Origin of the sequence: Arthrobacter sp. ATA002 (assembly GCF_026898095.1) — a bacterium.
In the GTDB taxonomy this organism is placed as follows: domain Bacteria; phylum Actinomycetota; class Actinomycetes; order Actinomycetales; family Micrococcaceae; genus Arthrobacter_B.
The window spans coordinates 1,198,384-1,429,069 of the sequence record NZ_CP114015.1; the positions used below are offsets into that span (position 1 = coordinate 1,198,384).

At 65.3% G+C, this 230,686-nt stretch carries 173 protein-coding genes, 6 tRNA genes, 3 rRNA genes, 1 other RNA gene and 36 pseudogenes (2 of these 219 running past the window's edge); 143 read left to right on the top strand and 76 right to left on the bottom strand.

What is annotated here, in order from left to right; genetic code table 11:
• Positions 1–585 carry the 3' portion of a Gfo/Idh/MocA family protein gene (locus OL239_RS06045; RefSeq protein WP_268911126.1) on the top strand. Its footprint begins 402 nt before the window's first position, so 585 of the gene's 987 nt are visible here — the last part of the coding sequence; its start codon lies beyond the left edge, outside the window; it ends in the stop codon at positions 583–585.
• Positions 586–677: 92 nt separating this feature from the next.
• Entirely contained in the window at positions 678–1,841 is a 1,164-nt protein-coding gene (locus OL239_RS06050) for a mannosyltransferase family protein (RefSeq protein WP_268911127.1), read from the top strand.
• 163 nt (positions 1,842–2,004) lie between these two features.
• Here OL239_RS06050 and OL239_RS06055 read toward each other — a convergent pair whose 3' ends face one another.
• The 4 genes from OL239_RS06055 to OL239_RS06070 all read right to left on the bottom strand — a co-directional run bounded on the left by OL239_RS06055 (position 2,005) and on the right by OL239_RS06070 (position 7,716).
• Positions 2,005–4,074, bottom strand: a complete 2,070-nt coding sequence (locus OL239_RS06055) for a hypothetical protein (RefSeq protein ID WP_268911128.1) — start codon at positions 4,072–4,074, stop codon at positions 2,005–2,007.
• Positions 4,075–4,361: 287 nt separating this feature from the next.
• Entirely contained in the window at positions 4,362–5,753 is a 1,392-nt protein-coding gene (locus tag OL239_RS06060) for a hypothetical protein (protein WP_268911129.1), read from the bottom strand.
• Positions 5,754–5,985: 232 nt separating this feature from the next.
• The gene (locus tag OL239_RS06065; protein ID WP_268911130.1) at positions 5,986–6,630 is read right to left on the bottom strand and encodes a hypothetical protein; all 645 of its coding nucleotides are present in this window, start codon (positions 6,628–6,630) and stop codon (positions 5,986–5,988) included.
• A 333-nt stretch (positions 6,631–6,963) separates the two neighbouring features.
• Entirely contained in the window at positions 6,964–7,716 is a 753-nt protein-coding gene (locus tag OL239_RS06070) for a glycosyltransferase (RefSeq protein WP_268911131.1), read from the bottom strand.
• A gap of 405 nt (positions 7,717–8,121) precedes the next feature.
• On the opposite strand from OL239_RS06070, the gene OL239_RS06075 reads away from it, so the two are divergent.
• The 8 genes and pseudogenes from OL239_RS06075 (at position 8,122) to OL239_RS06110 (ending at position 13,890) form a co-directional block, all read left to right on the top strand.
• Positions 8,122–9,099 (top strand): D-alanyl-D-alanine carboxypeptidase family protein, encoded by a 978-nt coding sequence (locus tag OL239_RS06075; RefSeq protein WP_268911132.1) that lies wholly within the window; start codon positions 8,122–8,124, stop codon positions 9,097–9,099.
• 173 nt (positions 9,100–9,272) lie between these two features.
• Positions 9,273–10,498: pseudogene (locus OL239_RS06080) on the top strand (CpaF family protein).
• Positions 10,495–11,348 (top strand): annotated as a pseudogene (locus OL239_RS06085) (type II secretion system F family protein). The pseudogenes OL239_RS06080 and OL239_RS06085 overlap by 4 nt, the downstream one beginning before the upstream one ends.
• Positions 11,345–12,286 carry a type II secretion system F family protein gene (locus OL239_RS06090; RefSeq protein ID WP_268911133.1) on the top strand — a complete coding sequence of 314 codons (942 nt, stop codon included), beginning with the start codon at positions 11,345–11,347 and terminating at the stop codon, positions 12,284–12,286. The pseudogene OL239_RS06085 and the gene OL239_RS06090 overlap by 4 nt, the downstream one beginning before the upstream one ends.
• Before the next feature lie 25 nt (positions 12,287–12,311).
• Positions 12,312–12,539: a hypothetical protein gene (locus OL239_RS06095; RefSeq protein WP_268911134.1), complete on the top strand. Its 228-nt coding sequence runs from the start codon at positions 12,312–12,314 to the stop codon at positions 12,537–12,539.
• A 20-nt stretch (positions 12,540–12,559) separates the two neighbouring features.
• On the top strand, positions 12,560–12,916 hold the full coding sequence (locus OL239_RS06100; protein ID WP_442864228.1) for a TadE family protein: 357 nt from the start codon (positions 12,560–12,562) through the stop codon (positions 12,914–12,916).
• Between the two features lie 6 nt (positions 12,917–12,922).
• Positions 12,923–13,408 carry a hypothetical protein gene (locus OL239_RS06105; RefSeq protein ID WP_268911135.1) on the top strand — a complete coding sequence of 162 codons (486 nt, stop codon included), beginning with the start codon at positions 12,923–12,925 and terminating at the stop codon, positions 13,406–13,408.
• Complete coding sequence (locus OL239_RS06110; RefSeq protein WP_268911136.1) at positions 13,405–13,890, top strand: pilus assembly protein TadG-related protein; 486 nt, start codon at positions 13,405–13,407, stop codon at positions 13,888–13,890. Before OL239_RS06105 ends, OL239_RS06110 begins: the two co-directional genes overlap by 4 nt.
• A gap of 12 nt (positions 13,891–13,902) precedes the next feature.
• On the opposite strand, the gene OL239_RS06115 is transcribed toward OL239_RS06110, so the two are convergent.
• Positions 13,903–14,106 carry a hypothetical protein gene (locus OL239_RS06115; RefSeq protein WP_268911137.1) on the bottom strand — a complete coding sequence of 68 codons (204 nt, stop codon included), beginning with the start codon at positions 14,104–14,106 and terminating at the stop codon, positions 13,903–13,905.
• Complete coding sequence (locus OL239_RS06120) at positions 14,103–14,225, bottom strand: hypothetical protein (RefSeq protein WP_268911138.1); 123 nt, start codon at positions 14,223–14,225, stop codon at positions 14,103–14,105. Before OL239_RS06120 ends, OL239_RS06115 begins: the two co-directional genes overlap by 4 nt.
• 181 nt (positions 14,226–14,406) lie before the next feature.
• Between OL239_RS06120 and prfB the strand changes: the two genes are divergently transcribed.
• The 8 genes and pseudogenes from prfB to OL239_RS06160 all read left to right on the top strand — a co-directional run bounded on the left by prfB (position 14,407) and on the right by OL239_RS06160 (position 21,167).
• Positions 14,407–15,524, top strand: a protein-coding gene (gene prfB / locus OL239_RS06125) for a peptide chain release factor 2 (RefSeq protein ID WP_268911139.1) whose coding sequence is annotated in 2 segments (ribosomal slippage) — positions 14,407–14,812 and positions 14,812–15,524 — 1,119 coding nt in all. Because the reading frame shifts where the segments join, the coding sequence is not laid out codon by codon here.
• 9 nt (positions 15,525–15,533) lie between these two features.
• Positions 15,534–15,773 (top strand): annotated as a pseudogene (locus tag OL239_RS06130) (3-hydroxybutyrate dehydrogenase); the annotation flags it as partial.
• A gap of 172 nt (positions 15,774–15,945) precedes the next feature.
• Positions 15,946–16,733, top strand: a pseudogene (gene ftsE / locus OL239_RS06135) (cell division ATP-binding protein FtsE).
• On the top strand, positions 16,730–17,641 hold the full coding sequence (gene ftsX, locus OL239_RS06140) for a permease-like cell division protein FtsX (RefSeq protein ID WP_268911140.1): 912 nt from the start codon (positions 16,730–16,732) through the stop codon (positions 17,639–17,641). The pseudogene ftsE and the gene ftsX overlap by 4 nt, the downstream one beginning before the upstream one ends.
• A gap of 53 nt (positions 17,642–17,694) precedes the next feature.
• Positions 17,695–19,101, top strand: a complete 1,407-nt coding sequence (locus OL239_RS06145; RefSeq protein WP_268911141.1) for a peptidoglycan DD-metalloendopeptidase family protein — start codon at positions 17,695–17,697, stop codon at positions 19,099–19,101.
• Between the two features lie 42 nt (positions 19,102–19,143).
• Positions 19,144–19,602: pseudogene (gene smpB, locus OL239_RS06150) on the top strand (SsrA-binding protein SmpB); the annotation flags it as partial.
• Positions 19,603–19,807: 205 nt separating this feature from the next.
• Positions 19,808–20,176: a transfer-messenger RNA gene (ssrA, locus tag OL239_RS06155) on the top strand.
• Between the two features lie 355 nt (positions 20,177–20,531).
• Positions 20,532–21,167: a uracil-DNA glycosylase gene (locus OL239_RS06160; protein ID WP_268911142.1), complete on the top strand. Its 636-nt coding sequence runs from the start codon at positions 20,532–20,534 to the stop codon at positions 21,165–21,167.
• A gap of 55 nt (positions 21,168–21,222) precedes the next feature.
• Here the strand turns inward: OL239_RS06160 and OL239_RS06165 are convergent, their stop codons facing one another.
• Both OL239_RS06165 and OL239_RS06170 read right to left on the bottom strand, forming a co-directional pair.
• Positions 21,223–21,618, bottom strand: a complete 396-nt coding sequence (locus tag OL239_RS06165) for a hypothetical protein (protein ID WP_268911143.1) — start codon at positions 21,616–21,618, stop codon at positions 21,223–21,225.
• Positions 21,619–21,786: 168 nt separating this feature from the next.
• Positions 21,787–22,278 carry a DUF1269 domain-containing protein gene (locus tag OL239_RS06170; protein ID WP_268911144.1) on the bottom strand — a complete coding sequence of 164 codons (492 nt, stop codon included), beginning with the start codon at positions 22,276–22,278 and terminating at the stop codon, positions 21,787–21,789.
• 260 nt (positions 22,279–22,538) lie between these two features.
• Here OL239_RS06170 and OL239_RS19415 point away from each other — a divergent pair.
• From OL239_RS19415 to OL239_RS20050, 3 genes and pseudogenes are all read left to right on the top strand, one after another.
• Positions 22,539–22,883: pseudogene (locus OL239_RS19415) on the top strand (alpha-amylase family glycosyl hydrolase); the annotation flags it as partial.
• Between the two features lie 34 nt (positions 22,884–22,917).
• Positions 22,918–24,246, top strand: coding sequence for an alpha-amylase family glycosyl hydrolase (locus tag OL239_RS06175; RefSeq protein WP_329609366.1), 1,329 nt, complete (start codon positions 22,918–22,920; stop codon positions 24,244–24,246).
• Positions 24,247–24,384: 138 nt separating this feature from the next.
• Positions 24,385–24,582, top strand: coding sequence for a DUF2568 domain-containing protein (locus OL239_RS20050; RefSeq protein WP_442864230.1), 198 nt, complete (start codon positions 24,385–24,387; stop codon positions 24,580–24,582).
• A gap of 202 nt (positions 24,583–24,784) precedes the next feature.
• Here OL239_RS20050 and OL239_RS06180 read toward each other — a convergent pair whose 3' ends face one another.
• The 6 genes from OL239_RS06180 to OL239_RS06205 form a co-directional block, all read right to left on the bottom strand.
• On the bottom strand, positions 24,785–25,894 hold the full coding sequence (locus OL239_RS06180) for a carboxylate-amine ligase (protein ID WP_268911145.1): 1,110 nt from the start codon (positions 25,892–25,894) through the stop codon (positions 24,785–24,787).
• Between the two features lie 147 nt (positions 25,895–26,041).
• The gene (locus OL239_RS06185; protein WP_442864231.1) at positions 26,042–26,713 is read right to left on the bottom strand and encodes a class I SAM-dependent methyltransferase; all 672 of its coding nucleotides are present in this window, start codon (positions 26,711–26,713) and stop codon (positions 26,042–26,044) included.
• Positions 26,714–26,857: 144 nt separating this feature from the next.
• On the bottom strand, positions 26,858–27,667 hold the full coding sequence (hisN, locus tag OL239_RS06190; RefSeq protein ID WP_268911146.1) for a histidinol-phosphatase: 810 nt from the start codon (positions 27,665–27,667) through the stop codon (positions 26,858–26,860).
• 112 nt (positions 27,668–27,779) lie between these two features.
• Complete coding sequence (gene rsgA / locus OL239_RS06195; RefSeq protein ID WP_268911147.1) at positions 27,780–28,895, bottom strand: ribosome small subunit-dependent GTPase A; 1,116 nt, start codon at positions 28,893–28,895, stop codon at positions 27,780–27,782.
• Complete coding sequence (gene aroA / locus OL239_RS06200; RefSeq protein ID WP_268911681.1) at positions 28,895–30,223, bottom strand: 3-phosphoshikimate 1-carboxyvinyltransferase; 1,329 nt, start codon at positions 30,221–30,223, stop codon at positions 28,895–28,897. The genes rsgA and aroA overlap by 1 nt, the downstream gene beginning before the upstream one ends.
• A gap of 39 nt (positions 30,224–30,262) precedes the next feature.
• Positions 30,263–30,844, bottom strand: coding sequence for a DoxX family protein (locus OL239_RS06205; protein WP_268911148.1), 582 nt, complete (start codon positions 30,842–30,844; stop codon positions 30,263–30,265).
• Positions 30,845–31,205: 361 nt separating this feature from the next.
• Here OL239_RS06205 and OL239_RS06210 point away from each other — a divergent pair, with 361 nt between their 5' ends.
• Positions 31,206–31,943, top strand: a complete 738-nt coding sequence (locus OL239_RS06210; protein ID WP_268911149.1) for a sigma-70 family RNA polymerase sigma factor — start codon at positions 31,206–31,208, stop codon at positions 31,941–31,943.
• Complete coding sequence (gene rsrA / locus OL239_RS06215) at positions 31,885–32,145, top strand: mycothiol system anti-sigma-R factor (protein ID WP_229965159.1); 261 nt, start codon at positions 31,885–31,887, stop codon at positions 32,143–32,145. Before OL239_RS06210 ends, rsrA begins: the two co-directional genes overlap by 59 nt.
• Positions 32,146–32,240: 95 nt before the next feature.
• Here rsrA and OL239_RS20055 read toward each other — a convergent pair whose 3' ends face one another.
• The 7 genes and pseudogenes from OL239_RS20055 to OL239_RS06245 all read right to left on the bottom strand — a co-directional run bounded on the left by OL239_RS20055 (position 32,241) and on the right by OL239_RS06245 (position 43,518).
• Positions 32,241–32,315, bottom strand: a complete 75-nt coding sequence (locus tag OL239_RS20055; protein WP_369299106.1) for a 50S ribosomal protein bL37 — start codon at positions 32,313–32,315, stop codon at positions 32,241–32,243.
• Positions 32,316–32,407: 92 nt separating this feature from the next.
• Positions 32,408–34,227, bottom strand: a pseudogene (locus OL239_RS06220) (dipeptide ABC transporter ATP-binding protein).
• On the bottom strand, positions 34,190–35,227 hold the full coding sequence (locus OL239_RS06225) for an ABC transporter permease (RefSeq protein ID WP_268911150.1): 1,038 nt from the start codon (positions 35,225–35,227) through the stop codon (positions 34,190–34,192). The pseudogene OL239_RS06220 and the gene OL239_RS06225 overlap by 38 nt, the downstream one beginning before the upstream one ends.
• Before the next feature lie 12 nt (positions 35,228–35,239).
• Complete coding sequence (locus OL239_RS06230) at positions 35,240–36,772, bottom strand: ABC transporter permease (protein ID WP_268911151.1); 1,533 nt, start codon at positions 36,770–36,772, stop codon at positions 35,240–35,242.
• A gap of 114 nt (positions 36,773–36,886) precedes the next feature.
• Entirely contained in the window at positions 36,887–38,641 is a 1,755-nt protein-coding gene (locus OL239_RS06235) for an ABC transporter substrate-binding protein (protein WP_268911152.1), read from the bottom strand.
• 370 nt (positions 38,642–39,011) lie between these two features.
• Entirely contained in the window at positions 39,012–39,611 is a 600-nt protein-coding gene (locus OL239_RS06240; RefSeq protein WP_268911153.1) for a GDSL-type esterase/lipase family protein, read from the bottom strand.
• Positions 39,612–39,672: 61 nt separating this feature from the next.
• Positions 39,673–43,518 carry a multifunctional oxoglutarate decarboxylase/oxoglutarate dehydrogenase thiamine pyrophosphate-binding subunit/dihydrolipoyllysine-residue succinyltransferase subunit gene (locus OL239_RS06245; protein ID WP_268911154.1) on the bottom strand — a complete coding sequence of 1,282 codons (3,846 nt, stop codon included), beginning with the start codon at positions 43,516–43,518 and terminating at the stop codon, positions 39,673–39,675.
• 569 nt (positions 43,519–44,087) lie between these two features.
• On the opposite strand from OL239_RS06245, the gene OL239_RS06250 reads away from it, so the two are divergent.
• The 5 genes and pseudogenes from OL239_RS06250 to OL239_RS06270 all read left to right on the top strand — a co-directional run bounded on the left by OL239_RS06250 (position 44,088) and on the right by OL239_RS06270 (position 49,417).
• Complete coding sequence (locus OL239_RS06250) at positions 44,088–45,515, top strand: hemolysin family protein (RefSeq protein ID WP_268911155.1); 1,428 nt, start codon at positions 44,088–44,090, stop codon at positions 45,513–45,515.
• Positions 45,512–46,581, top strand: a pseudogene (locus OL239_RS06255) (hemolysin family protein). The gene OL239_RS06250 and the pseudogene OL239_RS06255 overlap by 4 nt, the downstream one beginning before the upstream one ends.
• Positions 46,582–46,744: 163 nt before the next feature.
• Positions 46,745–47,743, top strand: a complete 999-nt coding sequence (locus tag OL239_RS06260) for a metal ABC transporter solute-binding protein, Zn/Mn family (RefSeq protein WP_268911156.1) — start codon at positions 46,745–46,747, stop codon at positions 47,741–47,743.
• An 11-nt stretch (positions 47,744–47,754) separates the two neighbouring features.
• Positions 47,755–48,555, top strand: coding sequence for a metal ABC transporter ATP-binding protein (locus OL239_RS06265; protein ID WP_268911682.1), 801 nt, complete (start codon positions 47,755–47,757; stop codon positions 48,553–48,555).
• Positions 48,542–49,417: a metal ABC transporter permease gene (locus OL239_RS06270; RefSeq protein WP_268911157.1), complete on the top strand. Its 876-nt coding sequence runs from the start codon at positions 48,542–48,544 to the stop codon at positions 49,415–49,417. The genes OL239_RS06265 and OL239_RS06270 overlap by 14 nt, the downstream gene beginning before the upstream one ends.
• Before the next feature lie 29 nt (positions 49,418–49,446).
• Here the strand turns inward: OL239_RS06270 and OL239_RS06275 are convergent, their stop codons facing one another.
• Positions 49,447–49,872 (bottom strand): Fur family transcriptional regulator, encoded by a 426-nt coding sequence (locus OL239_RS06275; protein WP_268911158.1) that lies wholly within the window; start codon positions 49,870–49,872, stop codon positions 49,447–49,449.
• 184 nt (positions 49,873–50,056) lie between these two features.
• Here OL239_RS06275 and OL239_RS06280 point away from each other — a divergent pair, with 184 nt between their 5' ends.
• From OL239_RS06280 to OL239_RS06290, 3 genes are all read left to right on the top strand, one after another.
• Positions 50,057–50,731: an MBL fold metallo-hydrolase gene (locus OL239_RS06280; protein WP_268911159.1), complete on the top strand. Its 675-nt coding sequence runs from the start codon at positions 50,057–50,059 to the stop codon at positions 50,729–50,731.
• On the top strand, positions 50,728–51,600 hold the full coding sequence (locus OL239_RS06285) for a sulfurtransferase (protein WP_268911160.1): 873 nt from the start codon (positions 50,728–50,730) through the stop codon (positions 51,598–51,600). The genes OL239_RS06280 and OL239_RS06285 overlap by 4 nt, the downstream gene beginning before the upstream one ends.
• A 120-nt stretch (positions 51,601–51,720) precedes the next feature.
• The gene (locus OL239_RS06290; RefSeq protein ID WP_268911161.1) at positions 51,721–52,149 is read left to right on the top strand and encodes an HIT family protein; all 429 of its coding nucleotides are present in this window, start codon (positions 51,721–51,723) and stop codon (positions 52,147–52,149) included.
• Positions 52,150–52,185: 36 nt separating this feature from the next.
• Here the strand turns inward: OL239_RS06290 and hrpA are convergent.
• Positions 52,186–56,098: pseudogene (gene hrpA / locus OL239_RS06295) on the bottom strand (ATP-dependent RNA helicase HrpA).
• A 13-nt stretch (positions 56,099–56,111) separates the two neighbouring features.
• A complete protein-coding gene (locus OL239_RS06300) occupies positions 56,112–57,110 on the bottom strand; it encodes a helix-turn-helix transcriptional regulator (RefSeq protein WP_268911683.1) in 999 nt (332 codons plus the stop codon).
• A gap of 168 nt (positions 57,111–57,278) precedes the next feature.
• Between OL239_RS06300 and OL239_RS06305 the strand changes: the two genes are divergently transcribed.
• From OL239_RS06305 to OL239_RS06315, 3 genes are all read left to right on the top strand, one after another.
• Positions 57,279–57,935, top strand: coding sequence for a DinB family protein (locus OL239_RS06305; protein ID WP_268911162.1), 657 nt, complete (start codon positions 57,279–57,281; stop codon positions 57,933–57,935).
• 132 nt (positions 57,936–58,067) lie between these two features.
• Positions 58,068–58,841, top strand: a complete 774-nt coding sequence (locus OL239_RS06310) for an SDR family oxidoreductase (protein ID WP_268911163.1) — start codon at positions 58,068–58,070, stop codon at positions 58,839–58,841.
• Between the two features lie 2 nt (positions 58,842–58,843).
• A complete protein-coding gene (locus OL239_RS06315; RefSeq protein ID WP_268911164.1) occupies positions 58,844–59,296 on the top strand; it encodes a MaoC family dehydratase in 453 nt (150 codons plus the stop codon).
• 85 nt (positions 59,297–59,381) lie between these two features.
• On the opposite strand, the gene OL239_RS06320 is transcribed toward OL239_RS06315, so the two are convergent.
• The 7 genes from OL239_RS06320 to OL239_RS06350 are packed head-to-tail and all read right to left on the bottom strand — an operon-like array spanning position 59,382 to position 65,798.
• Positions 59,382–60,656 (bottom strand): ABC transporter substrate-binding protein, encoded by a 1,275-nt coding sequence (locus tag OL239_RS06320; RefSeq protein ID WP_268911165.1) that lies wholly within the window; start codon positions 60,654–60,656, stop codon positions 59,382–59,384.
• Positions 60,653–61,792, bottom strand: a complete 1,140-nt coding sequence (locus OL239_RS06325; RefSeq protein ID WP_268911166.1) for a branched-chain amino acid ABC transporter permease — start codon at positions 61,790–61,792, stop codon at positions 60,653–60,655. The genes OL239_RS06320 and OL239_RS06325 overlap by 4 nt, the downstream gene beginning before the upstream one ends.
• Positions 61,789–62,667, bottom strand: coding sequence for a branched-chain amino acid ABC transporter permease (locus OL239_RS06330; RefSeq protein WP_268911167.1), 879 nt, complete (start codon positions 62,665–62,667; stop codon positions 61,789–61,791). Before OL239_RS06330 ends, OL239_RS06325 begins: the two co-directional genes overlap by 4 nt.
• Entirely contained in the window at positions 62,667–63,383 is a 717-nt protein-coding gene (locus OL239_RS06335; protein ID WP_268911168.1) for an ABC transporter ATP-binding protein, read from the bottom strand. The genes OL239_RS06330 and OL239_RS06335 overlap by 1 nt, the downstream gene beginning before the upstream one ends.
• On the bottom strand, positions 63,380–64,171 hold the full coding sequence (locus OL239_RS06340; protein WP_268911169.1) for an ABC transporter ATP-binding protein: 792 nt from the start codon (positions 64,169–64,171) through the stop codon (positions 63,380–63,382). The genes OL239_RS06335 and OL239_RS06340 overlap by 4 nt, the downstream gene beginning before the upstream one ends.
• A 56-nt stretch (positions 64,172–64,227) precedes the next feature.
• On the bottom strand, positions 64,228–65,202 hold the full coding sequence (locus OL239_RS06345) for an NADPH:quinone oxidoreductase family protein (protein ID WP_268911170.1): 975 nt from the start codon (positions 65,200–65,202) through the stop codon (positions 64,228–64,230).
• On the bottom strand, positions 65,199–65,798 hold the full coding sequence (locus OL239_RS06350) for a TetR/AcrR family transcriptional regulator (RefSeq protein WP_268911171.1): 600 nt from the start codon (positions 65,796–65,798) through the stop codon (positions 65,199–65,201). The genes OL239_RS06345 and OL239_RS06350 overlap by 4 nt, the downstream gene beginning before the upstream one ends.
• Positions 65,799–66,725: 927 nt before the next feature.
• Between OL239_RS06350 and OL239_RS06355 the strand changes: the two genes are divergently transcribed.
• The 3 genes and pseudogenes from OL239_RS06355 to OL239_RS06365 all read left to right on the top strand — a co-directional run bounded on the left by OL239_RS06355 (position 66,726) and on the right by OL239_RS06365 (position 69,162).
• Positions 66,726–67,250, top strand: a complete 525-nt coding sequence (locus OL239_RS06355) for a hypothetical protein (protein ID WP_268911172.1) — start codon at positions 66,726–66,728, stop codon at positions 67,248–67,250.
• A 31-nt stretch (positions 67,251–67,281) separates the two neighbouring features.
• Positions 67,282–67,969: pseudogene (locus OL239_RS06360) on the top strand (ABC transporter ATP-binding protein).
• A complete protein-coding gene (locus OL239_RS06365) occupies positions 67,966–69,162 on the top strand; it encodes an ABC transporter permease (RefSeq protein WP_268911173.1) in 1,197 nt (398 codons plus the stop codon). Before OL239_RS06360 ends, OL239_RS06365 begins: the two are co-directional and overlap by 4 nt.
• Before the next feature lie 67 nt (positions 69,163–69,229).
• On the opposite strand, the gene OL239_RS06370 is transcribed toward OL239_RS06365, so the two are convergent.
• The 5 genes and pseudogenes from OL239_RS06370 to OL239_RS06385 form a co-directional block, all read right to left on the bottom strand.
• Positions 69,230–69,302 (bottom strand) — tRNA-Arg (locus tag OL239_RS06370).
• A gap of 99 nt (positions 69,303–69,401) precedes the next feature.
• Positions 69,402–70,055 (bottom strand): FAD-dependent oxidoreductase, encoded by a 654-nt coding sequence (locus OL239_RS19420; protein ID WP_329609368.1) that lies wholly within the window; start codon positions 70,053–70,055, stop codon positions 69,402–69,404.
• Between the two features lie 20 nt (positions 70,056–70,075).
• On the bottom strand, positions 70,076–70,936 hold the full coding sequence (locus OL239_RS19425) for a hypothetical protein (RefSeq protein ID WP_329609369.1): 861 nt from the start codon (positions 70,934–70,936) through the stop codon (positions 70,076–70,078).
• Positions 70,933–71,798: pseudogene (locus tag OL239_RS20060) on the bottom strand (FAD:protein FMN transferase). Before OL239_RS20060 ends, OL239_RS19425 begins: the two are co-directional and overlap by 4 nt.
• 10 nt (positions 71,799–71,808) lie before the next feature.
• Positions 71,809–72,276, bottom strand: a complete 468-nt coding sequence (locus tag OL239_RS06385; protein ID WP_268911174.1) for an FMN-binding protein — start codon at positions 72,274–72,276, stop codon at positions 71,809–71,811.
• A gap of 252 nt (positions 72,277–72,528) precedes the next feature.
• Here OL239_RS06385 and argS point away from each other — a divergent pair, with 252 nt between their 5' ends.
• From argS to OL239_RS06430, 9 genes and pseudogenes are all read left to right on the top strand, one after another.
• On the top strand, positions 72,529–74,178 hold the full coding sequence (gene argS, locus OL239_RS06390; protein WP_268911175.1) for an arginine--tRNA ligase: 1,650 nt from the start codon (positions 72,529–72,531) through the stop codon (positions 74,176–74,178).
• A gap of 3 nt (positions 74,179–74,181) precedes the next feature.
• Positions 74,182–75,640 (top strand): annotated as a pseudogene (gene lysA / locus OL239_RS06395) (diaminopimelate decarboxylase).
• 9 nt (positions 75,641–75,649) lie between these two features.
• Positions 75,650–76,945: pseudogene (locus OL239_RS06400) on the top strand (homoserine dehydrogenase); the annotation flags it as partial.
• A 7-nt stretch (positions 76,946–76,952) separates the two neighbouring features.
• A pseudogene (gene thrC, locus OL239_RS06405) lies at positions 76,953–78,050 on the top strand (threonine synthase); the annotation flags it as partial.
• A 70-nt stretch (positions 78,051–78,120) separates the two neighbouring features.
• Entirely contained in the window at positions 78,121–79,083 is a 963-nt protein-coding gene (thrB, locus tag OL239_RS06410; RefSeq protein WP_268911684.1) for a homoserine kinase, read from the top strand.
• A gap of 396 nt (positions 79,084–79,479) precedes the next feature.
• Positions 79,480–81,706 (top strand): annotated as a pseudogene (gene rho / locus OL239_RS06415) (transcription termination factor Rho).
• 245 nt (positions 81,707–81,951) lie between these two features.
• A complete protein-coding gene (prfA, locus tag OL239_RS06420) occupies positions 81,952–83,031 on the top strand; it encodes a peptide chain release factor 1 (RefSeq protein ID WP_268911176.1) in 1,080 nt (359 codons plus the stop codon).
• A gap of 8 nt (positions 83,032–83,039) precedes the next feature.
• The gene (gene prmC / locus OL239_RS06425) at positions 83,040–83,909 is read left to right on the top strand and encodes a peptide chain release factor N(5)-glutamine methyltransferase (RefSeq protein WP_268911177.1); all 870 of its coding nucleotides are present in this window, start codon (positions 83,040–83,042) and stop codon (positions 83,907–83,909) included.
• 21 nt (positions 83,910–83,930) lie between these two features.
• Positions 83,931–84,605: an L-threonylcarbamoyladenylate synthase gene (locus tag OL239_RS06430; protein WP_268911178.1), complete on the top strand. Its 675-nt coding sequence runs from the start codon at positions 83,931–83,933 to the stop codon at positions 84,603–84,605.
• A 241-nt stretch (positions 84,606–84,846) separates the two neighbouring features.
• Here OL239_RS06430 and OL239_RS06435 read toward each other — a convergent pair whose 3' ends face one another.
• From OL239_RS06435 to OL239_RS06450, 4 genes are all read right to left on the bottom strand, one after another.
• Positions 84,847–85,845: an NAD-dependent epimerase/dehydratase family protein gene (locus OL239_RS06435; protein WP_268911179.1), complete on the bottom strand. Its 999-nt coding sequence runs from the start codon at positions 85,843–85,845 to the stop codon at positions 84,847–84,849.
• Positions 85,842–86,309, bottom strand: a complete 468-nt coding sequence (locus OL239_RS06440) for a hypothetical protein (protein ID WP_268911180.1) — start codon at positions 86,307–86,309, stop codon at positions 85,842–85,844. Before OL239_RS06440 ends, OL239_RS06435 begins: the two co-directional genes overlap by 4 nt.
• Positions 86,310–86,491: 182 nt before the next feature.
• Positions 86,492–86,818, bottom strand: coding sequence for a glycosyltransferase (locus tag OL239_RS06445; RefSeq protein ID WP_268911181.1), 327 nt, complete (start codon positions 86,816–86,818; stop codon positions 86,492–86,494).
• Complete coding sequence (locus OL239_RS06450; protein WP_268911182.1) at positions 86,818–87,717, bottom strand: glycosyltransferase; 900 nt, start codon at positions 87,715–87,717, stop codon at positions 86,818–86,820. Before OL239_RS06450 ends, OL239_RS06445 begins: the two co-directional genes overlap by 1 nt.
• Before the next feature lie 157 nt (positions 87,718–87,874).
• Here OL239_RS06450 and OL239_RS06455 point away from each other — a divergent pair, with 157 nt between their 5' ends.
• From OL239_RS06455 to murA (OL239_RS06520), 14 genes and pseudogenes are all read left to right on the top strand, one after another.
• Entirely contained in the window at positions 87,875–89,776 is a 1,902-nt protein-coding gene (locus OL239_RS06455; RefSeq protein ID WP_268911183.1) for a polysaccharide biosynthesis protein, read from the top strand.
• Positions 89,776–90,774 (top strand): MraY family glycosyltransferase, encoded by a 999-nt coding sequence (locus OL239_RS06460; RefSeq protein ID WP_268911184.1) that lies wholly within the window; start codon positions 89,776–89,778, stop codon positions 90,772–90,774. Before OL239_RS06455 ends, OL239_RS06460 begins: the two co-directional genes overlap by 1 nt.
• Before the next feature lie 115 nt (positions 90,775–90,889).
• Complete coding sequence (locus OL239_RS06465) at positions 90,890–91,378, top strand: hypothetical protein (protein WP_268911185.1); 489 nt, start codon at positions 90,890–90,892, stop codon at positions 91,376–91,378.
• On the top strand, positions 91,371–91,640 hold the full coding sequence (locus tag OL239_RS06470; protein ID WP_268911186.1) for an AtpZ/AtpI family protein: 270 nt from the start codon (positions 91,371–91,373) through the stop codon (positions 91,638–91,640). Before OL239_RS06465 ends, OL239_RS06470 begins: the two co-directional genes overlap by 8 nt.
• 79 nt (positions 91,641–91,719) lie before the next feature.
• Positions 91,720–92,526, top strand: coding sequence for a F0F1 ATP synthase subunit A (gene atpB / locus OL239_RS06475; RefSeq protein ID WP_268911187.1), 807 nt, complete (start codon positions 91,720–91,722; stop codon positions 92,524–92,526).
• A gap of 85 nt (positions 92,527–92,611) precedes the next feature.
• Positions 92,612–92,824 carry a F0F1 ATP synthase subunit C gene (locus OL239_RS06480; protein ID WP_207377341.1) on the top strand — a complete coding sequence of 71 codons (213 nt, stop codon included), beginning with the start codon at positions 92,612–92,614 and terminating at the stop codon, positions 92,822–92,824.
• A gap of 42 nt (positions 92,825–92,866) precedes the next feature.
• Entirely contained in the window at positions 92,867–93,415 is a 549-nt protein-coding gene (locus OL239_RS06485) for a F0F1 ATP synthase subunit B (protein WP_268911188.1), read from the top strand.
• Positions 93,415–94,229: pseudogene (locus OL239_RS06490) on the top strand (F0F1 ATP synthase subunit delta). Before OL239_RS06485 ends, OL239_RS06490 begins: the two are co-directional and overlap by 1 nt.
• A 103-nt stretch (positions 94,230–94,332) precedes the next feature.
• Complete coding sequence (atpA, locus tag OL239_RS06495; protein WP_268911189.1) at positions 94,333–95,970, top strand: F0F1 ATP synthase subunit alpha; 1,638 nt, start codon at positions 94,333–94,335, stop codon at positions 95,968–95,970.
• A gap of 97 nt (positions 95,971–96,067) precedes the next feature.
• Positions 96,068–96,961 (top strand): F0F1 ATP synthase subunit gamma, encoded by an 894-nt coding sequence (locus OL239_RS06500; protein WP_268911190.1) that lies wholly within the window; start codon positions 96,068–96,070, stop codon positions 96,959–96,961.
• A 77-nt stretch (positions 96,962–97,038) separates the two neighbouring features.
• Positions 97,039–98,501, top strand: a pseudogene (gene atpD, locus OL239_RS06505) (F0F1 ATP synthase subunit beta).
• A gap of 5 nt (positions 98,502–98,506) precedes the next feature.
• Positions 98,507–98,800, top strand: a complete 294-nt coding sequence (locus OL239_RS06510; protein ID WP_268911191.1) for a F0F1 ATP synthase subunit epsilon — start codon at positions 98,507–98,509, stop codon at positions 98,798–98,800.
• Between the two features lie 9 nt (positions 98,801–98,809).
• On the top strand, positions 98,810–99,238 hold the full coding sequence (locus OL239_RS06515) for a DUF2550 domain-containing protein (RefSeq protein ID WP_268911192.1): 429 nt from the start codon (positions 98,810–98,812) through the stop codon (positions 99,236–99,238).
• A 37-nt stretch (positions 99,239–99,275) separates the two neighbouring features.
• Positions 99,276–100,541, top strand: a complete 1,266-nt coding sequence (gene murA / locus OL239_RS06520; protein ID WP_268911193.1) for a UDP-N-acetylglucosamine 1-carboxyvinyltransferase — start codon at positions 99,276–99,278, stop codon at positions 100,539–100,541.
• A 215-nt stretch (positions 100,542–100,756) separates the two neighbouring features.
• On the opposite strand, the gene OL239_RS06525 is transcribed toward murA (OL239_RS06520), so the two are convergent.
• Together OL239_RS06525 and nucS are read right to left on the bottom strand one after the other, a co-directional pair.
• Positions 100,757–100,960, bottom strand: a complete 204-nt coding sequence (locus tag OL239_RS06525) for a cold-shock protein (protein WP_104101230.1) — start codon at positions 100,958–100,960, stop codon at positions 100,757–100,759.
• Between the two features lie 379 nt (positions 100,961–101,339).
• Complete coding sequence (gene nucS / locus OL239_RS06530) at positions 101,340–102,035, bottom strand: endonuclease NucS (protein ID WP_268911194.1); 696 nt, start codon at positions 102,033–102,035, stop codon at positions 101,340–101,342.
• A gap of 32 nt (positions 102,036–102,067) precedes the next feature.
• Between nucS and OL239_RS06535 the strand changes: the two genes are divergently transcribed.
• A complete protein-coding gene (locus OL239_RS06535; protein ID WP_442864232.1) occupies positions 102,068–102,445 on the top strand; it encodes a hypothetical protein in 378 nt (125 codons plus the stop codon).
• 61 nt (positions 102,446–102,506) lie between these two features.
• Here OL239_RS06535 and OL239_RS06540 read toward each other — a convergent pair.
• A pseudogene (locus OL239_RS06540) lies at positions 102,507–103,855 on the bottom strand (AI-2E family transporter).
• Between the two features lie 236 nt (positions 103,856–104,091).
• Here OL239_RS06540 and OL239_RS06545 point away from each other — a divergent pair.
• The 9 genes and pseudogenes from OL239_RS06545 to OL239_RS06585 all read left to right on the top strand — a co-directional run.
• Positions 104,092–105,894, top strand: coding sequence for a hypothetical protein (locus OL239_RS06545; protein WP_268911195.1), 1,803 nt, complete (start codon positions 104,092–104,094; stop codon positions 105,892–105,894).
• Between the two features lie 64 nt (positions 105,895–105,958).
• Positions 105,959–106,912, top strand: a complete 954-nt coding sequence (locus OL239_RS06550; RefSeq protein ID WP_268911196.1) for a tetratricopeptide repeat protein — start codon at positions 105,959–105,961, stop codon at positions 106,910–106,912.
• An 11-nt stretch (positions 106,913–106,923) separates the two neighbouring features.
• Positions 106,924–108,034 (top strand): annotated as a pseudogene (locus OL239_RS06555) (NADH:flavin oxidoreductase/NADH oxidase).
• A 186-nt stretch (positions 108,035–108,220) separates the two neighbouring features.
• Positions 108,221–109,015, top strand: coding sequence for an ABC transporter ATP-binding protein (locus tag OL239_RS06560; RefSeq protein WP_268911197.1), 795 nt, complete (start codon positions 108,221–108,223; stop codon positions 109,013–109,015).
• 58 nt (positions 109,016–109,073) lie between these two features.
• Positions 109,074–110,570 carry a transporter gene (locus OL239_RS06565; RefSeq protein WP_329609371.1) on the top strand — a complete coding sequence of 499 codons (1,497 nt, stop codon included), beginning with the start codon at positions 109,074–109,076 and terminating at the stop codon, positions 110,568–110,570.
• Positions 110,571–110,624: 54 nt separating this feature from the next.
• Entirely contained in the window at positions 110,625–110,927 is a 303-nt protein-coding gene (locus OL239_RS06570; protein ID WP_376934657.1) for a DUF3039 domain-containing protein, read from the top strand.
• A gap of 273 nt (positions 110,928–111,200) precedes the next feature.
• Positions 111,201–111,446 (top strand): hypothetical protein, encoded by a 246-nt coding sequence (locus tag OL239_RS06575; protein ID WP_268911199.1) that lies wholly within the window; start codon positions 111,201–111,203, stop codon positions 111,444–111,446.
• Positions 111,447–111,464: 18 nt separating this feature from the next.
• On the top strand, positions 111,465–111,617 hold the full coding sequence (locus OL239_RS06580) for a hypothetical protein (RefSeq protein WP_268911832.1): 153 nt from the start codon (positions 111,465–111,467) through the stop codon (positions 111,615–111,617).
• 34 nt (positions 111,618–111,651) lie between these two features.
• A pseudogene (locus OL239_RS06585) lies at positions 111,652–113,436 on the top strand (DEAD/DEAH box helicase); the annotation flags it as partial.
• A gap of 84 nt (positions 113,437–113,520) precedes the next feature.
• Here the strand turns inward: OL239_RS06585 and OL239_RS06590 are convergent.
• Together OL239_RS06590 and OL239_RS06595 are read right to left on the bottom strand one after the other, a co-directional pair.
• Positions 113,521–114,143: pseudogene (locus OL239_RS06590) on the bottom strand (nicotinamidase).
• Positions 114,144–114,145: 2 nt separating this feature from the next.
• Positions 114,146–115,477, bottom strand: coding sequence for a nicotinate phosphoribosyltransferase (locus tag OL239_RS06595; RefSeq protein ID WP_442864233.1), 1,332 nt, complete (start codon positions 115,475–115,477; stop codon positions 114,146–114,148).
• An 80-nt stretch (positions 115,478–115,557) separates the two neighbouring features.
• On the opposite strand from OL239_RS06595, the pseudogene clpS reads away from it, so the two are divergent.
• The 8 genes and pseudogenes from clpS to OL239_RS06635 form a co-directional block, all read left to right on the top strand.
• Positions 115,558–115,851: pseudogene (gene clpS, locus OL239_RS06600) on the top strand (ATP-dependent Clp protease adapter ClpS); the annotation flags it as partial.
• A gap of 98 nt (positions 115,852–115,949) precedes the next feature.
• Positions 115,950–116,506 (top strand): annotated as a pseudogene (locus tag OL239_RS06605) (DUF2017 domain-containing protein).
• A 59-nt stretch (positions 116,507–116,565) separates the two neighbouring features.
• Entirely contained in the window at positions 116,566–117,630 is a 1,065-nt protein-coding gene (gene murI, locus OL239_RS06610) for a glutamate racemase (RefSeq protein WP_268911201.1), read from the top strand.
• Positions 117,627–118,499 carry an MBL fold metallo-hydrolase gene (locus OL239_RS06615; RefSeq protein WP_268911202.1) on the top strand — a complete coding sequence of 291 codons (873 nt, stop codon included), beginning with the start codon at positions 117,627–117,629 and terminating at the stop codon, positions 118,497–118,499. Before murI ends, OL239_RS06615 begins: the two co-directional genes overlap by 4 nt.
• A gap of 27 nt (positions 118,500–118,526) precedes the next feature.
• Complete coding sequence (rph, locus tag OL239_RS06620) at positions 118,527–119,312, top strand: ribonuclease PH (protein ID WP_329609372.1); 786 nt, start codon at positions 118,527–118,529, stop codon at positions 119,310–119,312.
• Positions 119,299–119,937, top strand: a complete 639-nt coding sequence (gene rdgB / locus OL239_RS06625) for an RdgB/HAM1 family non-canonical purine NTP pyrophosphatase (protein WP_268911203.1) — start codon at positions 119,299–119,301, stop codon at positions 119,935–119,937. The genes rph and rdgB overlap by 14 nt, the downstream gene beginning before the upstream one ends.
• Positions 119,938–120,074: 137 nt before the next feature.
• Positions 120,075–120,790 (top strand): annotated as a pseudogene (locus tag OL239_RS06630) (DedA family protein).
• A 121-nt stretch (positions 120,791–120,911) separates the two neighbouring features.
• Positions 120,912–121,929, top strand: a pseudogene (locus OL239_RS06635) (exonuclease domain-containing protein).
• Here the strand turns inward: OL239_RS06635 and OL239_RS06640 are convergent.
• Positions 121,926–122,933, bottom strand: a complete 1,008-nt coding sequence (locus OL239_RS06640) for an ADP-ribosylglycohydrolase family protein (RefSeq protein ID WP_442864284.1) — start codon at positions 122,931–122,933, stop codon at positions 121,926–121,928. The pseudogene OL239_RS06635 and the gene OL239_RS06640 sit on opposite strands and share 4 nt — an antisense overlap.
• A 279-nt stretch (positions 122,934–123,212) precedes the next feature.
• On the opposite strand from OL239_RS06640, the gene OL239_RS06645 reads away from it, so the two are divergent.
• The 5 genes from OL239_RS06645 to OL239_RS06665 all read left to right on the top strand — a co-directional run bounded on the left by OL239_RS06645 (position 123,213) and on the right by OL239_RS06665 (position 130,468).
• A complete protein-coding gene (locus tag OL239_RS06645) occupies positions 123,213–124,256 on the top strand; it encodes an aquaporin (protein ID WP_268911205.1) in 1,044 nt (347 codons plus the stop codon).
• Between the two features lie 120 nt (positions 124,257–124,376).
• Positions 124,377–125,540 (top strand): exonuclease SbcCD subunit D, encoded by a 1,164-nt coding sequence (locus tag OL239_RS06650; protein WP_268911206.1) that lies wholly within the window; start codon positions 124,377–124,379, stop codon positions 125,538–125,540.
• Entirely contained in the window at positions 125,537–128,620 is a 3,084-nt protein-coding gene (locus tag OL239_RS06655) for an AAA family ATPase (RefSeq protein WP_268911207.1), read from the top strand. Before OL239_RS06650 ends, OL239_RS06655 begins: the two co-directional genes overlap by 4 nt.
• Positions 128,621–128,763: 143 nt before the next feature.
• On the top strand, positions 128,764–130,182 hold the full coding sequence (locus OL239_RS06660) for an MFS transporter (protein WP_442864234.1): 1,419 nt from the start codon (positions 128,764–128,766) through the stop codon (positions 130,180–130,182).
• A 112-nt stretch (positions 130,183–130,294) separates the two neighbouring features.
• On the top strand, positions 130,295–130,468 hold the full coding sequence (locus OL239_RS06665) for a hypothetical protein (protein WP_268911209.1): 174 nt from the start codon (positions 130,295–130,297) through the stop codon (positions 130,466–130,468).
• Positions 130,469–130,544: 76 nt separating this feature from the next.
• On the opposite strand, the gene OL239_RS06670 is transcribed toward OL239_RS06665, so the two are convergent.
• Positions 130,545–131,492, bottom strand: a complete 948-nt coding sequence (locus OL239_RS06670) for a serine/threonine-protein kinase (RefSeq protein WP_268911210.1) — start codon at positions 131,490–131,492, stop codon at positions 130,545–130,547.
• Between the two features lie 517 nt (positions 131,493–132,009).
• Positions 132,010–132,570: an alpha/beta fold hydrolase gene (locus OL239_RS06675; RefSeq protein WP_268911211.1), complete on the bottom strand. Its 561-nt coding sequence runs from the start codon at positions 132,568–132,570 to the stop codon at positions 132,010–132,012.
• A 230-nt stretch (positions 132,571–132,800) separates the two neighbouring features.
• On the opposite strand from OL239_RS06675, the gene OL239_RS06680 reads away from it, so the two are divergent.
• Positions 132,801–133,070 carry a hypothetical protein gene (locus OL239_RS06680; protein WP_268911833.1) on the top strand — a complete coding sequence of 90 codons (270 nt, stop codon included), beginning with the start codon at positions 132,801–132,803 and terminating at the stop codon, positions 133,068–133,070.
• A gap of 347 nt (positions 133,071–133,417) precedes the next feature.
• On the opposite strand, the gene OL239_RS06685 is transcribed toward OL239_RS06680, so the two are convergent.
• Positions 133,418–134,830 carry an amino acid permease gene (locus OL239_RS06685; protein ID WP_442864235.1) on the bottom strand — a complete coding sequence of 471 codons (1,413 nt, stop codon included), beginning with the start codon at positions 134,828–134,830 and terminating at the stop codon, positions 133,418–133,420.
• A gap of 173 nt (positions 134,831–135,003) precedes the next feature.
• On the opposite strand from OL239_RS06685, the gene OL239_RS06690 reads away from it, so the two are divergent.
• From OL239_RS06690 to OL239_RS06720, 7 genes are all read left to right on the top strand, one after another.
• Positions 135,004–135,507, top strand: a complete 504-nt coding sequence (locus OL239_RS06690; RefSeq protein ID WP_268911212.1) for an Lrp/AsnC family transcriptional regulator — start codon at positions 135,004–135,006, stop codon at positions 135,505–135,507.
• 452 nt (positions 135,508–135,959) lie between these two features.
• The gene (locus tag OL239_RS06695; protein ID WP_268911213.1) at positions 135,960–136,751 is read left to right on the top strand and encodes an NUDIX hydrolase; all 792 of its coding nucleotides are present in this window, start codon (positions 135,960–135,962) and stop codon (positions 136,749–136,751) included.
• A 3-nt stretch (positions 136,752–136,754) separates the two neighbouring features.
• A complete protein-coding gene (gene nadA, locus OL239_RS06700) occupies positions 136,755–138,068 on the top strand; it encodes a quinolinate synthase NadA (protein WP_268911214.1) in 1,314 nt (437 codons plus the stop codon).
• Positions 138,065–139,687, top strand: a complete 1,623-nt coding sequence (gene nadB, locus OL239_RS06705) for an L-aspartate oxidase (protein WP_268911215.1) — start codon at positions 138,065–138,067, stop codon at positions 139,685–139,687. The genes nadA and nadB overlap by 4 nt, the downstream gene beginning before the upstream one ends.
• Before the next feature lie 23 nt (positions 139,688–139,710).
• A complete protein-coding gene (gene nadC, locus OL239_RS06710) occupies positions 139,711–140,616 on the top strand; it encodes a carboxylating nicotinate-nucleotide diphosphorylase (RefSeq protein ID WP_268911216.1) in 906 nt (301 codons plus the stop codon).
• Entirely contained in the window at positions 140,613–141,845 is a 1,233-nt protein-coding gene (locus tag OL239_RS06715; protein ID WP_268911217.1) for a cysteine desulfurase family protein, read from the top strand. The genes nadC and OL239_RS06715 overlap by 4 nt, the downstream gene beginning before the upstream one ends.
• Before the next feature lie 34 nt (positions 141,846–141,879).
• Positions 141,880–143,307, top strand: a complete 1,428-nt coding sequence (locus tag OL239_RS06720; RefSeq protein ID WP_268911218.1) for a M20/M25/M40 family metallo-hydrolase — start codon at positions 141,880–141,882, stop codon at positions 143,305–143,307.
• A gap of 45 nt (positions 143,308–143,352) precedes the next feature.
• Here the strand turns inward: OL239_RS06720 and OL239_RS06725 are convergent, their stop codons facing one another.
• From OL239_RS06725 to OL239_RS06750, 6 genes are all read right to left on the bottom strand, one after another.
• Positions 143,353–144,144: an oxidoreductase gene (locus OL239_RS06725; protein WP_268911219.1), complete on the bottom strand. Its 792-nt coding sequence runs from the start codon at positions 144,142–144,144 to the stop codon at positions 143,353–143,355.
• 174 nt (positions 144,145–144,318) lie between these two features.
• Positions 144,319–144,786, bottom strand: a complete 468-nt coding sequence (locus OL239_RS06730; protein WP_268911220.1) for a MarR family winged helix-turn-helix transcriptional regulator — start codon at positions 144,784–144,786, stop codon at positions 144,319–144,321.
• A 9-nt stretch (positions 144,787–144,795) separates the two neighbouring features.
• Positions 144,796–145,905: an LLM class flavin-dependent oxidoreductase gene (locus tag OL239_RS06735; protein WP_268911221.1), complete on the bottom strand. Its 1,110-nt coding sequence runs from the start codon at positions 145,903–145,905 to the stop codon at positions 144,796–144,798.
• 24 nt (positions 145,906–145,929) lie between these two features.
• Positions 145,930–149,145 (bottom strand): efflux RND transporter permease subunit, encoded by a 3,216-nt coding sequence (locus OL239_RS06740; protein WP_268911222.1) that lies wholly within the window; start codon positions 149,143–149,145, stop codon positions 145,930–145,932.
• A 150-nt stretch (positions 149,146–149,295) separates the two neighbouring features.
• Positions 149,296–150,786 carry a malate:quinone oxidoreductase gene (locus tag OL239_RS06745; RefSeq protein WP_442864237.1) on the bottom strand — a complete coding sequence of 497 codons (1,491 nt, stop codon included), beginning with the start codon at positions 150,784–150,786 and terminating at the stop codon, positions 149,296–149,298.
• Between the two features lie 66 nt (positions 150,787–150,852).
• On the bottom strand, positions 150,853–152,565 hold the full coding sequence (locus OL239_RS06750; protein ID WP_268911224.1) for an ABC transporter substrate-binding protein: 1,713 nt from the start codon (positions 152,563–152,565) through the stop codon (positions 150,853–150,855).
• Positions 152,566–152,781: 216 nt separating this feature from the next.
• Here OL239_RS06750 and OL239_RS06755 point away from each other — a divergent pair, with 216 nt between their 5' ends.
• Complete coding sequence (locus tag OL239_RS06755) at positions 152,782–154,584, top strand: dipeptide ABC transporter ATP-binding protein (RefSeq protein ID WP_268911225.1); 1,803 nt, start codon at positions 152,782–152,784, stop codon at positions 154,582–154,584.
• A 95-nt stretch (positions 154,585–154,679) separates the two neighbouring features.
• Here OL239_RS06755 and OL239_RS06760 read toward each other — a convergent pair whose 3' ends face one another.
• From OL239_RS06760 to bcp, 6 genes are all read right to left on the bottom strand, one after another.
• Positions 154,680–155,627: an ABC transporter permease gene (locus OL239_RS06760; protein WP_268911226.1), complete on the bottom strand. Its 948-nt coding sequence runs from the start codon at positions 155,625–155,627 to the stop codon at positions 154,680–154,682.
• Positions 155,624–156,628 (bottom strand): ABC transporter permease, encoded by a 1,005-nt coding sequence (locus OL239_RS06765; protein ID WP_268911227.1) that lies wholly within the window; start codon positions 156,626–156,628, stop codon positions 155,624–155,626. The genes OL239_RS06760 and OL239_RS06765 overlap by 4 nt, the downstream gene beginning before the upstream one ends.
• A gap of 97 nt (positions 156,629–156,725) precedes the next feature.
• Positions 156,726–158,402: an ABC transporter substrate-binding protein gene (locus OL239_RS06770; protein WP_268911228.1), complete on the bottom strand. Its 1,677-nt coding sequence runs from the start codon at positions 158,400–158,402 to the stop codon at positions 156,726–156,728.
• A 265-nt stretch (positions 158,403–158,667) separates the two neighbouring features.
• On the bottom strand, positions 158,668–159,369 hold the full coding sequence (locus OL239_RS06775; RefSeq protein ID WP_268911229.1) for a fasciclin domain-containing protein: 702 nt from the start codon (positions 159,367–159,369) through the stop codon (positions 158,668–158,670).
• A 285-nt stretch (positions 159,370–159,654) separates the two neighbouring features.
• Positions 159,655–159,736: transfer RNA gene (locus tag OL239_RS06780), tRNA-Leu, on the bottom strand.
• 66 nt (positions 159,737–159,802) lie between these two features.
• Complete coding sequence (bcp, locus tag OL239_RS06785) at positions 159,803–160,270, bottom strand: thioredoxin-dependent thiol peroxidase (RefSeq protein ID WP_268911230.1); 468 nt, start codon at positions 160,268–160,270, stop codon at positions 159,803–159,805.
• Positions 160,271–160,415: 145 nt separating this feature from the next.
• On the opposite strand from bcp, the gene OL239_RS06790 reads away from it, so the two are divergent.
• Positions 160,416–161,009: a MarR family winged helix-turn-helix transcriptional regulator gene (locus OL239_RS06790; protein ID WP_329609373.1), complete on the top strand. Its 594-nt coding sequence runs from the start codon at positions 160,416–160,418 to the stop codon at positions 161,007–161,009.
• A gap of 212 nt (positions 161,010–161,221) precedes the next feature.
• On the opposite strand, the gene OL239_RS06795 is transcribed toward OL239_RS06790, so the two are convergent.
• The 3 genes from OL239_RS06795 to OL239_RS06805 form a co-directional block, all read right to left on the bottom strand.
• A tRNA-Lys gene (locus tag OL239_RS06795) sits at positions 161,222–161,296 on the bottom strand.
• Positions 161,297–161,548: 252 nt separating this feature from the next.
• A tRNA-Lys gene (locus tag OL239_RS06800) sits at positions 161,549–161,619 on the bottom strand.
• A gap of 112 nt (positions 161,620–161,731) precedes the next feature.
• Complete coding sequence (locus tag OL239_RS06805; protein ID WP_268911231.1) at positions 161,732–162,241, bottom strand: hypothetical protein; 510 nt, start codon at positions 162,239–162,241, stop codon at positions 161,732–161,734.
• Positions 162,242–162,386: 145 nt separating this feature from the next.
• Between OL239_RS06805 and OL239_RS06810 the strand changes: the two genes are divergently transcribed.
• A complete protein-coding gene (locus tag OL239_RS06810) occupies positions 162,387–163,343 on the top strand; it encodes a 2-hydroxyacid dehydrogenase (RefSeq protein WP_268911232.1) in 957 nt (318 codons plus the stop codon).
• Between the two features lie 58 nt (positions 163,344–163,401).
• Here OL239_RS06810 and OL239_RS06815 read toward each other — a convergent pair whose 3' ends face one another.
• Positions 163,402–163,842 carry a hypothetical protein gene (locus tag OL239_RS06815; RefSeq protein ID WP_268911233.1) on the bottom strand — a complete coding sequence of 147 codons (441 nt, stop codon included), beginning with the start codon at positions 163,840–163,842 and terminating at the stop codon, positions 163,402–163,404.
• Positions 163,843–164,001: 159 nt separating this feature from the next.
• Between OL239_RS06815 and ilvD the strand changes: the two genes are divergently transcribed.
• The 8 genes and pseudogenes from ilvD (at position 164,002) to metG (ending at position 175,416) form a co-directional block, all read left to right on the top strand.
• On the top strand, positions 164,002–165,705 hold the full coding sequence (gene ilvD, locus OL239_RS06820) for a dihydroxy-acid dehydratase (protein WP_268911234.1): 1,704 nt from the start codon (positions 164,002–164,004) through the stop codon (positions 165,703–165,705).
• Positions 165,706–166,117: 412 nt separating this feature from the next.
• A pseudogene (locus OL239_RS06825) lies at positions 166,118–168,024 on the top strand (acetolactate synthase large subunit).
• A 4-nt stretch (positions 168,025–168,028) separates the two neighbouring features.
• Positions 168,029–168,541, top strand: coding sequence for an acetolactate synthase small subunit (ilvN, locus tag OL239_RS06830; RefSeq protein WP_268911235.1), 513 nt, complete (start codon positions 168,029–168,031; stop codon positions 168,539–168,541).
• A 57-nt stretch (positions 168,542–168,598) separates the two neighbouring features.
• On the top strand, positions 168,599–169,624 hold the full coding sequence (gene ilvC / locus OL239_RS06835; RefSeq protein WP_268911236.1) for a ketol-acid reductoisomerase: 1,026 nt from the start codon (positions 168,599–168,601) through the stop codon (positions 169,622–169,624).
• 214 nt (positions 169,625–169,838) lie between these two features.
• On the top strand, positions 169,839–171,434 hold the full coding sequence (gene serA / locus OL239_RS06840) for a phosphoglycerate dehydrogenase (protein WP_268911237.1): 1,596 nt from the start codon (positions 169,839–169,841) through the stop codon (positions 171,432–171,434).
• 174 nt (positions 171,435–171,608) lie between these two features.
• Positions 171,609–172,334, top strand: coding sequence for an ABC transporter ATP-binding protein (locus tag OL239_RS06845; protein WP_268911238.1), 726 nt, complete (start codon positions 171,609–171,611; stop codon positions 172,332–172,334).
• A complete protein-coding gene (locus OL239_RS06850; RefSeq protein WP_268911239.1) occupies positions 172,331–173,704 on the top strand; it encodes an FtsX-like permease family protein in 1,374 nt (457 codons plus the stop codon). The genes OL239_RS06845 and OL239_RS06850 overlap by 4 nt, the downstream gene beginning before the upstream one ends.
• Positions 173,705–173,857: 153 nt before the next feature.
• Positions 173,858–175,416, top strand: a pseudogene (gene metG, locus OL239_RS06855) (methionine--tRNA ligase).
• 64 nt (positions 175,417–175,480) lie between these two features.
• Here the strand turns inward: metG and rfbA are convergent.
• Positions 175,481–176,364, bottom strand: a pseudogene (gene rfbA, locus OL239_RS06860) (glucose-1-phosphate thymidylyltransferase RfbA).
• 53 nt (positions 176,365–176,417) lie between these two features.
• On the opposite strand from rfbA, the gene rfbB reads away from it, so the two are divergent.
• A complete protein-coding gene (gene rfbB, locus OL239_RS06865; RefSeq protein ID WP_268911240.1) occupies positions 176,418–177,416 on the top strand; it encodes a dTDP-glucose 4,6-dehydratase in 999 nt (332 codons plus the stop codon).
• Positions 177,417–177,420: 4 nt separating this feature from the next.
• Positions 177,421–178,842 (top strand): annotated as a pseudogene (locus OL239_RS06870) (sugar nucleotide-binding protein).
• A 55-nt stretch (positions 178,843–178,897) separates the two neighbouring features.
• Here OL239_RS06870 and OL239_RS06875 read toward each other — a convergent pair.
• The 6 genes from OL239_RS06875 to OL239_RS06900 form a co-directional block, all read right to left on the bottom strand.
• On the bottom strand, positions 178,898–179,419 hold the full coding sequence (locus OL239_RS06875; RefSeq protein WP_268911241.1) for a hypothetical protein: 522 nt from the start codon (positions 179,417–179,419) through the stop codon (positions 178,898–178,900).
• Positions 179,420–179,561: 142 nt separating this feature from the next.
• Positions 179,562–180,500 (bottom strand): FtsX-like permease family protein, encoded by a 939-nt coding sequence (locus OL239_RS06880; protein WP_268911242.1) that lies wholly within the window; start codon positions 180,498–180,500, stop codon positions 179,562–179,564.
• Complete coding sequence (locus OL239_RS06885) at positions 180,491–182,071, bottom strand: FtsX-like permease family protein (protein ID WP_268911243.1); 1,581 nt, start codon at positions 182,069–182,071, stop codon at positions 180,491–180,493. The genes OL239_RS06880 and OL239_RS06885 overlap by 10 nt, the downstream gene beginning before the upstream one ends.
• 2 nt (positions 182,072–182,073) lie before the next feature.
• Positions 182,074–182,838, bottom strand: a complete 765-nt coding sequence (locus OL239_RS06890; protein WP_268911244.1) for an ABC transporter ATP-binding protein — start codon at positions 182,836–182,838, stop codon at positions 182,074–182,076.
• A 107-nt stretch (positions 182,839–182,945) separates the two neighbouring features.
• Complete coding sequence (locus tag OL239_RS06895) at positions 182,946–183,686, bottom strand: response regulator (RefSeq protein WP_268911245.1); 741 nt, start codon at positions 183,684–183,686, stop codon at positions 182,946–182,948.
• Positions 183,687–183,688: 2 nt separating this feature from the next.
• Positions 183,689–184,906, bottom strand: coding sequence for a sensor histidine kinase (locus tag OL239_RS06900; protein ID WP_268911246.1), 1,218 nt, complete (start codon positions 184,904–184,906; stop codon positions 183,689–183,691).
• Positions 184,907–185,099: 193 nt separating this feature from the next.
• Here OL239_RS06900 and OL239_RS06905 point away from each other — a divergent pair, with 193 nt between their 5' ends.
• The 17 genes and pseudogenes from OL239_RS06905 (at position 185,100) to OL239_RS06975 (ending at position 207,612) form a co-directional block, all read left to right on the top strand.
• On the top strand, positions 185,100–185,675 hold the full coding sequence (locus OL239_RS06905; protein WP_268911247.1) for a hypothetical protein: 576 nt from the start codon (positions 185,100–185,102) through the stop codon (positions 185,673–185,675).
• A complete protein-coding gene (locus OL239_RS06910) occupies positions 185,665–187,146 on the top strand; it encodes a hypothetical protein (protein WP_268911248.1) in 1,482 nt (493 codons plus the stop codon). Before OL239_RS06905 ends, OL239_RS06910 begins: the two co-directional genes overlap by 11 nt.
• The gene (locus OL239_RS06915; protein ID WP_268911690.1) at positions 187,032–189,839 is read left to right on the top strand and encodes a bifunctional glycosyltransferase/CDP-glycerol:glycerophosphate glycerophosphotransferase; all 2,808 of its coding nucleotides are present in this window, start codon (positions 187,032–187,034) and stop codon (positions 189,837–189,839) included. The genes OL239_RS06910 and OL239_RS06915 overlap by 115 nt, the downstream gene beginning before the upstream one ends.
• Positions 189,840–192,215, top strand: a complete 2,376-nt coding sequence (locus OL239_RS06920) for a CgeB family protein (RefSeq protein WP_268911249.1) — start codon at positions 189,840–189,842, stop codon at positions 192,213–192,215.
• A gap of 55 nt (positions 192,216–192,270) precedes the next feature.
• A pseudogene (locus tag OL239_RS06925) lies at positions 192,271–193,330 on the top strand (3-isopropylmalate dehydrogenase).
• Between the two features lie 60 nt (positions 193,331–193,390).
• Positions 193,391–194,496 (top strand): annotated as a pseudogene (locus tag OL239_RS06930) (branched-chain amino acid aminotransferase).
• A 9-nt stretch (positions 194,497–194,505) separates the two neighbouring features.
• On the top strand, positions 194,506–195,294 hold the full coding sequence (locus tag OL239_RS06935; RefSeq protein ID WP_268911250.1) for an MBL fold metallo-hydrolase: 789 nt from the start codon (positions 194,506–194,508) through the stop codon (positions 195,292–195,294).
• A 610-nt stretch (positions 195,295–195,904) separates the two neighbouring features.
• A 16S ribosomal RNA gene (locus tag OL239_RS06940) occupies positions 195,905–197,435 on the top strand.
• 521 nt (positions 197,436–197,956) lie between these two features.
• Positions 197,957–201,126, top strand: a 23S ribosomal RNA gene (locus tag OL239_RS06945).
• Positions 201,127–201,440: 314 nt separating this feature from the next.
• Positions 201,441–201,556 (top strand): 5S ribosomal RNA (gene rrf, locus OL239_RS06950).
• The 16S, 23S and 5S rRNA genes sit together here, the layout of an rRNA operon.
• Positions 201,557–201,775: 219 nt before the next feature.
• Positions 201,776–202,883 (top strand): annotated as a pseudogene (locus tag OL239_RS06955) (IS3 family transposase).
• A 48-nt stretch (positions 202,884–202,931) separates the two neighbouring features.
• A pseudogene (locus tag OL239_RS06960) lies at positions 202,932–204,174 on the top strand (IS3 family transposase); the annotation flags it as partial.
• A gap of 183 nt (positions 204,175–204,357) precedes the next feature.
• Entirely contained in the window at positions 204,358–205,668 is a 1,311-nt protein-coding gene (locus OL239_RS20065; protein WP_442864285.1) for a DUF6395 domain-containing protein, read from the top strand.
• Positions 205,669–205,922: 254 nt separating this feature from the next.
• Positions 205,923–206,255, top strand: coding sequence for a hypothetical protein (locus tag OL239_RS06970; protein ID WP_268911251.1), 333 nt, complete (start codon positions 205,923–205,925; stop codon positions 206,253–206,255).
• 183 nt (positions 206,256–206,438) lie between these two features.
• Positions 206,439–206,759, top strand: coding sequence for a transposase (locus tag OL239_RS20070; RefSeq protein ID WP_442864239.1), 321 nt, complete (start codon positions 206,439–206,441; stop codon positions 206,757–206,759).
• A gap of 432 nt (positions 206,760–207,191) precedes the next feature.
• Positions 207,192–207,536, top strand: a complete 345-nt coding sequence (locus OL239_RS20075; RefSeq protein WP_442864240.1) for a hypothetical protein — start codon at positions 207,192–207,194, stop codon at positions 207,534–207,536.
• On the top strand, positions 207,490–207,612 hold the full coding sequence (locus tag OL239_RS06975; RefSeq protein ID WP_268911252.1) for a hypothetical protein: 123 nt from the start codon (positions 207,490–207,492) through the stop codon (positions 207,610–207,612). Before OL239_RS20075 ends, OL239_RS06975 begins: the two co-directional genes overlap by 47 nt.
• A gap of 42 nt (positions 207,613–207,654) precedes the next feature.
• Here the strand turns inward: OL239_RS06975 and OL239_RS06980 are convergent, their stop codons facing one another.
• Together OL239_RS06980 and OL239_RS06985 are read right to left on the bottom strand one after the other, a co-directional pair.
• Entirely contained in the window at positions 207,655–207,984 is a 330-nt protein-coding gene (locus OL239_RS06980; protein ID WP_268911253.1) for a hypothetical protein, read from the bottom strand.
• A 130-nt stretch (positions 207,985–208,114) separates the two neighbouring features.
• Positions 208,115–208,400: pseudogene (locus tag OL239_RS06985) on the bottom strand (transposase); the annotation flags it as partial.
• 331 nt (positions 208,401–208,731) lie between these two features.
• On the opposite strand from OL239_RS06985, the gene OL239_RS06990 reads away from it, so the two are divergent.
• The 16 genes and pseudogenes from OL239_RS06990 to OL239_RS07060 all read left to right on the top strand — a co-directional run bounded on the left by OL239_RS06990 (position 208,732) and on the right by OL239_RS07060 (position 222,644).
• On the top strand, positions 208,732–210,042 hold the full coding sequence (locus OL239_RS06990; protein WP_268911254.1) for a DUF6395 domain-containing protein: 1,311 nt from the start codon (positions 208,732–208,734) through the stop codon (positions 210,040–210,042).
• Positions 210,043–210,734: 692 nt separating this feature from the next.
• Positions 210,735–211,685, top strand: a complete 951-nt coding sequence (locus OL239_RS06995) for a hypothetical protein (RefSeq protein ID WP_268911255.1) — start codon at positions 210,735–210,737, stop codon at positions 211,683–211,685.
• Between the two features lie 297 nt (positions 211,686–211,982).
• Positions 211,983–212,795, top strand: a complete 813-nt coding sequence (locus OL239_RS19440; protein ID WP_329609374.1) for a nucleotide sugar dehydrogenase — start codon at positions 211,983–211,985, stop codon at positions 212,793–212,795.
• 229 nt (positions 212,796–213,024) lie between these two features.
• Positions 213,025–213,240 (top strand): UDP binding domain-containing protein, encoded by a 216-nt coding sequence (locus tag OL239_RS19445; protein WP_329609375.1) that lies wholly within the window; start codon positions 213,025–213,027, stop codon positions 213,238–213,240.
• 34 nt (positions 213,241–213,274) lie between these two features.
• Positions 213,275–214,042, top strand: a complete 768-nt coding sequence (locus OL239_RS07005; RefSeq protein WP_268911256.1) for a hypothetical protein — start codon at positions 213,275–213,277, stop codon at positions 214,040–214,042.
• A gap of 325 nt (positions 214,043–214,367) precedes the next feature.
• A complete protein-coding gene (locus tag OL239_RS07010) occupies positions 214,368–215,195 on the top strand; it encodes a hypothetical protein (protein ID WP_268911257.1) in 828 nt (275 codons plus the stop codon).
• A gap of 17 nt (positions 215,196–215,212) precedes the next feature.
• Complete coding sequence (locus OL239_RS07015) at positions 215,213–216,241, top strand: hypothetical protein (protein ID WP_268911258.1); 1,029 nt, start codon at positions 215,213–215,215, stop codon at positions 216,239–216,241.
• A 6-nt stretch (positions 216,242–216,247) separates the two neighbouring features.
• A complete protein-coding gene (locus OL239_RS07020) occupies positions 216,248–217,228 on the top strand; it encodes a hypothetical protein (RefSeq protein ID WP_268911259.1) in 981 nt (326 codons plus the stop codon).
• 171 nt (positions 217,229–217,399) lie between these two features.
• Entirely contained in the window at positions 217,400–218,173 is a 774-nt protein-coding gene (locus tag OL239_RS07025) for a fumarylacetoacetate hydrolase family protein (protein ID WP_268911260.1), read from the top strand.
• A 71-nt stretch (positions 218,174–218,244) separates the two neighbouring features.
• Positions 218,245–218,514, top strand: a complete 270-nt coding sequence (locus tag OL239_RS07030) for a hypothetical protein (protein WP_268911261.1) — start codon at positions 218,245–218,247, stop codon at positions 218,512–218,514.
• Complete coding sequence (locus OL239_RS07035; protein ID WP_268911262.1) at positions 218,490–218,789, top strand: hypothetical protein; 300 nt, start codon at positions 218,490–218,492, stop codon at positions 218,787–218,789. Before OL239_RS07030 ends, OL239_RS07035 begins: the two co-directional genes overlap by 25 nt.
• A gap of 42 nt (positions 218,790–218,831) precedes the next feature.
• Positions 218,832–220,393, top strand: a pseudogene (gene gltX, locus OL239_RS07040) (glutamate--tRNA ligase).
• The gene (locus OL239_RS07045) at positions 220,377–221,078 is read left to right on the top strand and encodes an HAD family hydrolase (RefSeq protein WP_268911263.1); all 702 of its coding nucleotides are present in this window, start codon (positions 220,377–220,379) and stop codon (positions 221,076–221,078) included. Before gltX ends, OL239_RS07045 begins: the two are co-directional and overlap by 17 nt.
• Before the next feature lie 142 nt (positions 221,079–221,220).
• Positions 221,221–221,292, top strand: a tRNA-Gln gene (locus tag OL239_RS07050).
• 123 nt (positions 221,293–221,415) lie between these two features.
• Positions 221,416–221,491: transfer RNA gene (locus OL239_RS07055), tRNA-Glu, on the top strand.
• 157 nt (positions 221,492–221,648) lie between these two features.
• On the top strand, positions 221,649–222,644 hold the full coding sequence (locus OL239_RS07060) for a thiamine-phosphate kinase (RefSeq protein ID WP_268911264.1): 996 nt from the start codon (positions 221,649–221,651) through the stop codon (positions 222,642–222,644).
• Positions 222,645–222,659: 15 nt separating this feature from the next.
• Here OL239_RS07060 and OL239_RS07065 read toward each other — a convergent pair whose 3' ends face one another.
• Together OL239_RS07065 and OL239_RS07070 are read right to left on the bottom strand one after the other, a co-directional pair.
• On the bottom strand, positions 222,660–223,082 hold the full coding sequence (locus tag OL239_RS07065; protein WP_268911265.1) for a potassium channel family protein: 423 nt from the start codon (positions 223,080–223,082) through the stop codon (positions 222,660–222,662).
• A gap of 36 nt (positions 223,083–223,118) precedes the next feature.
• Complete coding sequence (locus OL239_RS07070; RefSeq protein WP_268911266.1) at positions 223,119–223,850, bottom strand: IclR family transcriptional regulator; 732 nt, start codon at positions 223,848–223,850, stop codon at positions 223,119–223,121.
• Between the two features lie 141 nt (positions 223,851–223,991).
• Between OL239_RS07070 and leuC the strand changes: the two genes are divergently transcribed.
• From leuC to OL239_RS07100, 6 genes and pseudogenes are all read left to right on the top strand, one after another.
• Positions 223,992–225,461 (top strand): 3-isopropylmalate dehydratase large subunit, encoded by a 1,470-nt coding sequence (gene leuC, locus OL239_RS07075; RefSeq protein ID WP_268911267.1) that lies wholly within the window; start codon positions 223,992–223,994, stop codon positions 225,459–225,461.
• Between the two features lie 9 nt (positions 225,462–225,470).
• Positions 225,471–226,070: a 3-isopropylmalate dehydratase small subunit gene (leuD, locus tag OL239_RS07080; RefSeq protein WP_268911268.1), complete on the top strand. Its 600-nt coding sequence runs from the start codon at positions 225,471–225,473 to the stop codon at positions 226,068–226,070.
• Between the two features lie 278 nt (positions 226,071–226,348).
• Positions 226,349–227,686: a UDP-N-acetylglucosamine 1-carboxyvinyltransferase gene (gene murA / locus OL239_RS07085; protein ID WP_268911269.1), complete on the top strand. Its 1,338-nt coding sequence runs from the start codon at positions 226,349–226,351 to the stop codon at positions 227,684–227,686.
• Between the two features lie 8 nt (positions 227,687–227,694).
• Positions 227,695–228,491 (top strand): annotated as a pseudogene (locus OL239_RS07090) (lysophospholipid acyltransferase family protein).
• Positions 228,488–229,531, top strand: coding sequence for an NAD(P)H-dependent glycerol-3-phosphate dehydrogenase (locus tag OL239_RS07095; RefSeq protein WP_268911270.1), 1,044 nt, complete (start codon positions 228,488–228,490; stop codon positions 229,529–229,531). Before OL239_RS07090 ends, OL239_RS07095 begins: the two are co-directional and overlap by 4 nt.
• Before the next feature lie 11 nt (positions 229,532–229,542).
• Positions 229,543–230,686, top strand: partial view of a D-alanine--D-alanine ligase family protein gene (locus OL239_RS07100; protein ID WP_442864286.1) — the 5' portion only. The gene runs 23 nt beyond the window's last position; only the first 1,144 of its 1,167 coding nucleotides appear in the window; the start codon lies at positions 229,543–229,545; the stop codon falls past the right edge of the window.

The window sequence follows — 230,686 nt, forward strand, 5'->3', positions numbered from 1 at the left end:
GCGGGCGAGCTGGGCGACGTGTACCAGATTTCCACCCGCCGCCAGGGCCCCTTCCCGGCTCGCATTGCCGACGTCGGCGTCGTCAAGGACCTGGCGACCCATGACATCGACCTGACGGCGTGGCTGGCCCAGTCTGCCTATGAAGATGTCTTTGCGAGGACGACCTCCCGCAGCGGACGGGAGCATGAGGACATGGTGTCGGCGGTCGGCCACCTGACCGGCGGAATCATTACCAACCACATGGTCAACTGGCTGTCGCCGTTCAAGGAACGAACGACGGTGGTGCTCGGGGAACGCGGTGCCTTTGTAGCGGATACCATCTCCGCCGATCTCACGTTCATCGAGAACGGTACGTTCCAGACGGAGTGGGAATCAATGGCTGCCTTCCGCGGCGTCGCTGAAGGTTCCAGCACCCGCTTTGCGCTGGCGAAACGCGAGCCGCTAAAGATGGAACATGAAGCGTTCCGTGACGCCATCCTGGGCAAATCCCAGCGGGTTGTCACTCTGTGGGAGGGCCTGGCCACCCTGCGCGTGGCCGAAGCTGTGCTCGAATCCGCCACATCGGGAAGCGTCGTCAAACTCTAAGTACCTGCTCCCGGGAGAGAAGGGCCGCGCCGCACATGTACTCAGCGGCGTGGCCCTTTACGATGGATCCAGTCGTCCGGCGGAGGGGTCCCATGCAGCAGAGCAGTGCCGGGTACGGCGTAGCCGGCAAGTTGTCCGGCCGGCAACGCGATCTTGCGGCCATCGGCCTCTGGGTCCTTGGGGCCGCCGCTGTAGCTTTGCTCGCTGTCCACAACAGCTACCGGCTCTCATCACCGGCCATGCCGACGCTGAGCAGCGTGGTGGCACAGTTTGCCCGGTTCGATTACGTCCACTTTGATGACATCGCCAGGCTCGGTTATCTGCCCGCGCCGGGGACTGCTTCCACGGCAGCGCCCCTGTACGCCTTTTTCCCGGCCTTTCCAATGCTGCTCCGGTTGGGCATGGCCCTGGGGCTTTCCTCCATCGTCACGGGCCTGGCGGTCTCCGCCGTTTCCGGGGCACTGGCGTCCGTCTGGATGCGACGGATCGCCGATGAGTATGTTCCCGGGCTGGGCCTCAAAGCCACCGCAGTGTTCGTGACGGCACCGCCGGCCATCTTCCTATATGCGCCCTATTCCGAGTCCTTATTCCTGGCCCTCGGCCTTGGCGCATGGTACTTCGGGATGCGGGATAAATGGTTTGCCGCCGGCGCCCTCTGTGCTCTGGCATGCATGGTTCGGATCTCAGGTGCCTTCCTGCTGGCGGCGCTGCTCGTTCTATGGCTGACCCGGAACCGCCGCGGAAGCGTGCCTGCGCAGCCGCGGGCGAAGAGGCGTTCCTGGCTGTTCCTCGCGATCCCTGCAGCCGTCCTGGCCGCATGGATGGCATACCTGGCGTTCATCACCGGTGACCTCCTGGCCTACACGAGCGCCCAAAAATACTGGGGCAGGCACTTTGAATGGCCCTGGACCGCACTGTCCGTAACCGTCACCACTTATCCGCCCACGGGCGGGCCGTCCATGATCGGCTATGCGGAAGCAATTGCCGTGGCAGCCGGCGCCGTCGTCACGGGTGTGCTCATTTACCGCCGGCTGTACGGCGAAAGCGTGTTCGTGGGCCTCAACGTCCTGCTGCTGGCCACCTCGTCCTACTTCTATTCCGTTCCCCGTTCGGCCCTGCTGTGGTGGCCGCTGTGGATCGGCATTGCCTACCTCCTGCGCAGGAGCCGCACCGCGCTGGCCCTGTACCTGGCGTTTTCCCTCTACCTCATGCTCCGGTGGGCGAACCTGTTCCTGAACGGTCAGTGGGCCGGATAACCGCAGGGACCCGCCGGCCGGAGAACCGGCGGCAGGTCCCTGCGGGGAAACGGTTACTTCTCCGGTACCAGCACTTCAGCCCGGCGGCCTGCGGCACGGCGCCCCGCAGCCGGTGCCGGCTGCCGGCGGCTCCCGCGCCGCGAACGTACGGCATGGATGACGCTCAGCAGTATCGCCAACCCCCATCCAATGGCCATTGCGGCGAGACCGAGATACAGGCCCGGGGAGTGAACTCGAGCTTCACCTCGGATGACCCCTGTGGAACATCCACGGTGATCACGCCCGCCGGTCCTTCATCGAGCTCCTGCACGGTGCCGTCGACGCTGACCGAGTATCCCGGCCAGGCCAGCCGGGCGAAGACGAGCTGCCCGTCACCGGAAGGCGCGGAAACGCTGACGGTCTCAGCGTCCCCGTCCTCTTCGGCGGAAAGCACCTGCAGCCCGGGTGAAGCCCATGAAACGGTTCCGGGAAGCTCCAGCGGCTCCGTGCGCCGGAGGATGTCGCGGTACTCATCCGATTCCACGATTTCCCAGCCGTCGGGAAGCGGCGCAGCGTTCACGTCGAGGAGGGTCTTTTGGACGACGACCGTCTCCACCCGCAGGACATCGGCCAGCGGCACCGGAATGCTCTCGGACGCGTCGTTCCACAACTGGTCGTAGGCCGCAGGACAGGTCTCTCCCCGGTAGTTCATGCAGAGCGCATTGACGAACGTGACATAGCTGATGCCGCTGTAGCGGTTGAGGCTGTCATCGATCCCGGCGTTCAGAATCTGGTTCCCGTACAGCAGGGACCCCTCCACGAAGGCCGGTGCTTCCAGCCCGGTGACGGTGAGGAGCTGCAGGGTGTTTCCCTCATAGCTCTCGGTGGATTCCTCCAGCACTTCAGCGTCTACGGGCGATCCCAGGGCAGCGACCGGATTGGCCGGAATGAAAGCGTAGCTCTGGAAGACCAGGACCGACGCTGTTCCAAAGACCATGACTGCCGCCAGGCCCGGGAAGCCCAGGCGGCGCCAGCAGAAGAGAGCCAGACCCAGCAGGCCGGCGATGAAGAGTCCGATGAGGAGCTGGCTGTGCAGCCCGTCGGGATAAATGGCCCAGGCGCGGTAGACACCGAAAGCCACGATCAACAGGGCAAAGACCAGCCGCGCCTTGAACTTCGTTGCGCTGAGGCCCGCGGAGAGGACCACCATGAAGATGACCAGCAGTCCGAGGTAGAAATACTCAATGAGGCGCAGCGGCCAGCGGAAGAGCAGGATGTGCGACGGCGCAAAGGCCAGCAGGAAGTAGATGCCGGTAACGATGTACAGGCTGGAGATCTGGCGGCTGCGGGCGGCGATGGAACGGAAGTTCAGCCACGGGAGCAGGGGCAGGATGAACCAGGCCAGATAGGCCGAGGGGACGGACTCGATGGCACCGTAAAAGTGGTTTGTTGGCGGCTTGTAGTTCGGCATGCTCATCGCGGTCAGGTCGCCGATTCCGGGCACCAGGAACATGTCGTTGGCAATGACGGAACTGGTCCGCGCTGTAACCTCCGCCGAGAGGGGGAGGGGGAAGAACACCAGTACGGCGGTCAGGCCGACCGCGAGGGCCAGGAAGAACAGGCTGACCAGTCTCCTGCTCTTCCGGGTGAGCAGGAGCTCCACGCCCACGGCTGCGCAGACCACGATAACTCCGACGGCCCCGTAGGGGTTTCCGGCGGTCATGGTCAGGAAACCAAGGATAAAGGGCAGCAGGGGGTTGCGGTTGCCATGCATCGCCCGGCGCAGCGACCACCAGAACAGGGTCACCCAGGCGAAGGCCATGAGCCCGCCGGGCCAGCGGGCTGCCTCGTAAAAGAGCGTGAAGCCGCTGAAGGGAATGGCGATGCCCGCTGCAGCGGCAAGCCACTTGTTGGCCCCGTAGCTCCTGGCCAGCAGGAAGGTGCCGAGGGCGAGAAGAGCCATGAACTCGGTCACGACCAGGAAGGATGCCAGCGCCAGGTTGCTGATGTTGGCCACGGCCATGAAGTTCAGCAGGTTCAGCGGGTTCCAAATGCCGTAGCCCACTTCGGCGATGTAGTTACCGCCGGCCCAGCCGCCCGGGTCCATGAGTTCGAAGTTTCCGTTGAGCAGCTCCTGGCCCAGGCTGCGCCACACCGGGAGGAACGACTGCATCGTGTCGTCCCAGTAGAAGAATGTGGGGCTGAACAAGCGGGGAATGAAGCACAAAGCTACCGTGATGAGCGGTACCAGCACAGCAATGTGCCACTCCTTCAGGGACTTCTTCCGTACTTTTACTGCCGTGCCTGGAACTCGGGACACCGTTGTTTCCTAACTGCGGGTTGATGCTTGTGCTGGTCTGGTGACATATCCCCAAAGTCACCCGGTCTTGTGGAGGACAACATTTTGGAGCGCGTTGACCGGCTCCAGCGCTGTTGACCAGCCGAGGTCATGAAGTTCCGGAACACGGGGCAACTGGCCCTGTTCCACAACCAGGTAGCTGATGCCGTACTTGTCCGCTAGGCGGTCCAGCTGCTCCGAGCTTAGGCCGTTGTACAGCCGGGGGTCGGATTTCCGGCACTGGTCCACTCCGCCCAGATCGTCGAGGCGCTGCTGCCATTCAGTCCACGGAGCACCCCGTACGGGATGTTCTTACAATCCGCAATCACGCCGCGGTAGGTCACAGCGCGGACGTAGGCTGCCATTGGCGGTGCCAGGAGGCTCTCTCCGGCCGGGACAACGTCTTCAACCGCTTCGCCCCACTCACGCAGATCGGTATTGGGGATATATTCCGGGTTGAGGCCACGCAGCGTCAAGCCGCCGGAACCGGCGGCAGTGCCGAGAAACAGGACGATAAGGGCCGATGCGCACAGGCGCGTTGCCAGAACGGCGGTGCGCTGGCTGCGGGAACGCAGAAAAACGGGGACCAGGACTGCAACGAGGTAGGCCGCGGCAAAAGCAGCGCTGGCGGGAATAACCGGCTCCCATGAGCCGTCCAGGACATATTCCCACGTCAGGACCAGAAGCAGGAGCACTGTCGGCAGGCTCCTCATGCCCAGCCGGAACACGGGAAGCAGGACCCCCATGACGGCAAACGGCAGAACCAGGGCGCCCAGCCGGTAGACGTTCAAACCCTGGGCGAGCTCCCCGAAGAACGGAACGGAGAGCACATTGGCCATGAGTCCAAGGAGCAGGCCAACCATCGGCAGCCCGACGGCGGCGGCCCACACCGCGCGGTTACCGGGCCGCTCATACACGGCGGTAAAAAGTGCCAGCCCAATAATGGCCAGGGAGAACATGACTGCCGGGACACCCCAGAACTGGGCTGCGCAGTGGTAGGCAATCAGGTCATTGCAGATATCGACAAAATCGCCGGTGTTGGCCGCAACCGGCCGTGCGGTCAGCCCCGCTGCAACGATGGCTGCCGTGGCGGCCAGAGTAACCGCGGTGGCCCGCGGGACGCTGCGGCGGCGGATGGCGTGGACAACGATGAGGGCGGCCAGCAGGACTGCGACCACAGCTCCCTGCTGTACATGAACGACGGCGGTCAGCACGGCCGCGGCCAGCATCCAAGTGCTTCGGCCGGTCAGCGCCGCAGCTATGAAAAGAAAGACCAGATTGGCCGACACCACTGCCGGTATGGCCAGGGCCAGCATGGAGGAGCCGGTGCCGACCACCATCCACGGTGAAAGCGAGGCCAGGACCGTCGTTGCCGTCCCGAACAGCCACGGTGTGGACGGCGCCCATTTTCGGCTCAGGAAGGAGACGGCCAAACCGAAGGCTGCCAGTCCGGCGCACCAGAACAGCACGTAGACCAGGTCGAGGATTCCCAGGGAACTTCCAACAAAGGTCAGGGTGTCAAAAAACCAGTGCGGCTGGGGCGCGGCGGCCAGGAACCAGTCGCCGGCCCAGCGGGTCGGATCGGCCCACTGCAAACCCAGGGGGAGAGCACATAGTGGTCGCCGGTGCCCGCACTGTATCCTCCCGGCAGCCCGGAGTGCAGGCCGCGGTTTCCACTGTTGATGAGCACGCCCAGGAGCAGGGCAGTAGCAGCGCCCTGGCCGTACACCCCGCCGGCTGGCCGCCGCAGCCGCCGCGCCGCCGGAGCCGGGGCCTGCGGGAGGGGCGGGGGACCGGCCTCAGCGGTGTCCGGAAGGGGTGGAAGGCTCAATCACGCTCTCCGAGCTGCTTCCGTTTGACGGAGAGGAATGCGACGCCGACACAGAGGAGGTCGGCAACCGTAAACAGCAGGCGGGAAAGCAGGGCAATGGCGGTTGCCGCCCCGACTGACATCACTGATGCAAGGGCCAGGCCCACAATCGCTTCCCGGGCACCGATGCCGGCGGGAAGGAGGAAGGCCACGACGCCGGTGGTCATACCCAGGGCCAGGGCGCCGGTAAGGAAGAACAGGGTTGCCGGTGACAGGCCCGCCTCGTGGCTGGAAAGCAGCCACAGGTGCACGCCGAAGAAGGCATACATTCCCACACCGAGGATGAAGGAGTGGACCATCGTTTTCGCTTTGATCGGCGTCGGGAGCGGCTCCCGGCGGAATATGCGAAGGACCAGATCCACCAGGAAAGTAACAACCCGCGGGTGCATGGCGAGGAGGACTACCGGCAGCAGGATGTACAGCCAGCGGAGCGGGGGCTGCTGCTCTCCCAGTGCCGGCAGCGCCAGGGCCCCGACCACGAGCGAGGCGCCAACGGTGATGCCGGTGCTGACGAGCGAGGCAACGAACACCTGCGCGCGCCCAAGTCCCTGCTTGCGGCCCAGCTCCATCTGCAGCACGAAGGCCCATACGGATCCCGGCACGTATTTTTCCGAGCTGGCCGATCAGATAGATCTTATTCAGATCCCCCCGCTGCGCACCGGCGGCTATGTCGCTGTCGAGGATGCCGAGGAGGATGACACGCCACATCATCATGCCGAGGAGGACCCCCGGTATCAACAGGAGAAGAGCAGCGGCTACCTGCCACCAGGCCATCGTGAAGACGGTGGCCTTGACCTCGGGCCACTGGGAGGCAATGGCATAGACGGCGGCTGCGAATACCAGGACCAGCAGGGCACGCCGGGCAAAGTCGAGAATCTTCTGCCGCTTCGTGGGAGGCGTGGAACTCGGAGCATCGGGCATGGATTCGGGCTGGCTCACTGCGCGGCTGCCTCTGACTGCGGCAGAACCGCGAAGCGGCGCTTCTGCCTGCGCAAGCGTCCCAGTCCCAAGGCCATTTTCACGACGTCCCTGGGCTTGACGCTTGTCTCTTTTTCGCCCTGAACCGTGGTGAGCGTAACGGGCACCTCGGCGATGGTCTGCTTTTGGGCCTCGGCGGCCAGTACGATCTGCGTGCTGAAGAGGAACCCGGGGTCATCAAAGTGCTGGTGCATCGCACGGATCCAGGTGCCGTCAACGTTCATGGTGCCCTGCGAGTCGCCGACGCGGGAGCCCAGGATCAGCCGGCGGGCCGCCTTGAATCCTCCGGTGCTGACACTGCGCAGCAGTCCGCGTCCGGCCTGGGACCGGGGGTGTGCCTTCGATCCAATGATGAGCAGGGGCTGCTCCGGCAGCGCCGCTGCGGCCTCCAAATCCGTGAAACCGAACGGCAGGTCATCTGCAGTGAGCAGGACCCGGCGTCCCTTGCTCGCCGCTATTCCGCACCGCAGGGCGTTTCCCATTCCCTTGGCGCTCTGCAAAACCTGGAACGAGATGTAGGGCGTGTCCTCTGCATTCCTCAGGGCGGTGAGGTAGCTGTCGTCCGAGGAACCGTTCTCCACGATGATGATCTCGGTGCGCCCGGATTGCAGGTAGCGCCGCCACTCCTGCAGGGCGGGCGCCAGAACGGGCCCGCTGTTGTGGACCGGAATCACCACGGTCAAATCCGGCGTAGTCTCGTCGAAAGTCAAGAAATCCCTCGTATGTTCAGTGCTGTGTGCGCGTGCAAACGCTGCCCTGCACTACGCATGACGATGGAGCAGGTGTCGAGTAGTGCAGACAGGGTTTGCTTATGCCTGCCGATATAAAGCCACCCCGGATGGCCCCAGGGTATTGTGCCGAGCCGGTCCCTGAGACCTGATAATTGTACAGGGTACTGTTCTCGGCGTCGGCCACTTCGTTCATGGCCAATACTGGCAGGGCCGAGTCCGATGTGGCGTGCGGGACACGGGCAGCACCTCATTGGCTTCCGGTCCGCCGAAAGGCCGCCCCGGCCAATGACGGCTCCAGCCTCCGTCCTGTACGGTTGCAGGCGGGCGCCCGGCCGTCGGATGACGGCCCCCGGGGTAGGCCCGGGTGACTTTCCAAGGAGGAGCGTGCGCACCGTTGGATCCCTTGCCGCGCGGTCGCTGCTGACGGCGCTGGCCATCGTGGCAGGAAGCGCTGCCGTTGCAGGAACGGCTCACGCGGACGACGACGCTTCAGGAAATGCGTTCATCGACGCATCCACAACGCTGGGCGCACCCGTCGGTTCCCGCACCTGCGGGCTGCGCGACGGCGGCTGCTCCCGCGACCACCGGTACGGTTCCATGGTGTACTCGCCGCGCACCGGCGCCGAACCGGTCCGCGGCGCAATCCGCTCCGCCTGGCGGGACCACGGAGCGGAAGCCGGGGCCCTTGGCTACCCGCTCGATGCACAGGCGTGCCGGGAAGGGACCTGCACCCAGCAGTTTGAACGGGGCACCGTCACCCGGTCGAAGGCCGGTGAGGTAACCGTCCGCCTGGACATCGACGACCCGGCGGGCACCGCCGTCGTCGTCAACAAACAACGGCCGCTGGATCCCGTGGCCTACGTTCCGGAAGACCTGGTGAGTGTGGACGGACTGCAGCTGCGGCGGGCTGCGGCTGCGTCCTTTGAGATGCTGAGGGAAGCGGCCGCAGGTGACGGCGCCGCGCTGGCCGCCGTCAGCGGTTACCGCTCCCATGAAAGCCAGGCGCAGCTTTACGCGGGCTACACCGGCCGGTACGGGCAGGCAGCCGCGGACACGATCTCCGCACGCCCCGGACACAGTGAACACCAGACCGGCCTCGCCGTGGATATCGCCGCCCCTGACGGTGCCTGCACCCTCCAAGGCTGCTTCGCGGATACCGCGGCGGGGACCTGGGCCGCCGAAAACGCCTATCGCTTCGGGTTCATCATCCGCTATCCGGACGGCGCGTCAGGCACAACGGGATACGCGTACGAGCCGTGGCACCTGCGGTTTGTGGGCACCGACCTGGCCCGCAGCATGCAGAAGCACCAGTCCGCCACGCTGGAGGAGCACCTGGGCCTGCCGCCCGCGGCGGACTACTGACCCCCGCGCGCACCCTGTAAGTAGGGCTACCCGGTTATCCACATACCCGGGAGCTACTCTCGCAAAAGACCACGTGCCCTCCTAGTCTGTTCGCCGTGGCCCGATCCGGGCCGCGCCAGTCTCGCGGCCGGGCGTAACCACCAGCCCTGCCGTGCTGAACCCGGGGGCCAGCTGTGGATGCGGTTGCAATCGTTGAGGATGAGGTACGGGAACTGATCCGTGTCCGCGGCCTGGACCCCGGAAGCCAGCTTGCGGAAGTCCGCCGGCTGGTTGCGGATGCGGTCACGGATTACGACGAGCGCTCCCTCCTGGGCTCTCTGCCGCCCCTGGGTGTGCTGGAGCAGGCCCGGCGCCGGGTCTTCGATGCCGTGGCAGGCTTCGGCGACCTGCAGCCGCTGCTCGATGACCCCACAGTGGAGGAAGTGTGGATCAATTCCCCCACGGAAATCTATGCCGCCCGCGACGGTCGGTCCGAGCTGACGTCCCTGGTGCTTTCCCGGACCAGGTCCGGGATCTGGTGGAGCGGATGCTGAAGAGCTCGGGCCGCCGGCTGGATTTGTCATCGCCCTTCGTCGATGCCTCGCTGCCGGACGGCTCCCGGCTGCACGTTGTCATTCCGGATATCACCCGGCGCCACTGGGCGGTCAACATTCGAAAGTTCATTGCCCGCGCCAGCCGGCTGGAGCATTTGGTGGAACTCGGAACCCTGACTCCGCAGGCGGCCCGGTTCCTGGGCGCCGCTGTGGCCAGCGGCCTGAACGTCCTGGTTTCGGGAGCCACCCAGGCGGGAAAAACCACCATGCTGAACTGCCTCGGGGCATCAATCGGGCCGCGCGAACGGGTGGTCACCGTCGAGGAAATCTTCGAACTGCAGCTGCCGCTGCGTGACGTGGTGGGGCTGCAGTGCCGGCAGTCCAATCTCGAGGGCATGGGGGAAATACCGTTGCGGCGGCTGGTCAAGGAAGCCCTCCGAATGCGTCCGGACCGGCTGATCGTGGGCGAAGTCCGGGAGGCGGAGAGCCTGGACATGCTTATTGCGCTGAATTCGGGTCTTCCCGGCATGTGCAGCGTGCACGCCAACAGTGCACATGACGCCGTCACCAAGATCTGTACCCTGCCGCTCCTGGCCGGTGACAACATTTCCAGTGCCTTTGTGGTTCCCACCGTTGCTTCCTGCATTGACCTGGTGATCCACTGCGCCCGGAATGCCGCCGGCAAACGCCAGGTCATGGAGATCATGGCGCTGGGCAGCCGCGTCGAGAACGGGATCATTGAATCCTCGTCCATTTTCCAGCGGACTGACGGGCGGCTCGAACTCACGGCCGCTTCCATGCCGGCGCCGGAAAAATTCGCCCGGGCAGGGTTTAATGTGGCGGAACTCCTTGAGGTGCAGCCGTGAGCGCCGCCGCGGGGCTGCTTCTGGGACTCGGACTGTTCCTGGTGTGGCGGTCCTGCTGGGCGGTGCCGCCGCCCGCCGCCCGTAAGCCCCGCAGCAGCCGGCTGGAGGACGAACTGCTGCAGGCAGGTATCCAGCGGGTCACCCCGCGTGCCGTCATTGCCGCCAGTGGGTCGGCCGGACTCCTGGTTGCGGTACTGGTCCTGGCCGGAACCGGTGCGGTGCCGGTGGCCGCATGTTTTGGCCTTTTCGGCGCCGGGATTCCGCTGGCCCTGGTTCGCTGGCAGGCCCGCAAGCAGCGCAGCTCGCGGGCCGAGCTGTGGCCGGACGCAGTGGATCACCTGCGGTCCGCCATTCGGGCGGGACTCTCCTGCCCGAGGCCCTCATCCAGCTTGGCGAGAACGGGCCCGAGGAACTGAGGCCGCCGTTCCGTGAGTTCGCCGCCGACTACCGGGCGGGCGGCCAATTCGACTCATCCCTGACCCGGCTGAAAGCCAATTTAGCCGACCCCGTCGCGGACCGGATCGTTGAAGCGCTGCGCCTGACCCGCGAAGTCGGGGGATCGGACCTGGGCCGGCTGCTGGGAACCCTCAACCAGTTCCTCAGGGACAACGCCAGGACCCGCAGCGAACTGCTGGCCCGCCAGTCCTGGACGGTCAACGCCGCCCGCCTGGCAGTGGCCGCCCCCTGGATCGTTCTGATGCTCCTGGCCACTCGGCCCGAAGCCATCAGCGCTTACAACTCCGCAGCCGGAGCGACCGTGCTGGTGGCGGGGATCGTGGTTTCGGTGGTGTGCTACCGGCTGATGCTGCGCATCGGTGCCCTGCCCGAAGAGGAACGGGTCCTGCGGTGACAGCGCCGTGGTTCCTCGCCGTCTGCTGCGGCCTTGCCCTGGGTGCCTCCGCCTGGTTCGCCGCCCTGCGGCTGCCACCGCTGCGGCCGGTCACCTTCAGTGAGCGCATCGGGCCGCAGCTGCGGAACGGCGGCCACGGGTCGAGGCTGCTTTCGGCGCCGGCAGACGACCTGACCCCGTTCGGCCCGCTGGAACGCATCCTGCGGCCGGCCCTGCACCTGGCCGTCCGGCGGTTGAACAAACTCAATCCCGCCACCCGTGATCTGCAGCGCCGGCTGGAGCGCGCCGGGCGGAACCTATCCGTCCTGGATTTCCGTGCGGAACAGGTCCTGTGGACCGGCGGCGGCTTTCTGGCCGGCGGCGTGGTCTCCGTCTGGATGGCCGGCATGGACAGGACCGGGGTCGTCGGAGTCATCGCGGGCACGGTCCTGGGGGCAGCCCTGGGATTTGTGCTGCGGGATTACCGGCTGAGCTCGCAAATCAAGAACCGCGAAACGCGGATGCTCGCCGAATTCCCCAGCCTGGCGGAAATGATGGCGCTCGCGGTGGGGGCCGGCGAAAGTGCCAACGGCGCCCTGGAACGCATTGCCCGGACGGCACACGGGGAGCTTGCCGGCGAGTTTGGACGGATCCTCGCCGAAACCCGCTCCGGCATTCCGCTGACGAACGCCCTGCAGCACTTCTCCGACCGCGTCCGGCTGGCGCCCCTGTCCCGGTTCGTCGACGGGCTGACGGTGGCGATCGAACGCGGCACACCCCTGGCCGATGTCATGCGGGCACAGTCCCAGGACGTCCGCGACCTGGCTAAACGCGAACTGTTGGAGAGCGCCGGAAAGAAGGAGATCGCCATGATGGTTCCCCTTGTCTTCGGCGTCCTTCCGCTGACCGTGCTCTTCTCCATCTTTCCCGGCATCTCGCTGCTGGGAATTGGACTCTAGGACCCTCCAATGAAAGGAACTTCACATGCGCATCCTCAACGCACCGAAACGGCTCCTGCTGCTGCTCGGCACGGCGCTGATCGTCCGGCTGACCCAAACCGTGCAGGACGGGGACCGCGAACGAGGCGACGTGCCGGGGTGGGTGATGATCACCCTGATGTCGGCGACCCTCGTCGCCCTGATCCTTGGCCTGGCCCGGGGTGCACTCGTCGATATGTTCGAAAACGCGATGGACATGGTCACCAACACCTGAGTGGCCGGCGCCGCCGTGCCGTGCCCCGCGCGGAAAGGCGGGACACCGGATCGGCGGTGGTGGACTTCGTGCTGGTTGGAGCGCTGGCCACGCTGCTCTTCCTGAGCATCATTCAACTGGCGCTCGTGCTGCACGTGCGCAACACCCTGATCGACGCCGCTGCTTCCGGCGCCCGCTACGGCACCCTCGCGGACCGCACCCCGGAGGACGGTGCCGAACGCGCCGCCGATCTCATCCGCGTGGCGCTCGCCGATTCGCTGGCCGAGGATGTGTCCGTCTCGGAGACCACCGAGGGCGGCGTGCGGATGCTCAAGGTCACGGTGCGGGCGCCCTGCCGGTGGTGGGGTTCCTGGGGCCCAGCGGCGGATTGGAGGTGACCGGTCATGGGGTCTTTGGCTACGCGGACGCCGGGTCCGCCGGCTGACGGCGCCGCTGCGGGCAGCGGCGGAGAGGCGGCCGGTTCCGAGGACGGCAGCGCCGTGGTGGAGTTCATCTTCCTGGGTCTGCTGCTGCTGGTACCCGTCATCTACCTCATCGTGATGGCGGGCCAGGTGCAGGGCGCTGCTTTCGCCGCCACAGGTGCGGCCGAGTCGGCGGCGAAAGTGTACGCCGCTGCGGGCGACCCCGTCGCCGGCGAGCAGCAGGCAAGAACCGCCGCCGAGCTGGCCTTTGCCGACTTTGGATTCGAACCGGCGGGGCTGCTGCTGGATATTTCCTGTTCCGCGCAGTGCCTGGCCCCCGGTACGACGGTGACTGCGTTGGTGAGCTTCGACGTTCCGCTGCCGCTCGGCTCCGGCCTTCCGGGGCCGGGCTTTGCCCCGGTTACCGTTGATGCCGTTTCCACCCAGATCGTGGAGCGTTACGGATGAGCGGGCAGGGAGGCACGGCACCGCCGGGCACCCGCCTGCGGTCCGCGGCCCGCGGCGAAGAAGGGCAAATCGGGGTGCTTATCCTCGGCTACCTGTTGGTAAGCCTGCTGGTGCTCACTGTGGTGATGGGCGCATCCGCGCTGTACCTGGGGCATAAAAAACTGCTGTCGACGGCGGACGCCGCCGCCCTCGCCGCCGCGGACACCTTCTCGCTGGGCCAGTCGGGGGATCCCGCCGGAGGACCGGCCGCAGTACTGGATCCCGGAGCAGTGCAGTCGGAGGTGAACCGGTACCTTTCGGTAACGAATGCCGCTGAACGCCTGCCCGGCCTGGCCGTCGCTGCCGAAACCGGCACCGCAGACGGGCGCACCGCCCGCGTGGTGCTCACCGGCGTCGTTCATCCGCCGCTGGTGAACTTCCTGGTGCCGGGCGGAATCCCGATCACCGTCGTGGCCGAGGCCCGGGCACGGCTCAGCCAGTAGCCGGGCGGCGGGTCAGGACGCCCGGGCCTGTTCCCCGGCGGCAGCCGGCGGGTGGCCCCATCCGTCGTGGTCGATGTCCAGCAGGCAGCCGTCCCCGCCGTAACACAGCGTGGCAGGTTCGCCGAAGAGTTCGCAGTCCGGGTCGGGGCAGCGGTCCTTGACGGACGCCGCATACTCGTTGGCGAAATGCAGGTCCCACTCATCCGTCTTGGTCATGGCCCAGGGTCACCTTCGGCGGCCAGGGTTTCGAGCTCATCCAAAGTGTATTTGCGCCCGGATTCCGGGTGGCGGACGGGCGCCGGTGCAGTTGGTTCTTCAGCTTTCCTGGTGCTCACAGTCGGCTCCTCCTGCGGGGTCGTGCGGAACTGCTCACTGACAGAACCAAGATACGTCCGAAGGAGGCGAATTCCGGAAACGGCAGGCCGGTCTGTGCAATATGCCATACCGGCGCAACCGGAACGGACCGGCAGTCGTACACAGCGCCGCCGCAGGCACATGGCGTAGGCTGTAAACACCATGGCTGAAATTGATTTTCCCGCGGAGATCCGCGCCCTCAGGTCCACATTCGCGTCCATCGAGCAGGTCTCCGATGTAGCGGCGATCAAAGAGGACATCGCAGAGCTCAGTGAAATGGCGGGGGTTCCCGACCTGTGGGACGACCCGGCGGAGGCGCAGAAGATCACCTCCAAGCTCTCCCACAGGCAAACCGCGCTGGAACGGCTGGAGAAGCTGGAGTCCCGCATCGACGACCTCGAGGTCCTTGTCGAGCTGGCGCAGGACGAGGCGGACGCGGAGTCCAAGGCTGAAGCCGCGGTTGAGCTGGAGTCCCTCCGCGCCTCCCTGTCCCAGCTTGAGGTGGTCACGCTGCTCTCCGGCGAGTACGACGAGCGCGAAGCCGTCGTAACGATCCGGTCCGGAGCCGGGGAGTGGATGCCGCGGACTTCGCTGAGATGCTGCTGCGCATGTATTTGCGCTGGGCGGAACGCCATGGATACCCCACCACGGTGCTGGACACCTCCTATGCGGAGGAAGCGGGCCTGAAATCGGCCACCTTCGAAGTGAAGGCTCCCTATGCTTTCGGAACCCTGGTGGTCGAGGCCGGCACACACCGGCTGGTGCGCATCAGCCCGTTCGATAACCAGGGCCGCCGCCAGACGTCGTTTGCCGCCGTCGAGGTTATTCCGTTGATCGAGGCGACCGACCACATTGACATTCCCGACAACGACATTCGGGTGGACGTTTTCCGTTCTTCCGGCCCCGGCGGGCAGTCGGTGAACACCACTGACTCCGCCGTGCGCCTGACCCACCTTCCCACCGGCACCGTCGTCTCCATGCAGAACGAGAAATCGCAGCTGCAAAACCGGGCGGCGGCAATGCGGGTGCTGCAGTCGCGCCTGCTGCTGTTAAAGAAGGAACAGGAAGACGCCGAGAAGAAGGCGTTCGCCGGCGACGTGAAGGCGTCGTGGGGTGACCAAATGCGGTCTTACGTGCTGAACCCGTACCAAATGGTCAAGGACCTGCGCACTGAACATGAGGTGGGCAACACCTCCGCGGTGTTCGACGGCGAGATTGACGACTTCATCGACGCCGGTATCCGCTGGCGGGCCAACGGCAGCGTGTCTGCACGGAAATGACCCGGCCCCGGCTTTGGGTGCATCAACATTTCCAGCGTTCACAGGCTGCGCGCATCCGCGTTCAAGTGCCTGCGTGAGCGCCAAACACGGTCCTGAGGGGTTGTCCAAGGTCACCGCCCTCAAGGGACGGTCAAGCGGCTTGTGGAACCTCAGGAAGCTGCATCCCTGGCCGCATGGCCCGCAGGCGGCGACGCCGGAATGGCCACCGGCGCGTCGTACACGCTGGACGGGGGCTGGTCCGCGCGGTAACGGCGGACCCGGCCGGGGTCCGGAGCAGGGGCCCCGGAGGATGCGGGGCGGGGGCGACACACCGGCCGGAATCGGGACCTTCGGGTAGAACCGCCGATATAGTCGAACAGCCGGCGCCCTTATCCCGAACCAAGGCCCGTCTTCCGGCCGCACCGACGGGCGCTAAGCAGACATGATCACTTTCGACAACGTCACCAAGGTCTATGACCGCACTTCCCGGCCCGCCCTGAACTCCGTCAACCTTGAAGTTGACCGCGGAGAGTTCGTGTTCCTGGTTGGTGCGTCCGGATCGGGGAAGTCCACTTTATCCGGCTTATCCTCAAGGAGGAGCACGCATCCCGCGGGACCGTGTATGTTGCTGGCTCCAACGTCGCCAAGATCCCGAGCTGGCGCGTGCCGCGCCTGCGGCGCGGAATCGGCGTCGTTTTCCAGGACTTCCGCCTGCTGCCTAACAAGACAGTTTTTGCCAACGTGGCGTTTGCCATGCAGGTGATTGGCCGGAGCCGGGCCGTCATCCGCGACTCGGTGCCCGAAGTCCTCAAGACTGTTGGACTGGAAGGCAAGGACAACCGTTTGCCCCACGAGCTTTCCGGCGGCGAGCAGCAGCGCGTGGCCATTGCCCGCGCGATCGTCAACAAGCCGGGCATATTGCTTGCTGATGAACCCACCGGAAACCTGGACCCCACCACCTCGCTGGGGATCATGAAGGTCCTGGACCGGATCAACCAAAACGGCACCACCGTGGTGATGGCCACGCACGACGACGATATCGTCAACGAGATGCGCAAACGCGTGGTGGAGCTGCACCACGGAAAGATTATCCGCGATGAACGCGAAGGCATTTATCTGGGCGCCCCGGAGACGCGGCAGGTGAGCATCGTCCGGCAGGATACCGATGGTCCCGGCACCGAAGAGCCGGACGGCGGGAACGGCTCCGCCGGGACGGGGGCAGCCAAATGAGGCTTGCATTCGTCCTGGGGGAAATCGGTTCGGGTATCCGCAGGAACCTGTCCATGGTGGTCTCGGTCATTCTCGTTACCTTCGTATCGCTCACCTTCGTGGGTGCTGCCGGGCTCCTGCAGCTGCAGATCGGCCAGATGAAGGGGTACTGGTACGACAAGGTGCAGGTGGCGGTTTTCCTGTGCGTGGACTCCTCGACCACTCCGTCCTGTGCCTCCGGCCCGGTGACGGACGAACAGCGCACGGCCATCGAAGAAGAGCTCGAATCCCCGGCCTTCGCCCAGTACGTTGCTTCCGTGGACTACGAGGACCAGGAAACGGCGCTGGGGCACTTCCGGGATCAGTTTGCCAATTCCCCGCTGGTCGATTCGGTGACGGCGGACCAGCTGCCGGAGTCCTTCCGTGTGTCCCTGGTGGACCCGGAAAAGTACGAGGTAATTAACGAAGCATTTTCCTCCATGCCCGGAGTGGAAACTGTCAGCGACCAGCGCGAACTCCTGGAGAAAGTCTTCTCCTTTATGAACATGGCGTCGCTGATTGCACTGATCATTGCCGGCGTGATGCTGGTCTGCGCCATTCTGCTGATTGCCACCACCATCCGGCTCTCGGCCTTTAGCCGCAGGCGCGAAACAGGCATTATGCGCCTGGTCGGAGCTTCCAAGGTGGTGATCCAGCTTCCGTTCGTGCTGGAAGGCGTGATCGCCGCGGTCATCGGCGCCGTCCTGGCATCGGGTACGCTGTGGGCGGTGGCACATTTCTTCATTGGTGCCCTGGCCAAGGCCTACCCGGCAACTGCGTTCATCAGCGCCCAGCAGGTACTGGTACTGAGCCCTGTTCTACTCGTTGTTGGTGCGCTTTTGGCAGGCATTTCCTCGCTGCTGACGCTCCGAAGGTACTTAAAGGTTTAGAGTGTTGCAAACTCCGGAAAGAAAGCTGACAAACTCCATGGACGGTTCCATCAATGGTTAGCGCTCATCCGCGGCAGGCGCTGAAGCCTGCCCAGCGCAAAACTGTGATTGGCGTGGTCGCTTCGGCGATGCTGACGCTGACCCTTGCATTCAGCGGAACCGCTGCTGCCGATGAACTCGACGACCGCAAGGCCGCCATCGAGACTGAGCAGCAGAAGGTGCAGGAAACCTACGAGTACCTTGATGCTGAAACCAGCCGGAAAGTCGCCGAGCTGGCGGTTTACCAGCAGCAGCTGCCGGGGGCGCAGCAGGCCCTGACCGACGCCGAAGGCCGGGTTTCCGCGGCCGCTGGCAAGGTTGCGGCCCTGAACGGCCGCGTGGCGCTGGCACAGGAGACGCGCAGCACGATCACGGAGCAGATCGCGCAGGACCAGGCAGCCATGGAAGACACGCAGGAGGTGATCGGGCAGATCGCGGCACAGGCGTACAAGAGCGGGGGCGTACCCTCAAGTTTCTCGCTGATCCTGGGTGCCGACGGCGCCGACAGCCTCACCGACTCCATGGGCTTGGCGGAACAGGTGCTGCGCGGCCAGAACGCCGCCATGCAGGAACTGTCCCAGCAGAGCGCAACAAACGTGAACTCCGAAGCGCGGCTGGCCGCCGTCGAGGAAGAGATTTCCAGCCTCAGGGAGCAGGCGGAAGCCGCGCTCCAGCTGGAGCAGGAAGCCCGCGACGCGGCTGCCGCCGAAAAGGCCAAAGTCGACACTTTGATCGAGCAGACTGCTGCGGCAAACGAGGCGCTGGAAGCGCGCAAACCCGTCATCCAGGCACAGCTCGCCTCGCTGGAAACGGCAAAAGCCAAGGTAACCGCCGACATTGCTGAACGCCAGCGTGTCCTGCTTGAGCAGGCACGCAAGGAAGAAGAAGCACGGATTGCCGAGGAGAACCGCCGAGCGGCTGAAGAGGCGGCTCGAAACAACCGCCCGGCGCCCGCCCCCGCGGTTCCGCCCACAACGCCCACCAATCCCTCGGCGTTTGGCTTGAGCCTTCCCGTTCAGGCACCGATCTCCTCGGGCTTCGGCTGGCGGGCGACCCCGCCGGGAAGTATCGACTTCTTTGGTACCGGCGGATACCTTCACTCGGGCATCGATTTCGGTGCCAGCTGCGGAACGCCCGTTTACGCCCCGGCGTCCGGTGAAGTGTGGCGGGCCGACCAGGGTCAGCCCGACGGAATGATTGGGACCGGAAACCGCGTGGTTCTCAACCACGGTGTCATCGGAAACAGCGCCCTCGCAACCAACTACTACCACCTGACGAGTTACGTGGTGTCCGTCGGCCAGTGGGTTAACGCCGGCCAGCTCATCGGCTACGTCGGGACCACCGGTAATTCCACCGGCTGCCACCTGCACTTCGAGACCGTCCTGAACGGTGCCATGGTTGACCCGATGGGGCTGTTGTAGGCCTACAATAGAGTTTTCCGCTCATCGAAAAGGAGTTGCACCGTGCCCAAAGAAAGTGGCCGTAAGGTAGTGGCCACCAACCGCAAGGCCCGGCACAACTACGAAATCCTCGACACCTATGAAGCCGGCATGGTTTTGATGGGAACCGAAGTTAAGTCGCTGCGTGAGGGCCGGGCATCCCTGGTGGACGGGTTCGGCACGTTCTACAACAACGAGCTGTGGCTTGAAGCCGCCTATATCCCCGAGTACCTCAACGGCAGCTGGACCAACCATTCGGCCCGCCGCCGCAGGAAGCTGCTGCTGCACCGGGAACAGCTGGACAAGATCCTGCAGAAAACCCGGGAATCCGGGTTCACCATTGTTCCGCTTCAACTGTATTTCCTGGACGGGCGGGCCAAGGTGGAGATAGCCGTGGCCCGCGGCAAGCGCGACTACGACAAGCGCCAGACCCTGAGGGAAAAACAGGACAACAGGGAAGCACTGCGCGCAATGCGGGAGAAAACCGGGGCGCCTAATGAGCGGTATCTTCCGGGCGCTGCAGTCTGGGGTGGAAGAGGTTCCCGGCCCGGAACCAGCTGGGCCCGGGCGGTAACCACCGTTGACGTGCCAATGGGCTATGATTAACGAACCGGCTTGAGGGCCGGTGGTGGTTCCAGCAGGATTGTTCCGGCTGGTTGATAACTGCACAGGGTACTCACACCCACCAGGGGATGACAGGTTTCGACGGTGTTAGTCGAGACAGGTGAAGCGGGCCGAGGATGCAGGGTTATCTCGTAAACGCTCCTTGCAAAACAATAAGTGCCGATTCAAAGCGCACTGACTTCGCTCTCGCTGCCTAAGCAGCGGGCATAGTCCGTCAGCCCGGGAATGCTCTCGTCCCGGATCCTGGCGTCATTTAGAGGGCCACTGCTGAACACGCCCGCCGTTGGCGTGTTCGGGACTCTTAAACGGCTGGGCCCGGATCAGCTGCTTGTCTGCATGACAGCTGGGGCCAAGAAAATCCACCGCAGACTGCGCCCGGAGAAGCCCTGACAACACGACATCGGACGGGGGTTCAATTCCCCCATCTCCACAGCAACAACATCCCGAAAAAAGCAGGAAAAGTTTCCGCACCGTAACAGTGCCGGCAACTTTTCCTGCTTTTTTATTTGCCCCGGGGGAATGTACGCGCACAGGAGTTGTTGGTCACACGCCACCGGTTTTGGGCGCTTTGTGCGTGGGAGCGGAGAGGGGCGGGCAACAGGAATTGCTAGACTTGCAGGAGTCGGAAAACTGATCGTAAGGCAGTGCATTCGGCCTGCCGCTGCCGGCGGTTCCGCGGACACGCGCGCGCCGGCGCTGCGGCTCGGCAGCACCCGCCCGTACGCGCTCCGTTCGGGCACACGAGCTATAACCGGTCGAAAAGACCCCTGTAGGAGACGCACCACTTTATGCAAAGCCTGGACCCCGGAATACAGTCCGAAGAACTCTGGAACCGCCGCTACGATGACAACGTTGCTGAAGTAAATCAGCTCTGTGATTCGCTCAAGGCCTTGAAGCCCGGTACTGAGGTGCCCTACGTCGACCCAATGCACGACGTGGGAGAGACCCGCATTGTGAGCCTGTTCTCCAACATTGGCACCGCCCACAAGTCCGGCTTCATTACCGCCGGCGATGACGACGCCGTCGCCCGCCTGCTCGGCGTCCACTGGCAGGTGGGACTGCGTCCCGAATATGTCATGCCCTGGAACACCTACCCCTGGTTTGTTCCCGGGGAACCCAACGGCAAGCTCACCAAGGAACAGATCCAGGAAGGCCTCAAGCCGCTGCTGCGCTTCCTGGCGTTGGTGCCCCGTGCGTCAGTGATCGTCGCGCACGGCACGGAAGCACAGCGGCTTTGTGCTGCCTTTCTGAAGACGGAAAACCGCATGATCTACCGCCGCAGCTTCAAGATTTACAAGGCGCGCTCAGTTGACGGCCGGGCGTTCGGCGCCACGGCGGAGCGGCAGGAAGAAGGCCTTGCGACCATGCGGATTGCCTACAAGGATGCCATGGCCCGGACCGGGCTGGCCCTTCCCGGCAGCTAGGCGGCGAACAAAAGCCGGGCACCGCGCAGGTGCCCGGCTTGCCTGTCCGGGCCGGCTACATCCAGTCGGCGGCGCCGGCCGGACGTTCAGCGGCAGGCACTTCCACATAACCAATAAACCGGGTCCCAATGCCGTCATACTCGCCGCGGATGAGTCCGGGCGCCGGGTCCGGCAGGTCGGCGAGGGGGTGGTCCGCACAGGCCAGATACGCGAAGGCGGGCCACCACTTCTTGGGGCGGGACTTTTCGTGGTAGCCGCAAACAATGCACTTCAGCTCCACCCAAACCGGCCGTTTTCCCGTGCGGTTGGCCCGGGACTGTACCAGCCACTGCGGTGGATTCGCCTGCAGATCTGCGAGCTCCTCCTCGGGCAGGCGGGCTGGAATGCCGTGGCGGGCGGCCATTTCAACGGGGATATCTAGGGCTAGGGCAGCCTGGCGTCTGGTAATCATCGCCATTAACGATACGGGACCGGACAGCCTCTTTCATGACCCGGCCCTGCGGCCACGCACCACCGGCCCTGCGGCCACGCACCGGAGGCCGGACCGCGGTGACGGTCCGGCCTCCGGTTAGCCGCGGTAGGCCCCGCCGGCAGACGCCCGCGGCAGCAGCACGCAAACTCAGTCAGCGAATGCCTGGCGCAGGTTCGATTCCTGTTCCTTGGAGAGGTTGGTCGCAATGAGCGAGGCATCGGGGAAGCTGCTGCGGAACGTGTCCAGGACGCGGTCCTCGACGGCATCCGTGGACAGCACGAACAATGCCGATGTGCCCGGCGTAACTTCTGCCCGAACCTGTTTGATGAAGTTATCGTCGATGCCCACGTCAACCATGGAAGCGGACAGGGCGCCGACCGCAGCGCCCACCACCAGCCCGATCAGCGGAACAAAGAAAATCAGGCCGAACAAAAGTCCCCAGAATCCGCCGCCGAGGGCTCCGGCTCCCACGAGGTGGTGTTCCTGAATGGTGCGGGGCTTCTTCTTATCCTGCGGCCATGTCACGATGGCCGAATCCTGCACATTGATGAGGCCCTGCGACTGCAGGCTGGAGAGGGTGTCGGTTGCCTGCTCAGCAGCACCCGAGTCCGGGAATTTCCATACGGTCAATGTTGCCATGGCTTTGTCTCCAAAGGGTCGGAATCCAGAAAATGTCCGCACGGTGGGACCGATCTGCGGAAGTAGCGCCCACACTAATGACCGTACAAAGCGGGCTACAAGGAAACCCGGGGACCCGGGCAGGACTGGTTGCTTCGTCCGCGCTGCCCCTGTCCGCGGGCAGGGAATCGACGTAGAATGCTCGGACCTGCGCATGCAGCCTGCGGCAATAGCCCGGCGGCCGGACGGGGGTTACGGGGGGTTTAGGGAGAGGTGCCGCCATGAGCGATCCCGATCGGCCGGCGTGGTGGACCAACGCAGTCGTCTACCAGATTTATCCCCGCAGCTTTGCCGACAGCACCGGCAACGGCACCGGTGATTTGGCCGGGATCACGCAGAAGCTGGACTACCTCTCGGAACTGGGCGTGGACGTGATCTGGCTGTCGCCGGTCCACGAGTCGCCGCAGTATGACAACGGTTACGACATCAGTAACTACCGCCGCATAGATTCGATGTACGGCTCCGAGGCCGATTTCGATGCCCTCCTGGACGGTATCCATTCCCGCGGCATGAAGCTCATCATGGACCTCGTGGTAAACCACACCTCCAGCGAGCACGAAGGATTCCGCAGGTCGGCGGCAAGCCGGAGCAGTGCGGAGCGTGATTCCTATTGGTGGCGGGACCCCCGCCCCGGGTTCGCCCCGGAGAGCCAGGGCGGAACCCAACAACTGGGGTTCCCATTTCGGCGGTTCCGCCTGGACCTACGATCCCGTGACGGAACAGTATTACCTGCATCTCTTCACTCCGCAGCAGCCGGACCTCAACTGGGAGAATCCTCGGGTGCGGGCCGCCGTCCACACCATGATGAACTGGTGGATGGACCGGGGCGTCGACGGCTTCCGGATGGATGTCATTAATTTCATCTCCAAGGACCCGTCGCTGCCCGACGGCGTGGTCGAAGCCGGAGGCGTGTGGGGCGACGGCGCGCCGTACTTTACCTCGGGTCCCCGGAATCATGAGTTCCTGCAGGAAATGCACCGGGCCGTCTTCGGGAACCGGACCGGAAATTCGTTGACGGTGGGGGAGACACCGGGCGCGACCGTGGACCAGGCGCTGCTGTTCACCGATCCGCACCGGGCCGAACTGGACATGGTCTTCCAGTTCGAACATGTCAGCCTGGACCAGCGTCCGGGGAACAAATGGGATTACCATGACCTGGACCTGCGCGACCTGAAGACCAGCTGGAACCGCTGGCAGCGCGGGTTGGCGGCAACCGGATGGAACAGCCTGTACTTGAGCAATCATGACCAGCCGCGGCACGTGTCCCGGTTCGGCGACGACGGCGCATACCGCTACGAATCCGCAACACTGTGGGCCACCCTGCTGCACCTGCACCGGGGGACGCCATATGTTTTCCAGGGCGAGGAGCTGGGCATGACCAGCGCCGGCTTTACCCGGATCGACGACTACCGGGACGTGGAATCGCTGAACTTTTATGCCGATGCGCTCAGCCGCGGATTCGACCGGGAAACGGCTCTGCAGGCGCTGCGGGCGATGAGCCGGGACAACGCCCGCACTCCCATGCAGTGGTCGGACGGCCCCAACGCCGGATTCACGGCCGGCACGCCCTGGATTCCGGTCAACTCTAATTATCCGGACATCAATGCTGACAACGACCGCGCCTCGGAGCGGTCCGTCTACCGGTACTACCAAAAGCTGATTCGCCTCCGGCACGAGTCTGCCGTCGTGGCGCTGGGGGATTTTCACCTGCTCGACGCCGAGCATCCGGTGCTCTACGCCTTCCGCCGCAGCCGCGGAGACCAGCAGTCCCTGATAACCGGCAACGTATCCGGCGAGGACCTGGAACTTCCCGCAAACCTGGGCTCGGGCGATCTGATCCTGGGCAACTACGGTGATCCGGGGAACCCGCACCGTCTGCGCCCCTGGGAAGCGCGGATCGTCGATATCTCAACGTATGAGGACGGCTAGGCCGTTTCTTCGCGGGTTTCTCCACAGCTGGGGCTAAAGTTGCTGCTGTGACAGAGAGAATATGCGCCGGGCCGGGCCTCCGGACCGGCTCCTGCCGGCCCTCCGCGCAGGACAGGGTCCGCGGTCCTGCGGCAGGTTTTGGCCTTCGCCCTGGAAACGGCACTCCTTTTCGCCGTGGCATACGGCGCCATTACGGCTTTCCCGCGGTACGCAGCCGTTGCAGCGGTCGCGGCGCTGGCCGCCGGCGTGTTGCTGTGGGGAGTGCTGATGGCGCCGCGGGCAAAAACCGCCTGCCGTGGCCGGCACTGCCACTGGTCGCAGCCGGGGCCTTCTTAGCGGGTGCCGGCGCACTGATGGTGAGCGGACTCCCCGTCCCCGCGCTTCTGATGGCTGCGGCAGCCGCCGCAAACCTGGTGTGGGATTTCGCCTCCGGTTACCCCGCCGTGGCGGCACCCGCCCGGCCGGCCGGCCGGCGCGCCAAACGTTGAGCTACCTGAGCCGCCCAGTAGCTGAGCGGCCGGGACACTGAGCAGCCGGCTCACTGGGCGGTTAGCGAGCGCGCAAACAGCGGCCCGAGACCGGCAAATCCGGCGCGGCGCACGGCTTCCCGCTGCCGGTGGGCGCCGGTCCCTGCCGACAAGACATGCGCGATGCCGGTCCTAACGTATGGATAGTCGCCGGATTCTTCCAAGGCGGGGCGGACGTACTCCAGCAGGGCACCCACCTGGTCCGCCGCCGTCCGGCCGGGACCGCCCCCGGGGCCGTGGTCCAGCAGGTTCCCGGCCAGGCCGAAGCGTGCTGCCTGCCACAGACCCGCATCCAGCAGCTCCGGATCAGCCAGGTCGCCGGGGCTGCCTTCCGGATCGGCGGCGGTTTCAGCCAGCAGCGTGGTCACCAGCCCGCGGATCATCAGGGCCAGCAGGACCGACTCCCTGGCCTCCAGCTGGGCATCGGCCACCCGGACTTCCACAGTGGGAAAGTTGTTGGACAGGCGGGCGATCCAGCCGATGTGCCCCGGATCCAGAACGACGTCGGTGGCCGTGAGACGCGCAATCCGGGCCTCGTAGTCCGCTGCGTCCCGGAAAAACGGCGGAAAGCCCTGTACCGACCAGCGGCGGTAGTGGATGATCCGCCAGCTTGCGAACCTGCTGTCCCGTCCCAGCCAGTAGGGGGAATTGGCGCTGACCGCTGCCAGCGTGGCCAGCCAGGGGCGCAGCCGGTTCAAGACCTGGACCCCCTCTTCCCTGCTGGGAACCGCGACATGGACATGCGTTCCGTTCACATACTGTTCGTCTCCGACGCCGCCCGCCATCTGGCTCATCTGCTGGTAGCGCAGCGTGCCGCTGACGAGCGCAGGCCCCGGCGCGGCCAGGGGAGCGGCGCCGGTGGGAGCGGCGGCAAGTCCCGCCTCGGCCGAGGCAGCAGCCAGGCGGCCGCGGAAGTCGAGCAGGGAAACCAGTGCTTCCTCCGGCTCGGTACAGATGGGCGTGGTGCTTTCCACCTGGCAGGCCAGGAATTCGGCGGGACTCGTGAAGCTTCTGCCGTCACCGGGGGTCAGGGCACTGATGACCTCGGCGGCCCGGGTGCTCGGCGCTGTGCCGTTCGGACCCGTAAGCAGGAATTCCTCTTCGATACCGAAGGTGACCACGTAGTACCCCTGTTCCGCAGCAGAGCATCAGTTGATATGGATCAGGCCCTGAGGGCGAAGCCCCAGAGTACATGCGTCGGAGCCGGCGGGACAGGTAGTGCCGCGGCCCGGTACCCCGGTAGCAGTCCGAGGGACAGGCGCGTCCGGTTACGGGCGGCTGCGCCGGCCCGGAGCCCCTGCGGGCAGCATTCGCCAGGACAGGGTCAGGTAGGGAAGCTCGACCGGTTCGCCGGGACGGTGGCCCAAATGTTCAAAGAGATACCAGTCAAGATTGGCCAGGACCCTGCGGCGCACGGGCTCGGCCGCGGAGAGGTAGTAGGACCGGGACTTCGCCAGTTCCACCAGGTCCCCGCAGGTCATTGGCTGGGACCAAGGCGTGACGGAGGATGCATCCGGCACAAACTCGGGGCCGGTCACCGGACGAAAATTCGGCCGCAGGACGTCACCGGCGTGGATGATGCGGGAATAGCGGTGGACCCACGGGACACTTACGTCCAGCTGGTTCCATACGAGCCCCAGAAATCCGCCCGGCCGCAGGATCCGGGCAAGCTCCGCACTGGCGGCGAGGGGGTCGCACCAGTGCCACGCCTGGGCGACGGTGACAGCGTCCATGGACGACGCCGTCAGCCCGGTCGCTTCCGCCGTTCCCACCTTCACGGGCACCCCGGGCAGTGCATGCTGCAGCTGCCGGAGCATGTCGGCGGAGGGGTCGACGGCGGTGGGACGGTATCCCGCGGAGAGCAGGGAACGGGTGTACTTGCCGGTTCCGGCACCGATATCGGCTACGCGGGCGCCGGGCTCCCGGCCCGTTGCCGTCACTGCCCGTAAAAAGCCAGTGGACAGCTTCCGGGGGATAGCCCGGACGAATGCGGTCGTAGTGTTCGCCCCCGGCTTCATAGCTGCGTGCCAGCTCCCGGCGCCGCTCCGCCTCGAGCCGCGGGCCCGGTGTTGCTCCAGTCATGCTCAGAGCAGGTCGTCCAGACCCGGGTTCAGTTTGGCGAGCACTTCGCTGTGCAGGGCACCGTTGGTGGCGAGCGCATTGCCGCCGAACGGGCCGTCCTCGCCTTCGAGGGAGGTGAAGCGGCCCCCGGCTTCGGTGATGATCGGAACCAGAGCAGCCATGTCGTACAGGTTCAGCTCCGGCTCGCAGGCAATGTCCACGGCTCCTTCTGCGACCATGCAGTAGGACCAGAAGTCACCGAAGGCGCGGGTGCGCCAGACCGACTCGGTCAGCCCGATGAACTCGTCGAAGTTGCCGCGGTCCTTCCAGCCGCCGAGGCTGGAGTAGGACAGGGAGGCATCGGAGAGACTGGAAACGTTGGACACCCTGAGCCGGGTGGCGGCGGCCAGAGACCGTCCCATGTAGGCGCCGGTGCCGGTCGCGGCCCACCACCGCTTGCCCAGCGCAGGGGCGCTGACCACACCGAGGACGGGGACGCCGTCGTCGACCAGTGAGATCAGCGTGGCCCAGACGGGAACGCCGCGGATAAAGTTCTTGGTGCCGTCGATGGGATCGATGACCCAGCGGCGGGGGCCGTTGCCGGTGGAGCCGAATTCCTCACCGAGGACGGCGTCGCGCGGCCGGGCACGGGAGAGCTGCCCGCGGATGGCGTCCTCGGCAGCCTTGTCCGCGTCGGTCACGGGGGTCAGGTCCGGTTTCGTCTCGACCTTGAGATCCAGGGCCTTGAAGCGCGACATGGTCTGGTCATCCACGGAATCGGCCATGACGTGGGCGAGTCGCAGGTCATCGTTGTAGTTCTGAGCGAACGGCATACTGTTCAACTTATCCTTATTCGGCGGGCGCTGCCCGCGATTGGACGGCTCAGGGCCCGGTGCGGCGCCGGTTGAGGCCGGTTCCGGGAAGCCGGAGCAGTTACTGCGCGCCTCACTGCGCGCCCAGTTCCTTGGCCGAGGCGCGGTTTTCGGTCCGTGTCCCGGAGCTGAGCAGCCTCCGCAGGGACGCCAGCCGTGCCCGGCCCGCCGCTCCGGCCCGTCCCGACTCCACCCACGAATCCAGTCCGCAGTCCCGGGCCTGGTCATCGTGCCGGCAGCCGCGTTCGCAGGCTTCAGTGCCCGGTGCCAGATCCGGGAAGGCCTGCAGGATCCGGTCGGGGTCCACATGGGCCAGGCCGAAGGACCGGATGCCGGGGGTGTCGATGATCCAGCTGCCGGGAGGAGCGTCCAGGACCTTCAGGGCCAGCGCCGAGGAGGAGGTGTGCCGTCCGCGCCCGGTGACAGCGTTAACGCCGCCGGTGGCGCGGTCGGAACCGGTCAGGGCGTTCACCAGCGTGGACTTGCCGACGCCGGAGTGGCCCACGAGGACCGAAACCCGGCCCTTCAGGTGGCTGTGCAGCTGCTGCACGGCGTTCCCCTGCAGCCGGGCTGACAGTCCGTCATCGGACCGGGCATCTATGCCGGACACATCGTCGGCCGCGGTGCGGCTGATGATGACGTCAAGGTCCAGGTGCTCATAGTTCGCCAGCAGCTCGGCCGGGTCCTTGATGTCCGCTTTGGTGATGCAGAGCAGCGGGGAGATGCCGGCGTCGTAGGCAGCGACGAGGGCGCGGTCGATAAAGCCGGTGCGGGGCTCCGGATTCGCCGCCGCCACGACGATGACCAGCTGGTCGGCATTGGCGACGACGGCGCGTTCCACCGGGTCGGTGTCGTCGGCACTGCGGCGCAGCAGGGTCCGGCGGTCCTGAATGCGCACGAGGCGGGCCAGGGTGTCCGGTCCGCCGGAAACGTCCCCGACCAGCGATACGAGGTCTCCTGCCACCACCGGGTTTCGGCGCAGCTCCCGGGCCCGCGCTGCGGTGACGATGCGTTCGCCGGGGGTGTTCTCGTCCACGACGGCGGTGTAGCGGCCGCGGTCGACCGTGATGATTCGTCCGGTCACGGCATCGTCGTAGGCAGGGCGGTCCTTGGTCCGGGGACGGGAGCCCTTTTTGTTGGGGCGGATCCGGACGTCCGATTCATCCCAGCTGCCGGTGGAGCGTGGCATCAGCGGATGCCCCCGTCCGTTGCCGTACCCCCGGCGGGCGCCGGGGCGGCGGATGCCGTGGCTGCCAGTTCCTGCCACAGCTGCGGGAATTCGGGCAGCGTTTTGGCGGTCGTGCCGATGTCCTGGACGTCGACACCGGGCACGGCCAGCCCGATCAGCGCTCCCGCAGTTGCCATTCGGTGGTCCGCATACGTTTCGAAGACGCCGCCGTGGAGGGACGCCGGGCGGATGGCCAGACCGTCGGGCGTTTCCTCGGCGTCCCCGCCCAGCCGGTTGATTTCCGCCGTCAGGGCAGCGAGCCGGTCAGTTTCATGGCCGCGGAGGTGGGCTATGCCGGTGAGAACCGACGGTGAGTCCGCCATGGCACACAGGGCGGCGACGGTGGGGGCGAGCTCACCGGTGTCGGCGAGCTCGGCTCCGGTGACGCGTCCGGTGCCGGTGACCGTAAGGATGCCGTCGGACAGCGTCACGCTGCCGCCCAGACGCGGCAGGATCTGCCGCCACCGGTCTCCAACCTGGGTGGTCCGTTCGGGCCAGCCGGCCATCCGGACGGTGCCGCCGGCCACCAGCGCAGCCGCCAGGAAGGGGCCGGCGTTGGAAAGGTCCGGTTCGATTCTCACGTCGAACGCCCGGATCGGCCCCGGAGCAACCCTCCACTCGTTCGGCACTGAGTCATCCACATGAACGCCGGCGCCGCGCAGGACAGCCGCCGTCATGGCGATGTGCTCGCGGCTGGGCACGTGTGAGCCGGTATGAACCAGGTGGAGGCCATCCCGGAAGCGCGCTCCTGCCAACAACAGGGCGGAAACAAACTGCGAGGATGCCCCCGCGTCTATTTCCAGCCGACCGCCGGCAACCTGGCCGGTCCCGCCCACGGTGAACGGAAGGGAGCCAGTGCCGCCGTCGTCCACTGCGACGCCCAGCCCCCGCAGCGCGGCGATGGTCGCGGACATGGGGCGCAGGCGCGCATGCGGATCGCCGTCAAAGGCGGTGGAGCCGTTCTTCATGGCGGCCAGCGGCGGCACGAACCGCATAACCGTTCCCGCCAAACCGCAGTCGATCCTGGCCTCGGAGATGCTGCCCGTTTCCAGCGGACGGACCTCAAGGTCCGGACCGAAGGCGCCGTCGCCGTCGATTTCCCGCACCTCGGCGCCCAGCGCCCTCAGGGAGGCAACCATGAGCGCGGTGTCACGCGAGTGAAGGGGAGCCCGGAGCCGGCTGGGTCCGTCGGCCAGCGCTGCGAGGACCAAATACCGGTTGGTGAGGGATTTGGAACCCGGGATGCGGACCTCGGCGTCCAGCGGACCGGTGACCCGGGGGCGGGCCAGGGAGAGACTGTCTGCGGTTCAGCGGGGAAAGACATCTGGCTAGGAACCCACAATGCCGGCGGTGGTGGTGCGGACGGTGCGGTTGGCCTTCTTCAGCTGCTTGGCGGCGTCCTTCTTGACCGCCCGCGACTTGCGTCCGGCGTCCCTGCCCAGTGAGGAAACACTGCGGCGGGTGTCATCGGCCAGGTGGCCGGCACGCCATGCCAGTCCGGGGCGGCCGTTGGTGTCGACTGCGACCAGCAGGACAGCACCGATCAGCGAGAGGTTCTTCAGCAGGGCCGCGCGGCGCGCCTTGCGCTCGTCCGGGGTGTCAGTGTCGGCATTCTTGTACTCGACAACGGCATTCAGCACCGCGGTTCCTGCCAGCAGCACGCCGGAGAGGCGCGGCAGCTTGCCGAGGGCCAGCAGTGCGCCGGCTCCAACCTGAGTTGCTCCGAGCACCTTGGCGACCAGCTGGGGGTTGCCGCTGACGGCGGATGCGGACGGGACCATGCCGCCAACACGGTTGAGGGTTGGACGCAGCTGCTCGGCTGTCTGGTCGGCATCACGCAGGCGGTCAACCCCGGCTGCAATGAACCCGGTGGCGAGCAGCGGGCGGGCGAGCAAACGGACAACTGACATATTGACCTCCTGGTTGCTGTCCGGGCTCGGAATAGCCCGGGCAGAATACTCCTAGTTTGGCACTTTTAACGAGCCGGCACATCTCAGGCGGGCCGCGGGTTCCGTAATGCGGCGACGGAATAAGCTTCTTCACTCCTGCGTTGAGAGAACATACGGCATTTACGCCGGCTCGGGTAATGCCGGTCCCGGGACTCCACAGGCGGCGCCTTCGGGGTCCGCGAACCAGTGAGGAGACTAAGCAGTGCCAGTTGCCTTGGTTATGCCCGTTCCTGCGGCCGCAGCCACAGGAACGTCATCCGCAGCAGTATCTTCAGTTCAGCTCAGAGTTAAGACTCCGCCGCGCACCGTAGACTTGGAACTGATGAGAACTGATGCGCCGGAAGGCAGCCCCCAGGTGGAAGACTCCGAGCTGGATGTCGCTTCCGAATCGGAAGAGGCCCGCAAGAGACGTTTTGAGCGTGACGCCATGCAGTACGTGGATCAGCTGTACTCCGCGGCCATGCGCATGGCCCGTAATCCCTCCGACGCGGAGGACCTGGTCCAGGAGGCGTACACCAAAGCGTTCTCCGCGTTCCACCAGTATCGTCCCGGTACCAATCTGAAGGCCTGGCTGTACCGCATCCTGACGAATACGTACATCAACCTGTACCGGAAGCGTCAGCGCGAACCGCTGCAGGCAAATTCGGATGGGGTGGAGGACTGGCAGCTTGCGCGCGCCGCCGAGCACAGCTCCACGGGGCTGCGGTCCGCCGAAGCCGTGGCGCTGGACCATCTCCCGGATTCGGATGTGAAGGATGCGCTGCAGTCCATTCCCGAGGAGTTCCGATTGGCAGTCTATTTCTCCGATGTGGAGGGATTTGCGTACAAGGAAATTTCGGAAATCATGAATACCCCCATCGGAACCGTAATGTCACGCCTTCACCGGGGCCGGAAAATGCTCCGCGAATTGCTCGCAGAATATGCACACGAACGCGGTATCCGCGGTAAGTCGGCTCCGGCCGCCGCAGGTGCCGGCCAGAACAAGAAACAGGGAACACGCTATGAGCGATTGCCAAAGCCTGGGCGATTGCGAGGATGCCCGCATCGAACGGCTGTATGAATACCTGGACGGTGCGCTGTCCCACGACGACATCGTGGAAATCCAGGAGCACCTGGACGGGTGCCCCGAATGCGCCGAGGAGCATGACCTTGAGTGCGTCATCCGCTCCGTGGTCAAGCGTTCCTGCACCGAAGCCGCACCGGAGACCCTCAAGGCCAGCATCCTGGCCCGGATCAGCCAGATCCAGACCGCCGACCACTAGGGCGGGGTCACCCGGACCAAAAAGAACCCCCGGCAGCCGTGAGGCTCCGGGGGTTCTTCCCTAGTGGCGGTGGGCCACACGGTTAGCTCCAAGACTTACGTGTTGGGACGCTTACCGTGGTTGGCGCCGCCGCGCTTACGGTCACGGCGCTTGCGTGCACGCTTGCTCATAGCTGCCTCCTTCGTTGTGCTGAAAGTTCTGCCCTCCAGTGTCCCACAGGGTGAGCCCGACAACCTAAACCACGGGCCGGGATCCCGGCGGATTACTCGACCGTGCTGCCGGCAGCCATGAGGGCGTTGCGCTGTTCCCGGCGCTGGGCCTGCTCGGCAGGGTCCGGCACGGGTGCTGCCGCCAGCAGCCGGCGCGTGTACGCGTCCTGCGGGTACTTCAGCACCTGCTCCGTGGACCCCTGCTCGACCATGATGCCCTTGTTGAGGACCGCGATATGGCTGGCCAGGATTTCCACCACCGCCAGGTCATGGCTGACAAAGAGGCAGGCAAAGCCGTACTGCTGCTGCAGGTCCTGAAGCAGGGCGAGAACACGTGCCTGGACCGACACATCCAGGGCGGACGTTGGTTCGTCCGCCACCAGGAGCGACGGACGCAGTGACAGGGCACGGGCAATCCCCACGCGCTGGCGCTGCCCGCCTGAAAGCTCGTGCGGGTAGCGGTTGCGGAAGTTCGTTGGCAGCTGGACATCATCCAGCAGGCCTTCGACGCGGCGGTCCAAATCCGCACGGGAGAGTTTCTCGTGGAGGAACAGCGGCTCGCCGATGGACTCGCCGATGGACATGCGCGGATTCAGGGACGCCGCGGGATCCTGGAACACGATGGCGAATTTCCGGCGCAGGGGCAGCATCTTCTTGGGGGACAAGCCGGCGATATTGGTGCCGTTGATGTCCACACTGCCGGCACTGACCGGGAGCAGCCCCGTGACGGCCCGGGCAATCGTGGATTTTCCCGAACCGGATTCCCCGACCAGGCCCATGACCTCGCCGGGGTTGATGACGAAGGATACGTCCGAGACGGCCTTGAACCCCGGCTGGCGGAAGCGCCCGGGATACTCGATCGAAACACCGGTGAGCTGCAGGGCAGGAACCACGCCCGCGTCAGGAGTGGCAAGGCCCGCTGACTCCCGAAGCACGGCCCGCGGGGCATCGGTGATCTGCAGGGATCCGTCGTCTTCCACCTCGACGGAGGACAGGACTCCGCCGACTACTGAACCCAGGTGGGGAACGGCAGCCAGCAGCTGGCGGGTGTACTCCTCCCGGGGTTGGTGAACAGCTCGGCCACGGGTGCGGCCTCCACGATGCGGCCCTTTTCCATGACCACTACCTTGTCGGCAAGGTCAGCCACCACACCCATGTCATGGGTGATGAGCATGACCGCGCTGTTCAGTCGCCGGTTCAGGTTCCGGAGCAGCTCCAGGACTTCCGCCTGGACCGTAACATCCAGGGCGGTGGTGGGCTCATCGGCGACCAGGAGAATGGGGTCATTAGCAATGGCGATCGCAATCATGGCCCGCTGCCGCTGGCCGCCGGAGAACTGGTGCGGGTAGGAACCGTACCGCCTCTCCGGCTCGGGGATTTCCACCATGCGCAGCAGCTCAATGGCGCGTTCCTTGGCCTGCGCCGGAGAAGCGTCCGTGTGCTGCTCAATGATTTCCTTGATCTGCTCGCCCACGGTGAGCACCGGGTTCAGCGCCGTCATCGGCTCCTGGAAAATCATGGCAATATCATTGCCGCGGATTTTCCTCAGCGCGGACTGGGGAGCCCCGATGAGCTCCTTGCCCTGCAGCTTGGCGCTGCCCTTGGACCGTCCGTTGCCCGGCAGGAGTCCCAGCAGCGCCATCGAAGACATGCTCTTCCCGGATCCGGATTCGCCCACAATGGCCAGAATCTCGCCCGGGCTGACGGTAAAGGACACGTCCTCGGCCGCCATCACCCACTCGTTGTCCACGCTGAAATCGACGCCCAGGCCCGATACTTCAAGAATCGGAGCCGTACCCGCCGGTGAAGTGACGTCGCTGTACAGGGTGCCGAACTCATTGCTTTTTCCTTGTCTGTCGGGGATCAAACGCATCCCGGAGGCCGTCGCCGATGAAGTTGACGGTGAGGGCGATGGCCACGATAAAGATGCCGGGCCAGAAGAAGAGCCACGGACGGGTGGTCATGGCGGCCCGGTTCTCATTGATGAGCTTGCCCAGGGAGGTGTCCGGCGGCTGCACACCGAGACCCAGGAAGCTCAATGCCGTTTCCAGCAGGATGGCACTTGAAATTGCCAGGGTGGCGGACACGATGATGACACCCACCGTGTTGGGCAGGATGTGCTTGAAGATGATCCGGCGGGAACTGGCCCCGACGGACTTGGCCGCCTCGACGAACTCCTTTTCCCGCAGCGAGAGGAACTCGCCGCGGACGATGCGTGCCAGGTTTGTCCAGGTCAGCAGGCCAAGGAAGACGGCGAAGACCACGATCCCGAAGTCGGACACGATGCTGGCCAGTACGGCAGCCACCACCAGCAGGGGAATGGTGATGATGACGTCGGTAAAACGCATCAGGACGGCCTCGGCGAATCCCCGGAAGTACCCGGCAAAGGCGCCGACGACGGTTCCTACAATTGTTCCCACGATGCCCACGACGAAGGCGATGGTCAGCGAGATCTGGGCGCCGCGCATGGTCATGGCAAAGTAATCGCGTCCCAGGGTGTCCTGACCGAAGGGGTGGTTCCCCAGTCCGGTCCAGGACAGTGTGGGAGCTCCACCATCTTCCAGGGGCATCACCGTGGAAAACGTGTGCGGCCACCAGCCGGGGATGCGGAGCGGGCCCACGGAGAGACCAATGGAGGTGAAGGCCAGCAGCACGATGAAGATTAGACCGGCCAGGCCGGCGAGGGCCCCCTTGTGGCGGAAGAACCGTTCCCGGACCAGCTGGCCCTGGCTTTTCGCGGCGGTGATTTCCGGATCTGCAGCTATCGCCCGGGTTGCGGGAGCATCTGCGATGTCCGTGTTCTGGCTTTCCAGAGTCATGCTTGTCAGCTCCGGGCTGCTGCCCGGGGTTCCGGACGGTATTTTTTCAGTCATGGTCTCCGCCTATCAGTTCAGGCTAATGCGCGGGTCGAGGAACGCGTACGCGATGTCGGCCAGCATGTTGAAGGTTACTGCGGCCACGCCGGTCACCAGGAAGAAGGCCATGATCACGTTGGGGTCCACGTTTTCCAGGCCCTCAGTGAACATTCGTCCCATACCGCTCCAACCGAACACAGCCTCGGTAATAACGGCACCGCCAAGGACGCCGGCAAAGTCGAACGCCATCAGGGTGGTGATGGGAATCATGGCGTTGCGGAAGGCGTGTTTGACGACCACGGTCCGTTCGCTCAGGCCCTTGGCCCGGGCGGTGCGGACGTAGTCCTGGTTCATGACCTCGAGCATGCTGGCCCGTGTGTATCGGGTGTACGTGGCAAATGAGATCAGCATGATCGCGATGGTGGGCAGCACCAGGTACAGGGCGTAGTCCAGGTTGATTTCCCAGAAGGTGCCCTGCAGGTTGGGAGTCGAGGAGCCGGTCGTCGGGATCGGCCGGCCGCCGTTCTTGCGCGCCAGCGACGGGTAGGCACCCAGCAGGGCATCGATGAAGACGAAGACTCCGATGGACAATCCAATGACTGCCGTGAGGTTACGGGTCTGTTTGGCGTACGGCCCGCCGACAAAATGGCCGATGGCCAGTGACACCACGAGGGTAAGCACGGCCAGCCCGGCTACGATGCCCCAATTGGGATCCTGCATCAGGGGCTGGGTGAGCAGATACGCAATGAAGCCCACGGCGGCGGTGGCGAGGGCGGCGTACACAATGCGGCGTCGGCGGAAACCCGCCAGCAGGGCGGTAAGGCCCAGGGCCAAGCCGAATGCGGTGATGAGGAGGCCGATGGGCCCCAGGCCCGGAGTCTTGAACCAGTTGGTAATGAGCAACAGGTAGAACGTGACCGCGGTGGCAACGGCAGCGATGGCGAAGACACGCAGGCGGCGGTTCCGGTCGCCGCCGAGGGCCACAGCCGCGATGACGCCCGCTACGAGGCCTACAGCGGCTATGCCCAGATAGGACATTTGGGGATCGGCCAGCCAGGTGTTCAGGTCAATCGCCAGGTACTGCTTGAGCAGCGTGGAGAGCCAGAACAGCGGCATGGAGAAGAGCAGGAAAGCAACGAAGGTAATGGAGTAGTCAAAAACGCTGTACTGACGAAGGGCCGTGATGAGACCCACGGCGACACCGAGGACGAGGGCAATCAGGGTTGCCACGACGACGAGCCGGAAGGTGGAACCGATCGCGGTCTGCAGCTGGTCGATCACGGGATTGCCGGCACGGTTGAGTCCGAGTGTGCATTCCGCACCGCCGGGGACGATGCAGCGGCCCACTTCCTGCAGCCAGAGCAAATAACGGACGGCAACGGGCTCATCCAGGTGCATCGCTGCGGTTCGCTGGGCAATGCGGGACTCGCGGTCGGCGCTTTGCAGTTCGATCAGGTCATGGAAGGGATCGCCCGAGTTGACGGCAAGGATGAACATCAGCACCGTGGCGGCGAGCAGGATAAAGAACGAGGTCACCGCTCTTTTGAGGATAAAGAAGAACACCGAAGGCTCCTATTGGGGGTGGTACGTAAAGCCGTTAGCGGGACAAAAGTTTGGGATGGGCAGACCAATGGTCTGCCCATCCCGCTCTTTAGCCGTTGAGGCGCGGTGCCTTGGTTAGGCCTGCTTGGTCCACTTGAAGGCGTTCCAGGTCACGCCGCTCTGGGTGGGGTTGTAAACCACTTCCTCCATGTTGGAGTTATGGGCGACGATGTCAGCGTTGCCGAAGAGGACGACGTTGTAGACGTCCTTGGCGAGTTCTTCTTCGAGTTCCTTCTTCAGCTCCAGCACGCGGTCTGCGTCAGTCGTCCGGGCAATTTCGTCCCACAGCTCATCGACCTTTTCACTCTTGAACTTGCCGTAGTTCTGGACGCCTTCGGAGTCGTAGATGGACTGTCCGCTGGCCACCAGGCCGGATCCGGCCCAGGCGAACAGAGCCGCGTCCCAGGAACCGAGTTCTTCAAGCTTCTGGCTCCACTGAGCGTCAGGAGCGGCAATAATGTTGAAGCCGGCCTGATCGCACGAGTCCTTGACCAGGGCGGTGATGTCGGCGCGCACCTGGCTGGCGGCGGAGAACAGCATGCGCACGTCAACGGGTTCAGTCTTGCCGGCTTCCTCCATTAGGGCCTTGGCACCTTCGAGGTCAACCTCGTCGTATTCGGACGCTGCGGGTGCTGCTTCAAGGACCTCTTCGTATTCCTCCTGCGACGGCTGGTATTCGCGCAGGTTCAGTACCGTGGCTTCCGGGTCAACCGGTGTGGCGAACTTGTCGACGATGTCCTGGCGCGGAACACACTTGGAGAAGGCCTGGCGCACCTTCAGGTCCTTGAACACGCCGTTTTCGGACTGGTCCAGGTCGATGTGGGAGAAGGTCATGCCGGTGTCGGTGAGCATGGTGACAGTGTCGCCGATGGCCTCGATCTGGTCCTTGGTGTCACCGGTGGGACCGGACGGCTCAATGACGTCCACGTCACCGTTCTGCAGGGCCTGCACGACTTCGGTGTCATTAATGGTCTTGAAGATGATGCTCTCGGTGGCAGCCTTGCGCTCTTCGCCCCAGTAATTCTCGTTGGCGGTCAGCGTCAGGTTTCCACCGGCTGCATTGTCCAGTTTGTACGGACCGGAGGAGGGGATGAGGGCTGCATCGGGCAGCGAGGGCAGGCCCTCGGCGTAGCTCCAGCCGGTGTTCCAGAACTCGGCAACCGGCTTCAGCGACGCAAGGTCGTTGTCCTGGATGGCTGCGATGAGTGCTTCGCCGTCGTTCTCGACGCTCAGTCCGCCCTGTTCCGCGGCAATGTGCGCGGGCATGAGCGAACCGATCATCAGGTTTTCCCAGTCGGCGTAGGGAGTCTCGTAAACGTACTCGAACTCCTTGGCTCCGGCTTCACCCTCGGGCATGGCCAGGTACTCGTAGCCGTTGTTGGAGGACGGCTCGAAGATCTCGGCCTCGCCTTCCAGAACCTTGCCGGAGAAGGCAGCCCAGTTGAGCAGGACGTCGTCGAAGTCGATCGGCGTGCCGTCGGACCAGACTGCGTCTTCGTTGATGGTGTACTTCACGGTCAGGGGATCGTCGCTGACCTTCTCGAAGGTGCCGAACTCTTCGTTGCGGATCACGCCTTCGGGGCTGTACTCGGAGAAGTTAGTGTGCACCAGGTTGTCAACGTACGTGTTGTACACGCTGTTGGACTTGGACGTTCCGCCGTTGTAGAAGTCCGGAGCCTGGCTGATGGCTAGGGAAATGGACGACGCGAGGTTGGCTTCCTCTGTGGTGTCGCTTTCGGCGGTTTCGCCGCCTCCGGCTGAGCCGCAGGCGCCAAGGAACAGGGCTCCCACGGAAAGTGCGGCAAGAGTTGCCGTGCGCTTTGTACGCATTCGTAGTCCTAACTGAGGATGAGTCGTCAGGAACCACCATCGGCGGCTCCCCCAAGCGGCCGTGATGACCGCCACATGTTCCGAAAGACTAGCCACTAATTGTTTCAAGTGTGCTAACTGTTAGCGGATGTTAACTGATCGTTACCTGTGGACCGGGGAGCACGATGTGCAGGAGGGTTGCGGGGCGGGCGCTGGAGCTGAACTTCCGCGGCGGAGCGCGGAAACGGACCGCTGCGGGCAGCCGCGCCGGAAGATATCGGAAGGGGGGTGTTGCACAATGTTTCCTAATGTAAGAGCGGGCCCCGGGAAAGACCGGGACCCGCTTTTCATCAGGATGTGCTGCGCCGTGGCGGTGCGGGCGCCGTGCCTGCTAGTTCATATCGGGCAGGTCGAGCCAGCGGTACCAGCCGCGGTGCAGGACCAGCCATGCCATCAGGCCGTAGCCGGCCTGGCCGGGGGTGCCGCCGTTGGACGCCAGATCGGTGCGCCACTGTTCATGGTTCAGCAGCGGCGTGAGCGTATCAACGTACACGTGCTTGCGCCGCGTCGTGACGTCCCCGAAAGCGGCGGACAAATCCGAAAGCCGGCGGTTCCGCTCGGCGTCGAGCCCGGGCGGGGGGCCGACGACGAAAACCTTGATGCTCATCTGTGCGGCCCCGTCCAAAATGTTGGCCAGGTTGAGGCGGCTGCGCGCCGTTGACAGGCCAAGGTCCAGGTCGCGGTCCGACAGGCCGATCACCAGACGGTTCTCGCAGTGGTCATCGAACCTGCGTCCGGCTTCGGAAAGCCAGCGGTTGGCCAGCGATTCGGTCCCCTCCCGGGGCGCAGCGAGGGTGTACGCCTGGACGCTCACATTTTCGGGCGTGGTGCGGGCCAGCACACGGCCCAGCCAGCCCAGAGCCCGTGGGTCTCCGTGTCCGGCAAGCAGCTCATCCCCGACGGCTGCAAGCCTGATTCTGCGTTGTTCCACTAGTCACCTTCTCCGGTCACAAAAAACGGGGTGGGCCGCCGGCGCCCCACCCCAACTTAGCCTACTGACGTTCGAAGGCCTTCTTGACAAGGATGTCCTGCTCCACGGCGTGGCGCTTGGCCGAGCCGGTGGCGGTGGACGCCGACGCCGGGCGCGAGACCAGGCGAAGCGGCCGGTCCAGCTGCGCCGGCAGGTTTAGGCCGATAAACGGCCACGGGCCCTGATTGGCGGGTTCGTCCTGTGCCCACACGATGTCAGCGTTCGGGTACTTGGCGACAGCGGCCTGGATTTCCGCGACGGGCAGCGGGTACAGCTGCTCGACCCGCACGATTGCGGTTTTCTCGTCTCCGGCCTTCTGGCGGTTGGCCAGCAGGTCGTAGTACAGGCGCCCGGACACCAGCAGCACGCGTTCGACGGCGTTTGCATCCAGATCGGCATGCTCGGGGATGACCGGCTGGAACGAACCCTGTGTGAAGTCCTCCACGGACGTTGCCGCAGCCTTCAACCGCAGCAGCTGCTTCGGCGTGAAGATAATCAGCGGCTTCCGCGGCCGGCTGTAAGCCTGGCGCCGCAGCAGGTGGAAGTGCGAGGCACCCGTGGTGGGGTTGGCAACAATCATGTTGTCCTCGGCACACATCTGCAGGAAGCGCTCGATCCGGGCGGACGAATGATCCGGGCCCTGGCCCTCGTAGCCGTGCGGCAGCATCAGCACCAGCGAGGAACGCTGGCCCCACTTCTGCTCGGCGGAGGAAATGAACTCGTCAATGATCGTCTGGGCGCCGTTGACGAAGTCGCCGAACTGGGCTTCCCACAGCACGAGCGCATCGGGGCGTTCCACGGAATAGCCGTATTCGAAGCCCATGGCCGCGAATTCCGAAAGCAGGGAATCATAGATCCAGAGCTTGGCCTGGTTGGGATCCAGCTCCGCCAGCGGGGTCCACTCTGCGCCGGTGGCGCGGTCGTGGAAGACGGCGTGGCGCTGGGTGAACGTGCCGCGGCGCGAGTCCTGGCCGGCAAGGCGTACGGGGACGCCCTCCATGACCAGGGATCCGAAAGCTGCGATTTCCGCAAAGCCCCAGTCGATGCCGCCTTCGCGGGACATCTGCTCGCGCTTTTCCAGCAGTGCCTTGAGCTTCGGATGCACAGTGAAGCCCTCGGGTACGGCCACATGGGCCTTGCCGATGTGGGCCAGCACCTCGGCGGAGATCGCCGTGGACGCGGGCGACACGATCGTGCTGCCTTCCTGCTGGGAGGCCGGGCGTTCCAGATCGGAAACCGCTTCGGTGTCCTTGGTGATGACCGGCAGGGGAGAGGTCTGGGCGGCATGCGTTTCGGCGAAGACCCGCTCCAGGCGGCCCTGATAGTCGCGCAGCGCCTGCTCGGCTTCTTCCTGGCTGATGTCGCCGCGTCCGATCAGGGACTCGGTGTACAGCTTGCGGACGGAGCGCTTGGCCTCGATCAGGCTGTACATCATCGGCTGCGTCATCGAGGGGTCGTCGCCCTCGTTGTGCCCGCGGCGGCGGTAGCACACCATGTCGATGACGACGTCCTTGTTGAAGCGCTGACGGTAGTCGTAGGCCAGCTGCGCAATGCGCACAACCTGCTCCGGATCGTCACCGTTCACGTGGAAGATCGGCGCCTGGACCATCTTGGCGACGTCGGTGGAGTACACCGAGGAGCGCGAGGAGGTGGGCGAGGTGGTGAAGCCGACCTGGTTGTTGACCACGATGTGGATGGTTCCGCCGGTGCGGTAGCCGCGCAGCTGGGACAGGTTCAGCGTTTCCGCCACCACGCCCTGGCCTGCGAACGCGGCGTCCCCGTGGATGAGGATGGGCAGGACAGGGAACTCGTCGCCCAGGTCCAGCCGGTCCTGCTTGGCACGGACGATGCCTTCGAGGACGGAGTCCCCGGCTTCGAGGTGCGAGGGGTTGGCAGCCAGGTACACCTTGGTCTGGTTGCCGTTGTCGGAGGTGAAGGTGCCTTCGGTGCCGAGGTGGTACTTTACGTCGCCGGAGCCCTGGACGCTGCGCGGGTCCTGGGTGCCCTCGAATTCGCGGAAGACCTGGGCGTAGGTCTTGCCGGCGATGTTGGTCAGCACGTTCAGGCGGCCGCGGTGCGCCATGCCGATGCCGACCTCGGCCAGGCCGTCGTCGGCTGCGCCGGAAATAACGGTGTCCAGCAGCGGAATCAGGGATTCGCCGCCCTCCAGCGAGAAGCGCTTCTGGCCGACAAACTTCGTCTGCAGGAAGGTTTCGAAGGCTTCAGCCGCGTTGAGCTTGCTGAGGATGCGCAGCTGCTCTTCGCGGGTGGGCTTGCTGTATTTGGTCTCGAGGCGTTCCTGGAACCATTCGCGCTCTTCGGGGTCCTGGATGTGCATGTACTCGATGCCGGCCGTGCGGCAGTAGGCATCGCGGAGCACGCCGAGGATTTTGCGCAGCTTCAGCATCGGCTTGCCGCCGAAGCCTCCGGTGGGCCATTCCCGGTCCAGGTCCCAGAGGGTCAGGCCGTGGTTCAGGATGTCCAGGTCCGCGTGGCGGCGCTGGACGTACTCCAGTGGATTCGTGTCGGCCATCAGGTGGCCGCGGACGCGGTAGGAGTGGATCAACTGCTGGATGCGTGCAACCTTGTTGATCTGCTCTTCCGGGTTCACCTGGATGTCAGGGCTCCAGCGGACCGGCTCGTAGGGGATCCGCAGCGACTCGAAGATATCGTCGTAGAAGTTCTGGTCGCCGAGGAGCAGCTGGTGGATGATGCGCAGGAACTCGCCGCTGCCGGCGCCCTGGATGACCCGGTGGTCGTAGGTGGAGGTCAGCGTGATGATCTTGGAAATGGCGTTGCGGGCGAGGATCTTTTCGTTTGATCCCTGGAACTCCGCCGGGTAGTCCAAAGCGCCGGCGCCGATGATGCAGGCCTGGCCCTTGGACAGGCGGGGCACGGAGTGAACCGTTCCGATGCCGCCCGGGTTGGTCAGGGAGATCGTGGTGCCCTTGTAATCGTCAGCCGTGAGCTTGCCGTTGCGGGCCTTCTTCACGAGGTCTTCATAGGCGTGCCAGAACTCCGAGAAGTTCAGCGTTTCAGCCTTCTTGATGTTCGGCACCACGAGCAGGCGGGTGCCGTCAGGCTTGGGCATGTCGATGGCCAGGCCGAAGTTCACGTGCGCGGGCTGAACGGCAACGGGCTTGCCGTCAACGACGTCGTAATAAACGTTCTGGGACGGGAACATGGCCGCTGCACGGATGATCGCGTAGCCCAGGAGGTGGGTGAAGGACACCTTGCCGCCGCGGGCGCGTTCCAGGTGGCTGTTGATGACGATGCGGTTGTCGATCAAGAGCTTTGCCGGGACAGCGCGGACCGTGGTTGCGGTGGGGACGCTCAGGCTGAGGTCCATGTTGGTGGCGATCGCCTTGGCGGGCCCGCGCAGGACGTTGACCTTGTCTTCCTCGGCGGCGGCGCTGCTCGGCTGGGTCTTGGGCAGCTGCGCCGGGATCGGCGGTGTTTTGCTCTCGGCAGTCTTGCTGTCGGCTGCCTCAGTCTTGGCCTCGGCCGGCTTGGAGTCCTTGGCGGCGGAATTGGAAGCGGCGGGTTCCTTCGCGACCGGCGGCTTCCCCGACTGCTGGGACGCAGCGGGGGATTCTCCGGAGGCCTTCGGTTTGGCGGACTCGGCGTGCACTACCGGAAGCTGGCGTGTGGCCGGGTTGGCGCCAAGTTCACTCGGGGCAGAGCCGTTCCCGTTGGAAGCGGAGGTGCTGGAGCTCTGGGCTTCCTCATCCTTGAAGGAGTCGAAAATGCTCCACCACTTCTTGTCAACCGAGTTTTTGTCCTTCAGATACTGCTCGTAGAGTTCATCGACAAGCCACTCGTTGCCGCCGAATTCTTCCGGCAGCCGGTGGTTGGATTGGTCTGGCACTGTTAATACGCCTCTTCCATGAGTTGCCTTTTGCCCTGATTGGCACCATGTCTGAGGGCTCGTAGCCTCAAAGCTCTCTGGTGCGGCCCGGCCGGTGTGCAGTGACCGAGACTTCATGCCAGTCTAGTGACAAGGCGGGACAACTGGCCAATTCCCGTTTGATATCCGTCACGTCCGGGCAGAGCCGGGCAGAGCCGGGCAGAGCCGGGCAGAGCCGGCACGGAACAGTCCGGATGGACCCGGAGCGGCTCCCGGTGGGCTCCCGCGCAGTCAGGCGCGTCCCCGGGCCGGAAGAACTGTCACACTGTAAACTCGATTGTCTATGGACAGTTTCTCCAGGCGCCGGCCTGCAACCCGGTCCGCAGCTGCGGACCGTTCGCACCGAGCCGGCCACGCCCGAACCCAGACGCCCCGATCTGCTCCTGCCGTATCGGAGCCTTCCAGACCGGCTTCGGCCGATCACCCTCCGCCTGCGCCCTGCAGCGGCTATCCGCCGGGGCCGGGCTCCTCCCCACATTGTCCCGGCGCGGCCGGTCCTGTCCGCTTCTGCCCCGCGGCGGGAGCCTGACATGGAATGGTTGTATCTTGCTTTTGGCCTGGTGCTGATTCTCGGCACCGGCTTTTTTGTGGCCGTGGAGTTCTCGCTGGTGGCACTGGACCAGCCCACGGTTCGGCGGGCCGTCGAAAACGGCGACAAAGCGGCCGAGCCGCTGCTGCGCTGCCTCACCTCCCTCTCGACGCAGCTCTCCAGCTGCCAGCTGGGCATTACCCTGACCACGCTGCTGACGGGTTTCGTCATGGAGCCGTCGGTGGGCAGGCTGCTGCAGCCTCCGCTTGCGGCCCTGGGCCTGCCTCCGGTGGCGGTGGGTTCCGTGTCCGTGGTGGCCGCGATGATTCTCGCGACGTTCCTTTCCATGCTGATCGGGGAGCTCATCCCCAAGAACATGTCCATTTCCCTGCCGTTCCGCATGGGCCGGGCGCTGGCCCGGCCGCAGCTGGCTTTCACCGTCGTCTTCAAGCCGGCCATCCTCCTGCTGAACGGCTTTTCCAACAAGGTGCTGCATCTCTTTGGGCTCGAGGCCAAGGAAGAGGTTTCCGGGGCGCGCACCCCCGCGGAGCTGTCCTCCATGGTTCGGCGTTCGGCCGAAATGGGCACCCTGGACCAGGGAACCGCCAACTTCCTGTCCCGCACCTTTTCCTTCGCGGAGCGCACTGCCGCCGATGTCATGACCCCGCGAATCCGGCTGGAGACCATCGATTCGGAGCAGTCGGTGGCTGATGTCATCGAAGCTGCCCGCCGCACCGGTTATTCCCGCTTTCCCGTTCTGGGGGATTCCCCGGATGACATTCGCGGAGTGGTGCACGTCAAGAAGGCAGTGGCCGTGCCCCGCGGCCGGCGGGCCGACCTTCCGGCCGGAGCCATCATGAGCGAGGTCCTGCGCGTTCCCGAGACAGTGCACCTGGACAGCCTGCTCTCGGAACTGCGCGGAGCCAACCTCCAGCTCGCCGTCGTCCTTGACGAGTGGGGCGGCACCGCCGGCGTCGCCACACTTGAAGACTTGGTCGAGGAGATCGTGGGAGAAGTGTCCGATGAGCACGACAAGATCAAGCCCGGAGTGCTGCAGAGCGCAGCGGGGGCCTGGTACTTCCCGGGCATCATGCGTCCCGACGAGGTCTCGCGGCTCGTGCCGCTGCTGAACGTCCCCGATGAAGCGGGCTATGAGACGGTCGGCGGGTACATCATGGCTGAGCTCGGCCGGATTGCCCGGGCCGGGGACCGGGTGGACGTGGACGGCGGCGTGCTGGAAGTCGAGCGCATGGACGGCCGCCGCATCGACCGGGTCAGCTTCATACCCCAGGAGAACGACGACGACCCCGCCGCCGCGGACGAGGAGCCGCCGGCGTTGGAAAAGGAGTCTGCCGCCGACGCGGCAGTGCGCCGGGCGGCCGAGAAAAAGTCCGCCGCAAAGAGCACCGGCACGGGGGAGCAGCGATGAGTGACGTCATGGGTATTTTTTGGCTGGTGGTGCTGTTGATCGGCAATGCCTTTTTCGTGGGCAGCGAGTTTGCGGTGATGTCCGCCCGCCGCAGCCAGATTGAGCCGCTGGCCGACGCCGGTTCCAAGCGGGCCAAGACCACGCTGTGGGCCATGGAGAACGTGTCCCTGATGCTTGCCTGCGCACAGCTGGGCATCACCGTGTGTTCTCTGCTGATTCTTTCGGTGGCCGAACCCGCGATCCACCACCTTTTGGCTGCCCCGCTTCAGGCTGTTGGGCTGCCCGTGGAAATTGCGGACGGCGCCGGGTTCCTGGTGGCCCTGCTGATCGTCACGTTCCTGCACGTGACCTTTGGTGAAATGGTGCCGAAGAATATCTCGGTGTCCGTCGCTGACCGGGCTGCACTGCTGCTCGCACCGCCGCTGGTGCTGATTTCCCGGGTGGTGCGTCCGGTCATCTTCGCGCTGAACTGGCTGGCGAACCATGCCCTGCGGGTCATGGGGATCACGCCGAAGGATGAGGTGGCCTCGGCGTTTACGCTCGAGGAAATGCAGTCCATCGTGGAGGAATCCACCAAACACGGGACGGTCGCAGACGACTCCGGAATCATCTCCGGGGCCCTGGAGTTCTCGGGACAGAGCGCGGGTACGGTGATGGTTCCGCTGGCGGGGCTGGTCACGCTGAGGACCGACACCACGCCGGCCGAGTTCGAAAAGGCCGTGGGCCGCACCGGTTTCTCCCGCTTCGTCCTGGTGGACGAGCAGGGCAACCTGACCGGCTACATGCATTTGAAGGACATCATGGCGATTCCGGCCGACGCCTACGACCGGCCGCTGACTGAGAACAAGGTGCGGACCCTCGCCAATCTGCGGCTGGATGACGAGATCGAAGATGCCCTGGCCACCATGCAGCGGACAGGTTCCCATCTGGCCCGCGTCCTGGGACCGGACAACCGCACTCGGGGTGTGCTCTTCCTGGAGGACATCATCGAGCAGCTGGTGGGGAAATCCGGGATGCCACGCAGGCGCAGGGGATCCGGCGCACCGGGGAGAGCTACACCGACTAGGCCAGCCCCGAAACTATCCAGTCGACTTACATGCGAACGATTCGCGTTTAGGTTATGCTGATGGAGTTCCGCCCCGCGGAGCGTCATCAGCGTCATCAGCGTCATTACCGACGTACCTCTCGCCACCAAACGGCTCCATGCCGGAACAGGGACACCAATTCTTATGCCACGTTTCTCCGTCCGCCTTGCCGGGGCACTCCTGGCCGGCGGGGCCCTTGCCCTCACCGGCTGTACAGCGGACCCGGAGTCCCCGGGGCAGGGCTCCGAAACGGGGACCCTGGGCGTCGTTGCCACCACCAACGTGTACGGCAACATCCTGGAAACCGTCGGCGGGGACACCGTCACCGTCACCTCCATCATTGACCGGCCAAGCCAGGACCCCCACTCCTATGAAGCGACGGCGCGGGACAAACTTGCGGTCAGCGATGCGGACCTGGTGGTCCTCAACGGCGGAGGCTACGACACCTTCATGGAACAGCTGGTTGAGGAAGCCGGGATCGAGAGCGCAAACGTCCTCAACGCCGTCGAAATCTCCGGACTGGAGGATGCATCCGGTGAGCACGGCGACGCCTCCGCATCGGCGGACGGCACAGCAGAGGCCGGCGGGGACGACCACGACCATGACGGCCACTCCCACGGCTCCTTCAACGAACACGTGTGGTACAGCCCCGAAGCCATGGGCCTCCTGGCCGAGGCCGCAGCTGAACGCCTGGCCACACTGGACCCGGAGAATGCCGACCAATTCCGGGCGAACGCAGCATCCTTCAACAGCGGCATCGAAGACCTGACGGCAGACCTGGCCGAGGACAAGGCGGCGGCCGCCGGACGCGACGTCGCCGTCACGGAACCCGTTCCGGAATATCTCTTTGAAGCCGCAGGCCTGCACAACGTCACTCCCGCCGCCTTCACCGCGGCAGTCGAGGAAGGTTCCGACGTTCCGCCGGCGGCACTGAACGAAATGCAGGAGCTGCTGAGCTCCCGGTCCGTCGTTTTCCTGGCGTTCAACACGCAGACGGCCTCGGCGCAGACCGAAACCGTGCGGGCCGCCGCGGAGGACGCCGGCGTGCCGGTCCTGGACTTCTCCGAGACCCTTCCCGAAGGCCAGGACTACCTGACCTGGATGGGCGCCAACGTGGCAGCCATCGATGACGTGCTGCGGTGACCGGACAGGTAGTGCGGCTCCGCAATGCCGGCCTGTCCTTCGGACAGCGGACCCTGTGGGACGGACTGGACCTGGATATTAGGTCCGGCGAATTCCTGGCGGTGCTGGGCCCGAACGGTTCCGGCAAGACCAGCTTCCTCAAGGTCCTGCTGGGCCTGCAGGAACTTACCCGCGGCACCGTGGAAATCAACGGGCATCCCGCCCGGCGCGGCAGCCCTGACATCGGCTACATTCCGCAGCAAAAGGCCTTCGCCCCGGGAACTCCGCTGCGGGCCCGAGACCTCGTTGGCCTCGGGGTTGACGGCAACAAGTGGGGGCTGCGCCTGAACCGCGCGCCGGTGCGCCGGCGTGTGGACCAGCTGCTGGAACAGGTGGGAGCGGTCCGCTACGCCGATGAACCGGTGGGCCTGCTGTCAGGCGGCGAGGTGCAGCGCCTGCGCGCCGCCCAGGCGCTGGCCACGGATCCCGACCTGCTGCTGTGCGACGAACCGCTGCTCTCCCTGGATTTGCACCATCAGCAGGCCATCAGCGCCCTGATCGACCGGCGCTGCCACGAAGAAGGCTCCGCAGTCGTGTTTGTGACCCACGAGATTAACCCCGTCATCGATTACGTGGACCGTGTGCTCTATCTGGCCGGCGGCACCTTCCGCACCGGCACGCCGTCGGAAGTGCTCCGGTCCGACGTGCTGTCCGAGATGTACGGAAGCCGGGTTGAAGTGCTCCGCAGCCACGGCCGCATCGTTGTCCTGGGCATCCCCGACGCCACCACCCACGTACACGGCGAGAGCGGGGACGATCATGGACTGGCCTGACTTCCTCTCCGCCGTCTTTGATTTCAGCGACTACGGACAGCTCCTTCCGCTGGTTTCCAATTCGATTTGGGCCGCCGCGATTCTGGGGCTGGTGGGCGGACTGATCGGTACCTTCGTCCTGATGCGCGACCTGGCGTTCGCCGTGCACGGGATAGCCGAGCTGTCCTTTGCCGGTGCTGCCTTTGCCCTGCTGATCGGAGCCAACGTGGTGTTTGGGTCCCTCATTGGGTCCGTGGCCGCGGCCGTCCTGCTGGCGGTGATGGGCCTGAAGGCCCGGGACCGGAACTCGGTCACGGGCGTCATTATGCCGTTCGGGCTCGGCCTTGGCATCCTGTTCCTGGGTCTCTACGAAGGCCGTTCAGCCAATAAGTTCGGGCTCCTCACCGGGCAGATCGTCGCCGTCGACACTGTGCAGCTGAACCTGCTCGCCGGCACCGCCGTCGTGGTCCTGGCCGGGCTCGTCCTGATCTGGCGGCCGCTCACCTTCGCCAGCGCCGATCCCGAACTGGCCGAGGCACGGGGAGTCCCCGTGCGGGTGCTGTCCATTGTGTTCATGGTTCTGCTGGGGCTGTCGGTGGCCCTGTCCATCCAGATTGTCGGCGCCCTGCTGGTGCTCTCGCTGCTGATCACGCCCTCGGCTGCCGCCCTGCTGGTGACGTCCTCACCGCGGCTCGTGGTGCTGCTCAGCGTGGTGTTCGCCGTGACCTCTGCGGTGGGCGGGATTCTCCTGGCACTGGGCGGACGGATTTCGATCAGCCCGTACATCACCACCATCTCGTTCCTGATTTACGTGGTCTGCCGGCTGATCAAGCGGAGCCGGACCAGGGGACGGGTCCGGGCTGGAACCCTCTCAGCCGCGTAACGGAGGGCGGCAGGGCAGCGGGCGGAATCCTACGAACGGCTGCACTCCGGGCACAGGCCGAAGATCTCCACGGTGTGCGCAACGTCGGTGAAGCCGTACTGCGCCCCGAGGCCGGCCGCCCACGCCTCCACGGCCGGAGCTTCGACCTCCACCGCCTTGCCGCAGCTGCGGCACACCAGGTGGTGGTGATGGTGTTCGACGGCGCAGCGGCGGTACAGGGCCTCGCCCTCGCCGTTGCGCAGGACATCCACCTGGTTGTCTTCAGCCATGGACTGCAGGATGCGGTACGTCGTGGCAAGGGAGATACTGTTGCCGCGCTCATGCAGCAGGCGGTGGAGCTCCTGCGTGCTGATGAAGTCATCCAGCTCATCCAGGGTCCGGCCAACCGCCAGGCGCTGGCGCGTGACCCGCTGCTCCGGGCCCCGCTTCACGGGCTGGGACGTCTCGGCTGACATGTGCACTCCTTGAACGGTGATGCATTCTCCGGCGGGCCTGGAAGGGCAGCGCCCGGGCTGAACAGCCGGCCGGGGCCGGCGCAGCTTCCAGATTATCGCACCAGGGCGGGAACGGCCCCGGGTGCCCGGCGCCCGCCGCAGGGATACTGGCCCGCCCGGGGGAGCCGCGGGGTACTGTGACCGTATGAAACTGACCAAGTACACCCATTCCTGTGTGCGCCTGGAGCGCGGGGGAAACGTCCTGGTGCTGGATCCCGGGTCGTTTTCCGAAGTTGAAGAAGCGCTCGGCGGAGCCGGGGCGGTCCTGATCACGCACGAACACGCCGACCACGTGGACCGCAGCCGGGTCCTGGCCCAGCTCCGCGCCGACACGTCAATGGTGCTGTATGCGCCGGAGCGGCTGGCCGCGGACCTGCAGGCCGAGGTGAATGCCGACGGCAGCGGCGCGGAAGCTGCCGGACGGATCCGGGCGGTGGAACCGGACAGCACCTTCACCGCCGCGGGCTTCACCGTGCAGTCCTTCGGCGGCCAGCACGCCCTGATCCACCCGCTGGTGCCGCTCGTGGCCAATCTCGGCTACCTGATCGACGGCACGCTGTATCACCCCGGAGACTCCTTCGTGGTGCCCAGCGGACTGACCGTGAAGACCCTGCTGGTGCCGATCCACGCACCGTGGTCCAAGGTGGGCGAAGTAATTGACTTCGTCATTGCCTGCGGTGCCGAACGCGCCTACCCCATTCACGATGCGCTGCTGAACGAGCGCGGGCTGAGCATCTCGGAGGGGCACGTCACGCGGTTCGGCGAACTGTACGGCACCGTGTACCGGCACCTGGACACCGGCGATACGGTCCAGGTATGACCGGGCCCCTGATCGACGTTGCCGGCCTGCAGGAACTGCTGGCATCCGGAACGGGCGCAGTCCTGCTCGACGTGCGCTGGGAGCTGGGCAGCACCGACGGGAACAAGCAGTACCAGCGCGGGCACATTCCCGGTGCCGTGTACGCGGACCTCGAAACGGATCTGGCCGCACCGGCCGGCAAGGGAACTGAGGGCCGGCACCCGCTGCCCGATCCGCAGGACTTTGCACAGACGGCCAGGAACTGGGGGATTTCCCGCGGCGACACGGTGGTGGCCTATGACGCTGTCGGGGGCACATCGGCAGCACGGGCCTGGTGGCTGCTGCGCCACGCCGGGCTGGATTCGGTGTACCTGCTCGACGGCGGCATCGTGGCATGGCACCGGGCGGGACTGGCACTGGAAGGAGGGTCGGTGGAGCCCCCGCCCGGCGACGTGGAGCTGTCGTGGGGAAAAATGCCGGTCGTCCAGATGTGGGATGTTCCCGCCGTGGTGGCCGGCGGAAAACTGCTCGACGCGCGGGCCAAGGAACGGTACCGCGGTGACCGGGAACCCGTGGATCCGCTGGCCGGGCACATTCCGGGGGCTGTTAATGCACCGTCCGCGTCGAACCTGACGGAAGACGGAACGTTCCGCGCACCGGAAGACCTGCGTGCCTCCTTCGAAGCGCTCGGCGTGCGGCGCAACGCACCGGTGGCGGTTTACTGCGGTTCCGGAGTCACCGCAGCCCATGAGGTGGCGGCGCTGGAACTGGCGGGTTACCGGGCGGCCCTGTATCCGGGGTCCTGGTCGCAATGGTCGGCAACCAAGGGGTCCCCGGTCGCGGTGGGACAGAAGCCCGGCGAATGGCCGGGGACCGGACAAAGGCGATAGCGTCTAACCATGATGAGAGGCCGTCCCGTACCCCCGCCGCTGCACTTGGTGGTGCCCGGCGCTGAGGCGCCGGCACCCGGCCACGCCGCAGCCCCCGACCAGTCTTTTGAAGGAGCAACAATGCCCACCCTCTTCACCAGGATCATCAACGGCGAGATTCCCGGCCGCTTCGTGTGGAAGGACGAGGACGTGGCCGCGTTCCTCAGCATCGGCCCGCTCACTGACGGCCACACGTTGGTGGTCCCGCGGCAGGAGGTCGACAAGTGGACCGACGCGCCGGCGGACCTGCTGCAGAAACTGACGGCCGTGGCCCAGGCGATTGGCCGGGCCCAGGTGGAAGCCTTCGGTTCCGAACGTGCCGGGCTCAGCATTGCCGGATTCGAGGTGGACCATCTGCACCTTCATGTCTGGCCCGTGAACTCCCTGGCGGACTTTGACTTTAGCCGCGCGGAAACCGACCCGGACCCCGAGCGCATGGACGCCAACGCCGGGAAGCTCCGGGATGCGCTGCGGGCCGCCGGGCACGGCGCCGTCGTCCCCGAGGCGTAAAGCGGGCTGCCCCGGCCGCGCTACGCCGGGGCCGCACTACGCCGGGGCGAGCGCGGCGTTCAGGGCGGTGCGGATGCGCTTCTCCGACACGGAGCGCACGGTCCCCAGTTCCTGTGCGAAGAAGCTGATGCGCAGCTCCTCGATCATCCAGCGCACTTCGGTCAGCGCGGGGGGCGTCCCGGCGCCGGGCAGCAGCGCCGCAACGGCGTCGTCGTAGTCGTCCTCCAGCGCCTGGACCACGGCCATCTGCTGGGCGTCGCGCTGGACATTGGTGGGCAGCTTTTCCAGCCGCCGCTCGATACCGGCCAGGTACCGCGGCAGGTGGGTCAGCTGCGCATAGCCGGTGCGGGCCACGAACCCGGGGTACACCAGCGAGTCCAGTTGGGCACGGATGTCATTGAGGGCGCTGATGAGGGCCAGGGACTGGGTTCCCTTGAGAGCCTTGGTGATCCGGCGGGTGCTGGAAAGGATTTTCTCCACTGTGGCGGTCACGGTGAAGACGGTGTCGATCAGTTCGGCCCGGACTTTCTCGTACAGCTCGTCGAATTCGGCCCGCGTCCAGGGCAGCCGTTCCGGCGTCAGCTTGTCCACCGCGGCCAGGGTGCAGTCGTCAATCAGGGCCGCCACCGAGCCGTGCGGGTTCTGGCTGAAGGTGAGCTTTTCGGCATTGCTCAGGTGTTCCAGGACGTATTTGGCCGGGCTGGGCACCCGGAGCACCAGCAGCCGGATGACGCCGGCGCGCATGGCGGCCGCCTGCTCGCCGGCATTTTGGAACATCCGCAGTCCCGCCGTCGTGCCTTCGTCCACCAGCGCGGGGTAACCGGTGACCGTGTGCCCGGCCACCAGCCGCTGCACCTGCTTGTCGATGGTGCCCACGGTCCACTCGGTCAGACCGGTCTGTTCCGCGAGTGACGGCCCGGACCCGGTTGGCAGCGCGGTATCCACGCCGGCCTTGGCGGCATTTCCGGGGAGCCCTTGCCCTTCCGCCCGGCCTTGGGCGTCACGGTCTTGGGCGTGGCCCCGAGCGAGTCGGCGATGGCACGGCGGGTGGCCGGAGCCAGCGACTCCTGCAGCGCGGCGAGGTCCTTGCCTTCGTCCAGGACCTTGCCGGATCCGTCCACCACGGTAAAGCTCATCCGCAGGTGTTCGGGCACGGCCTCCCAGTTCCAGGATCCGGGCGGGATGATGTGCCCCTTGAGCCGGCGCAGGGCCAGTTCCAGCGACGGTTCCAGGGCATCCTCCGCCGGGTCGAAGTCCGCCGCCAGCGCTGCCGCAGCGGCGCGGGCCACGTCCGGCGCGGGAATGAAATTCTTGCGGACGGCCTTGGGCAGCGACTTGATCAGCGCGGTGATCAGCTCGGCGCGCAGGCCCGGGATCTGCCACCGGAACGGCTCCGGGTCCAGCTGGTTCAGGAACAGCACGGGAACCTCGACGCTGACGCCGTCGCCGGCTCCGGCCACGCCGGGCGAGAACTCGTAGGTGAGCGGCAGGTCAAAGTCGCCGTAGCGGAAACTCTTCGGGAAGTCGTCTTCATCCAGCCCGGAGGCATCGTCGGTGCGCAGGGCCTCGGGGTCGAAGTCCAGCAGCGTCGGATTCTCGTGACGTGCACTCTTCCACCACTTGTCGAAGTGCCGTTCCGACACCACGTCCCTGCCCACGCGCTCGTCATAGAACTCGAAGAGCGTCTCGTCGTCCACCCGCAGGCCGCGGCGGCGAACCCGGTTCTCCAGCTCCTCGACCTCGGCCAGCAGCGCCTGGTTGCGGTGGAAGAACTTGTGGTGGGTGCGCCAGTCGCCCTCCACCAGGGCATGCCGGATGAACATTTCCCGGGAGAGCTCCGGGTCCACCCTGCCGTAGTTGATGCTGCGCTGGGGGATGACCGGCACTCCGTAGAGCGTGACCTTTTCATACGCCATCACCGACCCGCGGCTCTTGGACCAGTGCGGTTCGCTGTAACTGCGCTTGATCAGGTGCGGTGCCACGTCCTCCACCCACAGCGGATCGAATTTCGCGGCCACGCGCGCCCACAGCCGGGACGTTTCCACCAGTTCGGCGGCCATCACCCAATCCGGTGTCTTCTTGAACAGAGCGGATCCCGGGAAGACCGCAAACCGGGTGCCCCGGGCGCCGGCGTACTCCCGCTTGCGCTGGTCATACAGGCCGATGTGGCTGAGCAGGCCGGTGAGGAGGCTCATGTGGATCTCTTTGTCATGCGCCACCGGGTCCACCGGGCCGGGGCAAGCGTGATGCCCAGCGGCTTGGCGATCTGGCGCAGCTGGGTAAACAGGTCCTGCCACTCACGGATGCGCAGATAGTTCAGGAACTCGTTTTTGCACAGCCTGCGGAAGGCCGACGACGAGAGTTCCTTTTGCTTCTCCTGCACATAACGCCACAGGTTCAGATAGCCAGTGAAGTCCGAGTTCTCGTCCACGAAGCGCTTGTGCAGTTCCGCGGCCTTCTGGGCGCGTGCCGCATCATCCTTCGAGGGGCGCTCGCGCGGGTCCTGGATAGTCAGGGCAGCGGTGAGCACCATGACTTCCTTCGCGCAGCCGCGGGCCCCGGCTTCCACGATCATCCGGCCCAGCCGCGGGTCAACCGGCAGCTGGGAAAGCTTGCGGCCCACCGGGGTGATGCCGCCGGCCGGCTGCAGGGCGCCGAGCTCCTTGAGCAGAGTGGCGCCGTCGTTGATGGCCTTGGAATCCGGCGGCTGGACAAACGGGAAGTCCGCCACGTCCTTGGGCCCCTTGGCCACGCCCATGGCGGCCATCTGCAGGATGACCGCGGCAAGGTTGGTGCGCAGGATTTCGGGGTCCGTGAACTCCGGGCGGGACTCAAAGTCCTCCTGCGAATACAGGCGGATGGCAATGCCGTCCGAAACACGGCCGCAGCGGCCCGAACGCTGGTTGGCTGAGGCCTGGGAGATGCGTTCGATGGGCAGCCGCTGGACCTTGGTGCGGTGCGAGTACCGGGAAATACGCGCGGTGCCGGTATCTATCACATACTTGATGCCCGGGACGGTCAGCGACGTCTCGGCCACGTTGGTGGCCAGGATGATGCGCCGGTGCTTGCCGGGATTAAAGACCTTGTGCTGGTCCGCGAGGGAGAGCCGGGCGTAAAGCGGCAGGATCTCGGTGTTGGCGAGGCGGGGCACGCGCTGCACCGAGGAACGCAGGGCATCGGCGGCGTCACGGATTTCGCGCTCGCCGGAGAAGAAGATCAGGATGTCCCCGGGGGCTTCACGGGAGAGCTCTTCGACGGCGTCACAGACGGCGTCCACCGGGTCGCGGTCTTCCTCCAGCTCATCGTCGGTCTCATCGTCGCCGGATCCGCCGCCGGCCGGCTGGTTCAGCGGACGGTAACGGATTTCCACCGGGAACGTGCGCCCGGAAACCTCGATAATGGGGGCCGGTTTGCCGTCGGCGGCAAAATGCTCGGCGAAGCGCTCCGGGTCGATGGTGGCCGAGGTAATGATGACCTTCAGGTCCGGCCGCTCCGGCAGGAGCCGCCGGAGGTACCCCAGGATGAAATCGATGTTCAGGCTGCGCTCGTGCGCTTCATCAATGATGATGGTGCTGTATTTCTTCAGCTTGCGGTCGTGCTGGATCTCGGCCAGCAGGATGCCGTCGGTCATTAGCTTGACCTTGGTGCTGCGGCTGGTTGCGCCCGTAAAGCGCACCTGGTAACCCACTTCGGCGCCGAGTTCGACGTCGAGCTCCTCGGCAATGCGCTCGGCCACCGTCCTGGCCGCAAGCCGGCGCGGCTGGGTGTGGCCGATCAGCCCGGTCTCCGCGAGCCCGAGTTCCAGGCACATCTTGGGGATCTGGGTGGTCTTGCCGGAGCCGGTTTCGCCGGCGATGATCGTCACCTGGTTGGCGGCAATGGCCGCCATGATGTCTTCGCGGCGCTCCGAAACGGGCAAAAGCGCGGGGTAGGAAATAGTCAGTGCCATGATTGCTCCCAGTCTAATCGCTGGAATCCACGGCTTTCCCGATTTCAGCCGAGGGCTGGGCCTCCGCGGCCCGCTGGAGCAGCGCCGCCGCCGAGCGGGCACGCTCGCGCATCTCCGCCGGTGCCAGGATCTCGAATTCGAGTCCCAAACCGGCCAGATGCATCAGCGGCAGGTCCAAAGAATCCCAGCCGCCCCGCAGGATCGTAAACCCCGGCCCGTCGTCCTGGAGCTCGGCCGCTTCGGGCGGGATCCGGTCCACCAGCTCGGCCAGCGGCGCCGCCAACCGCAGCACGACGTCGTACCGGTACGGAAAGCGCGTAATGGAGTCCTGGACGTACGCTGCCATGTCCTTTGCCGGAAGGGGGCGGGGAAAATAGCGCCCGCGGCTGGATGGAATACTTTGGCAGCGGTCCATGCGGAAGGTCCGCCAGTCCCGGCGTTCCAGGTCCCAGGCCGCCAGGTACCAGCGGCGGCCGGTGCTGACGAGCTTGTACGGTTCCACGAGCCGCCGGCCGGGCGCGGCGCCGGCGGGGGTGTACCGGAAGGACACCACCCGCTGCTCGGCAATCGCACTGGAAAGGGCGGTCAGGGTCTGCGGATCCACGGTTGCGGCATTGCCGGCCAGGACACTGACCGATTGGCGCAGGGCGGAGAACTTGGGCCGCAGGCGGCCGGGCAGCACCTGTTCGAGCTTGGCCAGGGCGCGCACCGACGCCTCTCCGATGCCCGCAACGGGACCGGTGGCGACGGCGGCCAGTCCGAGGGCGACGGCGAGCGCTTCGTCGTCGTCCAGCAGCAGGGGCGGAAGCTGCGCGCCGGATCCGAGCTGGTAGCCGCCGGCAAGGCCCGGTGATGCGGAAATCGGATAGCCGAGGCTGCGCAGCTTGCTGATGTCCCGCCGCACCGTGCGCTCCGTGACGGTCATGCGGTCCGCCAGTGCCGCCCCGGTCCACTCGCGGCGCATCTGCAGCAGTGACAGCAGGTGCAGCAGGCGCGCTGAGGTTTCCAACATGGAGATCAACGTACTCCTAAATGCGGACAAAAGCTGTCCTGAGACGCTCCTAGGGTGGGTGGAGCAGAGGTTCGGGAACTGCAGCCGCGGGGAGCATCGAATCGTAGGACAAGAATCGCAGGACAGGAATCGCAGGACAAGAATCTCGGGACAAGGAAGAAGACGTTCATGGAACCGGAGCAGGAAATGACTGATGCACCGAACGCGGGCGGAAGGACGTACGACGACGGGCCGTCCGGCGGAACAGGCGGCGGCCGGGGTGGTGCCCTGAACATCACCCGGCTGCTGACGGACCAGCTGCAGTGGCACTGGGAGAACCAGGCACGTCCGCGGCTCAACGGACTGACGGATGACGAGTACTTCTGGGAACCGGTCCCGGACGCCTGGAACGTGCGGCCGCGGGGCACCGGGACGGCGGGGATGCAGGGCGGATCGGGGAGCTTCACGATCGACTTTGAGTATCCGGAACCTGTGCCGGCACCGGTGACCACCATTGCCTGGCGGCTGGGCCACCTTCTGGTGGGTGTGCTGGGCACACGCAATGCGGCCCATTTCGGCGGTCCGGCAGTCAGCTACGAGGACTTTGACTATCCGGGCACTGCCGCCGATGCCCTGGAACTGCTCGACCGGTACTACGGATCTTGGATCCGTTCGGTGGCGGCGCTGGACGAAGCGGCGCTCGCTGCTCCCGTGGGGGAGGCGGAGGGAGGATGGGCACAGGCGCCGATGGCGGAATTGGTCCTGCACATCCACCGCGAGATGATCCATCACCTTGCCGAGGTGGCACTGCTGCGGGACCTCTATGCCCACCGTGCCGCTGCCTGAGTCATTCCCCAGGGGGCCGCCCAGCGCTGACGCGGCTCCGCCGCCCATTGCATACGTACCGTCCGGTCGGTACGCTCAGCGGAGAATGTGGTTCAGCTCATATCCAAGTTCAGCTCATATCCAAGGAGAGACATGACCGAGGTTCCGGCACCATCCGCACAGCGCACCGCCGTCGTGACCGGGGCGGCACGGGGCATCGGCGCCGCCGTGGCCGTCCGGCTGGCGGCGGACGGCCACCGCGTGGCCGTCCTGGACCTCCATGAAGAAGACACCGCGGGCACGGTCGAAGCGATCAACACTTCCGGCGGCACAGCAGTGGGGGTGGGCGCCGATGTCTCCGATGCCGCCGCGGTGGATGCTGCCGTGTCCCGCATCGCCGGTGAGCTCGGAGCCCCCACCATCCTGGTCAACAATGCCGGCATCCTGCGCGACAACCTGCTGTTCAAAATGACGGAAACCGACTGGGACGCAGTCCTGGGAGTGCACCTGCGCGGCGCATTCCTGATGAGCCGTGCCGTGCAGGTCCACCAGGTGCGGGAAAAATGGGGGCGCATCGTCAACCTCTCCAGCACCTCCGCGCTGGGCAACCGGGGCCAGGCCAACTACGCCGCGGCGAAGGCGGGGCTGCAGGGATTTACCAAAACCCTGGCCATTGAGCTGGGACGCTATAACGTGACGGTCAACGCCGTCGCGCCGGGATTTATTGAAACCGATATGACGCGCGCGACGGCGGAACGGATCGGTGTGCCGTTCGAAGACTTCGTCAGGCACACAGCGGCGGAGATTCCGGTGGGCCGCGCCGGGACGCCGGCGGACATCGCGGCGGCTGCATCCTTCTTCATCCGGGAGGAAGCATCCTTTGTCTCCGGACAGGTGCTCTACGCCGCCGGCGGACCGAAAGGCTAGGAATGGCACATTTTCGCTCAGTGCAGGAGCTGGAGGCGGCCGTCGGACAGGCGGAAACCAGCGAATGGATCACCATTGACCAGGACCGCATCAACCGGTTCTCCGGTGCCACCGATGACCATCAGTGGATCCACACCGACCCGGAGCGCGCAGCGGCCGGCCCCTTCGGCAGCACCATCGCCCACGGATTTCTCGTGCTTTCGCTGCTGCCGGCGCTGACAGCGGGGCGGATTAGCCTGGACGGTGCGGTGATGGGCATTAATTACGGACTGGACCGTGTGCGGTTCCCCCATCCGGTGCCGGTGAACAGCCGGGTGCGCGCCGTGTCCAGGCTGGCAAAGGCGGAAACCACGGGGCAGGGCATCCGGGTCGTCACCGGCATCACGATTGAGCTGGAGGGGGCGGACAAGCCGGCGGCGGTCGCCGAGTGGATCACCCTCTACGTGCTGGCCTGAGCAGGAAGCGGGCACCTGAAAAGACACCAAATGAAGGGGAAGGGCCCAGCCGGCGGGCCCTTCCCCTTCGCACGTGATCGGTGCCCTACTGCGGAATACCGTTTTCCGGCATGGCGGGGCGTTCTTCGGTATAGGGGCTGACCGAGTCGCCGTCGACCGCATACGGGGTTCCGGTGTAGGCCTGCACGCCCCCGGAGACGAGCGTAATCATTCCTCCCGTGTAGCCGGCATGGCTGTCAGCGCTGAAGCCCAGGGGAACGTGCCCGTTGCCCTTGATTTCGCCTGACTCCAGGGCTTCCAGCAGGGACTCCCTCGTCGGGTTCTCGCCGGCTTCCTGCAGTGCCTCGACAAAGAGATACCCGAGGGACATTCCGAAGATCGTATTGCCGTCGAACTCCGCCCCCGGGTTGTACTCGTCGTTGATCTCCCGGAACTTCACCGTCCATTCGTCCTCGGCATCCGAATAGGCGGGAAGGTAGTTGGCACTGATAAAGCCCTCCAGGAGCTTGTCGGTGTTTTCGCCGAGATAACTTGCCAGGGTGTTGTAGTCACCGCCGGCCGAGGAGGCCGCCCACTTCGGGAAGTAGCCGAGCTGGGCAGCCGTGCCGATGGCCTGGGCGCTGAAGCCGTTGATCGAGGCCAGGAAGTTCACCTCGCAGCCGGCGGCCTGCAGGGCGCTGATCTGGGCCGCAACGTCCGTGTTGGCCGTGGAGTACACCTGCGAACTCGCCAGCCCGTCACTTCCCAGTGCGGCTTCCAGCCCGGTCTTGAAGTCCGCGCCGAAATCGTCGTCCTGGCCGAAGAGGCAGTATGTTGCGTCCGGGAATTCCTCCTGCACGTAGGTGGCCAGGACCTTGGACTCGGTGTCGTAGTCCTGCATGAAGCCGTACGTGTACGGGTACTCCTCCGGCTGGTTCCAGGTGGGACTGCCGGACGCGACAAAGAGGTCCGGAACCTCGTTGTCATTCAAAAAATCCAGCACCGAGCTGTGCGGCGGGGTGCCCAGCCCACCCATAACCGCAAACACTTCGTCCTGGAGCACCAGTTCGCGCACCACGCTCTGCGTATTAGCGGGGTTGTAGCCGTCGTCCTTGACGGTGTACTCAATGGTTCGGCCGTGCACGCCGCCGTTGGCATTGACGTAGTCGAAGTAGGCCTTGGTGGCCGGCGAGATGGAGGCATAGCCGGAGGCTGCCGGCCCTGTCAGCGGCTGGTGGGTTCCCACCGAGACAGTGGTGTCGGTGACCCCTGGAACATCTTCGGCAGCGGCGGATTCACCGTCCCCGGAGGAACCGCAGGCTCCCAGGAAGAGGGCAGCCGCCGTGGCGGCGGCGAGGACCGGGTACTTGGTTCTGGTCATGGCTGGCCTTTCGTGGTGGATAGTTTCGTTGGCAGGGACGCAGTGCCGGGCACCGGACCGGCAGGACCGGCGGAGCCGGTAGAACCGGCGGTACCGGCGGTGGTTTCGGGAAGCGGCTCGGTTCCGCTGTTTCGGAACCGGCGTACGGCAGCAGTAATCAGGCCTTGGATGCCGCGGGGCGCGAGCAGGATCACCAGCACCAGGACGGTGCCGAACACCGCAATGGCCAGGTTTCCGTCCAGCCGCTGGGCCAGGTCCGGGGAAACCGGCAGATCGGCAGTAAAGGAATTGATCGAGTGGGGCAGGAACACCATGATCAGGGCACCCCATACGGCGCCGGTGAGGGAACCGATGCCGCCGATCACGGCAGCCATCAGCAGGTAGAGGGACAGCACCAGCGAATATGCCCCGGGGCTGGCACTTTGCGTGACGTAGGCGAGCAGACCGCCGCCCAGTCCGGCCGCGGCGGCACTGACGGTGAAGGACACGATCTTGGTGCGGGCGACGTTCACCCCGGCCAGAGCTGCGGCGGCGCTGTTGTCGCGTACGGCCCGCAGCTGGCGGCCGAAGCGGCCGCGCAGCAGGTTGTGCAGCACCGCCATGACGGCCACGGCGCAGAGGATGGCCAGCCAGGACTGCCACTGCTCGTTGCTGACCGTCCCACGCAGGGCATCCGGGCGCTTCTCCACCGTGATCCACAGCCCCTGGTCGCCGCCGAGCATTTCGGAGAAAGTGCTGGTCACCGCCGGAATGGCAACGACCAGCGCCAGCGTGAAGCCGGCCAGATAGGGGCCGTGCAGCCGTCCCGCCGCACAGCCGATGACAAGCCCCATCGCAGCCGCTCCGAGGACGGCCGCAGCCAGCGGGGCCAGCAGCAGGACCGGCCCTTCGATGCCGGCTTCGGCCATGGCATTGGCGCAGAGGGCATAGCTGTACGCGCCGCCGGCCATCAGCGCGGCCTGCCCGAGCGAAAGTTGTCCGCCGCTGCCGGTCAGCACGGTGAGCCCGGCAATGGCGCACAGATAGGCACACACGGTTGCCAGCTGGTAGGACACGAACGGCTCGAGTACAAAGGTCAGGCCGATAAGGGCAGCCGCAGCACCGGCGGCTGCCGGCAGGGATTTCGACGGGGTCATACCGTACGCTCCTTCGTCATGGCGAACAGTCCCGCGGGCCGCAGGAGCAGCACCGCCAGGAGGAGGACCAGCACCGCAATGGGGGCCAGGGTGGCCCCGAGGTAGCCGCTGACCCAGCTGAGCACCACGCCCACCGCCAGGCCGCCGGCAACGGCACCGCCGGCGGAATCCAGGCCGCCCACCACCGCCACCGTGAAGGCATAGACAAATACCGTGTCCAAGGCGTGCGGATTGAGGCCAAGCTCGGTGGGAATGATCAGCAGGGCGGCCAGGGCGCCGACGGCGGATGACAGGGCCCAGCCCAGGGTCAGCATTCGGGAGGTCCGCACTCCGAGCAGCTGTGCCAGGTCCGGGGCGAAGGCGGCAGCGCGCAGCCGCAGCCCCAGCGGCGTCTTGGTGAAGAGCAGCCCCAAACCGGCAACGATGACGGCGATGCACACAAAGATGAACAGGTCGTAGGGGGAGACAGCACTGATGCCTCCAATGGAGATCGGGGATGAGCTGAACGGGATCTCCATGGCCCGGTAGCCGTTGCCGAAGATCATGCCCAGGACCGCCTGGAGAACCAGCAGCAGGCCCAGCCCGGCAATCACGGAGTTCAGCGGCGACGTGTTGCCGACGAAGCGCATCACGGTCCGTTCAACCAGCGTCCCAAGGACCAGGCCCGCGGCGACGGCGGACGCCAGCCCCAACCAGTAGCTGCCGGTGGCGCTGGTTACGGTGAAGGCGATGTAGGTGGTGGCCACGGCCATGGCGCCCTGGGCAAAGTTCACGATGCGGGCCGCACGCCAGATGATGACCAGCGACAGGGCAAAAGCTGCCAGGACGGCGCCGCGGGCCAGGCCGTCAACGGTGAGGAAAAGAAATCTGTCCATCAGAACCCCAAGTAGGTGTGGCGAAGATCGGTATCCGCCGCCAGGTCGGCGGCGGGGCGGGCGGCGACGACGCTGCCCAGGCTGAGTACGACGCCGTCGTCGGCCACGGCAAGGGCACTGCGGACGTTCTGCTCGATGAGCAGGACCGTCAGGCCCGTGTCGTCGCGCAGGCCGCGCAGCAGTCCCAGGATCTGGGCGGTGATGCGCGGGGCAAGGCCCAGGGAGGGCTCATCCAGGAGGAGCAGCCGGGGCCCGGCCATCAGCGCCCGGCCCAGGGCCAGCATTTGGCGCTCGCCGCCCGACAGCTGATGCCCGGCGGCCCGGCGCCGGCGGGCGAGAGGCTCGAAGAGCTCATACATGCGGACGAGCAGCGTGGCCGCGGCCGCCCGGTCCCGCCGCCAAAGCCCGCCCAGCCGCAGGTTCTCATCCACCGTGAGTTCGGTGATGACTCCGCGGCCTTCGGGCACCAGGGCGATTCCCCGCCGCACCATATCTTCGACCCTGGTGCCGGCCAGGTCCGTCCCGTCGAAGCGGATGCTGCCGCCGGTGGTCCGCAGCTGGCCGGTCACGGTGCGCAGGAGCGTGGTTTTGCCCGCCCCGTTCGCTCCGACAACGGCGGTAATGCTGCCGGCGGCCACGGTGATGCTGACGCCGTGCAGGACCGGGACGGGGCCGTAGCCCGCGCTCACCGAGTCCAGGACCAGTAAACCGCTCATACCGGCTCCACCCCCAGATAGGCGTCGGTCACCGCGGGATTGGCGCCGATTTCCGCCGGGGTCCCCTCTGCGATGAGCTTGCCGAAGTCCAGCACCGCGATGCGCCCGCAGACGCTCATGACCAGGTCCACATGGTGTTCCACGAGTACCACCGAGCAGCCGGTGGCGGGAATGGCACGGATAATTCCCGCCAATTCGTCGATGTCCTCGTGGGTCAGTCCGCCGGCCGGTTCATCCAGCAGCAGCAGGCGGGGCGATCCCGCCAGGGCCCGTGCCAGTGCAGTTTTCTTGCGGACCCCGTAGGGCAGCGTGTCCGGCAGCGAGGCGGCGTGGGATGCGATGCCCAGTTCGTCCAGGGCCTGGAGCGACCGCTCCCGCAGCCGGGCCTCCCCGCGGCGGGAGCGGGGCAGGGCCAGCGCGTCCTGCAGCGCGCCGTGGCGGGCGGAGCCTTCCAGACCGAGCATGACGTTCTCCAGTACGGTGAGCCCGGAGAACAGGCCCAGCCCCTGCATCGTGCGGGCAACGCCGCGGCGGGTGAGGTGATGGGGCCGGGGCCGGAAAGTGTCCCCGTCCAGTTCCAGGGAGCCCGCTGCCGGAGCATTGAAGCCGCACACGACGTTGAAGAGCGTCGTTTTGCCGGCCCCGTTGGGCCCAATGATGCCCACGACGGCGCCGGCGGGAACGGCGAAGGACACACCGTCCAGGGCGGTAAGGCCGCCGAAACGCACGCTGATGTCGGAAAATCGCAGCCGGGGTGGAACCGACTGGTCGGTATGTTGCACTGCCATTGGGACTCCGTTGTCTCGGTAATGGTGAACTTGTGTGCGGGATGCAGCCTCAGCAGCTAAAGGGTGAGCACCACCCGGCCTGCGGTTCGTCCGTCGCCGAGGCGCTGGACGGCGTCGGGTGCGGAAGCGAAGGGGACCGTTTCGGTAACCAGGGGACGGATCAGCCCCTTGTCCGCGAGGAGGGTGAGCTGCTCGTGCGCCTCCGTCACCAGCCCGGGCTTTTTCCTGGCATAGAGGGCCCAGTGCAGACCCAGCAGGGAGTAGTTCTTGACCAGGGCATGGTTCATGCGTGCGGTCTGCAGGGTTCCGCCGGCAAAACCAACCACCACGATCCGGCCCTCAAAGGCAATACAGCGCGTGGAGCGGTCAAAGGTGCTGCCGCCGACCGGATCGTAAATGACATCGGCGCCGCGTCCGCCGGTGGCTGTGTTGACCGCCTCGACGAAGTCCTCGGTGGCGCGGTTAATGACGATGTCGGCGCCTGCCTCCGCGGCCACCCGGCGTTTGGCTTCATTGCCGACAACGCCGATCACTGTCGCGCCGGCGGCCTTGCCCAGCTGAGCGGCCGCCGTGCCGACCCCGCCGGCGGCGGCATGGACCAGCAGCGTCTCGCCGGGGGCAATCCCGGCCCGCCGGTGCAGCCCGAAGTAGCCGGTCTGGTAGCCGATGCACAGGGCTGCGGCTTCGGCGTCGGAAAGGGAATCCGGTGCGGGAAAAGCGGTGGCGCCAGGAACCTGCACCTCCTCCGCCATAACGCCCAGATGTGTGGCAATGACGCGCTCGCCCAACCGGAAGCCGGTGACGCCGTCGCCAATTCCGGTGACGATGCCGCACAGCTCGATGCCGGGAACGAAGGGCAGCTCCGGTTTTTCCTGGTACTCGCCGCGGCACAACAGCACATCCGGGAAATTCAGCGCCACGGCAAGGGTCTTCAACACCAGCGACCCCGGTGCCGCGGCGGGGGAAGGTTGATCGGTCAGGCGCAGGGCATCGCGCGGCTCAGCGTTTGTGACAACGGTCCATGCTTTCATGTGGCTGGTCCTTCGGGTGGAGCGGGCCGCAGCCCGGCGAGGTACAGATCGGTCAGCTGGGTGGCGACCTGTTGTTTGGTCAACGGCCCGGAGGGCTGGTACCAGTACGACAGGTAGTGCGGGTTGGCAAAAAAATTGGCGACAAGGACGGCCGTGGGGATGTCGCTGCGGAAGCAGCCCTCTGCACGGCCGCGGTTGATCAGGGCGCCGAAGACCTCGTTGTACCGGCGCCGCCGAACCTTGACGGCTTCCATCCGGTCGGGGCTGAGCATGTGCTGGGACCGGAAGAACACGGTGCCCTCGCGGATCCAGTCGATCGAGGTGACAATGACGTCCTCGCAGACCAGGCGGACTGTCTCCTCCACCGGAAGGCCGCGGGCAGTGATCTCGTCAAGGTTGCGGTGCTGCAGGGTGAGGATCCGGTCATATATGTCGAACAGCAGGTCGTCCTTTGAATTGAAGTAGTGGTACAGGGCACCCTTGGTGACACCGGCGGCATCGACGATCTGCTGCACGCTGGTCCGGGCGTAACCTTGGCTGGAAAAGAGCTCCACGGAAACGCGGGCCAGTTCTTCCTTGATGTTCATCGTCTTCATGCGGTGTTCCGTGTTTCTCGTGTGGCTTGTACCGGTCGGGCCGCCGGGCCAGAGGCCACGGCGAGAACCGACCGGTTGGTATGTGGATCACCATACCGCCGGGGCACCCGTTATCCGCAAGGGTTTCGGCGAAAGATTTCCCGCGGCTTCCGGGAGTTCGGCGCCAGCCGCGGTCTCGCGGCCGCGCCGCCGTGTCACGGCGCCTTTCCGGCGGAGCGGGCTGGTAGCGTCCGTGGCAATCGGTGCCGAAGGCTGCCCCGGGGAAGATTTCTTTGACGGGGGAACCAATGGCCGTGCGCCGATATGTCTTTCCAGTGCTGTGGCTGGCAATTTTCGCCGTGATTGCTTCGGCTCTCTTCAAACTCGCGTTCATCGACGGCATGAAAGCAGACGCCGCCGGGGGCGAACAGGCGGCCGCGCAGCTGTCCACTCCACTCGTTCCAGCTGTGCTGGGTACGGTAACCAACCTCGTGCAGGTTCAGGGTTCGGTGGTGGGTGATCCGGCGGTCATGGTCAAGAGCACCAGTGACGGAACCGTGGACTTCATCTATGTGCAGGCCGGCGACCAAGTTATCGCGGGTGCACCCCTGTTCCAGGTGAAGACTCCCGTGGAACCGGAAGCTCCGGCGGCGCCGGAGGAATCCTCAGGTGACGGCGGTTCCCCGGAACAGCCGCCCGCGGCCCCCGGGTTCCGGTATATGCCTACACGAACGTGCTCGCCACGGCCGACGGCACCGTGGCGCAGCTGTCGGTGCTTCCCAAACAGCAGGTCTCGGTCGGTGCCGACGTCGCGTCCCTGGATCCGGCACTTTTTCCGTTTCGGGAACCCTCACCGCGGACCAGCAGTTCCGCATCCTGGGCCGGGCGAACACCGCGGTGGTCACCGTCAACGGAGGTCCCGCTCCTTTCCCGTGCAGTGATGTCACCATGGGCCGGACCCCGGCCGCGGACACGGGAATCAGCCCCCAGGCGCAGCAGGCCGGGCCCGGACAGCCGGCGCCGGAAGCTCCGGCGGCCGGCAGCGTCAGCTGCAGCATTCCCGCGGATGTCCCGGTCTTCGCCGGCCTCGGCGCGGCAATCGACATCACGGCGGGGCAGGCCGAGGGCGTCGTCACGGTGCCCACGACGGCGGTGCGCGGTGCGGTGCAGACCGGCATTGTCTGGGTCATGCCCGGCGGGGCGGCAGCACCGGAAGCCGCCGGTACGGACGGGCCGGCTGGCGGCGGTGCCGGTGGCGGTGGCGGTGCCGGTGACGGGGCCGCGGCGGGCCCGGGACTTGACGGCGGCGCGGGAGCGGCAGTGGAGCGCGAAGTGTCGCTGGGGCTGAACGACGGGCAGACCGTGGAGATTACCGCCGGACTGGCCGAAGGCGAAATGGTCCTGCAGTTTGTTCCCGGTGCCCCCTCGGTGGACGAACAGATGGCCGGCATGCCCGGGGTGATGGGCGGATGAGTTCCCGGACCCGGCTGCCCGGCAGCAGCCGCTGGCGGTGCTCTCGCAGGTCACCCGGGCAGTCAGCCTGCCGGACCGGGACACCCTGCACATCCTGTCCGGAGTGGACCTCACCGTGTACCCCGGAGACCACCTTTCCATCGTGGGCCGGTCCGGTTCGGGCAAGTCGACGCTGTTGAACATCCTGGGACTGCTGGATGTGCCCACCTCGGGAACCATGACCTTTGACGGATCCCCGGTGGAACGGATGAACGAGAAACGCCGCGCCGGGGCCCGGGCGCCGCTGTCGGTTTCATCTTCCAGCAGTTCAACCTGCTGGCGGAGCGCACGGCCCTGGAGAACGTCATGACCCCGCTGCTCTATGCGCGCGGAAAACAGTTCTGGCAGCGCGAGCGGCTCGCTGCCCGGATGCTGGAGCGGGTGGGGCTGGGCAGCCGGCTGCGGGACCGGCCCCAAAACTCTCCGGCGGGGAACAGCAGCGTGTGGCGATTGCACGTGCCCTGGTCCGCTCGCCGCGGCTCATCCTGGCGGACGAGCCGACCGGTGCCCTGGACATCGCCACCGGCCGGCACGTGATGGCTCTCCTGGCCGAGGTCGCCGCGGAGTCCGGCGCCGCACTGGTCACCATCACGCACGACCCCCAAGTGGCGGCCCTGGCACAGGAGCACTTCCTGCTGCAGGACGGCCGGCTCGTGCCCGGAGCGGCGGTGGCGGCATGAGCCTCTCCGGGATCGCCGGCTCCCTGGTGGAGGCCTGGGCCGAGCTGCGCATCCACAAGACCCGGGTGCTGCTGGCCCTGATCGGAGTGGCCCTGTCAGTGGCCGCCCTGACCTCCGTGGTGGGGCTGGGCAACATGGTCCGCGAATCCATTGCCCAGGGCAGCGAGGTGCAGTCCGGCCGGCCGGCAACGCTGTCCGTCATGATGTACAGCAACGACGGAAGCGTCCCGGATCCGGCCGCCGCGGCCGCCGCCTACCGGGGCGTGGCCGAACGGTACTCCGTCACGTATTCGTCCCTGACCTCGCAGTCGAACGTTCCTTTCCAGCTTCCCGACGGCGTCGCGCAGGTGAACACCGTAGTGGTCGATCCGGACTACAAGGTCATGCGCCGGGTGCCCATGGTGGAGGGCGCCTGGTTTTCCGAGGCGGACGCCGGCCGCCTGGCTCCCGCCGTCGTCGTCAATGAAGCGCTGTATGACCGGATGGGAAACCCCAGCCTGGCCCTGGACCCGGTGCTGCCTATTTCCGGTGAACGGACGGTCAACGCCGTGGTGGTGGGGGTGAGCAGGGCACAGTACGAAGGGGAGTACCCCCAGGCGATGATGCTGTCCGAGTCGTACGACCGGCTGGGGCTGGGGGCGGCGGCAAATTCGTACTTGGAACTGTGGGTTCCGGAGGAACTCAGCGACCCGCTGCAGGCTGCCGTTACCGCCGATTTGCAGGCACAGTTTCCCGGCATGCAGATTGATGCCCACCGCACCGACTACGCCGCCTGGGGCGATCCGTTCGGCGGACTGCAGTGGGCGGTGGGCGGCATAGCGGCGCTGGTGATGCTGCTCGGTGCGGTGGGGCTGCTGAACATTTCCATGGTCACGGTCAAATACCGGGTGCGGGAAATCGGCATCCGCCGCAGCTTCGGAGCGACGTCGGGGCGCATCTTCTTCGGTGTGATGCTGGAATCGGTGGTGGCGACTTTCGCCGCCGGGGTGCTGGGGGTCATGGCCGCCGTCGCCGTCGTCAAACTTCCGGTCATCCAGCGTGCCGTGGCCGGCGGGGTTAGCGAGCTGCCGCCGTTTCCCGTCGAGGCCGCGCTGATCGGCCTGGCCGCCGCCACGGCGGTGGGGGCGCTGGCCGGGCTGATCCCGGCGCTGGTGGCGGTGCGGGTGAAGGTTATCGATGCGATCCGCTATTGAGGCGGTAATCCGCTGTTGAACGCAGAAGAACCCCGCACCCGGTGCGGGGTTCTTCTCTGTCTCAAAGTGCCCTCGATAGGATTCGAACCTACGGCCTGTTGCTCCGGAGGCAACCGCTCTATCCCCTGAGCTACGAGGGCAAGGACACCGGTAAACCGGCAGGTCCTGTGGGACTCAAGAAGCTTAGCAGGTCCGGCGCGCGGTGTGAAAACGTCCCCGGGAACCGGCCCCGCAAAACCTCAGTAGCCCAGGAAAGCGTCAGTCCGCACGGAGCGTCCGCCGGCACCGCGGACCGCCGTCCGTGCCGCGGCCACCGCGGCCGGCGATCCGGACACATAGGCGGCACGCTGCGCGGCGTCCGGCACTGCTGCGGCCAGGGCGTCAGCATCCGGCAGGCCGGGGCCCAGGTGTGTCCAGCCGCTGATCTGCGGATCGTCGGGGGTGCAGACCAGGACGCGGATGCCCAGGCCGTGCAGCTCCGCGGCGTAGGCGAGCTCATCCACGGACGCGGCGGCGTAGATGAGCACGACGTCGCGGGTCACGGTGCCGCCGCTGCCCGCGGCGAGCGCGCGCAGCTGGCTCATGAACGGAGTGATGCCGACTCCGGATGCGATGAGGAGCAGCGGAACGGAGCGGTTGCGGGGGAGCAGGAAGTCGCCGGCCACGGACGTCGCGGACACCACGGCGCCGGGCTTCAGTTTCAGCAGGGCGGTCTTGAAGGAACTGGTTGGTTCAGCCGCGCGCAGGCCCACGGCCACGGTGCCGGAGTCTCCCGGGGCCGTGGTGAGGCTGAAGATCCGCCGCGTTCCGCGCGCGTCGGCGGTGGCGTGCGGCAGGCTCAGTTCCAGGTACTGGCCCGGCCGGAAGCGCAGCGGGCGCGCCGGCTCGAACACCAGCTCGCGCGCCGTGGGTGTCAGCGCCCGGTTCTCGCGCAGCCGCAGCCGGATCCGCTGCGCGGAGCCAGGGCGAAGGCCAGCAAATTGCCGGCCAGCAGGGCCAGCTCGGGCGACATGAACACCGGCCCGGCATTCAGCGGGACTGCGAACAGAACGCCGACGACGGCGGCCTCCAGCAGCCGCTGCCAGTTCCGCGGGGGCAGGGTCAGCGGCTCGGACAGCATGAAGCCGGCGAAGAACAGCACCGGATAGGAAGCGAAGAAGGTGCCCAGCGCGGCCGGAAGGGGTTCACCGGCCAGGACCATCCGAACGGTGATAATGACGCCGGCCGCCAGCAGGAAGACCCCGGCCATCGGCAGCAGCCGGTTCCGGTACAGGATGATGGCCGCCGCCGGGAGCACTGCCACCAGCATCAGCGGTGCCGCCACCCACCACACGGCGGCCCCGAGGCCGGTCAGGGCCAGTACGGCTGCTCCCAGGGCTGCGGGATTAAAGATGTGCCGGCCGCGCCAGACCAGGACGTACTTTGACGCTGTTGCGGCACCGGCAGCCAGCGCCACGGTCAGCAGGGACGAGCCCTCGGTGCTGGGCCACAGCAGGAAGTAGAGCAGCAGCCCGGTAATCAGCGAGGAATCCGTCTGCGGCCGGGTACGGAAAAGCAGCCCCATGACGCGGCTGGCCACCAGGGCGGAGACGACGGCGGTGGCCGCGGTCGCGGCCAGCTCGGCCGGGGTGTAGGCCAGCGCTCCGGCGAAGGAGAGCAAAAAGGACCAGGCCGTCACGGCCAGCAGCAGGAACACCGTCAGCCGGTACATCGTCCAGCGGCCGGTGAAGGCATCGAGCCGGCCGGCAACCGGCGCGGGCAGGGAAAGGCTCATGAAAACAGAACTCCAGCCATGGCATCTGAGAAGGTCGCCCGGCCGTCCGAGAACATCCGCACATAGTCAAAGGCGAACTCCTCGGCGAGCCGGGCAGGATCGGTAAAGAATAAAGCAGTGGCCAGTCCGTCGGCGGTCATGGCATCGGCGGCCAGCGCCCAGGTGGCGGCGACCTTGCTCACAGGTTTTCCGGTGGCAGCATCAAGAATGTGGTGCAGCCCCTCGCCCCAGGCCCTCCGGTTCCCGGCCGAAGCACACAGGGCGCGGTCCCGCAGGGACACGATGCCAATGGCGCGGGCCGTATCGTAGGGATGCTCCAGGCCCACCCGCAGCCCGGTGCCGCCCGCGTGCCGCAGGTCGGAACCGGCGTCGACGGTGAGGTTCCGGTGCCCTGCGGACTGCAGCAGCCCAAAGACCAGGTCCACGAGCTGGCCCTTCCGGCGGCGCCGATGTCCAGGGTGACCGGCACCGTGGTGCTCAGCTGCACGCTTTCCCCGGCGGTCCGCCAGGAAACGGCGGCCGCCCAGTCGGGGGCGGGCGCCGGACCGGAACCGGCAAAGGAATATGCGGCGTCGTAGCCCAGCTTTTCCAGGGAGGATCCCACCAGCGGATTGACCGTCCCGCCGGAAAGGCGGTGCAGGCGGTCGAACAGCGTGAGCAGGGGCGCGGCCGAGGACGGCAGTTCCACGGTTCCGGGCGACCGGGTCAGTGTGGCGATGACGGAATCGGAACGGAACCGCGAATAGATGCGGTCATAGTCCGCCACCAGGTCCGCCACGGCGGCCCGGAGCGGTGCCGTGAGCGGAACAGCTGTGGTGATGGTCCACGCAGTGCCGATGGCATCGAATTCCAGGTCCGGCATGGCGGCAGGGTCAGCTGGCGGCTTCGGCCCGGATGGTGTCCAGGGCCTTGTTGAAGCCGGCGCTGGTAAGGGAAGAACCGCCCACCTTGTCCACGTCGAGCTCGTCGAGGTTCCTGCCGACCACCTGGTCCTGCACCTTGGACGTGAAATCGCGCTGGTGCATCTTCGATGTGGGGTGGTTGCCGGAGGTGGTGACCTCCAGCTCCGTCACCACGCTGCCCTCGAGGGTCAGGGTGACATCGACGTCCTCGGTCTGGTTCGACGGCGGCGTGTAGCTGCCGGAGGCGGAGTACTCGCCGTCGGCGTAACTGCCGGCCGGTGCGGCGTTTTGGGGTGCTGCGCTCTGCGGTGCGGCAGGGGAAGCGGGCGCGGGATCCTGGGCGGCGGGCGCCTCATCGGCTGCCGGCCCGGCGCATGCGGTGGAAGCCAGGATCAGGGACGCAGCGGTGAACAGAAGTGTCTTGCGGGTGTGGTTCATTTTTCTCCTGAAGGTGGGGCAGCAGGCAGGCGGGCAGCAGGCAAGCGGGCCGGGTGCCCATATCCATTAGAACGTATCCGGATGAACCGTGCCTGTGCACGCCCTGTTGGCTTGGTCTCTCCGGGGAAGTGCCGGGAGATACGGGGAGGCGCCGGGGAAGCGCGGGGCAGGGTCCGGAGCTGCTGCGGCGAACCGCCCGGGGCAGCGTCACAGTTCGCGGACCGGTGCCTGAGTCGAGGCTATGCTTAACCGGTGACTCCCGAAGAACTTTCCTCCGCCGTAACTGCCTGCCTCCAAGACGCCATCGATGCCGGTGACTTCAGCATCGACGTCCCCCGGGAGGTGCGCGTGGAGCGGCCGAAGAACCGCGACCACGGCGACTGGGCCACCAACATTGCCCTGCAGCTCTCCAAGCAGGCCGGAATGAACCCCCGCCAGTTCGCGGAAATCCTCAAGGGACGCCTCGAAAAGATCGACGGCGTGGCCAAGGTGGACATTGCCGGACCCGGTTTCCTGAACATCACCCTCGACGCCGGTGCCGCCGGTGAGCTGGTCAAGACCATCGTGGATGCCGGCGGGTCCTACGGCACCTCGGAAATCCTCAAAGGCACCCGGATCAACCTCGAGTTCGTCTCGGCCAACCCCACCGGTCCCATCCACCTGGGCGGAACCCGCTGGGCCGCCGTCGGCGACGCCCTGGCCCGGATCTTCTCGTCGCAGGGCGCTGAAGTCACCCGCGAGTACTACTTCAATGACCACGGTGCGCAGATTGACCGCTTCGCCCGGTCGCTGCTGGCCTCGGCCAAGGGCGAACCGGCTCCCGAAGACGGCTACGCCGGCGGCTACATCGAGGACATCGCGAACCGCATCCTGGCCGCCGAACCGAACATCATGGAACTGCCCGACGCCGAAGCGCAGGAGCACTTCCGGGCGGCCGGCGTCGACTTTATGTTTGCCGACATCAAGGAGTCCCTGCACAACTTCGGCGTGGACTTCGACGTCTTCTTCCATGAGGATTCCCTGCACGAAAACGGGCAGGTGGACAAGCTCCTGGAACAGCTCAAGGGCTCCGGGAACCTGTACGAGAAGGACGGCGCGTGGTGGCTGAACTCCTCCGAGTTCGGCGATGACAAGGACCGCGTGGTCATCAAGTCCGATGGGAACGCCGCCTACATTGCCGGCGACATCGCCTACATCCAGAACAAGCGCGACCGCGGCTTCGACTTGAACTTCTACATGCTCGGCGCCGACCACCACGGCTACGTGGCCCGGCTCAAGGCCGCTGCCGCCGCCCTGGGCCACGACCCGGAGTGCGTGGAGGTGCTGATCGGCCAGATGGTGAACCTGGTCAAGGACGGCAAGCCCGTGCGCATGTCCAAGCGCAACGGCACCGTGGTCACCCTCGAGGACCTGGTGGAAGCCGTGGGCGTGGATGCCGCCCGCTACACGCTGGCCCGCTTCTCCGCCGACTCCAACATCGACATCGACCTGGACCTGCTGACCAAGCGCAGCAACGAGAACCCGGTGTTCTATGTCCAGTACGCGCACGCCCGCACCTACGCTCTGGCCCGCAACGCCGAAGCGGCCGGCGTGGACGATTCAGCCTTTGACGCCTCGCTGCTGACGCACCCCACCGAAGGTGAACTGCTGGCCGCGCTGGGACAGTATCCCGGCGTCGTCGCGCAGGCCAGCGCCTTCCGCGAACCGCACCGCGTGGCCCGCCACCTGGAAGTTATCGCCGGAACGTACCACCGCTGGTACGACGCCTGCCGGATCGCGCCCCAGGGCGACGAGGAAATCACCGATGTGAACCGCACCCGCCTGTGGCTGAACCTTGCCACCCGCCAGGTCCTGGCCAACGGCCTGGGCCTGCTGGGAGTTTCCGCTCCGGAACGGATGTAACCGATGACTGTTTCCCCCCTCGCACCCGGCTGGCTGAGCCATCCGGGGGACGTGAATGCCCTGCGGCCGCAAATGTGGGCGCGCGACGTCAGCCGCAGCGTGAACGGCGAACTGGAAGTGGCCGGTGTGCCCGTCTCGTCCCTTGCCGCGGAATTCGGCACGCCGCTGTTCGTGGTGTCCGAAGCGGATTTCCGCGCCCGTGCCCGGGACTTCAAGGACTCCTTCGATGCGGCTTTTGCCGACCTGTGCGGGGAGTGGATGTCTACTATGCCGGCAAGGCGTTCCTCTGCACCGCGGTGGCCCGCTGGGTGCGTGAAGAGGGGCTGCGCCTGGACACCTGCTCCGGCGGGGAACTGGCCGTGGCCCGCCGCGCCGGGATCCCCGGTGCCTACCTCGGCCTGCACGGCAACAACAAGTCCGACGCCGAGCTGACCCGCGCACTGGACATGGGCCTGGGCCGGATCGTGGTGGACAGCATGGCCGAGCTGCACCGCCTGGACGCCCTTGCGGTCTCCCGCGGCGAGCAGGCGAACGTGATGCTCCGGCTGACCCCGGGCGTGCACGCGTCCACCCATGAGTTCATTGCCACCGCGCATGAGGATCAGAAGTTCGGCCTCTCCATGGCTCCGGATCCGGCGGCCGGCGGCGAATCTCCGGCAGCTGCGGCTGTGGCCGCAGCACTGGCAGCCAGGGTATCCGGCTGCTCGGCCTGCACTGCCATATCGGCTCGCAGATCTTTGAGCCGGAGGGCTTTGAACTGGCGGCCAAACGGCTGCTGGGCTTCCTGGCGGACATCAAGGCGGAGCATGGTGTCGAACTGCCGGAGCTGGACCTCGGCGGCGGTTACGGCATTGCCTACACCGAAGCCGACACTCCGCGTCCGCCGGCGGAAATCGCGCAGGCGATGGCCGCCGTCGTCGGCTCCACCTGCACGGAGCTGGGACTGGCCGTGCCGAGGATCTCGATCGAGCCCGGCCGTGCCATTGTTGGCCCCACCACGTTCACCCTGTACCGCGCGGGCACCGTCAAGACGGTGCGCGTGGACACGGCTGACGGCGGCACGGCCGAACGCCGGTACGTATCAGTGGACGGCGGCATGAGTGACAACGCCCGTCCGGTGCTCTACGACGCCGACTACTCCGCCGTGCTTGCCTCCCGCAAGTCCGAAGATGACGCCGTTTTGTCACGCGTAGTTGGCAAACACTGCGAGAGCGGGGACATAGTGGTGCGGGACGTCTATCTTCCGGCCGACACCGGCGACGGTGACCTGCTGGCGGTTCCCGGGACGGGCGCGTACTGCTGGGCGTTGTCCAGTAACTACAACTACATTGCCCGTCCGCCCGTGGTGGCCGTGCTGGACGGCACCGCCCGGCTGATTATCCGCGGTGAAACCGAAGAAGACCTGTTGGCCCGGGACGTTGACGCGGCAAGCGCACGTCCGCCCGAACCGCTGAAGGAGTAGGCACGCACGATGAAGACCCTCAAAGTTGCCCTGTTGGGCTGCGGAAACGTTGGCTCCCAGGTGGCCCGGATACTCCTGGACGACGCGGAGGACCTCGCCGCACGCACTGGTGCCCGGCTGGAACTGACGGGCATTGCGGTCCGGAACCCGGAGGCACCCCGCGACGTGGACCTGCCGCGGGACCTGTTCACCACCGACGCCGAAAAGCTGGTGGAGGACGCCGACATCGTCATTGAACTGATGGGCGGCATGGAGCCTGCCCGCACGCTGATGCTGCACGCGATCGGCCACGGGGCCTCCGTGGTCACCGGAAACAAGGCGCTGCTTGCCGCGGACGGCGCCGCAATGTTTGAAAAGGCCGACGCCGCGGGGGTCCGGCTGGCCTATGAAGCCGCCGTGGCCGGCGCCATTCCGATCCTGCGTCCCATCCGCGACAGCCTCTCCGGAGACCGCATCACCCGCGTGCTGGGCATCGTCAACGGCACCACCAACTACATCCTGGACGCCATGGACAGCACCGGCGCGCAGTTCGCCGACGCCTTGGCCGACGCCCAGCGCCTCGGATACGCCGAAGCCGACCCCACCGCCGACGTCGAAGGCCACGACGCGGCAGCCAAGGGCGCCATCCTCGCCTCGCTCGCCTTCCACACCAACTTTGACCTCGCGAACGTGTCCTGCGAGGGCATCTCCTCCGTCACTGCCGATGACATTGCGGCGGCAAAGGACGCCGGCTTTGTGATCAAGCTGCTGGCGATCGCGGAGAAGCTGGAGAACGACGGCGAACCCGGCGTCAGCGTCCGCGTGCATCCCACGCTGCTGCCCCGCACCCACCCGCTGGCCGCCGTGCACGGTGCCTTCAACGCGGTGTTCGTGGAAGCTGAAAACGCCGGCGAGCTCATGTTCTACGGCCAGGGCGCCGGCGGCGCTCCCACCGCGTCGGCCGTGATGGGCGACGTCGTGTCCACCGCCCGGCGGCTGGTCCTGGGCGGTCCGCTCGGGGCTGAGACACCCACCGGGTCGGTGCCGGCGCTGCCGTTCGAGAAGGTCACCACCAGCTACAGCATCGGCCTGCAGGTCACCGACCAGCCCGGTGTCCTGGCCGCAGTGGCCCGGGTCTTCGCCGAACACGGCGTCTCCATCGAAACCATGCGCCAGACCATCCACGCCGGCGGCACATCTTCGTCGGCCGAACTGCGCTTCGTGACACACCGTGCCTCCGAAGCTGCGCTGGCCGCCACCGTCGAGGCCATCAAGGGCCTGGACATCATCAATTCAGTCACATCCGTCCTGCGGGTAGAAGGGGTCCAATACCGTGGCTCACCAATGGCGCGGCGTCATCGCCGAATACGCCGATCGTCTTCCCGTTACCGGTTCCACCGAGATCATCACCCTCGGCGAGGGCGGCACCCCGCTGGTGAAGGCCAAGGCCCTCTCCGAGCTGACCGGCAACGAGGTCTACCTCAAGGTCGAAGGCATGAACCCCACCGGTTCCTTCAAGGACCGCGGCATGACAATGGCCATCACGGCCGCCGTCGAGTCCGGCGCCAAGGCTGTGGTGTGCGCATCCACCGGCAACACCTCCGCCTCCGCCGCGGCCTATGCCACGCAGGCCGGGATCACCTGCGCCGTGCTGGTTCCGGACGGCAAGATTTCCATGGGCAAGCTCAGTCAGGCCATTGCCCACGGCGCCGAGCTGCTGCAGGTCAACGGCAACTTCGACAACTGCCTGGATGTGGCCCGCAAGCTGGCCGAGGCCTACCCGGTGTTCCTGGTGAACTCCGTGAACCCGGCCCGCATCGAGGGCCAGAAGACTGCCGCCTTTGAGGTGGTGGACGCCCTGGGCGATGCTCCGGATTACCACCTGCTCCCGGTGGGCAACGCCGGCAACATCACCGCATATTGGAAGGGCTACACCGAGTACGCCGCTCCGTACACGAACCTGGCCGGCGAGGAACTGGCGCCGGTGTCCACCAGGACTCCGGTCATGTGGGGCTTCCAGGCCGAAGGCGCCGCGCCGCTGGTGAAGGGCCACCCGGTAACCGATCCCGATACGATCGCCACCGCCATCCGCATTGGCAATCCCGCCTCCTGGGAGCAGGCCACCGCGGCCCGCGATGAATCCGGCGGCCTGATCGAAGCCGTTACCGACACCGAAATCCTCGAAGCGCACCGCTGGCTCTCCTCCCGGGAAGGCGTCTTCGTGGAGCCGGCCTCCGCCGCAGGCGTGGCCGGGCTGCTCAAGAAGCACGCTGCCGGGGAAGCCCCCACCGGAAAGAAGATCGTCATTACCGTCACCGGCCACGGCCTGAAGGATCCGCAGTGGGCCCTGCGCACCGCCGACGGTTCCGATGTCGAGCCCACCAAGGTGGAGTTCGACGTCGTATCCGTTGCCGCCGCGCTGGGCCTGGAAGCACGAGGCTGCGGGCTAAGCGAACATGCACGTGAGCGATTCCGCGGCAGCCTCCCGCACCGCAGCCGCCGTGGCCGGGCCTGCGGCCGGAACCGTGGCCGCCGGGCAGGACATTACCGTCCGGGTTCCGGCCACCAGCGCCAACCTGGGCCCGGGCTTTGACAGCCTGGGCCTGGCGGTCGGCCTGTATGACACCGTGCGGGTGCGCACGTCCGGAGGGCCCGGCACTGCGGTCCGCATCACCGGCGAGGGCGCCGGAACGCTGCCCACCGATGACACCCACCTGGTGGTCCGGACCATCCGGAACACGGTGGAGTCGGCGGGCTTTTCCGCGCCCGGACTGCGGCTGGACGCGGAGAACGTCATTCCCCACGGCCGCGGCCTGGGATCCTCGGCCTCCGCCATCGTCTCCGGGGTGCTGGCGGGCAACGCCCTGCTGCCTCCGGAGCACCGGCTGGATGCAGCAGCCCTGCTGGACCTGTGCTCCCGGCTGGAGGGCCACCCGGACAACGTCGCCCCGGCGCTGGCCGGCGGACTGGCGGTCTCCTGGGAAGAAGGGGGAACTTTCCGGTCCGTCACCTCGCCGGTGCATGCCGACATCATTCCGGTAGCCGCAGTGCCTGCCTCCGAACTGTCCACGGAAAGCGCCCGCGGACTGCTTCCGGCCCAGGTTCCGCATCCGGCTGCCGCGGCCAACGCAGGCCGGGCAGCGCTGCTGATCCATGCCCTGGCATCCGATCCTGCGCTGCTGCTGCCGGGAACGGTGGATTTCCTGCACCAGGGGTACCGGGCCGGGGCCATGCGGCCAAGTGCCGAACTGATGGGCCATCTGCGGAGCAGAGGGCTGGCGGCGGTCATCTCCGGAGCCGGGCCCACCGTGATGGCTCTGGCCAACGGACCCGAGCAGGCCCGGCAGGCCGAACAACTGATCGCTGAGTACCTCTCAGCCGCGGGAACTGCACAACTTTGGCGTGTTTTGCGGCTCAGCGTGGACCGAGATGGTGCTAGAGTGGAAGAGCACCAGCGGTACTAACCGTCAGGTGTTCCCGCACCCGTATTGTGCTCCCGCATCCAGACCGTCCGTTTCCGGACCGCCCTGAAGAACTGTTGAAAACTCGTTGCCAAGGGCATATTGTCCAAACTCCGTGTCGGAAACTCTTGTTCAGTTGTGGACGTGCAATTCTCGGTGCAGCCTTCCGGGTACTGCCAAGAAACGGTCAGTCCCCTTGAATGCCGCATAGTTCGGCAGCAAAGCTGACCAAACTTCTGTGGATTTCTTCCAAAGGCACCTTAAGTAGATTCGCCGATTCCCGGCCCTTGCCGGCAACCGGCGAACCCTGACCCCCATGTCTGACCATAGGGGGACCAGGGCCAAATCATCCGCGGCCGGCACTGCGCCGGACCGCCCGACGAGGGGGAAGGATCCTTCGTGACAGATACCACTGACCTGACTTCAGGTGTGGACTCAGCTACCGCCGGAACTAACGGCGAAGCAACTTCAAAAGCTCCGGTCTTGCCGGCCTCAAGCTTGCACAGCTGCAGGCTCTTGCCGGACAGCTGGGCATCACCGGCGGCTCCCGCATGCGCAAGGGGGATCTGGTAACAGCGATCTCCAACCACCAGCGGGGCGGCGCAGTAGCCGACCGCCCGGTTCGCGGCGCCAAGACTGAAGCAGCCAAGGCCGACGGGGCGAAGGCCGGCAGCGACCGCACAGCCGCTCCCGCGGCAGCGGCTCCGCGGCGGAGGCCCCGGCCGCCGAGCAGCCGGCCGCCGAGCGTCCGGCCCGCACCCGGAACCGCAACCGCCGTGCTGCCAGCGACGGAGTCGTCACTGCACCCGCCGCGGAAGCGCCGGCGCAGAGCGCCCCGGAACAGGCCCAGGCACCGCGCGAGGAGACCCAGCGCGAAGAGCCCCAGCGTGATGAGCCCCAGCGCGAGCGCAGCAACCGCCGTTCACGCAGCCGCCGGGCGGACAGCGACGGCACCTCGGACAACGGCCGGAGCGAGAACAGGCAGGATGCGCAGGGCGAAACCGCGCCGTCGAACGCCTCCGATAACGGAACGGGCGCTTCGGCGAACGGCTCAGCATCCGAGGACCGCGGACGCGAGAGCAACCGCAGCGACAGCCGCGAAAACTCCCGTGAGAACAAGCGCGGCGACCGCGAGAACAACCGCGGCGACCGGGAGAACAACCGCGGCGACCGGGACAACAACCGTAGCGACCGCGAGAGCAACCGCGGCGACCGGGACAACAACCGCGGCGACCGGGACAACAACCGCGGCGACCGGGACAACAACCGCAGCGACCGGGACAACAACCGCAGCGACAGCCGGGATGACAGCGACGAGAACGGGCGCGGACGCAACCGCCGCAACCGCAACCGCAACGACCGGAACGACCGCAACGACCGCGGCGACCGGAATGACCGCTTCCGTGACCGCAACGAGCGCCGCCGCAACCGGAACCAGAACCCCGACGTCGACGATGTCGAGGTCACCGAAGATGACGTCCTGCTGCCCGTAGCCGGAATCCTGGACGTCCTCGAGAATTACGCGTTTGTCCGCACCTCCGGCTACCTGCCGGGCCCGAACGACGTGTACGTTTCCCTGGCCCAGGTAAAGAAGTACAACCTGCGCAAGGGCGACGCCGTCGTCGGCGCCATCCGCGCCCCCCGCGAAGGCGAAAGCCAGGGCGGAAACCAGCGCCAGAAGTTCAACGCGCTGGTTCGTCTGACCTCCGTCAACGGCAAGCCCGCGGAGGATAACAAGGACCGCGTGGAGTTCTCCAAGCTGGTTCCGCTGTACCCCTCCGAGCGCCTGCGCCTGGAGACTTCCGCCAAGGTGATCGGCCCCCGCGTCATCGACCTGGTGGCTCCGATCGGCAAGGGCCAGCGCGGCCTGATCGTGTCCCCGCCCAAGGCCGGTAAGACGCTGATCCTCCAGGCCATCGCCAACGCCATCACGATCAACAATCCTGAGGTCCACCTCATGATGGTCCTGGTGGACGAGCGCCCCGAAGAAGTTACGGACATGCAGCGCACGGTGAAGGGCGAGGTCATTGCCTCCACCTTCGACCGTCCCGCCGATGACCACACCACCGTGGCTGAGCTGGCCATCGAGCGGGCCAAGCGCCTCGTGGAGATGGGGAACGACGTCGTCGTCCTCCTGGACTCCATGACCCGCCTGGGCCGTGCCTATAACCTGGCCGCCCCGGCGTCGGGCCGTATCCTCTCCGGCGGCGTGGACTCATCCGCGCTGTACCCGCCCAAGCGTTTCTTCGGTGCTGCCCGCAACATCGAAAACGGCGGCTCACTGACCATCCTGGCCACGGCCCTGGTGGAAACCGGATCCAAGATGGACGAGGTCATCTTCGAGGAATTCAAGGGCACCGGCAACATGGAACTGCGCCTGTCCCGCAACCTTGCGGACAAGCGCATCTTCCCGGCCGTGGACGTCAACGCGTCCGGTACCCGCCGCGAAGAGAACCTGCTGTCCCCGGACGAGGTCAAGATCATGTGGAAGCTGCGCCGGGTCCTGTCCGGCCTGGACACCCAGCAGGCGCTGGAACTGCTCACCGGAAAGATCCGGGAGACACAGTCCAACGTCGAGTTCCTGATGCAGATCCAGCAGACCACCCTGGGCACCAAGGACAACTAGCTGCCGTACCGAGCCGCTCATGCTCCGGCTTCCGCACCTGCGGGGGATCCGGAGCCTGGGCGGTTTGGCAGTTAATGTGCGCATCCCGGCCGGGGCACGCGGATAAACTGCTGGTGGGCAGTGATGAAGTCCGTAACCGGTGACCTCCGCAGCAGCAGGACTGCAGCTGTGGACGGCGCCGGACAAGTATTTGAGATCCGCCCGAGTCCGGGCCCGGGTCCACCGTCGAAAGAGGAACGTAGAACATGTTTGAGTCCATACAGGGTCTGTTGGATGAGCACGAAGAGCTGCAGCTGCGGCTCTCGGATCCGGCAGTGCACGCGGACCAGGGGCTCGCCCGCCGGCTGGGCCGGCGCTACGCGGAACTCAGCCGCATCGTGGACGCCTACAACAAGTGGAACGCCCTCGAAGACGACCTCGCCGCGGCATCGGAAATGGCTGCCGAGGACCCCGAATTCGCGGCGGAGGTTCCGGTGCTGAAGGAAGCCCTCGACGACGCCCAGGAGAAACTGCGCCGCCTGCTGATTCCGCGTGACCCCAACGACGGCCGTGACGTCATCATCGAGGTCAAGGGCGGCGAAGGGGGCGACGAGGCGGCCCTGTTCGCCGGTGACCTGCTGCGCATGTACACCCGCTACGCCGAGGGACGTGGCTGGCGGACCGAAATCATCACCGCGACCGAGTCGGACCTGGGCGGCTACAAAGACGTCTCCATGGCGATCAAGGGCAGCTCCAACGACCCCGCCGAGGGCGTTTACGCCCGGCTGAAATACGAAGGCGGCGTACACCGCGTGCAGCGGGTTCCCGTCACGGAATCCCAGGGCCGGATCCACACCTCGGCCGCCGGCGTGCTGGTGCTGCCCGAAGTGGATGAGCCCGAAGAAGTCGAGATCAGCCAGAACGACCTCAAAATCGACGTCTACCGGTCCTCCGGTCCGGGCGGCCAGTCCGTGAACACCACGGACTCCGCGGTGCGCATCACCCACCTGCCCACCGGCATTGTGGTGGCCATGCAGAATGAGAAATCCCAGCTGCAGAACCGCGAAGCGGCCATGCGTGTGCTGCGTTCGCGCATCCTCGCACACCAGCAGGCGGAAATCGACGCTGCGAACTCCGACATCCGCAAGTCCCAGATCCGCACCATGGACCGCTCCGAGCGCATCCGCACCTACAACTATCCGGAGAACCGGATCGTGGACCACCGCACCGGCTACAAGGCCTACAACCTGGACACCGTGATGAACGGCGACCTGGAAGCGGTGGTTCAGGCTGCCATCGAAATGGATGAGCAGGCCCGCCTGGACGCCATTGGGGACGAGAACTAACGTCGACGATGGAATCCACCACACTGGCGGCGGCCCTGCGCGAGGCTGCCGCCACCCTGGCCGGGGCGGGAGTGCCCACGCCGGCCGTTGACGCGGAGCTGCTGGCGGCGCACCTGCTGGGAGTTTCCCGCGGGCGGGTCAAGGCGCTGGCCTTTACCGATACACCGGTCCCGCCGGGGTACGGAGAACTCGTGGCCGAACGCGCGGAGCGCATTCCCCTGCAGCACCTGACGGGCACGGCCTCGTTCCGCTACCTGGAACTTCGCGTCGGCCCCGGAGTCTTCGTGCCGCGGCCGGAAACCGAATCCGTGGCCCAGCTGGCCATCGACTCTGCCCGCGCCTTCCTGGGCGCCGGTAAGCCGTCGGTCCGCGCCGTGGATCTGGGGACCGGATCGGGTGCCATTGCCGCGTCCCTGGCCACCGAGGTTCCGGAAGCCGAGGTCCACGCCGTCGAACTGAGCCCGCTGGCGCTGGCATGGGCGCGGCGGAACCTGGAGCCGCTGGGGGTGCGCCTGGTCCATGATGACCTGCGCACCGCGCTGCCGGACCTGAACGGTACGTTCGACGTCGTGGCGTCCAACCCGCCGTACATTCCCGCCGAGGCCGTGCCCAACGAGCCCGAGGCTGCGGAGCACGACCCGGCCATGGCGCTTTACGGCGGCGGGCGGGACGGACTCGAACTGCCGCTGGCAGCGGCGGATACCGCCGCACGCCTGCTGCGGACCGGCGGCTACTTTGTCATGGAGCACGCTGAAGTGCAGGCCGAACGGATCAAGCACCTCCTGAACGCGCAGCCCTGCTGGCAGGAAGTCGAAACACACACCGACCTCAACGGCCGTCCGCGGGCAACCTCCGCGGTGCGGACGGCACGCCACTAAGACGAAGGAAAGAACCAGCCCGTGACTACCACCTTTGACTGCACTGACCCGGACGGACGAAGCGAAGGCCTGGCAAAAGCCCACCAGGCCATCAGCGCGAAGCAGTGCGTGGTCCTGCCCACCGACACCGTGTACGGTATCGGGGCGGACGCTTTCTCGCCGCAGGCCGTTGCCACACTGCTCGCCGCGAAGGGCCGCGGCCGGTCCATGCCGCCGCCCGTGCTGATTCCCCGGATGCAGACCATGGAAGGGCTGGCCGTGGATGTATCCGACGACGCGCGTGCCCTCGCCAAGGCCTTCTGGCCCGGCGGGCTGACCCTGATTTTCCATGCCCAGCCGTCCCTGACCTGGGACCTGGGGGACACGCTGGGCACGGTGGCGCTGCGGATGCCCGATGACCCCGTTGCGCTGGAGCTGCTCGCGCTGACGGGACCGATGGCGGTTTCCTCCGCCAACCGCACCGGAAACCCGGCGGCCCGGACCGCCGCCGAAGCACGCGAACAGCTGGCCGAATCCGTGGAGGTCTACCTTGAAGCCGGCCCCCGGCCGGAGCACGGAGCCGCCGGCGTGCCCTCGACGATTGTTGATGCGACCTCGGACATCCTGCGGGTTGTCCGGCTGGGCGCCGTGGACCTCGAGCAGCTCCGGGGCGTCGTTCCCGGAGTGCAGGGGCCGGACGAGGACGCGGCCTTCTAGGACGAAGACGTGTCCGCCCCGCTGCCAGGGGCCGGTGCCGTGTCCCGGTTCGAGTGTCGGGGTGGTGCTTTCTCCGGGCCGGTTTTTCGGCATCGTCGCGTCACTCGACGGGGGATGGCCGCATTATCCCTACACTCGGCGGGCGGCGGGATAAAGCTCTGCCGGACACGCCGGTCGGCCAAACCGGAGACGCCGGCGGCCAAACCGGCGGCCAAACAGGCCCCGAGGCAGCCCCTGAACGTCAGCGTCCGGCGGGCTCGCGCTCCTGCAGGGAGCGCAGGACTTCCTGCACCCGGGGTTCGGGCACGTTGCCGGTGGCCTCGGCCCATCCGGAGACCTGCCGCTGGCCGAACCACATCATTTCCAGTCGCCGCAGCGGTCCGTGCAGCCGCTCGCCCGCGAGGGCGGAAAGCCGGTAACCGCACCACAGGGCGCTCCGGCACAGCCACACGGGCAGCCGCAGCGGCGTCCGTCCGCCGGCGGCTTCCAGCACGCCCGCCACCGTGGCACGTTCCCATGGCTGGAGGACGACGGCGGGAACCGGGCCGGTGTGCTGCCCGACCGTCATGATGAACTGCACCAGCGAGTCCACGGAACTGACCGGCGACGGCGCCGTGCCCTGTCCGGCGACCGAAGCCAGCGGGGATGCCGCCAGCCGGGCCAGCTTTGCGGTAGTGGGACGCTGCGGGCCCTGGACGGACGTAGCCCGAATTGTCACGGCGCTGCAGCCGCGGGCCGGACGGGAGGCCAGGGCGCGCTCACCCAGCGCCTTTGAACGCGAATAGGCGGAAAACGGCTGCACGTAGTCTGTTTCGTCCAGGAACGGGCGGTGGCCCTGAACCGCGGCGCTGCTCAGGTGAACGAAACGACGCACCCCGGCCGCGTCGGCGGAGTCGGCAATGAGCACGGGCAGCAGCGAGTTGGCGCCGCGCAGGCCGGGGGAGTCCGCTCCGCCCGGCGTGGCCAGCCCCGCGGCGTTGACGACCACCCGGGCACCGGCAAAGGCGGCCGCAAGGTCGGACCGCACCGCCGTCAGCGGGGCGGCTTCGGCCAGAAGCCCCGCGGCATCCCGGGCCGATGACTCCAGCCGCGGCGCCGGAACGGTGCGGACCGTGATGCCGGCCGCACGCAGGCCGGCACAGACTGCCCGGCCGATGAAACCCGAGGAACCGAGCACCACCCAGACTTCGGGAGCGGACGGTTCCGGAGACTCCTGCGTGGACGGGAGGTGCTGCGTCAAACCTGGTTCCGATCGTGGTGGGGATGTTCTTCCAGCGGCTGCATGGGCTGCCATGACTTATCGTGCATGATGCGGCGGCTTTCGCGCCAACCGCGCCAGAGGCTGCCCGCACCGGAAATGCGGTGTTCGACGGCGAGGAGCCGCAGAGCCTCTTTGGCGGCGGTCAGCAGGGTGCCCAGGGCAAACCCGAACCGGTGATACCTGCCGTGTGCCAGCAGGTATTGGGCGGTGTGGCCGCGGTTGCGCATGGAGTAGAAGCGGCTGAGGTCGCTTGAGTCGTTCAGGTGGCGGATGCCGAGATCGATCTGTTTCTGCGGGCGGACCTTCTGGAGCACGAAGTCATTGACGTAGACCACCTCCGTCAGCTGCGACGCCAGCCAGCCGTAGATTTCGTCGTCGCCGTTGATGAAGTAGCGGGCATCGGGCAGGCCAATCCGGCGGACCAGGTCCGCGGAGATGAGCATGCCTTCGAAGCAGCCCACGTTGGTGGCAAAAACGGGGGAATCTCGGAAGACGTTGCCCTGGATGGGAATGTGGATTCCGAGGAAAGACAGGAAGCGGTGCTGCCAGAAGAACGGACTGCCGGCGTCGTCGAGCCGGCGCCCGTGAATGCACTCATAGGTGCCGGTGTATTTGCGCAGGGCCGCTACGGCGCCGGGAGGACGACGACGTCGTCATCCATCACCCACAGCCAGGAGGCTCCTTCGGTAAGGGCGCGCTCCACGCCGGCGGCGAATCCGCCGGCACCGCCGGCGTTCACCGGCAGGCGAAGGTTGACCACGGGCATGGGAAGCCGGGCGGCAGCGCCGGCGATGGTTTCCTGGGTGTCGTCGGTGCTGGCGTTGTCCACCACGATGATCCGCTCCGGAGCCGGGTCCAGCGCGGCCACGGATTCCAGCAGTCCCTGCAGGTACCGGGAACGGTTGAAGGTGGTGATGACGAGTGTCAGGGCTGCGGCGCCGGAATCATGCATCAGAACCCGAAATCCGACGGCGGACCAAACCGGCGTCCGCGCATGCCGGAGGCATAGGCGCGCAGCCAGGAGGCAAAGCCGCGCAGGTCGCGGGTCCTGGCGAAGTGGACCGGATAACCCACGGCATCGGCGGCGAAGGACCGCAGGCGCTTGTATTTCCAGGTCAGGTGCCCGCGGTTGCGGTAGAAGTAGAACTGTTTAAAGGCGTTCTCCGGAACCAGCACGTGCAGCCGGTCTCCGGCTACCTGCTGCACCTCGGCCCAGGCCGCAGGATGGGTCAGGGCCACCGAGGTGACGGTGCCAAAACGCACGCCGGCCCGGCGCAGCCGGATCATGAAGTCGGTTTCATCACCGCGGATGAACAGGCGAAGGTCCGGCAGGCCGACACGGAAGAATACATCGGCGCGGATCAGTGCGCCGTTGAAAAAGTGTCCGACGTCGGGCAGGAACCCCAGCTTCTCCACCTCGGCGCGGTTGTGGGTGAGCTTGCCGTTCAGGCGAAAGTGGAAGGACAGCGTGTCGGGGTGTCCCGGGGCAACCACCAGGGGGAGCACCACATCCACCTCGTGTTCCCGGGCCGCCGCCAGCAGCGTTTCCAGGCACTTGGGATCCTCCGGATGGGCGTCGTCGTCCATGATCCAGATCCAGTCCGCGCCGGAGGCCATCGCCGAGAGGATGGCCAGCGAGAACCCGCCGGCACCGCCCAGATTGGTGTTGGAGCGGATGTAGGTGACGGGCGCAGCGGAGGATTCGGCGATATCCTGAACCGGAGTGTTCCCTGAATCAACCAAGGAAACTGACGTAATGTTGCCGGTCTGGGCAGCCAGGGAGTCCAGGAGCACGGCAACGTCACCGGGACGGTCGAAGGTTACTGCTGCTACGGCCACTGAGTCCGGCAAAATGATCCTTTCGAGGCAACCCGGATGAGCGGCACAAGCCGAACGGAGAAGGGGGTGCAGTTAGAATGCTGATGAGTTTCCATTCTATTACACCGGATTCCTCCGAACCGTGTTGCAACCACCGAGAAGAGAACCGGGGAATTACCCGTTGAGGATTATGAGGCAGACAAGCACGGACGAGCGCGGTCTTTCCCGCGACGAAAAACCTGCGCTGTGGATTTGGTCCCAGTACATCCTGGACTCACTGGCCTGGGTGGTGGCCATCGTCCTGGCGCTGGTGCTCCGCTACGAGCTCACAGTGGACCAGATCAACCCCGGCGGCCTTGCCGTCTTCTGCGCAGCCGCGGTGCTGGTGCAGCTGGTCGTGGGGTACTCCTTCGCGCTGTACCGGGGTAGGTACAGCTTCGGGAGCTTCCACGAAATGCGCCTGCTGGCCATCGTCACGCTGGTTGTCTCCGCCATCCTCGTCATGGTCAGTGCGCTCTTCGGCCTGACCATCGACATTCCCCGCAGCACCGGCATGATTGCCTTCCCGTTTGCCTGCCTCATCATGGCGGCTGTCCGCTACCTCAAGCGGATGTATGTCGAGGGCAAGGCACGCCCGGGCGACGAGGCCCAGCGCACCCTGGTGTACGGTGCCGGTTTCCTGGGCAGCTCCCTGGTGACCCGCATGATGAAGGACCCCGACTCGCCGTACTACCCGGTGGGACTGATCGACGACGATCCGGCAAAGAAGCATCTGCGGCTGGCCTCGGTGCCGGTGCTGGGCACGCTCGATGACCTGCGCGACGTCGTGCAGCGCACCCGCGCCACCGTCCTGGTGATCGCCATCGGCGACGTCGAAGCCCGCCAGGTGCGCGATGTCACCGACCATGCCAACGGGCTGAACCTGAGGGTGCTGGTCCTGCCTCCGCTGAAGGACATGCTGAGCAAGGGTGCCGGAGCCGGTCTGACCGACTTCCGCGAGGTGGCGGTGGAGGACCTCATCGGCCGCCGGCCCGTGGATATCCATGTGGAGGAAGTTGCCGGCTACCTGACCGGCCGCAAGGTGCTCGTAACCGGAGCCGGCGGCTCCATCGGGTCCGAACTGTGCCGGCAGATCACCGCCTTCGATCCGGCGGAGCTGATCATGGTGGACCGCGACGAAACCGGCCTGCAGCTGACCCAGCTCTCGATTACCGGCCACGGGCTGCTCAACGGCAAGGACACCGTCCTGGCGGACATCCGCGACTCCGCCGCCCTGGAGGAAATCTTCTCCGCGCGGCGCCTCGATGTCGTGTTCCATGCGGCTGCGCTCAAGCATGTCTCCCTGTTGGAGCAGTACCCGCAGGAGGCCTGGAAGACCAATGTGCTCGGAACGGCCAACGTCCTGCGGGCGGCCAAGAAGGCCAACGTCAAGTACTTCGTGAACATCTCCACGGACAAGGCCGCGAACCCCACCACCGTGCTGGGGCACTCCAAGCGCGTGGCGGAGAAACTTACCGCCTGGATGGCCGGAAACACCGGAGACCGCTACGTGTCAGTGCGCTTCGGCAACGTCATCGGCAGCCGGGGTTCCATGCTGCCGCTGTTTACCGAGCAGATCCGCCAGGGCGGACCGCTGACCGTGACGGACCCGGATGTCACCCGGTTCTTCATGACCATTCCCGAGGCCTGCCAGCTGGTGATCCAGGCCGGCGCGATCGGCCGGGGCGGTGAGGTGCTGATCCTCGACATGGGGGAACCGGTGAAGATCCTGGACGTGGCACGGCGGATGATCGACATGTCCGGCAAGGACATCGAAATTGTGTTTACCGGGCTGCGGCAGGGCGAGAAACTGCACGAAATCCTCGTCGGCACGGGCGAGGACGATTCCCGTCCGCTGCACCCGAAGATCTCCCACACGGCAGTGGACGAGCTCAACCCCTCGGACCTGCGCTTCGAGGACTGGCTGCACAAATGCGGCGTGGACTCGCACGGGGAGGCCCTGCCGCCGGTGACCGGCATTGGGGGACCGGCAGCCGCTGAGCGCACCACTCTGCATCCCTACAACGGCTCAGCGGAACGGCGGACGGGCTGATGCTGCTGGCTCTGTGCGCCGGTGCCGCCTTTCTGGCCAGCCTGCTGCTGCCCTTCGGCTTTATTCCCCTGCTGCGCCGCCTCGGAGTCCTGGACATCCCGAATGAGCGCTCGTCGCACACAAAGGTGGTCATCCGCGGCGTCGGAGTCACCATCGCTGCCGGCGTGCTGCTCGGACTGGCGCTGTCCCTGCTGACCGGGCTGGTGGCAGTGGACCGCTCCATCGTGCTTATCCTCGGGCTGCTCACCGCGGCGGCCTCCCTGCTCGGCTGGATCGAGGACTTCCGCGGGCTGTCCGTCCGGGTGCGCGCCGGGCTTCAACTGGTGCTGGGCATCGCCGGAACCGCGGCGCTGGTGTGGACCATGGAACAGAGCTACTGGTGGATTCCCGTGGGGGCCCTGGCCATCGCCGCCTACATCAACGTGGCCAACTTCATGGACGGCGTCAACGGCATCTCGGGGCTGCACGGCATCACTGTTGGGGTCCTGTTCTCCGTCGGCGGAGTCCTCGGCGACCAGGTCTGGATGACGGTGGCCGGCGCGGTGACCGCCGCCGCCTTTGCCGCTTTCCTGCCCTGGAACCTTGGCCGGGGATCAGTGTTCATGGGCGACGTCGGCAGCTACCTCCTGGGTGCATCCGTTGCCGGGATTGCCGTGGCAGGCTTCCTGGCCGGAGTCAACGTGGAGTATCTGCTCTTTCCGGTCCTCATCTACCTGGCTGATACCTTCTCCACGCTCCTGATGCGCGTGAGCCGCGGTGAGCGCTGGTATGCCGCGCACCGCCAGCATGTGTACCAGCGGCTGACCGACGCCGGGCTCAGCCACCTGCAGTCAGCTTCCGTGGTGACCGCCTGCACAGCCCTCACCGGTGCGGCCGGCCTGGTCGTGGCTGAAGCCGGTGATGTGCTGAAGGTCGCCGTTACGCTCTTCGCGCTGGCGGTCGTGGTGTTTTACCTGCTGTCACCGCGTATTTTCCGGCGGCAGCCCAGCCGCGTATGAGCGTTCATGACGCCGGGGTGCGGGGTCATCTTCTATGTGTTGTAGAATTTCTTCAGTCGCGCAGAGTATGCGCCGCACCTTCCATCCACCCACGGCCCTAAGGATGTCTTAAGCGATGAGCCCCGCCACCGGTGCCCAGGCTGGACGTCCCGTCGGCGCCTCCGGGCCCACATCGAATCCCTGGCTCAAAGTGTTCCGTTCCGGAATGCAGTGGACCGGCATACTCGCCGTTGGCCTTGTTGTCGCCTCCCTGGCAGTTGCCGGGATGCCGGGCGCGGGCAGCGTGCTGTTTGGGTGGGGCCTCGTCATTGCGTTCAGCGGCGTCAGCCTCCTGATCGTCCATGTGGTGGGCCGCGACAATCCGCACGGCGCCATGGCCATGTTCGCGCTGATCTACATCGTCAAAGTGGTTGTTTTCGCTGCGGTGCTGTTTCTGATCGGCCGGCCTGAATGGCTGGAGACAACGTGGTTCTTCACCGCTGCGCTCCTCACTGTGGTGGTGTGGCAGGTTGCGGAAATCCGTGCCTTCTCCCGGATCCGTTTCCAGCTGTATGACGACATGCCCGGGGAAGAAACATCAGTCAAAGGGAAATTGGATGCCTGAAAAGCCTGACTACGATGCTGAGAACACTTACGACTCCGGCATGCGCGTCTTCAGTTACATCATTGGCGGGATCGTCGCCTGGGGTTTGATAGGCTGGTTTCTGGACAATCTGTTCGAAACTCAGTGGCTGGTGCTCGTCGGACTCCTTTTCGGAGCAGCCGCCGGATTCTACCTGACCAAAGTCCACGGCCTGACCGGAAACAAACCTGCGAAAGCCAACGTTGGCCATCCAGCCCACAACCGTGAAGAAGCCGAACAGTAATGCCAAAGTTTTTTGAGCGGGCAACGAGCTTTGCCCCGATACACACGCCCGATGAAGGACACAGCAGAGAGGAAACGCGTTGATCGCGCTTGCACTCCCGGCCACTAATGAAGGTGGATTCGTTCCGCCGGCCATTGACGAAATGCACCTCCCTGAGATTTTCCCGTGGGGCGCGGACTACGGCACCGGTGTCGGCAAGCAGATGTTGCTGGTCGTCATCTCGGTCATCATCATTGCCGTGTTCTTTATCCTCGCTTCCCGCAAGGGCAAGCTGGTTCCGGGGCGGCTGCAGTTCCTCGGCGAATTCGGCTACGGATTTGTTCGCAACGGCATCGCCAAGGACGTGATCGGCGAACGGGACTTCCTGAAATTCGTTCCCTTCCTCTTCGCACTGTTCTTCTTCATCATCGTCAACAACATTTACGGAGCAATTCCGTTTATCCAGTTGCCGAGCTTCTCCCATCCGGGCGGTGCTTACCTGCTGGCCGCGATTGTCTACTTCACGTGGATCGGCGTAGGCATCAAGAAGCACGGAATGAAGTACTTCGTGAAGGCCACAGTGCCCTCCGGTGTGCCGTGGTACATCCTCCCCGTTCTGGTCCCGATTGAGATCATCTCCAACTTCATGGTCCGGCCGATCACGCACAGCCTGCGTCTGTTCGCCACCATGATGTCCGGACACCTCATCATCATGCTCGCCGGTGCCGGCATCGAGTACCTCCTGGTTCTCCAGGACAACATCCTGCTTCAGGCCACCTCTGTCCTGGTGCTGGGCGGCGGTATCGCCATGTACATGCTTGAAGCGCTGATCATGGTGCTCCAGGCCTACGTTTTCACCCTGCTGACCGCCATTTACATCCAGGGCGCACTGGCAGACGACCACTAAGCTTTCCCTCCGGGAAAACTCAAGCTTCCCTTCGGGGAAACCCCAAGCAACCTGCCCACCAGGGCATCTTGAAAGGAAAATCAACATGGAAATCTCGGGTAGCCTCAACGCAATCGGCTATGGCCTCTCCGCTATCGGCGGCGCCATCGGCGTGGGTCTCGTCTTCTTCGCTTACATCAGCGGTGTTGCACGCCAGCCGGAGGCACAGCGTGTCCTCCAGCCCATCGCCTTCCTGGGTCTGGCACTGACTGAAGCACTCGCTATCCTTGGTCTGGTTCTCGCGTTCATTGTTGGCTAAGCCCATCCAACCGACCAACCAAGCAGATAGGACGGGTGACTTATGGATCAGGTAGTTCTGTTGGCAGCCGCTGAAGGCGCCAACCCCCTGATGCCCAACGTCTGGGAAATCCTGGTGACGGGAATCAGTTTCGCCATACTGATGTTCATCGTCGTCAAGTTTGTGGTTCCGGCCTTCGAGAAGACGTACGCCGAGCGCACTGAAGCCATTGAAGGCAACATTGCCAAGGCTGAGAAGGCCCAGGCGGAGGCCAGCGCCGCGCTGGACGAATACAAGGCGCAGCTCTCCGATGCCCGCGCAGAAGCCAACACCATCCGTGAGGAAGCACGCGCCGAAGGCGCCCAGATCCTTGCAGACCTGAAGGCCAAGGCTGCTGCGGAGTCCGCTCGGATTACCGAGCAGGCTCAGGTGCAGATCGCCGCAGAACGGCAGGCAGCAGTAACGTCGCTCCGCGCTGAGGTCGGCACGCTTGCCACCGAGCTGGCCGGACGCATCATCGGCGAAACGCTCGAGGATGACGTCCGGGCTGCACGCGTGGTTGACCGCTTCCTTGGGGAACTGGAAAACGAGAACGCAGGTGCAGCTAGGTAATGGCAGGAGTATCGAGCGAATCACTGGTCATGGCGCAGGAGCACCTGGAAGCCAAGCTTCCGTTTGCTTCGCTGTCATTGGCAGAGGAACTCTTTGGAATCCTGGGCGTTCTCGACAGCAGTGCCGGTATCCGGCGTGCGCTGACCGATCCCGCCCGTCAAAGCGATGCCAAGACGGCGCTGGTTTCACAGCTGGTACGCGGGAAGGTTTCGGCTGACGCCGAGGCCATTGCTGCTGACCTGGTCTCCTCGCGTTGGCGGTCTCCGCGTGACTTGGGTGATGCGCTCGAGGAACTGGCTGCCACCGTGGTTTCAGCAACGGCAGAAAACAGGGAGCGGGCCTTGCCGGGCTCGACGCCCTGGAAGACGACCTGATCCGGTTCAACCGGGCGGTAGCTTCCAGCCACGAGCTGCAGCGGGCGCTGTCGGAGCCGCAGGCATCGCCTGAGGCAAAGATCCGCCTGGCAGAGACGCTGGTGCCCGGGGCTAGCCCCGAAGCGCTGGTACTGATCCGCCAGGCAGTCGCGCATCCGCGCGGCCTGAAGCCCACCGCCCTCGTTGCGCGTTTCCTGGAGCTCGTCGCCGGGCGCCAGAAGCGCTGGATTGCCGAGGTTCGGGCCGCCCGTCCGTTGACCCAAGAGCAGCTTTCGCGTCTGCAGTCCTCTCTTAATGGACTCTATGGCCGTGAGTTGAAGATCAACGCCGACGTTGACCCGTCACTGATCGGTGGCGTGCGGATCGCAGTGGGAGACGAGATACTGGATTCATCAGTAGTTTCCCGTCTGTCCGACCTCCGTCGGAAGCTCGCGGTCTAGCCGTCCCGCGGGACGGCAAGAGACCAGATCACGAACATTTGAGAATTAATCACGGTCATCGGCAACAAGCGATGATCACAACACAGGAGAGCAGGGACTGCAGATGGCCGAATTGACCATCAACGCCGACGACGTCCGTAATGCGTTGAACGAATTTGCGGCGTCCTACGAACCCGGAAACGCAGAGCGCGTTGAAGTTGGCCGCGTAACAACCGCCAGCGACGGCATTGCCCGTGTGGAGGGCCTGCCCTCCGTCATGGCGAACGAGCTGCTTCGGTTCGAGGACGGCACACTGGGCCTCGCCCAGAACCTTGACACCCGTGAAATCGGTGTCGTGGTACTCGGCGATTTCGCCGGGATCGAAGAAGGCCAGGAAGTTCACCGCACCGGTGAGGTCCTGTCCGTACCCGTGGGCGACGCCTTCCTGGGCCGCGTTGTCGACCCGCTGGGCGAGCCGATGGATGACATGGGCCCGATCCAGGCCGAGGCACGCCGTGCACTGGAACTCCAGGCGCCGGGTGTAACCCAGCGCAAGTCGGTCCACGAACCGCTTCAGACCGGCCTCAAGGCCATCGACGCCATGATCCCGATCGGCCGCGGCCAGCGCCAGCTGATCATTGGTGACCGCAAGACGGGTAAGACCGCCATTGCCGTTGACGCCATCCTTAACCAGAAGGCCAACTGGGAATCCGGAGATGTGACGAAGCAGGTGCGCTGTATCTATGTAGCCATCGGCCAGAAGGCATCCACGGTTGCTGAAATCAAGCGCACCCTCGAAGATGCCGGCGCCATGGAGTACACCACGATCGTGGCCTCCCCGGCATCCGACCCCGCAGGCTTCAAGTACCTGGCACCGTACGCCGGTTCGGCCATCGGCCAGCACTGGATGTACGGCGGCAAGCACGTTCTGATCATCTTTGATGACCTGTCGAAGCAGGCTGAAGCCTACCGCGCCGTGTCGCTGCTGCTGCGCCGCCCGCCGGGACGCGAAGCTTACCCCGGCGACGTGTTCTACTTGCACTCCCGCCTGCTGGAGCGTTGCGCCAAGCTCTCCGACGAGCTCGGTGCAGGCTCGATGACCGGCCTGCCGATCATCGAAACCAAGGCAAACGACGTGTCGGCCTACATCCCGACCAACGTCATCTCCATTACCGACGGCCAGATCTTCCTGCAGTCGGACCTCTTCAACGCTAACCAGCGCCCCGCCGTCGACGTCGGTATCTCCGTATCCCGCGTCGGTGGTGCTGCACAGCAGAAGGCCATGAAGAAGGTCTCCGGTACGTTGAAGCTGGAACTGGCCCAGTACCGCGACATGCAGGCGTTCTCCATGTTTGCTTCGGACCTGGACGCAGCCACCCGTCAGCAGCTCACCCGCGGTGCGCGCCTGATGGAACTTCTCAAGCAGGGCCAGTACGCTCCGTACCCCGTTGAGGAACAGGTTGTTTCGATCTGGGCCGGCACCAACGGCTACCTGGACGATGTTCCGGTTGAAGACGTACTGCGCTTCGAGGGCGAGTTCATCGACCACCTGAAGCACAGCACGTCCGTCCTGACCACCCTGGCACAGACGGGCAAGCTTGAGGACTCCACTGTGGATGAACTCAAGAAGCGCGTTGTCGCGTTCAAGGAAGGATTCTTCGGGGAAGGGGACAACCACATGGTTGCCGCCGGAAACGAAGAGTCTGCCGCCTTGGCCGAAGACGCTGTTGACCAGGAAAAGATCGTCAAGCAGAAGCGCTAGCAGCTGGATGTTCCGCGCCCGGGTCAGCAGATCCGGGCGCGGAACCCCCGCCAAAGCCTTAGCCCCTAGTTCAAACGCTAGGAACTGAAAGGAAAGTATGGGAGCCCAAATTCGGGTCTACCGTCAGAAGATCGCTTCGACGACGTCGATGCAGAAGATCTTTAAGGCGATGGAGCTGATTGCTGCCTCTCGCATTGGAAAGGCGCGCACCCGTGTGGCTGCGTCATTGCCGTACTCCAATGCGATCACCCGTGCCGTTTCTGCTGTGGCGTCCCAGTCGGAAATCGACCACCCGCTGACTACCGAGCCGGAGCAGATCCGCCGGGCAGCCATGGTGGTCATGACCTCCGACCGCGGTCTTGCTGGATCGTACTCCGCCAGTGTGCTCAAGCAGAGCGAATCCTTGGCTGAACTGCTCCGTGAAGAGGGCAAAGAGGTCAAGACCTACCTGGTGGGCCGCAAGGCACAGGCGTACTACGACTTCCGTGACCGGGAATCCGCGCGTGTCTGGACTGGAAACACCGACGCACCTGACTTCGAAACGGCCCGCGAAATTGGCAGGGCCCTTCTTGATGACTTCAACACTGACTACGAAGACGGCGGCGTGGATGAAATCCACATTGTCTACACGCGCTTCAAGTCGATGGTTGTTCAGGAACCCACGGTGATCCGCCTGCTGCCGCTGGAGGTAGTCGAGGAAGCTGCTCCGTCCGAGACTGAGCTGCTGCCTCTCTACGAGTACGAGCCGGAACCCGAAAAGGTTCTGGACGCACTGCTGCCGCGCTACATCGAGTCGCGCATTTTCGCAGCCATGCTGCAGGCAGCCGCTTCCGAGCTCGCCGCCCGCCAGCGTGCAATGAAGTCCGCCGGGGACAACGCCTCCGACCTTATTAAGAAGTACACGCGACTTCGCAATAACGCCCGCCAGGCCGAGATCACCCAGGAACTGTCCGAGATTGTGGCCGGTGCCGATGCGCTCAGCGCGTCCTAGCACCAGCTCTCAACAGGAACAGATCCACCAGAAGCAAACTTAGTCCACACGCCATCTAACTGAGTGAAGTGAGAGAGATGACTGCCCAAACTGTCGAGCACGGATCTGATTCCGTAGCCTCGGGTGCCACCGGCCGTATTGCCCGTGTCATCGGCCCGGTTGTCGACGTCGAATTCCCGGCTGACGCAATCCCCACCATCTACAACGCCCTCACCACCGAGCTGACGCTCAACGGTGAGACCAAGACCATCACGTTCGAAACGTCCCAGCACCTCGGCGACAACCTCGTGCGCGCCATCTCCATGCAGGCCACCGACGGCCTGGTCCGCGGCGCAGCCGTGGTGGATACCGGTGCGCCGATCTCCGTCCCCGTGGGCGACGGCGTCAAGGGCCACATCTTCAACGTCCTGGGCAAGCCCTGGATGTTGCCGAGGATCAGCTGGAGATCAGCGAACGCTGGCCCATCCACCGCAAGGCCCCGAACTTTGCGGACCTCGAAGGCTCCACCGAGATGCTGGAAACCGGCATCAAGGTCATCGACCTGCTCACCCCGTACATCAAGGGTGGAAAGATCGGCCTGTTCGGCGGCGCCGGCGTTGGCAAGACCGTGCTGATCCAGGAAATGATCACCCGTGTTGCCCGCAACTTCGGTGGTACTTCGGTATTCGCCGGTGTTGGCGAGCGTACCCGTGAAGGCAACGACCTCTGGGTTGAAATGGAGGAGGCCGGCGTCCTGAAGGACACCGCCCTTGTATTCGGCCAGATGGATGAGCCGCCGGGAACGCGTCTGCGCGTGGCCCTGTCCGGCCTGACCATGGCGGAGTACTTCCGCGATGTGCAGAACCAGGACGTGCTGCTCTTCATCGACAACATCTTCCGCTTCACGCAGGCAGGTTCCGAGGTTTCAACGCTTCTGGGCCGTATGCCGTCCGCCGTGGGTTACCAGCCGAACCTGGCCGATGAGATGGGTCTCCTGCAGGAGCGCATCACGTCCACCAAGGGTCACTCGATTACGTCCATGCAGGCCATCTACGTGCCTGCTGACGACTACACCGACCCGGCCCCGGCCACCACGTTCGCGCACTTGGACGCCACCACGGAACTTTCCCGTGAAATCGCGTCCCGCGGTCTGTACCCGGCCGTGGACCCGCTGACCTCCACGTCACGCATCCTGGACCCGCAGTACGTGGGCCAGCTGCACTACGACACGGCTGTCCGCGTCAAGCAGATCCTTCAGAAGAACAAGGAACTGCAGGACATCATCGCCATCCTCGGTATCGACGAGCTCGGCGAAGAGGACAAGATTGTTGTGGCACGTGCACGCCGCATCCAGCAGTTCCTCTCGCAGAACACCTACACCGCCAAGCAGTTCACCGGCGTCGAGGGCTCCACGGTTTCCATCAAGGAGACCATCGAGGGCTTCAAGGCCATCTGCGACGGCGACGTCGACCACATTGCCGAGCAGGCCTTCTTCAACGTCGGCAGCATGGACGATGTCATGGCCAACTGGGCGAAGATCCAAGAGCAGACCGGGAAGTAAGCCCTATGGCGAACACTGCTGAACTCGAAGTTGAGATTGTTGCTGCGGACCACTTCGTGTGGTCCGGTGCGGCAAAGATGGTCAAGGCACGCACCAGCGAGGGCGACGTCGGGGTCCTTCCCGGACACACCCCGCTGCTGGCCATCCTGGCTGAAGGCGAAATGGCCATCGAGCCTGTCTCCGGTGCGCGCTTCACGGTGAACGTCGACGGGGGATTCTTCTCCGTCGACGGCAACCGCGTGGTGATTGTCGCTGACAATGCTCAGATGAACGACGCAGCCAACGCTGGGACTCGCTGACCCTTCCCAATGAGCAGCTCTTATGTGTTCATTGCGCTGGCAGGGCTGCTCTGCCTGCTGCTATTGGCAGTAGTTTTGTTCGGGGTGCGCCGCAGCCAGCTGCGGCGCGCTCTCGGAACCTTTGATGCCTCCATTTGCCTCCCGCCCGGCGGGTGGCAGATGGGGGTTTGCCGTTATACGGACACCCATCTGGAGTGGCTGCGCCTGATCTCGCTGAGCCCCCGTCCGCCGCACCGCTTCCTGCGCAGCTCGCTGGAGATCGGCAGCTGGCGGCAGGCCACGGAAGCTGAACGCGCCCGCATCCAGCCCGGCGCCATCATCGTCACCCTGCAGTACGAGGACCGTGAAGTCCTCGTCGCCATGAACTACGAGGTGTACACCGGCCTGTCCTCCTGGCTCGAAGCCGGACCCGTCATCGGCATCGGCACCTGGCGCTGACGCAGGACCTGTTCCTCCTCCGCCGTAGTATTGAGGGATGGAAGACGTCATAGTTGTTACCGGCCCGTCCACGCTCAACGGATCGGTCAGCGTTCCCGGAGCCAAGAACAGTGTCCTCAAATTGATGGCTGCCACGCTGCTGGCCCGGGGGCGCTCCACCATTACCAACGTTCCCAATATCCAGGATGTCTGGATCATGGCAGAGCTGCTGCGCCGGCTCGGCTGTGAAGTGGACTACGACGTCGATGCCGCCGCCGTTTCCGTCGACGTTCCCGAACTTCCCGGGCACCAGGCCGACTATGATCTCGTCCGGGCCATGCGGGCCTCCATCTCCGTGCTTGGCCCTCTTGTGGCCCGCTGCCGGCAGGCGGAAGTGGCGCTGCCCGGCGGAGACGCCATCGGGTCCCGCGGGCTCGACATGCACCGCGCAGGACTCGAGCTGATGGGGACCACCATCACCATCGACCACGGTTACCTCATCGCATCCGTGCCCGGCGGGCTGGTCGGTGCCCGCCACCTGCTGGACTTCCCCTCGGTCGGGGCCACCGAAAACCTCATGATGGCGGCGACGCTGGCCGCCGGCACCACCGTCATCGACAATGCCGCCCGTGAACCGGAGATCACCGACATTGCTGAGATGCTCAACGAGATGGGGGCACGGATCTCGGGAATCGGCACCAACACGCTGGTCATCGAGGGAGTGGAACGGCTGAATCCCGTCGTTCACCGGGTGGTGCCGGACCGCATCGTGGCCGGAACCTGGGCTTTCGCCGCCGCCGTCACCGGCGGCAGCATTGAAATCCGCAACGCCGACGCCTCAGCCCTGGCGGTCGTCCTGGACAAGCTTGCGCAGGCAGGCTGCACGGTCACCGTGGGGGAGGACAGCTTTACGGTCAAGGGAACGGACCGCCCGGAACCGATTAACGTATCCACCCTTCCCTATCCCGGGTTCCCCACCGATCTGCAGCCGTTTGTCGTGGCACTGAACGCTGTTTCGACCGGCTCCGGGATGGTGACCGAGAATGTCTTTGAAGCTCGCTGGGGATTTACCTCGGAGCTGGCCCGGCTGGGCGCCGTCATCCGCCTTGACGGCCACCACGCCCTGATTCAGGGGGTTCCCCGGCTCTCCGGTGCTCCGGTGGAAGCCCATGACATCCGTGCCGGAGCTGCTCTGGTGATCGCCGGACTTGCCGCCGAGGGCACCACCGAGGTGCGCGGCGTGGACCATATTGACCGGGGCTATGAGCGGTTCATGGAAAACCTCCGCGGACTGGGAGCGCGGGTGGTCCGCCGGCGCAGCTGAGGATGCCCGCTGAGGATGCCGGTTACGGATCCGGGCTGGTCCTGTTGCTGCCGCGCGTTCCGCTCCGGTCTGGGAAATCCCTCCGCTTTGGGAAAGCCCTCCGGGCGCTCCATAAACACTCGGGCGCCCCATAAACAGGAAGTCCCCGGCGGATACCGGGGACTTCCTTGAACCGGGTGAATCCCGGACGGGTGCTGTTGAGCTTGTGGTGAAGCTTAGAGCGCAGTGACGCCCGTTGCCTGGGGGCCCTTGGCACCCTGGCCGATTTCGAACTCAACACGCTGGTTCTCGTCGAGGGTCTTGAATCCACCGGTCTGAATTTCCGAGTAGTGAACAAAGACGTCGCCGTCTGAATCATCGGGAGTGATGAAGCCGAAGCCCTTTTCGGCGTTAAACCATTTGACGGTACCCTGTGCCATTTTGTTTCTCCTCATAAGTGGAACTTCCGGCCACCACACCCGCGGCGGCCTATTGTTACTGAAACGGGAAGGCTCAAGTTCCTTGCCATTCAGCAGTTCCTTGAGGAGCTCCACGCTCGCAACGGTCTTGCGAGCATGAATAACACCTACACAAAGACTGGTTATAGGATTACACACGCCCCATGGCTGGTCAACGAATTCAGTGAAAAAGTTTTCACGTCATTCCAGGACCTGCCGGGGCCAGGTTAGAAACATGCCTTGAGTGCTTTTTGGCCCTGCTGCAGCTGTGCCTTACTGACAGCGCCGGCCCAGCCCAACCCGGCTAAAACAGCCGCGCTGAGAACAGCCTGGTTAGAACAGTCCGCCCAGCCCAGGCAACTTAGAACAGCCGCGAGGCGGAATCGTCCACGCCGCGCATGGCGTCGTAGTCCAGGGTGAGGCAGTCGATGCCGCGGTCCGCGGCCAGCACCCGGGCCTGCGGCTTGATCTGCTGCGCTGCGAAGACGCCGCGGACGGGAGCCAGCAGGGGGTCCCGGTTCAGCAGCTCAAGATAACGGGTTAGCTGTTCCACACCGTCGATGTCGCCGCGCCGCTTAAGTTCCACCGCCACTGTCGCTCCGGACGCATCGCGGGCCAGGATGTCCACCGGGCCGATCGCGGTCATGTACTCACGGCGGATCAGCGTGAAGCCCTCACCGAGCTTGGTGATCTGCTCGGCCAGGAGGCGCTGCAGATCAGCCTCCACGCCGTCCTTGATCAGTCCCGGATCCACGCCCAGGTCATGGCAGGTTTCGGAGAACCGTTCGTAGATGCTGATCACGAGCTTGTCGTCGGTTTTGGCGCTCTGCACGTTCCAGGTTTCGATCACGCCGGTTTCGGCGTCGTCCTCCTCCGGGGCAGTGATGCGCAGGGTGGCCGGAGGGCTCATCCAGTTCAGGGGCTTGTAGGAGCCGCCGTCCGAGTGGATCAGGACGGAACCGTCAGCTTTGACCATCAGCAGACGGACGGCTAGCGGAAGATGGGCACGGAGGCGGCCGATGTAGTCAACAGAGCAGCGGGCAATTACTAAACGCACAGTTGCACTTTACCGGCTCCGCGTGAGGCAAAATGACTTATATGCCCCGTTCCAACCGTCCCCGCCGCCCGCCGGGCGCAGCCAACGCCAACCTGGGCCGCAGCGCCCGGAGCAAGTGGGCAGCACCCGCCGCCGAGCTGGACCTGGAGCGGACCCGCGCCGGTATCCCGCACCGGGAAAGCGGGCCCGACGGCGAATGGTCAGTGCGGCAAATCACGGCACGTAACGCCGCGAAGGATTACAAATGCCCCGGGTGCGGCATGATCATCCCTCCCGGGCTTCCGCATTTGGTGGTCTGGCAGGAGGATTCACTGCTGGGCCGGGACACCGCCGTCGCCGACCGCAGGCACTGGCACGAGCGGTGCTGGCGCACCCGCAGATCGGGCGGCGGGCGGCTGGGGCGGCGCTGATTTCCCGGCGCTGATTCCCGCATCCAACTCGCGCCGGTGACTGTCCGCGGTGGCCGGCCGCCTACCGGCTGTCCTGCCGGGAGATGAACACATCCTTGAGCAGCAGCAGCACGGCCGCGGCGGTGGGAATGGCGATCAGGGCGCCCAGCACGCCCAGCAGGGTGCCGCCGGCTATAACGGCAATCACGGCAACGGCACCGGGGACGGCAACGGCGCGGCGCATGATGCGGGGCGACACGAAGTAGGCCTCAAACTGCAGGTAGGCCATGTAGAACAGGGCAAAGACCACAGCTGTCTGCCAGCTGTTCGTGAGCGCGACCAGGGAAACCAGAATCAGCGCGATGGGCGGTCCCACCAGGGGTATGAAGGCCAGCAGGGCCACCACAAACGCCAGCAGCACGGAGAACGGCACCCCCGTGATGGTCATGACGACAAACGCGTACAGGGCATCCAGCAGGGCGACGATTCCCTGGCCGATCACATAATTGCCGACGCTGCCGGTGATTTCCTCGGACAGCGCGGCGACCCGGCTGCGGCGGCTTCGGGCGCCAGCCGGTAACCCCATTTCTTCATGGACGGCAGCGAGGCAAGGAAATACAGGGTCAGCACCAGAATGATCAGCGCACCGAAAAGACCGTTGGCAATAACGGTGCCGACCGACAAGACGCCGCCGAAAACACCGCCGAGGGCGTCGGCGTTGGTGAAAAACTTGTTGACCTCTTCTTCGATCCGCTCCCGCACATGAAACTGCTCTTCGACGTTGACGAACAGGTCCGATTCGAGGAACGTGTCCACGTACCCCGGGGCATTGTTGATGATATCCGTGGTTTGCTGGACGATCGTGGGAATCAGCATCGAGAAAAAGCCGATGACGACGCCGGCCAGTCCCAGTATGGTGATGGCTATTCCCGCCGGACGCGGCACACGCCGGGCCGCCAGCCAGCTCACGACCGGATCCAGGCCGATGGCGATGAACAGCGCCGCTCCGATCCACACCAGCAGTTCGCCCACATTGGTGAGGATGAAATAGCCCAGCAGGGCGAAACCCACGCCCACGGTAAACATGAAACCGAAATGGATGGGATGGGCATTCATTCCGACGGACGGAAGCTCAGCAGGCCCCGCCGGTGCGCCGTCGTCCTGGCCGCCGCCTGCGCCGTTGACGGCAGTGCCCGGCGACGGTCCGGCGCCAGCTGCGGTTGCCCCTGCCGGAGCGCCGGCATCCGGCGGGAACTCGAACCTGCGCCGCGGGCGCGCTCCGGGAACATGGCGCGGAACGGACCGGCGGACCCGGTCCGAGGCCGCCGCAAGGAATCCCCGCCGTGCCGTACCGCCGGGCGGCACCGGGGTCCCGTCCTGCGGCGGAGTGTCGCGGGGTTCTCCGGCCGGCTGGTCCTGGTTCTCGCCCATTTTGCTTGTCTCCTGTTGGTAAGCGAACGCCCGGGGTCGGAAGCGCCAGATTATCAGCCATCCCGCGCGCGGGAGCCGGTCCGGCTTCCGCGCCGGCGCCGGAATGTGACCGGTCGGGGGATTTCGTTACCATTGGGTTATAAACCCATTGACCGGCCCCCTGCCAGGAGGCTCCACGTCCCGTTTCATCCTGCCTACAGGTGAGGCGATGCACCGAGACCGAAGATAGGTAGCTTGTGCGAAACAAAATTGCAGTTCCGCTGATCGTGATCGGAGTGCTGCTGATGCTCGTCGGCATCGGACAGCGCACCTTCTGGGCTCCGCCCGGCACCGTCACCGCCGAAGCACCGTCCACCGATCAGCAGGCACCGCTGACTGTCATCGGCACCGATGTCCTCACCGCCCACCCCGACGGCGTTGAGCTCACGTTGGCTTCCGAAGGCGCCTTCCTGATGGCAGTGGGCCGGACCGGCGACGTCGAAGCCTGGGTGGGGGACGCGGCCGTCCTGCGGGTAACCGCTGACGGCGACAACCTGGCATCCGAAGTCACTGAAGGAACGCCGACGGTCCCCAATCCTGCCGGATCGGATCTTTGGGTCTCCGAGCAGGAGGTTGACGGCGAAACAACCTTCACGTGGGACGCCCCGGCTTCCGGTGACTGGGAGATCCTGCTCGCTGCTGACGGCACCGCTCCCGCGCCAGCGAATGTGTCGGTCACTTACGCCAACGATGCGTCCACGCCGTTTGCCGTGCCGTTGATCGTCGGGGGCGCGCTTCTTGCCGTTCTCGGCCTCGCGCTGGCCTTCGCCGCCGGCCGCGGCAACAGCGGACGCCGTTCCGGCGGCGGCGGGCCGTCCGCCGAGTCTCCCGCACGCCGGGCCGACACGGTTGCCGGTCCCGCGACGGGCAGCACCACGACGGGCAGCACCACGCCTCCCGCCGCGGAACCGGCGCCGGCGGCCGGTTCCAAGCCGGGCACCTCCGGCACCTCTGCCTACAGTGCCATGCCGGTCCGGCGCCGGCGGGGGCCTGCCGCTGCACTTGGCACCGCCCTGGCCACGGTCCTGGCCTTCGGTGCCGGCCCCGCGCCTGCCCTGGCGGCACTGCCGCTGACGGCCGCCCCCACAGCGGAAGCAACCGGCGAAGCCACACCGCCCGTCGTCCTGAAGACACAGCTGGAACGGATCCTGGCCGACGTCGCCGCCACCGTGCAGGCAGCGGACGCCGCCAAGGATCCTGCGCTGTTGGCCGAACGGGCCGGCGGTTCCGCGGCCACCCTGCGGGAGGCCGGGTACGCCACCTCCGCCAAGGTGCCCACCCACCCCGCTCCGGAACCAATTGCCGCCGAGCCGCTGAAGACCGACCTGATCATGGGCGGAACGGAGTTCCCGCGCAGCGTGGTTGCCGTCACGCAGGGGCCCGACAATGAGGTTCCGCAGGCACTGCTGCTGGAACAGGCCTCAGCCCGCGAGAATTACAAACTGGTGTCGTCCATCCGGATGCTCCCCGGCACCACCTTCCCGCCGCGCCCGGCCGGCGGCGCCGGCGTCGAGCCTGCACCTGCCGACTCCGCCGAAGGCCTGACCACTTCTCCGCAGATTGCCGTGCAGGCATTGGCTGACGCGCTCACCAACCCGGACGGCATGAACAAGGGAACCTTCTCGCCGAACACCTTCGCCGACGCGGTCACCAAGTTCCAGTCGGACGTCACGACGAGCCCGGACAATGAGTTCGCGGACATCACCTTCGACCACGCGGCCGTGCCGGACAATACCCGCGCCCTTCGCACCGCAGACGGCGGAGCCATCGTCTTCGGCTACATGGACAGCAGCTACACGAGCGTGCCCAAGGAAGCCGGAGATTCCATCAACCTGGAAGGCACCGTTTACCAGACACTCACCGGTGAAACGAGCACCGAAGCGGGGATCGACGTCAAGTACGGCGAGGGCGTCATGCTGTACGTTCCGCCGGCGGGCAGCACCGACCAGATCCAGGTCATCGGCGCCGTGCAGGAACTGCTGTCAGCCACCCTGAAGTAACCCCACCCTCCACTAGGGGAAACCGGGTTGCCGGTGACCCGAGACTGCGTAATAAGGTGAAGCCATGAGCACTCCGAACCACCGTCCCGCACCGGCCGCTTCCACGATGAACCTGCGCGGCGCCGTCGACCTCTCCAGCCTGAAAGACAGGTCCGCAGCGGGGGCCCCGGCCGCCGGACAGGGCGGGGCGGGGCAGCCCGCGGCCAGCCCGTACATCGTTGAGGTGTCCGAGCAGACCTTCCCCCAGCTGGTGCAGCTGTCCGAACAGGTTCCGGTCATCATCGACCTGTACTCGGCGCGCAGCCCCGAATCCGTCCAGGTGGGCACCGTGCTGCGGGGCATTGTCACCGAACAGGACGGCAAGCTGCTGCTGGGCCGGGTGGACGTGGATACCTATCCGCAGATCGCCCAGGCATTCCAAGCCGTGGGGGTGCCCACTGTCGCCGCCGTCCTCAAGGGCCAGCCGGTGCCGCTCTTTGACCGGGCTGTCCCGGAGGAACAGATCCGCGCCCTGGTGGCCGAACTGCTGCAGGTGGCGGCAGCCAACGGCGTATCGGGAACCCTGAACGAGGGCGGCGCGGGGGAGCCGGCCGAGGAAGCTCCGCTGCCGCCGCTGCACCAGGAAGCCTACGACGCGATCGTCGCCGGAGATTATGACGGCGCGGCGGCCGCCTACCGCAGGGCGCTGGCCGAGCAGCCGGCGGACGCGGAGGCCAGGGCTGGACTGGCCCAGGTCGAGCTGATGTCCCGGCTGAAGGATGCCGATGCGGAAAAGCTGCGCACCGAAGCAGCGGAGAACCCGGATGACGTCGGTGCCCAGCTGGCCGTAGCGGACCTGGACGTTTCCGGCGGCCACGTCGAAGACGCCTTCAACCGCGTGGTGCGCCTGATCGCGCGCGTCTTTGGCGACGACCGGGAGCGGGCGCGGCTGCGCCTGCTTGACCTGTTTGAGGTGGTGGGCACCACCGACCCGCGGGTGACCAAGGCACGCTCCGCCCTCGCCCGGGCACTCTTCTAAGCGGGCCCGGCATGAATGAACCCGCGGCCTTTGCAAACCCCGGGCTGTTCGACCCCCTGGCCCTCCGCGGCCTCGAGCTGTCCCACCGCGGCTGGGTGGCCGCCATGTGCCAGTACTCGGCCGACGGCATCAACGCGCCGGGGATGCCGAACGACTGGCACCTGATGCACCTGGGCTCGTTTGCCGCCGGGGAGCGGCACTGATCATTACCGAAGCCACAGCGGTCAGCCCCGAGGGCCGGATCAGCCCGGAGGACACCGGGATTTACACCGCCGGGCAGGCCGCTGCCTGGCGCCGCATCACTGACTTCGTCCACCGCCACGGGGCCGCCAACGCCAGGATCGGCGTGCAGCTGGCCCACGCCGGGCGGAAGGCCTCGACCTACTCACCCTTCGCCCGGGGCAGCGGCAGCGTTGCGGAGGCCGACGGCGGCTGGCGCACGGTAGGCCCCACCGCCGACGCCTTTGGCCGCTACGCCGCACCGCTCGCCCTGGACGAAGCCGGCATCCGCCGGGTCATCGCGGATTTCGCGCGGGCAGCTGAACGGTCCGTGGAAGCAGGCTTCGACACCATCGAGATCCATGCCGCGCACGGGTACCTGCTGCACCAATTCATGACCCCGCTGGTCAACACCCGCACCGACGGGTGGGGCGGATCGGAGGAGGGCCGCAACCGGCTCACGCTGGAAGTCGTCGACGCCGTCCGGGCGGTCATCCCGGAGTCCATGCCGCTGCTGCTGCGCATCTCGGCAACCGACTGGACCGACGGCGGCCTCGACGAGCACACGTCGGCCCGCCTCGCCGTCCAGGCACGCGGGCGCGGCGTCGACCTGGTGGACGTTTCCACCGGGGAGCCGTTCCGGCGGCCACCATTCCCGTCGCCCCGGGGTACCAGACCGGATTCGCCGAGCACATCCGCACGGAGGCAGGTGTTCCCACCGCCGCCGTCGGCCTGATCACCGGCGCGCAGGAAGCGGACGAGATCCTCCGGGCGGGGCGGGCGGATGCCGCCCTCATCGGACGGGCCGCGCTGCGGGATCCGCACTGGTGGATGCGGGCGGCCGGCGAACTGGACGCCAAACTTCCCTGGGCGCCGCAGTACGAGCGGGCCCGGCCGGCCTAACCGGTGGACCGCCCCTGCCGGCGGGCGGTCGCGGTTGCCGCAGGCCCACCGAAGGCTCCGGCGTGCAGCTAGTCCTCAAGGCGGGTTCGCGCCTGCCGGCGGCCGGCGCCGGTTCTGGTCCCTGCGGCTGATCCGGTTCCGGCCGCCGGAGGGGTACCTTGGTGGCATGACAAAAGTGGTGCTGACATGAGCGACTCCGTATTTCCGGAAACTCCGGCCGTTCCCGCGGCGCCGGCGCTGGCAGTCCGGGGGCTGGGCAAGCGGTTTGGCGAGAAGATTGCCGTCAACGGGATCAGCCTCGACGTTCCGGCCGGCTCGTTCTACGGCCTGGTCGGCCCCAACGGTGCCGGCAAAACCACCCTGCTGTCCATGGCCACCGGTTTGCTGCGTCCCGAGCACGGGCAGGTCTGGGTGCACGGCACCGACGTCTGGGCTGAGCCGCTGAAAGTCAAACGGCTGATGGGCGTGCTGCCCGACGGCGTCCGGCTCTTTGACCGGCTCACCGGCGAGCAGCTGGTGACGTATTCCGGCCTGCTGCGCGGCATGGACCGCGGAACCGTGGCAGAGCGGGTACGGGACCTGCTTGAGGCCATGGACCTGACCAATGACGCGGGCACCCTGGTGGTGGACTACTCCGCCGGCATGACCAAGAAGATTGCCCTCGCGTCCGCGCTCATCCATGCGCCCCGGCTGCTGGTGCTGGACGAGCCCTTCGAAGCGGTGGACCCGGTGTCCGCCGCCAACATCCGCGACATTCTCTCCGGCTACGTGGGTTCCGGCGGAACGGTGATCGTGTCCAGCCACGTCATGGACCTGGTCCAGCGCATGTGCGACCACGTGGCCGTGGTTGCCGGCGGCAACCTGCTGGCCGCCGGAACCGTGGACGAGGTCCGCGGCGGCGAAACCCTGGAAGAGCGTTTCGTGCAGCTGGTGGGCGGACGCACGCACTCGGAGGGCCTGCCGTGGTTGCGCACCTCGTAAGGCTCAAGCTCATCCTGCTGCGCAACTCCTGCGCCGCAGCCCCTGGCAGATCGTGGGAATGGTCATTGGGGCGCTGTACGGACTGGGGATGCTCGGCCTGCTGTTTGCCGGTCTGTTCTTCCTGAGCTTCAACGATCCCGAGCTGGCCCGCACCGCGACCGTCCTCGCCGGCAGCGCCGCCGTCCTGGGCTGGGCGCTGATTCCGGTGCTGGCGACCGGTGTGGACCTGACCCTGGACCCCGCGCGCTTCGTGACCTTTGCCGTGCCGCTGCCCAAGCTCCTGGCCGGGCTGGGGCTTGGCGGGCTGATCGGCATTCCGGGGGCGGTGACGCTGCTGGCGGCGCTGGGTTCCGCCGCCGTGTGGTGGCGCAGTCCGGCCGCGCTTGCGGCGGGAGTGGTGTCCGCGCTGGTCGCGGTGTTCACCTGTGTCATCGCTGCGCGCGTCACAGTTGCGGCAAGCACCTCCCTGGCCTCGTCGCGCCGGTTCAAGGACATCTCCGGCCTGGCCGCCATCATTCCACTCATGCTTTTGGGCCCGATCATTGCCGGCATCAGCTCGGGCATCAGCAGCGCCCAGGGCTATCTACCGTCCCTGGCCCGTACCCTGTCCTGGACGCCGCTCGGCGCCGCCTGGGCTGTTCCGGGCGATGTTGCCCTGGACCAGCCGGGCGCGGCTGCCGCCAAGCTGGGCATCGCCGTCGTCTTCCTGGCCCTCCTGGTCTGGGTCTGGAAGGTGCTGCTGGTGCGCGCGCTCATCACTCCGGCGCACAACGCCGGCGCGCGGCGCAAGGGCGGAAAGCTCGGGTTCTTTGGTCTATTTCCGCCCACGCCCACCGGGGCCGTGGCTGCCCGCGCCCTGACGTACTGGATCCGGGATCCGCGGTACGGCGCGTCGCTGCTGATTATCCCGCTGATGCTGGTCCTGCTCGTGTTCCTGGGAACGCAGGACGGCATGGGGCCGTCCCTCATCCTGTATGCGGGGCCGCTGCTGGGCTTCCTGCTCGGCTACGGCATTTCCGCGGACGTCTCGTACGACAATACGGCCTTCGCCCTGCACGTGGGCACCGGTGTGTCGGGAACGGCCGACCGCGCGGGACGGGTTATTGGCTGCGCCGTTTTTGCCCTGCCGGTGACCGTCCTGGCCGCGGTGCTGCCGTGCGTTCTGCTGGGCGAAACGGACCTGATTCCCGTGCTGCTGGGGGTCTCCCTCGCCGTGCTGCTGGGTGGTCTGGGGCTGTCATCGGTAGTCTCGGCACGGTACACCTACAACGTTCCGCTGCCGGGGGAGAACGCGTTCAAGACCCCGCCGGGTTCCGGCGGTCGGACGGCCCTGGTGCAGGGCCTGGGCATGCTGGCCCAAGTCGTCATCGTGCTCCCCGTGCTGGTGCTGGCGGTCACGGCGCTGGTGAGTGAGAACCCGCTCTGGGACTGGCTGACCCTGGCCGGCGGGGTGCTGCTCGGCGCCGGACTGCTCGTTGCCGGAATCCGGATCGGCGGACGCTGGTTGGACCGGCGCGCCCCGGAAATGCTGGCGGCAGTCTCCGTCCACAAATAAAACCACCCTTCAGCCGGCCGGGCCCGGGACCTTCCGGGTACTAAGATGGAAACCATGAGTCTGCCTCCTGATCCTTTCGAAAATGACCCTGCCCGCCGCCTGGACGACGGCGGCGGTTCCACCGCCGTCATCGAGCGTGAAGAGCAGCGCGAGTACACAGAACCCGGCGACAGTGAACGGTTTGCCCACTACGTGCGCAAGGAAAAGATCATGGAGTCGGCGCTGTCCGGTGAACCCGTGATTGCTCTGTGCGGCAAGGTCTGGACTCCGGGCCGGGACCCCAAGAAGTTCCCCGTGTGCCCCACCTGCAAGGAAATCTACGACGGCCTGAGCGCGCCCAAGGACGGCGGCAAGTAATTTCCGGGCGTCCATGAGCGGGTTTCCGCCCAGCCGCGTCCTGCCGGTCCGTTGTCCGCCGCATACCGTGCCCTCACCCTGGGCATCCTGGCGATCATCACCTGTTCGCGTTTGAAGCCATGGCGGTGACAACGGTCATGCCGGTCGCGGCGGCCGACCTGTCGGCCGGCGGCGGGGCCCATCGTGCCGGTTGCCGGTTTCGCGGGCTGGCCGCGGGCCAGGACGCTGGGGTGCCGGAGGACCCCGAACTTGACCCGGTGCTGGGCCGGACCCGTGGCCGCAGACGCTTTCCTGTCGCTCATGGTGCTGGCAACCCACGGTGTGGACCCGGCCACTGCCGGACTGGCATTGACCGCGGGAGCGGTAGGCTGGGCGGTGGGTTCCTTCCTGCAGGCACGTGCCACCGGGCGCCGCCACCGGCTTTTGGTGGCCGGCGCGTCCGTGCTGGCCGCGGCAGTGGGAGGAATCGGACTGCTGTCTTCCCCGGCGGTGCCCTTCCGGGTTCTCGTGGCGGTGTAGTCCGTGGCCGGAGCAGCCATGGACCTGGCCCTTTCCAGCACGTCAGTGATGGTGCCGGCCCTGTCCACCTCCGTGGACCGGGGACGCAACTCCGCGTCCCTTCAGATTTCCGACCAGGTCGGAGCCGTTATGCGTGCCTGGGGATTGTCTCCGGTGCCCGCAGTGCAATAGTTACCCCGAACACAGGAAAGGTGCCGTTCACAGCGTGAGCCCCGACACCCTCTTTGGCGGACCGGTCCTGCCGCCCGCTTATCCGGAACGAGCAGCCTGGGGTACCGCCCCCAAACTGCGCCAGTGGCAGGCCGAAGCCCTCGAAAAGTTCTTCGCCAGCACCTCGGACGATTTCCTTGCCGTAGCCACGCCCGGCGCCGGCAAGACGACCTTCGCCCTGCGGGTGGCGACCGAGCTGGTGGACCGCGGGATCGTGAAGCGGATCACCGTTGTGGCCCCCACCGACCACCTCAAACGCCAGTGGGCTGACGCCGCCGCGAAGGTGGGCCTGGCGCTGGACCCCAACTTCAAGAACGCCGACGGGCGGCACGGTGACGGTTTCATTGGGGTGGCCGTGACCTACGCCCAGGTGGCCTCCAAGCCGATGCTGCACCGGGCGAAGACGGAAGCCGCCCGCACCCTGGTCATCCTGGATGAAATCCACCACGGCGGCGACGCCCTCTCCTGGGGCGACGGTATCCGGGAGGCTTTCGAACCGGCGGTGAAGAGGCTCTCCCTCACCGGTACGCCGTTCCGCTCGGACACCGCGGCGATTCCGTTTGTGGAATACGAAGCGGACCGGGACGGCATCCGACGCTCCAAGGCCGATTACACCTATGGATACGGCGAGGCCCTGCGGGACCACGTGGTGCGTCCGGTGATGTTCATGGCGTACTCCGGCCAGATGCGCTGGCGCACCAGCGCCGGCGACGAGATGGCTGCATCCCTGGGCGAGGCCGCCGTTACCAAGGACATTACGGCGCAGGCCTGGCGCACGGCGCTGAATCCCACCGGCGAGTGGATCCCGGCGGTGCTGGCCGCCGCCGACCGGCGGCTGTCCGAGGTGCGGCGCGCCGTGCCCGACGCCGGCGGGCTGGTCATTGCCACCGACCACGACGACGCCCGTGCCTACGCGGGCACGCTGAAGAAGATTACCGGACAGTCCCCAACCGTGATCCTCTCCGACGATGCCAAGGCCTCGGACAAGATCGACGAGTTCTCCGCGGGTGACCAGCGCTGGATGGTGGCGGTGCGCATGGTGTCCGAAGGCGTGGACGTTCCGCGGCTGGCCGTGGGCGTCTACGCAACGTCCACCGCGACCCCGCTGTTTTTCGCCCAGGCGGTGGGACGGTTCGTGCGGGCCCGCAAGCGCGGTGAAACGGCGTCGGTCTTCCTGCCCTCGGTGCCCAACCTGATGGCTTTGGCCAACCAGCTGGAAATGGAACGCGACCACGCCCTGGACCGTCCGGATAACCACCTCGAGGAGGAGGGCTTCGGGCTGGAGGACAGCCTCATGGAGGCCGCCAACCGGGAGGAAAAGGCCTCGGACTCGCTCACCAAGCAAAAGTTTGAGGCGCTGGAGTCCCAGGCCTCCTTTGACCGCGTGCTGTTCGACGGCGGCGAGTTCGGCACCGGGGGAGAGCTCGGCAGCGAAGAGGAACAGGATTTCCTGGGTATCCCCGGCCTGCTGGACGCCGATCAGGTGGGCATGCTGCTGCGCCAGCGCCAGCACGAGCAGCAGTCCCGGCGCGGCCGCAGGGAGCCCGGGGCACGCACCCCGGAGCCGGAGCCGTCCGTCATGGACCACCGCAGGCTCACCGAACTGCGCGGTCAGCTCGCCAAGAACGTGTCCGCCTGGTCCGCGCGCTCAGGCATGCCGCACGGTATGGTGCACAGCGAGCTGCGCCGCATTTGCGGCGGCCCGCCGGTGGCCCAGGCCAACGAGGAGCAGCTGAACCAGCGGCTGAAGAAGCTCCAGGACTGGTTTATCGGCCGCAAGCAGCAGGGGTGCCGGAGCGCTAAGCTCCGGCACCCCTGCTACTGTCGCCCCCGGCCGGGCAGGCCCGGCCCGCGGGCCAACGGCCTACAGGTCCAGCAGTTCCACGCCGGCGTCTTCGAGTTCGGCCAGCGCCGCCCGCGTACCGGCGCGGTCAATACCGCGGCAGAGGTCCGGGATGACAAACGTGTCATAGCCGGCGGCGACGGCATCCAGGGCCGTGGCGCGGACACAGTAGTCGGCGGCCAGGCCCACGATCACGACCTCGTCGACGTCGTTCTCACGCAGCCAGTCGTCCAGGCTGACGGTCTCCGCCGGGTCCAGCGGCGCGGCTGCCGCGTCCAGATCGCCGGTGGGGACTTCGTCTTCGGGCGCGAGCACGCCCTCGAAACCGGAGTACGCCGCCTCATACTGGCCCTTGCGGAAGAACGCGTCAATGTGTTCGGTGTCCAGGTCGGGGTGCAGGCCGGCTCCGGTGGTGCCGGCGACGCAGTGCACCGGCCAGGATTCCCTGTAGTCCGGAGTGTCGGAAAAGTGCGGCCCGGGCTCGATATGCCAGTCCTGCGTGGCGGCCACGACGTCGTACCGGCCCCGCGTGGTTTCGATGTAATCGGTAATTTCGGAGGCTGTGTCGGTGCCGCCGGGAACGGCGAGGATCCTCCTTCGCAGAAGTCGTTCTGGACGTCGACAACAATCAGGGCGCGCGTCATTCTTACTCCTCGTATTCGGTGGGGATGGCCGGTTCGCCGCGCTGCAGGCGGTTCACCGAGGCCGGAAGCTCGGCCAGGGAATCTGTGTGCCGTTTGGCGGCCCGCTCCATGCCGCCGGCGCCGGTCCAGCCGGGGAGGATTTCGCCGTCGGCCACAAACTGTTCCAGCAGCGGGCGGTCGTTGCCGTCATCGAGGGGGCGGTGGCCGATACCAATGACCTCGGCGGTGGCCGTGCCGTGCGCGTTGAGGCGGCGCAGCGCATATTTGCGGCCGCCGCGGGAGGCTTTGTTCTTTGCGGCCTTGGCCACGGAAACAAACTCGTGGTCGTCGCCCTCACGGCTGACCAGCTTGTACACCATCCCGGCGGTGGGAGCGCCGGACCCGGTGACCAGCGAGGTGCCCACACCGTACGCGTCCACCGGGGCGGAGGCCAGAGAGGCAATGGCATATTCATCCAGGTCGGAGGTGACCATGATGCGGGTGTCCGTGTTGCCCAGGTCATCCAGGAGCTCCCGCACCCACCGGGCCTGGGCCACCAGGTCGCCGGAATCCAGCCGCACTCCGCCCAGTTTCGTGCCGGCAACGGCGACGGCGTTGCGCACGCCCGCTTCGACGTCGTACGTGTCCACCAGGAGCGAGGTGTTCGCGCCGAGCGAGCCAACCTGGGCCTCGAAGGCGTCGCGTTCCGAGTCGTGGAGGAGAGTGAAGGAATGGGCGGCGGTGCCAACCGTTTTCAGGCCGTACCGGCGCCCGGCTTCCAGGTTTGAGGTCGAGTCGAAGCCGGCAATGATCGCGGCGCGGGCAGCGGCTGCGGCCGCCTCCTCATGCGTGCGGCGCGAGCCCATCTCGATGCACGGGCGCCCGCCGGCGGCGGTGACCATGCGGGATGCGGCCGAGGCGATCGCGCTGTCGTGGTTCAGGACCGAGAGCAGGAGGGTCTCCAGGATGCAGGCCTCGGCGAAGGTTGCTTCCACCGTCAGGATCGGTGAATGCGGGAAATAGGCCTCACCCTCGGCGTAGCCGAAGATGTTTCCGGAGAACCGGAAGCCGGCGAGCCACTGCAGCGTGCGGGCGTCCACCACCGAGGTGCTTTCCAGGAACGCGAGCTGTTCGTCACCGAACCGGAAGGCGGCCAGCGCCTCGAGGATCCGGCCGGTGCCGGCAACAACCCCGTACCGGCGCCCGTCGGGCAGCCGCCGGCCGAAAACCTCGAACACGGATCGGCGGCTGGCTGTGCCTGAATGCAGGGCAGCCTGCAGCATGGTCAACTCATAATGGTCGGTATACAGGGCGGCATTGGGCTGGCGCCAAGCGTTGGTGCTGTTCACAGTCAAAACTCTAACCCCCGTTCGCTTATTGAGTAGAAGGCTTCCGCTGGCGGTTCGGCAACCGGGCCCAACCTACAATTGGAGTCATGACTTTGAGCACTGCGCCCGGCACCGACACCCTTGAGCGCGCTGAGACGGAGTCCCTGGTTGGCGCCGACGTGCCGTGGGTGGTGATTGTCTGGAACGATCCGGTGAACCTCATGAGCTACGTCAGCTACGTCTTCCGCAGCTATTTCGGCTATTCGGAGGCCAAGGCCAACCGGCTCATGATGGAAGTCCATGAACAGGGCAAGTCCGTGGTCGCGACCGGGTCCCGTGAGTCGGCGGAGCGGGACACCGTGGCCATGCACTCCTTCGGGCTCTGGGCCACCTTCCAAAAACCGACGAACCCTGATCCGCCCGGTGCACCGGCACTGACAACGGCAACAGCGGCAGGAAAAGCAGCACAGCCCGGCTCCGGCCGGCGGATAGGACAGACGTGGCAACCGGATTCAAAACCACCCGCAAGGGCATCACCGCATCACTGGACGCGGGGAGCGGGAGCTGTTGCGCAGCCTGTTCAACGACGTGCTGGGCATGCTGGAGCCGGATACGCCCGCAGACGCCGACCCGCTGGCGGCGATGGTGGGTTTGGACACCAGTGCCAGTGTCCCGTCCGACTCCGCGCTGCACCGCCTGCTGCCCGACGCCGTCCAGGGGGACGATGCCGAAGCACTGGAATTCCGCCGCCTCACCGAGCGCTCGCTGAGGGAATCCAAGAGCGGGGCACTGCGCGCCGCGGCCCTGCTGCTGGAATCAAAACCGCTGCTGCTCAACGCCGAACAGGCCCAGTATTTTGCCCGCGCGCTCAACGATGTACGGCTCGTGCTTGCCGACCGCCTCGGGCTGGAGACCGACGAAGACACCGAGCGGCTGCACGGCATCACCGATCCGTCCCGGGCGCAGGACGTGGACGGTTATCTGGCCCTCGTGTACAACTTTGTCACCTGGCTGCAGGAGACCCTGATGCAGGCCATGAACCGCTCCCTGCTGTGACCAAGCGCACGCCGGGGTGAGTTCGCGGCGGGGTGCCGGGGGACTATTCTCGATACATTATGAGCTCTGACCCGGAAAGTTCCTCGCTGATGACGGAACCGCTGACCGACGCACCGCGCGCGCAGGTGGCCGGGCGCGCCCGGCGGCCGCAGCGCACCGGCCTGCCGCGGAAAAACAATGCGGAAGCGCCCATCGGTATTTTCGATTCCGGCGTGGGCGGGCTGACCGTGGCCCGGGCAGTCATCGACCAGCTGCCCAATGAGTCGGTTCTTTACGTGGGCGACACCGCCCGCGGCCCCTACGGGCCCCTGCCCATTGCGGAAGTCCGCGCCAACGCACTGGGCGTCATGGATGAACTGGTGGACTCCGGCGTCAAGCTCCTGGTCATTGCCTGCAACACGGCGTCGGCCGCCGTTCTCCGGGACGCCCGCGAGCGCTACACCCGCCGTTACGGCATCCCCGTCATCGAGGTCATCCAGCCCGCCGTGCGCCGTGCCGTCGCGGCCACCCGGTCCGGGCGGGTCGGCGTGATCGGAACCGAGGCCACGGTCGGTTCGCGCGCCTACCACGACACGTTTGCCGCCGCTCCGCACCTGCGGATCGAATCCGTGGCGTGCCCGGCGTTCGTCGACTACGTCGAGGCCGGCGTTACCGCCGGTCCGGACCTGCTGGCCACCGCCGAAGAGTACCTGGCCCCGCTGAAAGCCGGCGGGGTGGATACCGTGGTGCTGGGCTGCACGCACTATCCGCTGCTCACCGGCGTGATCTCCTACGTGATGGGCGACGGCGTGACGCTGGTGTCCAGTGCGGAGGAAACCGCCAAGGACGTGTACCGGGCGCTGATTTCCCATGACCTGCAGCGCACCGCAGCGGCCGCACCGGAGTACCGGTTCCTGGCCACGGGGGATTCGGCGTCCTTCGAACTCCTGGCCCGGCGCTTCCTTGGCCCTGAAGTCCTGCGTGTCGAGCACGTGGAAAACGTGGCGGCGCACTATCCCACCGGCAGCCTGGCCCGGGTCACCCCGGACATGGCTGCCGCCGACCGCTCAGCACGCGGCAAGTCCGGCTCCATCCATGACGACCACGGAAGGCCGCCCGGCGCCCTTCGGAACGGCACTGAATGAAACTGACCATTGTGGGCTGCAGCGGATCCTTTCCCGGTCCGGCATCCCCTGCCTCCTGTTACCTTGTCACCGCCAACGACGGCGTCCGGACCTGGCGCATCCTGCTGGACCTGGGCAACGGTTCGCTGGGGGCACTGCAGCGCTACATGGATTTGCGGGACATCGACGCCGTCCTGCTGACCCACCTGCATCCGGACCACTGCATGGACCTGTGCGGACTGCACGTGGCGGTCCATTGGGACCCGGCCGGGTGGAACCGGGACCGGATTAAGGTCTTTGGGCCCAAGGACACGGCTGACCGGATGGCCACGGCATACGGGCTGCCCCTTGATCCGGGCATGCACGAGGACTTCGAGTTCCTGAACTGGGAGAGCAGCGAAAGCGTGGACATCGGCCCGTTCACTGTCACGCCCTATCCGGTCAGGCACCCGGCCGACGAGGCCTACGCCCTGCGGGTCGAGGCCAGGTCCGTGGGCCCGGACGGGACCACCCTGCTGCACACCCTGGCCTATTCCGGGGACACCGACTCCTGCGGCGGGCTGGAGGAAGCCGCCCGCGACAGCGACGTCTTCCTCTGCGAGGCGGCGTTCCATGAAGGCCGCGACGACGCCATCGACGGCGTGCACCTGACCGGCAAACGGGCCGGTGCCGCGGCCACGGCGGCCAGCGCGCGCCGCCTGCTCCTGACCCACCTGCCGGTCTGGAATGACGCCAACACCTCGGTCGCGGAAGCACGCGAAACGTATGCCGGGGATCTCGCGGTGGCCGTGGCGGGTGTCTCCTACGAGGTTGGCAGTCCGTTCGCCGCTCCGCTGGCGGCCGGTTCCGGAGCCCAGCCCGCCGGCTCAGGAAGCCAGCCCGCCGGGTAGCCGGAGCCCGGCCGATAGACTGGGCGCATGACTACCGCTGCAAACAGCCCTTCTTCTTCCACGCCTGCCGCCGGTTCCGCCGTCGTGCGGTCCGACGGCCGCACGCCGGACCAGCTGCGCAGCATCACCATCACCCGCGGCTGGTCCAAGCAGGCCGAGGGGTCTGCCCTGATCGAATTCGGCAACACCCGCGTGCTGTGCACCGCCTCCCTGACGCCCGGCGTGCCGCGCTGGCTCAAGGGCGAAGGTACGGGATGGGTGACGGCGGAGTACGCCATGCTGCCCCGGGCCACGAACACCCGCAACGCCCGCGAGTCGGTCAAGGGCAAGCTCGGCGGCCGCACACACGAGATTTCCCGGCTGATCGGCCGCTCGCTGCGCTCCATCATCGACACCAAGGCGCTGGGCGAAAACACCATCGTCCTGGACTGCGACGTGCTGCAGGCCGACGGCGGCACCCGCACCGCCGCGATCACCGGCGCGTACGTGGCGCTCGCCGATGCCCTGGCCTGGGCCAGGGACAACAAGCTCATCGCCCGCAACGCGAAGCCGCTGCTGGACACCGTCTCCGCGGTCAGCGTGGGCATCATTGACGGCGTGCCGATGCTGGACCTGCCCTATGTGGAGGATGTCCGCGCCGAAACCGACATGAACGTCGTGGTCACCGGTTCGGGCAAGTTCGTGGAGGTCCAGGGCACCGCCGAAGGTGCGCCGTTTGACCGGGACGAACTCAACGCGCTGCTGGACCTGGCTCTGCTGGGCACCACCGAGCTGGCTGAAATCCAGCGCCGTACGCTGGGTGAAAGCGTATGACCTCCACCCCCGAGGGGCCCGGCTGGTCCTTGCTACCCGGAACCAGGGCAAGCTGAGGGAGCTCCGGGAACTGCTGCGGGGACGGATTGAGGGGCTCGACGTCGACACCCAGGTGATCGACGCCGCCGCCGCCGGCGTTCCGGACGTTCCCGAGACCGGAGTTACGTTCGAAGCGAACTCACTGCTCAAGGCCCGTGCCGTGGCTGATGCCACCGGGCTGGCCGCCATCGCGGACGATTCGGGCTTGGCCGTGGACGTCCTCGGCGGCGCGCCGGGCATCTTCTCGGCGCGGTGGTCCGGCCGGCACGGCGACGACGCCGCCAACTTGGACCTGCTGCTGGCCCAGCTGGCTGACATTGCCCCGGAACACCGGGGGGCGGGGTTTGTCTGCGCCGCTGTACTGGCACTGCCCGGCGGCGCCGCCGTGGTGGAGCGCGCCGAGCTGCGTGGGACGCTTCTCACAGCACCGCGCGGGGCGGGCGGCTTTGGCTATGATCCGATCCTGCTGCCGGACGGGTTCGACCGCAGCTGTGCCGAGCTGGCGCCGGAAGAGAAAAATGCCATTAGCCACCGGGGACAGGCGTTTCGGGCGCTGCTGCCGGCGATCGCGGACGCCCTGGCCTGAGCATTCCGGCGGGAGCCGGGGCCGGCTGCCCGCAGGCTCCGCTGCGCGCCGCGCAACCCGAAAAATCCGGTGTCCGGGCCGCTTCAGCGGTTCGGGTTTTCTCCGGGCGCAGTTCTTAGGGCAGAATTGGGGGCAATATGACTACACAGATTCTTGCCTCAGTTGCCACCGCCAGTACCGACGGATCGGCGCTGGGAGGGATCGCGGAGTGGGCCGTCAACATTATGGAGGCCATCGGAGCCCCCGGCGCCGGCCTGGCCATTGCCCTCGAAAACCTCTTCCCGCCGCTGCCCAGCGAGGTGATCCTGCCGCTGGCCGGGTTCGCCGCCAGCCAGGGAAACTTCTCCTCCCCGCGGCGCTTATCTGGACCACGCTGGGCTCTGTGCTGGGTGCCTGGGTGCTGTATGGCGTTGGCGCATGGCTGGGGCGGGACCGGATGCGTGCCCTGGTGTCCCGGGTTCCGCTCGTCGACATCGAGGACGTGGACCGGGTGGAGGCCTGGTTTAACCGTCACGGCTACAAGGCAGTCTTTTTTGGCCGGATGATTCCGATCTTCCGAAGCCTTATCTCCATTCCCGCCGGCATCGAGCGGATGCCCATCTGGAAGTTCCTGGCGCTGACAACGGCGGGAAGCCTGATCTGGAACTCAATCTTCGTCTTCGCGGGCTACTACCTCGGTGAGAGCTGGCACATTGTCGAGGAATACGCCGGAGTCTTCCAGAAGATCGTCATTGCCGCGGTGGTTGTTACCGCCGTCTGGTATATCGTCAGCAAGGTCCGCTCGTACCGGCGGAAGAAGGCCGCGAAGCCGGCCGAACCCGCCGCGCCCGCCGAGCCGGCCGACGGCGAGTAACCGGCCCGCCGCTTCACCCGTGGGCCCGCGCCGGAGCGCGCAGGCCGCCACCGCTTGGCCCGCCACCGCTTGGCCCGCACCACCGCTTATCCGCATCACCGCTTAAGGAACAGAACACCGCGTGGGAATTGAATTCACGGCCATCGATTTCGAAACGGCCAACGGATTCCGCGGCTCACCCTGTTCGGTCGGACTGGTGAAGGTGCGGGATGGCGCCGTCGTCGACGAGGTCTCCTGGCTGATGCGTCCGCCGGAGGGACACGACTTCTTTGACCGCCGCAACATCCGTATCCACGGTATTGAAGCCGGGATGGTGGCCGGAGCGCCGCGGTTCGGCGACCTGTTCCCGGAGATCGGTGCCTTCATTGGCGCGGACCTGCTGGTGGCCCACAACGCGGCCTTCGACATGGGGGTGATCCGCTCGGCGCTGGAGGTCTCCGGCCTGCCCGGCCCGGCCTACGACTACACCTGCTCGGTGGCGCACTCGCGCCGCACGTACAGCCTGGTCTCGCACTCCCTGCCGTTCGCGGCGGAGGCGGCGGGGGTTCCGCTGCAGAACCACCACGACGCCGTTGAGGACGCCCGCGCGTGCGCCGGAATCATGGTGGACATTGTCCGGCGCAGCGGCGCCGCCGACATGTCCGGGTTCTTCGCGGTCCAGGGCATGGTTCCGTCCCGGCTCGAAGCCTACGTGCCCGGCGTGCACGCCCTCTCCAAGGCGACCCGCGCCGCGCTGGAACGGGGCACCGGGACCGAGGCCAAGGCAGCGGCAACCGGCTGGTCGGGATGGCCCTCGGAAGGCGAGAACCCGCCGCCCAACCCGCTGGCCGATTCCGCCCACCCTCTTTGGCCACACCGTGGTCTTCAGCGGAAACCTCGGCATGTCCCGCCAGTCCGCCAAGAATTCGGCGGCGGAGTTCGGTGCCCGCCCCGCGTCGAACGTCACCCGTGCCACCACGATGCTCGTGATGGGGGACGGGTTCGAGTCCGGGGACCTGCGCAACGGGGTCCTCACCGGCAAGGCCCGGCGGGTCCTGGACCTGCACGGAAAGGGCCAGCGCATTGAGGTCCTCTCCGAGGGGGAGTTCCTGCAGATGCTTGGCGGCAGCTGGCCGGCCGGAGCCGGCACGGACAGCTAGGTGCCGGTGGCGGCCGTGAACCGGCGCGCCAGCTCCTCGATGACGTCCCGGCCCTCCAGGACGGCCAGCCATTCCCCGGGAAGGGCCGCGGTGCCGTGCAGCGTACCCACGATGTTTCCGGTGATGGATCCGGTGGAGTCGCTGTCGCCGTCGTGATTGACCGCCAGTGCGACGGCGGCGGTGAAGTGCTCCTGCGGGGTGGACGCTCCCACAGTGGCCAGCGCTGCGTACAGTCCGATCGCCAGGGCTTCTTCGGCAACCCAGCCTTCGCCCAGGGCCGCCGTCAGTGTTTCGGGGGAGACCGGCCCGGAGCGGCCCAGCTCGACGGCAGCCGCCAGCCGGGCGGCCAGCTCCGGCACTCCGCTCTCCCGTGCACGGACCACGGCCGTGTCAGCGGCCTCCTGCAGCGACGCCGACGGCGGAAGCAGGTCGTGGATCAGCACGCTGAACGCGGCGGCGCTGTGCAGGGCCGAGGGATGGCCGTGCGTCAGCGCGGCGGCGTCTTCACTGAGCCGATAGACCATGCCCGGTTCCACCGAGGGCAGCAGGCCCAGGGGCGCCGAGCGCATGACGGTCCCGCAGCCTTTGGACTCAGGGTTAACCGGCCGGGCTTTGGTGCCCATGTCCGGGCCGGAGAGCCCGGACAGGCAGGCGTTTCCGGGAGCACGGCGCTGATGCAGCACGGTTTGTTCATCGATCCAGCGCAGCGGCGGCTGAGGAGCACCGGGATCCAGCGGCACGCCCTGCGTTTTCAGCCAGCGCAGGTAGGCCAGCCACAGGCATGCCGTCTCATCCGCGCCAACGCCCGCGTTGGCCCATTCCAGGGCTTCGAGCAGCCCGTCGAGGGTGTAGAGCGTCATCTGCGTGTCGTCGGAGAACGGTACCGGTGCGGGCAGCCCGGTCAGGCTGTGGAGGCCGCGGGCGCCGTAGGCGCTGCGGATTTCCGCGGTGCCGGAGAATTCAACGGCGTAGCCGAGGGCATCTCCCAGCGCGCCGCCCAGCAGGCAGCCAAAGACTTTCGTTGCCTGTCCCCGGAGGGGAAGATGGGAGGAAGCCGTGCCGTGTTCCGGGAGGGAAGGAGCGGCTGACAGCGGATTTTCGAGGTTAGGGCTCACCGTTCCAGCATATCGAGACTCCCCGGCCGGGCGAGCCTCCAGTGTCCTCCCAGCCTCCAATGACAAGCTGGGTGAGTTTGCCCGGCACATGTTGTACTGCTGCGGGCCTGCAGCGGGACCGTAAGGAAACCCGCCGCGCCAATCGCTAGGAAGAGGAAACTTTTGCCAATGAACGCTGAGCCACTATCCGCAGGCGGTGCGCGCGCAGCGCACCCGGCCGCCGCAACAGCGCCCCGGAAGCGCCTGCACACCTACGGACTGCCGGCGCGCAGTGCTGCCGAGGCGGTGGGAGCCTTCTTCCTCGTCTTTGTCGGAGTTGGCCTCGCCTTCTTCAGCGCCACCGGCAGCGTGTCGTCGCCGATGGGTGTCGGACTGGCTGCCGCCGCCGCCATGGTGGCCTTCGGCTACGTCTCCGGCGGGCACTTCAATCCGGCGATCAGCATTGCCAGCGCCGCCGCCGGCCGCACCGCGTGGAAGGCGCTTCCGGTCTACGTCCTGGCCCAGCTTCTCGGCGCGGTCCTGGCTGTCGCGCTTCTGTGGGTCGTGATCCAGGGCGTCCCCCAGCTCGCGGACACGCGCATGGTCTTCTCGGCCCTGGCCAACGGTTACGGCGAGCAGTCGGGTGCACAGTTCCCGCTGGCCAGCGGACTGCTGACCGAAGTCATCGGAGCCGCCCTGCTCACCGCGGTATTCCTGGGCGCCACATCGGGCCGCCGTCCGGTGGTCGGCGCCGCCTTCGCCGTGGGCGTGACCTACGCCATCCTGCTGACGTTCCTGGCGCCGATTACCGGCGGTTCACTGAACCCCGCACGTTCCAGTGCGGTGGCCTTCTTCGCCGAGGATGCGGCGCTGCAGCAGCTGTGGCTGTTCTGGGCCGCCCCCGTCCTGGGCGCCCTGATAGCCGGCCTGATTTACCGCAGCATCGACCTCACAGCTGCTGACGCCGCCCGGAACGACGACGATTTCGAAGATGTCGACGGTGACGGCGCTTCGGAATCCGGCACTGACACTGACATCGAGTCTGCCGCAGGTGCCGGACCTGCTGACGCTTCGGGAGCCCGAACCGGCACGGTGGCGCCAGGAGCCTCGGCCCGCGCATCAGCGAACCGCACACCCGACGCCCGCAACGATGACGACGCCCGCGGCTTCTTCAACGGCGACGACGACGGCGACGGCGACAACAACGGCGGGACACCGGCCGGCAAGGCCTAACCTCCGCGGGCTACCCCGACACGCCCATCCTCTCCTGCGGCCACCGCCGCACCAGGGGGTGGGCGTTGTCATGCCCGCGGTGTCCGGGGAGTGTCAGAGCGGCAATGTAATTTGGTTGGTATGCGAATACTGCACACCTCCGATTGGCATTTGGGCCGCTCCTTCCATGGCGTGGGGATGCTCGGCGCCCAGCAGCAGTTCATCGACCGGCTCGTCGACACGGTCCGTGAGCAGGAGGTGGACGCGGTTCTGATTGCCGGAGACGTGTACGACCGCGCACTGCCGGGGGTCGACGTCGTCCGCCTGCTGGACTCCGCCCTGGACCGCATCACCGCCGCGGGAGCCAAAGTTATCCTCTCCAGCGGCAACCACGATTCAGCTGCCCGGTTGGGCTTCGGCAGCCGCATTTTTGAGCGCGGCGGCGTGTACCTGCGCACCCGGATCAGCGAGATTCCGGATCCGGTCCTGCTGGACACCGGAGGAATTCCCGTGGCGGTCTACGGCATTCCGTACCTTGAACCGCGGCTGGCCGGGCCGGAACTGGGCGTGGACACGCCGCACCACGAAACCGTGATTGCCGAGGCGGTCCGCAGGATTCAGGACGATGTTCGGCGCCGCGCCTCGTCGGGACAGCCGGTGCTTCCCGTGGCCATGGCCCATGTCTTTGCCAGCGGCGGCATCACGTCGGACAGCGAGCGGGACCTCACGGTCGGGGGAGTGGGAGCGGTTCCGCTGGACCTCTTCGGCTCCTTCACCTACACGGCCCTGGGCCACCTGCACGGCCGGCAGGAACTGAGCCCGTCCGTCCGTTACAGCGGCTCTCCGCTGCCGTACTCCTTCTCCGAGGCGCGCCAGCACAAAGGCGGACTGCTGGTGGAGTTCGATGCCGCCGGACTGGTCTCGGTGGAACCGGTCCTGTGGCCCGCCCCGCGCCGGCTCGCGGTCCTCAAAGGAACACTGGAGCACCTGCTCGCAGACCCGGGCCTCACCGAAGCCGAAGGCGCCTACTGCCAGGTCACGCTGACCGACGACGAACGTCCCGCCAAGGCCATGGAGCGCCTGCGCACCCGCTTCCCGGACACCCTGGTGCTGTCCTTTGAACCGGCGTCCGGTCCGCGGGCCGCCAACCAGACCTACAGCCAGCGGCTGGCCCGCGCCACGGATGACCTGGAAATCTGCTGCGGTTTTCTGGACCACGTACGCTCCCGGCAGGCGGACGAGCAGGAGAAAAAGCTCTTCGCTGAAGTGCTGTCCAAAGTCCAGTCGGCGGAGGCAGCCCAGTGAGGATCCACCGGCTCGAGATCCAGGCCTTCGGGCCTTTCGCTGACCGCCAGGTCATCGATTTCGATGAGCTCGGCGCCCATGGGCTGTTTCTGCTCAACGGCCCCACGGGTGCCGGGAAAACCAGCATCCTGGATGCCGTCTGCTATGCCCTGTACGGTGCCGTACCGGGTGACCGGCAAACCGCCAAGCGGCTGCGCAGCGACCACGCCGCAGCGGACACCGCTCCGGAGATACTGCTGGAGTTCAGTTCCGGGGACCGCCGCCTTGAGGTCGTGCGGAGCCCGGCCTGGGACCGGCCGGCCAAACGCGGTGCCGGCAAAACCGTGCTGGAGCAGGCACACACCACCCTGCGTGAGCTCGTCAACGGGGAATGGGTTACGAAGTCAGCCCGTAATGACGAGGCAGGCGATGAGATCCTGGCCCTCATGGGGATGAACAGGGATCAGTTCACCCGCGTGGTTATGCTGCCCCAGGGGGATTTTGCCGCCTTCCTGCGGGCGGACGCCAAGACGCGCGCTGAACTGCTGCAGAAACTGTTCGGCACCACACGGTTCGAGAACATTGAAGCCCAGCTGAAGGCGGACCTTACCGCTGCCGAGCAGGAGCTCAATGCTGCCCGCGCCGAAAGCGAACATGTGATGCGCCGGGCGCGGGACGAAATGGAACGCTGGGCGGAGGACGCAGCAGCGGAGGCTGAGGATGCGGCCGGGGACGCAGGAGCAGACCATCCCGAAAGCAGTGAGGCCGCCGGGGTGGAGGACTTCCGCCGTATGCTGGCCGCCCGCACGGAGGCTGCCCGCGGTGAGCACGCAGCACTGGCCGCTGCACTCCGGGAAGCGGAGCATACCCGCGCGGATGTGGAAGCGCGCCGTACCCGCGGCATTGCCCGGGAGCAGCTCGAACGCGATGAACAGGCTTATGCCCGCCGCCGGGACGAGATTGAACCGGTACGTCATGCCCTCGAACGCCATCTGCGTGCCGAATCGCTGAGCGGTTTCGTCCGGGCCGCCGACACTGCGCAGGAACGGCTCGGGCTCCGGGAAACGGCCGCGGGTGAGGCACGGGATGCACTGCTGGGGGATGCGCATTCACCGGCCTTCGGCCTCACGGAAACCGTGATGGCTGAAGGGGACCCTGCACCCGTCTTGTTGGCCGCCGAGGACCGGCTGACCGCGGAGCTGGGCGCCGCGGAAGCTGCGCAGGCCGAGGAAGAGCGTATCGGAGATCTGGAAGCGGAACTCGTTGACGCCTCCAAGCGTGCCGCTACCAGCCGGGCCGCCGCCGCTGCCGCGGAAGCGGCCGGGGAGGAACTCCGCACCGAAGAAACCGAGCTGACCCGGCAGCTGGATTCGCTGCGGGAGAAGGCGTCCCGCCAGGAATTTGCGCGCAATGGCCTGGAACGTGCGCGTGCCCTGACCCGCGCCATCAGCCAATATGCCGAAGCCTCCGCTGCCGCTGCAGCGTCCGGAGCCGAGGCGGCACGGCTGCGCGGCAGCTACCAGGACCGCCGCCAGGCCTGGCAGGACCTGCAGCAGCGCCGGCTGGATCAAGCGGCAGCGGAGCTGGCGGGACGGCTGGAGGACGGGCAGGGCTGCCCGGTCTGCGGCAGCAGCGAACATCCCGCTCCGGCTGCCCTGCCGGACGGTGAAAGCGCCGTCACCAAGCAGGATGAGGACAACGCGCGGCGGCTCACTGAGGACGCAGAATCCGCCTATGAAGCAGCACGTGTGCAGGCGGACCAGGACAGCCGCAGCGTCGCCGAACTGCGGATCCAAGGCGGAGACAGGGATCCGAAGACGGCAAAGGCCGAGGAAGACGCAGCGCAGAGCGCCCTGGCCGCAGCGTCCGCCGCAGCCGAGGAACTGGATACGGCCGTGGTGCGCTGCGCGGAGCTGTCCCGGGAACGCAGCGACCTGGCCGAGCAGGCAGCGGCAGCGCTGGTTGCTGCGGCGCAGGCCGACGAGCAGCGGCTGTCGGCCCAGCGCCGGATCGCCGAACTCAGCGGACGGGTACAGGCGGCCCGCGACGGTTTCACGACACTCGCGGACCGGGTGGACTGCCTTGCGGGACTGCGCACCCTGGTCAGCGCCGCCCGGCGGTCCTTCGCCGAACTGCAGACGGCGCGGGAGAATGCAGCCGAGGCCCGCGGCGACCTCGCTGACCGTCTCGGCGACTCCGACTTCGACACCGTCCAGGACGTGCGCGACGCCCTGCTGGAGACGGACACGGCCGCCAACGCCAAACAAGCTGTGGCCCGGTACGACGAGGAGGGGCAGCGGCTGGTTCTGCGCCGGGAAGCCGAGGACTCGGCAGCCGATGTGGACGGAGACGGCGAACCGCTCCCGGTGCCCGACGAGCAGGACCTGGCCCTGGCCTCGGACGCCGCAGCGGCCGCACGCATGCGGCTGACGGAATGCTCGGTCCAGCTGGGCCTGCTGGAAGCCTCCACCAAGGCACTGCAGTCGTACGGACTGGAGCTGGCGGCGGCCTCCGAACGCATCCGCCCCCTGGAGGAGCGCTACAACCTTCTGCGCTCGGTAACCGACACCGCCCGCGGAAGCGGGGAGAACGGCTACAAAATGACGCTGAGCACGTATGTGCTGGCCGCACGGCTGGAACAGGTGGCCGCGGCCGCCACTGAACGTTTGTCCGCGATGACGGGCGGACGCTATGCCCTCGTGCACAGCGACTCCACCGCCGGCAACAGGAAGTCCGGACTGGGCCTGCACGTCACCGATGCCTGGACGGGACAGCACCGGGACACGGCCACTCTCTCCGGAGGTGAGAGCTTCATGGCATCCCTGGCCCTCGCCCTGGGCCTGGCCGACGTTGTCCAGCAGGAAGCCGGCGGCGTGAACATCGAGACCCTCTTTGTGGACGAGGGGTTCGGCAGTTTGGACGAGACGTCGCTGGAGCAGGTCATGGACGCGCTGGAAGGGTTGCGCGACGGCGGCCGGGTGGTTGGCCTTGTCAGCCATGTGGCCGAAATGAAACAGCGCATTGGGGCGCAGCTGCAGATCACGAAGGGCCGCAACGGATCCACCGTGCGATTCTCCGCCGGCGATCCGGTGGGTGTCTGACCGCGGCAGGAGCGGCAACCGGGATACTGCGCTTCCTCCGCCGCAGCGGGAGGAAGGTCACTGCGCACCGGACCCGGAATCGGATAGAGTAGCGGGGTAACCGGGTCGGGCGCATCGGGAGGGGGGACGATGCGCGCTGAAACATGTCTGGAACTGCCTTGAGTGACTTCCCGTCTGCCCCTTCAACCTCCCGGAACTCCGCTCCGGACAGCTCCGCCCCTGCGCAGCCGCCTGCCACCGGTCCGTCACCGCAGGATCCCCGGCATGACGAACTGGCCTCCGGCGGACGCTACGCACGGATTTTCTCGCTCGCCGGCCGCGGCTTTGTGCCGATCGCTTTCCTGGCCCGCCTGCCCCTGGCCATGCTGACCGTAGGGGCACTGACCCTCGTCACCAGCGTCACGGACTCCTATGCAACAGGCGGCCTGGCGGCAGGAGCCGTGGGAATCGGTTCGGCACTGGGCGCACCGGTCCTGGGCTATGCAGCCGACCGGATCGGCCAGCGGCCAATACTGCTGGGCGCGGCCGTCGTCAACCCCCTGGCCATTGCACTGACCCTGTACATGGCATTCCAGCTGCCTGACGCCGGAACTCCCTATGCAGCCCTTGCCGCCGCATTCCTGATGGGGGCCACCTGCCCCCAGGTGGGTCCGCTGGCCCGTGTCCGGTGGATGGCCATGACCGAGCGCAAACAGTCCGGGGCATCCACAGGCACCAGGGACCTGGACACCGCGATGTCCTATGAGGGAACGGCGGATGAGCTGAGCTTCGTGCTCGGCCCGGCCCTGGTGGGCCTGCTGGCTGCCGCCGTCGCGCCCTGGCTGCCGCTCGCCATCGCCGCCGTCCTGACACTGAGCATGGTCAGCGCCTTCGCCGTGCATCCCACAGTCCGCTCCGTCGTCCCGGCACGGGCAGCCCGTGCTGCCCGCGATGCCCGCGACGCGGCCGCAAAGAAGGCCGGCACGCCGGCCGAAGCCGACGCCGTGCGCCCCCGTGCCGACTGGCTGCTGATCGCCCTTCCGGTTTTGGGCATGGTGGCCATGGGGACGTTCTTTGGCGGAACCCAGACCAGCCTGACCGCCTTTGGCGGCGTCTTCGACGTGTCGTCCGCAGCCGGCCTGCTGTACGCCGTCATGGGCATCAGCTCCGCGGCGGCCGCGCTGTCGGTAGCCTTCTGGCCGGAGCGGTTCCCGCCTGCCGCCCGCTGGATGGTGTCCGCTGCAGCGATGGCTGCCTTCTCGGTGCTGCTGCTCTTCCCCGCCGACATCCCCACCATGCTGGTGGCGCTTTTCATTATGGGCATCCCCGTGGGCCCCACCATGGTCAGTATTTTCGGAATGGGTGCCGTGGTTGCTCCGAGGCATCTGATGGGCACGGTCATGACAATGCTCGCCAGCGGCGTGGTGACCGGCACAGCCATCGGCGCGGCGCTGGCCGGCCGGCTTGCCGACAGCTCCGGCCACCAGGCCGCGTTCCTGGTGCCGGTGGGGGCATCCGTCGTGCTGTTCATCCTGAGCCTGTGTGTGCGGTGGGCTGTGGTTTCCCGGCGGGGGCGGAACTGACGAAACGGTCACCTGAGCGCCGGCCCGGCTGTCGGGCCGGCACTCAGGTGGCTTAGTATCGAATCAAGCGCCGGAGTATTCGGCGGAGCCGCAGCGGATGAGGAGACCCACCATGGGCAGCGAAAAGAACGCCAACGAAGACCACTCCAGGGACGGCAAGAAGACAACGGGGCCCGAGGGGACCATCCCTGATACCGAGGACGGCGTGGCCGCGGCGTCCACCGAAGAACCGTCCAACTTCGAGCCCGAAGAAGACCAGGAATCCGCCGAGGGCGGATCCAAGTAGCAGGGTCAGGATGAAGCGCAGAAAGCCCGGACCGGGAGTACCCGGTCCGGGCTTTTCATTCAGCGGATCCTGATTGCTAGCCGAGGCTGGGAGCGTGGGCCGGAGGCAGCGGAATGTAGATGTTGCCCGTCGTGACTCCGCCCGTGACGGCGTCGTCGGGACCGGCATCCGCACCGGCGGACATGGGCGCCGGAGCCTCGGCCTCCTGGCCGAAGGCCCGCAGGGCTGCGGCGGCCTCGTGCGCGTCAGGCCGTGCCTCCACGGTTCGGGCAGTCATGGCCCGCAGCAGTTCCACCCATTCGGGGCCGAGCTCCGCGGGTACTTCCGGGTCCCGAACCAAGCGGGCGACGGCGGACTCCACGATGGGTCCCGGGAAGGCCTTCACTCCGGTGAGGCATTCCAGGAGCACCAGTCCGAGGGAATAGATGTCGGTCTTCGGATCGACCGCCCCGCCCAGCGCCTGTTCCGGACTCAGGTAATTGGCGGTGCCAATGGTCGCACCGTGGGCCGTGGCGATGGTCGCCTCGGTCATCCTCGCGATCCCGAAGTCGGTGAGCTTGGGGTACAGGCGGGTGTCATTCTCGGCAAGCGGGTACAGGAGAATGTTTGCCGGCTTCACATCCCGGTGGATGACGCCGTTGGAATGCACGTAGTTCAGGGCATCGGCCAGGTCCGCGCCCAGTGACGCCGTGCCCAAATGGCCCAGCGGCCCGGACTTCAATGTCCGGCGCAGGTCCGGCCCGTCAACAAGCTCCATGACCAGAAACGTGGAGCAGGGGCCGTCGTCCTGCTGAACTACTCCGGCGTCCAGCAGGGTAACCAGTCCGGGATGGTTCAGCGTGGCCAGCAGCTGGGTTTCCGTCTGCTGGCGGCGGTTTTCGTCGTCGTCGTTGACGTGGGGACGGAACAGCTTGACCGCCACCTCGCGGCCAAGGTTCTGGTCCACCGCTCGGTAAACGGAGGCAGCGCCGCCCGTACCGATGAGCTCGGTGGTCCGGTATCGGTCCCCAAGGAGTACATCCACGGGTGTCCTCCCTAGAAGGTGTGTCGAAAAACTGGAAGTGGGCAGGGGGTCCGGGTCTATTGCTTACCACCGGACGAAGGAGTTTGCAGAGCAATTATGCACTGAAATTTAATCAGCAGCCTGATTAAATTGTTCCTACGCTGCTCACCGTTCCACCATATCCTGTACTGCCGCCGGTTCCCCGCAAGCGACGGCGGCTTTACCAAGACGTAATATGTGCCTTCTCACCAGGGGGCTCATCCCGTGGCGCTGCCCGCATCCCGGGCGCTGCCCGGCCCTAGCCGAGGAAGGCGACGGCGGCCTGCTTGAAGGCCCGGGACGTGACGGCGTCCACGTGCGTGCGCCCCGGCAGCCAGAGCAGTTCGGACTGGCCGGACAGCTCGGCGAGCTCCTCGTTGCCGGCGGCAAACGGGTCAAGGTCACCGGCGACGAGCAGCAGGGTATGGCCGGAACCGCCTCACCGGGAACAAACGGCTCATCCTGCACGGCCTCCACCATGTTCAGCAGGACCTGCGGGTCATTGCCGGGCGCCGAGGCGGCCATGCGCATCAGTTCGCCGGTGGTTCCGGCGGGAAGTGCTTCCCCGGTTCCCGCGAGGCTCCGCGCGCTGCGGGCAGGTCGAACGTTGCCAGCGGATCGCCGGTGCCGGGGCCGCCCCGAGGACCATGCGGCGGACCAGCTCCGGCTGGGTGGCACCAAAGTCCCACGCCAGCCGCGCACCCAGCGAGTAGCCGATGATGTCAACGCCGGTTTCCGGGTTGTCGTCGTCGAGCGGGTGCACGCCTGCGTCCACCAGCAGCTGCAGCAGGTCCGCACGGATCCGGCTGGGACGGAAGGAATCCAGGTCTGAGGGGGTGGCGCTGCGCCCATGGCCGGGAAGATCCACGGTGATGACACTCCTGCCGGAAGTGGTCAGCGCGTTCACCCACCCGGACTCGTGCCAGTTCAAACGGGACGAGGAGGCGAAACCGTGGAGCAGCAGAACCGGCCGCGTCGCAGAGGGGCCGCTTCCGGGGTGAATAACCTCGGCAAACAGCCGGGGGTCGGTGCCCTCAACGCTGTGGGTCCTGATTTCCATGCCATAGTCCTCGTCCGGAATCTCAGCTGCGCCGATACTCCACTGCTCGTTGGTCCTGAATACCCGTGAGTCCCGAACAGGGGAGACCGGTGTGCGGGACTCATCTCCGGGGTGCCTGAATCTGCCGGAGGTGTTGGACCTCCAGGGATGTCTGATCAACACGGTACGTCGGATGCCCAGATCCGCTCAACCGGGACACGCAGGCCGCAGCCGGGCGATTTGTCCAGCCGGTGGGGCTGGCGGGGCTGGGCGTTCCAGCGGTGCGGGAGAGGCAGGAAAAATCCGGTTTTCAGCCAAGGACTGGCTTTTATTTTTTTACCGGGTATGGTCGTGAGCCATCGATGTTGTTTCTTTCAGAGGAGCCTAAATTGTCAGGTAAATCCCCGCAGGGTTCAAACGCGAAGAAGCCGGGAAAATCCATCAAGGAAAAGCGTGCCGAAAAAAAGGCCAAGAATTCCAGCGACAGTGAGCTGATGCCGAGGAAGCGCAAGGGCCAGTAACGCAGCCAAACAGCAGGTACCGCCGCCCGGAGCGGCTCCCGCCCGGATCCCACCGGAACCCGGGCGGGAGCCGGCGTGGCAGGCGGGGCGGAAATACCGCACCCGGCCTAAAAAACGGAACGGTTTTGCAGGCCCAGTCCCGCGCGCCTTCGGTGCGTTTCCCGAAATCCAACAAACATCCATTTTCCCTTGGTGGTTCGTCAGTGCGTCGCCGTTCGGGAAAACATCTTCGATCATCGGCGCTTTTCCGGAAACTAATTACCTGCTAAATTCCGCTGAATTAATTCGGTAAACAGTGGAGGCTGAAAATTCCGGAAAAAGCAAGAGTGATTCGCTGCCCCGGCCAGCTACTCGATCCGCCCGGCCCGTGTCCGGCGGTCCAGCAGCCAGGCGGCCGCGGCCAGCACTCCGGTCAGGGCCAGCGTGGCGACAAGCTGGATGCGCACCGCCGCATCCAGGAACCCGAGCACCACAATGCCGGCCAGCAGGGCCAGGGCAAAGTAGGACAGCCAGGGGAAGGCCCACATCTTGAAGGTGAGTTCCTTTCCCGCGGCCTCGGCCCGCCGGCGCAGGATGATCTGCGAAACGATCGACACACCCCACACCACCAGGCAGGTGGATCCGACCAGGTTCAGCAGGATCATCAGGACGGTTTCCGGGTAGAGGTAGTTCAGCACCACGGCCAGGAAGCCGAACGCGACCGATGCGGCCACTGCCGCTCGGGGAACGCCGTTGGCGCTTTTGCGGCTTAGTGTTTTGGGCGCGCGGCCCCTTTCGGCCAGCGAGAACACCATCCGGGATGCCCCGTACAGATTGGCATTCAGCGCCGACAGCAGTGCCACCACAATGACCACGGCCATGACGACGTCGGCGCCGGGCACCCGGGCGGCCGCCAGCGCCGCGACAAAGGGGCCGGTGCTGAGCGACTCGCTGTCCCACGGCAGGATGGTGACGATCACGAGCACCGAGCCGATGTAAAAGACCAGGATCCGCCACACCACCGAGCTGATGGCCTTGGCGATATTGGTTTCGGGGTTCTCCGTGTCGGCGGCGGCAACGGCAACGATCTCAGTGCCTCCGAAGGCGAAAACCACCAGCAGCAGCCCGGCACCCACCCCGCTCCATCCGTGGGGCATGAAGCCTCCGTTGCCGGTCAAATTGCTCAGGCCCGGGGCTGGAACATTGGGCAGCCAGCCGGCAATGAATGCGACGCCGACGGCGAGGAACGCCACGATCGCCAATACCTTGAGCAGTGCGAACCAGTACTCAAACTCTCCGAGGCTGGCGACGCCGCCCAAATTGATGGCGGTGAACAGGGTCATGAACACCAGCGCCAGTACCCACTGCTGGGAACCGGGCCACATGGAGGCAACGATGGCGGCCGCGGCTGTTGCTTCGGCGGCGATCACGATTACCAGCTGCAGCCACCACAGCCAGCCGATGGTTGTTCCGGCGGGGCGGCCGAGTGCCTTTTCCGCGTACACGGAGAAGGCGCCGCTGCTGGGATCTGCCGCAGCCATCTCGCCCATCATGCGCATGACGAGGATGACCATGGTGCCGGCGATCAGGAAGGACAGCAGAACTGCGGGCCCGGCCGCCTGGATTCCGGCGCCGGACCCGACAAACAGCCCGGTGCCGATGGCGCTGCCCAGGCTCATGAAGACCAAATGGCGGGGGCGCATCTTGCGCACCGCGGGTGATCCTGCCGGGTCCGGTGCGGCTGATCCGGCGGAATCGGTCGCGGACGTTCGGGTAGTCATGAAAAAGACACCTTTGAAGTTGGGGATGCCGAGGAAAGTTGGAATGCCGAATATCGGCCGCGGCCATGGCTAACCATCTTATGCCGTGTGGGCTCATCACTCAGTCTGCGTATGAGTTGTGCCACTATGCTTACAGTTTGCACAGCGCTTCACCGCGCGGAGGGAGGGAAAGCATGCCAACAGATGTCTTGGATGCACGCATTATTGCTCTGTTCACCGACGAGCCCAGGATGTCCGTCCTCGAAGCCTCACACACCCTGCAGGTGGCCCGCGCCACCGTCCAGGCCCGATTGGACCGAATGCAGAAGGCGGGAGTCATTTCCGGATGGGGGCCCCGGATTGACCCGGCGGCGCTGGGGTACAGCGTGCTCGCCTACTGCTCGCTGACCATCAGCCAGGACATCGGCCACGATGCCGTGGTGGCCGCGCTGTCCCGCATTCCCGAAATCCAGGAGATTCACACTGTGTCCGGCGAGAGTGACCTGCTGGCACGCGTTGCCGCCCGTTCCAACCCGGACCTGCAACGTGTCATTGATTCCATCGTGGCCACCCGCACCATTGTGCGGTCCTCATCCGTGATCGTGCTGAACACGCATTTTGACGGCCGGACGCTTCCACTGCTGGAGGCAGCCTCCGGCACGGACCCGGCCCTGCTTTCGGCTGCCGATCCCGCATAACGCGTTACCTCCGTGCTGCAAATGCCGCATGGCACTGGATCCTCATGGACGGCGGCGGGGCCGGCCAGGCCCGGCCGGTCGCCGGCGCCGGCTATGACGTCTGGGCGGGCGCACTCGCTCATATGGGAGTCCTCACGGCGCCGGACGAAAGATTCCTCGGACGCTTTGCGTGTCTCCCAGCTGGCCGCGGAGGCGGCCGTCGCCGCTGGCCTCATCCCGCAGTGGCGTGCCCGGACGGACAACACTGCGTCCTGCCGGACGGCCCTGCGGGCGGGCTTGTCCACGCCGGCAGCCAAACAAGCGTCATCCTCCCGTCCGTACGGACCTGATCGCGCCCCGCTGGACAAAATGTGACGCACCTCGCATGCCCTTGGGTCGAAATGAGTTACAGTCATTCTGACTTTTACTCTTTCCTCCGGATGGACCCCCGGCGGACCGGCCGGAAGGGCCCCATGGTGTACCAGCAACCGGCGCACGGATACGCGAACGTTTCCGAACGCGCACGCCAACCCCCGGCGCTGGCCATCTCCACGGTCATTTTTGCCCTGCGCCCGGATCCGGGCACGGGCCGCCCCGCGCTGTGGCTGCCACTGGTGCGCCGCATACGCGAACCGTTCCGGGGTCTCTGGGCGCTGCCCGGCGGCCCGCTGGGGGCCCGCGAGTCCCTGCAGGAGGCTGCGGCCGGCAACTTGGCGCAGACCACAGGCCTGGCCCCTAAGTACCTCGAGCAGCTCTATGCCTTCGGTGGGACCGACCGGTCGCCGTCGCCGCGGGTGGTGTCCATTGTCTACTGGGCCCTCGTTCAACCCGACGAAGCAGCGCTGTCCCGCCAGGACGACAACGTCCGGTGGTTTCCGGCCGGCGCGGTGGGGGAGCTGGCCTTCGACCACAACGAAATCGTGGAGTATGCGCTCTGGCGCCTGCGCAACCGGATGGAATACGGTTCCATCGCCTACGCCTTCCTGGGAGACACCTTTACCCTGGCGCAGCTGCGGGAAGTCTACGAAGCAGTGCTGGGCCGCGAGCTGGAACCGGCGAATTTTCGCCGGCAGCTGCGCGCAGCCCCGGACATCGAAGCCACCGACCAGTATTTGCAGGGCGGCAGGCACCGCCCGCCGCGCCTCTACCGCTACACCGGCGCACTCCTGCCCGAACCGGAACCCCGTGCCACCCCCGAACCCCGGAGCAGGCCCCAACCGCAGGCTGACCAGCAGCCACCGAGCTACCCAGCAACGGAGCAGTGAATCATGAGCAATGCCCCCGCCACCCCGACTCCCAGCGTGGCAACCGCCGTCGCCCTGATTTCCGCTGCCGCCGCCGCGAATGGAGCTTCCTCCGCCGGCACCTGCACGCCGGAGCTGGCCATGCCGCCGTGGGAATTTGACGGCGCCCGGCTGCCGGACTACGGCCCGGGTGCATCCATGCATGACGCCGCTCCGCCCGCCACGCCCCGGCAGGGCAGCCTCCCGGAGGAGTACCGGCTGGCCTCCGACACCGAGCTGCACGTGCGGATCCTCGCCGCCAAGGAAAAGCTCGGGGACCGTGCAGTGATCCTCGGCCATTTTTACCAGCGTGACGAAGTCCTTCGGTACGCGGACTTTGTGGGCGATTCCTTTCAACTGGCCAAGGCCGCCAAGGCCAAACCGGACGCTGAGGCCATCATTTTCTGCGGCGTGCACTTCATGGCCGAAACCGCCGATCTGCTCTCCGGCCCGGACCAGGCGGTGATGCTGCCCAACCTTGCCGCGGGCTGTTCCATGGCAGACATGGCGGACATCGATTCGGTGGCGGCGTGCTGGGACCAGCTCACCTCGCTGTTCGGCCAGGAGCCCGACGACGGCGGCAAGCTGCCGGTCATCCCGGTCACCTATATGAATTCCTCGGCCGCGCTCAAGGGTTTCTGCGGAGAGAACGGCGGCATTGTCTGCACCTCCTCCAATGCCGCAGCGGTGCTGGAGTGGGCGTTTGAGCGCGGCCGCCGGGTGCTGTTTTTCCCGGACCAGCATTTGGGCAGGAACACGGCGAAGGCCATGGGGATCCCGCTGGATGCCATGCCGATGTGGAACCCCCGCCTGCCGCTGGGTGGAAACACCGCCGAGGAACTGCAGGAGTCCCGGGTGCTGCTCTGGAACGGGTTCTGCTCCGTGCACAAACGCTTCACCGTCGCCCAGATCGACAAAGCCCGGGCTGATTTTCCGGACGTCCGGGTCATCGTGCATCCGGAGTGCCCCATGCCGGTGGTGGACGCTGCGGACGAGGCAGGTTCCACGGACTACATCCTCAAAGCCATCGACGCCGCCCCGGCCGGCAGCACCTTCGCCGTCGGCACCGAAATCAACATGGTCAACCGGCTGGCCGCACAGTATCCGCAGCACACCATTTTCTGCCTGGACCCGGTGATCTGCCCCTGCTCCACCATGTACCGGATCCACCCCGGCTACCTGGCCTGGGTGCTGGAAGGTCTGGTCCGGGGAGAGGTGCTGAACCGGATTACGGTTCCCGCCGGCGTCGCAGTACCGGCCCGGACCGCGCTGGAACGGATGCTGGCGGCGCATCCGTGATCGCCGTCGTCGGCAGCGGGATCGCGGGCCTGGCCGCGGCTCTGGCCGCAGTGCGGGCGGACCCGTCCGCCGAGGTGACCGTGCTGGCCAAGGGCACGCCGCGGCAGACGAACACCTGGCTGGCGCAGGGCGGAATTGCAGCCGTGGTGCCGGACGGGGCGGCGGCCGGCGACACCGTCGAGGCGCACGTCGCGGACACGCTGGCTGCTGCGGCAGGCAGGGCCGACGCCGAAGCGGTGCGGGTTTTGTGTGCTGCCGCCGGCGGGGAAATGGTGCGCCTGCTGCAGCTGGGCACGCCTTTTGACCGCGACAGTGCCGGCGCGCTGGCCCTGGGGCGGGAGGCGGCGCACTCGGCTGCCCGCATCCTGCACGTGAACGGTGACAGCACCGGCGCGGGCATCGCCACCGCCCTGCTGGGGGCCGTTGCGGCGGAACCGCGAATCACCGTCGCGGAGAACACTTTTGTGGCCGGGCTGCTGCAGGAGCAGGGCCGGGTTGCCGGGGTCCGGCTGCTGCGGCAGGGACGCCGGGGGACCCTCGCCGCCGAGGCTGTCATTCTTGCCGCAGGGGGAGCGGGTGCCCTGTACGCGCACACCACCAATCCGAACTCGGCAACGGGCGACGGCGTGGCGCTGGCAGCCGGAGCCGGCGCCGCCATGCGCGACCTGGAGTTCTTCCAGTTCCATCCCACCTCCCTTGACGTGCCGGGGAACCCGTTGATCTCCGAGGCGGTCCGGGGCGAGGGTGCTGTGCTGCGCAACGCCGCGGGGGAGCGTTTCCTCCTGTCCGCGCATCCGGACGCGGAACTGGCTCCGCGCGACGTCGTCTCCCGGGCAGTCAGCGCCTATCTGCGGGAGAGTGGGGAACCGTGCGTCTGGCTGGATACCACCGGCATCGCCGCAGCCCGCGGGGCCGGCTACCTGGCCCGGCGGTTTCCCGGCCTCGCGGCGCTGACCCGGCGCCACGGCCTGGACTGGGAACGGGAGCTGCTGCCCGTGGTGCCCGCGGCGCACTACTGGATGGGCGGTATCTCGACGGACCTGGCGGGCCGGACCTCGGTTCCCGGGCTGTACGCCGCCGGCGAATGTGCCTGCACCGGCGTCCACGGAGCGAACCGGCTGGCCTCGAACTCCCTGCTGGAAGGCCTGGTGTTCGGTGCCCGGGCCGGAGCAGCTGCGGCAGCGGATGAACGAACCAACGCCTTCCCCGGAGGGCTTCCTGCCGCCGGACCTGACGGCTTCCCCACGGGACTGGAGCCGGAACCAACAAAGCCCGTCCCCATGCCACGCGAGACCGGACGTGGGGAGCCCGCTTTTAGCCGTGCCGCCCTCCAGCAGCTCATGTCCTCCCGGGCCGGGGTCCTGCGCAGCGCAGACGGGCTTGCTGCCGCCGCCGGGCAGGTTGCGCGCTGGCAGCGGGAGATTACCGGCACCGCAGCGGAGATGCGGGGGCTGGAAGATGCAAACCTGCTCACCTGTGCGCGGCTGCTCCTGGCCGCTGCAACGCGTCGCACCGAATCCGTGGGTGCGCACTTTCGAACCGACGCTGGACCCCCGACCAGCACTAACCCCCCGGCAACGGCGCAACCCGCAGACAAGACCCTGCACCTCATCCCATGAGCTTTTCGAAGGGAAACACCCCCATGACCACCAGTACAGCGAAAACCGGCGCCCCGCTTCAGCCTTCCACCCAGAGGGCGGTGCCTGTTCCGCAGGAAGCCGTGGACCGCATCGTTGCCGCGGCGCTCGCCGAGGACGCACCGTGGGGCGACATCACCTCCGAACTCCTGGTCCCGGTGGAAGCCCGGGCCGCTGCGGTTCTTACCGCCCGCGAACCGGGCATCTTCTGCGGAACGCAGGTCATCGAGGCCGCATTCCGGCTCGCCTCCCCGGAAACAGAAGTGCAGTTCCTGGTCCGGGACGGTGGATCCTTGCAGGCCGGAACCGTCCTGGCGGAAATCAGCGGGTCCGCCCGTGCCATGCTGACGGGGGAGCGGGTGGCCCTCAACCTTGCCCAGCGCCTCAGCGGCATTGCCACGCTCACGGCAGCCTTTGTTGCGCAGACCGCCGGCACTTCCGCCCGGATCACGGATACCCGCAAGACCACGCCGGGCCTGCGCATCCTGGAACGGCACGCCGTCCGGTGCGGCGGCGGTTACAACCACCGCTTCAGCCTCTCGGACGCAGTGATGGCGAAGGACAACCACCTGGCGCTGCTCGCCGCCGGCGGGGTGGACCCGGCGCAGGTGCTCGCGTCAGCCAAAGCGCGGCTCCCGCACACCGTGCACTTCGAGGTGGAGGTGGACCGGCTGGATCAGATCGAAACAGCGCTGGCCGGCGGTGCGGACACCGTACTGCTGGACAATTTCAGCCTTCACGACCTGCGCCTCGGGGTGGAACTGATCGCCGGCCGGGCCCGCACCGAAGCCAGCGGAAACGTGAGCCTGGCAACGGTGGCGGACATCGCCGGCACCGGGGTGGACCTCATTTCCGCAGGTGCCCTGACCCACAGCGTCCGCGCCCTGGACCTGGGGCTGGACCTGGTGTGATCTACCTCGATGCGGCCGCCACCGCCCCGCCCCGGCGTGAGGTGCTCGAGGCCATGTGGCCCCATTTGACGGGCGGCTTCGGCAATCCCTCCAGCCGCCATGCCGCCGGGGAAGCCGCGGCCCGGGCACTCGAGGAGGCCCGCGCCGCAGCGGCGGGGGTGCTGGGGTGCGGGCCGGGCGAGATCATCTTCACCTCCGGCGGCACCGAAGCGAACAACCTCGCGGTAAAGGGACTGGCCCTGGCCGGGCTGGACCGGAGGGCCGGGGCCGCCGGGAACGGATCCGGTGTTCCTCCGGCTGCCGCCGGCCGGTCCGGACCGTGCGGAACCGGCCGCCCTCCGCACGTGGTGGCCACCGCCGTCGAACATCCCGCGGTGCTGGAATCGCTGGACTATCTGCGACGCCGGCACGGCTTCACCGTGAAGCTGCTTGCGGTTGATGCCGCGGGGCGGGTGGATCCCGCGGAGGCCGCCGCGGCCCTGACCCCCGAAACCGTGCTGTGCACCGTGATGTACGCGAACAACGAGGTGGGCACGGTCCAGCCCATCCGCGAGATTGCCGCACACTGCCGCGCAGCCTCGGTGCCGTTCCACACGGACGCCGTCCAGGCGGGCGGCTGGCTGGAGCTGGACGTCACGGACCTGGGTGTTGACGCCATCAGCCTGTCCGGGCACAAGCTCGGCACGCCCAAGGGCACCGGGCTGCTGTACCTGCGCGGAACCCGGGTTTTGGAACCGCACATGCACGGCGGCGGCCAGGAACGGGGGCGGAGATCCGGCACGGAAAACGTCGCGGGCGCGGTGGGGATGGCAACGGCACTGGTGCTGGCCGCGGCGGAACGCGAAGACAGCGCCCGCCGTGCGGAGGTACTGCGGAACCGGCTGATCGGCGCGGTCCTGGGCAGGGTTCCCGGCGCCCGCCTGACCGGACACTGGACCGGGCGGCTGCCCGGCCACGCATCATTTTGTTTTCCGGGAACCTCGGGCGAAGCAGTGCTGCTGGAACTGGAGCGGGCCGGAGTGCTGTGTTCCAGCGGGTCGGCCTGTGCAGCCGGGGCCGACGAACCCTCCGCCGTACTGACCGCCATGGGCCTGGACCGGGAAACGGCGCAGACCGCCGTACGGTTCACCTTTACCGCAGCCGTGACAGAATCCGAGATCGACACCGCCGCCGCGGCAGCGGCGGCAGCCGTTGCCGCAGTGGAGCGTTTGGGCGGCCGGCGAACCTGACGCCGGCGTGATGTCCCCCGTTACACTCGGGGGCATGAATCAGCAGACCCCCGGTCCGGAGCCCGCCGCCGCGGCTCTGGACGCCGGATCGGCAGCCGCTCCGAAACTCGCCCGCCTCATCAGGTACCGGACCGTGTCCTCCCGGGAGCCGCAGGACATTGACATCGGAGAGTTCGACGCCTTCATCCGGGCGCTGCCCGAGCTGTTTCCGCTGGTTCACCGGCACCTGGGGCTGGAGCGGGTCAACGGGTACGGGCTGCTCTATCACTGGACCGGGAAGCCCGGACCGCGGGATGCAGCCACCGGAGCCGTGGAGGCCGGCGCCGGTGGCGCCGGAGGTCCGCTGGTCCTGATGGCCCACTACGACGTCGTGCCCGCGGCCCGCCCGGAAACGTGGGAGCATCCGCCCTTCTCCGGAGAAATATCGGACGGCGTGATCCATGGCCGGGGAGCCCTCGACGACAAGGGTTCCCTGGCCGCGGTCCTGCAGGCCGTGGAGCTGCTGCTGGCAGAGGACTTCCAGCCCGCCCGGGACGTGTACCTCTCCTTTGGGAACAACGAGGAGGTTTCCGGAGTCACAGCGGGGGTAACGGCCGCACTGCTCGAAGGCAGGGATATTCGGCCGTGGATGGTGCTCGATGAAGGCGGGGCCGTGGCGACACAGGCCTTTCCCTTCGTGGACGGCCCCGTCGCCGTGGTGGGCGTGACGGAAAAGGGCGTCCTTGACGTGGAGCTCGCCACCGAAGACCCCGGCGGACACGCGTCCACGCCGCACCGCCGCGGGGCCACCGCCCGTCTGGCGCGGGCTGTCGTCCGGCTCGACGACAACCCGCTGCCGGCAGCCCTGCCCGCACCGACGGTTGAAATGTTCGGCCGTCTGGCGCCCGCCGCCCGTTTTCCGGCTGGCCTGGTCTTCGGCAAGCCGGGGGTCTTCCGAAAACCGCTCACCCGGATCCTGGCCCGCATGGGCGGGGAGTCCGAAGCGCTGACCCGCACCACGGTGGCGGTGACACAGCTTCAGGGCAGCAGCGCCGCGAATGTCCTGGCCTCCCGGGCCACGGCCAACGCCAACATCAGGGTGGCTGTGGGGGACACGGTGGAGGGGACATTGAAGCGGCTGAGACGGATCATCCGGGACCCGTCCGTCACCCTGCGTCTAGTGGAAGGCAACGAACCGTCGCCGGTCTCGGCAACGGACAATGAGCAGTTTGCGCTGCTGGCAGAGGCCATCGCGGCAGTCTTCCCGGACGCGGTTCCGGCGCCGTACGTCATGCTGGGCGGCACCGACTCGCGGCGCTTCACCGGAATTTGCGACGCGGTGTACCGGTTTGCGCCGTTCCGGATGGACCGGCGGGCACGGGCCAGCATCCATGCCGACAACGAGTGCCTCGGCATACAGGCCTTCGGGGAAGGGATCCTCTTCTACGGCCGGCTGCTGCGCGGCCTGCAGTCCGGGCAGTGAGGGCACCGCTCCACTGTGCCCGGTCCGGTCAAGCGGGACTGACGGCTAGCCGAGTCCGTCGAACAGAACACCGGTGAGCTTCGTGCTGACCTCCCACAACCGCCGGGCCGTTGCCGCGTCGCGCGCCTGCGGGGCGGGGGCGACCGCAGCGGGCGTGCCGCGCAGCTGCCCGGGCCCGCCCGGACCGTAAAAATCCCCGCCCCGGACCCCGGGGGCCGTTGCGGCGTAGAGCGTGGGGAGCGCACCGTGTGCTCCGCTCTGGCCCAACAGGCGGAAGAACGCGCCGAGGACGTCCAGGGTGGCGGGGTGGTTCATGCCGGCGGTCAGGTTGGTGCTGGCAAACCCCGGATGGGCTGCGGCGGCCACCAGAGTTGAACCGGCGGTTTCCGCCCGGCGGTTCAACTCAAAGGTGAACAGCAGGTTGGCGAGTTTGCTCTGGTTGTACCGCGCCCAGGGCCGGTAGCTGCGTTCGGCGGCCAGGTCGTCGAAATCAATTCGTCCGCCGCGGTGCGCCAGGCTCGAGACAGTGACGACACGCGGAGCAGGGGCGGCGTTCAGCACCGGCAGCAGCAACCCGGTCAGGGCAAAGTGGCCCAGATGGTTCACCCCGAACTGGAGCTCGAAGCCGTCGGCGGTGGTGCTCTTCGGGGTGGCCATGACACCGGCATTGTTGATCAGCAGATCCACGGGGGCGTCCTGCGCGGCGGCAAAAGCCCGGACGGACTTCAGCGAGCCCAGGTCCAGCGGCCGCACCCGCACGCCGTCGTTCCCGGTTTCAGCCCGGATCCGGTCCCGGGCCGCCTCCCCGCGCCGTGCATCACGGCAGGCCAGCTCCACGCGTGCTCCCTGGCCGCCAACACGAGGGCCGTCTGCAGTCCAAGGCCGCTGTTGGCTCCCGTGACGACGGCGGTTTTGCCGCTTTGGTCGGGTATGTCATCGGCGCTGTAGGTCCCCACTGCTGGCTCCCGCCGTCGTCCGGATGCGTGCCTCCGGGAACTCCGGAGGCCGCTGCTACTCCGCGCTGGCCGCCAAACTGGCCAGCACCTTGTCGGTGAGGGACTGGAGCTGGACCAGTTCCTCGTTGCTAAGTGCCGGCGAGAGCAGTTCGTAAATGCCCTGGACATGGGCCCGGCCCAGCCGGCGCTGCAGCTCCCGGCCGGCGTCGGTCAGCGCCAGCTCGACGCCGCGCTGGTCGTTCTCGGCCGGGCGGCGCTGGACGAGCCCCTTGGCCTCCATCCGCTCCACCATCCGGCTGAGGCTGGGCTGGCTGATGAGGAGGTGCTCATTGAGCTCGTTCAGCCGGGACCATCCGGTGGGGCAGCGGGTGAGGTTGAACAGCACGTCGTACTCGCGCATGGTGAGCTCCTTGAAGGCCGGATCCTTCTGGAGCCGCCGCATGACACCCACCTGGACCCGAAAGAGGGACTCCCAGGTTTCGGCTGCCTGACGGACGGGGGCGCTGCTGGTATCCAGGGACATGTCTCCAGCCTACTGAAGAGAAGGCACTGCAGAGGTACGTGACGCTGCGCTACGGGCGGCTGCCCGCGCGGCATGCGTAGGGCCTTCCGGCACGTCAGCCGGGCGGCGGGACTCGAATTCGCGGCGGAGTTCGGGCAGCACGTACTCGCCGAACAGGTCCAGCTGCTCCAGGACGGTCTTCAACGGCAGGCCGGCGTGGTCGATCAGGAACAGCTGGCGCTGGTAATCGCCGAAGTACTCCTGAAAGGACAGCGTCTTTTCAAGAACTTCCTGCGGGCTGCCGACAGTCAGCGGAGTCTGGGCCGTGAAGTCCTCCATGGAGGGGCCGTGGCCGTACACGGGAGCGTTGTCAAAGTACGGGCGGAACTCATTGACGGCGTCCTGGGAGTTTTTCCGCATGAAGAACTGCCCGCCCAGGCCCACTATTGCCTGGTCCGCGCGGCCGTGGCCGTAGTGCTCGTAGCGTTCGCGGTACAGGCTGATGAGCTGCATGTAGTGCTCCTTCGGCCAGAAGATGTTGTTGGCGAAGAAGCCGTCACCGAAGTAGGCGGCAATTTCCGCGACCTGCGGCGTGCGGATGGATCCGTGCCACACAAAGGGGGCAACGCCGTCGAGCGGGCGCGGGGTGGCGGTGAAGTTGCGCAGCGGAGTGCGGAACTTCCCTTCCCAGGTCACCGTCTCGTTGTCCCAGAGCTGGCGCAGCAGGTTGTAGTTCTCCACCGTCAGCTCCACCGAGTCCTGCATGTTCTTGCCGAACCACGGGTACACGGGGGCGGTGTTGCCGCGGCCCAGGACCAGGTCCACCCGGCCGTCGGCGAGGTGCTGGAGCATGGCGAAATCCTCGGCGATCTTCACCGGGTCATTGGTGGTGATCAGCGTGGTGGCGGTGGAGAGGATGATCCGCTCCGTTTGCGCGGCGATGTAGCCCAGCAGGGTGGTGGGGGAGGAGGCATAAAACGGCGGATTGTGGTGCTCGCCGGTGGCGTACACATCCATGCCGATTTCTTCGACCTTCTTCGCGATGGCGACGGCGGCCTTGATCCGTTCGCCCTCGGTGGGAATTCGCCCGGTGACGGGGTCGCGGGTGATGTCGCTGACGCTGAATACGCCGATCTGCATGGTGTCCTCCAAAGTGGCTGGTACCTACAAGTATATGCATTTGCATCTACATAGTGCGACAACGGTGCTTAGCCGTGAATCATTCCCGGCCCGGTCAAACGCCGGCAGCCCGGTCCGCGGTGTGATTTGCGGAGTGCCGGCGCCGTCCGGCCCGCTTCTCCCGGAGCCTTCCACCAGCCGGTACAGGACCGGGACCAGGATCAGGGTGAGGATGGTGGAAGAAACCAGCCCGCCAATCACCACGATGGCCAGCGGCCGGGAAATGAACCCGCCCTCCCCGGTCACTCCCAGCGCCATGGGCGTGAGGGCGAAAACGGTGGCCAGCGCCGTCATCAGGATGGGCCGCAGCCGCTGCCGGGCACCGCGCATGATGGCGTCGGCCACGTTCATCCCCGGCTGGCCGTCGTGCGGACGCCGGTACTGGTTGATCAGGTCCACCAGCACGATGGCGTTGGTCACCACAATGCCCACCAGCATCAGCATGCCCACCAGGGACGGCAGTCCCAGCGGCACGCCGGTGACCAGCAGCAGCAGGATGGCTCCGGTCGCCGCGAAGGGAACGGACACCAGCAGGATCAGCGGCTGGACCAGGGACTTGAAGGTCGCCACCATAATCACGTAGACAATGGCGATCGCTGCGAGCAGGGCCAGACCCAGCTGAGTGAAGGACTCGTTCTGCTGCGTGGCGGCACCCGAGAGCGTGGCGGTGACGCTGGCTGGCAGCTCCAGCTCCGCGAGCTCGTTCTGGACCTCCGTAATGGCCGCGCCTAGGTTGTCATCCGCGGGGGAGACGGAGACGACGGCGGTGCGCTCGCCGCCGGAGGACGAGATCGACGTCGGGACATCCACTTCCTCCACGGTGGCCAGCGAACTGAGCGGCACCGTCCCGGAGCCGGCCGGCACGGGCACCGCGCTGAGCTGTTCAACGCTCGTCACGGCAGTGCCTTCACCAATGAGGACCGGGAAATCATCCGTGCCGATCCGGATGGTCCCGCCCGGCAGCGGACTGAGGGTGGAGGCCACCAGTCCGGCGATTTGCTGCTCGTTCAGACCGGCTTCCACGGCCCTGGCCCGGTCAATCGACACCTGCACCACGGGGGAGGACGAGGAGAGGTTGCTGGTTACTTCGCCGGCTGACGACAGCGCGGACATGGCCTCGACCAGCTGGTCGGAGGCCGGCTGCAAATCAGTGGGATCTCCGGCGGACAGGCTGATGTCCACCGTGTTGGAGGTGCCGAAGCCGCCGCCGGTGGTGCCCAGCGTGACGGTGCCGGCGTCGTCGTCCAGGTTGTCCAGTTCATCGCTCACGGTTTCCCGCAGCGCCACCTGATCCACGCCGGGCTCCGTGATCACGGTGAAGGACGCCACCGCGGACCCGCCCGCGGTGAAGGCGGCGAAGCCGGAGCTTGAGGTGCCCATGGTCACCTGGACGTCCTTGACGCCCTCGGTGCCGCCGAGCACCTCCTCCACCTCTTCGGCCGCCGCCGACGTGGTTTCCAGCGAGGTGCCCGGCGGCAGCTCCTGCCGCACGCTGAAGGTGTTCTGCCCGGTGTCTCCGAGCAGGTTGGTCTGCAGCAGCGGGGTCATGGCCGCGGTGCCGACCAGGACCACGAGTCCGGCGGCAACGGTATAGGCGGGGTGCCGCTGCGTGGTGCGCAGGATCGGCAGGTAGCCGCGCTGCAGGAGGGTCCGGGATTCCCGGGCTTCCACTTCGGCCCGGTAGGCGGCGGGATCGGCGACCGGCTGGGAGGACTTCAGGAACCAGTACGCCAGCACGGGCACGATGGTCAGGGAGACCAGCAGCGAAGCCAGCAGCGCCAGGGAGGTGGTGATGGCAAACGGCCGGAAGAGTTCACCGGAGAGCCCGCCCACAAAGGCAATCGGTGCAAACACGGCCACGGTGGTGAGCGTGGAGGCGGTGATGGCGCCGGCCACCTCGCGCACCGCGGTCAGGATGGCCGTCCGCTTGTCCGTGCCGTAGCCCAGATGCCGCTTAATGTTCTCGATCACCACGATGGAGTCGTCCACCACGCGGCCGATCGCGATGGTGAGGGCGCCCAGGGTCAGGATGTTCAGCGAATATCCGAAGGCCAGCAGGCCAATGAAGGTGACGAGCAGGGACAGCGGAATGGAAACGGCGGTCACCAGGGTGGAGCGGACCGACAGCAGAAAGACCAGGATCACCAGGACGGCGAAGCCGAGACCCAGGATGCCCTCCGTGGTTAGGTTGGAAATGGACTCTTCGATGAAGGGTGCCTGGTCGAAGACCACGGTGAACGTGGCCCCGTTGCCCAGTTCATCCTGCAGCGACGGCAGCAAATCCAGGACCTCGTGCGAGATGCCCACCGTATCGCCCGCGGGGGTCTTCGTGATGGATACGGCCAGCGTGGGTTCGCCGTTGGTGCGCGTGATCGACGTGTTTTGGTCCTCCGTGATGTCCACGGAGGCGACGTCGCCGATGGTCACCGGCGCGTCGTCGTCCCCGCGCCCGGAATCCTGTGCGGACTCGAGCGGCAGCGCCTCGATTTTCTCCAGGCTGTCCAGCGGGCTGCCAACCTGGATCGGCAGGGACCGAGTCTCTTCGGTAACCGTGCCGGCCGGCACCAGGGCGCCGCTGTTTTCCAGGGCCCCGGAAATCGCCGACGGCGCAACGCCCAGGGCGGCCAGCGCGGCCTGGTCGGGAAGGATGGCAATGCTCCGGCTGGCCCCGCCGGTGACCTCGGCGGTGCGGACGCCTTCGATTTTCTGCAGGCGCGGAACCGTCAGCCGCTGCAGCTCGGTGTTGAGCTCGGCCAGTGGCTGGTCGGAGGATACGGCCAGGTACACGACGGGAAAGTCGCTGATGCTGCCGGCCAGGGATTGCGGATTGGTGTCCTCGGGCAGCAGCTGCCGGGCGTTGGAGATGGCCCGGTCCACCTGGCCCCGGGCACGGTCCAGGTCGGTGCCGTAGGCGAAGGTCAGGTTGATGGTGGAGATCGAGGACCGTGAGGTGGCGGAGGAGGATTCCAGGCCCTCGACGGCGGTTAACGCGCCTTCCAGCGGTTCGCTGACCTGCTTGTCCACCACTTCCGGTGATGCGCCGGGCAGGGCTGTGATCACGGTGATCTGCGGAAACTCCAGCGACGGGATGAGCTCCTGCTTCAGGGAACCCATGGAGATCACGCCGAAGACAGCGATGAACACCGTGATCAGGGCGATGAGCGCCCGGTTGGAGAGCGAGAACTTAGCCAAACGGTCCATGAGCCTGCCTTCGGAAGGGCTGAACTGACGTAGATCGGCAAAACTCCGGAGCGCACGCGGTTCCGGCACTGAACGTTCGTTGGACCGGGCCGGCCGGATGGGTCAACCCGGTCCAACGGGAAAACTATTTTTTCTGGCAGTACCTGCGGGTCAGCCCAGGCCGAGGACGCGGTTGGTGTCCTTGGTCAGTTCTTCCAGCAGGGACTCATTCTCGTTGAGCTTCACGCCGTAGCCCGGGATCATGTCCTTGAGCTTGGGTTCCCAGCCGGGGAATTCGGCGGGGAAGCAGCGCTTGAGCAGGTTGACCATGATCGGCGGGGCGGTGGATGCGCCGGGGGACGCGCCCAGCAGGGCGCCGATGGTACCGTCCGCCCCGGTGATGAGTTCGGTGCCGAACTGCAGCACGCCGCCCTTCTTCGGGTCCTTCTTGATGACCTGAACGCGCTGGCCCGCGGTGATCAGGTCCCAGCCCTCGGTCACGGCGCCGGGCATGAATTCCTGCAGTGCCTTCGTCTTGCCCTCGCGGGTCTTCAGTACTTCGGTGACCAGGTACTTCACCAGCGACATGTTGTCCTTGGCGACCGCCAGCATCGGCACCAAGTTGTCCGGGCGCACCGATCCGGGCAGGTCCAGGAAGGAACCGCTCTTGAGGAACTTGGGGGAGAAGCCGCCGTACGGGCCGAACAGCAGGGAACGCTTGCCGTTGACGAACCGGGTGTCCAGGTGCGGAACGGACATGGGCGGGGCCCCCACCGAGGCCTGGCCATACACCTTGGCGTTGTGGCGGGCAATGATCGACTCGTCGGTGGAGCGCAGGAACTGGCCGGACACGGGGAAACCGCCGAAACCCTTGCCCTCGGGAATGCCGGAGGCCTGGAGCAGGTGCAGGGCGCCGCCGCCGCCGCCGACAAAGACGAAGCGGGCGGAGACGGTGCGGGACTGTCCGGTGGCACGGTTCCTGACCTTGACGTCCCAGCCGCCGTTGGAGGCGCGGGAGACGTTGTTGACCTCATGGCCGTAGTTCATTTCCACGCCGTTGCTGCCCAGATATCCGGTCAGCTCGCGGGTAAGCGCACCGAAGTCGACGTCGGTGCCGCCGGCGACGCGGGAAGCAGCAACGCGCTGCGAGGGGTCGCGGCCTTCCATGGTCAGCGGCGCCCACTCGGCCAGCTGTGCATGGTCCTCGGAGAATTCCATGGACTTGAACAGCGGCTGTGCGCTGAGCGACTCGTAGCGGCGGCGCAGATACTCGGAGTGCGCGTCACCCCAGACGAAGCTCATGTGCGGCAGCGGATTAATGAAGTTGTTCGAAATGTGGCCGGAGGAGACCATATGGGACCAGAACTGGCGGGACACCTGGAACTGTTCGTTGATCCCCACGGCCTTGGCCGGGTCAACCGAACCGTCGGGGCCGGCGGGGCTGTAGTTCAGTTCGCAGAGTGCGGCGTGGCCGGTGCCGGCATTGTTCCAGGGGTCGGAACTTTCCAGGCCGGCGCGGTCCAGGCGCTCAAAGAGGGAAATGTCCCAGTCCGGCGCGAGCTGCTTCAGGAACGCCCCAAGGGTCGCGCTCATGATGCCGCCGCCGATCAGCAGTACATCGGTTTTCGTTGCGGACGTGTCCGCGGGGCTATTAGCAGTCAACTTCATATCTCCAGTCGCGAGGGCGCTAGCCCCAGAAGCGTATCGCTCCCGGGGCCCTGACTAAAATCACATCCTGCCTGCCGGAGTACGGTCCTGCGGGTAGTTACGCTTCGCGCAGCTCGATCCGGTTGAAGACCTCGTTGAGCAGGGAGAGGTGGGATAGGACGCTACGCGGGGGGAGAAGGCCAGCGCTGAGATGGGAAAGGCCAGCGGAACAGCGGGGACGCGGGTGGAAATGCGGTCGCTGATGGCGGTGTAGGCCTCGGTCTGTTCCGCCCCGGATTCCAGCGTGCGGGCCCGGTCTAGCTTGCTCAGCAACTGGGCGTCGTCGTAGGCGAATTCCTCGGTATAGCTGCCGAAGAGCGTTCCCACGAAGTTGTCCGGATCGTCAAAGGTGCCGCTGATGCCGAACAGGTGCAGGGCGCGGTCGCCGCCGCGCTGCACGCTCTGCACGTAGTCGTCGGACCACTCCACCGGGACCGGCTTGATGTTCAGGCCAACTGCTGTGAGCTGGCGGCTGAGTTCGGCATACACACGCTCCGGCGTCGGCAGGTAGGCGCGCGTCACATGGCGGGGATAGTGGAACGGCAGCTCGGCGCCGTCGTAGCCGGCTTCCTCCAGCAGCTCCGCAGCCCGCTCGGGATCGTAGCCGTAGCTGGTGACGGATCCGGAGCTCACGCCGAGCTTTTCGGGCACAAACTGGTTGGCCTGCTTGGTGCCGTTAAGGAACAGTCCGTCCAGGAGCGCGGCCTTATCGATGGAGTGCGCTATAGCCTGGCGCATCTTGATGTCGTCCAGGCCGGGGAACGCCTGGTTGATGCCCAGGTACAGGACCGAATACGGATCACGCTGCAGGATCTGCATGCCGTTGCGGGCCAGGTCATCCACGTCGGAGACGGTCACGAGGTCGTAGCCGTCCACTTCTCCGGCCTTGAGTGCGCGCAGCCTGCTGGCCGGGCTGGTCATGACCTTGAAGACGAGCGTGCCAATCCTGCCGCGCTCTCCCCAATACTGCGGATACGCCGCCAGGCGAACTTCGTCTCCGTTCCAGGAGTCAAAGGCGAAGGGGCCGGTGCCCACCGGCCGGGTGGCGTAGTCGGAGATCCGCTGGCCGCCGTTGTCGGTGGTCAGGGCATCGGCGCCGAACTGCTGCAGTGCTTTGGGGGAGGAGATGGCAAATTCGGGCGAGGCCAGTGCGGGAATGAACGAAGCGAGGCGGGTGGCCAGCTCAACGCTGACGGTGTATTCGTCCACGGCGGTGCTCGATTTGTACACCGCCAGTGCCGGGCTGTCCGAATAGGCATTGAAAACAGCCTCATAGGCCAGCAGGCCGGAGCCTCGGGTGGAGGCCGGCAGGTTGTACCAGCGGTCAAAATTGGCGCACACCGCGTCGGCGTTGAGGGGTTCCCCGTCGTGGAACGTGATGTCCCTGCGCAGCTTAAACGTATAGGTCCGGCCGTCTTCCGACTGGGTCCAGCTCTCGGCCAGCAGCGGCACGGGCGCGGAGGTCAGGGGATCAACGCCGACCAGCCCCTCCAGGATCTGGCGCGTAACCCGGTGGCTTTCGGTGTCCGTGGCCAGGAACGGATCCAGGCCCGCGGGCCGGGCCGCGGTGGCGAACGTAAAGGTGGCGTCGGGTACCCCCGCGGTGCCGGTTGCGGATGCCGATGCGGTCGCCTCGCTGTCGGGCGGGGTGGCGGTGCATCCGGCGACGGCCAGGGCGCCGAGCAGGGCACCGGCCCGAAGGAAGGAGCGGCGGCCGATGCCGGGATCTGTCACAGCTGCTGTTCTCCTCCGGGACGCTCCATCCCTGGTTTTATCTAACGGTGTTCGCCGGTGGCGCTGCCCAATGGTGCGCCGATCCGTGGTCCCGTGCAAAGCGGCCCGTCACTCCGGGGCTGTTTTGCATGGATTGCCAGTCTAAATGATAAAAAACCGGTAAAGGCCGGTGAGACACGGCTCACACCAGTGCTCCAAGTAAGGCAGGATAGGGAAATGACTGAAATGAGCCCTGATAATCCCCTGCTTGAGGTGACCGATCTCGCGGTTAACTTCCGCACGACCGACGGCGAAGTCCAGGCGGTCAAGAACGCCTCGTTTACGATCGGCAGGGGCCGGACACTGGCCATCGTCGGCGAATCCGGTTCGGGAAAGTCCACCACCGCAATGGCTGTCATCGGCCTGCTGCCGGGTAACGGCAGGGTTGTTTCCGGCAGCATCCGTTTCGACGGGACCGAACTCGCGGGGATTCCCGAGGCCAAAATGCGGGCTATCCGGGGCCGGTCCATCGGACTGGTGCCGCAGGATCCCATGTCCAACCTGAACCCGGTCACGAAGATCGGCACCCAGGTTGCCGAGACCCTGCTGGTGCACGGCATGGCAACCTCCAAAGACGTGGACCGCAAGGTGATCGAGGTGCTGACCGCTGCGGGCCTGCCCAACGCCGCCGAACGCGCCAAGCAGTACCCCCATGAGTTTTCCGGCGGCATGCGGCAGCGCGCGCTGATCGCCATCGGCCTGGCCTGCCGTCCGCGGCTGCTGATCGCCGACGAACCGACGTCGGCCCTGGACGTGACGGTCCAGCGCACCATCCTGGACCAAATCGGCAAAATGACCGAGGAACTGGGAACCTCGGTGCTGCTGATTACCCACGACCTGGGGCTGGCGGCCGAACGCGCCTCCGAGCTGGTGGTGATGCACCGGGGCCTGGTGGTGGAAACGGGACCTGCTCGTCAGCTGCTGGAGGATCCGCGGCATCCCTACACCCAGGCTCTGGTGTCCGCTGCCCCCAGCGTGGCGGCGGTGCGGCTAAGCCCCGGTGCCTTCACCGTGCCGGCGGCGCAGCGGCTGAAACTGGCCGAAGAGGTCTACGCCGAGCATTCCGGCGCGGCGGGGCTGGCAGGCGACGGCGGGGGCGACGGCTCCGCTGCCGCCCCAGCCGCTGAAGCCGGCGGCGGCGCCGGACCGCAGGCAGCCGCGGACGGCACCGCGGCTCCGGACAATATCGTGGAAATCCGCGACCTGACCAAGGTGTACAAGATCCGCGGCCGGTCCGACGATTTCTACGCCGCCCGCAACGTGACGCTGGACATTCCGCGCGGCAGGACGGTTGCGATCGTCGGGGAGTCCGGCTCCGGCAAGACGACCACGGCACGGATGCTGCTGAAGCTGATTGAGCCCACCAGCGGTTCGATAACCTTTGACGGGATCGACGTCGGGGGCCTGGAGAAGGGCAAGCTGCGTGAGTTCCGGCAGCGGGTCCAGCCGATCTTCCAGGACCCGTACTCCTCGCTGGATCCGATGTTCACCATCCAGCGAATCCTGGACGAGCCGCTGAAGACCTACAAGCGGGGCACCAAGAGCGAGCGTGACGCCCGGGTGCGCGAGCTGATGGACCAAGTGGCGCTGCCGCAGTCAATGTTGGGCCGCTACCCGGCGGAGCTTTCCGGCGGGCAGCGTCAGCGTGTTGCCATTGCACGGGCACTGGCGCTGAAGCCGGAACTGATTGTCTGCGACGAGCCGGTGTCCGCACTGGATGTGCTGGTCCAGGCCCAGATCCTGAAACTGCTGGGGGATCTGCAGGCCGAGCTCGGGCTGAGCTACCTCTTCATTTCCCATGACCTGGCCGTGGTGCGCCTGATCTCCGACTATGTCTGCGTGATGAAGGACGGGGAACTGGTGGAGGCGGCGTCCTCCGAGGAGGTCTTCTCCAATCCCCGCCACCCGTACACGCGCAAGCTGCTGGCTTCCATCCCGGGCAACGAGCTGAACATCGGCGAGGGCGAACTGGCTTCCTAACCCGGACCGGATCCAGAACCGCACACACTAAGAAAGGTGCCGCCCGTCCGGGCGGCACCTTTCTTAGTGTGTGCGCGGCCGGGGCCGCGTGCTGCTTACTTCTTCCGTGTTTTCGGATCCAGCGCCTCGCGCAGGGACTCACCCAGAAGCGTGAAGCCCAGGGCCGTCACGGCGATGCAGATGCCGGGCAGGAACGCCAGCTGCGGCGCCACTGCCAGTTCGTTCTGCGCGTAGGTCAGCATCCGTCCCCACTCGGCGGTCTGCGGCTTGCCGCCGCCGAGGCCGAGGAAGGACAGCGCGGCGGCGTCGATCACGGCGGTGGCCAGGGTCAGGGTTCCCTGCACAATCACCGGGCCCATGCTGTTGGGCAGCAGATGGCTCATGGTGATGGTCCGCCGGCTCAATCCCAGCGACTGTGCGGAGAGGATGTAGTCGGCGCTGCGCTGGGAAATCATGGATGAGCGCAGGAGCCGGGCAAAGATGGGCACCTGCGATACCCCGATGGCGATCATGATCGCGTAGGTGTTCTGACCCAGGATCGCGGCGATGCTCACAGCCAGCAGGAGGTTCGGGACGGACAGCAGGATGTCCACAAAACGCATGATGACGTTGTCCACCCAGCCGCCGAACCCACCGGCGATAAGGCCCAGCAGCATGCCGCCCGCCAGCCCCAGGGCAGTGGAGACGATTCCGATGATCAGGGAGGCCCGGGCGCCCCAGATCAGCTTGGACAGGACGTCGCCGCCGAAGCGGTCCAGTCCCAGCGGATAGTCCTCGATGTCACCGGGACCGGGGATGGACGTGGGCGTGATGTCAGTGCGCCCGGGCAGGTCATCACCGCCAAAAGGGGCCAGCAGCGGCGCCAGGATGGCCACCAGGATAAACAGGCCAACGATGACTGCTCCGGCAATCGCCGCAGGGTTGCGCCGCAGCCGCTTGAAGGCAGACTGCCACATGCCGGTGCCGCGGGTGTCGGCCCCGGCTGCCGCCGGCTGCTCTGGCCCGATGGCACCGCCGGGGGCCGGTGGGAGAACTGTACTCATTGCACCCTCACCCTCGGGTCGATGAAGCCGTAGGAAATATCAACAATCAGGTTGATCAGTGAATAGGCTATGGCGATGAAAATAATGAACCCCTGCAGGACCGGATAGTCCAAATTGAAGATGGCGTCCCGGAGGAACCTCCCCACCCCGCTAAAGGCGAAGACGGTTTCGGTCAGCACGGCCCCGGAAATCAGCAGGCCGGTCTGCAAACCGATGGTGGTCGTCACGGGAAGCATGGCGTTGCGGAGCACAAAGCGGCCGCGGATGGTCTTTTCCATCAGTCCCTTCGCCCGGGCGGTCCGCACGTAATCGGCACCCTTGACCTCCAGGACGGATGCCCGCGTGATGCGCACAATGATGGCCAGCGGAATGGTGCCCAGAGCGATGCCCGGGAGCACGAGGTGCATCAGGGCGTCCCAGGAGGCGTCCCATTCGCGGGTTAGTAACCCGTCCAGGACATAGAAGTCGGTGACGTGTGTTGCGTCAATGCGCGGATCCTGCCTGCCGTCCGGCGGGAAAATCGGAATCTGGATGGCAAAGAGCCACTTCAGGATAAACGCCAGGAAGAACACGGGAACGGTGATGCCGAGCAGGGAGAGGACCACTGAGGAGTGGTCCCAAAACCGGCCGTAGTGGGTGGCAGCGAGGTAGCCCAGCGGGATCCCGATGCCGATGGCGAAGATCAGGGCCACGACGGCGAGCTCCAGCGTGGCCGGGAAACGAGTGGCGAACTCCTCCAGTACGGGCCTTCCGGTGACCGTGGAGACACCAAAGTCGCCCTGCAGGAGCTTGCCGACGTAGGTGAAGTACTGCTCGAGGAGGGGGCGGTCAAAGCCGTACGCGGCATTGATTCGGGCAATGGCTTCGGGAGTCGCCTTGTCTCCCAGAAGTGCCGTGGCCGGACCGCCGGGAAGACTGCGGACCCAAACGAATAGCAGGATGGACAAACCGATGAGGGTGGGGATCAGCATGAGAAGGCGTTTGCCGATGACTTGCAGCACAGATGTCCTTTCTCAGCGTGGTGTGCGCGCTGGATGAAGGAAATGGAAACAGGGAAAGGGCCGGGATCTCCGAAGAGGAGACCCCGGCCCAGTGCTGCTACTTGTTGAGTTCGATCTTGTTGAATACTTCGTCGCTCACCGGACTGGCGGGGTAGGAATCCACGCGCTCGGAGAAGGCGAGTGAGGGGGCCGGGTGGGCCAGCGGAATGGCCGGCACAAATTCCGCAATATCCTCGTTGATCTGCTCGTACAGCGGAGTCTGTTCCTCGAGGTTGCTCACCTGGCGGGCTTCCTCCAGGGCGGAGAAAATTTCAGGATTGTTGAAGCCGAACTCCGGCTTCTCCTGTCCGAAGAACACGCCCACAAAGTTGTCGGTGTCGTTGTAGTCTCCAGTCCATCCCAGCAGGTGGATGCCGTGGTCCTCGGTGGCCTGGATCCGGTCCTGGTAATCGGGTGACCACTTGTTCGGCTGCGGGTTGATCGTAATGCCCACTTCTTCGAGCTGCGCGGTGATGTTCGTGTAGACCTGCTCGGGGGTCGGCATGTACGGGCGGGAGACACCGGTGGGGTAATTGAAGTCCAGGGTGAAGCCGTCCGGGTAGCCCGCCTCGGCCAGCAGTTCCTTGGCCCTTTCCGGGTCGTATTCGTACTCGGCGACGTCCTCGCTGTAGCCGTTGACGACGTCGGGGATGAACTGGCTGGCAATCTTGGTGCCCTCCGGCAGGGTCTGGTCCACCAGCGCCTGCTTGTCAATCGCATGGGCAATCGCCTGGCGCACCAGCGGATTCGCCAGCTCCTCCACCTTCTGGTTCATGCCGAGGTAGAGGATGGTGAAGGGTTCACGGGCAACAACCTTGTAGCCGGCATCGGCCAGCACCTGGGTGTCGGCCGGAGCCACCAGGTCATAGCCGTCGATCGTTCCGGCTTCCAGAGACTGGCGGCGGGAGTTGGGATCGTCAATGACCCGGAAAATGATGTCGGTGACCTGGCCCTGCTCGCCCCAGTAGTCCTCATAGGCCGAGAGGGTAATCTGGTTGCCCACTTCCCAGGTCTCGAATTTGAAAGGGCCGGTGCCGGTGGGATTTTCCTTGGCGTATGCGCTCAGGCTCGGGGCCTCCGCCGTACCGGTGACGTCATTGGCGGAGAACTCCTCCATGGCTGCCGGGCTCTGCATGGCAAAAGCAGGCAGGGACAGAGCAGCAATGAAACCGGCAAACGGCTTGGCGAGGGTGACCACGGCCTCGGAGTCGCCGGTCGCTTCACAGGACTTGTAGGTGGCGGTTTCGGGGGAATCGGAGAAGCCCTTGAACAGCTTGCCGTAGTAGTAGGAGACGCTGTCGGCCTGCTGGATGCCGGTGAAGTTGTACCACCGGTCAAAGTTTGCGCAGACAGCCTCGGCATTGAACTGAGTGCCGTCATGGAAGGTGACGCCTTCTTCAAGCTGGAAGGTGTAGGTCAGGGCGTCTTCGGATGTTTCCCAGGACTTGGCCAGCAGCGGTTCAGGGTCTGCGCTTCCTGCCTTAACGCCAACCAGGCCTTCGAAGATCTGGCGGCTGACGCGGAAGGACTCCCCGTCAAAGGCAAAAGCCGGATCAAGGGACTTCGGGTCGGAGGACGCTGCGAACACAAAGGTTCCGTCCACCTCGGAGGCGGTGCCGGCGTCGTCCGATCCCTCCTCGCGCTCGCTCTGGGCGCAGCCGGAAAGAATCAGGGCGCTGAGCGCTATTCCTGTGGTGATCGCGGCAGCCCGCCGCTTGGGGCGGGCCCCGTTCATGGTTCGGCCAGCAAATAACATGGTTCTAACTCCTCTGGGGCGAGTGTTACCCGTGCAAAAACGGCGGGCGCCGCGCGGTGCATGTTGTCCAATGTGTGTCGTGCGACACAAACGTATGGACAGAGCCTAATGGGTTGCACCGGATCTTGACGTATTTCCCCTCCGGCGGGGTCACAATTTGATCACGCAAAAGGCGGGCACCCCGGAAGGGGTGCCCGCCTTCGACTGCTGCGGTAACGCGGCTGCCCCGGAGGGGCGGCGGGGCCTACATTGCCGGCATCAGGACGGTGTCCAGGAGGTACACCGTGGCGTTTTCGGTCTGGACCCCGCCGCAGACGACGGCGGAATCGTCGACCATCATGCTGTCACCGGAGCCGGTGACGTTGACTTCGGCGCCGTTAACCGTGGCGTACATGCCCGAGAGCTCGTCCGGCGTCATCTGGCCCGGAACCACGTGATAGGTGAGGATGCCCGACAGCAGGTCGGGGTCGGTTTTCAGGGTTTCCAGGGTGGCGGGGTCGAGCTTGGCAAAGGCGTCATCGGTCGGAGCGAAAACCGTGAACTCGGATCCGTTCAGGGTGTCCACCAGATTGACGTCCGGATTCAGCTGGCCCGAGACCGCGGCGGTCAGGGTGGTCAGCATGGGGTTGTTGGAGGCAGCGGTGGCCACCGGGTCCAGGGACATGCCTTCAACGGAACCCGGCCCCTCGGGAACAGCCGCGGCGTAGTCGGCGCAGCTGGCGCCAACAAGGTTGGCTGCCGGATCGGCGCTCATGGATTCGCCTGCGGTTGCGTCCGGGCTCATGGATTCCGAGGCCGACGGCGACATGCTGGACTCCGATGCCATCCCCGATTCCGAGCTTTCGGAGGATGTGTCGGAAGAATCGGTACTGCAGGCGGCCATTCCCATCATGGAGACAGCGGCGATTCCGAGGATGGACATATTCCGGCGGGTCTTGAAAGCCATTGTTTTCTCCTTCTGGCGGGGTCCCGCTTGGCGGTTTCCCCTGGTTGGTGTGAACACCCCTTGCTGCGGGGTCTCAGAAGGTCTTCGGGCCGGGTCCGGATCCGGATGGGTTGCATGGTGGAAAAGTTTTTGGCCACGTCACAGCGGGGATGGGAAGGGGACGGGAGCCGGGAACCGCCAGGCTGCAGTGACTCCGGGCAAAAGAAAACACCCCGGTCCGAAGACCGGGGTGTTACTTGTGCCGCGACTCATCCGTAAACGATGTCTCGACTCATCACAAGTGAGTGCGCGAGGAGGGACTTGAACCCACACGTCCGAAGACACTGGAACCTAAATCCAGCGCGTCTACCAATTCCGCCACTCGCGCTCAGGCCTGGGCTGCCGCGCAAAATCCGCGAAAAGGCGCAAAACCAGCCTCCAGTGTACCCGAGGTTTAGGCCAGTCCGAGATCACGCTCCAGTTTGGCAACATGGCCGGTGGCCTTCACGTTGTACTGGGCCAGTGAAACGGCGCCTTCGGGGTCAACGACCACAGTCGAGCGGATCAGCCCCTCGTAGGTCTTGCCGTAGTTTTTCTTCTCGCCCCAGGCTCCGTACGCCTCGGCGACGGCGTGGTCCGGATCGGACAGCAGGGGGAAGGTGAGATGTTCCGCTTCGGCGAACTTCTCCAGCTTGGGCACCGAATCCGGGGAGATGCCGACGACGGCGTATCCGGCGTCCTGGAACTTGTTCAGGTTGTCCCGGAAATCACAGGCCTGGGTGGTGCAGCCGGGAGTGGCCGCAGCGGGATAGAAGTACACGATGGTGCTGCGGCCGCGGAAATCGGAGAGCGAGACAGTTGCGGAACCGGTGGCCGGAAGCGTGAAATCGGGGGCTGTTTCGCCGGGGGACAGGCGGGGCATAGGTCTCTCCTTGGTATCAATCGGCGCTGTGGCGGTGTTACAGCGCGACAGCGCACGGCATGGGTGGCTATCCTAGTTTGTGGTGGATTTGTAGGTTATCCGATCGGCCGTCGAATCCTCATGTTGAAAGGAAGAGTCCTCTTTTATGCCCGATATGGAGCACTGGCCCACAGGTCGCCTGTTGTCGACCGCGGCACGTCTGGTTGAACACGCCTGGAACGAAAGGCTTGTTCGAATCGGCGTCACGCACGCCGGAGTGATCGCGTTGGGAGTTCTGGACTCCCAGGGAACCATGACACAGGCCCATCTGGCCCAGCTTGTCCGGGTCCAGGCCCAGACAATGGGAAAGACTCTCTCGCGGCTCGAAGCCCACGGCCACGTTGCCCGGGTTCGAAATGACTTGGACAGACGCAGCCACATGGTATCCATTACCCCGCAGGGAGTGGAGGCGCTGCGTGAGGCGCAGAACATCGAGCGCACGCTTATTGAGGGCGGGGAGCTGATGTCGGAAGAGCTGCGCGGGCAGCTGCGCAATGTTATTAGGGAACTGGGAAACCCCCGCTGGCAGCTTGCCGTGGATGTTCCGGGGCTGCCCATCCCGGCGGTGCCGTTGGAGGAAATTGCTGCGGAGATCCTACCCGGTGACGACGCTTTACCCGGTGACGACGCTTTACCCGGTGACGACGCTTTACCCGGCGACGACGCCGAAACCGCGCCGAAGGCTGCCGAAACCGCTTAGCGGATACTCAAAGTCATCGAGGCGCACCCCTCAGGGGTGCGCCTCTTTGTTTGCTGCGGTCCTCCGGCCCGGGGTGGCCTGCGGCCGGGAAAGCCGTGTGCTTACTGATCCGCCAGGAGGTGGCACCACCGGGACCGGCGGAGCAGGAAAAGCCGGCGGAGCAAGAAAAAGAGCGGCTCTGCCGGTTTCACCGGTTGAGCCGCTCCCTGATGTGGTGCACCCCCGGGACTTGAACCCGGAACCCTCTGATTAAGAGTCAGATGCTCTGCCAATTGAGCTAGAGGTGCATTTGCCGCAGTGACCTTCGCCGGTTTGAACCGGCGGTTTGTCATCCGCAACGACAGACAACACTACCAGTGTTTCCGGGCTGCGGCTAACCGTTCGGGCGGTGCCTGCCGAAGTGAGAGCTAAATCATGCCGGTGGGGCGCCGGTGCCGTCCGGCGGGCGCAAACAGCCCTTGGCGGCGGCGTCCCGTCCGTGGACAAAAAATAACCCCGCGGCGCCTGGAAATGATCCTGGCTCCGCGGGGTTTTCTTTGTGCACCCCGGGACTTGAACCCGGAACCCTCTGATTAAGAGTCAGATGCTCTGCCAATTGAGCTAGAGGTGCCTTTTGTTTTGGCGAGTAGACCGCGCATTTCCGCCCGATTTGCTCTCCGCAACGACATGAAACATTACCAGCACTTTCCGGAAAAGAAAAACGCGGTCTGCCGCCCCCTCCTTTAGGGACGGGCGCTGCCGGGATGGTCCCAGCAGCGGCGGGCTTCGGCGGGCGAAACCACCAGTTCCAGCGGGCTTCCGTCCCAGTCGGAGCTGTTGTCCACCACCCAGGTCCTCGCCGGCCGCGGGTCCTCGGGACCGGCGGGCTCACCGGAATCGGCGCCGGGATCGGCGGGGTCGGCGGGCTCAAGGGGATCACCGGAATCGGCGCCGGGAACCTCCGCGTCTGAGGTGTCCATGCCGGCGCCGGGCCCGGGGCCGACGGCCGTGACGGTATCGCGCGGGACCGGAGTAACGGGGAGGGCTTTCTGATTTTCCGAATCGGCGCCGGCCGGAGGGGATCCGGGGCTTGGAAGTACGGGAAGCGGCCCGGTGCCTGCATCTTCGGCACTGATCCTCGTGGCCTGCTGCACCGCACTATTGCGCAGGATCCGCCGCACCAGTGCGCCCCCGGCGGCACTGAGACCCGCCGCGGTAAGGACGGCTGCGGAGGTTAACAGGGAGCGTTTCACATCGTTGCCTTCCTGGGATGCGGGAGTACATCGGTGCGGGAGCCGGACGCCGGGACAACTCCGGCCGCTCCTTGACGTTACGGCCGGTTTCGGTGCAGTGTCCAGAGTCCCGGGTGTCCGGGGCCCGGGCGCTAGGCTGTCTGGCATGAATGAGGAATTCCGTCCGGTCCGGACCATCACCCTGCCCACTGAAGAACTCCTGGAGGCCGTGAGCCCGCTGCCGGAAGGCATCCGTGCGGGTGTCTGGGACGTTGTGGGGGAGCCTGAGGGGCTCGCCTATGACGAGATCGACGCCGTCGTGCTGCCCTACGGTGCCGGCAGCGACTGGCAGGAAGCCCTGGACCGGGTGCCCAACCTGAAGATGCTGCAGGCCCAGTCCACCGGCTATGACGGCCTGCCCGAACTCGTGGGACCCGGCGTCGCCGTCGTCAGCGCCGCGGGAGTCCATGTGGCCGGTACCGCGGAGCTTGCCGTGGCCTTGATGCTGGCTTCGCTCCGCGGCGTGGACGCCGCGGTCCGCAATGCCCAAAGCGAAACCTGGGACAGCCGCCGTTTCCCGGGGCTGGCGGACCGGAGGGTCCTGCTGGTGGGGGTCGGCGGGATCGGTGCGGCCATCGCACAGCGGCTGGAGCCGTTCGAAGTCGAGCTGACGAGGGTGGGAAGCCGCGCGCGCACCGATGACCACGGTGCCGTCCATGGTGCGGAGGAGCTCGTGGAGCTCGCCGGCGATGCCGAGGTTCTGGTGGTGATCACTCCGCTGACCGAACACACGCACCATCTGGTCAACAAGGAGGTCCTCGCGGCGCTGCCGGACGGTGCACTTGTCGTCAACGTGGCACGCGGCCCCGTCGTCGACACCGATGCCCTGACCGCCGAAGTCCTGTCCGGCCGCCTGTATGCCGCACTCGACGTCGTTGATCCCGAACCGCTGCCGGCCGGCCATCCGCTGTGGCAGGCCCCGAACGCCCTCATCACCCCGCACGTGGGCGGGAACACCGGGGCCTTTGTGCCGCGGATCCGCAAACTGCTCAAGGAGCAGGTCGAGCGGCTGGGCCGGGGAGAGGAGCCCCTGAACCTGGTGCGGCGCGGCCCGTGGAGCTGATCGACGGCGGCCGCCCGGCCGGGTGACCCGGATCCGCCCGGCCGGGCGGACCCGGGGCTCAGGCCAGGGTCAGGAAGTGATCCACGAAGGCCCCGAAGTCCTCGAGGTCGGCGGCCTGCTCGATAATCCGCAGGCTGTCCCCGTACTCCGGGAGTGGGGCGCTCGCCTGCACCTGGAAGCGGAAGATGCGTCCGGTGTTTGTGCCGACCTCGAAGTCTCCGGTATTGACTTCCTCCGTGTGGGAGAGGTTCGTGGAGTTCACGGCTGTGGGAGGCTCGAGCCCGGCCAGGGTTGCGGTGTCGAACGGAGCGAACACGAGTTCTGCCGGACGCCAGCGGTAACCCACCACGTAGTAGTCCTCCGCCCCGTCGCCGCCGGGTCCGGCGCAGACCAGGTTGTAGTCGCCGTAGTTGGGAATCTGCGACTCGAACACATGCCGGAGCACTGCCTTGATGTCATCGCTGGAGGGCTGGTCGCGGAATGCTGGTGCCGAAGTCATTCCCCCAGTCTACGAACACCTGCCCCGATCGGCGGAAGTCCCGCCCGGGAAGACACCAGAGGAAACAGGGTCGTTCCACACTGTTCATGTCCCGTAACAACCGGCGCGTACGCCCGTCACATGCTCCGGGGAGCGGCGCACAGGTCCTAAGATCGAAACATGAGCTTGGAGAACACCCCTGACATCAAACCCCGCAGCCGAGTAGTCACCGACGGGATCCACGCAGCCCCGGCACGGGGCATGTTCCGCGCCGTGGGGATGGGAGACGACGATTTCGCCAAACCGCAGATCGGCGTCGCCAGTTCCTGGAACGAAATTACTCCCTGCAACCTCTCCCTGAACCGGCTGGCCCAGGGCGCCAAGGAAGGCGTCCACGCCGGCGGCGGATTCCCGATGCAGTTCGGCACCATTTCCGTGTCCGACGGTATTTCCATGGGGCACGAGGGCATGCACTTCTCCCTCGTATCCCGTGAGGTCATCGCCGACTCCGTGGAAACCGTGATGATGGCCGAGCGGCTGGACGGCTCCATCCTGCTGGCCGGCTGCGACAAGTCACTGCCCGGCATGCTCATGGCAGCGGCCCGCCTGGACCTCTCCAGCGTCTTCCTCTACGCCGGGTCGATCATGCCCGGCTTCGCCAAGATGGAAGACGGCACCGAGCGCGAGGTGACCCTCATCGACGCGTTCGAAGCAGTGGGCGCCTGCGCCGCGGGCAAGATGAGCCTGAAGGACCTGGACACCATTGAGCGCGCCATCTGCCCCGGCGAAGGTGCCTGCGGCGGCATGTACACCGCCAACACCATGGCCTGCATTGGCGAGGCGCTGGGCATGTCGCTGCCCGGCTCCGCCGCTCCGCCCTCGGCTGACCGCCGCCGCGACGAGTTTGCCCGCAAGTCCGGTGAAGCCGTGGTCAACCTGCTGCGCAAGGGCATCACCGCCCGCGACATCATGACCAAGAAGGCCTTCGAGAACGCCATTGCCGTCACCATGGCCTTCGGCGGGTCCACCAACGCCGTCCTGCACCTGCTCGCCATCGCCCGCGAAGCGCACGTGGACCTGACGCTGGAGGACTTCAACCGCATCGGCGACAGGATCCCGCACCTGGGCGATCTGAAGCCGTTTGGCCGCTACGTGATGCACGACGTCGACAAGATCGGCGGCGTGCCGGTCATCATGAAGGCACTGCTCGACGCCGGCCTGATCCACGGCGACTGCCTTACCGTCACGGGAAAGACCGTGGCCGAAAACCTGGCCTCCATCAATCCGCCGGATCCCGACGGCAAGGTCCTGCGCGCCATGGACAACCCGATACACAAGACCGGCGGCATCACCGTCCTGCACGGATCCATGGCACCGGAAGGCGCCGTGGTGAAGAGCGCCGGCTTCGACGCCGACATCTTCGAAGGCACCGCCCGCGTGTTCGAACGCGAGCAGGGCGCGCTGGATGCCCTCGACAACGGCGAAATCCACGCCGGCGACGTCGTCGTCATCCGGTATGAAGGGCCCAAGGGCGGCCCGGGCATGCGCGAAATGCTCGCCATCACCGGCGCCATCAAGGGCGCCGGCCTGGGCAAGGATGTCCTGCTGCTGACCGACGGCCGGTTCTCCGGCGGCACCACCGGCCTGTGCATCGGCCACGTGGCTCCGGAAGCGGTCGACGGCGGCCCCATCGCCTTCGTGAAGGACGGTGACCGGATCCGCGTGGACATCGCAGCCCGCAGCTTTGACCTGCTGGTGGACGCCGAAGAACTCGAAGCGCGCAAGGTTGGCTGGAAGCCGCTGCCCGGCAAGTTCACCACCGGCGTCCTGGGCAAGTACACCAAGCTGGTCAACTCGGCCTCCACCGGCGCGTACTGCGGGTGAAACCTCCCGGCTCGCAGGCGCTGAGCGCCTGCGAGCCGGGGCCCTCGGTTTCACCTTTATTAAGCCCTGCCGCCTTATGGAGGAAGGCACCCGCTGGCGCGGATGTCAGCGGGGCCGGCGGCGCGTCCATGATGCGGACCAGCTGTCCAAATAGTGAGACCCGGAACGGTTTCAGTTGACAGTGCCACAGGGGTTGGGAAGACTGAACGGTATGCAGATCGTACCCGTCGTCCTTACCAAGCGCGTGGCCTAACCGCCGAGCTTGCAAGAACGTCACGCGCGAACCCCTACGGAGCCAACCGGCACGAGGGGTTTTTTTATTGGCTTCAGACAAAGCACAAAAGCCGGCCCGGGCTAACCGTCCGGACGGCCGCCGCAGATCACATGAATAAGTATCCGTAAGGAAGTCTTTATGAGTAAGGGATCGCCAATCAGCCCGTCGCTGATGGCCAACAAGGCCAGCGTTGCCGCCAAGGCGGCCGCGGCCAAGACACGTGATGTGGCCTCTTCCATCTCCACCCCTCCGACGTCGTGGACAACCGGGTCCAGGGCCCCAACAACGTGGTTCCGCCCACCGAGATGACCGGTTCCAAGGCCATCGTCCGGGCGCTGGAAGAACTCGGAGTCGATGACATTTTCGGCCTGCCCGGCGGCGCGATCCTCCCGACCTATGACCCGCTCATGGACTCGACCAAGATTCGGCATATCCTGGTCCGCCACGAACAGGGCGCCGGCCACGCCGCCGAAGGCTATGCCATGGTCACCGGCCGCGCCGGTGTCTGCATCGCGACGTCGGGCCCGGGTGCCACCAACCTGGTGACCGCCATCGCCGACGCGCATATGGATTCCGTTCCCATGGTCGCGATCACCGGCCAGGTCTCCAGCGCCTTCATCGGCACCGATGCCTTCCAGGAAGCCGACATCGTGGGCATCACCATGCCCATCACCAAGCACTCCTACCTGGTGACCAACGCCGACGACATCCCCCGGGTCCTGGCCGAAGCGTTCCACATTGCCACCACGGGCCGCCCCGGCCCGGTGCTGGTGGACATCTCCAAGGACGCTCAGCAGGCCAAGACCATGTTCTCCTGGCCGCCCAGGATCGACCTCCCGGGTTACCGGACGGTGGTCCGCGGACACTCCAAACAGGTGCGCGAAGCCGCCCGCCTGATTGCTGCGTCCCAGCGGCCCGTGTTCTATGTGGGCGGCGGCGTGCTCAAGGCAGACGCCTCGGCCGAGCTCCTGGAACTGGCTGAACTGGTGGGTGCACCCGTCGTCACCACGCTCCAGGCCCGCGGAGTCTTCCCTGATTCGCACCGCCAGCACGCCGGCATGCCGGGCATGCACGGCTCGGTGTCCGCGGTCACCGCACTCCAGCAGTCCGACCTGCTCATCACGCTCGGCGCCCGCTTTGATGACCGCGTCACCGGCGTCCTGTCCTCCTTCGCTCCCGGCGCCAAGGTCATCCACGCCGACATCGACCCGGCGGAGATCTCGAAAAACCGTCCGGCGGACGTGCCGATCGTCGGATCCGTCAAGGAAATCATCCCGGAGCTGAGCGACGCCGTCCGCTTGCAGTTCGCCGAGGAACGTCCGGACATCGCTCCGTGGTGGGCCATTATCGACCGGCTCCGTGAAACCTATCCGATGGGCTTCAGCGAGCCCGAGGACGGACAGATTGCCCCGCAGAAGGTCATCGAGCGCATCGGCGCGCTCACCGGTCCGGAAGGCGTCTACGTGGCCGGGGTTGGCCAGCACCAAATGTGGGCCGCGCAGTTCATCAAGTACGAGCGTCCCCGCGCCTGGCTGAACTCGGGCGGCCTCGGCACCATGGGCTATTCGGTTCCGGCGGCCATGGGCGCCAAGGTCGGCAACCCGGACCGGGTGGTCTGGGCGATCGACGGCGACGGCTGCTTCCAGATGACCAACCAGGAACTGGCCACCTGCCTGATCAACAAGATCCCCATCAAGGTTGCCATCATCAACAACTCCTCCCTGGGCATGGTCCGGCAGTGGCAGACGCTCTTCTACGAGTCCCGCTACTCCAACACCGACCTGAACACCGGCCATGACACCGTCCGGGTTCCGGACTTCGTCAAGCTGGCCGATGCGTACGGCTGTGCCGGACTGCGCTGCGAGCGGGAGGAGGACATTGACGACACCATCCGCCAGGCGCTGGAGATCAATGACCGCCCCGTCGTCGTCGACTTCGTGGTCAGCCGCGATTCCATGGTGTGGCCGATGGTCCCCTCGGGCGTGTCCAACGACCTGATCCAGATTGCCCGCAACATGACACCCAAATGGGAAGAGGAGGACTAGGGCCATGGCACGCCACACCCTTTCCGTGCTGGTAGAAGACGTTCCCGGTGTCCTGACCCGGGTTGCGTCCCTGTTCGCCCGCCGGGCCTTCAACATCAATTCTTTGGCCGTGGGCCCCTCGGAGGTGCCCGGGTTCTCCCGCATCACCGTGGTGGTCGAGGCCGAGGGCGACCTGCTGGAGCAGGTCACCAAACAACTGAACAAGCTCGTCAATGTCATCAAGATTGTCGAGCTGGTTCCTGAGTCTTCCGTGCAACGCGACCACATCTTGGTCAAGGTTCGCGCGGATGCCGCAACCCGGCTGCAGGTAACCCAGGCAGCCGAGCTGTTCCGTTCTTCAGTGGTTGACGTGTCCACCGACTCGCTGATCGTTGAAGCCACAGGCACCGCCGAAAAGCTCAACGCACTCCTTGCAGTGCTTGAACCCTTTGGCATCCGCGAAATAGTCCAATCCGGAACCCTGGCGATCGGCCGCGGCGCGAAGTCCATGGGCGACCGCGCGCTGCGCAGCGCCTAGACTTCCGCCGGTTCCGCACCAACCTTCATCCAAGACACCTTTAGTAGGAGACACACTGTGACTGACATGTATTACGACGACGACGCCGACCTGTCCATCATCCAGGGACGCACCGTCGCGGTCATTGGCTACGGCAGCCAGGGCCACGCCCACGCACTCAGCCTCCGCGATTCCGGCGTCGACGTCCGCGTTGGCCTCAAGGAGGGCTCGAAGTCCCGCGCCAAGGCCGAAGCCGAAGGCCTCCGCGTGCTGAACGTCGCCGACGCCGTCGCCGAAGCCGACCTCATCATGGTGCTGACCCCGGACCAGGTGCAGCGCTTCGTGTACGCCGAGGACATCGCCCCGAACCTGCAGGCCGGCGACGCCCTGTTCTTCGGCCACGGCTTCAACATCCGCTACGGCTACATCCAGCCGCCGGCCGACGTCGACGTCGCGCTGGTTGCGCCTAAGGGACCGGGTCACATCGTCCGCCGCGAATTCGAAGCCGGGCGCGGTGTTCCCGACCTGATCGCCGTCGAGCAGAACCCGTCCGGCAAGGCCAAGGAACTTGCCCTGTCCTACGCCAAGGCCATTGGCGGCACCCGTGCCGGCGTCATCGAGACCACCTTCACCGAAGAGACCGAAACGGACCTCTTCGGCGAGCAGGCAGTGCTCTGCGGCGGCGCCTCGCAGCTGATCCAGTACGGCTTCGAGACCCTGACCGAGGCCGGCTACAAGCCGGAGGTCGCGTACTTCGAGGTGCTGCACGAGCTGAAGCTGATTGTTGACCTGATGGTGGAGGGCGGCATCGCCAAGCAGCGCTGGAGCGTTTCGGACACCGCCGAGTACGGCGACTACGTGTCCGGCCCGCGCGTCATCGACGAGCACGTGAAGGAAAACATGAAGGCTGTCCTGGCGGACATCCAGAACGGTGCCTTCGCCAAGCGTTTCATCGATGACCAGGACGCCGGAGCACCGGAGTTCAAGGCGCTGCGCCAGAAGGGCGAGGACCACCCGATCGAGTCCACGGGCCGCGAACTGCGCAAGCTGTTCTCCTGGATCAAGTCCGACGACGACTACACCGAGGGCTCCGTCTCCCGCTAAGCGTCAAATGAGCCGGGCAGGGAACCGGCAACGGTAACCTGCCGGTAATACAGCGCACACGATTGAGCGTGCGAAACAGCGAAACGATAAGCTCGAAGGAGCAAGCCGTTTCGGTGAGGAGGCCGGGCCCGGTTGAACGGGTCCGGCCTCTTTGCGCAGAAAATCGCTTCACCAAGATCCCCACCAGAATCCACCACAGCTAAAGAGGTCACCGGTGACAGCCACCAAACCCGTCGTACTCATTGCGGAAGAACTTTCCCCGGCCACGGTCCAGGCCCTGGGCCCGGACTTCGAAATCCGTTCCACCAACGGAGCGGACCGTTCGCAGCTGCTCGCCGCAATCGCCGACGTCGACGCCATCCTCGTGCGCTCCGCCACGCAGGTGGACGCCGAAGCCATCGCCGCCGCTCCCAAGCTCAAGGTCATTGCCCGCGCCGGCGTCGGCCTGGACAACGTGGACATCAAGGCTGCCACCCGGGCCGGTGTCATGGTGGTGAACGCCCCCACGTCCAACATCATTTCGGCGGCGGAACTGACCGTGGGCCACATTCTGTCCCTTGCCCGCCACATTCCGCAGGCCAGCACCGCCCTCAAGGGCGGGGAATGGAAGCGGTCCAAGTACTCCGGCATTGAACTGTTCGAGAAGAAGATCGGCATCATCGGCCTGGGCCGCATCGGCGCGCTCGTCGCTGCCCGGCTGCAGGGCTTCGGCACCGAGATCCTCGCGTATGACCCGTACGTCACCTCGGCCCGCGCGGCGCAGCTGAACGTGAAGCTGGTAACCCTGGATGAACTGCTGGGACAGGCCGACTTCGTCACCATCCACATGCCCAAGACCCCCGAAACCCTGGGCATGCTCGGCGCGGAGGCATTCGGGAAGATGAAGGACACCGCCTACGTGGTGAACGTTGCCCGCGGCGGCCTAGTGGATGAGGACGCCCTCTACACGGCGCTCACCGAGGGCAAAATTGCCGGCGCCGGCGTGGACGTCTTCGTGAAGGAACCCTCCACGGACCTGCCGTTCCAGTCCCTGGACAACGTCATCGTCACCCCGCACCTGGGTGCCTCCACCGAGGAAGCGCAGGAAAAGGCCGGCGTCTCGGTCGCCAAATCCGTCCGCCTGGCGCTGGCGGGTGAACTCGTGCCCGACGCCGTCAACGTAGCCGGCGGCGTCATCGCCGAAGACGTCCGCCCGGGCATTCCCCTGATCGAGAAGCTCGGCCGCATCTTCACCGCCCTGTCCCATGACTCGGTCACGGCGGTGGACATTGAAGTGGCCGGGGAAATTGCGGCGTTGGACGTTAAGGCCCTGGAACTGGCCGCGCTCAAGGGCATTTTCACCGACATCGTGTCCGAGCAGGTTTCCTACGTCAACGCTCCGGTCCTGGCCGAGCAGCGCGGCATCGAGGTGCGCCTGCTGACCACCCCGGAGGTGGATGACTACCGCAACGTGCTGACCATCCGCGGCGCGCTGTCCGACGGCTCGCAGCTGGAGGTGGCCGGCACCCTGACCGGCCCCAAGCAGATCGAAAAGCTCGTGGGCGTGAATGGCTACGACCTGGAAATCCCGATCAGCGAGCACCTGCTCGTGCTGATCTACGCCGACCGCCCCGGCGTCATCGGCGCCCTGGGCCGGATCCTGGGGGAGAAGGACATCAACATTGCCGGCATGCAGGTGGCCCGCAACACCGAGGGCGGCCAGGCCCTGTCGCTGCTGACCGTGGATTCCTCCGTTCCGCAGGACGTGCTGGAAACCCTGCGCACCGAAATCGGCGCCACAGTCGTCCGCGAGGTTGACCTGCAAGGCTGAGGCTAAGTTCCCGCGCCGCAGGGGCCGGTTCCGCTTCGGCGGGCCGGTCCCTGGCACGTCCGGGCTGTCTCCGCCCGGAGTAGGGGCGTGTCAGCCCGCAGTAGGAGGCGCCGTCCGCCGGATTCATGCCTGGCTCCGACGTCCCGGGCACCTGCCCCACGACAGCATGGAGTCATGACTTCCTCCATGTCCGGTGCGCCGCTGCTGGCCGCCGAAAACCTCGTCAAGACCTACAACGGGGCCCCCGCCCTGTCCGGTGTCAGCCTCACCGTCCGGCCCGGTGAATCCGTGGCCGTCATGGGTGCCTCCGGCTCCGGCAAGACCACCCTGCTGCATTGCCTGGCCGGCATTGTGCAGCCCGACGCCGGCCGGGTCCGGCTGTTCCGGGACGCCGCACTGCCCGTCGAGGTCACTGCCCTGAAGGACGATGCCCGGTCGGCCCTGCGCCGCCGGGACTTCGGATTCGTGTTCCAGCAGGGGCTGCTGATTCCCGAGCTCACCGCCGGGGAGAACGTGGCCCTGGCCCTTATGCTCGGCGGCACGGAACGCCGGCAGGCCGAGCAGGCAGCGGCCGGCGCGCTGGCCGCCCTGGGGTTGGCCGGCATGGAGGGACGGCGGATCGGTGAACTTTCCGGGGGACAGGCGCAGCGGGTGGCCATCGCCCGGGCACAGGTCACCGGCGCCCGGATGCTGTTCGCCGATGAGCCCACGGGTGCCCTGGATTCAAGCACCTCGGCGGAGGTGATGCGGCTGCTGCTGCAAACGGTCCAGGGCAGCGGACGTGCGCTGATGGTGGTCACCCATGATTCCGAGGTTGCACGCTGGTGCGGCCGGGTGATCACACTGGCCGACGGCGTCGTTGTCGCGGACACGGCCGGTGCGTCGGGAGTCCGCCGATGAGCACCGCCGCCTCCGCCCCGACCCGCGCGGTTCATGCCTCCCCGCTGACCGTTCCGCTGCGCATTGCCTGGCTGCTGAACCGCCCCGGCACCACCGGGAGGACCGCAGCCCTGCTGCCGGCGGCGTCGTTCGCCGTGGTCACCACGCTGCTGCTCACGGTCCTTGCCGGTGCCCTGTCCTTCCTGCAGTGGGGGGACAGGGATGGTGACCTTTATCTGCTCCTCGCCGGCTTTGCGCTCATCCTGCTGGTGCTTCCCCTGATCACCCTCGGCGGGTCCGCCGCGCGGCTCTCCGCCCGGCGCCGGGACGAGCACCTCTCCACCCTGCGCCTGCTCGGAGCCTCCGCCGCCACGGTCCGCCAGGTAACAGTGCTGGAAGCCGGTGCCCAGGCGCTCGCCGGAGCACTGGCCGGCGTGGCCGGCTATCTGGTGCTCGCGCCGTTTGTCCAGCTGATCCACTTCCGCGGAGCACCGCTGGGGGCGGCGTACTGGCTGCACCCGGCCGCGGGACTGCTCACAGTGGCGGTCGTGGTAGCCCTGGCAGCGGTCAGCTCCGCCGTCGGCCTGCGCCGGGTGGCCGTTTCGCCGCTGGGCGTCCGCACCCGTGCCGTCCCGCAACGGGTGCGCGGGCGCCGGGTGGCCGCGGCGGTGCTCATCATTGCAGGGTGCGTTTTCGCCCTCATGTCGCCCAGCGCGTCGGCGGTGGTGGCCCTGGCCGTGGTGTTCGGTGCCTTTGCCGCCGGACTGGCGGTCCTGAACCTGGCGGGGCCGTGGCTGGTGGCCGTTTCCGCGCGGCGGCGGCTGCGCCGGGCTGCGACACCGCAGGCACTGCTTGCCGCGCGGATTGTGCTTGATGCGCCGAAAGCGGCGTGGAGGCAGGTCAGCGCACTGTCCATGGTGTGTTTCACGGCGGTCGTCGCCGGATCCGGAGCCGCCCTTGTGCAGGGCGTACCGTCTGAAGGGCTCCAGGACTTCCTGGGCCAAGACATCATGACAGGCGTACTGATCACGGTGGTGGCCGGATTCCTCATGGTCGCCTGCTCCGCGGGCATCAACCAGGCGGCCACGGTGCTGGACCGGGCGGAGCTCTACCGGAGCCTTGACCGCATGGGCATGCCGCGCGGGGTCATCGACGCCGCCCGCATTGGCGCCGTGATGCAGCCGGTACTCCTGGTCAGCATCGTGTCGACGGCGGTCCCGGCACTGCTGCTGTTCCCCCTCACCGGAGCCGCGGTGCTGTTTGAGCCGCTGTCCATGGCCTTCCTGGCGGGCTCGCTCGCCGTCGGGGTGGCGCTGGTGCGGGCCGGACTCGCTGCCATGGGCCCGGTTTTGACCGGGGTGCTGGAAACCGGTTCCGGGCCACGGGGATAAATACGCTGGCCGCGGTGCGCGGCAACCATCATCCCTGCTGCGGTGTTTCTTGCCCCGGGTCGCGTTGAGCGCTTCGATGCGGCCGGTGCCCGTCAGACGCCGCCGGAACTGTCCGAAGCGACAACCGCGGGCGAAACAGGGTAATTTTCTTATGTGACTTCTTCCGATTCCAAGACCCCGTTCTACATCACCACGGCCATCTCCTATCCCAACGGAGTGCCCCATATCGGCCACGCGTACGAGGCCATTGCCACCGACGCGATGGCCCGCTTCAAGCGCCTGGACGGGTATGACGTCTTCTTCATGACCGGCACGGACGAGCACGGCCTGAAGATGCAGCAGTCCGCGGACAAGGAAGGCATCACCGCCAAGGAACTGGCCGACCGGAACTCCGCTGCTTTCCAGCAGATGAGCCGGGACCTGAACATTTCCCATGACCGCTTCATCCGCACCACGGACAAGGACCACTACGCTGCGGCGCAGGCCATCTGGAAGCGAATGGAGGAGAAGGGCGACATTTACCTCTCCAAGTACGCCGGCTGGTACTCCGTCCGGGACGAGGCCTACTACTCCGACGACGAAACCGAAGTGCGCGACGACGGCATCCGGTACTCCAAGGAGACGGACACCGAAGTGACGTGGACCGAGGAGGAAAGCTACTTCTTCCGGCTCTCCGCCTATCAGGACAAGCTGCTGGCACTGTACGAGTCCCAGCCGAACTTCGCCGCACCGCAGTCCAAGTTCAACGAGGTCATCAGCTTCGTCAAGGGCGGCCTGGAGGACCTGTCCATCTCCCGCACCACCTTCGACTGGGGCGTCCCGGTGCCGGGCAACCCTGAGCACGTCATGTACGTGTGGGTGGATGCCCTCACCAACTACCTCACCGGCGTCGGCTTCCCGAACACCGAGAGTGAATCTTTTAGAAGTACTGGCCGGCGGATGTGCACGTCATCGGCAAGGACATTTCCCGTTTCCACGCCATTTTCTGGCCGGCATTCCTGATGTCCGCGGACCTGGAACTGCCCAAGCGCGTGATGATCCACGGGTTCCTCCACAACAAGGGCGTGAAGATGTCCAAGTCCCTGGGCAACGTGGTGGCGCCCAGGGAATGGGCGGACCAGTACGGCCTGGACTCCGTGCGGTTCTTCCTGCTGCGCGAGGTGCCCTTCGGCGGCGACGGCTCCTACAGCCACGAGGCCGTGGTGGGACGGATGAACTCGGACCTGGCGAACAACCTGGGCAACCTGGCCCAGCGTTCCCTGTCTATGGTGGCCAAGAACTGCGGCGCGGCCGTTCCGCAGCCGGGGGAGTTCACCGCCGAGGACCGCGCCATACTGGATGCGGCCGGTGAGCTGCTGGACATCTCCCGCAAGGCCTACGACGTCCAGGACTTCCACGGTGCGCTCGAAGCCACCTGGAAGGTCCTCGGCGACACCAACGCGTACTTCGCCGAGCAGGCCCCCTGGGTGCTGCGGAAGACCGACGTCGAACGCATGAACACCGTGCTGTACGTGACGCTGGAGGTGCTGCGGATCGTGGCCGTCCTGATCCAGCCGGTGATGCCGGACAGCGCGGCCAAGCTGCTCACGGTCCTGGGCCAGGCCGACGACGGCGCCCGCCGGTTCAGCGCGATCGGCACCCCGCTGGTGCCGGGCACTCCGCTGCCGGCGCCGGCGCCCGTCTTCCCCAGGTATGAGGAACCCGCCGATTAGCTTCCCGTTACGGCCCACGAGTTAACGAAAAGGTGCTCCTCTTGTTGAGAGGAGCACCTTTTCGTTAGTACGCGGCCTGAGGCTGTTTCTGATTCAACAGGTCCAGCAGGTACTGGCCGTATCCGCTCTTGACCAGTGGAAGCGCCCGGGCATGCAGCTCCTCATCGCTGATGTTGCCCAAACGCCAGGAGATCTCTTCCGGGCAGCCCACTGAGAGGCCCTGACGCTTCTGGATGGTGCGGATGAAGTCAGATGCATCCTGGAGCGAGTCGAACGTTCCGGTGTCCAGCCACGCTGTGCCGCGGGGCAGGATCTCGACCTGAAGCTTTCCCTTCTCCATGTAGATACGATTCAGGTCGGTAATTTCCAACTCGCCCCGCGCAGAGGGCTTAAGGTTACGGGCAAACTCCACTACGTCGTTGTCGTAGAAATACAGGCCCGGAACTGCGTAATGGCTTTGGGCTGCGCGGGTTTCTCCTCGAGGGAGATGGCAGTTCCCGCTGCATCAAATTCCACGACGCCGTAAGAACCAGGGTCAGCGACCCAGTAACCAAAGACCGCGGCACCATCAATATCGGCGAAGCGCCGAAGCTGGGTTCCCATTCCCGATCCGTAGAAGATGTTGTCCCCCAGGACCAGTGCGACAGGGCCGTTTCCAATATGGTCTTCGCCCAGCAGAAATGCTTGTGCCAGGCCGTCGGGCGATGGCTGCTGCTTGTAGGTGATGCTGACGCCAAACTGACTTCCATCTCCGAGCAGCCGGACAAACTGCTCCGCATCATGAGGAGTGGTGATGACCAAAATGTCCTTGATGCCCGCAAGAATCAATGTGGAGAGGGGATAGTAAATCATCGGCTTGTCATATACGGGCACTAGCTGCTTGCTGACACCGAGGGTAAGGGGATGAAGCCTGGAGCCGGTTCCACCGGCCAATATGATTCCGCGCATGTGCTTATCTTGGGGGGTAATATATGTGGTTTCAATCACTTATCGTTGATCGCATGCAAAAACTTTTGGTGACCGGCGGGGCGGGTTTTATCGGGTCAAACTTTGTTCGTTATGTACTGGAGCACACCTACGCTCAAGTGACGGTGCTGGACAAGCTCACCTACGCCGGCAACCGTACCTCCCTGCAGGGCCTGGACCCGGCGCGCTTCACCCTGGTCGTGGGTGATATCTGTGACGCTGCCCTGGTGGATCCGCTGGTGGGCGAGGCCGACGTCGTGGTCCACTATGCGGCGGAGTCCCACAACGACAACTCCCTGCATGACCCGCGTCCCTTCCTGGACACGAACATCATCGGCACGTACACGCTGATCGAAGCGGCCCGGAAGCACGGCACCCGCTTCCACCACATCTCCACCGACGAGGTCTACGGCGACCTGGAACTGGATGATCCGGCACGGTTCACCGAAGCCACCCCATACAACCCTTCCAGCCCGTATTCCTCCACGAAGGCCGGCTCGGATCTGCTGGTGCGGGCCTGGGTCCGGTCCTTCGGGCTTCAGGCCACGATCAGCAACTGCTCGAACAACTACGGGCCGTTCCAGCACGTGGAGAAGTTCATTCCGCGCCAGATCACCAACGTGGTCGACGGCGTGCGGCCCAAGCTCTACGGTGCCGGGGAGAACGTGCGGGACTGGATCCACGCCAATGACCACTCCTCGGCCGTGCTGCGGATCATCGAGAAGGGCGAGATCGGACACACCTACCTGATCGGTGCCGACGGGGAGAAGAACAACAAGGACGTTGTGGAGCTGATCCTGACGCACATGGGACAGCCCGCGGACGCCTATGACCAGGTCATCGACCGTCCCGGCCACGACCTGCGCTACGCCATTGATTCCTCCAAGCTGCGCTCGGAGCTGGGCTGGGCGCCGGAGTTCTCCAATTTTGAGCAGGGTCTGGAGGAGACCGTTGCCTGGTACCGGGAGAACGAGGACTGGTGGCGGCCGCAGAAAGATGCCACCGAGGCCAAGTACAAGGTCCAGGGACAGTAAGGCCATGACCGTAGAATTCTCTAAGCCCCTGGCTGCCCACTCCACGCCCATTCCCGGGGTTGTTCTCTATGACCTGCCGGTGCACGGGGATAACCGGGGCTGGTTCAAGGAGAACTGGCAGCGGGAAAAGATGCTCGCGCTGGGGCTGGAAGACTTCGGGCCGGTGCAGAACAATATCTCCTTCAATGAGAAGGCCGGCACCACCCGCGGGATCCACGCCGAGCCGTGGGACAAGTACATTTCCGTGGCCACGGGCCGGATCTTCGGTGCGTGGGTGGACCTGCGCGAGGGCCCGTCCTTCGGCACCGTCTTTACCGCGGAGATGGGCCCGGACACGGCGATCTTCATTCCCCGCGGGGTGGGCAACGCCTTCCAGACGCTGGAGGACAACACCGCCTACACGTACCTGGTGAACGATCACTGGAGTGCCGATGCCCAGGGGCAGTACACGTTCCTGAACCTCGCCGACGAGACCGCGGCCATTCAGTGGCCGATCCCGCTGGAGCAGGCGGAGCTCTCGGATAAGGACAAGGCCCATCCGCGCCTGGCTGATGTGGTGCCGATGCCGCCGAAGAAGATCCTGGTCCTGGGCGCGGACGGGCAGCTGGGCCGGGCGCTGCGCGCGGAGTACGACGGCGACGGCCGGGTGGAGTTCCTCTCCCGCGCCGGTTTTGACCTCACCGACCCGGATTCCTTCACAGCCCGGAACTGGAAAACTACTCCACGGTGATCAACGCGGCCGCCTACACGGCCGTGGACACCGCTGAAACCCCTGCCGGGCGGGTGCCGGCGTGGGCCATCAATGCCGAAGCCGTGGCCCGGCTGGCCCGGATTGCCGTGGAACACCGGATCACGCTGGTGCACGTTTCCTCCGATTATGTTTTCGACGGCACTGTTGAGCCGCACCGCGAGGATGAACCGTTCTCGCCGCTGGGTGTTTACGGGCAGTCCAAGGCCGCCGGGGACACCGCAGTGGGGGCGGTGCCGGCGCACTATATTGTCCGCACGTCCTGGGTCATTGGTGAGGGCGGCAATTTCGTGAAGACCATGGCATCGCTGGCCGCGCGGGGATCGCTCCGTCAGTGGTCGATGACCAGATCGGCCGGCTCACGTTCACCGAGGACCTGGCCGCCGGTATCCGGCATCTGCTGGACACCGGCGCCCCGTACGGCACGTACAACCTGACGAACAGCGGGGCTGCGATGTCCTGGGCCGAGGTTGCCCGTGAGGTGTTCCGTCTGTCGGGGGCTTCGCCGGAAGCGGTGACCGGTGTGTCCACGGCCGAGTACTTTGCGGGCAAGGAGCATGTGGCTCCGCGGCCGCTGCTCTCCACCCTGAACTTGGACAAACTCACCGGCACGGGGTTTGTGTCCGGCCTGCCTGTAAACGGCTGGAAGCCTATGTGCGCCGCCTAAGCGAGAATTAGATTTCTGAGGCCGGCACGGATAAGCGCCGGCCTCAGAACAGTAGAGTCTGGACCCTTAGCGGACCTGGCCGGTGAGGAAACGCGCCGGAGCCGTTTCCTCCATCACGCGGGCAACGGCGTCCTGCTGCCGGCCGGCCATGTCGATCATTTCCCGCAGCCGGGCGGGGTTGAACCGATGGTCGTGCGCAGACAGGGACAGCAGGGTCCGGTACAGGCATTCCTTGGCCCGCACAATGGACTGCAGTGTTTCGAGTTCGAACTGTCCCGTTGTTCCGCCGCCGGTGCTGAGCGGATTGATCGGGCCCAGCCGTCCAGTGACCGCCCCTGCCGTGGCCACCAGGTGCTTGAACTTGCTCCGGCGGTAACCCAGGGTAATGATCAGCTGCTCGAGCTCGTCGCGCTCCCCGGAAATTTCGTTCTCCAGATCCGCGAAGGTCTGTTCATATTTTGACCCGGCCCACGTCCGGCGCGCCGCACTGAAGAGCCGTACTCCGGTTTCCGCGGCGAGCAGATGATCATCCAGATAAGCGGACAGGGACGCGTGCTCGAGTTTCCAGACGGTTCCGGCTTCGGACATGGTGTGCTCCTTCAACTAGTGCTGATCAGTTTGCTGATTATCCTGTCAGATCCCCGCACCTGCCGCGAGTTCGCGGGCCGGGCCGGCCCGTGGGTTCCCGGCCTCAAGGCTTGGGAACCCACGGCTGTCATGCGGCTGCCGGTTAGTCCGCGGCCAGCCCGGCCACCGGGGAGAGCCGTGCGGCACGGCGGGCCGGCAACACCGACGCCGCGAGCCCGGCCACCAGCGCGACGGCCAAGACGGCGCCCAGCTGAAGCCAGGGGACCGCCGGAACCACTGCGGCGAGGGTACCCAGTGCCGACTGCACCCCCAGCCACCCGTAAAGCGCTCCGAGCGCAGAGCCGAACAGTGCTGCCACACCGGCGATCAGCACTGCCTCGAGCGCCAGCATGCCCCGCAGTTGCCCCCGGGTCAGGCCCAGTGCCCGCAGCAGCGAGGATTCGCGGGTACGTTCCAGCACCGACAGGGACAGCGTGTTCGCCACACCCACCAAGGCGATCAGGACAGCCACACCCAGCAGGCCCGTCACCACCATCAGCAGGACGTCGATTACCTGTTCAAAGGCCGCCCGGATGACGGCAGCCCCGGAGACCTGGTAGTCCTCGATCCCCAGCGTGCGAACCAGTTCGGACTGCAGGCCGATCAGTTCCGGGTTACTCAGGTCCTCGGTGGCGATCCACAGTTCCGGTACCGGTGACCACGCCTCGGGGTCCTTCAGGTCCGGAACACCGCCCAGGGCCTGAGCGGTTTCAGCCGTGATCAGCGGCACCATCTCTCTGTTGCCGGTCTCGATGACGTTCAACACCAGGTCCGATTTGGCGCCGCGGACAGTGAGGGAGGTGGCATCGGTTCCCTGGGGCATGACGATTGAACCAGGCTGGGGCACAGCACCCGGGTCCCGCAGGACAGCCGATTCATCAGGGTCGAGGACATGCACGCCCTCTTCCCAGCCGCCGAAGTCCACCAGCCCGGCGACCGGCAGCAGGACAGCGTCCTCCACCCCGTCCACAGTGCGGGCGGCAGCGGCATCGGCCTCAGACAGCGGCGAACCGTGCAGGGTGCCGAAGACATTCACGTCCACCGGATACTCCTTGTCCAGTGCTCCTCGAAGGCGGACCGGGACGTGGCGGCGCCGGTCATCATCATGGTCACCAGGGTCACGCCGATCAGCAGGGCGCTGGAGGTTGCTGCCGTGCGCTGCGGATTGCGGATGGCGTTCACTGCCGCCAGCTTGCCGGGCACACCCAGCGGGGCGGCAAGCGATCCCACGGCGCGGACCAGCGGCGGGATGAAAAGCGTCCCACACATCAGGATGCCGACAAAGCTGAGGATGCCGCCGGGCAGGGCGATCAGCAGGTTGGCTGAAACGGCACCTGCCCCAAGGAGCAGTCCGCCTCCCACGGTGAGTACCAGCCCGGAGACCAGACGGGCCCGGCCCTTCCGGGTTCCGGCCCGGACATCCTCGGCAGGGCGCAGCGCGGCCAGCGGGGAGACTGCCGTCGCGGCGCGGGCCGGCACCAGCGCTGAAAGGACCGTCAGCAGGATACCGACTCCCAGGCCGGCGGCAACGGCCAGCGGGGAAACGGCCAAGGTGGCAAAACCGGATTCCGGTATGGTCCGGAGGTAGGCCACGATGGCCGACATGAGGCCGATCGCGACGCCAACGCCAAGAATGGAGGCGACCACTCCCACCACCAGCGCCTCAACCATCACCGAGCGGCGGATCTGGGCGCGGTCCGCTCCGATGCAGCGCAGCAGGGCCAGTTCACGGGTGCGCTGGGCCACCAGCACCGAGAAGGTGTTGGAAACCACCAAGGCACAGACCAGCAGTGCCACCGCCGCGAAGGCCAGCAGGACTATGGTTAGCTGATCGCTGCCACCGGTGAAGGAATCCACCGTGTAGTTGGTTTGTTCCTCCACCGTGCGTACTGCCACACCACGTGTTCCGGCGTCGGCAAACGCCTGCTCCAGGTCAGTCTGGACAGCGCGGACAGCGGCACCGTCGCTGACCCCCAGCTGGATGCTCGAGAATCCGTACTCCGGATCCGCGTACTCTGCCACCACAGCATCCTCTGCATACAGCTGGGCAGCGCCCATCATCAGCGGGTCCCGTGATTCGGCCAGGATGGCGCTGACCACCAGTTCCCGGTCTTCCCCGGCAGCCGTATCCTGCTGTGTACTGATGCCCAGCGAAGACCCTACGGACAGGTCCAGCCGGTCGGCAGTGGCACCATCCACCGCCACTTCATCCGGCCCCGCCGGCAGGTTGCCCTCTTGAACCTCCACCGGCAGCAGGGACGGGTCATCCGGGATGTTGGTGAGCTGTCCGGAGCTTGAGGCGCCGTCGGTGTTGAACAGGATGTACGCTGCGCGGACGGCATAGGTTTCAGCGACCCCGGAGGAACCGCGGACCAGGGACACCTCGTCATCGTCCAACACCGTGAAACCCTGGTCCTCCTCGACGTATTGTGCGGTAAGAACCAGGTCGGCGTTGCGGAACCCTTCTCCAATGCTCTGCGTTAGTGAAGCCTTGGATGAGGAATTGATGATCAGGGTTGCCGTCAGGAAGCCGACGGCGATCATCACGGCCAGGGAAACGGCGATGAAGCGGCGGGCATTCAGGCGCACCTGCGCCAGGGCTACCTGCAGCATGCTTATGCCCCCAGTTTGGTCAGGGCGGCGAGCACGGACTCGGGGGTCGGCTGCGCCAGTTCCCCGACGAGCTCGCCGTCGTTCATCAGGACCACCCGGTCGGCATAGGACGCGGCCACCGGATCGTGGGTCACCATGATGATGCTTTGGCCCATTTCCCGGGTCGAGCGGCGCAGCAGGGACAGCACCTCGGCGCCGGACTTGGAGTCCAGGTTGCCGGTGGGCTCGTCGCCGAAGACCACGTGCGGGCGGGTCAGCAGGGCGCGGGCGACGGCGACGCGCTGCTGCTGGCCGCCGGACAGCTCATGCGGGCGGTGGCTGAGCCGGCCGGTCAGTCCCAGGGTGTCGGTGATTTCTGCCAGCCAGGGCCGGTCCACCTTGCCGTTGGCCAGGGCTACGGGGAGCGTGATGTTCTGTTCGGCGGTGAGGGTGGGCACCAGGTTGAAGGACTGGAAGACGAAACCAACGCTGTCCCGGCGCAGGCGGGTGAGCTCGGCGTCCTTGAGCGCTGTGATTTCGGTGCCGCCGATCCAGATCCGGCCGGAGTCGGCGGTGTCGAGGCCTGCGAGGCAGTGCATGAGGGTGGATTTGCCGGAACCGGATGGTCCCATGATGGCGGTGAAGGTTCCGGCTTCGAACGTAACGTCCACGTTCCGCAGGGCGTGGACTGTGGTGTCCCCGGAGCCGTAGGTCTTGTTCAGTGCGGCCGCGGCAGCGGCGGCTGTGGAGCCGCCGGGCACGGATGAGTGCTCAGTAAGGGTTGTCATGCTCCCTACGTTATGTGCTGGCCTGTTCCCGGAGCATCGGAGGAAGGGCGGGGATCGGGCGGCCCCTTCTCATACCGTGGGTGGAAGCTGGCCGGCCGGCGCCCGGGCTACGGGGCGACAATACCGGTCTCGTACGCGATGACCACAGCCTGCACCCGGTCGCGGGCGCCGAGCTTCGCCAGGATGTGGCCAACATGGGTTTTGACCGTGGCATCGGAGAGGAACAGATGCGCGGCGATTTCCGGATTGGACAGGCCCTGCGCGATCAGTCCGAACACTTCGCGCTCGCGGGGGGTGAGGCGTTCGACGTCGGCCGCGTGCCGGCTGACGTCAGCGGTGGGTTCACGGAGCAGCGGCGCCACATGGTCCAGCAGCCGGCGGGTGGTCGAGGGTGCTATCACGGCGTCGCCGCGGTAGACGGTGCGGATGGCGTCCAGGAGTTCCTCCGGGGGAGCGTCCTTGAGCAGGAAACCGCTGGCCCCGGCGCGGATCGCGGAGAGGGCATATTCGTCCAGGTCGAAGGTGGTCAGCACCACCACCTTCAGGTCTCCGTCCGTGGATCCTTTGCGCTGGGCTGCGGCGCGCTCCAGGAGCCGGGCGGTCGCTTCGATGCCGTCCATGCCGGGCATGCGCACATCCATGAGGACGACGTCGGCGCGCACGGCGGAGAGTGCCTGTACCGCTTCGCTGCCGTTTCCGGCCTCGGCCACCACCGTGAGGTCGGGCTGGGAGTTGATCAGCATCTTGAAGCCGCCGCGCACCAGCTGCTGGTCATCCACCAGGGCAACGCGGATCGGGCCGGCTCCGGTGTCGCTGCTGTCGGAAGGGGCGGGCTGGGTGCCGGACATGCTCAGGCCTCCGTGTAGGGAATGAATGCGGTCACGCGGAATCCTCCGCCGGCCGCCGGACCGGCAGCCAATGTTCCATCGTAGAGGGCCACCCGCTCGCTCATGCCATTGATGCCCTGCCCCGAACCGGCGGAGGGCGGCGCCGGCGGCGGACTGTCCGCGCCGGCGCCGCGGCCGTCGTCGTGCACTGTGACCTGCAGCCCGCGGGGCGTCCATTCCAGGTCGACGCGGGCCTGCACCGAGGGACCGGCATGCTTGAGCACATTGGTCAGGGATTCCTGGATGACCCGGTACGCGGTGAGCTCGGCCCCGGCCGGAAGCCCGCGGCGCATCGTTCCGCTCCAGGCCACGCTGACGTCCAGCCCGGCCCGTTTGACGGCGTCCACCAGGGAGGGGACGTCCTCCAAAGACGGCAGGGGGCGGGTGGACGCGAGTTCATCCCCGCGGAGCACCCCGAGGAGGCGGCGCATTTCGCGCAGCGAGCCGCGGCCGGTCTCTGCAATAGTGCCCAGGGTCTTGGCCGCAATCTCCGGATCCTGGGCGCTCGCATACCGGGCGCCGTCGGCCTGGGTAATGATGACGGAGAGGGAATGGGCCACAATGTCGTGCATTTCCCGGGCAATGTGGGTCCGCTCATCGGCGGCGGCGAGATCACGTTCCTGCTGGCGTTCCACTTCCAGCCGGCGGGCGTGGTCCCGCAGCGCTTCCATTGCCAGCCGCCGGGTCCGGGCCAGATCGCCGAAGGTCCAGCAGACCAGGACGACGGCTTCCACGGCAACGAGGAACACCAGGTGCGCTCCAATAATGCCCGGGTTGGAACCCGGGGTGTAGGTCTGCAGGAAAAAATACTGCAGGAGAAACAGGAAACCGCCGATCATGGCCAGCACCAGACCAGTGAAGCTCGCCCACCGCGGCGCATTGGCGGCGAGTGCATACACCATGATCAGGACCAGTATGTCGGCGGGCAGCGCGGTGACCGGAACAAGGACCAGCTGGAGCAGGCAAGCCGCTGCCTGGACCGATGCGGCTGCCACGGTCCGTTTCCGCTTCCACGCCAGGGACATGCAGATGGCGATCGAGAGCAGGAACTCGACGATGTAGGGATGCCCCGTGAGCAGGAACGGAAAGGCGAAGAGCAGGCTTGCCGCCACGGCCTGGGCGAGGTCGACCTTGAAGGCGTTGGCCTGCATCCAGGCATGAATTCGACGGTGCACGAGCATGGACACCAACTCTAGGGCCGGCGGCCGGCAACACCTCATGCCACGGGGTGATCCCGCCGGGGAATGGGGGTCGGCTAGGATGAGCACGGACTATCAGCGCAGGTAAGGACGGTATTTGGTGCAGCACCACAGAGTTGGGCTGGGGGGTCGGCTCTTGGGACTGGCGGCAGGGATCCGCAGCCGGGGAAGTTCGGTGCCCGCATCCGCCTCCGCTTCTCCAGCGCCGCCGGGGCGCGGCGTGCCCGCGGTGGGACGCGCTGCGGCATTGGACGACGGCGGCACCGAAGATCCCCGCGAATACTTGGGCGGGTTGATCCTGGAGCCGCACGCAGCTTCCGCCGATCCCCGGCCCGCCATCCTTGCCGCCGCCGGCCCGGATCTTCTCGCGCGGCTGCAGGCCCATGGCCCGGTGGTGGCGCTGCTGCCGGGAGCCGCAACAGTGCAGGTCCGCCGGGGTGCTCCGCGGCTTTTGGTGATCGACCGCCGCACGCTGGACTCAGGATTGTGGGCGCACGCGGAAACGGGAGCCGGCAGTGTCCTTTTCCGGGAGCTCGCCGAACTGATCCGGCAGTGCCAGGACCTGCACATTGCCACCGTCTTCGTGGACTCCGGTGAGCCGGACCGTTTTTACACCTCGACGCTTCGCAAGCTGTGCCGCAACGTTCTGCCGCTGGCAGCCGAAGATCTGAACCCGGAGGGGACGGCCGGCTCCGCCTTGCTTATGGAACTCCAGGACTGGTCCGCGGCGGAGGTTTCGCATGTCCGGTAACCGAATGCTGGTGCTCTCCGAACAGCTGCTGCACGAAGATTCAGGCATACCGCCGACACTGGCCCGGGTAGTTGAGTCCCTGCCCGGGGCCGAGGTGCTGCGCAGCGCAGAGGTTCCCGGCGGTACCCGGGCGGATCTGCTGGCCGCGGCCCGCCGCAGGCACGCGGACCAGGTGTACGACGCCGTGATCTGCCAGGGCTTCTCCCTCGCCTACGCACTGGCGTCCGATCCGGCTTTCGCCGGCAGGCTGTGGCCCTTCATCGATGATGCGCCCGGGGAGGACAAGCTTCCCTTTCCCGGAGTGCGCTCCAAACTGGGGCAGATCGCCGGGACTTCCCGTTTCCTGCTCGCCGCCGATGAGGATGAGCGCAGCCTGCTGGAATCCTTCGTGCCGGAAAGCGCCGGAAAGGTCCTGATCCCGGGGACCGCGGCGTTCGACGCCGTCGTCTCACCGGCTCCGGCTCCGGCCGGGCCGGCCCGGCGGATCCTGCTGGCCGGACATGACCTGAAATTCACCGGTGAACTGGTGAACCATCTGGAAGCGGACCCGGGCTGCCGCCTCGTCATCGACCAGTGGACGTCGCTGCACACCCACGACGAGGCCGCCTCGCAGCGTGCGCTCGCCGACGCCGACACCGTCATCTGCGAATGGGCCGGCGGCAACGCCGTCTGGTACTCGCACCGCGTCCGTCCCGAGCAGCGGCTGATCATCCGCCTGCACGGCTTCGAAGTGCGCGGGGACTGGCTGAAGGACATCAATATCGACGCCGTGGACACGGTGGTCCTGGTTTCGGAGTTCTTCCGCAGCCAGGTGCTGGCCGCCACCGGATGGCCCCGCGAAAAGACGCTCGTCATCCCCAACATGGTGGACGCCGCAGACTTCCTCCGGCCCAAGGAGAGCGGCGCCGAATTCCGGCTGGGACTTGCTGGGATGGTGCCCTGGTTCAAGCGTCCCGACCGGGCGCTGGACATCCTGGCCGCCCTGCTGGACCTCGACGACCGGTATTCACTGCACATCCGCAGCCGCTACCCGTGGGAGTACGACTGGTTCTGGAACGGGCGGGTGGGGAACAGGAAGCCTACCGGCAGTTCTTTGCCCGCCTGCAGGCCGATCCCCGGCTGCGCTCGCGCGTGGCCTTCGAAAAGTTCGGCCCGGACATGGCCTCATGGTTCCGGCGCATCGGGTTCTGCCTTTCTCCCAGCCACCGCGAAACGTTTCATCTGGCACCTCTGGAGGCAGCGGCGTCGGGCGCTGTGCCCGTGCTGCTGGAACGGCCGGGGGCGGCGGATATCTTTGACCCGCGCTGGGTCTTCGGCACCACCGCTGACGCAGCCGCATTCATCCATGCCACCGCCATGGATCCGCGCGCCCGGGAGCGGGAAAGCGCTGCGGCGCTGCAGCTGGCGGGCACGTATGACGCCGCGGCGGTGCTGCCCCGGTGGGCCGGGCTGCTGGAAGCGGCGCGCGTGAGGGGACAGGGCCTGTTTTCCATCGTGTCCGCCGTGTACAACGCGGAGGAGTACCTCGACGCTTTTCTGGAATCGCTGGAGCAGCAGCGCTACCCGTTTGCCCTGCTGGACATCGTCCTCGTCGATGACGGCTCCACGGACGGGTCGCTGGACCGGATCGGCGCCTGGCAGCGCAAATACCCGGACCAAATCCGCGTCCTCACCGGAGCCAACGGCGGCCCCGGAGCGGCACGGAACCGCGGGCTCGATTTTTCCCGGAATCCGTGGATCACGTTTTGCGATCCCGACGACGTGCTGGACCCGGGGTATCTGGAACGGGTAGCGGGCTTCATCCGCCGGGACCGCAGCGGCAAGGCGGCGGCTGTGACCGGGCGGCTGATCCAGTTCTTCGAAGATACGGGGGACGTGCGGGACACCCATGCCCTGGCCTGGAAATTCTCCTCCGGCGAGCGCATCGTGGACCTGGACCGGGAACCCCATTACGTCCATCTCAGTGCCGGGACGGTGTTCCTGCGCAAGGCGGTGTTGGACAGCGCTGGCCTGCGGTTCGACGAGCGGATCCGTCCCACCTTCGAGGACGCACACCTGGTGGTCCGCTACCTGGGCAGCTGCCCCCGGCCCACCATCGGGCTGGTCCCGGATGCCCGGTATTACTACCGGCAGCGCGCAGCGGGCACCTCGCTGGCGCAGTCGGGCTGGGTCTCCGGCCACCGCTACACCTCGGTCCTCGAGCACGGGTACCTGGCCCTGCTGCAGGCGCTCGCGGACGACAACGGTTCCGCGCCGCGGTGGGCGCAGAACACGGTGCTGTACGACATCATGTGGTACTTCCTGGCGGACCGGGCCGTGCGCCACCCCGTCGCCGCACTGAGCGACACCCAGCGGCGGGACTTCCTGCAGTGGCTGGAAGACATCTTCTCCTTCATCGACACCGAAGCGATCCTGGACTTTGCGCTGGTGCCGGTCAACATCGACATCAGAACCGCTGTCGCGCTGCGCTTCAAGGGCAGCGTCCCTGCGGCCTGGCACGTGGACGCGCCCTCGCCGCAGAGCGCCGTGTGCCGGTACGCCTACTTTTACCGCGGGCAGCCGCCAATCGAGCGGTACCTCGATCCGGCCGAATCACCGCTGGCCCCGGCTACCTCCAAACGGATCGCGCACGAGTTCTTCGGAGAAGTGTTCGCGTGGCAGCGGGTGGTCCATTTCCCCGCCGCCGAGGAGCCCCGCTGCGAACTGGACGGCAGGATGCTCGAGCCCCGGTCCCGGCCCGGCCCGCCGCAGGCCCGGTATCTGCCGAAGGACACCTCCGCCGACCTGCGCCTGGACACCGGGCTGCCGGAACGGGCAGCACTGCGGGCGGCACGCTTCATTCCCGCCGCCGGGCTTCGCCGGCGGGTGCAGTCCAGGGTGCGCCGCACCTTCCATCCGGTGGGTACGGCGGCGGATTCGACGCCGGACCTGGCGCGCTTCGGCATCAAAGCGCCCGCACCGCCGGGGGCGGCACAGGCGGCCGAAGACGAACAGTTGAAACTGCGGGCTGCGGACCCCGACGTCCGTGCCCGGTACCAGGACGCCTGGCTGGTCATGGACCGCCCGGACCACGGCTTTGACAACGGTGAACACTTCTACCGCTACCTCGCTCGAAACCAGCCCGGCATCAACGCCTGGTTTGTGCTCAAGAGCGATTCACCGGACTGGTCCCGGCTGCAGGACGAAGGCTTTCGGCTGGTTCCCTGGGGCAGTGACGAACTGGTGCTCCTGGCGCTGAACGCCAAGTACCGAATATCCTCCGACGCGGCACTGCCGTCCTACTTTCCGATCGACCGGAAGCGCTTCGGCGGCGGCGCCGGCCGGTTTGTGTTCCTGCAGCACGGCGTGATCTGGAACGACCTCTCCCGCTGGCTCAACGACAAATGCATTGACCGTTTCATCACCAGTACACCGGCCGAATACGCATCACTGACCGAGGACGGCAGCGTCTACACCGTCACCGAACGCGAAGTGCGGCTGACCGGACTGGCCCGCTTCGATTCCCTGCACGAGCGGGCGGAGCAGCAGCGCCTGCAGGAAACGGCTCCCACCACCATCACGGTCATGCCGACCTGGCGGATGAACGTGGCCGAAGACATGGCCCGGGCCGCCACACCGTCCGAGCGGCGCGCCGTCCTGCTGGACAGCGAGTTCTACCGGCAGTGGACGGCATTCATATCCGACCCCCGGCTGCTCGCCCTGCTGCGCCGCACCGGGTTCCGACTGGCGTTCTTCGTCCATCCGTCGCTGGCCGCGGAGCTCACCGGCGACGCCCTGCCGGAGCATGTGGAGCTGTATCCCCGGCCCGGCGTCAGCCTGCATGACCTGGTGCTGGAGTCCGCGGCTTTTGTCACGGACTATTCCTCCACCGCCTTTGACGCCGCCTACATTGACCGCAACGTGCTCTACTTCCAGTTCGATGCGGCCACGTTCCTACGCGGGGACCACCCCGCCCGTCCCGGCTACTTCGACTATCAGCGCGACGGCTTCGGCCCCGTGGCCGGCAGCGTCGATGAGCTCCTCGCCAACCTCGAAGCCCTGGAACGGACCGGGTTCTCCGGGAATCCGGCCTACGCCGAGCGCGCGGCCGGCACCTTTGCCCACCGCGATGCCGGCAACTGTGCGCGCATCTTCGAGTCCGTGCTGGAACTGGAGAAGGACTAAATGCCCCACCCCGACGAACAGGGCGATCCGTCACTGCCCGCGCCCGACGGCGAACATGCGGAAATCTCCTACCTGGTCTCCCGCCTCGCCTGGGCCGAGCAGCAGGCAGCCGCCTACCAGCGCGACTACGAGGACATGCTGACCGCGAAAAATGACCTGCACCGTGAACTGTTCCAGGCCCGGGGCTCCCTGCGGGCGTTCCGCGCAGAAAATGCGGCGCTGAAGCAGCAGTCCAAGGCCGCCCCGGCGTCCATGTCCCGGCGGGCCCGGGCGCTGGCACGGAAACTGGGCATCACACGGTTATCCGGCTCCGCCGTTCCCGCCCCGGCCCGGAACTCTGCGTCCGATTCGGCACCGGCTCCGGCCTCCGCTCCGGCAGCTGTTTCGGCCCAAGCCGCCGCCCCCGCCACAACGCCTGCCGCCGGGTACCCGGTTCCGCCCCGGACCCTGTCCCCGGCCTACACCCGTGAACCCAACCGGGTTCTGGTGGTGGCGGATTCCGAAGAGCACCTCAGCGCCGCCGGGCGGGCAGCGGAACGCGGCCGCGACGTCGTCGTCCTCTTCCGCCCCGGGTTTCCCTGGGACACCGGCCGGCCCTTCGGCTATCCCCGCCGGATCTGCGCCGACAACCCCGCGGGGTTTGTCACTGTCTACAGCCCGGACGCGGATATCCGGGCCGAGAACCCGCACCACTTCGTGGACCGCGCCGCTGACGCGATCGTGCGGGAGGCGCGGCTTCGCCGTCCCGCCGTGCTGCTGGCCGACGGCGGGGAAGCCACCCGCCTGGCGGTCCTGGTGGCCGGGCGGCGGCTGGGCATCGCCGTCGCCTTTGAACCTGCTCCGGATCTGCCGGAGGCCCAGGTGGGGGAGGAGTATGCCGAGGCGGATCCCGTCACCTTCGAACTCCTGCCCGGCCGGAACGCTGGGCCGCTGCGCGCACTGCGGCAGCTGCACGCCGGCGTTATTTGTGATGAGTTCACCGGCCAGCTGCTGGAAAACTCCCTGCGCACCACCGCCGTCACCCCAGGGAGCTGGCAGCAGCAGCTGGAAACCGAGCAGTGGGATGCCCTCATCGTGGAGTCGGCCTGGCTGGGAAACGCCGGAGCATGGGAAATCTCGGACTACTACACGGACCAAAAGGGCTACGAGAACCTGGCAGCCCTGGTGGCGGCCTGCCGGTCCCGCGGCGTTCCCACCGTGTTCTGGAACAAGGAAGATCCCATCCATTACCGCCGGTTCCGGCGGGTCGCGGGATTGTTCGACCACGTGCTGACCACCGACCACGGATCGCTGCCGCACTACCAGGAGAATCCCCGGGCGAAGGGGCTAACGCATTCGTCGCTCACCTTTTTCGCGGATCCCGCCCTGCACAATCCGCTGCCGGGCAGCGCCGCACCGGAAACGGCCGTTGCGTACGCGGGCACGTATTACGGGTCCCGGTTCCCGGAGCGGTCCCGGCAGATGCTCCGGCTGTTCGCGGCGAGCCAGCCGTACGGACCGATCATCTTCGACCGGCACAGCAGCGACCCGGACGCGCGCAAGGCCTACCCGGACGAGCTCCGCGGCCTCATCCGCGGCGGCCTGACGTACACGGAAACCCTCGACGCCTACAAGGCGTTTCCGGTGCATCTGAACTTCAACTCCGCCCCGTGGTCCGAGACCATGTTCTCCCGCCGGGTCGTGGAGATCGCGGCCAGCGGCACCGCGGTGTACAGCGCGGACGGGCAGGGTATCCGCAGCGCGCTCGGAGACGTTTTTCCCGTTTCCGCGGAGGAGGAGGTCTACCGGGCGCAGGTTTCCCGCTGGATGACGGATGAGGCTGCCCGCAAAACCGCTGCCTGGGCCCAGCTGCGCACCGTGTACCGCGCCCATCTGTCCGGCCATGCCCTGGCCGTCCTCTTCCGGACCATCGGCATTCCCGCCGCCGCCCCGCAGCCGGGGCGGGCGGCCCTGCGCGTGGACCGGCTGACGCCGGACACGGCCCGAGAACTGCGTGAGCAGTCGGTCCGGCCGGCGCTGGTGCTGGCGGACACGGCCGACGACGGCGGCGCGGCAGTGCTGGAGCAGGCCGGGATTGCGCTGCACCAGGGACGCGGGACCGGGCCGGAGAAACTGCAGGAACTGGGCATCGAGTGGACCGGGTCCTGGTCTCCGGGGCAGCCGCGCACCCTTCTGGAGGACCTGCTCACCGGGGCTGCCTTTGGACAGTGGGAGAGCATCACCATGGTCCGGGATACGGGCAACGGATGGAGCCCGCTGGCGGCGGTGACGGCCGGCGTTCCGGAAGCACAGCCCCGGATGGGGCAACTGTCCCGGGTGGACGGCAGCGGAACCGGCCACCTCACCCTCGTGCACCCGCGGAACGGACATCCCTAGTCCACCATGTGGGACGGGTTGCCCGGGATATGGACGGTTTTCCTAGACTGTCGATATGAGCGCACAGTCCTCCTCCGTTTCCCTGGCCGTCATTCCCGGCGACGGCATCGGCCCCGAAGTCACGGCCGAAGCCGTCAAGGTGCTGCTTGCCGCCACCAAAAACAGCTCCGTCCGGTTTGACCTGACGGAGTACCCGCTCGGAGCCGAGCACTGGCTCGCGACCGGCGAAACCCTCCCGGACGAGACCCTGGAAGCGCTCAAGGGCCACGACGCGATCCTCTTCGGCGCCGTCGGCGGCGCCCGGGGACAAGAGCATCCCCTCCGGGCTGATCGAGCGGGACATGCTGCTCAAGCTGCGCTTCAGCCTGGACCACTATGTGAACCTGCGCCCGTCCCGGCTCTACCCCGGCATTGGCAGCCCGCTGGCCACCCCGGGCACGGTGGATTTCATTGTGGTCCGCGAAGGCACCGAAGGCCCGTACACCGGCAACGGTGGCGTCCTGCGTGAAGGCACTGGGCAGGAGGTGGCCACCGAGGTCTCCCTGAACACCGCCCACGGCGTCGAGCGCGTGGTCCGTGACGCGTTCCGCCGCGCCAACGACCGGCCGCGCAAAAAACTCACGCTGGTCCACAAGCACAACGTGCTGGTGTACGCCGGCCGGCTCTGGAAACGCACCGTGGAGCGCGTCGCCGCCGAATTCCCTGACGTGAGCCACGACTACCTCCACGTGGACGCGGCCACCATCTTCCTGGTGACTGATCCGTCACGCTTTGACGTGATCGTCACTGACAACCTCTTCGGCGACATCATCACCGACCTGGCCGCCGCGGTTACCGGCGGCATCGGGCTGGCTGCCTCCGGCAACCTCAACATGGACGGGACCTTCCCCTCCATGTTCGAACCGGTGCACGGTTCAGCCCCCGACATCGCGGGCCAGCAGAAGGCCGACCCCACCGCCGCGATCCTCTCCGCCGCACTCATGCTCCGCCATCTGGGTCTGGAAAAAGAGGCGGTCCGCGTGGAAGAAGCCGTGGAAGCCGACGTCGCCGCCCGCACCGGGAAGCCGCGCACGACGGCGGAGATCGGCGATGCGATAAGCACAGCGGTGTCATAAGCTCGGGACGTACCAGTAACCATTTCGTCGGGCGGCCGCGCCGTCCACCGTGGAGGAAAAATGTCTGTCAGCGCTCTGGAATTCAGCCAGGAGCTCTCGCCCACCCGAAGCCGGCCGAGGAGCGTGCGGCCATTCTGGCCAACCCCGGATTCGGCGACTACTTCACGGACCACACCGCGGTCATTGATTACAAGACTGACGAGTCCGGTACCGGGGTATGGCAGAACGCCCGGATCGAACCCTACGGACCCATCGCCATGGACCCGGCCGCTGCAGTGCTGCACTACGGCCAGGAGATCTTCGAGGGACTGAAGGCCTACCGGCACGCCGACGGCTCGGTCTGGAGCTTTCGCCCCGAGGCCAACGCGGCCCGGCTGAACCTCTCGGCCCGCCGCCTGGCACTGCCGGAGCTGCCGGAGGAACTGTTCCTGGAATCCCTGCGCCGGCTCGTGGCCCTGGACAAAGACTGGATCCCGGAGGGCGACGGCGCCGCCCTGTACCTGCGGCCGTTCATGATTGCCACCGAGGCCTTCCTCGGCGTGCGCCCGTCCCGTGAAGTTTCCTACCGCGTGATTGCCTCCCCGGCCGGGAATTACTTCGGCGGGGAACTGAAGCCGGTCTCCATCTGGCTGTCCACCAAGTACGCCCGAGCCGGCCGCGGCGGCACCGGTGAAGCCAAGTGCGGCGGCAACTACGCGGCATCGCTGATCGCCCAGATGGAAGGCGAAGCGAACGGCTGCAAGCAGGTCCTGTTCCTGGATGAGTCCAACGACAACGCCGTGGAAGAACTCGGCGGCATGAACGTGTTCTTCGTCTACAAGGACGGCTCGCTGGTAACCCCGGCACTGTCCGGCACCATCCTGCACGGCATCACCCGGTCCTCGGTCCTGCAGCTGGGCCGCGACCGCGGCATGAACGTCCAGGAACGCAGGATCACCCTGGATGAATGGCGCGACGGCGTAGCCTCCGGCGACATCACCGAGGTCTTCGCCTGCGGCACCGCGGCTGTCATCACGCCAGTCGGCGAACTGAAGACCGAAACCGAGAGCATCGGCTCCGCAGACGCGGTGGCCGGCCCCGTCACCATGTCCATCCGCGAGCAGCTGCTCGGTGTCCAGACCGGAACGGTCGAAGACACCCACGGCTGGCTCACCCGCCTGGCCTAACCCAACGAAATGACCCCGATGTCCACCACCGCCCTGATCCGCAGCAGCCCACTGACCCGCTTTGCCCTGGCGCCGAACCCCGGCCCCATGAGTTTGGAGGGCACCAACAGCTACGTCATTGCTGCCGAGGGATCAGAACGCGTGGCGGTGGTGGACCCGGGGCCGCTGGACGAGGGACACCTGCAGCTGCTGGCTTCGGCCGGCACGGTGGAGCTGATCCTGGTGACGCACCGCCACGCCGACCACACCGAAGCCAGCCGGCGATTCGCGGAAATAACAGGTGCTCCCGTCCGGGCCGTGGATCCTGCGTTGTGCGTGGACGGTGAGCCGCTGGCCGACGGCGAGGTGCTGCAGGCCGGGGGAGTGGAAATCCGTGTAGTGGCCACTCCCGGGCACACGTCCGATTCCGCGTGTTTCCATCTGCCGGCGGACGGCGACGGCGGATCGGTGCTGACCGGAGACACCATTCTGGGGCGCGGCACCACGGTGCTGGACTTTCCGGATGGAACGCTGGGGGACTATCTGGCCAGCCTGGAGCGGCTGGCGGCACTGGGGCACGCAACGGTCCTGCCGGGGCACGGACCCGTGCTGCCGGATCTCAGTTCGGTGGTCCTGACCTACCGGGACCACCGCGAGGAGCGGCTGGAGCAGATCCGTGCGGCCCTGGCGGAGGCGGGGCCTGATGCGGCCGTGTCCCGGGTCGCGGACCTGGTGTACGCGGACGTGCCGGAGAACGTCCGCCCGGCCGCTGAATTGTCGGTGGCCGCTCAGCTGCAGTACCTGAGGGAAGCTGTGTGAGCGCTTCCACCGTGGGTGGGCTTGCAGCAGTGGGCTGACACGTTGCAGACTGAGTATGTCCGTTTTCGAGGTCGAACCGGAGTGCGGGAAAGTTTGGCGCAGCGTGCAGGAGGTCACACTCCAGCGGTTTGCGCGGACCGCCGGGGCTGTGTAAAGTTGAGTGAGTTGCCCCGGTGAGCGCCTGACAGACACTGCGAAGTGTATCTGCACGTGAGACTCCCGGAAGCGGCAGCAAAACCCCAACACAAGAGCACCGGAGATAATCCGGACGCTTTGTAACGGGTTTTCTTCGGACGAATGAAGCAAATAGCGGGAATTATCCCGAATTGCCAAAAACGGTCCGGATGAAATAGAATAAAGAAACACTGCAGCGAAGAGAAAAGAAAAAACGCGGTCCGGTTCACGGATTGTTTTCCGAGTATTTCGCATGCATCTGTTGTTTGAGAACTCAATAGTGTGCCAAGTTTATTGATACCAATTATTTTGATTGGTTGAACTGGTTGTTTCCGCCCACCCCGTGGGCTGGGAGCAGCTTTTTTAGCTGGTTTCGAATTTAGTGCAGGACTGTGCAGCCAATTTTCCTTGGCTCCGGCCCTGTGTCTGTAACACATTTACGGAGAGTTTGATCCTGGCTCAGGATGAACGCTGGCGGCGTGCTTAACACATGCAAGTCGAACGATGACTTTTGTGCTTGCACAAAATGATTAGTGGCGAACGGGTGAGTAACACGTGAGTAACCTGCCCTTTAACTTCGGGATAAGCCTGGGAAACCGGGTCTAATACCGGATACGACTTCCTGACGCATGTCATGGGAGTGGAAAGCTTGATGCGGTTTTGGATGGACTCGCGGCCTATCAGCTAGTTGGTTGGGGTAATGGCCCACCAAGGCGACGACGGGTAGCCGGCCTGAGAGGGTGACCGGCCACACTGGGACTGAGACACGGCCCAGACTCCTACGGGAGGCAGCAGTGGGGAATATTGCACAATGGGCGAAAGCCTGATGCAGCGACGCCGCGTGAGGGACGAAGGCCTTCGGGTTGTAAACCTCTTTCAGCAGGGAAGAAGCGAAAGTGACGGTACCTGCAGAAGAAGCGCCGGCTAACTACGTGCCAGCAGCCGCGGTAATACGTAGGGCGCAAGCGTTATCCGGAATTATTGGGCGTAAAGAGCTCGTAGGCGGTTTGTCGCGTCTGCTGTGAAAGCCCGGGGCTCAACCCCGGGTCTGCAGTGGGTACGGGCAGACTAGAGTGCAGTAGGGGAGACTGGAATTCCTGGTGTAGCGGTGAAATGCGCAGATATCAGGAGGAACACCGATGGCGAAGGCAGGTCTCTGGGCTGTAACTGACGCTGAGGAGCGAAAGCATGGGGAGCGAACAGGATTAGATACCCTGGTGGTCCATGCCGTAAACGTTGGGCACTAGGTGTGGGGGACATTCCACGTTTTCCGCGCCGCAGCTAACGCATTAAGTGCCCCGCCTGGGGAGTACGGCCGCAAGGCTAAAACTCAAAGGAATTGACGGGGCCCGCACAAGCGGCGGAGCATGCGGATTAATTCGATGCAACGCGAAGAACCTTACCAAGGCTTGACATGAACCGGAAAGACCTGGAAACAGGTCCCCCACTTGTGGCCGGTTTACAGGTGGTGCATGGTTGTCGTCAGCTCGTGTCGTGAGATGTTGGGTTAAGTCCCGCAACGAGCGCAACCCTCGTTCTATGTTGCCAGCGCGTTATGGCGGGGACTCATAGGAGACTGCCGGGGTCAACTCGGAGGAAGGTGGGGACGACGTCAAATCATCATGCCCCTTATGTCTTGGGCTTCACGCATGCTACAATGGCCGGTACAAGGGTTGCGATACTGTGAGGTGGAGCTAATCCCAAAAAGCCGGTCTCAGTTCGGATTGAGGTCTGCAACTCGACCTCATGAAGTTGGAGTCCGCTAGTAATCGCAGATCAGCAACGCTGCGGTGAATACGTTCCCGGGCCTTGTACACACCGCCCGTCAAGTCACGAAAGTTGGTAACACCCGAAGCCGGTGGCCTAACCCCCTTGCGGGGAGGGAGCCGTCGAAGGTGGGACCGGCGATTGGGACTAAGTCGTAACAAGGTAGCCGTACCGGAAGGTGCGGCTGGATCACCTCCTTTCTAAGGAGCACCTCAAAGCCCGGATCCTTCCACAGTGTTGGATGTGTGCTTTGCAGGAGATGCCCATGTCGGAAATATTCGTTTTCCGGTGGGTGCTCAAGGGTGGAATATCAATGAGCAGGTGCCCGGCGTTGGGCCCGGCAGCAGAGTACGTTCCCTTCCGGGAACTGGAAAGCGCTGCCGGTGTCTTCAAGTACCGGGTTTTACCGTTTGGCACACTGTTGGGTCCTGAAATAACAGGACCGAAGAACTGACAACTGCATGTTTGGTTGGAGGGGACACGGGTTTTTCGTGTTGTTTCCGGTTGTTTCTGCGCAGGTCCAAGACTGTCCACGGTGTATCCGTGGTGGTGGCGGGGTGTGACGGGGTTGTTGTTTGAGAACTACATAGTGGACGCGAGCATCTTAAAATTCATTAAGTGCAATTTCAGATAAACCTGGTGGATCCAGGGGTCATCCTTTGGGGTGGTGCCTGGTGAGATCATGGTTTTCTCGATAGCGATAATATTTATTGATCTTTGTGGTCAAGTTTTTTTAAGGGCACACGGTGGATGCCTTGGCATCGGGAGCCGAAGAAGGACGTAGGAATCTGCGATAAGCCTGGGGGAGTTGATAACCGAGCGGTGATCCCAGGATGTCCGAATGGGGAAACCCCGCCCGGCGCGCGAGTGACCGGGTGACCCGCATCTGAACACCATAGGGTGCGTGGAGGGAACGTGGGGAAGTGAAACATCTCAGTACCCACAGGAAGAGAAAACAACAGTGATTCCGTTAGTAGTGGCGAGCGAACGCGGAAGAGGCTAAACCAGTGGTGTGTGATAGCCGGCGGGCGTTGCATCACTGGGGTTGCGGGACTTTCCGTACCAGTTTCTGCCGGATTGGTGAAGTGAGTGCAGGTGCATAGGTGAACCGGTTTGAAAGCCGGGCCGTAGAGGGTGTTAGCCCCGTAACCGGAATGTATGCTGCCGCTTGGAGAGGATCCCAAGTAGCACGGGGCCCGAGAAATCCCGTGCGAATCTGCCAGGACCACCTGGTAAGCCTAAATACTCCCTGATGACCGATAGCGGACAAGTACCGTGAGGGAAAGGTGAAAAGTACCCCGGGAGGGGAGTGAAACAGTACCTGAAACCGTGTGCCTACAATCCGTTGGAGCAGGGCAGCATCCTTTTGGGGTGTTGTGGTTGTGACAGCGTGCCTTTTTGAAGAATGAGCCTGCGAGTTAGTGTTACGTCGCGAGGTTAACCCGTGGGGGAAGCCGTAGCGAAAGCGAGTCTGAACAGGGCGTTGCAGTGGCGTGATCTAGACCCGAAGCGGAGTGATCTACCCATGGCCAGGTTGAAGCGCGTGTAAGAGCGCGTGGAGGACCGAACCCACTTCAGTTGAAAATGGAGGGGATGAGCTGTGGGTAGGGGTGAAAGGCCAATCAAACTCCGTGATAGCTGGTTCTCCCCGAAATGCATTTAGGTGCAGCGTTGCGTGTTTCTTACCGGAGGTAGAGCTACTGGATGGCTAATGGGCCCTACAAGGTTACTGACGTCAGCCAAACTCCGAATGCCGGTAAGTCAGAGCGCAGCAGTGAGACTGTGGGGGATAAGCTTCATAGTCGAGAGGGAAACAGCCCAGACCACCAACTAAGGCCCCTAAGCGTGTGCTAAGTGGGAAAGGATGTGGAGTTGCTCAGACAACCAGGAGGTTGGCTTAGAAGCAGCCATCCTTGAAAGAGTGCGTAATAGCTCACTGGTCAAGTGATTCCGCGCCGACAATGTAGCGGGGCTCAAGTACACCGCCGAAGTTGTGGCATTCAAATATTAGCCAAGCGGATGGTTTTATCCATTTTCGTTCAAGCGTTTGGATGGGTAGGGGAGCGTCGTGTGGGCAGTGAAGTCGCGGTGTAAACCAGCGGTGGAGCCTACACGAGTGAGAATGCAGGCATGAGTAGCGAAAGACGGGTGAGAAACCCGTCCGCCGAATGATCAAGGGTTCCAGGGTCAAGCTAATCTGCCCTGGGTAAGTCGGGACCTAAGGCGAGGCCGACAGGCGTAGTCGATGGACAACGGGTTGATATTCCCGTACCGGCGAAGAACCGCCCATACTGAACGGGGGACACTAACCGCCCGATACCTGACCGTTAGCCCTTGTGGCGACATGGTTTTTGGTGGAGCGCGGGACCTGATCCCGGGAGGTAAGCGTATTAACAGGTGTGACGCAGGAAGGTAGCCGGGCCGGGCGATGGTTGTCCTGGTCTAAGGATGTAGGGTCAGCGATAGGTAAATCCGTTGCTGTGTCTTTGATGACGATCCTGAGATCTGACGGGACCCCTCGGGGGGAATCCGGTGATCCTATGCTGCCTAGAAAAGCATCGGCGCGAGGTTTTAGCCGCCCGTACCCCAAACCGACACAGGTGATCAGGTAGAGAATACTAAGGCGATCGAGAGAATTATGGTTAAGGAACTCGGCAAAATGCCCCCGTAACTTCGGGAGAAGGGGGGCCCCAACCTTGATGGACACATTGCTGTCCGGAGGGGATCGGGGCCGCAGAGACCAGGGGGAAGCGACTGTTTACTAAAAACACAGGTCCGTGCGAAGTCGCAAGACGATGTATACGGACTGACTCCTGCCCGGTGCTGGAAGGTTAAGAGGACCGGTTAGCCCCTCGTGGGCGAAGCTGGGAATTTAAGCCCCAGTAAACGGCGGTGGTAACTATAACCATCCTAAGGTAGCGAAATTCCTTGTCGGGTAAGTTCCGACCTGCACGAATGGAGTAACGACTTCCCCGCTGTCTCAACCATAAACTCGGCGAAATTGCAGTACGAGTAAAGATGCTCGTTACGCGCAGCAGGACGGAAAGACCCCGAGACCTTTACTATAGTTTGGTATTGATATTCGGTGTGGCTTGTGTAGGATAGGTGGGAGACTGTGAGGCCCGGACGCCAGTTCGGGCGGAGTCATCGTTGAAATACCACTCTGGTCATACTGGATATCTAACTTCGGCCCGTAATCCGGGTCAGGGACAGTGCCTGATGGGTAGTTTAACTGGGGCGGTTGCCTCCTAAAGAGTAACGGAGGCGCCCAAAGGTTCCCTCAGCCTGGTTGGCAATCAGGTGGCGAGTGTAAGTGCACAAGGGAGCTTGACTGTGAGAGAGACATCTCGAGCAGGGACGAAAGTCGGGACTAGTGATCCGGCGGTACATTGTGGAATGGCCGTCGCTCAACGGATAAAAGGTACCTCGGGGATAACAGGCTGATCTTGCCCAAGAGTCCATATCGACGGCATGGTTTGGCACCTCGATGTCGGCTCGTCGCATCCTGGGGCTGGAGTAGGTCCCAAGGGTTGGGCTGTTCGCCCATTAAGCGGTACGCGAGCTGGGTTTAGAACGTCGTGAGACAGTTCGGTCCCTATCCGCTGCGCGCGCAGGAAATTTGAGAAGGGCTGTCCTTAGTACGAGAGGACCGGGACGGACGAACCTCTGGTGTGTCAGTTGTACTGCCAAGTGCACCGCTGATTAGCTACGTTCGGATGGGATAACCGCTGAAAGCATCTAAGCGGGAAGCCCGCTTCGAGATGAGATTTCCATACACCTTGTGTGTGAGAGGCCCCCAGCCAGACCACTGGGTTGATAGGCCGGATGTGGAAGCGGGGACTAAAGACCCGTGAAGCTGACCGGTACTAATAGGCCGATAACTTACACCACACCATGATCTGGGCGGGAAACGACTTCAAACGTTCCGGCCAGAGAAGGATCATGTTAGATCATGTGTTGCTTGCGTCCACTATGTGGTTCCCGGATAACAAACCCGTGTGGTTTGTCACCCGGGAACAGGTCATCAGACTGTCTTTACCGGCGGTGTGATGGTTTAGAATTGTTATTGTTGTATTCACCTATGGGGAATACGCGCTGAGGTGGCTGGGGTTTCCTGGTTGCCGGGGGTGTGTGTTTCTTGTTGTGACCATTGTTTTCCCCCTCGCCCCGGGGTTTGTTTGCCGGGGTGGTGTGGGTGGAAGGGTTACGGCGGTCATAGCGTGGGGAAACGCCCGGTCCCATTCCGAACCCGGAAGCTAAGACCCACAGCGCCGATGGTACTGCATCCGGGAGGGTGTGGGAGAGTAGGTCACCGCCGGACAATTGTTTGGTTGAGAGAGTAAGGCCCCGCATGGTTGCGGGGCCTTACTTGTCTAACCAATGACTTAGCCGGTACTGCTGCGGGTCCTCCGCTGCCTAGGCTGTCTTCGTTCAAATGGTCAGGATCTGTCCTCTGGCTTCTATTCACTCTCGGGACTGCCCCGGGTTTGCTTGACTCCTAATTTGTGAGCATTCGTTCCTTGCAGCAAGGATGATCAACATGCCCAAGCCTTTCCCCGCTGAGTTCCGCCGCGACGTTAGTCGCCGTGGCAGGCAAGCATGAAGCCCCGATCTCCCAGATCGCCAAAGACTTCGGAATTTCCGAAGCAACCCTGCACAACTGGCTCAAGAAAGCCGACATTGAGGACGGCACCCGTCCCAGCGTGACCGAGAAGGAAGCCGCGGAACTCCGAGATGCCAGGAAACGGATCCGCGTGCTGGAACAGGAGAACGAGATCCTGCGCCGTGCGGCGGCGTTCTTCCCCAGCGAGCTGCCCCAAAATAAACCCAGCCGGTCCATGACCTTGCCGCGGACGGTCTGGGTTTCCCCAAACAGGCCTTCTACGCGCGGAAGGCGGCGCCCGTCACGGAGCGTGACTGGTCTGATGCGCACCTCATCAACGCCGCTGTCGATGTCCATCGGGACGATCCGGCATTCGGATACGGTTCATCGCCAACGAGATCGAAGATCAGGGTTTCAGTGCCGGAGAGAACCGGGTGGCACGGCTGTGCAGCAGACAGCGGATCTGGTCCGTGTTCGCCAAGAACGCGGCCTGATCCGCAATGCAGGCCCGCCGGCATGATCACGTCAGGCGGGACTTCACCGCGACGGCGCCGGATCGGTTGTGGCTGACGGACATTACCGAGCCCCGGACCGATGAGGCAAGCTTTATGTGTGCGCAATCAAGGATGTTTATTCCAATCGGATCGTGGGGTATTCCATCGATTCCCGGATGAAAGCGTCGCTGGCTGTTTCGGCTCTGCACAACGCCCGATATCGCTCAGGGAACCGGCAGGAACGGTGGTGCACAGCGACTGCGGTTCTCGATTTTTTCGTACGGACGCTGGAAGGCAACAAGCGAAAGGATCTATGGGCGGGTCGGCGCTTGCGCCGATAACGCGGCCATGGAGTCTTTCTTCTCGCTCCTGCAGAAGAATGTCCTGGATCGCCAGCGCTGGTCCACGAGGGCAGATCTGCGTCTGGCCATTGTGACCTTGATCGAGAAAACGTACCACTGGAAACGCCGTCAGCAGCGGCTTGGGCGGCTATCCCGGTCGAGTTTGAGGCCGATCAATATCGGCCTCAAAGCGGCCTGAGAACACTATGAACCGTCCCGAGTTTGATGCCGCTATCTTCTTTGAGAAAGATAGTGACTATGCCCAAGCAGTTCCCGCCCGAAGTCCGTGACCGTGCAGTGCGCATGACCTTGGATCGATTGTCCGAATACCAGTCTGTCTATGCTGCCTGCAAGGCACTGGCACCAAAGCTCGGAGTCGGCCCTGAATCGCTACGCCGCTGGGTTGTCCAGGGAAGACCGGACCAAGCACTGATGAGCTGGAGGAGATCAAGCGGCTCCGGGCTGAAGTGCGGGACTTGAAAGAGTCGAACGAGATCCTCAAGCAGGCATCGTTTTTCTTCGCGAGGGAACTCGACCCTCGCCGCCGCTGATCTGTCGATTCATCGACGAAATGCGCGCTGAAGGTTATGCGGTCGAGTCGATCTGTGCCGTCCTGCGGGAGCAGGGCGTGCAGGTCGCCGCACGAACCTACCGGGCGTGGAAGAAACGCCTGCCAGCCCAGCGCACCATCGAAGACGCCCGCATCACCGACGCGCTCCGCAGTTTGAAAGTCCCCGATGCGAAAGGGCGTCCCCGGCCCGAGATCATCTACGCGAGGCGGAAAATGACGCAGTGGCTGCGCCGGCACGGGTTCCCGGAAGCCTCCAAACACACCGTGGACCGGATCATGCGCGAAGAGGGTATGAACGGCCTGATCAGAGGCCGCAAGACCCGCACCACCATCCCCAGCAAGGACGGCCGCCGCGCCGGCGACCTGCTGAACCGGGACTTCACCGCTCCGGCCCCGAACCGGATCTGGGTCACCGATTTCACCTACGTCCCGGTCTACTCCGGATTCGTCTACGTCGCCCTGGTCATCGACCTGTACTCCCGGGCGATCGTCGGCTGGGAAACCTCCACCGTCAAGGACACCGCGTTCGTCGAACACTGCCTGCGGATGGCCCTGTGGCGACGCGAACACACCAGGCGACCGGCACCGGCGGGACTGATCCATCATTCAGATGCCGGCAGCCAATACACCTCGATCCGTTATACGGACACCCTGGCCCTGGAGGGCCTTCAGCCCTCCATTGGCAGCGTGGGTAATGCATATTACAATGCAGCCGCCGAGACCGTGATGGGGCTGTTCAAGAACGAGGCCGTCGCGAAGGATTCACCGTTCCGCAGCGGGGCGCTGAAGACCGAAACCGACGTAATGGAGATCGTCTTCGAGTGGGTCCACTTGTACAACAATGAACGCCTGCATTCCGCCCTGGATCACCAGACGCCAGAGGAATATGAGCAGGCATATTATGATCTACAACCGGCCCGTTACCCGACGACGCCGCCAACAAACAGGCGGCATGATTCCCGGGACGGTTCAGCCGCGCAGTGGTGTGTATATGTGTTTCATGATTGGAGAATTTTTCCCTCTCTCCATTTTGGAAACGAAACTCACACAAAGACCGATTTATGGCACGGCGCTCATCGCGCTGCTATACGGGATAGCGGATACGATTGTCCTATGCGTATCAGTCTCTCCCAAACCACAAACAGGCTCGCTCTCACCGCGGAGCTCTCCGACGATGACCGTGCTCTGGCAGGCAAAGCGCGGTTAGCCCGAAGAACCGCCACCTTCAATCTGCCCGAGGAGTACAACTGGGAGCTGACCCACCCAGACCTTCTGGCTCTTGCTGGATTGATTACTTTCTACCCATGGATCGGTAATACGCTCGATCTTCCATTTCCGGTGAGCCGAGTATTCGCGGAGACCGTAAACGCTGTTACGAATATCAGCCTCCCCAACTACTCTGCTCACATTCCGAAACGCGTCACCGGGCCAGGCTCCCGTCCCGGCTTATCCTTCTCTGCCGGAGTGGATTCCATGGCCGCTTTGGCACTGATGCCCGATGACACCGCCCCTGTCTTCACCCTCCGTGCACCCGCGCCAGACGGTGCCCACAGCCTCTACAAGGCGGACGTGGCGCTGTATGCCATCTCCGAGATGGCCAAAGCCGGCAAGCACGTCCATATCGTAGAATCTGACCATGAGTGGGTGCGCGACCCTGTTGGTTTTGCAGTCGACCCAGCCCCGGCCGTCCCACTGATCCTCGTAGCGGACAAGCTAAACCTCGATTCAATCGCCTTTGGCACCATAGCCGAGTCCTCCTACGCCACAGGCAAGGGAAAATGGACCGAGTATAAGGACCGCGTTGTTTACCACCGGTGGCGGGATCTCTTCGAAGCAGTCGGATTGGGCTCATACAACGTCACAGCCGGAATCAGTGAGATAGGCACGTCATCCATCGTCCGCACAAGCAAATTTGGGTATCTCGCCCAGTCCTGTATCCGCGGCATCCCTGGCCGTCCCTGCCTAGCCTGCGCCAAGTGCTTCCGCAAATCACTGATAACAGCCTCACTGTCCGGAGAGTGGCCAGACAAGGCCCAAGTATCTCGGATGATGGCTTACCGCACCGTTAAGGCTTTCCTCGAACCAGCACCCATCCGATTCGAAATCATCCTCGCCTCTGGGATGGCGTCCTACGACGGCGACGATCCCCTCCTCCTGGCCCTGCAGTCAAGGGTGGGTGCGAAGGAACACGATGTCTCGTTCACTCATAGTTGGTATCCTCCAGCCATGGACCTTATCCCGGCACGGTACCGTGAATCCAGTATCAAAGCAGCGAACCGGTATCTCCCCAAAATGACATCCAAGCAGATCGAAGACTTCCGCTCCTTCGATAACTCCTCCTTAATCGAGTCCAAGAAGGACGATGTTGAACAGTTCCGGGCCATCTTGGACATCAATGCAAAGCGGCCCGAGACCACCAAATAGAGGCCCATGTGTCTTGGCCGCATCGCGTCCCTCCCGGAGGCAAAGCCAGTACAGGCTTTGCCCCCGTCAGCAGTCCGAGTGTTAGCGGTCATGGAAAACTGCCCATAGACGGTCAGCAAAACTGCCTACCGGAGGCCATGAGATCTGCCCACTTCCTTACTGAACCGACCGCGTCTTGAGCGGTGGGAGCCTCTTCCCGGGGTTTGGTGAAGGTGTCTAAGCGCACCAATAACGAACAAGGAAGAGGCCCTTATATGAAGTCTGACGGAGAAATCATGGAAATCCTTGCTGCCTACGATCTGACCGGATCGTTGCGGACCACCGCGGAGCTCAGGGGCTGCTTACACCACACCGTTGCCAAACACGTCGCCGCCCGGGACGTTGGCCGGCCGATTGCTGAACCCGATGCCCGCAGCCGGGTCACCGATCCGTTCCTGTCCAAAATCGAGGAATGGATCGAGGGATCAAAGGGCCGGATCCGCGCGGATAAAGCCCACGAGAAACGCCGCGAACACACACGGCGCGGTCTGGTCCCGCAACGGGATCACGATGCGGAAGCAGGAAAACGCGAGCCAGGCCACGAATAGGAAACGGTTTGGCCGCCAAGCGGATGCGCGTTCAAACGCACCACCATCCCCTCGGACCCGGATAAGGTCTTCGCGGACCTCACCGGCCGGGACTTCACCTCAGATACTCCCCCCGCACTGAGCTCGTCGGGGACATCACCTACTGAGGTGTACTACTGATGTGAGACATAGTTTGAAAGGATTGTGTCTTCCCGCTCTACATATTCCGATGAGTTCAAGTCCGACGCCGTTAATCTCGTCATTTCCTCTGGCCGTTCACCCGGCTCGGTAGCTCCCGAGCTGGGTATCTCCGTGACCGCACTGAAGCGGTGGGTGCAGTTGCATCGGGAAGGCGAAACCAGGGCTAACGGCCAGCCCGATGATCCGGCGGAACCCGCGAAATACAAGGCGTTGGAGGCACGGCCGCGGGAAGTCGAAAGGGAGAATGATTTCCTAAAAAAGTGTCGGCGTTCTTCGCCAAAGAACAACGGTAGAAACCCTCTAACGGCTTGTTCAGGAGAATAACGCCGAATTTCCTCTCACCTGGATGTGCTCCCGACTGGGCATCCCCGGGCTTCGTATTACCGCTGGTTAGACCAGAAGGAATCGGTGACCGCTGCTCGGCACCGGGAGCTGACAGAGCAGGTCAAGACCATGTTCGATTCCTCGGACGGGATCCTCAGCCACCGCATGGTGCATACCAAACTCGCCGCCGCCGGCGTGGAGGTTTCCGGGGCACAGTGGCCGCGATCATGGCCGAAAACGGTTGGCCCGCCAAGCGGATGCCCGCGTTCAAACGCACCACCATCCCCTCGGACCCTGATGAGGTCTTCGCGGACTTCATCGGCCGGGACTTCACCTCAGATACCCCCGGCACGAAGCTCGTCGGGGACATCACTGACCTCCGTACCGGGGAAGGTTGGATGTATCTGGCCACTGTCATCGATTTGCACCCGGATGGTCGTTGGCTGGGCGATGGTCGATCACATGCGCGCCTCCCTGGTCACCGGGGCGCTGGCGCTGTCCCGGGACCGGGGGCATTTGGCCCCAGATGCGATTTTTCACAGCGACCGCGGAGCTCAATGTACCTCCCGGGAAATGGGTGCCTGGTCCACCGGCAACGGTGTTCGTCAGTCCATGGATGCCACCGGTCTGCTGGGACAATGCCGTCGCCGAGTCAGTGTTTCGTCGCTGAAGAACGAGTTCTACCACCACCACAACTTCGCCCACACGCCAGGACGGCTGCCGGGCGACCGTGCGATATATCGAGGTCTTCTACAACCGCTGGCGGCCCCACACTAACAATGCTGGGCTGCTGCTGGCCACCGCGATGGCCAGCTTCACCACCACACAGCAGCCGCTGCCCGCGGCCGCCTAACCCAGAAAAAACTAACCGACTGTCTCACATCCTTGACACACCTCAGACCAGCCGGTTGGCCGGGCCCAGCGGAGCGTATTCCGGCCGGATCGCTGCAACCTTCGCCCGGAACAGCGACGCCGACCCGGCCCAGCCCACCCGCTCCGCGAGTGCTGCGGCCGGCATCGTCGGCGTCTTCACCAACAGCTCCCGCACTCTGGGAGCAAACGCATCAAAACTCGAAACGCCGGACGCCCGATGGTACTTCGGTGCCCGGTCCGACTCCAGTGCCCGGTCCACCGTTCCGCGGGAAACCCCCACGATCCTGCCGATCTCACGCTTCGCGTGCTTGACCGTTGCAAACAGGTGACGTATCTCCGCCCAATTATCCAAGTTGATCACCTTCCATAATGGTCGGTGGCGCTGTTTTCAGTTGGCGTTTCTGACCCTATCTTCGGTTGGCGTTAACAGCCGCGACGGGAATAATACCGTCCGCGGCAAGGTCATGGACCGGCCGGGTTTATTTTGGGCGCAGCCCGCGGGGGAAGAACGCCGCCGCACGGCGCAGGATCTCGTTCTCCTGCTCCAGCACACGGATCCGTTTCCTAGCGTCCCGGAGTTCCGCGGCTTCCTTCTCCGTCACGCCGGGACGGGCACCTTCCTCGACGTCGGCTTTCTTGAGCCAGTTGTGCAGGGTTGCTTCGGAAATTCCGAAGTCTTTGGCGATCTGGGAGATCGGGGCTTCATGCTTGCGTGCCACAGCGACTACGTACGTCGCGGCGGAACTCAGCGGGGAAAGACTTGGGTATATTGATCATCCTTGCTGCAAGGAACGAATCCTCACAAATCAGGAGTCAAGCAAACCCGGCGCAGCCCCTTCTCTGGTTTGCAGTATCCTTGACGACCTCCATGAGCAGGTGTCCATTTTCTGGCCCTGACGGACTTGGCAATGACCTGCTTGGGTGAGTGTCTGCGTGCCATGATTCGTGAATTTCCTCCTGTGTCCATTCTCGAACACGAAACTCACGTAAAACCGGACTACCTATAGTGGCCCATGCCAACTGGACTCCTACACGGGGATCCCGCTCACCTATCGCACGCGTTCACCACGTCCGTGAGAGTTGCAGCTAGGATAACTAAATGCACATCGATATGACACAGATAGACGCTGACATGACTATGAGTGTCAAATTGGCGGAGGATGACCGAGAGTCGGCAGGAAAGGCTACACTCGCGCGCAAGACGGTGACGTTCAACCTTCCTAAAGGGTTCAATAAGCAAAGCGTGCACCCTGATCTTCTGGCCCTCGCCGGGCTGATCACTTTCTATCCATGGATTGGAAAGCGTCTGGATTTATCCTTTGCCGTGAGCCAAGGATTCGCAGACACAGTCAAGGCAGCATCGAAGATCGAAATTGCCAACGTATCAGATCGCATCCAGAAGCGCACGACAGGAGAAAACGCGCGACCGGGCTTGGCTTTCTCCGGAGGAGTCGATTCAATCGCTGCTCTCGCGATCATGCCCGAGAACACCGTTCCGGTCTTCTCTTGCAGAACCGCGCCGCCCAATGGCGGGCGCACCCTCTACAAAGCGGACGCCCCGCTGCACGCCATCAAAGAAATGAATGCCGCCGGCAAGGACACCTTCCTCGTCGAATCAGACCTGGAGTGGGTCCGTGAGCCTGTCGGTTTCGCGATAGACCCTTCTCCGGCGGTACCTTTGCTTCTCCTGGCCGATTTGTTCGAACTAGACGCAATTGGTTTTGGCACAATTGCAGAGGCGGCCTACCGTACGGGTGGCGCCGCCTTCCTCGATTACTCCAAGCGCGGGGTGTTCACACAGTGGCAAACCATCTTCCATAGTGTTGGCATCGACTACTACAACTGTGTCGCCGGGCTCAGCGAGATGTGCACGACGTCAATTGCACTCCAATCCGAGTTTGGTCACCTCGCGCAGTCATGTGTTCGAGGTCTTGCGGGTAAACCCTGCATGAGCTGCGTGAAGTGCTTCCGGAAGTCGCTTATCGAGGCCTCAATGTCCGGCAACTGGCCGTCCGAGTCCGAGGTGAGTCGGATGATGGCCAACCGGGCCATCCGCAACTACCTCTCCGATGCCCCTATCCGTCTCGAAATAATACTTGCCGCAGCGATGATGAATTATGCCGGTAGGGATCCACTGCTGCTGGCACTGCAAAAGCGGGTGGCGCCGAAAACATGGAATGTGTCATTCACCCAGGGCTGGTACGGACCGTCACTACAGACTATGGTCCCTCAGAAGTATCGGCAGGAAACCACGGACCGGATGCTGAATTACATTCCTCAAATGACAGGCGAACAGGAAGAGGCGTTCCGTAGTTTCGAGATCGGACCCGTAATGGCTGCAAAGAACAGGGAAGTGGAAGAATTCCTCGCAATTCTAGAAGCCAACGCATCTCCCACGGTTGTTGGGTAGATGCAATGCCTCGGGTTTCTGTCCCGACAAGTGTCACCGATTTCCTGGCTGAGCATTGCATCTCCATATAGGCGCATCGGGCCGATAGAGAGCAGAACCATACTCAGTTGCATGTAGGGACCATCAGCGTGTATACGATGTATTTACCACCAACTATCCACGGGAGTGTATAGCCCTTGCAGGACAATGACCAACCTCAGCATCCTATTGACAGGGACCATCCGCAGAGGCAATACAACACCACGGAATGTTTTAACTACCTAGACGCAATGTTTCCGAGCTTCCACCCATCAGGCATGTATAGATCCAACGCGTTGGAAGAACACCGCGGTTCGCTGTCCTGGGGCGCGTCACTGGTGGGCAGGTCCTATCTTCGAATCTATGAGAAGACCGGGGATCATAAATATCTGCGAGGGTTCATCGGGATAGGCGAGCAACTACTACTTGCCCGTGACGAAGTACGAGGAGCGGTCGATTACCTCGGGCGGTCTGGCCCAGTCTGGAGGTCTGGTCGGCCTTATACCACAAATCTGATTTCGTTTAGATGTGGCGCGATTGAGGGACCATGCCTAGAAATTCGGTCCAAGCAGGCTGAACACGTTCGCGTTGAGAACATTCAGCAGGAAGGTGGAACGCTCGACATATCATTTCTGTCGAGTCCTCAAGAGCCCGCGCTTGTGTCGTTCGAAAATGTGAGCGTTTGGGCCGGTACCGATAATAATCTCAATAAGATTCTGACCGAACAGCATTGGAAGTCACCCCAAGCAGCAGCTGTCATATCCCACGACGGTTGCGTGAAGAGCCTGAGTGGGCCAGGTGTCTATAGTCTAGTTGAACAGTACTATGCCCCGGCAATACACGTTTCCCAAATTTGTTTAGCGATGCTTGAATTTAGCAAAATTGTGAGCGGCGACCCCGAGCTTTATGCAGTGTATGGCCGCTACTCGGACAGTTACGTCGAGGCGGCAATAGCTGCGTTAGAAGTATATGATTCAGACTACCGCGTCGAAGACGGCAACGGCTATTATATAATTCCTGCCGATGCCCCCACCGACTTCGAAGGTACAGATGCTCCGCAGAATCACAATATGAGCATGGCACTCTGCTTTCTAATCCTTCACCGGATTACGCGGAGGGAGGCATATACACTGCGCGCAACCGAGCTGCTTAGAACGTTTATGATGGGGCTCTCTTCCCGAAATCTAGATGGCCGGCAATGTCTGGTTTGGTCATACTTTATACCGACGCTCCATAACTATCGTGGACACAGCGGTGGTAATTTATCTCGGTGGAGGTCCTGGCGGAAAGGAAACCCCAGGATGGAGGATATGTCACATGCTGTACTAGCCGTGGAAGCAGCTGTCGAGGCTCATCGGCTTGGAATCGAAGTTACAGCACGAGACCTCCAAGGCATGGCAAACACCTTTCTTAGCGCAGCGGCGACGGGAACATTGTCCAGCTATATCGACGGTACCGCCGGCTACGGAAAATACGATGCAGTCGCTGGCCGTTGGTCGATTTTGGGGCCTTGGGACAGTCGTGTTTACGAGACAGCTATGAAGATCACCCAGGCTAACCAGCCTCCGCCTCTTCATGCGTCAGTATTACTTTCATGTGCCAATCTGGTGACCTACGCTTCGTAGCGCTCAAGACGGTTTCGATCCATGAAAGAGCCGAGGGCAGTGGTGCGTCACCGGCAGCCAAGGCACGCATCATTGTAGTTGAAAGCTGCTTTAGGATATAGTTACACGACCGAACACTCATGAACATCCCTTTAGCTTCAGGGCCAGCACCGGCGGCATTCTGAAACCTTTTATAAGCGTTCCAACACCGATTAATTACGCCTTTGTCCTATGTGGTCGGCGGCCGTGCATACATGCGCTGGTCGGCTGAGCAAAAGTCAAAGGTGCCAAGTTCAGATGAAATAAGAAGGGCTGCCAATGAAGGATCTTGTAGTTGTCGGACAGGGATATGTGGGTTTGCCTCTTGCCCAGGCGGCGACCTCGTCGGGCCTAAGAGTAGCTGGCCTTGATCGCAACAATGAGACTGTTGCAAACCTAAACTCTGGGTTATCGCATATCGACGACATCACAAATGACGAACTCCTGCTTATGTGCCAAAGAGGATATGAGGCTACAACAGACCCGTCCGTCATCAAGGGTGCACGTTATGTCGTAATCTGCGTCCCGACACCTCTTGGCGAGGCGGGAAGCCCCGACCTTCGTGCGGTAATCGGAGCCTCGAAGGATATAGCGGCCAACATGTCCCCTGGGGTAACAGTCATCTTGGAATCAACTACTTATCCTGGCACTACAGAGGATTTGGTTCTTCCAATCCTCCAGAGCTCTGGTCTGACTCTTGACATTGACTTTTGGCTGGCGTTTTCACCTGAGCGGATTGACCCTGGAAATAAAACGTTCTCACTAAAGAACACGCCCAAGGTAGTCGGCGGGGTGAGTGAGGTTTCCACAAAGTCTGCCGCAGATCTTTATGCGGGTTTCATTGATGAGGTTGTTTGTGTCCGTGGTTCTAAGGAGGCTGAGACTTCTAAGCTCCTCGAAAACACCTACAGGCATATCAACATAGCCCTAGTCAATGAAATGGCCCGGTTCTGCCATGAAATGGACATTGACCTATGGAATGTCATTGATGCCGCGAAAACTAAACCCTTCGGATTCCATGCGTTCTACCCAGGACCCGGGGTAGGGGGCATTGCATCCCCATCGATCCGAACTACCTTAGCCACCAGGTGAACAAGTTGTTGGGGTATCCGTTCAGGTTCGTGGAGCTCGCGGAGGAGATCAATAATTCGATGCCACGGTACATACTGGAGCGCGTTCAAAGTCTGTTAAACGATCAGGGCAAGGCTTTGAAAGGCTCTAGCGTGCTGCTTCTGGGGGTCACATATAAGCCTGATATTGCAGATCAGCGAGAATCACCGGCGCTGCCGTTGGCCCGTCTTCTGATGCAAAAGGGTCAGACGTGCATTTTCATGATCCGAGGGTATCCGAGTGGACTGTAGATGACCGCAAGATCGGGAGGGTTTCCGATCTCGGCGATGCGGTTGAAGATGCTGACATCGTTGTATTGATGCAGAATCACCGTGATTACGACGTTGATAACCTTGCCGAATCTGCAAAGTTCTTCTTCGATACCCGTGGTGTAGTTTCGGGGCGAACCAACGCATCGCGTCTGTAACGGGTTTCAATTGGTTGATAGACAGAAATCCCTCGTGTTTCAGACATGGAAGTATTATTCTTTCCTCCTGATCATGTGTATTTTCACGCTCGTGTCCCTAATCTTCTTTCCTGGGGTATTTGCATTCGTAGTATTTGTATGTTTTGTAGGAGTTTCCGGCGCGCTGATACTCAGGGCCATCTTTGGAATGGCTCTCTCGGCGCGCCAACAACATCAGAATCTGGTCGCTCTTATTAGGGAGCATAACGCTGCATACAATGTGAAGTTTGATGAGAATGAGGCCAGGGTTCGTCAGTTGGGTGGTTTGGTTCGTGAGGCGGAGCGTGCTGTGGCTGGGTTTGGTGAGGTGCAGCGTGTGAAGTTTGATGAGAATGAGGCCAGGGTTCGTCAGTTGGGTGGTTTGGTTCGTGAGGCGGAGCGTGCTGTGGCTGGGTTTGGTGAGGTGCAGCGTGTGAAGTTTGATGAGAATGAGGCCAGGGTTCGTCAGTTGGGTGGTTTGGTTCGTGAGGCGGAGCGTGCTGTGGCTGGGTTTGGTGAGGTGCAGCGTGTGAAGTTTGATGAGAATGAGGCCAGGGTTCGTCAGTTGGGTGGTTTGATTCGTGAGGCGGAGCGTGCTGTGGCCAGGCTTGGCGAGGAAACCAAGACTCTGCGGAACCACTTTAGTTCTGACGACGTGAAACGGCGAGCGACAGTAGAATTGAAACTTAGAATATTGAACGACTTAACCGTGCTACGCGAGCTCTTGGAAAAACGAGATACTGATTCCTCTGTCAGGCACGAACCCGTTTGGACTCCAGAATGATGAATCTTAGTAGCCGAGCGACACCGGGGTCCTTCGACGTGCTGCTCGTTGTAGCCCTAGATGTCAGTGAGTCCCCCGGTCTGGATATTCGATCCGATTTACGGAATTTACTCTCAAAGGGATTATCAGTAGGGCTAATGTCGTTGGGGCAGGGATCGCGTCCGGACAGATATCGAAACACTTCTTTGGTCAAGATGGCGTTTGAGTTGGGTGTTCCCCTGCTCGGTCATCGGGACGTTTGTAAGACTCAACTGGCCATTGTGTATAACCCCGATCTGTTCATCGCCAGAGATCTCAGGGGAGTTTCTCGGCTCAATGGACTTGGATGGTCCTTGAGAATAAAAAATTCGAGAAGCTTTCTATTGATCAGCTGGAGTCTATGGTTGCACCGTATTGCGACTCCGGGTTTTCCTTTATGGCAGTAACCGCCGCGGAACAGCAGGCAGTGAGCGCTAAGACTGGTGAATATGTGGGGCTCTGGAACTTTCACGCCTGCGATGCCGAAGTTGAGGGCCAGATTGCCCATCCTGAGTCTATTCCTACCCGAATAGGCGTACCAGCAATGTCAAAATATAGTCGCGTCACAATTGAGGAGTTGAAAAGCTTCGCGCTGCGAGTTGGCGAGGTTGCGGGCAAAGCGTTGTACGCGCGAACACGTGTTCCGACCCAATTGCAGACCGGAAAGGGTGAAAACGATCTCCTAGTAGGCTTTCCTTTCGTCACAGGAGACCGCGACAGGTTTTTGGTTTCTCTGTCCGTGTACGTCGTACTCACAACGATGCTCACGTCAGAAACATGGAAGGACGACGTGTACGCGTGTATGCGTCTTGGCGTTCCTCTGGTGCTTCCACGGACCCTTCAGCCTTACTTCGGCCCTGCAGCTTCTTATTTTGAAGTGGATGCTTTGGAACTGTTCCTTGAAAGCGCCGACCAGATGGAGGCCGCAAAAGGTTCTATAGAGTACGCAAAGCAGTCGTTTCAAGAGCGAACGTATTCGGAAAGTAACGGCACCCTCTTAGCTTTCGGCGTCTCACCCGTCGCCACCAAGTCGAGTGAAAACTACAACGACAACGGGGTCGGGGCACCTGCAACTCAACCGTCGGCCAGCTCGCATAAGGAACGCGGTCACCGGAGCCCCGTGTTTGTTTTGTGACAAGCAACGGTGCCGGGATGGGCCATTTGACACGGCTGCTGGCAGTGGCGCGTCGCCTTGATGACGATATAGAAGCGACCTTTGTGTCGATGTCACAGGCTTGTGGCGTAGTGGCACAGTACGGATACGGTTTCGAGTATATTCCGTCTAAGGGTGACTTGCTTGTTGACGGTACGCAATGGAATCAGTATTTCAGTAAACGGTTCATGGAGTCGTTGGAGCGGCTAAGCCCTGACGTCGTCGTGTTCGACGGAACCTGGCCTTACCAAGGTATTGCGCGGGCTGTCACGAACTATGATGCGAAGTTTGTGTGGATGAGACGAGGTATGTGGCGATCGGAAACTGCATCAACGTCTTTAGTCCGAAATACGGGATTTGATTCCGTTATAGAGCCAGGGGATGTTGCTTCCCCGTATGACCAAGGTGCCACTAGTCGAGCGGCTGATGCATATAAGGTCGATCCGATTATCGTGTTGGACTCTGACGAAATATTGGAGCGGAGCCAAGCAAGGGGCCTTCTGGATATAGATCCAGATGAGAACGTCATGTTGATCACGCTTGGTGCCGGCAATATAAACAAGATAGACGACGATGTAGAAGAAGTCATCATGGCAGTCAAGGGGCTCCCCGAGACGTGGCGAATTTTTATGACCAGCCCGCTTATTGCAGATAATCGTGGCGTCAGCGATGGCGTCGAGAATATTTCGATGTATCCCTTAGCACAGGTCGCTCGAGCGTTCGATTTCGTAGTTTCAGCAACAGGATATAACTCTTTTCATGAGTGGATAGCCTATTCGGTTCCGGCCCTATGGATCGCCAACGCGAACACCATTACAGATGATCAGATCGGCCGTGCTCGCTACGCCCACGATGTGGGACTTGGACTTGCTGCGGGACCAGGCGGTTCGGTCTCCATCTCGGAGGCCATCGAACAACTGGGAGAAAATAGTAATCGGGCTCGCTTCCAGGAAGCACTGAATCGGGTCTCATTCGCTAACGGTGCGCGGAGTGCGGCGCGACATATATCTGAGCTAGCTAAAGGTTAAATTTCAATGATTGCAACTTTGCCACTCGGTCAAAACGGTTCTGAAGGAGGGGCGTCGCAAACGGTCCTCTCGCGCGTTGTCCGGAGTTATCCTGACGTACGTACGCCGTTTGTCAAGGCAAGCTTGAACATTGATGGCGGTGTTGGGCTGTCTGTGGCCCGAAGGAATTCGCTTCCCGTCGTATTGCTCCCACTTTTCAGTGAGTGTCAGGATGCGGCGGGAGCGATTGTCGAGGCAGTGTACGGTCTGCAGCAGGCATCGTTAGAGTTTCGGATTGTGGTTGTTACTGATTCAGCGTCTTTCAAACAGCTACGGCCGTTCGGTTGGGCAATAAGCCATATGCAACCGGAGGCAACGTGGAGCGGAAGTTCTTGGTTTATCTACGCTCAGGACGAATTGGAAAGGGTAATTGCGGCCTTCGGATGTAGCTATGTGATAGAGACGTCTGAGTTGGGGATCAGCACCAGATCTTGGCAAAACCTACTGTCAATTGCTGGTATGGGACTCGACCTGCCTAATACCTCACTGCACGCCAGTTTCGACCGCTCGGCTACTTCTTTGCATTCCTCCTGGCGGGGATGGCTATACGATGTTCCAGGTGGTTCGTCCACGCACATGGTGCGGGTTGACGACCGTGAATGGGCAGTCGAAATCAGCAAGAATTTGAAGAGTTCGATGGTCTTCTTGCAACTCGGGCCAGCTGCCACAAGTGGCCCGACTAATATGCCCCATGATATTCGCGCCGGATGGAATGTCGTCCACATGCGCCCTCTTACACAAGACTCTGAAGATAGGTCAGAGCATTTACCTGGAGTTTTAGCCATTTTTGATGCGCTAAGCCTAGACAACTGTGGAATACTCCAGCACGACGACCCACGCCGTTCGGATTTTGAGGCGGCCTTGCCATCGGCAGTTCAGACCAACGAGGTCACTGAGTCCGAGATGGAAGCGGCATATCGGAGGGCCCTGTCAATCTGGTCATCGTGAAGCGTGAAGCGTGAAGCGTGAAGCGTGAAGCGTGAAGCGTGAAGCGTGAAGCGTGAAGCGTGAAGCGTGCGGCATGCAGGTGCTTTCTGCGCGCAGACGACAAGTATGCGGTTCAGTAACACGTCTTCGAGGGCTCTCCTAAGGTTCGAATCGTCTACTAGGCTTGTGCTCATGCGTATTGCTCGATTTGTACAAGACAGTGACCCTGCGTTCGGCGTCGTCGACGGGGACGAAGGCCGTGAAGAAATAGCCGTCATTAAGGGCGATCCGTTTTTCTCCGGCGTCCAGCTGACCGGGGAGCGGCACAAGCTCGAGGACGTCCGGCTCCTTGCGCCGATCATTCCGCGCAGCAAAGTAGTGGGGATCGGCAAGAACTACGCCGACCATGCAGCCGAAATGGGCGGTGAAGTTCCCCCGGCACCGCTGATGTTCCTCAAGCCCAACACCTCGGTGATAGGTCCCAACGACCCCGTGGTGCTGCCGTCCTTCTCCGACGAGGTCTCCTACGAGGCCGAACTCGCCGTCGTTATCGGCCGGATCTGCAAGGACGTGCCGCTGGACCGGGTGGACGAGGTCATCTTCGGTTACACCTGTGCCAATGACCTCACGGCCCGTGACGCCCAGCGGACGGACAACCAGTGGGCCCGGGCCAAGGGCTTCGACACGTCCTGCCCGCTCGGTCCCTGGATCGAGACCGAGCTGGATACGGACGACCTGGCCATCCGCGGCTACCTCAACGGCCAGCTGGTCCAGGACGGCAACACCGGTGACATGATCTGGGGTGTCAAGGAGCTCGTATCCTACGTGTCCCAGGCGTTCACTTTGCTGCCCGGAGACGTCATCCTCACCGGAACCCCGGCAGGCGTGGGCCTGATCTCCGACGGAGAACGCTACGACGTCTCCATTGAAGGAATCGGGCGCCTCTCGAACACGGCACGCAGCTAAAGCATGAGCAGCTCCAGCGCCGGACCGGTGCGCAACTCCGCCCTGGTCCGGCGCCTTTGCCGCCCGGAGCCGTGTGGGCCGCCGCCCTGTTCGCAGCGCCCTTCCTGAACGACGACGGCGCCACCGCCCTGCTCTGGGGTGCTGGAGCGGCCGCACTCGTTGCGCTGTTCCCGTGGGCCATGGTCACGGTCCTGGACAAGCGCGGAGACCTGCGGCGCGGCATCAACCGGCTCGGTGCCTCCCCGGTAATCCTCGGCGCGTTCGGGGCCGCGTTTGTGGTGCTTCGCATCATCCGCTGGACCGACGGGCCTAGGGCTTGGCCGCCGTCGTCTTCGGCATGATCGCCGCCTATGCCATCACCGCGGCGTTCACCAGGGTTGTCCGGCTGGACTGGGCGGAAGTTACCTACGCAGCGGCCGCCGTCGTACTCCCGGTCCTTCTCTACCTGTTGTTTCCGGGCGCCGCGGGTACGGTCCTGGCTGCCGCCGTCGCCGGTCTGTGCGTCGGGGTCCTGATCAGGGAACGCCGGAGCGGCGGGCAAACTGCTGCCGCAGCCGCTGCGGGCGTGCTGGCCGGCGGCGGGGTCTTCCTCTGGCTGCTGACGTACAGTCTGTAGCCGTCCGGGGCAGCGCGGCAAGAGACTAAACTGGGAAGCATCATGACTAACCTGCCTTCACTTGCCGACCTGCCCACCGTCGATGACAACACGCCAGTGCGCGTGCGGTTCTGCCCCTCACCTACCGGAACCCCGCACGTGGGCCTGATCCGGACCGCGCTGTTCAACTGGGCCTATGCCAAGCACACCGGCGGCACCATGGTGTTCCGCATCGAGGACACCGACACCGCCCGCGACAGCGAAGAGAGCTTCCTCCAGCTCCTGGACGCCCTCGACTGGCTGGGCATCACCTGGGATGAAGGCGTCAACGTCGGCGGACCGCATGAACCGTACCGCCAGTCCCAGCGCGGCGAGATCTACCAGGACGTCATTGCCAAGCTCAAGGACGCCGGGCATCTGTACGAGTCCTACTCCACACCCGAAGAGATTGAGGCCCGCCACCGGGCCGCCGGCCGCGACATCAAACTCGGCTACGACAACTATGACCGCAATCTGACCCCCGAGCAGATCGAAGCCTTCAAGGCCGAGGGCCGGCAGCCGGTCCTGCGCGTACGGATGCCCGACGAGGACATCACCTTCAATGACCTGGTCCGCGGGGAAATCACGTTCAAAGCCGGTACCGTTCCGGACTTCGTGGTCGTGCGCGCCAACGGCGCCCTCTTTACACCCTCGTGAACCCGGTTGACGACGCCCTGATGGGCATCACGCACGTGCTGCGCGGCGAAGACCTGCTCTCCTCCACACCCCGCCAGATTGCGCTGTACCGCGCGCTGATCGACGTCGGAGTGGCCCAGTACATGCCGCTCTTCGGCCACCTGCCCTACGTTATGGGCGGCGGGAACAAGAAGCTCTCCAAGCGCGATCCGGAGTCCAGCCTCTTCCTGCACCGCGAACGCGGTTTCATCCCGGAGGGCCTGCTCAACTACCTCGCACTGCTGGGATGGTCGCTGTCCGCGGACGAGGACATCTTTACCGTGGACCAGCTGGTGGAGAAGTTCGACATCCACGACGTGCTGGCCAACCCGGCCCGCTTCGACCTGAAGAAGGCCGAGGCCATCAACGGCACCCACGTGCGCATGCTGGACCCCGAGGACTTCCGCAACCGCCTGGTGCCGTACCTGCAGCAGGCCGGCCTGGTGGGGGAGGCCCTGACCGCCCGGGAAGAGGAAATCCTCACCGAGGCCGCACCGCTGGTCCAGGAGCGCATCACCCTGCTGGGCGAAGCTCCGGACATGCTCGGCTTCCTGTTCAAGTCCGACGACGCCATTGACGTGGCCGACGACGCACGGAAGGGCCTGCCCGCCAACCTCACCGAGGTCCTGGACGCAGCCCTTGCAGCCTTGGAGCCGGTCGAGGACTGGAGCGCCGAGAACATCCAGGCCGCACTGCGTACCGCCCTGGTCGACGGGATGGGCATCAAGCCGCGCCTGGCCTTCGGCCCGGTCCGCACGGCCGTATCCGGCCGCCGTATTTCGCCGCCGCTGTTCGAATCCATGGTGATCCTCGGCAAGGACTCCTCACTGGCCCGGCTGCATGCCTTCCGCAGCGCGAGCTGGTTCCATGCCGAACCGCGTGCAGGTCCGCGGGGTGCTCTTCGATATTGATGAGACCCTCGTGGACCTGCACGCTGCCATGGGCACCACCCTCCAGTCGCTCGGGTCCAAGGATCTGGCGCACTTCGGCGCAGATGACTGGACGGCCTACGAGGCCCTCTTCACCGCGGACCCGGAAGGTTACTATGACCGGTACCTGGCCGGCGAGCTGTCCTTCGCGGATCAGCGCATCCTGCGGATGCAGCACGCCCAGCAGGCCACCGGCCAGCCGCTGCTCGACGACGACGAGGCCGCAGCCTGGAACGCCTCCTACGAAGCGATGCTGCCCCTGCACTTTCGCGCGTTCAACGACGTCGTTCCGCTCCTCGGGGAGCTGGACGCCCGGGGCATCCCCTATGGGGCGGTGAGCAACAACGTCCACGACTATCAGCGGGCAAAGCTCGATGCCGCCGGACTGCAGCGGATCAAAGTCCTGGTGGGCATCGACACCGTGGGCGCAGCGAAACCCGACCCGGCCATCTTCCTCGAGGGGGTCCGCCTGCTCGGCACCGAGCCCGCAACCACCCTGTATGTGGGGGATAACCTGCACGTCGATGCCGAGGGAGCGTGCGCCGCCGGCCTGCAGGGAATCTGGTTGGACCGGGCCGGGAGTCCTTCCCCGTGCGCCGGGACAGCGGCGGACCCGCACGCGGCGGGTTTCATACCGTGCAGTCACTCAGCGAAGTGGCGGCGCTGATCGAGAGCTGACAGCGGAGCCGATGCCGCGCTGAGCGTGCCTGGAGGCGTTTTGTGCTTCCCCGGAACCCGTGTATAGTTATATCTCGTGCTGAGGGGTTGCAGCGGGGAAAAAGTTCTTCGAAGTGGCCGAAAAAGCACAGTGGGATATGGTGTAATTGGCAACACATCGGTTTCTGGTACCGACATTCTAGGTTCGAGTCCTGGTATCCCAGCGGTTATCAAGTGATAAGTAATTATCAATTTGAAGATCAGCAGTAAGTGTGAAAAGCTTATTGAGCTTAATTTACATTTAGCAAAGGAAGCATGATGCCTTTAGGGGCAGAATGCTTGTACACGGCCCCATCGTATAGCGGCCTAGTACGCTGCCCTCTCACGGCGGTAACGCGGGTTCGAATCCCGCTGGGGTCACCAATTCAGCCAGTTCCGGAGTTTCTCCGGAACTGGCTTTTTTGTTGCCGGGAGGAGGACCCGCTCATCCGCAGGCGTACTCCGTGCCGGCAAAGAGCGCCGTGGTAAATTTCCTACGTAGATCCGGCCACGATTCACACCATTGATCCAAAGGAAACCCGTGCCCACTAACGCGCAGATAGTGGCGGACCTGGACGAAAAATCCCTCCTCGCCCGAATCTTTCCACGGCTGGGCACGCCAAAGGCACTGCTGGGCCCCGGGGACGATGCAGCGGTCATCGCGGCACCGGATTCCCGCACCGTCATTTCCATTGACACTCTGGTTCAGGACGCTGACTTCCGGCTTCAGTGGCCCTCGGGCTACCGCACCAGCGGTTTTGATGTCGGATGGAAGTGCGCGGCGCAGAACCTCTCGGACATCAACGCCATGGGCGCTGTCCCAACTTCCCTGGTGGTGAGCCTGACCCTGCCGGGCAGCACGCCCGTGGCCTGGGTGGAGGACCTTGCTGACGGCCTGGCGGACGCTATCACCGCCCTGGGCGCGGAGGAGTGCTCCGTCGTCGGCGGAGACCTTGGCCGGGGACGGGAGATCGTGGTGACCGCCGCGGTAACCGGAGACCTGAAGGGCCGCAGCCCGGTGTTGCGCTCCGGTGCCCGTCCCGGGGACGTGGTGGCCGTTGCCGGAGAGCTCGGGCTGGCCGCCGGCGGGCTGGCAGCGTTGGAGGGCAACATAGCCTACACAGACATGGATGAGGGGCTCCAGAGCCTTGTCGCGGCTCAGTGCCGGCCACGTCCGCCGCTGCGGATGGGGCCGCTGGCCGCCGCCGCCGGGGCCACTGCCATGCTGGACATTTCCGACGGACTGGTGCGCGATGCCGGGCGGATGGCGCGTGCTTCGGCTGTGGGCATCGAGCTGGACCCCGTCGCCCTGGCTCCCCGTGTCGCCCGCCTGCAGCGCGAAGCGGCGCTGCTGGGCGCGGATCCGCTGGACTGGGTGCTCGGCGGCGGGGAGGATCACGGCCTGCTGGCGGCCTTCCCGGCCGGCACTGCGCTGCCGAAGGGCTTCGAGCAAGTGGGAACCGTGCACGACGGCGGGGGAGTCACCTTTGGGGGACAGGCGCCGCGCACGGCCGGCTGGGACCACTTTGCCGGCTAGGATTCCCATCGCCAGCTAGCGCAGGATATGCCGGCGGCGGATCCGTTCCGCCAGCGTAAGAAGTTCCTCCCGGGACAGGTCCGGCAGCTGCTCCAGTTCGTTGATGAGCTCATCAAGGCTGGTATTTGCCCGGGCCCGAAGAATCTCGTTGTAGTAGCCCACAATGACGCCGGTGATCAGGGCAACCACCAGGATGCCGTAGAGCGAAATGAAGACCGTGATGAGCCGCCCGGCGAAGGTCACCGGAACAAAGTCTCCGAAACCGATGGTGGTAAACGAGACAAAGAGAAGCCACAGGGCGTTGCCGAAGGTGTCGATGTCGGGCTCGACGCGCGGCAGTACCAGCCCCGCTCCGGCCACCGCAAACAGGAAGCCGGTGATCACCCGCTGGGCGCCGGTGGTGCGGATGATGTTCCAGAGTAAACGCAGCCGTTTCATGGATTCCCCTCGGCATCGGAGAATCCCAGCGTAAGGCTAGTCTGTGCTCTTCCGCAGGGCCTCGGTAAGCTGTGCCGCGGCCCGGGTTACCACCTCGGCGTGGATGCGCCCAGGCTGGCGGGTCAGCCGTTCGATCGGCCCGGAAATGGACACGGCGGCAATGACACGTCCGGACGGGCCGCGCACCGGAGCGGACACCGACGCCACGCCCGGCTCCCGTTCGCCCAGGCTCTGGGCCCAGCCGCGGCGCCGTACGCCGGCCAGCACAGTGGGCGTGAACCGGGCATTGTGCAGGCCCTCAAATAACCGGTCATGGTCCTCCCAGGCCAGCAGGCACTGGGCCGCGGACCCCGCCTTCATGGACAGCTGCGTGCCCACCGGAATCGTGTCCCGCAGGCCGATGGGACGTTCGGCGGATGCCACGCACACCCGCCACTCGCCCTGGCGCCGGAACACCTGCGAGCTTTCCCCGGTCGCGTCGCGCAGGGCCAGCAGCACCGGTCCGGCCGCTGCGATCAGGCGGTCTTCGCCGGCCGCCGAGGCCAGCTCCACCAGCCGCCCGCCCAGGACAAAGCGGCCCTGGATGTCCCGGCCCACCAGCCGGTGGTGCGCCAGCGCGACGGCGAGGCGGTGCACCGTGGGACGCGCCAGCCCGGTGGCGGCCACCAGCTGTGCGAGGGTGGTTGGTCCGGCCTCCAGTGCATCAAGCACCAGAGCCGCTTTGTCGATGACTCCCACGCCACTGGCGGCGTTTCCGGTAATGTCCATGTGCTGATACTGCCGTCTCAGTATTTGAGATGCAAATCAAAATAGTGGCGCCCCCGCCGCCGGGGCTGGTTGTCTTAACGCATCGACTTTGCGCGGCCGGGGTTTCGGCCGGCGGAAGACACTTCACAAGGAGCATTCGGCATGGGTGAGCACGCAGCAAGCAGGACGCTTGCGGAGAAGGTGTGGGACGAGCACGTAGTGGTCAAGGGCGAGGACGGCGCGCCTGACCTTCTCTACATCGACCTGCACCTCATCCATGAGGTGACGTCCCCGCAGGCCTTCGAAGGGCTGCGCCTGGCCGGCCGGAAGCTGCGCCGCCCCGACCTGACGATCGCCACCGAAGACCACAACACCCCCACCCTGGCCATCGACAAGCCCATTGCCGATCCGGTCAGCCGCACCCAGATCGAAACCCTGCGCGCCAACTGCGCGGAATTCGGTGTTCGGCTGCATCCGCTCGGGGATGCCGAGCAGGGCATTGTGCACGTGGTCGGCCCGCAGCTGGGGCTGACCCAGCCGGGACTGACCGTGGTCTGCGGCGACTCGCACACCTCCACCCACGGGGCGTTCGGCGCCCTGGCCATGGGCATCGGCACCTCCGAGGTGGAGCACGTCATGGCCACCCAAACGCTGTCGCTGAAGCCGTTCAAGACCATGGCCATCAACGTGGAGGGAACCCTGCGCCCGGGTGTGACCTCCAAAGACATCATCCTGGCCGTGATCGCCAAGATCGGCACCGGCGGCGGACAGGGTTACGTCCTGGAATACCGCGGTTCCGCCATCCGCTCCCTGTCCATGGAAGCCCGGATGACCATCTGCAACATGTCCATCGAAGCGGGGGCCCGCGCCGGTATGGTGGCTCCGGACGAGACCACGTTCGCCTATCTGAAGGACAAGCCGCACGCGCCGCAGGGCGCGGACTGGGATGCCGCCGTCGAGCACTGGAAGTCACTGGGAACCGACGACGACGCAGTGTTCGACGCCGAAGTGTTCCTGGACGCCAACGACCTGGAGCCCTTTGTCACCTGGGGCACCAATCCGGGCCAGGGTGTTTCCCTGTCCGACGCGGTTCCGTCGCCGGCTGACTTCGGCGATGAAAACGCCCGGGCCGCCGCGGAACGCGCGCTCACCTACATGGACCTGGCCGCCGGAACCCGGATGAAGGACATCCGTGTGGATACCGTGTTCCTGGGCTCCTGCACCAACAGCCGGATCGAGGACCTGCGCATCGCAGCGGACATCATCCGCGGCCGGCAAAAGGACCCGGACATCCGCATGATGGTGGTCCCCGGCTCGGCCCGCGTCCGCCTGGAAGCCGAAGCCGAAGGCCTGGACCGGGTGTTCAAGGAGTTCGGCGCGGAATGGCGCTTTGCCGGGTGCTCCATGTGCCTGGGCATGAATCCGGACCAGCTGGCCCCGGGGGAGCGCTGCGCGTCCACGTCCAACCGGAACTTCGAAGGGCGGCAGGGCAAGGGCGGGCGCACCCACCTGGTTTCACCGGTTGTTGCCGCTGCCACGGCTGTCCGCGGCACCCTGAGCTCGCCCTCGGACCTGGAACCGCTGCATGCGGCTCCCGCCAGCCGCGCCGCATCCGCCCAGCCCGCCGTTTAGGAGCCCGCCATGGAAAAGATCACCATCCACACCGGCATTGGCGTTCCGCTGCGCCAAAGCGACGTTGACACCGACCAGATCATCCCCGCCGTCTACCTCAAGCGGATCACCCGGACAGGCTTCGAGGACGCCCTCTTTGCCGGCTGGCGCAAGAACGAAGATTTCATCCTGAACCGCGAACCGTACGCCTCCGGCTCCGTGCTGGTGGCCGGTCCGGACTTCGGCACCGGCTCCTCCCGCGAACACGCAGTCTGGGCGCTGAAGGACTACGGCTTCCGGGCCGTGCTGTCCTCCCGCTTCGCGGACATCTTCCGGGGCAACTCCGGCAAGCAGGGGCTCGTCGCCGCGCAGGTGGCCCAGGACGACATTGAACTCATCTGGAAGGTGCTCGAAGAAGCTCCCGGCACCGAGGTCACCGTGGACCTGGAAGCACGCACCGTGGTCTGCGGTTCCGTCACTGCTCCCTTCAGTATTGACGAATACACCCGGTGGCGGCTGCTCGAAGGACTGGATGATATTTCCCTCACGCTTCGGCACGAGACAGATATCACACAGTTTGAAACCCTGCGCCCCGCCTTCAAACCAACAACCCTTCCGGCCCGCGCCTAACCGCATTTCCCGCCGGCGCGGCGAACTCCGGCAGGTTTCGTATCCTTTAGCGGCACTCAGTATTATTGATGGGCCCCCGGTTGGGGCCCATCGGCTTTTCTTCGTATTCCCGTGCCGGTGAGGAGCGACACTCAGGCTGCGCCGGGCCTGCACCGCAAAGCGGGCTAAAACACCCGCGGCGGGGCGTCGATATTTCAGTATGCGGACGCTTGCTCCTATGCTTGAGTGCAGTCTCTCTTTGCTGTTGGGGCATTACAGAAAAAAGAAATTAGGTGTTCATGGGTAGCGTTCTAACCATCCGTGGTGGAGTTCCTCTGACAGGAAAAGTCCCCGTCCGCGGAGCGAAGAACCTCGTTCCCAAGGCCATGGTGGCGGCACTGCTGGGCAACAGCCCGTCACTGCTGCGCAACGTCCCGGAAATCAAGGACGTCGAGGTTGTCACCTCGCTGTTGAAGCTGCACGGCGTGGAGGTCACCAAGGACCCGGTGACCGGCGATTTGACCATGGATCCCCAGAACGCCAAGACCGCGGCGTCCCGGGATATTGATGCCCACGCCGGGGATTCGCGCATCCCCATCCTGCTGTGCGGCCCGCTGATGCACAGCCTCGGCGAGGCCTTCATTCCCGACCTGGGCGGCTGCAAGATCGGTGACCGGCCGATCGACTTCCACCTGCAGATGCTGCGCAACTTCGGCGCCGTCGTCGAGAAGCGTCCCGGCGGTATTTCCATTTCCGCGCCCAAGGGACTCACGGGCGCCAAGCTGGAACTGCCCTACCCAAGCGTCGGCGCCACCGAACAGGTGCTGCTGACCGCGGTCAAGGCCGTGGGCATTACGGAACTGCGCGGTGCCGCCGTGGAGCCGGAAATCCTGGACCTCATTGCCGTGCTGCAGAAAATGGGTGCGATCATCACGGTCCAGACGGACCGGGTCATCCGCATCGAGGGGGTAGCCGAGCTGTCCGGCTACAACCACCGGGCCCTGCCGGACCGCAATGAGGCCGCCTCCTGGGCCTCCGCTGCGCTGGTCACCAAGGGCGACATTTACGTGGAAGGCGCCTCCCAGCAGGACCTCACCGCGTTCCTGAACACGTACCGCAAGATCGGCGGAGCGTTCGACGTCGACGACGGCGGCATCCGCTTCTACCACCCGGGCGGCGCGCTGAACCCGCTGGTGCTGGAAACCGACGTGCACCCCGGATTCATGACCGACTGGCAGCAGCCCCTCGTGGTTGCCCTGACCCAGGCCCAGGGTGTGTCCATCGTCCACGAAACCGTTTACGAAAACCGGTTCGGCTTCACCGACGCACTCATCCGCATGGGAGCAAACATCCAGGTGCACCGGGAATGCCTCGGCAGCGTGCCGTGCCGGTTTGGGCAGCGGAACTTCCTGCACTCGGCCGTCATCTCCGGGCCGGTGCAGCTGCAGGGCGCCGAGATCGACATCCCGGACCTGCGCGGCGGCTTCAGCCACCTCATTGCAGCCCTGGCCGCCGAAGGAACCTCGCGGGTGACCGGAATCGAACTCATCAACCGCGGCTATGAGCACTTCCTCGAGAAGCTCGAGGGCCTTGGCGCCGATTTTGACGTCACCACGGTTCCCGCCGGGATACGGTAGCGCCTGCCATGCCCGAGTCGACCAAATCACGGGTGACGTTCGCCCTGCTGGCGAACACCCTGCGGCCGGTCATGAACCTCATGCTGCGCAAGCAGTGGGAGGGACTGGAAAACCTGCCGCGGGACACCGGCTTCATTGCCTGTCCCAACCACGTGACAGAAATCGACCCGGTGGTGGTGGGGCACTTCTTCTACAACCAGAAGATCATGCCCCGCTACCTCGCCAAGGCGTCCCTCTTTAAGGTGCCGGTGCTGGGGCCTGCCCTGCGCGCCACCAACCAGGTGCCGGTGGAACGGATCACCGCCGGCGCCTCGGCGTCGCTGCAGGGTGCCCGCACCGTGATCGACGCCGGCGGCGCCCTGATCGTGTACCCCGAGGGAACCCTCACCCGGGACCCCGGCTTGTGGCCCATGCGGGGACGGACAGGCGCAGCCCGGCTTGCCCTGCAAACCGGAGCCCCCGTGGTTCCGATCGCCCACTGGGGCGCCGAGGCCGTACTGCCGCGCTACAGCAAGCGCCTCCACCTGTTCCCCCGCAAACCGTGCGGCTGCGGGTCGGAACCCCCGTGGACCTCTCGGACCTTCGGGGACAGCCGATGACGAAGTCCGTGCTGGACACGGCCACGGAACGCATCATGGACAGCCTGACGCTGCTGGTCGCGGACCTGCGGAACGAGAAGCCGCCCGCGGTGCGCTGGGATCCGGCGCAGAAGGGCCAATCGGCCATCGGCCGGGACTTTGAAAAAAACAACCCGGACAGCAACCAGGGCAGGAACGCGCAACAGGACGGAACTGACACCAAATGAGTTTGCTTACCACGCCCCCGCAGGTCATAGCCGTCCTGGGTGCCGGCAGCTGGGGAACCGTCTTCGCGAAGATTGTGGCCGACGCCGGCGCTGAACGGCAGGCAGAAGTCCGCGTATGGGCCCGGCGCCCCGAGGTCGCTGCGGAAATCAACGAGAGCCACCGCAACAGCCAGTACCTGAAGGACACCGTCCTTCCGGAGAATCTCACGGCCTCGGCCGACGCCGCACAGGTACTGGCCGGTGCCGAACTGGTGGTGCTGGCCGTTCCGGCGCAGACCCTGCGCGCGCAGCTGCGCGCCGTCCGGGACCTGATCCCGGAAGGCGCCGTCGTCGTATCCCTGATGAAGGGGCTGGAAGTGGGCACCGACTCGCGGATGAGCCAGGTCATCGAGGAGGAACTGCACTGGCCCGAAGACCGGGTGGCCGTGGTCTCCGGACCGAACCTGGCCATGGAAATCGCCGGACGGCAGCCGACGGCGTCGGTTGTGGCGTGCTCAAGCCTGGACACCGCCGGCTGGATCGCCCGGGCCTGCACCGCACCCTATTTCCGTCCCTACACCAACACCGACGTGGTGGGCACTGAAATCGGCGGCATCGTCAAGAACGTGATCGCCCTCGCCGTGGGCATCTGCGAAGGCAAGGGGATGGGGGACAACACCAAGGCCTCGGTAATGACCCGCGGCCTGGCCGAGACCACCCGGCTGGCCCTGGCCCTGGGCGGAAACGCCGAAACCATGTCCGGCTTGGCCGGAATGGGTGACCTGATTGCCACCTGCTCCTCCCCGCTGTCCCGCAACCACACGGCCGGCCGGCTGCTGGCCCAGGGCTTGACGCTGGAGGAGGTCAACGCTTCGATGAAGCAGACGGCCGAAGGCATCAAGTCGGCCCAGGCCGTGCTGGACCGTGCCACGCAGCTGGGCGTGTACATGCCCATTACCGAAAATGTTGTTGCCGTGCTGCAGGGTGTTATCTCTGTGGACGAGCTGGGACCGCGGCTGCTGTCCCGTGAACTGAAATCCGAAGGTGTGCACACCCCGTGAGCATTGATCCACTGACTCCCGACTCGACCGGCAACACCGGCGACGCCGCGGTACCCGCCGGCACCGGCGCTTCCCGGCCCCGCGTGGCGGTGCTGTTTGGCGGTCGGTCCAGCGAGCACGCCGTGAGCTGCGTAACCGCTGCCGGTGTTCTGGACGCCATTGACCGCACAAAGTACGACGTCGTTCCCGTGGGCATCACCCGCAGCGGGCAGTGGACCCTGGTCTCAGCGGATCCCGGCGCATGGTCGCTGCGTTCCGAGTCCCTTCCCGAAGTGGCACCGGGCCTGGAAAGCGTGGTGCTGTCGGCGGAAGAGGCCGGCTCCGAACTCGTGGCGCACGCCGAAGGCACCCTGCCGCGCAGCCTGGGCCGCGTTGACGTCGTCTTCCCGGTGCTGCACGGCCCGTTCGGTGAGGACGGCACCCTGCAGGGGATGCTGGAAATGGCCGATATCCGCTACGTGGGCGCGGGCGTCCTTGCCTCCGCCGTGGGCATGGACAAGCACTACATGAAGGTGGTGTTTGAAGCCGCGGGCCTGACGGTGGGCCCCTACGAAGTCATCACCGACCGGCAGTGGCAAAAGGACCCCGCAGCCTGCCTGGAACGCGCCGGAAAACTGCAGTTTCCGCTGTTCGTCAAGCCGGCGCGGGCCGGCTCGTCGATGGGCATCACCCGGGTGAGCGACCCGTCGGGCCTGTCCGCCGCCGTCGAGGCCGCGCGCCTGCATGATCCCAAGGTGGTGGTGGAAGCGGGCATTACCGGCCGTGAAATTGAAGTGGCCGTGCTGCAGGGCCGCGGCACTGACGATCCGCGCACCAGTCATCCGGGGGAGATCGCCGTGCAGAACGGCGGCCACGAGTGGTACGACTTTGAAGCCAAGTACGTCGACGGCGCCGCCGCCGAGCTGAGCTGCCCCGCCGACCTGCCGGCCGCAGTCTCCGAACGGGTCCGTGAGCTGGCCGCCGTGGCCTTCGACGCCGTCGGGGCCGAGGGCCTGTCCCGGGTGGACTTCTTCTACACCCCCGGCGGGGACCTGATCATCAACGAAATCAATACCATGCCCGGTTTCACGCCGGTGAGCATGTATCCGCAGATGTGGGCCAAATCCGGCCTGCAGTACACGGAGCTGATCGACGAACTGATCTCCCTGGCGCTGG

What these genes read in the sequence shown, in the direction of transcription:
- OL239_RS06875 (WP_268911241.1), bottom strand. Translation starts at nt 179,419, where the DNA reads ATGTCCGAAGCCGGAACCGTCTGGAAACTCGAGCACGCGTCCCTGTCC.
- OL239_RS06340 (WP_268911169.1), bottom strand. Translation starts at nt 64,171, where the DNA reads ATGGCAGTGCAACATACCGACCAGTCGGTTCCACCCCGGCTGCGATTT.
- OL239_RS06570 (WP_376934657.1), top strand. Translation starts at nt 110,625, where the DNA reads ATGAGTCTGCCTCCTGATCCTTTCGAAAATGACCCTGCCCGCCGCCTG.
- OL239_RS06280 (WP_268911159.1), top strand. Translation starts at nt 50,057, where the DNA reads ATGAAACTGACCAAGTACACCCATTCCTGTGTGCGCCTGGAGCGCGGG.
- OL239_RS06550 (WP_268911196.1), top strand. Translation starts at nt 105,959, where the DNA reads ATGAGCACTCCGAACCACCGTCCCGCACCGGCCGCTTCCACGATGAAC.
- OL239_RS06775 (WP_268911229.1), bottom strand. Translation starts at nt 159,369, where the DNA reads ATGGCTTTCAAGACCCGCCGGAATATGTCCATCCTCGGAATCGCCGCT.
- OL239_RS06315 (WP_268911164.1), top strand. Translation starts at nt 58,844, where the DNA reads ATGGCACATTTTCGCTCAGTGCAGGAGCTGGAGGCGGCCGTCGGACAG.
- OL239_RS06615 (WP_268911202.1), top strand. Translation starts at nt 117,627, where the DNA reads ATGAAACTGACCATTGTGGGCTGCAGCGGATCCTTTCCCGGTCCGGCA.
- OL239_RS06445 (WP_268911181.1), bottom strand. Translation starts at nt 86,818, where the DNA reads ATGCATGATTCCGGCGCCGCAGCCCTGACACTCGTCATCACCACCTTC.
- OL239_RS06460 (WP_268911184.1), top strand. Translation starts at nt 89,776, where the DNA reads ATGCTGCTGGCTCTGTGCGCCGGTGCCGCCTTTCTGGCCAGCCTGCTG.
- OL239_RS06510 (WP_268911191.1), top strand. Translation starts at nt 98,507, where the DNA reads ATGGCGAACACTGCTGAACTCGAAGTTGAGATTGTTGCTGCGGACCAC.
- OL239_RS19440 (WP_329609374.1), top strand. Translation starts at nt 211,983, where the DNA reads ATGAAGGATCTTGTAGTTGTCGGACAGGGATATGTGGGTTTGCCTCTT.
- atpA (WP_268911189.1), top strand. Translation starts at nt 94,333, where the DNA reads ATGGCCGAATTGACCATCAACGCCGACGACGTCCGTAATGCGTTGAAC.
- OL239_RS06690 (WP_268911212.1), top strand. Translation starts at nt 135,004, where the DNA reads ATGCCAACAGATGTCTTGGATGCACGCATTATTGCTCTGTTCACCGAC.
- OL239_RS06730 (WP_268911220.1), bottom strand. Translation starts at nt 144,786, where the DNA reads ATGTCCCTGGATACCAGCAGCGCCCCCGTCCGTCAGGCAGCCGAAACC.
- OL239_RS06535 (WP_442864232.1), top strand. Translation starts at nt 102,068, where the DNA reads ATGACTTATATGCCCCGTTCCAACCGTCCCCGCCGCCCGCCGGGCGCA.
- OL239_RS06990 (WP_268911254.1), top strand. Translation starts at nt 208,732, where the DNA reads ATGCACATCGATATGACACAGATAGACGCTGACATGACTATGAGTGTC.
- OL239_RS06470 (WP_268911186.1), top strand. Translation starts at nt 91,371, where the DNA reads ATGCCTGAAAAGCCTGACTACGATGCTGAGAACACTTACGACTCCGGC.
- OL239_RS06355 (WP_268911172.1), top strand. Translation starts at nt 66,726, where the DNA reads ATGGGCCGGACCCCGGCCGCGGACACGGGAATCAGCCCCCAGGCGCAG.
- OL239_RS06565 (WP_329609371.1), top strand. Translation starts at nt 109,074, where the DNA reads ATGGTCATTGGGGCGCTGTACGGACTGGGGATGCTCGGCCTGCTGTTT.
- rfbB (WP_268911240.1), top strand. Translation starts at nt 176,418, where the DNA reads ATGCAAAAACTTTTGGTGACCGGCGGGGCGGGTTTTATCGGGTCAAAC.
- OL239_RS06345 (WP_268911170.1), bottom strand. Translation starts at nt 65,202, where the DNA reads ATGAAAGCATGGACCGTTGTCACAAACGCTGAGCCGCGCGATGCCCTG.
- OL239_RS06275 (WP_268911158.1), bottom strand. Translation starts at nt 49,872, where the DNA reads ATGTCAGCCGAGACGTCCCAGCCCGTGAAGCGGGGCCCGGAGCAGCGG.
- OL239_RS06740 (WP_268911222.1), bottom strand. Translation starts at nt 149,145, where the DNA reads ATGGACCGTTTGGCTAAGTTCTCGCTCTCCAACCGGGCGCTCATCGCC.
- OL239_RS07070 (WP_268911266.1), bottom strand. Translation starts at nt 223,850, where the DNA reads ATGGACATTACCGGAAACGCCGCCAGTGGCGTGGGAGTCATCGACAAA.
- OL239_RS06285 (WP_268911160.1), top strand. Translation starts at nt 50,728, where the DNA reads ATGACCGGGCCCCTGATCGACGTTGCCGGCCTGCAGGAACTGCTGGCA.
- ftsX (WP_268911140.1), top strand. Translation starts at nt 16,730, where the DNA reads ATGAGGCTTGCATTCGTCCTGGGGGAAATCGGTTCGGGTATCCGCAGG.
- OL239_RS06325 (WP_268911166.1), bottom strand. Translation starts at nt 61,792, where the DNA reads ATGACCCCGTCGAAATCCCTGCCGGCAGCCGCCGGTGCTGCGGCTGCC.
- OL239_RS06790 (WP_329609373.1), top strand. Translation starts at nt 160,416, where the DNA reads ATGCCCGATATGGAGCACTGGCCCACAGGTCGCCTGTTGTCGACCGCG.
- OL239_RS06850 (WP_268911239.1), top strand. Translation starts at nt 172,331, where the DNA reads ATGAGCACCGCCGCCTCCGCCCCGACCCGCGCGGTTCATGCCTCCCCG.
- ilvD (WP_268911234.1), top strand. Translation starts at nt 164,002, where the DNA reads ATGAGCTTGGAGAACACCCCTGACATCAAACCCCGCAGCCGAGTAGTC.
- OL239_RS06210 (WP_268911149.1), top strand. Translation starts at nt 31,206, where the DNA reads ATGAGAACTGATGCGCCGGAAGGCAGCCCCCAGGTGGAAGACTCCGAG.
- OL239_RS06290 (WP_268911161.1), top strand. Translation starts at nt 51,721, where the DNA reads ATGCCCACCCTCTTCACCAGGATCATCAACGGCGAGATTCCCGGCCGC.
- OL239_RS06465 (WP_268911185.1), top strand. Translation starts at nt 90,890, where the DNA reads ATGAGCCCCGCCACCGGTGCCCAGGCTGGACGTCCCGTCGGCGCCTCC.
- OL239_RS06560 (WP_268911197.1), top strand. Translation starts at nt 108,221, where the DNA reads ATGAGCGACTCCGTATTTCCGGAAACTCCGGCCGTTCCCGCGGCGCCG.
- OL239_RS06770 (WP_268911228.1), bottom strand. Translation starts at nt 158,402, where the DNA reads ATGAACGGGGCCCGCCCCAAGCGGCGGGCTGCCGCGATCACCACAGGA.
- OL239_RS06170 (WP_268911144.1), bottom strand. Translation starts at nt 22,278, where the DNA reads ATGGCAACATTGACCGTATGGAAATTCCCGGACTCGGGTGCTGCTGAG.
- OL239_RS06645 (WP_268911205.1), top strand. Translation starts at nt 123,213, where the DNA reads ATGAACGCTGAGCCACTATCCGCAGGCGGTGCGCGCGCAGCGCACCCG.
- nadC (WP_268911216.1), top strand. Translation starts at nt 139,711, where the DNA reads ATGACCACCAGTACAGCGAAAACCGGCGCCCCGCTTCAGCCTTCCACC.
- bcp (WP_268911230.1), bottom strand. Translation starts at nt 160,270, where the DNA reads ATGCCCCGCCTGTCCCCCGGCGAAACAGCCCCCGATTTCACGCTTCCG.
- OL239_RS06910 (WP_268911248.1), top strand. Translation starts at nt 185,665, where the DNA reads ATGTCCGGTAACCGAATGCTGGTGCTCTCCGAACAGCTGCTGCACGAA.
- OL239_RS06205 (WP_268911148.1), bottom strand. Translation starts at nt 30,844, where the DNA reads ATGTCAGTTGTCCGTTTGCTCGCCCGCCCGCTGCTCGCCACCGGGTTC.
- OL239_RS06660 (WP_442864234.1), top strand. Translation starts at nt 128,764, where the DNA reads ATGTCTGGAACTGCCTTGAGTGACTTCCCGTCTGCCCCTTCAACCTCC.
- OL239_RS06720 (WP_268911218.1), top strand. Translation starts at nt 141,880, where the DNA reads ATGAATCAGCAGACCCCCGGTCCGGAGCCCGCCGCCGCGGCTCTGGAC.
- OL239_RS06890 (WP_268911244.1), bottom strand. Translation starts at nt 182,838, where the DNA reads ATGACAACCCTTACTGAGCACTCATCCGTGCCCGGCGGCTCCACAGCC.
- rsgA (WP_268911147.1), bottom strand. Translation starts at nt 28,895, where the DNA reads ATGCCACGCTCCACCGGCAGCTGGGATGAATCGGACGTCCGGATCCGC.
- OL239_RS06915 (WP_268911690.1), top strand. Translation starts at nt 187,032, where the DNA reads ATGGATCCGCGCGCCCGGGAGCGGGAAAGCGCTGCGGCGCTGCAGCTG.
- OL239_RS07015 (WP_268911258.1), top strand. Translation starts at nt 215,213, where the DNA reads ATGGGCCATTTGACACGGCTGCTGGCAGTGGCGCGTCGCCTTGATGAC.
- OL239_RS07020 (WP_268911259.1), top strand. Translation starts at nt 216,248, where the DNA reads ATGATTGCAACTTTGCCACTCGGTCAAAACGGTTCTGAAGGAGGGGCG.
- leuC (WP_268911267.1), top strand. Translation starts at nt 223,992, where the DNA reads ATGGGTGAGCACGCAGCAAGCAGGACGCTTGCGGAGAAGGTGTGGGAC.
- OL239_RS06095 (WP_268911134.1), top strand. Translation starts at nt 12,312, where the DNA reads ATGCGCATCCTCAACGCACCGAAACGGCTCCTGCTGCTGCTCGGCACG.
- OL239_RS07025 (WP_268911260.1), top strand. Translation starts at nt 217,400, where the DNA reads ATGCGTATTGCTCGATTTGTACAAGACAGTGACCCTGCGTTCGGCGTC.
- OL239_RS06525 (WP_104101230.1), bottom strand. Translation starts at nt 100,960, where the DNA reads ATGGCACAGGGTACCGTCAAATGGTTTAACGCCGAAAAGGGCTTCGGC.
- OL239_RS06735 (WP_268911221.1), bottom strand. Translation starts at nt 145,905, where the DNA reads ATGCAGATCGGCGTATTCAGCGTCAGCGACATCACCCGCGACCCCGTC.
- OL239_RS06455 (WP_268911183.1), top strand. Translation starts at nt 87,875, where the DNA reads ATGAGGCAGACAAGCACGGACGAGCGCGGTCTTTCCCGCGACGAAAAA.
- OL239_RS06480 (WP_207377341.1), top strand. Translation starts at nt 92,612, where the DNA reads ATGGAAATCTCGGGTAGCCTCAACGCAATCGGCTATGGCCTCTCCGCT.
- OL239_RS06845 (WP_268911238.1), top strand. Translation starts at nt 171,609, where the DNA reads ATGACTTCCTCCATGTCCGGTGCGCCGCTGCTGGCCGCCGAAAACCTC.
- nadA (WP_268911214.1), top strand. Translation starts at nt 136,755, where the DNA reads ATGAGCAATGCCCCCGCCACCCCGACTCCCAGCGTGGCAACCGCCGTC.
- ilvN (WP_268911235.1), top strand. Translation starts at nt 168,029, where the DNA reads ATGGCACGCCACACCCTTTCCGTGCTGGTAGAAGACGTTCCCGGTGTC.
- OL239_RS06105 (WP_268911135.1), top strand. Translation starts at nt 12,923, where the DNA reads ATGGGGTCTTTGGCTACGCGGACGCCGGGTCCGCCGGCTGACGGCGCC.
- OL239_RS06580 (WP_268911832.1), top strand. Translation starts at nt 111,465, where the DNA reads ATGGACCTGGCCCTTTCCAGCACGTCAGTGATGGTGCCGGCCCTGTCC.
- OL239_RS06760 (WP_268911226.1), bottom strand. Translation starts at nt 155,627, where the DNA reads ATGAGTACAGTTCTCCCACCGGCCCCCGGCGGTGCCATCGGGCCAGAG.
- OL239_RS06305 (WP_268911162.1), top strand. Translation starts at nt 57,279, where the DNA reads ATGGAACCGGAGCAGGAAATGACTGATGCACCGAACGCGGGCGGAAGG.
- OL239_RS06335 (WP_268911168.1), bottom strand. Translation starts at nt 63,383, where the DNA reads ATGAGCGGTTTACTGGTCCTGGACTCGGTGAGCGCGGGCTACGGCCCC.
- rsrA (WP_229965159.1), top strand. Translation starts at nt 31,885, where the DNA reads ATGAGCGATTGCCAAAGCCTGGGCGATTGCGAGGATGCCCGCATCGAA.
- OL239_RS06970 (WP_268911251.1), top strand. Translation starts at nt 205,923, where the DNA reads ATGAAGTCTGACGGAGAAATCATGGAAATCCTTGCTGCCTACGATCTG.
- OL239_RS07010 (WP_268911257.1), top strand. Translation starts at nt 214,368, where the DNA reads ATGGTCCTTGAGAATAAAAAATTCGAGAAGCTTTCTATTGATCAGCTG.
- OL239_RS06250 (WP_268911155.1), top strand. Translation starts at nt 44,088, where the DNA reads ATGGAATGGTTGTATCTTGCTTTTGGCCTGGTGCTGATTCTCGGCACC.
- OL239_RS06685 (WP_442864235.1), bottom strand. Translation starts at nt 134,830, where the DNA reads ATGACTACCCGAACGTCCGCGACCGATTCCGCCGGATCAGCCGCACCG.
- OL239_RS06225 (WP_268911150.1), bottom strand. Translation starts at nt 35,227, where the DNA reads ATGACTGAAAAAATACCGTCCGGAACCCCGGGCAGCAGCCCGGAGCTG.
- OL239_RS06385 (WP_268911174.1), bottom strand. Translation starts at nt 72,276, where the DNA reads ATGAACCACACCCGCAAGACACTTCTGTTCACCGCTGCGTCCCTGATC.
- OL239_RS06920 (WP_268911249.1), top strand. Translation starts at nt 189,840, where the DNA reads ATGCCCCACCCCGACGAACAGGGCGATCCGTCACTGCCCGCGCCCGAC.
- OL239_RS06885 (WP_268911243.1), bottom strand. Translation starts at nt 182,071, where the DNA reads ATGCTGCAGGTAGCCCTGGCGCAGGTGCGCCTGAATGCCCGCCGCTTC.
- OL239_RS07065 (WP_268911265.1), bottom strand. Translation starts at nt 223,082, where the DNA reads ATGAAACGGCTGCGTTTACTCTGGAACATCATCCGCACCACCGGCGCC.
- OL239_RS06935 (WP_268911250.1), top strand. Translation starts at nt 194,506, where the DNA reads ATGACCCCGATGTCCACCACCGCCCTGATCCGCAGCAGCCCACTGACC.
- OL239_RS06235 (WP_268911152.1), bottom strand. Translation starts at nt 38,641, where the DNA reads ATGCGTACAAAGCGCACGGCAACTCTTGCCGCACTTTCCGTGGGAGCC.
- OL239_RS06665 (WP_268911209.1), top strand. Translation starts at nt 130,295, where the DNA reads ATGGGCAGCGAAAAGAACGCCAACGAAGACCACTCCAGGGACGGCAAG.
- OL239_RS20065 (WP_442864285.1), top strand. Translation starts at nt 204,358, where the DNA reads ATGCGTATCAGTCTCTCCCAAACCACAAACAGGCTCGCTCTCACCGCG.
- OL239_RS06320 (WP_268911165.1), bottom strand. Translation starts at nt 60,656, where the DNA reads ATGACCAGAACCAAGTACCCGGTCCTCGCCGCCGCCACGGCGGCTGCC.
- OL239_RS06350 (WP_268911171.1), bottom strand. Translation starts at nt 65,798, where the DNA reads ATGAAGACGATGAACATCAAGGAAGAACTGGCCCGCGTTTCCGTGGAG.
- OL239_RS06145 (WP_268911141.1), top strand. Translation starts at nt 17,695, where the DNA reads ATGGTTAGCGCTCATCCGCGGCAGGCGCTGAAGCCTGCCCAGCGCAAA.
- OL239_RS06695 (WP_268911213.1), top strand. Translation starts at nt 135,960, where the DNA reads ATGGTGTACCAGCAACCGGCGCACGGATACGCGAACGTTTCCGAACGC.
- murI (WP_268911201.1), top strand. Translation starts at nt 116,566, where the DNA reads ATGAGCTCTGACCCGGAAAGTTCCTCGCTGATGACGGAACCGCTGACC.
- OL239_RS20075 (WP_442864240.1), top strand. Translation starts at nt 207,192, where the DNA reads ATGGTCGTTGGCTGGGCGATGGTCGATCACATGCGCGCCTCCCTGGTC.
- OL239_RS06260 (WP_268911156.1), top strand. Translation starts at nt 46,745, where the DNA reads ATGCCACGTTTCTCCGTCCGCCTTGCCGGGGCACTCCTGGCCGGCGGG.
- rph (WP_329609372.1), top strand. Translation starts at nt 118,527, where the DNA reads ATGACTACCGCTGCAAACAGCCCTTCTTCTTCCACGCCTGCCGCCGGT.
- OL239_RS06365 (WP_268911173.1), top strand. Translation starts at nt 67,966, where the DNA reads ATGAGCCTCTCCGGGATCGCCGGCTCCCTGGTGGAGGCCTGGGCCGAG.
- OL239_RS19425 (WP_329609369.1), bottom strand. Translation starts at nt 70,936, where the DNA reads ATGAGCCTTTCCCTGCCCGCGCCGGTTGCCGGCCGGCTCGATGCCTTC.
- OL239_RS06900 (WP_268911246.1), bottom strand. Translation starts at nt 184,906, where the DNA reads ATGCTCGTGCACCGTCGAATTCATGCCTGGATGCAGGCCAACGCCTTC.
- OL239_RS06810 (WP_268911232.1), top strand. Translation starts at nt 162,387, where the DNA reads ATGAATGAGGAATTCCGTCCGGTCCGGACCATCACCCTGCCCACTGAA.
- OL239_RS06115 (WP_268911137.1), bottom strand. Translation starts at nt 14,106, where the DNA reads ATGACCAAGACGGATGAGTGGGACCTGCATTTCGCCAACGAGTATGCG.
- OL239_RS06050 (WP_268911127.1), top strand. Translation starts at nt 678, where the DNA reads ATGCAGCAGAGCAGTGCCGGGTACGGCGTAGCCGGCAAGTTGTCCGGC.
- OL239_RS06330 (WP_268911167.1), bottom strand. Translation starts at nt 62,667, where the DNA reads ATGGACAGATTTCTTTTCCTCACCGTTGACGGCCTGGCCCGCGGCGCC.
- OL239_RS06310 (WP_268911163.1), top strand. Translation starts at nt 58,068, where the DNA reads ATGACCGAGGTTCCGGCACCATCCGCACAGCGCACCGCCGTCGTGACC.
- murA (WP_268911269.1), top strand. Translation starts at nt 226,349, where the DNA reads ATGGGTAGCGTTCTAACCATCCGTGGTGGAGTTCCTCTGACAGGAAAA.
- OL239_RS06485 (WP_268911188.1), top strand. Translation starts at nt 92,867, where the DNA reads ATGGATCAGGTAGTTCTGTTGGCAGCCGCTGAAGGCGCCAACCCCCTG.
- leuD (WP_268911268.1), top strand. Translation starts at nt 225,471, where the DNA reads ATGGAAAAGATCACCATCCACACCGGCATTGGCGTTCCGCTGCGCCAA.
- OL239_RS06500 (WP_268911190.1), top strand. Translation starts at nt 96,068, where the DNA reads ATGGGAGCCCAAATTCGGGTCTACCGTCAGAAGATCGCTTCGACGACG.
- murA (WP_268911193.1), top strand. Translation starts at nt 99,276, where the DNA reads ATGGAAGACGTCATAGTTGTTACCGGCCCGTCCACGCTCAACGGATCG.
- OL239_RS06160 (WP_268911142.1), top strand. Translation starts at nt 20,532, where the DNA reads ATGCAAAGCCTGGACCCCGGAATACAGTCCGAAGAACTCTGGAACCGC.
- OL239_RS06895 (WP_268911245.1), bottom strand. Translation starts at nt 183,686, where the DNA reads ATGTCCGGCACCCAGCCCGCCCCTTCCGACAGCAGCGACACCGGAGCC.
- OL239_RS07095 (WP_268911270.1), top strand. Translation starts at nt 228,488, where the DNA reads ATGAGTTTGCTTACCACGCCCCCGCAGGTCATAGCCGTCCTGGGTGCC.
- OL239_RS06165 (WP_268911143.1), bottom strand. Translation starts at nt 21,618, where the DNA reads ATGATTACCAGACGCCAGGCTGCCCTAGCCCTAGATATCCCCGTTGAA.
- OL239_RS06515 (WP_268911192.1), top strand. Translation starts at nt 98,810, where the DNA reads ATGAGCAGCTCTTATGTGTTCATTGCGCTGGCAGGGCTGCTCTGCCTG.
- hisN (WP_268911146.1), bottom strand. Translation starts at nt 27,667, where the DNA reads ATGCCGTTCGCTCAGAACTACAACGATGACCTGCGACTCGCCCACGTC.
- prmC (WP_268911177.1), top strand. Translation starts at nt 83,040, where the DNA reads ATGGAATCCACCACACTGGCGGCGGCCCTGCGCGAGGCTGCCGCCACC.
- OL239_RS06270 (WP_268911157.1), top strand. Translation starts at nt 48,542, where the DNA reads ATGGACTGGCCTGACTTCCTCTCCGCCGTCTTTGATTTCAGCGACTAC.
- OL239_RS06650 (WP_268911206.1), top strand. Translation starts at nt 124,377, where the DNA reads ATGCGAATACTGCACACCTCCGATTGGCATTTGGGCCGCTCCTTCCAT.
- OL239_RS06440 (WP_268911180.1), bottom strand. Translation starts at nt 86,309, where the DNA reads ATGCTCATCTCCGCGGACCTGGTCCGCCGGATTGGCCTGCCCGATGCC.
- prfA (WP_268911176.1), top strand. Translation starts at nt 81,952, where the DNA reads ATGTTTGAGTCCATACAGGGTCTGTTGGATGAGCACGAAGAGCTGCAG.
- OL239_RS06755 (WP_268911225.1), top strand. Translation starts at nt 152,782, where the DNA reads ATGACTGAAATGAGCCCTGATAATCCCCTGCTTGAGGTGACCGATCTC.
- OL239_RS06110 (WP_268911136.1), top strand. Translation starts at nt 13,405, where the DNA reads ATGAGCGGGCAGGGAGGCACGGCACCGCCGGGCACCCGCCTGCGGTCC.
- OL239_RS06675 (WP_268911211.1), bottom strand. Translation starts at nt 132,570, where the DNA reads ATGGAAATCAGGACCCACAGCGTTGAGGGCACCGACCCCCGGCTGTTT.
- OL239_RS06815 (WP_268911233.1), bottom strand. Translation starts at nt 163,842, where the DNA reads ATGACTTCGGCACCAGCATTCCGCGACCAGCCCTCCAGCGATGACATC.
- OL239_RS06300 (WP_268911683.1), bottom strand. Translation starts at nt 57,110, where the DNA reads ATGTTGGAAACCTCAGCGCGCCTGCTGCACCTGCTGTCACTGCTGCAG.